The 184,109-nt window shown below is 66.8% G+C and carries 181 protein-coding genes, 6 tRNA genes, 1 other RNA gene and 1 pseudogene; 100 read left to right on the plus strand and 89 right to left on the minus strand.

What is annotated here, in order from left to right:
- Positions 1–209 precede the first annotated feature (209 nt).
- Entirely contained in the window at positions 210–953 is a 744-nt protein-coding gene (locus ACFSCU_RS08450; RefSeq protein WP_308645773.1) for an IclR family transcriptional regulator domain-containing protein, read from the minus strand.
- Positions 954–1,224: 271 nt separating this feature from the next.
- On the opposite strand from ACFSCU_RS08450, the gene ACFSCU_RS08455 reads away from it, so the two are divergent.
- The 5 genes from ACFSCU_RS08455 (at position 1,225) to ACFSCU_RS08475 (ending at position 5,653) form a co-directional block, all read left to right on the plus strand.
- A complete protein-coding gene (locus ACFSCU_RS08455) occupies positions 1,225–1,941 on the plus strand; it encodes a 3-oxoacid CoA-transferase subunit A (protein ID WP_333705306.1) in 717 nt (238 codons plus the stop codon).
- Between the two features lie 27 nt (positions 1,942–1,968).
- Positions 1,969–2,613, plus strand: coding sequence for a 3-oxoacid CoA-transferase subunit B (locus ACFSCU_RS08460; RefSeq protein WP_180549783.1), 645 nt, complete (start codon positions 1,969–1,971; stop codon positions 2,611–2,613).
- Positions 2,614–2,637: 24 nt separating this feature from the next.
- Positions 2,638–3,840 carry a 3-oxoadipyl-CoA thiolase gene (pcaF, locus tag ACFSCU_RS08465; protein WP_377560423.1) on the plus strand — a complete coding sequence of 401 codons (1,203 nt, stop codon included), beginning with the start codon at positions 2,638–2,640 and terminating at the stop codon, positions 3,838–3,840.
- Between the two features lie 7 nt (positions 3,841–3,847).
- Entirely contained in the window at positions 3,848–4,552 is a 705-nt protein-coding gene (locus tag ACFSCU_RS08470) for an SDR family NAD(P)-dependent oxidoreductase (protein WP_180549782.1), read from the plus strand.
- A 108-nt stretch (positions 4,553–4,660) separates the two neighbouring features.
- On the plus strand, positions 4,661–5,653 hold the full coding sequence (locus ACFSCU_RS08475; RefSeq protein ID WP_377560424.1) for a Bug family tripartite tricarboxylate transporter substrate binding protein: 993 nt from the start codon (positions 4,661–4,663) through the stop codon (positions 5,651–5,653).
- 21 nt (positions 5,654–5,674) lie between these two features.
- Here ACFSCU_RS08475 and ACFSCU_RS08480 read toward each other — a convergent pair whose 3' ends face one another.
- Positions 5,675–6,316 (minus strand): trimeric intracellular cation channel family protein, encoded by a 642-nt coding sequence (locus ACFSCU_RS08480; protein WP_180549781.1) that lies wholly within the window; start codon positions 6,314–6,316, stop codon positions 5,675–5,677.
- A 170-nt stretch (positions 6,317–6,486) separates the two neighbouring features.
- On the opposite strand from ACFSCU_RS08480, the gene ACFSCU_RS08485 reads away from it, so the two are divergent.
- The 3 genes from ACFSCU_RS08485 to ACFSCU_RS08495 all read left to right on the plus strand — a co-directional run bounded on the left by ACFSCU_RS08485 (position 6,487) and on the right by ACFSCU_RS08495 (position 8,512).
- Positions 6,487–7,239 carry a sulfite exporter TauE/SafE family protein gene (locus ACFSCU_RS08485; protein ID WP_180549780.1) on the plus strand — a complete coding sequence of 251 codons (753 nt, stop codon included), beginning with the start codon at positions 6,487–6,489 and terminating at the stop codon, positions 7,237–7,239.
- A 144-nt stretch (positions 7,240–7,383) separates the two neighbouring features.
- Positions 7,384–8,001 carry a ParA family protein gene (locus tag ACFSCU_RS08490; protein WP_180549779.1) on the plus strand — a complete coding sequence of 206 codons (618 nt, stop codon included), beginning with the start codon at positions 7,384–7,386 and terminating at the stop codon, positions 7,999–8,001.
- 58 nt (positions 8,002–8,059) lie between these two features.
- A complete protein-coding gene (locus ACFSCU_RS08495) occupies positions 8,060–8,512 on the plus strand; it encodes a MaoC family dehydratase (protein WP_180549778.1) in 453 nt (150 codons plus the stop codon).
- A 19-nt stretch (positions 8,513–8,531) separates the two neighbouring features.
- Here the strand turns inward: ACFSCU_RS08495 and ACFSCU_RS08500 are convergent, their stop codons facing one another.
- From ACFSCU_RS08500 to ACFSCU_RS08510, 3 genes are all read right to left on the minus strand, one after another.
- Positions 8,532–8,855, minus strand: a complete 324-nt coding sequence (locus ACFSCU_RS08500) for a hypothetical protein (RefSeq protein ID WP_180549777.1) — start codon at positions 8,853–8,855, stop codon at positions 8,532–8,534.
- Positions 8,856–9,014: 159 nt separating this feature from the next.
- Positions 9,015–9,482 (minus strand): tRNA (uridine(34)/cytosine(34)/5-carboxymethylaminomethyluridine(34)-2'-O)-methyltransferase TrmL, encoded by a 468-nt coding sequence (gene trmL / locus ACFSCU_RS08505; RefSeq protein ID WP_180549776.1) that lies wholly within the window; start codon positions 9,480–9,482, stop codon positions 9,015–9,017.
- Between the two features lie 45 nt (positions 9,483–9,527).
- Positions 9,528–10,256: a ComF family protein gene (locus ACFSCU_RS08510; protein ID WP_180549775.1), complete on the minus strand. Its 729-nt coding sequence runs from the start codon at positions 10,254–10,256 to the stop codon at positions 9,528–9,530.
- 51 nt (positions 10,257–10,307) lie between these two features.
- Between ACFSCU_RS08510 and ACFSCU_RS08515 the strand changes: the two genes are divergently transcribed.
- From ACFSCU_RS08515 to ACFSCU_RS08550, 8 genes are all read left to right on the plus strand, one after another.
- The gene (locus tag ACFSCU_RS08515; RefSeq protein WP_377560425.1) at positions 10,308–11,231 is read left to right on the plus strand and encodes a biotin synthase; all 924 of its coding nucleotides are present in this window, start codon (positions 10,308–10,310) and stop codon (positions 11,229–11,231) included.
- A gap of 89 nt (positions 11,232–11,320) precedes the next feature.
- A complete protein-coding gene (locus ACFSCU_RS08520) occupies positions 11,321–11,818 on the plus strand; it encodes a DUF2244 domain-containing protein (RefSeq protein WP_180551688.1) in 498 nt (165 codons plus the stop codon).
- Positions 11,819–11,861: 43 nt separating this feature from the next.
- Entirely contained in the window at positions 11,862–13,451 is a 1,590-nt protein-coding gene (gene coxB, locus ACFSCU_RS08525; RefSeq protein WP_377560427.1) for a cytochrome c oxidase subunit II, read from the plus strand.
- A 41-nt stretch (positions 13,452–13,492) separates the two neighbouring features.
- Entirely contained in the window at positions 13,493–15,127 is a 1,635-nt protein-coding gene (gene ctaD, locus ACFSCU_RS08530; RefSeq protein ID WP_377560428.1) for a cytochrome c oxidase subunit I, read from the plus strand.
- A gap of 22 nt (positions 15,128–15,149) precedes the next feature.
- Complete coding sequence (locus tag ACFSCU_RS08535) at positions 15,150–15,263, plus strand: cytochrome oxidase small assembly protein (protein WP_257645630.1); 114 nt, start codon at positions 15,150–15,152, stop codon at positions 15,261–15,263.
- Between the two features lie 10 nt (positions 15,264–15,273).
- Positions 15,274–15,885, plus strand: coding sequence for a cytochrome c oxidase assembly protein (locus ACFSCU_RS08540; protein WP_180549772.1), 612 nt, complete (start codon positions 15,274–15,276; stop codon positions 15,883–15,885).
- Positions 15,882–16,121 carry a DUF2970 domain-containing protein gene (locus ACFSCU_RS08545; RefSeq protein ID WP_180549771.1) on the plus strand — a complete coding sequence of 80 codons (240 nt, stop codon included), beginning with the start codon at positions 15,882–15,884 and terminating at the stop codon, positions 16,119–16,121. The genes ACFSCU_RS08540 and ACFSCU_RS08545 overlap by 4 nt, the downstream gene beginning before the upstream one ends.
- A gap of 83 nt (positions 16,122–16,204) precedes the next feature.
- Positions 16,205–17,086, plus strand: coding sequence for a cytochrome c oxidase subunit 3 (locus tag ACFSCU_RS08550; protein ID WP_180549770.1), 882 nt, complete (start codon positions 16,205–16,207; stop codon positions 17,084–17,086).
- Between the two features lie 69 nt (positions 17,087–17,155).
- Here the strand turns inward: ACFSCU_RS08550 and ACFSCU_RS08555 are convergent, their stop codons facing one another.
- Positions 17,156–17,392, minus strand: a complete 237-nt coding sequence (locus ACFSCU_RS08555) for a twin transmembrane helix small protein (protein WP_257645629.1) — start codon at positions 17,390–17,392, stop codon at positions 17,156–17,158.
- Between the two features lie 45 nt (positions 17,393–17,437).
- Between ACFSCU_RS08555 and ACFSCU_RS08560 the strand changes: the two genes are divergently transcribed.
- The 5 genes from ACFSCU_RS08560 to ACFSCU_RS08580 all read left to right on the plus strand — a co-directional run bounded on the left by ACFSCU_RS08560 (position 17,438) and on the right by ACFSCU_RS08580 (position 21,632).
- Positions 17,438–18,148, plus strand: coding sequence for an SURF1 family protein (locus ACFSCU_RS08560; RefSeq protein WP_377560523.1), 711 nt, complete (start codon positions 17,438–17,440; stop codon positions 18,146–18,148).
- Positions 18,149–18,191: 43 nt separating this feature from the next.
- Positions 18,192–18,827, plus strand: coding sequence for a thioredoxin domain-containing protein (locus ACFSCU_RS08565; RefSeq protein ID WP_257645997.1), 636 nt, complete (start codon positions 18,192–18,194; stop codon positions 18,825–18,827).
- 110 nt (positions 18,828–18,937) lie between these two features.
- On the plus strand, positions 18,938–20,113 hold the full coding sequence (locus ACFSCU_RS08570; RefSeq protein WP_377560429.1) for a COX15/CtaA family protein: 1,176 nt from the start codon (positions 18,938–18,940) through the stop codon (positions 20,111–20,113).
- The gene (cyoE, locus tag ACFSCU_RS08575; RefSeq protein ID WP_180549767.1) at positions 20,110–21,021 is read left to right on the plus strand and encodes a heme o synthase; all 912 of its coding nucleotides are present in this window, start codon (positions 20,110–20,112) and stop codon (positions 21,019–21,021) included. Before ACFSCU_RS08570 ends, cyoE begins: the two co-directional genes overlap by 4 nt.
- Positions 21,018–21,632 carry an SCO family protein gene (locus ACFSCU_RS08580; RefSeq protein WP_333705321.1) on the plus strand — a complete coding sequence of 205 codons (615 nt, stop codon included), beginning with the start codon at positions 21,018–21,020 and terminating at the stop codon, positions 21,630–21,632. The genes cyoE and ACFSCU_RS08580 overlap by 4 nt, the downstream gene beginning before the upstream one ends.
- A gap of 104 nt (positions 21,633–21,736) precedes the next feature.
- Here the strand turns inward: ACFSCU_RS08580 and ACFSCU_RS08585 are convergent, their stop codons facing one another.
- The 4 genes from ACFSCU_RS08585 to ACFSCU_RS08600 all read right to left on the minus strand — a co-directional run bounded on the left by ACFSCU_RS08585 (position 21,737) and on the right by ACFSCU_RS08600 (position 26,758).
- The gene (locus ACFSCU_RS08585) at positions 21,737–22,729 is read right to left on the minus strand and encodes a Bug family tripartite tricarboxylate transporter substrate binding protein (RefSeq protein ID WP_377560430.1); all 993 of its coding nucleotides are present in this window, start codon (positions 22,727–22,729) and stop codon (positions 21,737–21,739) included.
- 82 nt (positions 22,730–22,811) lie between these two features.
- A complete protein-coding gene (locus tag ACFSCU_RS08590; RefSeq protein ID WP_377560431.1) occupies positions 22,812–24,566 on the minus strand; it encodes a 7TM diverse intracellular signaling domain-containing protein in 1,755 nt (584 codons plus the stop codon).
- A 111-nt stretch (positions 24,567–24,677) separates the two neighbouring features.
- A complete protein-coding gene (gene rpoH, locus ACFSCU_RS08595; RefSeq protein WP_180549764.1) occupies positions 24,678–25,616 on the minus strand; it encodes an RNA polymerase sigma factor RpoH in 939 nt (312 codons plus the stop codon).
- Positions 25,617–25,837: 221 nt separating this feature from the next.
- Entirely contained in the window at positions 25,838–26,758 is a 921-nt protein-coding gene (locus ACFSCU_RS08600; protein ID WP_180549763.1) for a LysR substrate-binding domain-containing protein, read from the minus strand.
- A gap of 137 nt (positions 26,759–26,895) precedes the next feature.
- Here ACFSCU_RS08600 and ACFSCU_RS08605 point away from each other — a divergent pair, with 137 nt between their 5' ends.
- From ACFSCU_RS08605 to ACFSCU_RS08655, 11 genes and pseudogenes are all read left to right on the plus strand, one after another.
- Positions 26,896–27,942: an amidohydrolase family protein gene (locus tag ACFSCU_RS08605; RefSeq protein ID WP_180549762.1), complete on the plus strand. Its 1,047-nt coding sequence runs from the start codon at positions 26,896–26,898 to the stop codon at positions 27,940–27,942.
- 3 nt (positions 27,943–27,945) lie between these two features.
- Positions 27,946–28,629, plus strand: coding sequence for a 4-carboxy-4-hydroxy-2-oxoadipate aldolase/oxaloacetate decarboxylase (gene ligK, locus ACFSCU_RS08610; RefSeq protein ID WP_180549761.1), 684 nt, complete (start codon positions 27,946–27,948; stop codon positions 28,627–28,629).
- A 150-nt stretch (positions 28,630–28,779) separates the two neighbouring features.
- Positions 28,780–29,715 carry an amidohydrolase family protein gene (locus ACFSCU_RS08615; protein WP_377560432.1) on the plus strand — a complete coding sequence of 312 codons (936 nt, stop codon included), beginning with the start codon at positions 28,780–28,782 and terminating at the stop codon, positions 29,713–29,715.
- 15 nt (positions 29,716–29,730) lie between these two features.
- Positions 29,731–30,099: pseudogene (gene ligA, locus ACFSCU_RS08620) on the plus strand (protocatechuate 4,5-dioxygenase subunit alpha); the annotation flags it as partial.
- Between the two features lie 96 nt (positions 30,100–30,195).
- Complete coding sequence (locus tag ACFSCU_RS08625) at positions 30,196–31,098, plus strand: class III extradiol dioxygenase subunit beta (RefSeq protein WP_308645909.1); 903 nt, start codon at positions 30,196–30,198, stop codon at positions 31,096–31,098.
- A 145-nt stretch (positions 31,099–31,243) separates the two neighbouring features.
- Positions 31,244–32,203 carry a Gfo/Idh/MocA family oxidoreductase gene (locus ACFSCU_RS08630; protein WP_377560434.1) on the plus strand — a complete coding sequence of 320 codons (960 nt, stop codon included), beginning with the start codon at positions 31,244–31,246 and terminating at the stop codon, positions 32,201–32,203.
- 132 nt (positions 32,204–32,335) lie between these two features.
- Entirely contained in the window at positions 32,336–33,358 is a 1,023-nt protein-coding gene (locus ACFSCU_RS08635; protein WP_180549759.1) for an aldo/keto reductase, read from the plus strand.
- Positions 33,359–33,451: 93 nt separating this feature from the next.
- Complete coding sequence (locus ACFSCU_RS08640) at positions 33,452–33,925, plus strand: Spy/CpxP family protein refolding chaperone (protein ID WP_180549758.1); 474 nt, start codon at positions 33,452–33,454, stop codon at positions 33,923–33,925.
- 22 nt (positions 33,926–33,947) lie between these two features.
- A complete protein-coding gene (locus tag ACFSCU_RS08645) occupies positions 33,948–34,256 on the plus strand; it encodes a hypothetical protein (protein WP_257645628.1) in 309 nt (102 codons plus the stop codon).
- A 5-nt stretch (positions 34,257–34,261) separates the two neighbouring features.
- On the plus strand, positions 34,262–34,942 hold the full coding sequence (locus ACFSCU_RS08650; RefSeq protein WP_180549757.1) for a response regulator transcription factor: 681 nt from the start codon (positions 34,262–34,264) through the stop codon (positions 34,940–34,942).
- The gene (locus ACFSCU_RS08655; protein WP_377560435.1) at positions 34,939–36,279 is read left to right on the plus strand and encodes a HAMP domain-containing sensor histidine kinase; all 1,341 of its coding nucleotides are present in this window, start codon (positions 34,939–34,941) and stop codon (positions 36,277–36,279) included. The genes ACFSCU_RS08650 and ACFSCU_RS08655 overlap by 4 nt, the downstream gene beginning before the upstream one ends.
- 63 nt (positions 36,280–36,342) lie before the next feature.
- On the opposite strand, the gene ACFSCU_RS08660 is transcribed toward ACFSCU_RS08655, so the two are convergent.
- Positions 36,343–38,757, minus strand: a complete 2,415-nt coding sequence (locus tag ACFSCU_RS08660; RefSeq protein ID WP_377560436.1) for an AI-2E family transporter — start codon at positions 38,755–38,757, stop codon at positions 36,343–36,345.
- 181 nt (positions 38,758–38,938) lie between these two features.
- Here ACFSCU_RS08660 and ACFSCU_RS08665 point away from each other — a divergent pair, with 181 nt between their 5' ends.
- Positions 38,939–39,688, plus strand: coding sequence for a tyrosine-protein phosphatase (locus ACFSCU_RS08665; protein ID WP_180549754.1), 750 nt, complete (start codon positions 38,939–38,941; stop codon positions 39,686–39,688).
- A 257-nt stretch (positions 39,689–39,945) separates the two neighbouring features.
- On the opposite strand, the gene ACFSCU_RS08670 is transcribed toward ACFSCU_RS08665, so the two are convergent.
- A complete protein-coding gene (locus ACFSCU_RS08670; protein WP_180549753.1) occupies positions 39,946–41,454 on the minus strand; it encodes a Ppx/GppA phosphatase family protein in 1,509 nt (502 codons plus the stop codon).
- A gap of 165 nt (positions 41,455–41,619) precedes the next feature.
- On the opposite strand from ACFSCU_RS08670, the gene pstS reads away from it, so the two are divergent.
- The 7 genes from pstS to phoR all read left to right on the plus strand — a co-directional run bounded on the left by pstS (position 41,620) and on the right by phoR (position 48,329).
- Positions 41,620–42,645 (plus strand): phosphate ABC transporter substrate-binding protein PstS, encoded by a 1,026-nt coding sequence (pstS, locus tag ACFSCU_RS08675; protein ID WP_377560438.1) that lies wholly within the window; start codon positions 41,620–41,622, stop codon positions 42,643–42,645.
- Positions 42,646–42,750: 105 nt separating this feature from the next.
- Entirely contained in the window at positions 42,751–43,752 is a 1,002-nt protein-coding gene (pstC, locus tag ACFSCU_RS08680) for a phosphate ABC transporter permease subunit PstC (protein WP_377560439.1), read from the plus strand.
- Position 43,753: 1 nt separating this feature from the next.
- Entirely contained in the window at positions 43,754–44,620 is an 867-nt protein-coding gene (gene pstA / locus ACFSCU_RS08685) for a phosphate ABC transporter permease PstA (RefSeq protein WP_180549751.1), read from the plus strand.
- 42 nt (positions 44,621–44,662) lie between these two features.
- Entirely contained in the window at positions 44,663–45,484 is an 822-nt protein-coding gene (pstB, locus tag ACFSCU_RS08690; RefSeq protein WP_180549750.1) for a phosphate ABC transporter ATP-binding protein PstB, read from the plus strand.
- Positions 45,485–45,504: 20 nt separating this feature from the next.
- The gene (phoU, locus tag ACFSCU_RS08695) at positions 45,505–46,206 is read left to right on the plus strand and encodes a phosphate signaling complex protein PhoU (RefSeq protein ID WP_377560440.1); all 702 of its coding nucleotides are present in this window, start codon (positions 45,505–45,507) and stop codon (positions 46,204–46,206) included.
- Entirely contained in the window at positions 46,203–46,931 is a 729-nt protein-coding gene (gene phoB, locus ACFSCU_RS08700; protein ID WP_180549749.1) for a phosphate regulon transcriptional regulator PhoB, read from the plus strand. The genes phoU and phoB overlap by 4 nt, the downstream gene beginning before the upstream one ends.
- A gap of 36 nt (positions 46,932–46,967) precedes the next feature.
- Entirely contained in the window at positions 46,968–48,329 is a 1,362-nt protein-coding gene (phoR, locus tag ACFSCU_RS08705) for a phosphate regulon sensor histidine kinase PhoR (protein ID WP_377560441.1), read from the plus strand.
- Here phoR and ACFSCU_RS08710 read toward each other — a convergent pair.
- The 5 genes from ACFSCU_RS08710 to trxA form a co-directional block, all read right to left on the minus strand.
- Complete coding sequence (locus ACFSCU_RS08710) at positions 48,304–49,689, minus strand: MATE family efflux transporter (protein ID WP_333705341.1); 1,386 nt, start codon at positions 49,687–49,689, stop codon at positions 48,304–48,306. The two genes, phoR and ACFSCU_RS08710, sit on opposite strands and share 26 nt — an antisense overlap.
- Positions 49,690–49,744: 55 nt before the next feature.
- Positions 49,745–51,454 (minus strand): hypothetical protein, encoded by a 1,710-nt coding sequence (locus ACFSCU_RS08715; RefSeq protein ID WP_377560442.1) that lies wholly within the window; start codon positions 51,452–51,454, stop codon positions 49,745–49,747.
- 117 nt (positions 51,455–51,571) lie between these two features.
- Positions 51,572–51,826, minus strand: a complete 255-nt coding sequence (locus ACFSCU_RS08720) for a type B 50S ribosomal protein L31 (protein ID WP_180549748.1) — start codon at positions 51,824–51,826, stop codon at positions 51,572–51,574.
- A 248-nt stretch (positions 51,827–52,074) separates the two neighbouring features.
- Entirely contained in the window at positions 52,075–53,340 is a 1,266-nt protein-coding gene (gene rho, locus ACFSCU_RS08725; RefSeq protein WP_333705343.1) for a transcription termination factor Rho, read from the minus strand.
- A 239-nt stretch (positions 53,341–53,579) separates the two neighbouring features.
- Positions 53,580–53,912 (minus strand): thioredoxin TrxA, encoded by a 333-nt coding sequence (trxA, locus tag ACFSCU_RS08730; protein ID WP_180549746.1) that lies wholly within the window; start codon positions 53,910–53,912, stop codon positions 53,580–53,582.
- Between the two features lie 103 nt (positions 53,913–54,015).
- Between trxA and ACFSCU_RS08735 the strand changes: the two genes are divergently transcribed.
- Together ACFSCU_RS08735 and ACFSCU_RS08740 are read left to right on the plus strand one after the other, a co-directional pair.
- Positions 54,016–56,541, plus strand: coding sequence for a PD-(D/E)XK nuclease family protein (locus ACFSCU_RS08735; protein WP_377560444.1), 2,526 nt, complete (start codon positions 54,016–54,018; stop codon positions 56,539–56,541).
- A gap of 151 nt (positions 56,542–56,692) precedes the next feature.
- Entirely contained in the window at positions 56,693–60,046 is a 3,354-nt protein-coding gene (locus ACFSCU_RS08740; protein WP_377560445.1) for a UvrD-helicase domain-containing protein, read from the plus strand.
- Positions 60,047–60,557: 511 nt separating this feature from the next.
- Here ACFSCU_RS08740 and mepK read toward each other — a convergent pair.
- From mepK to ACFSCU_RS08765, 5 genes are all read right to left on the minus strand, one after another.
- Positions 60,558–61,124 carry a peptidoglycan L,D-endopeptidase MepK gene (gene mepK / locus ACFSCU_RS08745; RefSeq protein ID WP_180549745.1) on the minus strand — a complete coding sequence of 189 codons (567 nt, stop codon included), beginning with the start codon at positions 61,122–61,124 and terminating at the stop codon, positions 60,558–60,560.
- 46 nt (positions 61,125–61,170) lie between these two features.
- Positions 61,171–62,775 (minus strand): L,D-transpeptidase family protein, encoded by a 1,605-nt coding sequence (locus ACFSCU_RS08750; RefSeq protein WP_377560447.1) that lies wholly within the window; start codon positions 62,773–62,775, stop codon positions 61,171–61,173.
- Positions 62,772–64,244 carry an NAD-dependent succinate-semialdehyde dehydrogenase gene (locus tag ACFSCU_RS08755; RefSeq protein ID WP_377560448.1) on the minus strand — a complete coding sequence of 491 codons (1,473 nt, stop codon included), beginning with the start codon at positions 64,242–64,244 and terminating at the stop codon, positions 62,772–62,774. The genes ACFSCU_RS08750 and ACFSCU_RS08755 overlap by 4 nt, the downstream gene beginning before the upstream one ends.
- A gap of 326 nt (positions 64,245–64,570) precedes the next feature.
- Positions 64,571–66,028, minus strand: coding sequence for a cardiolipin synthase (cls, locus tag ACFSCU_RS08760; protein WP_180549744.1), 1,458 nt, complete (start codon positions 66,026–66,028; stop codon positions 64,571–64,573).
- Positions 66,029–66,033: 5 nt separating this feature from the next.
- On the minus strand, positions 66,034–66,390 hold the full coding sequence (locus tag ACFSCU_RS08765) for an arsenate reductase (RefSeq protein WP_180549743.1): 357 nt from the start codon (positions 66,388–66,390) through the stop codon (positions 66,034–66,036).
- Positions 66,391–66,443: 53 nt separating this feature from the next.
- Between ACFSCU_RS08765 and folC the strand changes: the two genes are divergently transcribed.
- From folC to ACFSCU_RS08815, 10 genes are all read left to right on the plus strand, one after another.
- Positions 66,444–67,745: a bifunctional tetrahydrofolate synthase/dihydrofolate synthase gene (gene folC / locus ACFSCU_RS08770; RefSeq protein WP_377560449.1), complete on the plus strand. Its 1,302-nt coding sequence runs from the start codon at positions 66,444–66,446 to the stop codon at positions 67,743–67,745.
- 10 nt (positions 67,746–67,755) lie between these two features.
- Positions 67,756–68,772 carry an SPOR domain-containing protein gene (locus ACFSCU_RS08775; protein ID WP_180549742.1) on the plus strand — a complete coding sequence of 339 codons (1,017 nt, stop codon included), beginning with the start codon at positions 67,756–67,758 and terminating at the stop codon, positions 68,770–68,772.
- A 1-nt stretch (position 68,773) separates the two neighbouring features.
- A complete protein-coding gene (locus ACFSCU_RS08780; protein ID WP_377560451.1) occupies positions 68,774–69,268 on the plus strand; it encodes a CvpA family protein in 495 nt (164 codons plus the stop codon).
- A gap of 43 nt (positions 69,269–69,311) precedes the next feature.
- Positions 69,312–70,817, plus strand: coding sequence for an amidophosphoribosyltransferase (gene purF, locus ACFSCU_RS08785; RefSeq protein WP_257645990.1), 1,506 nt, complete (start codon positions 69,312–69,314; stop codon positions 70,815–70,817).
- Between the two features lie 110 nt (positions 70,818–70,927).
- Entirely contained in the window at positions 70,928–72,151 is a 1,224-nt protein-coding gene (locus ACFSCU_RS08790) for an O-succinylhomoserine sulfhydrylase (RefSeq protein ID WP_377560452.1), read from the plus strand.
- A gap of 44 nt (positions 72,152–72,195) precedes the next feature.
- Positions 72,196–73,602, plus strand: a complete 1,407-nt coding sequence (gltX, locus tag ACFSCU_RS08795; protein WP_377560453.1) for a glutamate--tRNA ligase — start codon at positions 72,196–72,198, stop codon at positions 73,600–73,602.
- Between the two features lie 49 nt (positions 73,603–73,651).
- Positions 73,652–73,727, plus strand: a tRNA-Ala gene (locus ACFSCU_RS08800).
- A 27-nt stretch (positions 73,728–73,754) separates the two neighbouring features.
- Positions 73,755–73,830: transfer RNA gene (locus tag ACFSCU_RS08805), tRNA-Glu, on the plus strand.
- A 47-nt stretch (positions 73,831–73,877) separates the two neighbouring features.
- A tRNA-Asp gene (locus ACFSCU_RS08810) sits at positions 73,878–73,954 on the plus strand.
- A gap of 295 nt (positions 73,955–74,249) precedes the next feature.
- Positions 74,250–74,441 carry a hypothetical protein gene (locus ACFSCU_RS08815; protein WP_180549740.1) on the plus strand — a complete coding sequence of 64 codons (192 nt, stop codon included), beginning with the start codon at positions 74,250–74,252 and terminating at the stop codon, positions 74,439–74,441.
- A 125-nt stretch (positions 74,442–74,566) separates the two neighbouring features.
- On the opposite strand, the gene ACFSCU_RS08820 is transcribed toward ACFSCU_RS08815, so the two are convergent.
- The gene (locus ACFSCU_RS08820; protein ID WP_257645624.1) at positions 74,567–75,766 is read right to left on the minus strand and encodes an ISNCY family transposase; all 1,200 of its coding nucleotides are present in this window, start codon (positions 75,764–75,766) and stop codon (positions 74,567–74,569) included.
- 538 nt (positions 75,767–76,304) lie between these two features.
- Here ACFSCU_RS08820 and ACFSCU_RS08825 point away from each other — a divergent pair.
- The gene (locus ACFSCU_RS08825) at positions 76,305–77,072 is read left to right on the plus strand and encodes an ImmA/IrrE family metallo-endopeptidase (RefSeq protein ID WP_377560454.1); all 768 of its coding nucleotides are present in this window, start codon (positions 76,305–76,307) and stop codon (positions 77,070–77,072) included.
- A gap of 3 nt (positions 77,073–77,075) precedes the next feature.
- On the opposite strand, the gene ACFSCU_RS08830 is transcribed toward ACFSCU_RS08825, so the two are convergent.
- The 10 genes from ACFSCU_RS08830 to ACFSCU_RS08875 form a co-directional block, all read right to left on the minus strand.
- Positions 77,076–77,999, minus strand: a complete 924-nt coding sequence (locus tag ACFSCU_RS08830) for an alpha-glutamyl/putrescinyl thymine pyrophosphorylase clade 3 protein (protein ID WP_377560455.1) — start codon at positions 77,997–77,999, stop codon at positions 77,076–77,078.
- Positions 77,996–79,003 (minus strand): thymidylate synthase, encoded by a 1,008-nt coding sequence (locus ACFSCU_RS08835; protein WP_180549736.1) that lies wholly within the window; start codon positions 79,001–79,003, stop codon positions 77,996–77,998. Before ACFSCU_RS08835 ends, ACFSCU_RS08830 begins: the two co-directional genes overlap by 4 nt.
- A 16-nt stretch (positions 79,004–79,019) precedes the next feature.
- Positions 79,020–79,376, minus strand: coding sequence for a DUF4031 domain-containing protein (locus ACFSCU_RS08840; protein WP_377560456.1), 357 nt, complete (start codon positions 79,374–79,376; stop codon positions 79,020–79,022).
- A gap of 372 nt (positions 79,377–79,748) precedes the next feature.
- Positions 79,749–80,078: a hypothetical protein gene (locus ACFSCU_RS08845; RefSeq protein ID WP_180549735.1), complete on the minus strand. Its 330-nt coding sequence runs from the start codon at positions 80,076–80,078 to the stop codon at positions 79,749–79,751.
- Between the two features lie 118 nt (positions 80,079–80,196).
- Complete coding sequence (locus ACFSCU_RS08850) at positions 80,197–80,325, minus strand: DnaB-like helicase C-terminal domain-containing protein (protein ID WP_180549734.1); 129 nt, start codon at positions 80,323–80,325, stop codon at positions 80,197–80,199.
- Positions 80,322–80,603 carry a hypothetical protein gene (locus ACFSCU_RS08855; protein WP_180549733.1) on the minus strand — a complete coding sequence of 94 codons (282 nt, stop codon included), beginning with the start codon at positions 80,601–80,603 and terminating at the stop codon, positions 80,322–80,324. The genes ACFSCU_RS08850 and ACFSCU_RS08855 overlap by 4 nt, the downstream gene beginning before the upstream one ends.
- Positions 80,584–80,733 (minus strand): hypothetical protein, encoded by a 150-nt coding sequence (locus ACFSCU_RS08860; protein ID WP_180549732.1) that lies wholly within the window; start codon positions 80,731–80,733, stop codon positions 80,584–80,586. The genes ACFSCU_RS08855 and ACFSCU_RS08860 overlap by 20 nt, the downstream gene beginning before the upstream one ends.
- 63 nt (positions 80,734–80,796) lie before the next feature.
- A complete protein-coding gene (locus ACFSCU_RS08865) occupies positions 80,797–81,420 on the minus strand; it encodes a YbjQ family protein (protein WP_180549731.1) in 624 nt (207 codons plus the stop codon).
- Between the two features lie 18 nt (positions 81,421–81,438).
- A complete protein-coding gene (locus ACFSCU_RS08870) occupies positions 81,439–82,707 on the minus strand; it encodes a tyrosine-type recombinase/integrase (protein ID WP_377560458.1) in 1,269 nt (422 codons plus the stop codon).
- Between the two features lie 361 nt (positions 82,708–83,068).
- Positions 83,069–83,728: a uracil-DNA glycosylase family protein gene (locus ACFSCU_RS08875; RefSeq protein WP_180549730.1), complete on the minus strand. Its 660-nt coding sequence runs from the start codon at positions 83,726–83,728 to the stop codon at positions 83,069–83,071.
- A gap of 94 nt (positions 83,729–83,822) precedes the next feature.
- Between ACFSCU_RS08875 and ACFSCU_RS08880 the strand changes: the two genes are divergently transcribed.
- Complete coding sequence (locus ACFSCU_RS08880; RefSeq protein WP_180549729.1) at positions 83,823–84,062, plus strand: helix-turn-helix domain-containing protein; 240 nt, start codon at positions 83,823–83,825, stop codon at positions 84,060–84,062.
- Between the two features lie 19 nt (positions 84,063–84,081).
- On the opposite strand, the gene ACFSCU_RS08885 is transcribed toward ACFSCU_RS08880, so the two are convergent.
- The 7 genes from ACFSCU_RS08885 to trxB form a co-directional block, all read right to left on the minus strand.
- A complete protein-coding gene (locus ACFSCU_RS08885) occupies positions 84,082–84,822 on the minus strand; it encodes a hypothetical protein (RefSeq protein ID WP_377560460.1) in 741 nt (246 codons plus the stop codon).
- Between the two features lie 58 nt (positions 84,823–84,880).
- Positions 84,881–86,260: an AAA family ATPase gene (locus ACFSCU_RS08890; RefSeq protein ID WP_377560461.1), complete on the minus strand. Its 1,380-nt coding sequence runs from the start codon at positions 86,258–86,260 to the stop codon at positions 84,881–84,883.
- Positions 86,257–86,619, minus strand: a complete 363-nt coding sequence (locus tag ACFSCU_RS08895) for a helix-turn-helix transcriptional regulator (RefSeq protein ID WP_377560463.1) — start codon at positions 86,617–86,619, stop codon at positions 86,257–86,259. Before ACFSCU_RS08895 ends, ACFSCU_RS08890 begins: the two co-directional genes overlap by 4 nt.
- Before the next feature lie 592 nt (positions 86,620–87,211).
- Positions 87,212–87,299, minus strand: a tRNA-Ser gene (locus tag ACFSCU_RS08900).
- A gap of 105 nt (positions 87,300–87,404) precedes the next feature.
- Positions 87,405–87,575, minus strand: a complete 171-nt coding sequence (rpmG, locus tag ACFSCU_RS08905) for a 50S ribosomal protein L33 (protein ID WP_124863365.1) — start codon at positions 87,573–87,575, stop codon at positions 87,405–87,407.
- A 24-nt stretch (positions 87,576–87,599) separates the two neighbouring features.
- Positions 87,600–87,833 carry a 50S ribosomal protein L28 gene (rpmB, locus tag ACFSCU_RS08910; RefSeq protein ID WP_180549724.1) on the minus strand — a complete coding sequence of 78 codons (234 nt, stop codon included), beginning with the start codon at positions 87,831–87,833 and terminating at the stop codon, positions 87,600–87,602.
- Positions 87,834–88,011: 178 nt separating this feature from the next.
- On the minus strand, positions 88,012–88,962 hold the full coding sequence (gene trxB / locus ACFSCU_RS08915) for a thioredoxin-disulfide reductase (protein WP_180549723.1): 951 nt from the start codon (positions 88,960–88,962) through the stop codon (positions 88,012–88,014).
- 136 nt (positions 88,963–89,098) lie between these two features.
- Here trxB and ACFSCU_RS08920 point away from each other — a divergent pair, with 136 nt between their 5' ends.
- The 8 genes from ACFSCU_RS08920 to ACFSCU_RS08955 all read left to right on the plus strand — a co-directional run bounded on the left by ACFSCU_RS08920 (position 89,099) and on the right by ACFSCU_RS08955 (position 98,710).
- The gene (locus tag ACFSCU_RS08920; protein ID WP_333706912.1) at positions 89,099–89,773 is read left to right on the plus strand and encodes a Crp/Fnr family transcriptional regulator; all 675 of its coding nucleotides are present in this window, start codon (positions 89,099–89,101) and stop codon (positions 89,771–89,773) included.
- A gap of 90 nt (positions 89,774–89,863) precedes the next feature.
- The gene (locus ACFSCU_RS08925; RefSeq protein ID WP_377560465.1) at positions 89,864–92,203 is read left to right on the plus strand and encodes a DNA translocase FtsK; all 2,340 of its coding nucleotides are present in this window, start codon (positions 89,864–89,866) and stop codon (positions 92,201–92,203) included.
- Between the two features lie 154 nt (positions 92,204–92,357).
- Positions 92,358–93,038, plus strand: coding sequence for an outer membrane lipoprotein periplasmic chaperone LolA (gene lolA, locus ACFSCU_RS08930; RefSeq protein ID WP_377560466.1), 681 nt, complete (start codon positions 92,358–92,360; stop codon positions 93,036–93,038).
- A gap of 303 nt (positions 93,039–93,341) precedes the next feature.
- Entirely contained in the window at positions 93,342–94,676 is a 1,335-nt protein-coding gene (locus tag ACFSCU_RS08935) for a replication-associated recombination protein A (protein WP_377560467.1), read from the plus strand.
- A gap of 252 nt (positions 94,677–94,928) precedes the next feature.
- The gene (locus ACFSCU_RS08940) at positions 94,929–95,858 is read left to right on the plus strand and encodes a branched-chain amino acid ABC transporter permease (RefSeq protein ID WP_333707996.1); all 930 of its coding nucleotides are present in this window, start codon (positions 94,929–94,931) and stop codon (positions 95,856–95,858) included.
- Positions 95,859–96,012: 154 nt separating this feature from the next.
- The gene (locus tag ACFSCU_RS08945; protein WP_180549721.1) at positions 96,013–97,200 is read left to right on the plus strand and encodes an ABC transporter permease subunit; all 1,188 of its coding nucleotides are present in this window, start codon (positions 96,013–96,015) and stop codon (positions 97,198–97,200) included.
- Between the two features lie 18 nt (positions 97,201–97,218).
- The gene (locus ACFSCU_RS08950) at positions 97,219–97,992 is read left to right on the plus strand and encodes an ABC transporter ATP-binding protein (RefSeq protein ID WP_180549720.1); all 774 of its coding nucleotides are present in this window, start codon (positions 97,219–97,221) and stop codon (positions 97,990–97,992) included.
- A gap of 1 nt (position 97,993) precedes the next feature.
- The gene (locus ACFSCU_RS08955) at positions 97,994–98,710 is read left to right on the plus strand and encodes an ABC transporter ATP-binding protein (protein WP_180549719.1); all 717 of its coding nucleotides are present in this window, start codon (positions 97,994–97,996) and stop codon (positions 98,708–98,710) included.
- A 498-nt stretch (positions 98,711–99,208) separates the two neighbouring features.
- Here ACFSCU_RS08955 and ACFSCU_RS08960 read toward each other — a convergent pair whose 3' ends face one another.
- Both ACFSCU_RS08960 and ACFSCU_RS08965 read right to left on the minus strand, forming a co-directional pair.
- Positions 99,209–100,174 carry a Bug family tripartite tricarboxylate transporter substrate binding protein gene (locus ACFSCU_RS08960; RefSeq protein ID WP_377560468.1) on the minus strand — a complete coding sequence of 322 codons (966 nt, stop codon included), beginning with the start codon at positions 100,172–100,174 and terminating at the stop codon, positions 99,209–99,211.
- 290 nt (positions 100,175–100,464) lie between these two features.
- Positions 100,465–101,505: a CDP-6-deoxy-delta-3,4-glucoseen reductase gene (locus ACFSCU_RS08965; protein WP_180549718.1), complete on the minus strand. Its 1,041-nt coding sequence runs from the start codon at positions 101,503–101,505 to the stop codon at positions 100,465–100,467.
- Between the two features lie 48 nt (positions 101,506–101,553).
- Between ACFSCU_RS08965 and ACFSCU_RS08970 the strand changes: the two genes are divergently transcribed.
- The 4 genes from ACFSCU_RS08970 to ACFSCU_RS08985 all read left to right on the plus strand — a co-directional run bounded on the left by ACFSCU_RS08970 (position 101,554) and on the right by ACFSCU_RS08985 (position 106,600).
- Positions 101,554–102,471, plus strand: coding sequence for an NAD-dependent epimerase/dehydratase family protein (locus tag ACFSCU_RS08970; RefSeq protein WP_377560470.1), 918 nt, complete (start codon positions 101,554–101,556; stop codon positions 102,469–102,471).
- Positions 102,472–102,790: 319 nt separating this feature from the next.
- On the plus strand, positions 102,791–104,068 hold the full coding sequence (locus ACFSCU_RS08975) for an acyl-CoA dehydrogenase family protein (RefSeq protein ID WP_377560471.1): 1,278 nt from the start codon (positions 102,791–102,793) through the stop codon (positions 104,066–104,068).
- 172 nt (positions 104,069–104,240) lie between these two features.
- On the plus strand, positions 104,241–105,194 hold the full coding sequence (locus ACFSCU_RS08980; protein WP_377560472.1) for a class I SAM-dependent methyltransferase: 954 nt from the start codon (positions 104,241–104,243) through the stop codon (positions 105,192–105,194).
- On the plus strand, positions 105,191–106,600 hold the full coding sequence (locus ACFSCU_RS08985; protein WP_377560473.1) for an APC family permease: 1,410 nt from the start codon (positions 105,191–105,193) through the stop codon (positions 106,598–106,600). The genes ACFSCU_RS08980 and ACFSCU_RS08985 overlap by 4 nt, the downstream gene beginning before the upstream one ends.
- A gap of 46 nt (positions 106,601–106,646) precedes the next feature.
- Here the strand turns inward: ACFSCU_RS08985 and ACFSCU_RS08990 are convergent.
- Positions 106,647–106,731, minus strand: a tRNA-Leu gene (locus tag ACFSCU_RS08990).
- A 39-nt stretch (positions 106,732–106,770) separates the two neighbouring features.
- Here ACFSCU_RS08990 and cysM point away from each other — a divergent pair.
- The 3 genes from cysM to ACFSCU_RS09005 all read left to right on the plus strand — a co-directional run bounded on the left by cysM (position 106,771) and on the right by ACFSCU_RS09005 (position 108,531).
- Positions 106,771–107,673, plus strand: a complete 903-nt coding sequence (gene cysM, locus ACFSCU_RS08995) for a cysteine synthase CysM (RefSeq protein ID WP_180549715.1) — start codon at positions 106,771–106,773, stop codon at positions 107,671–107,673.
- Positions 107,674–107,740: 67 nt separating this feature from the next.
- Complete coding sequence (locus ACFSCU_RS09000) at positions 107,741–108,289, plus strand: NUDIX hydrolase (RefSeq protein WP_180549714.1); 549 nt, start codon at positions 107,741–107,743, stop codon at positions 108,287–108,289.
- A 14-nt stretch (positions 108,290–108,303) separates the two neighbouring features.
- Positions 108,304–108,531: a sulfurtransferase TusA family protein gene (locus ACFSCU_RS09005; RefSeq protein ID WP_377560475.1), complete on the plus strand. Its 228-nt coding sequence runs from the start codon at positions 108,304–108,306 to the stop codon at positions 108,529–108,531.
- On the opposite strand, the gene galU is transcribed toward ACFSCU_RS09005, so the two are convergent.
- The gene (gene galU / locus ACFSCU_RS09010) at positions 108,532–109,419 is read right to left on the minus strand and encodes a UTP--glucose-1-phosphate uridylyltransferase GalU (RefSeq protein ID WP_180549712.1); all 888 of its coding nucleotides are present in this window, start codon (positions 109,417–109,419) and stop codon (positions 108,532–108,534) included.
- Positions 109,420–109,517: 98 nt separating this feature from the next.
- Here galU and ACFSCU_RS09015 point away from each other — a divergent pair, with 98 nt between their 5' ends.
- A complete protein-coding gene (locus ACFSCU_RS09015; protein WP_180549711.1) occupies positions 109,518–110,486 on the plus strand; it encodes an NAD(P)-dependent oxidoreductase in 969 nt (322 codons plus the stop codon).
- Positions 110,487–110,648: 162 nt separating this feature from the next.
- Here ACFSCU_RS09015 and ACFSCU_RS09020 read toward each other — a convergent pair whose 3' ends face one another.
- Positions 110,649–113,504 carry a valine--tRNA ligase gene (locus ACFSCU_RS09020; RefSeq protein ID WP_377560478.1) on the minus strand — a complete coding sequence of 952 codons (2,856 nt, stop codon included), beginning with the start codon at positions 113,502–113,504 and terminating at the stop codon, positions 110,649–110,651.
- A 241-nt stretch (positions 113,505–113,745) separates the two neighbouring features.
- Here ACFSCU_RS09020 and ACFSCU_RS09025 point away from each other — a divergent pair, with 241 nt between their 5' ends.
- The 7 genes from ACFSCU_RS09025 (at position 113,746) to ACFSCU_RS09055 (ending at position 120,183) form a co-directional block, all read left to right on the plus strand.
- Positions 113,746–114,864: a YeeE/YedE family protein gene (locus tag ACFSCU_RS09025; RefSeq protein WP_180549710.1), complete on the plus strand. Its 1,119-nt coding sequence runs from the start codon at positions 113,746–113,748 to the stop codon at positions 114,862–114,864.
- A gap of 5 nt (positions 114,865–114,869) precedes the next feature.
- Positions 114,870–115,649 carry a tRNA threonylcarbamoyladenosine dehydratase gene (locus ACFSCU_RS09030; RefSeq protein ID WP_377560524.1) on the plus strand — a complete coding sequence of 260 codons (780 nt, stop codon included), beginning with the start codon at positions 114,870–114,872 and terminating at the stop codon, positions 115,647–115,649.
- Positions 115,650–115,691: 42 nt separating this feature from the next.
- Positions 115,692–115,767: transfer RNA gene (locus ACFSCU_RS09035), tRNA-Lys, on the plus strand.
- A 502-nt stretch (positions 115,768–116,269) separates the two neighbouring features.
- Entirely contained in the window at positions 116,270–116,728 is a 459-nt protein-coding gene (locus ACFSCU_RS09040; protein ID WP_377560479.1) for a DEAD/DEAH box helicase family protein, read from the plus strand.
- Positions 116,659–117,084, plus strand: a complete 426-nt coding sequence (locus tag ACFSCU_RS09045; protein ID WP_377560480.1) for a hypothetical protein — start codon at positions 116,659–116,661, stop codon at positions 117,082–117,084. Before ACFSCU_RS09040 ends, ACFSCU_RS09045 begins: the two co-directional genes overlap by 70 nt.
- On the plus strand, positions 117,084–118,052 hold the full coding sequence (locus tag ACFSCU_RS09050; protein ID WP_377560481.1) for a hypothetical protein: 969 nt from the start codon (positions 117,084–117,086) through the stop codon (positions 118,050–118,052). The genes ACFSCU_RS09045 and ACFSCU_RS09050 overlap by 1 nt, the downstream gene beginning before the upstream one ends.
- A gap of 4 nt (positions 118,053–118,056) precedes the next feature.
- Positions 118,057–120,183, plus strand: coding sequence for a UvrD-helicase domain-containing protein (locus ACFSCU_RS09055; protein ID WP_180549708.1), 2,127 nt, complete (start codon positions 118,057–118,059; stop codon positions 120,181–120,183).
- Positions 120,184–120,405: 222 nt separating this feature from the next.
- Here the strand turns inward: ACFSCU_RS09055 and ACFSCU_RS09060 are convergent, their stop codons facing one another.
- The 6 genes from ACFSCU_RS09060 to ACFSCU_RS09085 form a co-directional block, all read right to left on the minus strand.
- On the minus strand, positions 120,406–120,588 hold the full coding sequence (locus ACFSCU_RS09060; protein WP_180549707.1) for a hypothetical protein: 183 nt from the start codon (positions 120,586–120,588) through the stop codon (positions 120,406–120,408).
- 30 nt (positions 120,589–120,618) lie between these two features.
- Positions 120,619–120,777 carry a hypothetical protein gene (locus tag ACFSCU_RS09065; protein WP_180549706.1) on the minus strand — a complete coding sequence of 53 codons (159 nt, stop codon included), beginning with the start codon at positions 120,775–120,777 and terminating at the stop codon, positions 120,619–120,621.
- A gap of 205 nt (positions 120,778–120,982) precedes the next feature.
- The gene (locus ACFSCU_RS09070) at positions 120,983–121,396 is read right to left on the minus strand and encodes a PIN domain-containing protein (protein WP_180549705.1); all 414 of its coding nucleotides are present in this window, start codon (positions 121,394–121,396) and stop codon (positions 120,983–120,985) included.
- Positions 121,397–121,414: 18 nt separating this feature from the next.
- The gene (locus ACFSCU_RS09075) at positions 121,415–121,651 is read right to left on the minus strand and encodes a type II toxin-antitoxin system Phd/YefM family antitoxin (protein ID WP_377560482.1); all 237 of its coding nucleotides are present in this window, start codon (positions 121,649–121,651) and stop codon (positions 121,415–121,417) included.
- 27 nt (positions 121,652–121,678) lie between these two features.
- Positions 121,679–122,167, minus strand: a complete 489-nt coding sequence (locus ACFSCU_RS09080; protein ID WP_377560483.1) for an LPD3 domain-containing protein — start codon at positions 122,165–122,167, stop codon at positions 121,679–121,681.
- Positions 122,160–123,218: a hypothetical protein gene (locus ACFSCU_RS09085; RefSeq protein WP_180549703.1), complete on the minus strand. Its 1,059-nt coding sequence runs from the start codon at positions 123,216–123,218 to the stop codon at positions 122,160–122,162. The genes ACFSCU_RS09080 and ACFSCU_RS09085 overlap by 8 nt, the downstream gene beginning before the upstream one ends.
- Positions 123,219–123,246: 28 nt before the next feature.
- Between ACFSCU_RS09085 and ACFSCU_RS09090 the strand changes: the two genes are divergently transcribed.
- Positions 123,247–123,531 (plus strand): DNA-binding protein, encoded by a 285-nt coding sequence (locus ACFSCU_RS09090; protein ID WP_180549702.1) that lies wholly within the window; start codon positions 123,247–123,249, stop codon positions 123,529–123,531.
- A gap of 115 nt (positions 123,532–123,646) precedes the next feature.
- Positions 123,647–123,880: a BrnA antitoxin family protein gene (locus ACFSCU_RS09095; protein WP_377560526.1), complete on the plus strand. Its 234-nt coding sequence runs from the start codon at positions 123,647–123,649 to the stop codon at positions 123,878–123,880.
- Positions 123,881–124,823: 943 nt separating this feature from the next.
- Here the strand turns inward: ACFSCU_RS09095 and ACFSCU_RS09100 are convergent.
- The 8 genes from ACFSCU_RS09100 to ACFSCU_RS09135 form a co-directional block, all read right to left on the minus strand.
- On the minus strand, positions 124,824–125,681 hold the full coding sequence (locus tag ACFSCU_RS09100; RefSeq protein ID WP_377560484.1) for a hypothetical protein: 858 nt from the start codon (positions 125,679–125,681) through the stop codon (positions 124,824–124,826).
- Complete coding sequence (locus tag ACFSCU_RS09105; RefSeq protein WP_377560486.1) at positions 125,668–127,209, minus strand: DEAD/DEAH box helicase; 1,542 nt, start codon at positions 127,207–127,209, stop codon at positions 125,668–125,670. Before ACFSCU_RS09105 ends, ACFSCU_RS09100 begins: the two co-directional genes overlap by 14 nt.
- The gene (locus ACFSCU_RS09110; protein ID WP_377560487.1) at positions 127,206–128,099 is read right to left on the minus strand and encodes a ParB N-terminal domain-containing protein; all 894 of its coding nucleotides are present in this window, start codon (positions 128,097–128,099) and stop codon (positions 127,206–127,208) included. The genes ACFSCU_RS09105 and ACFSCU_RS09110 overlap by 4 nt, the downstream gene beginning before the upstream one ends.
- 239 nt (positions 128,100–128,338) lie before the next feature.
- Entirely contained in the window at positions 128,339–128,806 is a 468-nt protein-coding gene (locus ACFSCU_RS09115) for a hypothetical protein (protein ID WP_377560488.1), read from the minus strand.
- A 77-nt stretch (positions 128,807–128,883) separates the two neighbouring features.
- Positions 128,884–129,450, minus strand: a complete 567-nt coding sequence (locus ACFSCU_RS09120; RefSeq protein ID WP_180549696.1) for a hypothetical protein — start codon at positions 129,448–129,450, stop codon at positions 128,884–128,886.
- A gap of 92 nt (positions 129,451–129,542) precedes the next feature.
- Entirely contained in the window at positions 129,543–129,872 is a 330-nt protein-coding gene (locus tag ACFSCU_RS09125) for a helix-turn-helix domain-containing protein (protein WP_180549695.1), read from the minus strand.
- Complete coding sequence (locus tag ACFSCU_RS09130; protein ID WP_180549694.1) at positions 129,869–130,198, minus strand: type II toxin-antitoxin system RelE/ParE family toxin; 330 nt, start codon at positions 130,196–130,198, stop codon at positions 129,869–129,871. The genes ACFSCU_RS09125 and ACFSCU_RS09130 overlap by 4 nt, the downstream gene beginning before the upstream one ends.
- A 45-nt stretch (positions 130,199–130,243) precedes the next feature.
- Positions 130,244–131,584, minus strand: a complete 1,341-nt coding sequence (locus tag ACFSCU_RS09135) for a tyrosine-type recombinase/integrase (protein ID WP_180549693.1) — start codon at positions 131,582–131,584, stop codon at positions 130,244–130,246.
- Between the two features lie 447 nt (positions 131,585–132,031).
- Between ACFSCU_RS09135 and ACFSCU_RS09140 the strand changes: the two genes are divergently transcribed.
- Positions 132,032–132,853, plus strand: coding sequence for a hypothetical protein (locus ACFSCU_RS09140; protein ID WP_180549692.1), 822 nt, complete (start codon positions 132,032–132,034; stop codon positions 132,851–132,853).
- 21 nt (positions 132,854–132,874) lie between these two features.
- Here ACFSCU_RS09140 and gluQRS read toward each other — a convergent pair whose 3' ends face one another.
- From gluQRS to ACFSCU_RS09155, 3 genes are all read right to left on the minus strand, one after another.
- Positions 132,875–133,831 carry a tRNA glutamyl-Q(34) synthetase GluQRS gene (gene gluQRS, locus ACFSCU_RS09145; protein WP_377560489.1) on the minus strand — a complete coding sequence of 319 codons (957 nt, stop codon included), beginning with the start codon at positions 133,829–133,831 and terminating at the stop codon, positions 132,875–132,877.
- Positions 133,832–133,996: 165 nt separating this feature from the next.
- Positions 133,997–135,055, minus strand: coding sequence for an NAD(P)/FAD-dependent oxidoreductase (locus ACFSCU_RS09150; RefSeq protein WP_377560491.1), 1,059 nt, complete (start codon positions 135,053–135,055; stop codon positions 133,997–133,999).
- Between the two features lie 9 nt (positions 135,056–135,064).
- Complete coding sequence (locus tag ACFSCU_RS09155) at positions 135,065–136,000, minus strand: LysR family transcriptional regulator (RefSeq protein WP_180549691.1); 936 nt, start codon at positions 135,998–136,000, stop codon at positions 135,065–135,067.
- A gap of 106 nt (positions 136,001–136,106) precedes the next feature.
- On the opposite strand from ACFSCU_RS09155, the gene ACFSCU_RS09160 reads away from it, so the two are divergent.
- Both ACFSCU_RS09160 and ACFSCU_RS09165 read left to right on the plus strand, forming a co-directional pair.
- Positions 136,107–136,808, plus strand: a complete 702-nt coding sequence (locus ACFSCU_RS09160) for a pirin family protein (protein WP_180549690.1) — start codon at positions 136,107–136,109, stop codon at positions 136,806–136,808.
- Positions 136,809–136,953: 145 nt separating this feature from the next.
- Positions 136,954–137,364: a DoxX family protein gene (locus ACFSCU_RS09165; protein ID WP_377560492.1), complete on the plus strand. Its 411-nt coding sequence runs from the start codon at positions 136,954–136,956 to the stop codon at positions 137,362–137,364.
- Between the two features lie 244 nt (positions 137,365–137,608).
- Here the strand turns inward: ACFSCU_RS09165 and ACFSCU_RS09170 are convergent, their stop codons facing one another.
- From ACFSCU_RS09170 to ACFSCU_RS09190, 5 genes are all read right to left on the minus strand, one after another.
- A complete protein-coding gene (locus ACFSCU_RS09170) occupies positions 137,609–137,968 on the minus strand; it encodes a hypothetical protein (protein ID WP_180549689.1) in 360 nt (119 codons plus the stop codon).
- A 105-nt stretch (positions 137,969–138,073) separates the two neighbouring features.
- Positions 138,074–138,439, minus strand: a complete 366-nt coding sequence (locus ACFSCU_RS09175; RefSeq protein ID WP_180549688.1) for a roadblock/LC7 domain-containing protein — start codon at positions 138,437–138,439, stop codon at positions 138,074–138,076.
- Positions 138,436–138,828: a roadblock/LC7 domain-containing protein gene (locus ACFSCU_RS09180; protein ID WP_180549687.1), complete on the minus strand. Its 393-nt coding sequence runs from the start codon at positions 138,826–138,828 to the stop codon at positions 138,436–138,438. The genes ACFSCU_RS09175 and ACFSCU_RS09180 overlap by 4 nt, the downstream gene beginning before the upstream one ends.
- 3 nt (positions 138,829–138,831) lie before the next feature.
- Positions 138,832–139,368: a GTP-binding protein gene (locus ACFSCU_RS09185; RefSeq protein WP_333707039.1), complete on the minus strand. Its 537-nt coding sequence runs from the start codon at positions 139,366–139,368 to the stop codon at positions 138,832–138,834.
- Between the two features lie 16 nt (positions 139,369–139,384).
- Positions 139,385–140,098, minus strand: a complete 714-nt coding sequence (locus ACFSCU_RS09190) for a hypothetical protein (RefSeq protein ID WP_180549686.1) — start codon at positions 140,096–140,098, stop codon at positions 139,385–139,387.
- Between the two features lie 326 nt (positions 140,099–140,424).
- Between ACFSCU_RS09190 and dnaE the strand changes: the two genes are divergently transcribed.
- Positions 140,425–143,922, plus strand: a complete 3,498-nt coding sequence (gene dnaE, locus ACFSCU_RS09195; RefSeq protein ID WP_180549685.1) for a DNA polymerase III subunit alpha — start codon at positions 140,425–140,427, stop codon at positions 143,920–143,922.
- A 234-nt stretch (positions 143,923–144,156) separates the two neighbouring features.
- Here dnaE and tolA read toward each other — a convergent pair whose 3' ends face one another.
- The 8 genes from tolA to ribBA all read right to left on the minus strand — a co-directional run bounded on the left by tolA (position 144,157) and on the right by ribBA (position 150,470).
- On the minus strand, positions 144,157–145,263 hold the full coding sequence (gene tolA / locus ACFSCU_RS09200) for a cell envelope integrity protein TolA (RefSeq protein ID WP_180549684.1): 1,107 nt from the start codon (positions 145,261–145,263) through the stop codon (positions 144,157–144,159).
- A gap of 30 nt (positions 145,264–145,293) precedes the next feature.
- Entirely contained in the window at positions 145,294–145,713 is a 420-nt protein-coding gene (locus tag ACFSCU_RS09205) for an ExbD/TolR family protein (protein WP_180549683.1), read from the minus strand.
- Between the two features lies 1 nt (position 145,714).
- Complete coding sequence (gene tolQ / locus ACFSCU_RS09210) at positions 145,715–146,449, minus strand: protein TolQ (protein WP_180549682.1); 735 nt, start codon at positions 146,447–146,449, stop codon at positions 145,715–145,717.
- Entirely contained in the window at positions 146,446–146,862 is a 417-nt protein-coding gene (gene ybgC, locus ACFSCU_RS09215; RefSeq protein ID WP_180549681.1) for a tol-pal system-associated acyl-CoA thioesterase, read from the minus strand. Before ybgC ends, tolQ begins: the two co-directional genes overlap by 4 nt.
- A gap of 11 nt (positions 146,863–146,873) precedes the next feature.
- Positions 146,874–148,103, minus strand: coding sequence for a pyridoxal phosphate-dependent aminotransferase (locus tag ACFSCU_RS09220; RefSeq protein ID WP_180549680.1), 1,230 nt, complete (start codon positions 148,101–148,103; stop codon positions 146,874–146,876).
- Positions 148,104–148,291: 188 nt separating this feature from the next.
- Positions 148,292–148,795: a transcription antitermination factor NusB gene (gene nusB / locus ACFSCU_RS09225; RefSeq protein ID WP_377560494.1), complete on the minus strand. Its 504-nt coding sequence runs from the start codon at positions 148,793–148,795 to the stop codon at positions 148,292–148,294.
- A complete protein-coding gene (gene ribH, locus ACFSCU_RS09230; RefSeq protein WP_377560495.1) occupies positions 148,792–149,256 on the minus strand; it encodes a 6,7-dimethyl-8-ribityllumazine synthase in 465 nt (154 codons plus the stop codon). Before ribH ends, nusB begins: the two co-directional genes overlap by 4 nt.
- Positions 149,257–149,333: 77 nt before the next feature.
- Positions 149,334–150,470: a bifunctional 3,4-dihydroxy-2-butanone-4-phosphate synthase/GTP cyclohydrolase II gene (ribBA, locus tag ACFSCU_RS09235; protein ID WP_377560496.1), complete on the minus strand. Its 1,137-nt coding sequence runs from the start codon at positions 150,468–150,470 to the stop codon at positions 149,334–149,336.
- Positions 150,471–150,817: 347 nt separating this feature from the next.
- Between ribBA and ACFSCU_RS09240 the strand changes: the two genes are divergently transcribed.
- The 6 genes from ACFSCU_RS09240 to ACFSCU_RS09265 all read left to right on the plus strand — a co-directional run bounded on the left by ACFSCU_RS09240 (position 150,818) and on the right by ACFSCU_RS09265 (position 158,298).
- Positions 150,818–151,777, plus strand: coding sequence for an AEC family transporter (locus ACFSCU_RS09240; RefSeq protein WP_180549678.1), 960 nt, complete (start codon positions 150,818–150,820; stop codon positions 151,775–151,777).
- A 115-nt stretch (positions 151,778–151,892) separates the two neighbouring features.
- A complete protein-coding gene (locus ACFSCU_RS09245) occupies positions 151,893–153,065 on the plus strand; it encodes an ABC transporter substrate-binding protein (protein WP_377560498.1) in 1,173 nt (390 codons plus the stop codon).
- Complete coding sequence (locus ACFSCU_RS09250) at positions 153,065–155,395, plus strand: hybrid sensor histidine kinase/response regulator (protein ID WP_377560499.1); 2,331 nt, start codon at positions 153,065–153,067, stop codon at positions 155,393–155,395. The genes ACFSCU_RS09245 and ACFSCU_RS09250 overlap by 1 nt, the downstream gene beginning before the upstream one ends.
- Positions 155,373–156,026 (plus strand): response regulator, encoded by a 654-nt coding sequence (locus ACFSCU_RS09255; RefSeq protein ID WP_377560501.1) that lies wholly within the window; start codon positions 155,373–155,375, stop codon positions 156,024–156,026. Before ACFSCU_RS09250 ends, ACFSCU_RS09255 begins: the two co-directional genes overlap by 23 nt.
- Before the next feature lie 160 nt (positions 156,027–156,186).
- A complete protein-coding gene (locus tag ACFSCU_RS09260) occupies positions 156,187–157,836 on the plus strand; it encodes a hypothetical protein (RefSeq protein WP_377560502.1) in 1,650 nt (549 codons plus the stop codon).
- A gap of 72 nt (positions 157,837–157,908) precedes the next feature.
- Positions 157,909–158,298, plus strand: coding sequence for a DUF995 domain-containing protein (locus tag ACFSCU_RS09265; protein WP_377560504.1), 390 nt, complete (start codon positions 157,909–157,911; stop codon positions 158,296–158,298).
- Between the two features lie 84 nt (positions 158,299–158,382).
- Here ACFSCU_RS09265 and pdxH read toward each other — a convergent pair whose 3' ends face one another.
- Positions 158,383–159,018, minus strand: a complete 636-nt coding sequence (pdxH, locus tag ACFSCU_RS09270; RefSeq protein ID WP_180549672.1) for a pyridoxamine 5'-phosphate oxidase — start codon at positions 159,016–159,018, stop codon at positions 158,383–158,385.
- A 44-nt stretch (positions 159,019–159,062) separates the two neighbouring features.
- Positions 159,063–159,701, minus strand: a complete 639-nt coding sequence (locus ACFSCU_RS09275) for a gamma-glutamylcyclotransferase (protein ID WP_180549671.1) — start codon at positions 159,699–159,701, stop codon at positions 159,063–159,065.
- Between the two features lie 42 nt (positions 159,702–159,743).
- On the opposite strand from ACFSCU_RS09275, the gene ACFSCU_RS09280 reads away from it, so the two are divergent.
- A complete protein-coding gene (locus ACFSCU_RS09280) occupies positions 159,744–160,358 on the plus strand; it encodes an OmpA family protein (RefSeq protein WP_377560505.1) in 615 nt (204 codons plus the stop codon).
- Between the two features lie 224 nt (positions 160,359–160,582).
- Here ACFSCU_RS09280 and ACFSCU_RS09285 read toward each other — a convergent pair whose 3' ends face one another.
- Together ACFSCU_RS09285 and gloA are read right to left on the minus strand one after the other, a co-directional pair.
- Positions 160,583–162,109 carry a CYTH and CHAD domain-containing protein gene (locus tag ACFSCU_RS09285; protein WP_180549670.1) on the minus strand — a complete coding sequence of 509 codons (1,527 nt, stop codon included), beginning with the start codon at positions 162,107–162,109 and terminating at the stop codon, positions 160,583–160,585.
- A 102-nt stretch (positions 162,110–162,211) separates the two neighbouring features.
- Positions 162,212–162,628, minus strand: coding sequence for a lactoylglutathione lyase (gene gloA / locus ACFSCU_RS09290; RefSeq protein WP_257645614.1), 417 nt, complete (start codon positions 162,626–162,628; stop codon positions 162,212–162,214).
- A 245-nt stretch (positions 162,629–162,873) separates the two neighbouring features.
- Between gloA and ACFSCU_RS09295 the strand changes: the two genes are divergently transcribed.
- From ACFSCU_RS09295 to ACFSCU_RS09305, 3 genes are all read left to right on the plus strand, one after another.
- On the plus strand, positions 162,874–163,917 hold the full coding sequence (locus tag ACFSCU_RS09295) for a TRAP transporter substrate-binding protein (protein WP_377560506.1): 1,044 nt from the start codon (positions 162,874–162,876) through the stop codon (positions 163,915–163,917).
- Between the two features lie 105 nt (positions 163,918–164,022).
- Positions 164,023–164,562: a TRAP transporter small permease gene (locus ACFSCU_RS09300; protein ID WP_180549668.1), complete on the plus strand. Its 540-nt coding sequence runs from the start codon at positions 164,023–164,025 to the stop codon at positions 164,560–164,562.
- Positions 164,559–165,884: a TRAP transporter large permease gene (locus ACFSCU_RS09305; RefSeq protein WP_180549667.1), complete on the plus strand. Its 1,326-nt coding sequence runs from the start codon at positions 164,559–164,561 to the stop codon at positions 165,882–165,884. Before ACFSCU_RS09300 ends, ACFSCU_RS09305 begins: the two co-directional genes overlap by 4 nt.
- Before the next feature lie 84 nt (positions 165,885–165,968).
- Here ACFSCU_RS09305 and ACFSCU_RS09310 read toward each other — a convergent pair whose 3' ends face one another.
- The 10 genes from ACFSCU_RS09310 to gyrA all read right to left on the minus strand — a co-directional run bounded on the left by ACFSCU_RS09310 (position 165,969) and on the right by gyrA (position 177,493).
- On the minus strand, positions 165,969–166,319 hold the full coding sequence (locus ACFSCU_RS09310; RefSeq protein ID WP_377560507.1) for a ComEA family DNA-binding protein: 351 nt from the start codon (positions 166,317–166,319) through the stop codon (positions 165,969–165,971).
- 129 nt (positions 166,320–166,448) lie between these two features.
- Entirely contained in the window at positions 166,449–167,609 is a 1,161-nt protein-coding gene (lapB, locus tag ACFSCU_RS09315) for a lipopolysaccharide assembly protein LapB (protein ID WP_377560509.1), read from the minus strand.
- Positions 167,599–167,895 carry a lipopolysaccharide assembly protein LapA domain-containing protein gene (locus tag ACFSCU_RS09320; RefSeq protein ID WP_377560510.1) on the minus strand — a complete coding sequence of 99 codons (297 nt, stop codon included), beginning with the start codon at positions 167,893–167,895 and terminating at the stop codon, positions 167,599–167,601. The genes lapB and ACFSCU_RS09320 overlap by 11 nt, the downstream gene beginning before the upstream one ends.
- Positions 167,896–167,936: 41 nt before the next feature.
- On the minus strand, positions 167,937–168,251 hold the full coding sequence (locus ACFSCU_RS09325) for an integration host factor subunit beta (protein ID WP_180549665.1): 315 nt from the start codon (positions 168,249–168,251) through the stop codon (positions 167,937–167,939).
- 47 nt (positions 168,252–168,298) lie between these two features.
- Positions 168,299–169,978 carry a 30S ribosomal protein S1 gene (gene rpsA, locus ACFSCU_RS09330; RefSeq protein WP_180549664.1) on the minus strand — a complete coding sequence of 560 codons (1,680 nt, stop codon included), beginning with the start codon at positions 169,976–169,978 and terminating at the stop codon, positions 168,299–168,301.
- 210 nt (positions 169,979–170,188) lie between these two features.
- A complete protein-coding gene (locus ACFSCU_RS09335) occupies positions 170,189–172,195 on the minus strand; it encodes a bifunctional 3-phosphoshikimate 1-carboxyvinyltransferase/cytidylate kinase (RefSeq protein ID WP_377560511.1) in 2,007 nt (668 codons plus the stop codon).
- Positions 172,196–172,210: 15 nt separating this feature from the next.
- Positions 172,211–173,083 (minus strand): prephenate dehydrogenase, encoded by an 873-nt coding sequence (locus ACFSCU_RS09340; protein ID WP_180549663.1) that lies wholly within the window; start codon positions 173,081–173,083, stop codon positions 172,211–172,213.
- On the minus strand, positions 173,076–174,185 hold the full coding sequence (gene pheA / locus ACFSCU_RS09345; protein ID WP_377560513.1) for a prephenate dehydratase: 1,110 nt from the start codon (positions 174,183–174,185) through the stop codon (positions 173,076–173,078). Before pheA ends, ACFSCU_RS09340 begins: the two co-directional genes overlap by 8 nt.
- A gap of 71 nt (positions 174,186–174,256) precedes the next feature.
- The gene (locus tag ACFSCU_RS09350) at positions 174,257–174,733 is read right to left on the minus strand and encodes a DUF2059 domain-containing protein (protein ID WP_180549662.1); all 477 of its coding nucleotides are present in this window, start codon (positions 174,731–174,733) and stop codon (positions 174,257–174,259) included.
- Between the two features lie 102 nt (positions 174,734–174,835).
- Entirely contained in the window at positions 174,836–177,493 is a 2,658-nt protein-coding gene (gene gyrA / locus ACFSCU_RS09355) for a DNA gyrase subunit A (RefSeq protein ID WP_377560514.1), read from the minus strand.
- A gap of 238 nt (positions 177,494–177,731) precedes the next feature.
- Here gyrA and ompA point away from each other — a divergent pair, with 238 nt between their 5' ends.
- From ompA to ACFSCU_RS09390, 7 genes are all read left to right on the plus strand, one after another.
- Positions 177,732–178,388: an outer membrane protein OmpA gene (gene ompA / locus ACFSCU_RS09360; protein ID WP_180551678.1), complete on the plus strand. Its 657-nt coding sequence runs from the start codon at positions 177,732–177,734 to the stop codon at positions 178,386–178,388.
- Between the two features lie 284 nt (positions 178,389–178,672).
- The gene (locus tag ACFSCU_RS09365) at positions 178,673–179,002 is read left to right on the plus strand and encodes a hypothetical protein (protein WP_180549661.1); all 330 of its coding nucleotides are present in this window, start codon (positions 178,673–178,675) and stop codon (positions 179,000–179,002) included.
- Positions 178,993–180,219 (plus strand): hypothetical protein, encoded by a 1,227-nt coding sequence (locus tag ACFSCU_RS09370; RefSeq protein WP_333705919.1) that lies wholly within the window; start codon positions 178,993–178,995, stop codon positions 180,217–180,219. The genes ACFSCU_RS09365 and ACFSCU_RS09370 overlap by 10 nt, the downstream gene beginning before the upstream one ends.
- A 45-nt stretch (positions 180,220–180,264) precedes the next feature.
- Complete coding sequence (gene ubiG, locus ACFSCU_RS09375; protein WP_377560516.1) at positions 180,265–180,981, plus strand: bifunctional 2-polyprenyl-6-hydroxyphenol methylase/3-demethylubiquinol 3-O-methyltransferase UbiG; 717 nt, start codon at positions 180,265–180,267, stop codon at positions 180,979–180,981.
- 8 nt (positions 180,982–180,989) lie between these two features.
- Positions 180,990–181,655: an HAD family hydrolase gene (locus ACFSCU_RS09380; protein WP_377560517.1), complete on the plus strand. Its 666-nt coding sequence runs from the start codon at positions 180,990–180,992 to the stop codon at positions 181,653–181,655.
- 13 nt (positions 181,656–181,668) lie between these two features.
- Positions 181,669–182,044: a transfer-messenger RNA gene (gene ssrA / locus ACFSCU_RS09385) on the plus strand.
- Positions 182,045–182,233: 189 nt separating this feature from the next.
- Positions 182,234–183,475: a tyrosine-type recombinase/integrase gene (locus tag ACFSCU_RS09390; protein WP_377560518.1), complete on the plus strand. Its 1,242-nt coding sequence runs from the start codon at positions 182,234–182,236 to the stop codon at positions 183,473–183,475.
- The last annotated feature ends 634 nt before the right edge of the window (positions 183,476–184,109 follow it).

Consider the following 184,109-nt stretch of genomic DNA (forward strand, 5'->3'; position numbering starts at 1 on the left):
GATGCCGCGACTCGCCACGCCGGCCGCTTGATCGCGGGCAAGCCCGCTCCCACACAGCGGATGCGGCCCGCGCGTAATCCAAGATTTCTTGATCTTTAAAATAAAAAGATAGCTGCTTGCGCACACTGCAAAAGGGTTTCAGATATAAATCGATATGAAACCGGCTTTCACAGGGCGTCAGCAGCTATCTTTTTTATGAAAGCGCTTCCTCAGCGCCCCGCCAGCAGCCCCGAAATCCGCCGGGCCGCCTGCAGCAGCGGCGGCAGGATGTCGGTCTGCATGGCGCGCGCGTTGGTGCGGTTGGCCTGGCCGCTGACGTTGATGGCGGCCAGCACCTGGCCGGCGCGGCCGGTGATGGGCGCGGCCACCGAGATCAGGCCTTCTTCCAGCTCCTGGTCTACCAGCGCCCAGCCCTGCGCGCGCACCTGCGCGATCACGGCCATGAGCGCCGTCAGGTCGGTGATCGTGCGGCGCGTGTGCGCGGCGATGGGGCTGGCCTGCAGCAGGGCCCGCGCCTCGCCCTCGGGCAGCGCGGCCAGCAGCACGCGGCCCATCGAGGTGCACCAGGCCGGCAGGCGCGAGCCGGGCACCAGGCTCACGCTCATGATCTTGTGCGTGGCCACGCGCTGCACGTAAACCACGTCGGTGCCTTCCAGCACGGCGATGGAGCTGGACTCCTGCACCTGGGTCGACAGGTCCTCCATCACCGGCTCGGCCAGGTTCCAGATCGGCATCGACGACAGGTAGGCAAAGCCCAGGTCCAGGATGCGCGGCGTCAGGCGGAACAGTTTGCCGTCGCTGTGCACATAGCCCAGCGTTTGCAGCGTGAGCAGGATGCGCCGCGCACCCGCACGCGTGAGGCCGGTGCGCGCGGCCACTTCCGACAGCGTCTGCTGCGGCGCGCTGGCGTTGAAGGAGCGGATCACCTCCAGCCCGCGCGCGAAGGACTGCACGTAGCTGTCGCCGGGGCGCGGCGCCTCCGTCGCGGGCGCGACAGCGTGCGCCGGGTGGCCGGGGGATTCGGTGGGGTGGGCGGGCTTCACAAAAGGCCTCCAGACCTCTACAATTCATTCATTATACGAACAAGTGTTCGTAATAAGAACAAATTTCGAGATCGAGTTTGCCTTGGCCGGCGTGGATGCCGGCGCAGCTCGATCGTCCGACGTGTTTCGGCGGGCGCGCTGGGCATCTGCCAGCGCACCGCCTGTCCCAGGAGACCTTTCCATGATCAACAAGATCGCCGCCTCGGTGGCCGAGGCACTGGCCGATGTCAAGGATGGCTCGACCGTGCTCGTCGGCGGTTTCGGCACCGCCGGCCTGCCCAACGAACTGGTCGACGGCCTGATCGAACAGGGCGCCACCGACCTCACCATCGTCTGCAACAACGCCGGCAACGGCGACCACGGCATCGCCGCGCTGCTCAAGGCCGGGCGCGTGCGTAAGGTCATCTGCAGCTTTCCGCGCCAGGCCGACAGCTACGTGTTCGACGAGCTGTACCGTGCCAAAAAAGTGGAGTTGGAACTGGTGCCGCAGGGCAACCTGGCCGAGCGCATGCGCGCTGCCGGCGCCGGCGTGGGTGCCTTCTTCACGCCCACCGGCTACGGCACCGAACTGGCGCTGAACGCCGACGGCAGCCCCAAGGAAACGCGCCGCATCAACGGCCGCGACTACGTGCTCGAGTACCCCATCCACGGCGACGTGGCGCTGGTCAAGGCCGAGCGCGGCGACCGCTGGGGCAACCTGAATTACCGCATGGCCGCGCGCAACTTCGGCCCCGTGGTGGCCATGGCGGCCCAATTCACCGTGGCCAGCGTGCACGAGGTGGTGGAGCTGGGCCAGCTGGACCCCGAGAGCGTCGTCACGCCCGGCATCTTCGTCAGCAAGATCGTCAAGGTGCCGCGCCAGGCGACGATGGCGGGCGGCTTCAAGGCCGCGGCCTGATCGGCATCCGGCGCAAGGAGAACAAGCGTGAAAAGCTATCAGAAACGAAGCAAAGACGAGCTGGCCCGGCGCGTGGCGCAGGACATCGAAGACGGCTCGTACGTCAACCTCGGCATTGGCCAGCCCACCCTGGTCGCCAACCACATCCCTGAAGGGCGCGAGGTCATCCTGCACAGCGAGAACGGCATCCTGGGCATGGGCCCGGCGCCGGCGGCGGGCAGCGAGGACTACGACCTCATCAACGCCGGCAAGCAGCCCGTCACGCTGCTGCCGGGCGGCGTGTTCTTTCACCACGCCGACAGCTTTGCCATGATGCGCGGCGGCCACCTGGACGTGTGCGTGCTGGGCGCGTTTCAGGTCTCGGTCACGGGTGACCTGGCCAACTGGAGCACCGGCGAGCCCGGTGCCATCCCCGCGGTGGGCGGCGCCATGGACCTGGCCGTGGGCGCCCGGCAGACCTGGGTGATGATGGACCTGCTGACCAAGAAGGGCGAGAGCAAGATCGTCGCCCAGTGCACCTACCCGCTGACGGCCATCGCCTGCGTCAAGCGCATTTACACTGATTTGGCGACCTTCGAATGCACGCCGCAGGGGCTGCGCCTGATCGATGCCGTGGACGGCCTGCCGTTCGACGAACTGCAGCGCCTGGTCGGCCAGCCCATCGCCCGGTAAACCGTTTTTTCTTCAGGAGACACCATGAAACAAGCCTTCATCGTCGACGCCATCCGCACGCCCATCGGGCGTTACGGCGGCGCCCTCAGCAGCGTGCGCACCGACGACCTGGGCGCCGTCCCGCTCAAGGCGCTGATAGCACGCAACCCCAAGGTCGACTGGGGTGCGCTCACCGACGTGCTCTACGGCTGCGCCAACCAGGCCGGCGAGGACAACCGCAACGTGGCCCACATGAGCAGCCTGCTGGCCGGCCTGCCGGTGGAAGTGCCGGGCGCCACCATCAACCGCCTGTGCGGCTCCGGTCTGGATGCCCTGGGCACCGCAGCGCGCGCCATCAAAGCGGAAGAAGCTACTCTGATGATAGCGGGCGGCGTGGAGAGCATGAGCCGCGCCCCCTTCGTGATGCCCAAAGCCGAAAGCGCCTTCAGCCGCGCCAACGCTGTGTACGACACCACCATCGGCTGGCGCTTCATCAACAAGCTGATGAAGGAAAAGTACGGCGTCGACTCGATGCCCGAGACGGCCGAGAACGTGGCCGTGGATTACAAGATCGAGCGTGAGGCGCAAGACAGGATGGCCCTGTCCAGCCAGCTCAAGGCCGTGGCGGCGCAGAAGGCCGGCCACCTGGCGCGCGAGATCACGCCGGTGACGATTCCGCAGCGCAAGGGTGATCCGGTGGTGGTCGACACCGACGAGCACCCGCGCGAGACCAGCCTGGAAAAGCTGGCCTCGCTCAAGGGCGTGGTCAAGCCCGATGGCACGGTGACGGCCGGCAACGCCAGCGGCGTGAACGACGGCTCGTGCGCGCTGCTGCTGGCCGACGAGGCCACCGCCGGCAAGTACGGCCTGACGCCGAAGGCGCGCGTGGTCGGCATGGCCACCGCCGGCGTGCCGCCGCGCGTGATGGGCATCGGCCCCGCGCCTGCCACCGAGAAGGTGCTGCAGCTGACCGGCCTCAAGCTCGATCAGATCGACGTCATCGAACTCAACGAAGCCTTTGCCGCGCAAGGCCTGGCCGTGTTGCGCATGCTGGGTCTGAAGGACGACGACGAGCGCGTCAACGCCTGGGGCGGCGCCATCGCACTGGGCCACCCGCTGGGTGCCAGCGGCGCCCGCCTGGCCACCACGGCGGTCAACCGTCTGCACGCCACGGGCGGCCGCTATGCGCTGTGCACCATGTGCATCGGCGTGGGGCAGGGTATCGCGCTGATTCTGGAAAAGGTCTGATCGCCGGATGACGACACCCGAGCGCGTGCTCATCACCGGCGGCGCCAGCGGCATCGGCGCGGCCACGGCCGCGCGCTGCCGCGCCGAGGGCTGGGAGCCGGTCATCATTGATCGCGTGGGCAACGGCATTCGTGCCGACCTGTCCAGCCCCGACGACACCGCCCGCGCACTGGCCGAGGCCTTGGCCGGCGGCCCCATCACGCGCCTCGTTAACAACGTCGGTGTGGTGGTGCCCAATGATGCCGAGCACCAGACGCTGGCCGAGTTCGACCTCGCGCTGTCGCTCAACCTGCGCTGTGCCTTCCAGTGCATGCAGGCGTTGCTTCCGGGCATGAAGGCGGCGGGCTTTGGGCGCATTGTCAACATGTCCTCGCGCGCCGCGCTGGGCAAGGAACTGCGCACCGCCTACAGCGCCACCAAGGCCGGCCTGATCGGCATGACCCGCGTATGGGCGCTGGAGTTGGGCGCGCACGGCATCACCGCCAACGCCATCGGCCCGGGGCCGATCCGCACCGAACTGTTCGACAAGGCCAACCCGCCCGGCGCGCCGCGCACGCAGGCCATCATCGATGCCGTGCCCGTGAAGCGCGTGGGCACGCCCGAGGACGTGGCGCACGCCGCGGCCTTCCTGCTCGACGCACGCAGCGGCTTCGTCACCGGGCAGGTGCTGTACGTGTGCGGCGGCATGACCGTGGGCGTGGCCGGTGTTTGAGAAATTTGCTCACTTATGAATAGCTTCCAGCGCCCGACCCATAAGCGCTGGAGCCTGTTTTGGCTTGAAATTTTTTCGTCGCAACCGCTGAACCTGAAAGGAACCGACATGACCTCCACCAACTTCCCCCGCCGCCGCGCACTGGCCGTGGCCGCCACCCTGGCTGTGGCCGCCACACTGCCCGGCATGGCGCTGGCCCAGGCCTACCCCACCAAGGCCATCACCATGGTCGTGCCGTTCTCGGCCGGCGGCACCACCGACATCCTGGCGCGCATCGTCGGCAAGGCGCTGGAGGGCGAACTGGGCCAGCCCGTGGTGATCGACAACAAGGCCGGCGCCGGCGGCAACATCGGCGCGCAGCAGGCCGCCCGCGCCAAGCCCGACGGCTACACGCTGTTCATGGGCACGGTGGGCACGCACGGCATCAACGAGTCGCTCTACAGGAAGCTGCCCTACAGCCCGCTGGGCGACTTCCAGCCCATCACGCGCGTGGCCATGGTGCCCAACCTGCTGGTGGCGCACCCCTCGCGCCCCTACAAGACGGTGAAGGAGCTGATCGACTACGCGCAGAAGAACCCGGGCAAGGTGAACTACGCCTCATCGGGCAGCGGCACCTCGATCCACCTGTCGGGCGAGCTGTTCAAGAGCATGGCCAAGGTGGACATGATGCACGTGCCCTACAAGGGCAGCGCACCCGCCGTGGCCGACCTGCTGGGCGGCCAGACCGACATCATGTTCGACAACATGCCCTCGGCCTTCCAGCACGTGAAGGCGGGCAAGCTGCGCGCCATCGCCGTCACCACCGACAAGCGCTACCCCGAACTGCCCGACGTGCCCACCATCGCCGAAGCCGGCGTGCCGGGCTACAACGCCACCTCGTGGTTCGGCCTGTTCACCAACCGCAAGGTGCCGGCCGACGTGCTGGCCAAGCTGAACGACGCCATGGTGAAGATCCTGGCCAAGCCCGAAGTGATCAAGCAGATGGCCGAGCAGGGCGCCGTGGCGCACCCTGAGAAGCCGGCCGAGTTCGAGGCCTTCATCAAGGCCGAGACCGCCAAGTGGGGCCCGGTGGTCAAGCAGTCGGGCGCCACGGTCGACTGAGGCGGCGCGCGGGCGGGGCGCTCAGCCGTTGCGCCAGTCGGGCAGCCGCCAGTCGAACTTCAGCGCCAGCAGGCGCAGGCCCGTGGTGGTGGCGATGCTGGCCAGCGCCACCACCCAGCCGGCCCAGTCCAGCCATTCGCCGAAGATGTACATCCAGCCGCCCATGAAGCCGCACACGGCGTAGGGGCGGTGGTCGGCAAAGGCGGTGGGCATCTCGTTGCAGGCGATGTCGCGCATCACGCCGCCGAACACGCCGGTCACCACGCCCATCATCACCGCCACCACCACCGGCAGCTGCGCCACCAGCGCCGACTGCACGCCGCTGGCCACGAACAGGCCCAGCCCCAGCGCGTCGGCCAGCTGGATGGCCTTGTCGCCCACGTGCAGGCGGCCCAGCCGCAGCAGCACCAGTGACACCGCGCACAGGGCGATCACCAGCCACAGCATCTCGACCTCGGCCACCCAGAAGAAGGGGCGGCGGTCCAGCAGCACGTCGCGCAGCGTGCCGCCGCCGAAGGCGGCCAGAAAGCCCAGCACCGAGATGCCGAAAATGTCCATGCGCTTGCGCACGCCGGCCAGGATGCCCGACAGCGCGAAGGCCACCGTGCCGATCACTTCCACGGTGTAGCGCGCCGTGGGCCCCCAGGTCGAGAAGTCGTACATGCGGCAGATTATCGGCCCGGTGCGCCGCCGGCCGGCCCGCGCCCGGCAGCGCGGGCCCCGTTAAAGTGCCCGCTTTCACACGATGCCGCAGGCGTTGGCATGCATCCGGTTTGCTTCTATATTGATAGCTTGCAGCGTTTGATGGATAAGCGTTTCAGCGCGATTTGATCATGAACCCCATCACCGACTGGACGTTCTACGCCGTGGCCGTGCCAGCGGTGCTGCTGCTGGGCATCAGCAAGAGCGGCTTTGGCGCCGGCTTCGGCTCGCTGGCGGTACCGATGATGGCGCTGGTGGTCACAGTGCCGCAGGCCGCGGCCATCCTGATGCCGGTGCTGCTGGTGATGGACCTGCTGGGCATCGCCGCCTTCCGCAAGGATTTCGACCGCCGGCTGCTGGCGTTCCTGCTGCCCTGGGGCTTGCTGGGCATCGTGGTCGGCACGCTGTCATTCCGCCTGCTGCAGCCGCAGTGGGTGGCGGGCATCGTGGGCGTGTTCACGCTGCTGTTTCTGGCGCAGCGGCTGCTGTTTCCGCCGCGGGCCGACGGCGCGCCACCGCCGCGTTGGGTGGGTGCGCTGCTGACGGCCACCTCGGGCTTCACCAGCTTTGTGGCGCACGCGGGCGGGCCGCCCATCAATGCCTACGTGATTCCGCTGCGGCTGTCGCCGGTGGTGTTCACCGGCACCATGGCGTTCTTCTTCTTCGTCATCAACCTGGCCAAGTGGCTGCCCTACGCCTGGCTGGGCCTGCTGGACTGGCGCAACCTGGCCACCTCGCTGGTGCTGTTGCCGCTGGCGCCGCTGGGCGTGTGGATCGGCGTGCGCATCGCGCGGCGCATCGACCAGAAGCTGTTCTACCGCTTCATCTACGCGGGCATGCTGCTGACGGGGCTGAAGCTGGTGTGGGATGCGCTGGCGCTCTGAGTTGCTACCATAAAAATAGCTGCTTGCGCTTGCTGTGTAAGCGCTGGAGGCCGATTTTGCTCATATTTCGTGCGTCACCGCAGGCGGTCATGCACACCCGGTAACATCGGTGCCCGACACAACGCAGCTTGAAAGGATGACGTCATGCCGGTGGTGGTGATCGCGAACCCCAAGGGCGGCGTGGGCAAGTCCACGCTGGCCACCAACGTGGCGGGTTACTACGCCAGCCGCGGCCACGCCGTGATGCTGGGCGACGTCGATCGGCAGCAGTCGGCACGCCTGTGGCTGGGCCTGCGGCCCGAGGCCGCGCGCCCCATCAGCACCTGGGACGTGCAGCGCGACTTCATCGTGCGCCCGCCCAAGGGCACCACGCATGTCGTGCTCGACACGCCCGCCGGCCTGCACGGCAGCAAGCTGAAGGAGGTGCTGCGCATCGCCGACAAGGTGCTGGTGCCGCTGCAGCCCAGCATCTTCGACATCTACGCCACGCGCGAATTCGTCGACCACCTGGTGGAGGCCAAGGGCGCCGACAAGCGCGACATCGGCCTGGTCGGCATGCGGGTGGACGAGCGCACCATCGCCGCCGACCAGCTGCGCCAGTTCACCGAGGGGCTGGGCCTGCCGGTGCTGGCCACCCTGCGGCCGACGCAGAACTACGTCTATCTGGCGGCACGCGGGCTGACCATCTTCGACGTCGCGCCCGGCCGCGTGCAGCGCGACCTGGCGCAATGGCTGGGCATCTGCCAATGGCTCGAGCAGTGACATGACGCCAGTCACGCGGCGGACAGCCGTGCGCTGCCCGGCGCGCTAGATTGCGCGCATGAAAACCTTCGACACCCTCGACGAACTGGCGGCCCTGGCGGGCCAGGAAATCACCGTCACCGACTGGCACCAGGTGACGCAGCAGCACATCAACCAGTTTGCCGACGCCACCGGCGACCACCAGTGGATCCACGTCGATGCCGAACGCGCCAAGGCCGGGCCCTTCGGCGCCACCATCGCGCACGGCTACCTCACGCTGTCGCTGCTGGCCGGCTTCTTCGACCGCGCGCTCAAGGTGAAGAACGTGCGCATGGGCATCAACTACGGGCTGAACAAGGTGCGCTTCATGGCGCCGGTGCCGGTGAACAGCCGGCTGCGCGTGCGCATCGAGCTGATGGAGGCCACGCCCATCGAGGGCGGCATGCAGATGGCCTGGAAGTGCACCATCGAGCGCGAGGGCGAAGCCAAGCCGGTGTGCGTGGCCGAATCGCTGTCGCGCTCCTATACCTGAAGCGCGCCGCGCCAGGCGCTCAGGTGGCGCGCTGCCTGGCGGGCAGCAGGCCGTCGAACAGCGGCGCCAGGCGCTCGACGCGGCGCATGGCCTCGGGCTGGCCGAATTCGTCGGCCACGGCCTGGTAGATCTCGGCCCGCAGCAGCCACAGCTGCATCACGCTGCTGGCGCCGTCCAGGTGGGCGCGCACGCGGCGCGCCACGCGCAGCTCGCAATCCAGCACCTGCTCGCCCATCACGCGGCGAATGCGCGCCAGATCGGCCAGCGTGGCCGGGCGCGGCCCGGTGAAGCGCCGGCCGACGTTCAACGCGGCCTGGGCCAGGGGACGAAGGGTCTGCATCATGGTTGGGGTGGTCGCATGGGGCGGCCTTGTGGGCCGCATCAGGAAACTGGAAGCGGCAGGGTGGCGCCGACACGGGTGTGCTTTTCAGTGTAGCGGCGTGTTACAAAAGATCAACCGCGGCCGCACCGCGCTGCAGCCAAAAAAGCACGCTTGGGCGCATCAGCTGCCGGCAAAGCCGTTCTGCCGCCAGGCTTCGAAGACCACCACCGCCACCGCGTTGGACAGGTTCAGGCTGCGCTGGCCGGCGCGCATGGCCAGGCGCAGCTGCTGCGCCGGCGGCACGTGCGCGCGCACGGCGGGCGGCAGGCCGCGCGTTTCGGCACCGAACACCAGCCAGTCGCCAGGCTGAAACGCCACGTTGTGCACGGCGCGCGTGCCACGCGTGGTGAGGGCGAACAGGCGCGCGGGCGCGGGGCATTCGGCCGTGATGAAGGCCGGCCAGCCGGCATGGCGGCGCAGCGTGGCGTACTCGTGGTAATCGAGCCCGGCGCGGCGCAGGTGCTTGTCGTCCATCGAAAAGCCCAGCGGCTCGATCAGGTGCAGCGTGCAGCCGGTGTTGGCCGCCAGGCGGATGACGTTGCCGGTGTTGGGCGGAATCTCGGGCTCGACCAGGACGATGTGGAACATGGGGCGCGATTGTGCGCGCGGTTGCGTGGTGTTTTGTGCGCGGTGTCAGTTTCGCGCCGGCTCGTCGGTGCGGGCCAGCACCAGCACGGTCACCTGCGCCGCGCCTGCCGCCCGCAAGGCCGCGGCCGCTTCACGCACGCTGGCGCCGGTGGTCATCACGTCGTCGACCAGCACCACGCGGCGGCCCTGCAGCGCCTGCGCGCGCAAGGGATCGACCTGGAACGCCCCGCGCACATTCTTCAGCCGCTGCGCGCGTGGCAGGCTGCGTTGCGGCGGCGTGTCGCGCGTGCGCAGCAACAGGTCGGCCCGCGTGCGGCTGCGCGCCAGGCGCCGCGCCAGCAGCAGCGCCGGGTTGTAGCCGCGCTGGCCCAGGCGCGCGGCAGACATCGGCATGGGGAGCACGTGCTCGGCGGCGTCGAGCGCATCGCGCACGCCGGGTGCGGCCAGCATCAGCCGCGCGAAGGGGCGGGTCAGACCCACGTCGCCCTCGAACTTCCAGTGACCCAGGCACATCGACCATGGCCAGGCGTAGGGCAGGGCGGCGAGGCACTGCGCCATGGGTGGCGGATCGCGCAGGCAGGCACCGCAGATGGGCACTCCCGGCGGCACGGGCAGCGCGCAGGTGGTGCAGCGCGGCACCATCGGCGCGAACCGTGTCACGCAGTCCGCGCACAGCGTGCTGGCCGGCCAGGCGCGGCACACCATGCACTGGCTGGGCCAGTGCGCCGCAGCTTGGTGCGGCCCAGAGGGGCGGTTCAGCAGGCGAGTGAACATGGGCTCGAACAAGCGATGGCGTGCGGGGCCCGGTAAATATACTGCCCGCTCATGGCCACCGACCGCAGCCACCTTCCGCCCAGCATCGACCCCGTGGCCGCCCGCCGCTGGGCCGGGCGCCCGCATGCCGCCTCGCCCTGGCTTCACGAGGAGGTGGCGCGCCGCATGGCCGAACGGCTGGGCGTGATCCGCCTGCCGGTGCAGGCCTGGGCGCACTGGGAGCCCGTGCGAGGTGGTCTGGCGGGGCACGATCTGGTGGCGGCGCATTACCCGGGTTCCAGGTGTTTTCGGGTGTTTGACGGCTTGCAGCAAGCGCCAGATGCTACAAAAAAAGAAGCAACCGGCTGGTGGCGCAAGCTGGTGGGGGCACGCGCCAGCGAAGAAGCCGTGGCGCGTCCGCCTGAGGCCTCGGTGCAACTGGTGTGGGCCAACATGCTGGCGCACCACGCGGCCGATCCGGCGGCGCTGCTGGCCGACTGGCACCGTGCGCTGGCGGTGGATGGCTTCGTGATGTTCTCCTGTCTCGGCCCGGACACGTTGAAGGAATTGCGTGGCCTGTACGCCCGCCTCGGCTGGCCGCCGCCGGCGCACGAATTCACCGACATGCACGATTGGGGCGACCAGCTGGTGGCGGCAGGCTTTGCCGAGCCGGTGATGGACATGGAACTCATCACGCTCACCTTCGCCTCGCCGCAGCGCCTGCTGGCCGAGCTGCGCGAGCTGGGCCGCAACCTGCACGTCGGCCGTTTTGGTGCCCTGCGCTCGCATGGCTGGCGCCAGCGGCTGGAGGCCGCGATGGACGAGCAACTGCGGGCGCCGGGCAGCGGCGAGCCGCTGTCGCTGAGCTTCGAGGTCATCTACGGCCACGCCGTGAAAGCGCCACCCAGGCACAGCGTGAAAGACGAAACCGCGATCGGACTCGACGAAATGCGGGCAACGTTGCGGCAACGCAATAGGAATCAGCGCTCTCTTTGAGGTTTATCAAAGACCTTCGCCCACTCGGGTAAACTGCCCCCCACTTGCGCGAGGCGTTGGTGCTTAGCGTAAATCCGGAGGGTGTTGCCTTGCAGGAAGCGTCAGCATATCGGCTGGCCCGCGTCAGCGATCAAGCGGTGGCGTGGCACCTCAGGCGCAACTGCAGTGTCACGCCGCGCCAGCTGGGCGGCATCTATGCAGGCCTGTGCCTGATGTCGCTCGGCATCGCGATCGGCTTCTGGTGGCTGGGCGCCAAGCTGGTGCTGGGGTTCGCAGGGCTGGAACTGCTGGCGGTCGGCGCCGCGTTTCTGGCCTATGCACGGCACGCGGCCGATGGCGAGACGGTATCGCTGCAAGGCGGCCGTCTGGTGGTGGAGAGGGAATACGCCGGCAGGCGTGAGAAGGTGGAGTTCGGCTGTGCGCATGTCCGCATCGCGCCGCTGACGAGCGAGCAGAACCTGATCGAGGTGATGGCGCACGGACAGCGGCTGGACATCGGGCGTCACGTGCGGCCGGAGTGGCGGCCAGTGCTGGCCGGGGAGATGCGCAGGGCCTTGGATGCGGCAGGTTCGCAACCACTGCGCTGATCGGGAAGTGAATATGGTTGAGGCGGTAAACAACGTGGGCACGATGAAAAGCATTGCAAACAAGCTGTCCGGCGTGCCGGGCCAGGTGGCCATCTGGAGTGCGGCGTGGATGGCTTCCACCGCGGCACACGCGGCCCGGGTGAACGATCTTCCGGGCGGGCCGGCGGTCAATCAGCTCAACCTTCATCCGCCGGTCACCAAGATCGCCGAAGCGCAGCACGGCCTGCACTGGATGCTGCTGATCATCTGCACCGTCATCTTCATCCTGGTCTTCGGGGTGATGTTCTATTCCATCTGGAAGCACCGCAAGTCGCAGGGTGCCAAGGCGGCCACCTTCCACGAATCGGTCGCGGTCGAGGTGGCCTGGACCGTGGTGCCGTTCCTGATCGTCATCGGCATGGCGCTGCCGGCCACCAAGGTGGTGGTGGCGCAGAAGGACACCACCAACGCCGATCTCACCATCAAGGCCACGGGCTACCAGTGGAAGTGGGGCTACGACTACATCAACGGCGAGGGCGCGGGCATCGGCTTTTTGTCCACACTGGATTCGTCGCAGCGCGCGCTGTCGGACGCCGGCATGCCCCAGGGCGACGACTACCTGCTGCGCGTCGACAACCCGCTGGTGGTGCCGGTCGGCAAGAAGATCCGCATCATCACCACGGCCAACGACGTGATCCACGCCTGGATGGTGCCGGCCTTCGGCGTCAAGCAGGACGCGATTCCGGGCTTCGTGCGCGACACCTGGTTCCGCGCCGAGCAGACCGGCGATTTCTACGGCCAGTGCGCCGAACTGTGCGGCAAGGAACACGCCTACATGCCCATCCACGTGAAGGTGCTGCCGCAGAATGAATACACCGCCTGGGTCGAGGAGCAGAACAAGCGCATGGCCGCGCTGGCCGACGACCCCAACAAGGTCTGGACCCTGCCTGAACTGGTCGCGAGGGGCCAGAAGGTGTATGCCGCCAACTGCGCTGCCTGCCACCTGGAAAACGGCAAGGGCGGCGGTGCCATCAAGCCGTTGGACGGCAGCCAGGTCGTGCTGCACGATCCTGCCGAGCAGATGCGCGTGCTGCTGAACGGCCGCCTGAACGGCGCCATGCCGTCGTGGAAGCAGCTGTCCGACGTCGAGCTGGCAGCGGTGGCCACCTACAGCAAGAACCACTGGACCAACCAGACCGGCAAGATGATCCAGCCGTCGGACTTCGCTGCGGCGCGCGCCGGCAAGTTCCCCGAAGGTGGCGGCACGGCGGCGACCGCGGCACCGGCGGCTGCGCCGGCTGCCTCGGCACCCACGACGGCGGCAGCGGCGCCCGCCGGCATGCCGTTCCAGGTGTTCTTCGCCACCGGCGAGAGCGCTCTCGACGGCGAGGCCAGCACCACGTTGAAGGCCGCGGTCGATTATCTGCAGGCCCATCCTGAAGTGAAGGTGGCGCTGTCCGGCTTCGTCGACTCGACCGGCAACGCGGACGTCAATGCCGAACTCGCCAAGAACCGTGCCCAGGCCGTGCGCGATGCGCTGCAGGCCGGCGGCATTGCGGCCGAGCGCATCGAGCTGCGCAAGCCCGAAGTGATCACCGCCGGCCAGGGCTCCGACCAGGCCGCCCGCCGCGTCGACATCGGCGCCGCCGGCTGAAGCCGCCCACCAAGTTCAGAGATTTATCCGGAGAGTCCTCCATGAGCGCCGTTCTTCCCACCCCCCACACCGGTCACGCCGACCACGCGCACGACGACCACCATCACCACGCGCCGACCGGCTGGCGCCGCTGGGTGTTCGCCACCAACCACAAGGACATCGGCACGCTGTACCTGCTGTTCTCGTTCACCATGTTGATGATCGGCGGCGTGCTGGCCCTGCTGATCCGGGCCGAGCTGTTCCAGCCCGGCCTGCAGCTGGTCAACCCCGAGCTGTTCAACCAGCTCACCACCATGCACGGGCTGATCATGGTGTTCGGCGCCATCATGCCGGCCTTCGTGGGCTTCGCCAACTGGATGATTCCGCTGCAGATCGGCGCCAGCGACATGGCCTTCGCGCGCATGAACAACTTCAGCTTCTGGCTGCTGATCCCGGCCGGCATCATGCTGGTGGGCTCGTTCTTCATGCCCGGTGGCGCGCCGGCCGCGGGCTGGACGCTGTACGCCCCGCTGACGCTGCAGATGGGCCTGTCGATGGACACCAGCATCTTCGCCATGCACATCATGGGCGCCAGCTCCATCATGGGCGCCATCAACATCATCGTCACCATCCTGAACATGCGCGCCCCCGGCATGACGCTGATGAAGATGCCCATGTTCTGCTGGACCTGGCTGATCACGGCCTATCTGCTGATCGCCGTCATGCCCGTGCTGGCCGGCGCCATCACCATGACGCTGACCGACCGCCACTTCGGCACCAGCTTCTTCAACCCCGCCGGCGGTGGCGACCCGATCATGTACCAGCACATCTTCTGGTTCTTCGGCCACCCCGAGGTCTACATCATGATCCTGCCGGCCTTCGGCATCATCAGCCAAGTGGTGCCGGCGTTCGCGCGCAAGAAGCTGTTCGGCTACGCCTCCATGGTGTATGCGGTGGCGGCCATCGCCATCCTGTCGTTCATCGTCTGGGCGCACCACATGTTCACCACCGGCATGCCGGTGACGGGCCAGCTGTTCTTCATGTACGCCACCATGCTGATCGCCGTGCCGACGGCCGTGAAGATCTTCAACTGGATCGCCACCATGTGGCGCGGCTCGATGACCTTCGAGACCCCGATGCTGTTCGCCGTTGGCTTCATCTTCGTGTTCGCCATCGGCGGCTTCACCGGCGTGATCCCTGCCGTGGCCCCGATCGACACCCAGATCCAGGACACCTACTACATCGTCGCCCACTTCCACTACGTGCTGGTGGCCGGCTCGCTGTTCGCGCTGTTCTCCGGTTTCTACTACTGGGCGCCCAAGTGGACCGGCGTGATGTACAACGAAGCGCGCGGCAAGATCCACTTCTGGTGGTCGATGATCGCGTTCAACGTGACCTTCTTCCCGATGCACTTCCTGGGCCTGGCGGGCATGCCGCGCCGTTACGCCGACTACCCCATGCAGTTCGCCGACTTCAACATGATCGCGTCGATCGGCTCGTTCTTCTTCGGCTTCGCGCAGGTGTATTTCTTCCTGTTCGTGGTGCTGCCCGCCATGCGCGGCCAGGGCCAGCCGGCGCCCCAGCGCCCGTGGGAAGGCGCCGAGGGCCTGGAATGGGAAGTGCCGTCGCCGGCGCCCTTCCATACCTACGAGAACCCGCCCAAGCTGGACGCCACGGCGACCCGCGTGATCGGCTGATGTGGTTCATGGTGCCAAGACGATGACCACTTCGGAACAACGCAAGCGCAACGTCCGTCTGGGGCTGATCCTGGGGTCGGTGGCGCTGGTGTTCTTCATCGGCTTCATCGTCCGCATGCTGGTGCTGGGCGGCTGAGGGGCAGGCGATGCGGTTGCGCACTGAAAACCTCAGGATGGTGGGCAAGCTCAGCGTGGTGGCGCTGGGCATGTTCGCCTTCGGCTACGCCATGATTCCGCTTTACCGCGCCATCTGCGAGGCCACCGGCATCAACATCCTGTCGTTGTCCGAGCGCCAGGTGCCCGGCGGCGGCAAGGCCGGCAAGGCGGCGCAGGTGCTGCTCAACAGCCAGGTCGACGAAAGCCGCACCATCACCGTCGAGTTCGATGCCAACGTGCGCGGGCCCTGGCACTTCAAGCCAGCGCAGCGGTCGATCCAGGTGCATCCGGGCGAACTGGCCACCGTGATGTACGAATTCCAGAACGTGCAGAACCGGCGCATGGCCGCGCAGGCCATTCCCAGCTATGCACCGCGCCAGGCCACGGCGCACTTCAACAAGCTGGAGTGCTTCTGCTTCAACCAGTACACGCTGGAGCCGGGCGAGAAGAAGGAGTGGCCGGTGGCGTTCGTGATCGATCCGCGCATCTCCAAGGATGTGACGACCATCACGCTGTCCTACACCTTCTTCGAGGTCGGCGGGCAGACGCCTGCGGCCCCCGAGACCCGTGCGGCCGCGACACCAGCTGGAGCCGGCGCATGACCGATCAGCGCCCCGCCGTGCCGACGCAGCCGCCCAGGAGTTCGTTCTGGCGTTCGATGCGCATCGTGGCCTGGGGCTTCCTGGGCATCCGCAAGCGCAGCGAATACCAGCAGGACCTGGCGCAGGTGAACCCGTTCCACATCGTCCTGGCGGGCATCGTGGGCGTGCTGTTGCTGGTGCTGCTGTTGCTGGGCATCGTCAACTGGGTGGTTTCCGGTGCCACGCCGGCGGTTTGAGAATTTTGAATGAAAATGGCCTTGAGGCCAATCCAGATAAGCGCGAAAAGCTACAAAATTGAGAGTACAGGAGTGAAGTGAACATGTCCAGCACGACCCACGGCCACACGCCGTATTACTTTGTTCCGGCGGAGTCGCGTCATCCGGTGATGGCGGCCATCGGGCTGTTCTTCCTGATCGTCGGTGCCGGCATGTGGATGAACGGCGCGGTGTGGGCGCCGTACGCCTTCTTCCTGGGGCTGGTCTGGTGGCTGTTTGTGCTCTACCAGTGGTTTGGCGATGCGATCCGCGAAAGCGAAGGCGGCCTGTACGGTCGCAAGATCGACTTGTCGTACCGCTGGAGCATGAGCTGGTTCATCTTCTCCGAGGTGATGTTCTTCGGCGCCTTCTTCACCGCGCTGTGGTGGGCGCGCGCGCACTCGGTGCCGGCGCTGGGCAGCCTCGACAACGCCCTGCTGTGGCCCGACTTCAAGGCCGTGTGGCCCAGCGTGGCCGCCGGCGCCACCGCGTCGCCCGCCGGCATCGTCGAGCCGTTCCAGACCATGGGGCCGTTCTGGCTGCCCACCATCAACACCGCGCTGCTGCTGACCTCGGGCGTGACGCTGACCATCGCCCACCACGCCCTGCTGGCCAACAACCGCGCCCGCTGCATCGCCTTCATGTGGATGACGGTGCTGCTGGGCCTGATCTTCCTGTTCGTGCAGGGCTACGAGTACATGCACGCCTACCGCGACCTGAACCTCAAGCTCAGCTCGGGCGTGTACGGCTCCACCTTCTTCATGCTGACGGGCTTTCACGGCTTCCACGTGCTGGTCGGGATGCTGATGCTGTTCTTCATCACGCTGCGCCTGATGAAGGGCCACTTCACGCCGCAGCGCCACTTCGGCTTCGAAGGGGCTGCGTGGTACTGGCACTTCGTGGACGTGGTGTGGCTGGGCCTGTATATCCTGGTGTACTGGATGTAAGGCGACACACCCGATCAAACAAAAAGAGCGCCCCTGGCGCTCTTTTTGCTGGTTCCCCCTCCCGCAGGCTCAGGGGCCCGAGGAAATCCCGGTCGGCTGGATGTAGCCCAGCTTCCACGCGATCAGCACACAGATGAACAGCACCACGGACAGCCCGACACGCAGCGCCAGCGCACGCATCATGCGGCCCGCGCGCGCCGGGTCGTCGGCGTCGCCCGGCTGGCGGGGTTTCATCATGAAGAACAGCGCAGAGGCCAGGCTGCCCAGAATGCCGAGGAACGCCACGCCGACGAGCACTTTTGTCATGGGGCGCATTATTCCGTGAAAAGCTGGCACACGGGTTGGCGCGCCATGGTGGTGCTGTTGGCCACCGTGGTCGGCGTGGCCACGACGTTCTCGCTCGGCCGCTGGCAGCTGTCGCGCGCCGCCGAGAAGCAGGCGCTGTTCGCCGCCGTCCAGCAACGCGAGCAGCTGCCCGCGCTCGACGGCGCCACGCTGGCCCGCCCGCTCGACGAGGCCGCCGCCGCCGAGCTGCTGCACCGCAGCGTCACGCTGCGCGGCGAATGGCTGGCCGACCACACCATCTTTCTCGACAACCGGCCGATGCTGCGGGCCACCGGCTTCTACGTGTTCACGCCGCTGCGGCTGGCGGGCACCCAGGCCGTGGTGCTGGTGCAGCGTGGCTGGGCGCCGCGCCACATCGCCGAGCGCACGGCCCTGCCGCCGGTGCAGACGCCGGCCGGCGAGGTGCAGATCAGTGGCCGCATGGCCGCGCACCCACCCAGGTTGTATGCGCTGGGCGAAGAGCAGGGCGGGCCGATCCGGCAGAATCTCGACCTGGACGCCTTCCGCGCTGAAACCGGCCTGCCGCTGGCGAACCTGATGGTGCTGCAGACCGGCGCGCCGTCCGAGGGCCTGCGCCGCGACTGGCCCGAGCCCACCACCGGGGTCGACAAGCACTACGGCTATGCCTTTCAGTGGTTCGGTCTGTGTGCATTGATCGCGCTGCTTTTTTTGTGGTTTCAAGTTGTCAGACCTTTCTACCGCTCCCGCCGCTCCTGACGCCAAGCACGGCGACCAGCCGCTCGGCCTGACCGTGCACACCATGCCGTCACTGGGCGATGCCGTGGCGCAGGATGCACGCCGCACACGCGCCGGGCGCTGGCAGATGCTGCTGCTGGCGCTGGTGTGCGCGGCGCCGGTGATCGCCTCGTACTTCAGCTACTACGTCGTGCGGCCCGAGGGACGGCGCAACTATGGCGAGCTGATCGATCCGCAGCGCCCCATTCCCGCCGCTGCCGCCACCGATCTGAGCGGTCGTCCGTTCGACCTGACCTCGCTCAAGGGCCAGTGGCTGCTGCTCAGCGTGGCCGGCGGCGCCTGCGACGAGGCCTGCCAGAGCAACCTGTACCTGCAGCGCCAGCTGCGCGAAAGCCTGGGGCGCGACAAGGACCGCCTGGACTGGGTCTGGCTGGTCAGCGACGACGCCCGCATCCCCGACACCCTGCGCCCGGCGCTGGGCCAGGCCACCGTGGTGCGCGTGCCGGCCGATGCGCTGGCGCAATGGCTGCAGCCCGCCGCGGGTGCGCAGCTGCCCGACCACCTGTACGTGGTCGACCCGATGGGCCACTGGATGATGCGTTTTCCGCCGCATCTGGACAAGGCGACGGCGTCCAAGGCCAAGACCGATCTGCTGCGCCTGATGCGCGCCTCGGCCAGCTGGGACGAGGCTGGGAGGTGATGCTGATGCGCCACCCTGGGTCGCCCTCCGCGGGCCATTCGATTCGACGCTGCGCTGGTGGCAGCGGCCTTGGCCGCGATGACCGCCTGTGCGAGAGCGGTTGCTGAGCCATGGACACCACGCCCCTGTACGACCTGAGCCCGGCCCTGCGCCTGATGGGCATGGGGCTGGTGGTCGCGCTGGGGCCGCTGGCCTGGCTGTGGCTGCGGCACCAGAGCGCCAGCCCGGCCCGGCGCCTGCAGGCGCTGACGCTGCTCACGCTGTTCCTCACCTTCGATCTGGTGCTGTTCGGCGCCTTCACGCGGCTTACCGATTCGGGCCTGGGCTGCCCCGACTGGCCCGGCTGCTACGGCAAGGCCAGCCCGGTGGGCGCCCGCGAGCACATTGCCGCCGCGCAAGAGGCCATGCCCACCGGCCCCGTCACCCACGGCAAGGCCTGGGTGGAGATGATCCACCGCTACCTGGCCACCGGCGTGGGCGTGCTGATCATCGTGCTGGCGCTGGCCACCTGGCTGCAGTGGCGGCGCGCGCGCGCGGCGGTGGGCGAAAGCGCGGCACCGGTGCACCCGGGCTGGCCGCTGTTCACGCTGGCGTGGGTGTGCGCGCAGGGCGCGTTCGGCGCGCTCACCGTCACCATGAAGCTGTTTCCCGCCATCGTCACCCTGCACCTGCTGGGCGGCGTGGGCCTGCTGGTGCTGCTGGCGGTGCAGGCCGAGCGCTACCGGCAGGCCGCCGGCGCGCCGGTCGAGCCCGTGGGCAGCGGCCTGCGCGCGCTGCTGTGGGCGGCGGCGCTCATGGTGGGCCTGCAGATCGCCCTGGGCGGCTGGGTGAGCACCAACTACGCCGTGCTGGTGTGCAACACCTTCCCGATGTGCCAGGGCAGCTGGTGGCCCGAGATGGATTTCGCGCAGGGCTTCGAGCTGTGGCGGCCGCTGGGCACCTCGGCCGACGGTTCGCCGCTGGCGTTCCATGCGCTCACGGCCATCCACTACACGCACCGGCTGTTCGCCTACGCCGTGTTCGTGGTGCTGGGCTTGCTGGCCTGGCGCCTGCACCAGCGCGGCCGGCTGGCGCGGCAGCGCCGCTGGATCGTCGGCCTGGCGGCGCTGCAACTGGTCACAGGCCTGTCGAACGTGATCCTCGACTGGCCGCTGCTGGCCGCCGTGCTGCACACCGGCGGCGCCGCGGCGCTGATGACGGTGCTGGCCTGGGCGCTGTGCGCCAGCCGCCGCGCCGCGGTGCCCGTGACGGCCGAGACGCGGGCGGCGCGCGAGGTGGCCGCATGAGCGCCCAGCCCGCCACGCCCACCGTCACCCTGTCGGCCATGCCGGTCTGGCGCCAGTACTACGTGCTGACCAAGCCGCGCGTGGTGCAGCTCATCGTGTTCTGCGCGCTCATCGGCATGGTGCTGGCGGTGCCGGGCCTGCCCAGCGGCGCGGCGCTGCGGCGCATGCTGATCGCCTGCGCCGGCATCTGGCTGGTGGCCGGCGCGGCAGCGGCGTTCAACTGCCTGATCGAGAAAACCATCGACGCCAAGATGCGCCGCACCGCCTGGCGCCCCACGGCGCGCGGGCAGCTCAGCGACACGCAGGCGCTGGCCTTCTCGGCCCTGCTGTGCGCCCTCGGCTCGGCCATCCTGTACGTGTGGGTCAATCCGCTCACGATGTGGCTGACATTCGCCACCTTCGTCGGCTATGCGGTCATCTACACCGTGATCCTGAAGCCGCTGACGCCGCAGAACATCGTCATCGGCGGCGCCAGCGGCGCCATGCCGCCGCTGCTGGGCTGGACGGCGATGACCAACCACGTCGCGCCCGAGGCGCTGATCCTGGTGCTGATCATCTTCCTGTGGACGCCGCCGCACTTCTGGGCGCTGGCGCTGTACCGCGTGGAGGACTACCGCAAGAGCGGCCTGCCCATGCTGCCTGTGACGCACGGCAACGAGTTCACGCGCCTGCAGATTCTGCTCTACACCTTCATCCTGCTGGCGGCCTGCCTGCTGCCCTTCATCTACCGCCTCAGCGGCTGGATCTACCTGGCGGCGGCGCTGGTGCTCAACGCGGGCTTCATCTGGCACGCCTTCAAGCTGTGGCGCAGCTACTCCGACGCGCAGGCGCGCAAGACCTTCCGCTTCTCGCTGATCCACCTGTCGCTGCTGTTCGCGGCGCTGCTGCTGGACCACTACCTGCTATGAATCCACGTCGAATTGCTATTAAACAAATAGCTGCTGGCGCCCTGCTGGCAGGCGCTGCGGCCGTTTTGACTGCCTGCCAGCCCGGCAAGCCGCAGTTTCGCGGCATCGACATCACCGGTGCCGATTACGCCAAGGACTTCGCGCTCACCGACTTCAACGGCCGCCCGCGCACCCTGCAGGATTTCAAGGGCAAGGCGGTGGTGATGTTCTTCGGCTTCACGCAATGCCCCGACGTGTGCCCCACCACCATGACCGAGATGGCGCAGGTCAAGCAACTGCTGGGGCCGGATGGCGACAAGCTGCAGGTGCTGTTCGTCAGCATTGACCCCGAGCGCGACACGCCCGAGGTGCTGAAGGCCTACATGGGCAGCTTCGACCCCGGCTTCCTGGGCCTGTACGCCGCATCGCCCGAGGCGCTGGCCGCGCTGGCCAAGGACTACAAGATCTACTTCAAGAAGGTCGACGGCAAGACCCCCACCAGCTACAGCATGGACCACAGCGCGCAGAGCTACATCTACGATCCGCAGGGCCGGCTGCGCCTGTACAGCCGCTACGGCAGCGATCCGAAGCTGGTGGCCGAAGACATCAAGCTGCTGCTGGGTGGGGCCTGATCAATAAAGATAGCTGCTTGCGCTTGGTATACAAGGGTTTCAGATATAAAATCATCTGAAATCAAGACGTAGCAGGCGCAAGCAGCTCACTTTATTGAAGCGCCTCATTCCGCCTTGATGCCCTGCGTGCGGATGATGCCGCCCAGCACCTGCGCGTCGCTGCGGATGCGGTTGGCCAGCCCCTCGGGCGACGAGCCCACGGCCTGCCAACCCTGTTGGAACAGGCGCTGGCGCATCTCGGGCGCACGCACGATGGCGCTGACGGCCGCGGCCAGCTTCTCGACATGCGCCTTCGGCATGCTGGCCGGCGCGGCCACGGCGTTCCAGATCTCCAGGTTGAAATCCTTCACGCCGGCTTCGGCCAGGCTGGGCAGGTCGGGCACCAGCGTGCTGCGCCCGCTGGAGGTGACGCCGATGCCGCGCAGCTTGCCGGCCTTGATCTGCGTGTTGGCCAGCGCCGGTGGCAGCATCGACAGCTGCAGGTCGCCCCCCACCATGGCGTTGAACACCTGCGGGTAGCCGGGGTAGGGCACGTGCACCGGCGCGATGCCAGCGCGGCTTTTCAGCAGCTCCATGCCGATGTGGCCCACCGTGCCCACGCCGGGCGAGCCGTAGCTCCACTTGTCGCCGGCGGCGCGCGCGGCGTCGAAGAAGGCCCGCGCATCACCGCCCGCGGCGCTGGCCGGGGCGGTGAGCACCAGCGGCGCCACGCCGACCAGGCTGACCGGCGCCAGGTCCTTCAGCGGGTCGTAGCGCACGGCGGGGTTCAGCAGCCGGGCGATGGTCATGTTGCCGTTGATCATCAGGCCGATGGTGTGGCCGTCGGTGGCCTTGGCCACCGCGTCGGCGCCGATGTTGCCGCCGGCACCGGCGCGGTTGTCGACGATGACGGGCTGGCCCAGCGCCTTCTCCAGCGGGTCGGCCAGCGCGCGCGCCGTCAGGTCGGGCGACGAGCCGGCCGGAAAGCCGACGATGATGCGCAGCGGCTTGGCAGGCCAGGCCGCGGCCTGTGCGAAGGCCGGCGTGGCGGCGCCGATGGCAGCGAGCAGGGCGGCGCCGGCGATCAGCGCGCGGCGGGAGAGCGGGGCAATGGGCATGGTGGTGTCGTGAATGGGCGAGGGGCGCGGCCCGCGGTGGCGGCCGCTGAAAAACGCGATGTTAGCCGGCGCCGGGCGCGCCTCAGCCCAGCACGCGCACCCGGTCTTCGGCCGGCCCCATGCGGCCGGCGCGCGCGGCGCCCAGCATCCAGCGCAGCACGGCAGCGCCGTTGAGCGGCTTTCTCGGCAGCATGGCCACGCTCACGCGCAGGTCGAGCGCGTCGCCCTTGGCCAGCAGCGCGGAGTCGCGCGCGCCCTCGTCGACGATGCGGAGCGCTCGCGCGATGGCGTCGTGCCGCGTGGTGGGTGCTTCCAGCAGCACGGCGAAGTCGGCCTCGCTCACGCGCGCGGCCAGGTCCACCTCGCCGGCGATGCGGCGCAGGCGCGAGGCCGTGAGTACCAGCGCGCGCTCGGCGGCCTGCAGGCCGTGCGCGGCGGCAATGTCCTTCCAGTTGGCCACGTGCACCACCAGCACGGCAAAGCTGCTGCCCTGCTTGTCGGCGCGCGCCAGGGCGCCGTCCAGGCGCGGCGTCAGCACCCGCAGGTTGGCCAGGCCGGTGAGCGCGTCGGTGGTGGCCGAGGCCGCGGCGCGCACGCGCGCTTCGCGCCGGCTGGCCACGCCGGTGGCGATGGCGTATAGCAGGATCGGCATCTCCAGCGCCGCGCCGATGGCCAGGCCGTAGCGCGTCAGCCCGCTGGTGGCGATGAGCCCCAGCGTGCGCGCCAGCGGAAACAGCGCCAGCAGCAGCATGGGCATGAAACCGAGGATGGCCAGGCGCAGGTGCCGGTCGGGGCTGCGCCGCCACGCCAGCGCCATGCACACGGCGACCAGTGCCAGCAGCAGCAGCAACACGTCGCCGATCAGCCGGTAGGTGGCGCCCAGCGGCACGGCGATGTCGACCAGCACCAGCGTGGTGGTGAGCGCGGCCACGGCCAGCACCGCGCGGTCCAGCCAGACCGAGCTGCGCGCCGGCTCGGTCAGCATGCGGATGAACAGCAGGCCGACGACTGCCGACAGCGATGGCGCGACGAAGGTGGACAGGCGGTTCCACCAGTCCCAGTACGGCCACACGTACTGCGCGCCGGTGCCCAGCTGGGCCAGCTGGGTGATGCCGACCGAGGCCACGTAGGCCGCGTAGCCGATCATCAGACGGTCGCGCCAGGCGATGGACAGCGCCAGCGCCATCATCAGCACCATGGCCAGCAGGCCGAAGTAGCCCCCGAGCAGGAACTGCTCCTGATCGCGCGACACGGCCAGCGGCGTGCCGCTGATGAGGCGGATGGGCGCCGAGTAGGCCACGCGCGCGTGCTCGACGCGCAACCAGTAATCCACCGGCGTCTCGGTCTTGGTGGTGAGCGAAAAGGTGGGCAGGCGCCCCGGCACCGGCCAGTGCGGCACGGGCACGGCGTCGCCGGCTTCCTGCCGGTGCCAGGCGCCGTCGCCGCTGCGCTGGTACAGCACGGCGCGGTCGATGCCGGAATCCATCAGCTCGATGAACCAGCGCTGGGGCGCCGACTGCTGGTGCGCGCGAAAGCGGAACCACAGCACCTGCCCGTCCAGCGGGTAGCGCGCCTCGTCCAGCACGGGGCGCCAGTCCAGCGCGTCACCCTGGCGCGCCACGGCGTCGATGTCGAGCTGGCCGCCGCTGTCGATCCAGAACTGCGCATGCCCTGGCAGCGGCACCACCGGCCGCACCCGGGCATCGAGCTCGATCACCGCCGGTGGCGGGCCGGCTAGCGCGGCGCTGCCCAGCGCCAGCAACACCAGCGCCAGGCCATGGCGCGCACGGCCCGGCAGGCGAAGAAACCAGTGAAGCAAGGCAACGACGGCAGGCACGCCGAACTTTTAAGCCAGTTCGTTACATGCCTGGCTTACAAACGGGCAAGAAAAACCCGGGCAAGCCCGGGTTCCGTGAAGTTTTTCTGCGCTTGCCCGCCGCGTGGGGCGTCAGGCGTATTCGGCCAGCGCCGTGCGCATCTTCTTCATGGCCGCCACCTCGATCTGGCGGATGCGCTCGGCGCTCACGCCGTACTCGGCGGCCAGCTCGTGCAGCGTCATGCCGCCCGAGCCGTCGTCGTTCACGTTCAGCCAGCGCTCGGTCACGATGCGGCGGCTGCGCTCGTCCAGGCTCTTCAGCGCCGTGGCAATGCCCTCGGTGGCCAGCACGTCGCGCTGGGCCGATTCGATCATCGCCGTCGGCTCGTGGCCGGCGTCCGACAGGTAGGCGATGGGGCCGAAGGCTTGCTCGCCGTCGTCCGAGGGCGCCGGATCCAGCAGGATGTCGCCGCCGGACAGGCGCGTTTCCATCTCGCGCACTTCTTCCGGCTTCACGTTCAGTTCGCGCGCCACCACGTCGATCTGCGCGTCGGTCAGCGCGTCGCGGTGCGTGATGTCATCGGCCGCGTCCTCGACCTTGAAGCCCTGCTTCATCGAGCGCAGGTTGAAGAACAGCTTGCGCTGCGCCTTGGTGGTGGCCACCTTGACCAGGCGCCAGTTCTTCAGGATGTATTCGTGGATCTCGGCCTTGATCCAGTGCAGCGCGTAGCTCACCAGGCGCACGCCCTGGTCGGGGTCGAAGCGCTTGACGGCTTTCATCAGGCCCACGTTGCCTTCCTGGATCAGGTCGGCGTGCGGCAGGCCGTAGCCCAGGTACTGGCGCGAAGTGCTGACCACCAGCCGCAGGTGCGATAGCACCAGCTTGCCGGCCGCCTCGATGTCGCCGCTGTCGCGCAACTCGCGCGCAAAGCGCTGCTCTTCCTCCTGCGTCAGCATGGGCAGGCGGTTGACGGCCGTGATGTAGGCGTCCAGATTGCCCAGCGGCGGTACAACAGCCCACGGGTTGGCCAGCGCCACGGCGTTTGCTGAAGTGGTTGCCGAATGGGTCATCGTCGAATGTCCTTTCATGTTGCTCAGGTATTCTAGCACTCTCTTCGATTGAGTGCTAAGGGCAAAGTTCAATCCCTTGCCTGCATTCTGCGGCACGGCCGGTGCTCTGGACGTAGGCTGAAGGCGATGCCCTGTGTCGGGTGCGGTTTCTGGCAGGAAAAAATGAATGAAAAATGGCTTTTGCGCCCACCAGGAAAGCGCGAGTAGCTATAAAAACAATATCAACATGGCGCGTCCAGGCGTTCATGGGCCAGGGCGCGCACCAAAGCCAGCACGGCCTGCTGCGTGCCGGTGGTGGGGCGCAGGCTGCTGACGGCGGTGTAGAGCGGGATGCGCAGCCGTGCCCCGGTGGCGGTGACGATGGGGCAGGCCTGGAAGGCGGCAGCTTGCGCGGCGCCGGCCAGGGCGTGGCGCGACAGGATGGCGCAGCCGGCGCCATCCTGCACCAGGTCCAGGATGGCGGCCACGCCGTCGATCTCCAGCGCCACCTCGGGGCGGCAACCCGCCCGCGCCATTTCCGCTTCGATGTGCATGCGGATGGCGTTGGGCCGGGTGGGGATGACCAGCGGCAGGCGGGCGACTTCGGGCAGCGTCATCTCCGCGTCTGGGGCGGCGTGCCCCGCTTCTTCGGCGCGGCGCACCAGCAGCAGCGCGTCGCTGGCCAGCGGGGCGATTTCGAGGCCCGGCACGGGCTGCGCGTTGTAGAGCACGGCGATGTCGAGGCGGCCGCTGGCCACCTGCTCCTGCATGCCGGTTGACAGCGCCTCGGTGATCGACAGGCGCGCATCCGGCAGTTGCTGACGAAAGCCCTGCAGCAGCGGCACGGCCAGCGCACGTGCCACGGACGGCGGCAGCCCCAGCGTGACGCGCCCCGCCAGGCCGCCGCGCAGGCGGGCCAGTTCCTCACGCGCACGGTCTACCTGGTGCAGGATGCCGCGCGCATGCTCCAGCAGCACCTGGCCGGCCTCGGTGGGGACGGCGCCGCGGCCGTTGCGCGCCAGCAGGGTCTGGCGCAGTTCCACCTCCAGCAGGCGCACCTGGCGGCTCAGGGCCGGCTGGGCCACGCCCAGCGCAATCGCGGCGCGGGTGAAGCCGCCCAGTTCGGCCACGCGCACGAAGTATTCAAGTTGGCGCAGGTCCATGGCGATATTTAAATTTGAGCATAACTTTAAATCAGCGATGCCCTATTGGCATATCTGATAGTGCCGCCTACCGGTAGCGCTGGGAAGGTCGGCATCGCACAATGGCTCATCCCCCACCAGAAGCATCCGAGGAGCCCATGAGCCAAGCCAATCCGCTCATCATCGACTGCCACGGCCACTACACCACCGCCCCCAAGGCGCTGGAGCACTGGCGCAACCAGCAGATTGCCGGCATCGCCGACCCCGCAGCCAAGCCCAAGGTCAGCGATCTGAAGATTTCCGACGACGAACTGCGCGAGTCGATCGAGACCAACCAGCTCAAGCTGATGAAGGAGCGCGGCAGCGATCTGACCATCTTCAGCCCGCGCGCCAGCTTCATGGCGCACCACATCGGCGACTTCGCCGTGAGCAGCACCTGGGCGGCGATCTGCAACGAGCTGTGCTACCGCGTCAGCCAGCTGTTCCCCGACCACTTCATCGGCGCCGCCATGCTGCCGCAGTCGCCGGGTGTCGATCCGGCCACCTGCATCCCCGAACTGGAAAAGTGCGTCAAGGACTACGGCTTCGTCGGCATCAACCTGAACCCGGACCCCTCCGGCGGCCACTGGACCAGCCCGCCGCTGACCGACCGCCACTGGTACCCCATCTACGAGAAGATGGTCGAGTACGACATCCCGGCCATGGTGCACGTCAGCACCTCGTGCAATGCGTGCTTCCACACCACCGGCGCGCATTACCTGAACGCCGACACCACGGCCTTCATGCAGTGCCTGCAGGGTGATCTGTTCAAGGATTTCCCCAGCCTGAAGTTCATCATCCCGCACGGCGGCGGCGCGGTGCCCTACCACTGGGGGCGCTTTCGCGGCCTGGCGCAGGAGATGAAGAAGCCGCTGCTGCAGGACCATCTGCTGAACAACATCTTCTTCGACACCTGCGTGTACCACCAGCCGGGCATCGACCTGCTGACCAAGGTGATCCCCGTCGACAACATCCTGTTCGCCAGCGAGATGATCGGCGCCGTGCGCGGCATCGACCCCGAGACCGGCCACTACTACGACGACACCAAGCGCTACGTGCAGGCCACCGACAATCTGACGGATGAGCAGCGCTACAAGGTCTACGAAGGCAACGCGCGGCGCGTGTTTCCGCGGCTCGACGCAGCACTCAAGAAGAAGGGGAAATAAGCCATGTACGAACTCGGCGTCGTCTACCGCCATATCACTCGCACCGATGCGGCCACGGCCGACGCGCTGGCCCAATACGGCAGCGCCACCGTGCACGAGGCCATGGGCCGCGTCGGCTTGCTCAAGCCCTACATGCGGCCCATCTACCCCGGCGCGCAGGTCAGCGGCACGGCCGTCACCGTGCTGCTGCACCCCGGCGACAACTGGATGATGCACGTGGTGGCCGAGCAGATTCAGCCGGGCGACATCGTGGTCGCCGCCATCACCGCAGAGTGCACCGACGGCTACTTCGGCGACCTGCTGGCTACCAGTTTCCAGGCGCGTGGCGCGCGGGCGCTGGTCATCGACGCCGGCGTGCGCGACGTGAAGACGCTGAAGGAAATGAGCTTCCCGGTCTGGAGCAAGGCGATCTCGTCCAAGGGCACGATCAAGGCCACGCTGGGCAGCGTCAACATCCCCGTGGTGTGCGCCGGCATGGTGGTCAACCCGGGTGACGTGATCGTGGCGGACGACGACGGCGTGGTCTGCGTGCCGCGCGCCATGGCGGCCAAGACGCTGGAAGCCGCCGCCGCACGCGAAGCCAACGAAGGCGCCAAGCGCGAGCAGCTCGCCAGCGGCGTGCTCGGCGTCGACATGTACAAGATGCGCGAGCCGCTGGCCAAGGCGGGGCTGCGCTACATCGACTGACGCTAGAACAGCCAAACAGCCAAACAGCCGGACGCAGAGGACGCAGAGATTGCGCAGAGGACGCAAAAGAAACAACCAAAATAAAAGGTTTTCTTTCTTGCGTTCTCTGCGAATCCTCTGCGTCCGGTATTCAGGATTTCCAAGCCCACCATGACCAAACCCACCACCGGCGATTTCGAGAAAACCAAGGGCTGGCTCGACTGGTACGAAGGCCCGAGCAAGCCGCGCTTTGCGCTGCCGCCTGGCAGCGTCGACGCGCACTGCCACGTGTTCGGCCCCGGCGCCGAATTTCCCTACGCGCCCGAGCGCAAGTACACGCCCTGTGATGCCAGCAAGGCGCAGCTGTTCGCGCTGCGCGACCACCTGGGCTTCGCGCGCAACGTCATCGTGCAGGCCACCTGCCACGGCGCCGACAACCGCGCCATGGTCGATGCCTGCATCGCCAGCAACGGCAAGGCGCGCGGCGTGGCCACCGTGCGGCGCGACATCAGCGACGAAGAGCTGCAGCGCCTGCACGATGCCGGCGTGCGCGGCGTGCGCTTCAACTTCGTCAAGCGCCTGGTCGACTTCACCCCGCGCGACGAACTGATGGAAATCGCCGGCCGCATCGCCAAACTGGGCTGGCACGTGGTCATCTACTTCGAGGCGGTCGATCTGCCCGAGCTCTGGGACTTCTTCACCAGCCTGCCGACCACGGTGGTGGTCGACCACATGGGCCGCCCCGACGTGACCCAGCCGGTGGATGGCCCCGAGTTCGAGCTGTTCGTGAGGTTCATGCGCGAGCACCCCAACGTGTGGAGCAAGGTGAGCTGCCCCGAGCGCCTGTCGGTCAGCGGCCCCAAGGCGTTGGATGGCGAGCAGGCCGCCTACCGCGACGTCGTGCCCTTCGCGCGCCGCATCGTCGAAACCTTCCCCGACCGCGTGCTGTGGGGCACCGACTGGCCGCACCCCAACCTGAAGGACCACATGCCCGACGATGGGCTGCTGGTCGATTTCATCCCCCACATCGCGCCCACGGCCGAACTGCAGCGCAAGCTGCTGGTCGACAATCCCATGCGCCTGTATTGGCCTGAAGAAGTGAAGTAAACGAGGAGACACACCATGGCACTCGACAAACCCTATCTCGACGTCCCCGGCACGACCATCTTCGATGCCGACCAGAGCCGCAAGGGCTACTGGCTCAACCAGTTCTGCATGAGCCTTATGAAGGACGAAAACCGCAAACGCTTCAAGGCTGACGAGGATGCCTACCTGGCCGAATGGCCCATGACCGACGAGCAGCGTGCGGCCGTGCGTGCGCGCGACCTGAACTGGATGATGCGCACCGGCGGCAACATCTATTTCTTGAGCAAGCTGGGCGCCACCGATGGCCTGAGCTTTCAGCAGATGGCCGGCAGCATGACCGGCATGACCGAGCAGCAGTACCGCGACATGATGGTAGCCGGCGGCCGCACGCCCGAGGGCAACCGCGTGGTGGGCGAGGGTGGCAATGCGCAGGGCCCCATGGCCCGCTCCGATGCCTGGCAGGCGTGGGAAGAAAAAGCACAGAAAGAGCTCGCAGACGCCGTGCAGCAGGCGCAGGAAGCTCCTAGAACAGGAGCAAACGGCAACGCCCGTATCACCGCGTCGGTCTACAGCTCGCACGTGCCGGCCATCGGCGCCGCCATCGACCACGGCAAGACCGAGGAGCCGTACTGGGTACCCATGTTCAAGGGCTTCGAGTTCAGCAAGCAGTGGATGAAGGAGAACACGCCCGACGTGATCTTCCTCGTCTACAACGACCATGCCACCAACTTCGACCTGGGCGTGATCCCGACCTTTGCCATCGGCACCGCGGCCGAGTTCGAGCCGGCCGACGAAGGCTACGGCCCGCGCCCCGTGCCGGTGGTCAAGGGCCATCCCAAGCTGGCCTCGCACATCGCGCAGTCGGTGATCCAGCAGGACTTCGACCTCACCATCGTCAACGACCTGAAGGTGGATCACGGCCTGACGGTGCCGATGAACCTGATGTTCGGCAGCCCGGCTGAATGGCCCTGCAAGGTGATCCCGTTCCACGTCAACGTGGTGCAGTACCCCGTGCCGTCGGGCAAGCGCTGCTTTGCGCTGGGCCAGGCCATCCGCCGCGCCATCGAGAGCTACGACGAGCCGCTGAAGGTGCAGATCTGGGGCACGGGCGGCATGAGCCACCAGCTGCAGGGCCCGCGCGCCGGCCTGATCAACGCCGAATGGGACAACCGCTTCCTCGACCGCCTGATCGCCGACCCGGCCGATCTGTCCACCATGCCGCACATCGACTACGTGCGCGAGGCGGGCAGCGAAGGCATCGAGCTGGTGATGTGGCTGATCGCCCGCGGCGCGATGAGCGACGTGGCCGGCAGCGGCCAGGCGCCGAAGGTGGCGCACCGCTTCTTCCATGTGCCGGCGTCGAACACGGCCGTGGGGCACCTTATTCTGGAGAACCAAGTCTGAGGCTTTTAACGCCGTCCATACGCAGAGGACGCAGAAAATTCAAACTGTGTTCTGAGCCTTCGGTATCTTCTGCGTCCTCTGCGGAACCTCCGCGTCCTCTGCGTCCGGCTGTTTCGGCAGCGTTTCTACACACACAGGAATCACCATGACCCAACCCATCAAAGTCGCGCTGGCCGGTGCCGGCGCCTTCGGCATCAAGCACCTGGACGGCATTAAGAACATCGACGGCGTCGAGGTCGTGTCCCTCATCGGCCGCCGCAGGGAGCCGACGCAGGAAGTGGCCGACAAGTACGGCATCCCGCACGTGGCGACCGACCTGGCCGAAAGCCTGGCGCTGCCCGAGGTCGATGCCGTCATCCTGTGCACGCCCACGCAGATGCACGCCGAGCAGTCCATCCAGTGCCTGCAGGCCGGCAAGCACGTGCAGGTCGAGATTCCGCTGTGCGACAACCTGGCCGATGGCCAGCGCGTGGCCGAAGTGCAGAAGAAGACCGGCCTGGTGGCCATGTGCGGCCACACGCGCCGCTTCAACCCCAGCCACCAGTACGTGCACAAGAAGATCAAGGCCGGCGAATTCAACATCCAGCAGATGGATGTGCAGACCTACTTCTTCCGCCGCAGCAACATCAACGCCGCCGGCCAGCCGCGCAGCTGGACGGACCACCTGCTGTGGCACCACGCCGCCCACACGGTGGACCTGTTCGCCTACCAGGCCGGCAGCCCCATCGTGCAGGCCAACGCCATCCAGGGCCCGATCCACCCCGATCTGGGCATCGCCATGGACATGAGCATCCAGCTCAAGGCGGCCAACGGCGCCATCTGCACGCTGTCCCTGAGCTTCAACAACGACGGCCCGCTGGGCACCTTCTTCCGCTACATCGGCGACACGGCGACCTACATCGCGCGCTACGACGATTTGTTCACCGGCAAGGAGGAGAAGATCGATGTGTCGAAGGTCGATGTCAGCATGAACGGCATCGAGCTGCAGGACCGCGAGTTCTTCGCCGCCATCCGCGAAGGCCGCGAGCCCAACGCCAGCGTGGCGCAGGTGCTGCCCTGCTACCAGGTCCTGCACGATCTGGAGCAACAGCTGAACGCTTCTTGATTAATAGCTGCCTGCGCCTGATACATAAGGATTTCAGATTGTTTTATGCATGAAATCATTGATTGACAGGCGCAAGCAGCTCCCATTGTAGGAGCGGCGGAAGCCGCGAACGCACTCCCACAAGCCCCAGCCATGCCCCCACGCGCCCTCGGCCCCTTCACCGTCAGCCCCATCGGCCTGGGCTGCATGAACATCTGCCACGCCTACGGCGTGGCGCCGCCGCCCGAGCAGGCCGAGGCGCTGCTGCTGGCCGCGCTCGATGCCGGCGTGACGCACTTCGACACCGCCGCGCTGTACGGCTTCGGCGCCAGCGAGTCCATCGTCGGCCAGGTGCTGGCGCCGCACCGCAGCCGCTTCACGCTGGCCAGCAAGTGCGGCCTCACGCACGAGACGGGCGACGGCACGGTCAAGCCCGGCCGCGTCATCGACGGCCGGCCCGAGACCATCCGCGCCACCTGCGAAGGCTCGCTGCGGCGGCTGAAGACCGACGTCATCGACCTGTACTACCTGCACCGCTGGGACAAGGCCGTGCCCATCGAGGACAGCGTGGGCGCGCTGGCCGAGCTGGTGCGCGCGGGCAAGATCCGCGCCATCGGCCTGTCGGAAGTCTCGGCCGACACGCTGCGCCGCGCGCACGCCGTGCACCCCATCGCCGCGTTGCAGACCGAGTATTCGCTGTGGACGCGCAACCCCGAGATTGCCGTGCTGCAAGCCTGCCGCGACCTGGGCGTGAGCTTCGTCGCCTTCAGCCCGGTCGGCCGTGGCTTTCTGGCGGGCGCGCTGCCCGATGTGGCCGCTGTCCAGGCGCTGCCCGAGAAGGACATCCGCCGCCCCATGCCGCGCTTTGCGCCCGAGCATTTCGCGCGCAACCTGCCGCTGCTGGCCGACTACCGCCGCCTGGCCGCCGATGCCGGTTGCACCCCGGCGCAACTGGCGCTGGCCTGGCTGCTGCAACAGGGCGACGACATCCTGCCCATCCCTGGCACGCGCACGGTCGAGCACCTGCATGAGAACCTGGGCGCGGCCGACGTGCGCCTTTCTGCAGACGTGCTGGCCGAGCTTGACGCCCTCATCAACCCCGCCACCGTCAGCGGCCATCGCTATGCCGAGCAGGCGCGGCGTGAAGTCGACACCGAAGACTTCGCTGAAAAATAACGAAACACAGCGATACCGCGCCGAGAAGACGCGGCGCCGCCCGCGCGGCACCATGACGGTCATGTTCAACACGCCTCATTGAAAGGCACCGTCATGAAAACCTGGATCAAACGCAGTCTCTTCGCCCTGGCCAGCGCCGGCATCGTGCTGGGCAGCCTCACCGCCTGCGGCCACCGCATGCACCACGGCGGCTGGCGCGCCGACGCCACGCCCGAGCAATCGGCCGAATGGCGCGGCCGCATGGTCGAACGCGTGGCGGGCAAGCTGGACCTAAACGCCGAGCAGAAGGCCAAGCTCACCGTGCTGTCCGACAAGCTGCACGCCCAGCGCCTTGCTGTGCGCGGCAGCACTGACCCGCGCGCCGAGGTGCAGTCGCTGGTGGCCGGCGCCACCTTCGACCGCGCCAAGGCGCAGGCCCTGGTGCAGCAGAAGACCGACGCCGTGCGCACCGGCAGCCCCGAGGTGATCGCGGCCATGGGCGACTTCTACGACAGCCTGAACCCCGCGCAGCAGCAGCAGGTGCGTGACTTCATGCAGAAGCGCCGCGGCTGGCGGCGTGGTGGTTGAGGCGTCCAAGGGCGCCAGCACCATGCGCGCAGACGCGAACGCATTGGCGGCCCGGCGGACCCTGGTGGACCTGGCCCGTGCCCGCGGGTCGGCCCTGTTGGCACGTCAGGCCGAGCCGCACGATGAGTTGCTCTCGCTGCTCTGGTGCGTGCGCTTCGATCGCGCCCATGCCTTGCGCCTGATCGCCCAGGCCGATGCGCAGCAGCGTGCGCACCTGAGCGGTGATCTCCTCGCTGCCGCGGATCTGTTCGATCACCTGGATGGCGCGTCGCAGGCGCACCTGCGCAGCCTGGTGGCGCGCCATGGGCGCCTGGCGCACGCGCCACAATGATCGGCATGGTCAACGTCCTGCTGATCGACGACGACGAACACCTGGGCCCGCCGCTGGCGCAGTATTTCGAGCGCTTCGGCCTGCGGCTGGCGCAGGCGCTGACGCCCAGCGACGGGCTGGCGCGGTTGCGGGCCGGCGGCTTCGACGCCGCCATCCTCGACGTCATGCTGCCCGAGATGGACGGCTTCGCGCTGTGCCGCACCATCCGCAAGGACAGCGACCTGCCGATCCTGATGCTCACCGCGCGCGGCGAGGTGATGGACCGCGTGGTGGGGCTGGAACTGGGCGCCGACGACTACCTGCCCAAGCCGTTCGAGCCGCGCGAGCTGGTGGCGCGCGTGCAGACCATCCTGCGCCGGCGCGTGGCCGCACCAACGCCCGACGCGCCGCTGCGCTTCGATGGCCTGACGCTTGACCCGGTCACGCGCAGCGTGCAGCGCGGCGGCGAGCCGGTCGAGCTGACCAGCACCGAGTTCGATCTGCTGCACCTGCTGGCGCGCGCGCCGGGCAAGGTGTTCAGCCGCGACGACATCCTGGCCGCGCTGCGCGGGCACGAGGCCGAGCTGTACACGCGCGCCGTGGACATCGTGGTCAGCCGCCTGCGCAAGAAGCTGGAGCCGCTGGACGCCATCAAGACGCTGCGCAATGCCGGCTACACGCTGGCCCTGCCGCGTGAGTTGCCATGAGCGAGGCCGTGCGGCCATCCTGGTGGCGCCGCGCTCGCCATTCCCTGCGCGTGCGGCTGGTGCTGCTGTTTCTGCTGCTGGCGGTGGCCATGAGCGCCGTGTTCCTGGGCGGCATCGGGAAGGCGTTTTCCAGCGGCTGGCGGGGCGCGGTCGATCCGTTGATCGGCGACTATGCCGACCGGCTGGTGGCCGAGATCGGCTCGCCACCGAGCGTCGAGCGCGCGCAGGCCATCGCGGCGCACCTGCCGGTGGTGGTGCACATCAGCGGGCCGCAGGTGAACTGGGCCTCGGGCGCGCGGCCGCAGCGCGGCCCGCCGTGGGCGCGCGAGGATCGGCCCGACCGCGCCGCGGTGCTTCGCCAGACCGCCGACGGCCACCGCATCGAGCTGTCGTTGAGCGCGCGGCCGGCGCAGGGCGCGCAACGCTTCGTCTGGATTACGCTGGCCCTGCTGCTGGCGCTGACGGCGGCGGCCTACGCGCTGGTGCACCGCATGCTGCGACCCATCCGCGCCATTGGCGAGGGCCCGCGCCGCTTCGGTGCCGGGCAGTTCGAGCCGCCGATTCCGGTGCAGCACGCACGGCACCCCGACGAACTGAGCGAACTGGCCCAGACCGTGAACCACATGGCCGGCGACATCCGCCAGATGCTGGACGCCAAGCGCACGCTGCTGCTGGCCATGAGCCACGAGCTGCGCAGCCCCCTCACGCGCGCGCGCCTGAACGCCGAGCTGCTGCCCGAGGACGCTGCCACCCAGCCCACGCGCGATGCCCTGCTGCGCGACCTGGGGCAGATGCGCGAGCTGATCGCCGATCTGCTGGAAAGCGAGCGCCTGGCCAGCCCGCACGCCGCGCTGCAGCGCACGCCGACCGACCTGCCGGCGCTGGCGCGCGCGCTGATCGACGAACTGGCCGTGGCCAACCCGCTGGCTGCCAGCGTGCGCCTGCAGGCCGATGCCGCGCTGGCCGCGCCGCTGTCGCTGGATGCCGGCCGCCTGCGCCTGCTGCTGCGCAACCTGCTCGACAACGCGCTGCGCCACACACCGGCCGGTGCGCCGCCGCCCGAGCTGCACCTGCGCCGCAGCGCCGAGGGCGTGCTGATCGAGCTGCGCGACCACGGCCCCGGCGTGCCGCCCGAGCAGCTGGCGCAGCTGGCCGAGCCGTTCTACCGCCCCGACGGCGCGCGCCAGCGCGGCACCGGCGGCGTGGGGCTGGGGCTGTACCTGGCGCGCATGGTGGCGCAGGCGCATGGCGGGCGGCTGCTGCTGCGCAACGCCGAGCCGGGGCTGCTGGCGCAGGTGGTGCTGCCGGCGCATTCTGACTTGCAATCAAATCAATAGCTGTTGGCGCCCGTCAAATGGCGCTTTCAGCCTGAAAATGTTTGAAACCGCTCCCGGCGCCCGTCACGGCAGCGCCAGCGCCGGCCCCTCGTCCGCCACGCCGCCATCGCGCTGCTTCTGCTGCTGCCGCACGGCGCGCATCACGTCGTCGGCCATGTTCTGCAGCAGCATCACGTCGCGCGGCGACAGGGTGCGCGGTTGCGTGTCGAGCAGGCACAGCGTGCCCAGCACCTGCCCCTCGCGCGTGCGCAGCGGCGCGCCGGCGTAGAAGCGGATGCCGCGCTCCTTCAGCACCGGGTTGGCGGCAAAGCGCGGGTCGCGCGCCACGTCGGGCACCACCAGCGGCTCGCCGTCGGCCACCACATGGCCGCACAGCGACAGCGCACGCGGCGTGCCTTGCTCCGGCGCGCCGTCATCGGGCCGGCCGGCGGCGCTGGCGTCGCCGTGGGTGAGCTGCCATTGCTCGTCGACCAGCGACACCTGCGCCATGGCGCAGTCGAAGGTGTCGGCCGCGCGCTTGGCGATGGCGTCGAGCCGCCCGCGCAGCGCCGGTGCCAGCACGCCGCTATCGCGCAGCGCCTGCAGGCGCTCGGCTTCGTTGCCCGGCAGCGGTGCCGGGGTGTAGGGCGCGTCGTCGGCGGTGTTGACGAGCCGGCTCTGTGCCTGCGCCACCAGCTCGTCGAACGAGGTGACCAGCGCGTCGGCGCCCACCAGCGTGGCGATGTCGGCCTCCGGGTGGTCGGGCAGGTAGTTCAGGGCCGCCAGGATCACCTGCACGTCGGGCCAGCGGCGGCGCAGGCGGCGCACGAAGTACTTGGCCAGCGTGGTCGGGTCGTGCGTGAGGTAGCACAGCACCAGCACCTCGGCATCCTGCAGGTCGAGCTGGGCGAAGTAGTCGGCCGACATCACGCTGACCTGCACCGCGCGGCTGCCGATGCCTTCCAGCGCCAGCGTGTGCGCGGCCATGTCGGCGGCCAGCGCGTCCACCGCCCAGCGCCCGCCTAGGCAGGCCACGCGCACCGGCAGCTCGGGCGGCGGGGGGTGCTGGTCGCGCAGTTCGTCGATCACTTGGTCCATGCCCGAGATCACGCGGTGCCGGTGCTCGGCCGTGGCCACCGTGCCGTGCGCGCTGGTGGCCAGGCGCAGCGCGCCCAGGCCGACCTCGTCGTAGAAGTGCCGGGGCGATTCGGCGTCGGCGTGCTGGATCGCCAGGTCGACGGCTTCCTCCACGTCGCCCGCCAGCAGGCGCTGGTGCAGGCGCGTGGGCTCGTCCAGCGCGCGTTCGCTGCCCAGCAGCACCTCCAGGAACTGCAGTTGCGGCAGGTGGTGGCCCAGCACCAGCAGCACCACGGTGATCGGCGTCGACAGGATCAGGCCGATCGGCCCCCAGATGGCGGTCCAGAACATCGCCGCCAGGATCAGCGACAGCGTGGACAGGCCGGTGGTGGCGCCGTACAGCCAGGGTTCGATGACGTTGTTGCTGATGACTTCCAGCGTCACGATCAGCGCCAGCGCCCACAGCACCATGTCCCAGCCGGGGTCAACCGCGAAGGCCAGCGTGAGCGGGAACACCGCGCCGATGATCGGCCCCACGTAGGGCACGAAGCGCAGCATCGCCGCCAGCAGGCCCCACACCAGCGCGCCCGGCACGCCGATCAGCAGCAGCCCCAGCGCCATCGGAATGCCGTAGGTGGCGTTCACGATCAGCTGCATGCCCAGGTACTTGCTCACGCGGCGCGCCGCCTCGTTCAGCGCGTCGGTGGTGCGGTGCAGGTTGCTGCCCAATAGCCGCAGCGCGCGGTCGCGCAGGTCGCCCTTGTCCAGCAGGATCAGGAACACGAACACGATGACGATGCCGATCATCACCACCGGCGTGGCAAAGCTGTCGACCCAGCGCTTCACCCGCTCGGCCGGGCGCACGCTCTGGCCGACGATCTCCACGCGCTGCGGCCGCTCGGCGGCGGGCTTGGGCGGCTCGGCCTGGCGCTGCGCCTGGTCGATCTCGCGCTCGACCTTGGTGACCACGCGCGAATACTGGTCCAGCAGGCCGGGCTGGCGCATCATGTCGCCGAAGTTGCGCAGCTTGCGGTTGATGGTCTGCTCGTAGCTCGGCAGGTTGTTGCCCAGCTGGCGCAGCTGCCCGACGATGAAGAAGGCGGTGCCGGCCAGCAGTACCAGCGTGGTGGCCATGACGATGAACACCGCCAGCGCCCGCGGCACGCCGCGGCGCTTCAACCACGACACCAGCGGATCGAGCACGAAGCCGACCAGGATCGACAACGCCAGCGGCACCAGCAGATCGCGCCCGAAGTACAGCGCGGCGACGATGACGGCCCCGCTCACCAGCCCGTTGACCAGCGGCTGGCGCGACAGCGCCTCGGCCGTCTGCGAGGCGACGTCGAGGGTGGCGCGGTCGCGCTCCGGCCCCGGCGCGGCCGGCACGTCCGTCGTCTGCGTGGTGGATGCGGGGGTGGTCACGAGCCGCTGTTCTCCCTGAAGCCCTGATGCACTTTCCGGCCCTGGCGAGAGGGCGCTGCGGCACGGCTGCACTGCATGGCGTGACGCGATTGTTGGGCCGCCCCGCGCAGGCGGCTGTAGGACGAGTGCGCGACGCCGGGTGCGGCGCCGGTGCGACCTGCGCTTGGCCCACAATGCGCCCATGTCTACCGATCCTGATCGCTCCCTCAAGCTCGCCGGTGCCAGCAACTTCCGCGACCTGGGCGGCTACACCGGCGCCGACGCGCGCCCGGTGCGCTGGCGGCGGCTGTTCCGCTCCGACCACCTGGCGGCCCTGACGCCCCAGGATGCCGAGGTGTTCACGTCGCTCGGCGTCACGCGCGTGTTCGACTTTCGCGGCCGCGACGAGCGCGCCGCCGTGCCCTACGAGCTGCCCGGCGTGGCCCAGCATCCGCTGCCCATCGAGCCCACGGTGGTGCAGCGCATGAAGGACCTGCTGGACGCCGGCAAGGCCGTGACGCCCGCGCACACGGTGGAGCTGATGCAGGAGACCTACCGCGCCTTCGTGCACGACAACGCGGCGCGCTTTGCCGCGCTGTTCCAGCACCTGCTGGACAGCGACGCGCCGCTGGTGTTTCACTGCACCGCCGGCAAGGACCGCACCGGCTTCGCCGCCGCGCTGATCCTGCTGGCGCTGGACGTGCCGCGCGACGTGGTGATGCAGGACTACCTGCTCACCAACGACCTGTACCGCATGCCGGCGCTGCCCGACGCCCGCGCGCCGCGCGAGGTGCTGCACGTGCTGTGGCGCGTGCAGCAGGAGTTCCTCGACGCCGCGCTGCACGCCGTGGACGCCGACTACGGCGGCGTGCAGCCCTACCTGTCGCGCGCGCTGGGCGTGGGCGAGGCCGAGCGCGCGCAGCTCAAGCGCTGGTATCTGCAGCACGATTGAGCGGTTGTGAGGGCGGGCCGCCGGCCTGGTGGGCTGTGCGGCTTCCATTCACTGCGGCGCGTCGAGCTGCTGGTGGGAAGGGGCTTGCCCGCGATGACAGCGCCTGCTGTTCAGACGCGCCGCATCGCGGGCAAGCCCGGACCCAAAGTGGGTCTACGGCGCTGAGGCAACAGATACTCCCCCATATGCAATCCACCAGCGCCCGTCTGGCGGGCGCTAGAGGTGCATACTCCCCTTGGGAAGTTCAGTTGCGGGCCTCAGTCCCGCGCGGCGAACTGCAAACCCCATGGCGTCTTCTGCCACGCCACCACTTCCTCGCGCAGCAGGTGGGCCGACTGCGGCCAGGCCTCGGCCCAGCCGGGGCGGCAGCTCAGGGTGAAGCCGCGCGCCGGCTCGGCGTCGGGGCTGACCTGGATGTCGACGCAGTCCGGGTCCTGCCGCGCATGGCACAGGATGACGGCCAGCCGCAGCGCCAGCAGCTGGCGCATGAACAGCGGCTGGCCGAAGCGCGCCTCCAGCTTGCGCAGCTTGCCACGGTGGCCCAGCACCAGTTGGCTCAGGTCGTGCAGCTCGTGCATGGCGAAGCCCGAGACGTCGGCGTGGTCGAGGATGTAGGCGCCGTGCTTGTGGTAGTCGGCGTGCGAGATGCGCGAGCCGATCTCGTGCAGGCGCGCGGCCCATTCGATCTGGCGCTCGGCCTCGGGGCGCTGCTTTTTCTTCAGCCCCACCGCCAGCTGGTTGAACAGGTGCAGCGCGGTGCGCGCCACGCGCTCGGCCTGCGTCTTGTCGGCGCTGAACTTGGCGGCCAGCGCCTCGATGGCGGCGGCGCGCACGTCGGTCTTCTGGTGCTGGCGGTCCAGCATGTCGTACAGCGCGCCGTGGCGCAGCGCGCCGTAGGCGTACTGCAGGCGCTCGATGCCCAGCAAGTCGAACAGCGCACGCAGCACCGCCAGGCCGCCGCCGATGACGGCCTTGCGCTCGTCCTTGATGCCTTCGAGCTTGATGGCGTCGAAGCGGCCGGCCTTGATCAGCTTGTCGCGCAGCCAGTCGAGGCCCTCGCGCGTGATCAGGTAGCGCTCGGACGTGCGCCCGGCCAGCAGCAGCGTGTCGGCGATCGCGCCCACGGTGCCCGAGCAGCCGTAGGCCACGTCCCAGTGCTTGCGCCCGTGGGTGCTGATGGCGTCGTCGAGCACCGCCTTGGCGGCGATCTCGGCGCGCTCGAAGTTCTTGGCATTCAGCTGCTGGTCGGCAAAGTAGCGCATCGACCAGGCCACGCTGCCCACGCGGTACGACTCCATGGTGTGCGGCGTGTACTCGGTGCCGATGATCAGCTCGGTCGAGCGGCCGCCGATGTCCAGCACCAGGCGGCGCTCGTCCGACTGCGGCAGCATGTGCGCCACGCCCTGGTAGATCAGGCGCGCCTCCTCGCGGCCGGCGATGACGTCGATCGGAAAGCCCAGGATCTGCTGCGCGACGGTGAGAAATTCCTCGCGGTTGCGCGCCTCGCGCAGCGTTTGCGTGGCCACCGCGCGCACCTGGTTGGGCGCAAAGCCGGCCAGCCGCTCGGCAAAACGGGCCAGGCAGTTCCAGCCGCGTTGCATCGCGTCCTGCGACAGGCAACGGTCGGCGTCCAGCCCCGCGCCCTGGCGCACGGTCTCCTTGTGGTATTCCATGCGCTGGAGCTGTCCCAGCTCCAGGCGGGCGATTTCGAGACGGAAGCTGTTGGAGCCCAGGTCCACAGCCGCAAGACGGGTGCCGGATTGCATAGATGAGGCTGGCGCCTGGTGGCGCCGCAAAGAAGTCGCTGCCGATTGTGGCGCATTCCACGGGGCACGCTGGCGCCGTCGCGTGCTTGTGTGATGTCACGAAGTTGTCACATTGGCTAAATACAGTCGCCCTGTCTGCCTTAACCCCTACCAAGGATTTTTTCCATGAAACGTACCTTCCTCAAGGCCCTGGCCGTCACGGCGCTGGGCGCCTTCGTCAGCACCGCGGCCTTAGCGGCCGATATCACGGGCGCCGGCGCGACCTTTCCGTACCCGATCTACGCCAAGTGGGCCGAGGCCTACAAGAAGGAAACCGGCACCGGCCTGAACTACCAGTCGATCGGCTCGTCCGGCGGCATTCGCCAGATCCGTGCCAAGACTGTGGCATTTGGTGCCACCGATGCCCCGCTCAAAGGCGAAGAACTGGATAAAGACGGCTTGGTGCAGTTTCCGGCCATCATTGGCGGAACCGTTCCGGTCATCAACCTCGATGGTTTCAAGCCGGGCGAGCTGCGCATCACCGGCCCCGTGCTTGCCGACATGTTCCTGGGCAATATCACGAAATGGAACGACCCCAAAATCGCCGCCCTCAACCCCGGCAAGAACCTGCCAGACCAAGTCATCACCGTGGTGCATCGTGCTGACGGATCGGGCACCACGTTCAACTGGACCGACTACCTGAGCACGGTGAGCAAGGATTTCGCCGACAAAGTGGGCAGGGGTGCCGCGGTCAAATGGCCCGCCCCGACGTCGGTCGGCGGCAAGGGCAACGAGGGCGTGGCCGCCAACGTCAACCGCATCAAGGGTTCTGTCGGTTATGTGGAGTACGCCTACGCTAAAAAGAACAACATGAACTTCATGCAGCTGCAGAACAAGGCTGGCAAGTACGTGAGCCCCGACGATGAGGCGTTCGCGTCGGCAGCAGCGGGCGTGGACTGGTTCAGCGTGCCGGGCATGGGCGTGTCGATGGTGGATGCCAAGGGCGACAAGTCCTGGCCGGTGTCGACGGCGTCCTTCATCCTGATGTACAAGCAGCCGACCGACAAGGCTCAGTCCGCCGAAGTGCTGAAGTTCTTCGACTGGGCGTTCAAGAACGGCAAGCAGATGGCGGCCGAGCTGGACTATGTTGCGCTGCCCGACAGTCTGACGAACGATATTCGCTCCAAGGTCTGGTCGCAGATCGCCAAGTAACGCCTGGTTCAGAGCGCGGCCCGGCAGGCGCAGCCAGTGCCTGCCGGGCCGATTTCAAGCCGCACAAACCATAATGAGCGTGATGAGGACTGTATGAGCGTGGGAATGACGTCCATCAACAATCTGCCGCATTCGCCAGACAAGGCAACCAGCCTGATCGCCCCCCGCATGGTGGCCATCGCGCGCCGCCAGCGTTGGCAGGACGTGCTTTTTCATCGCGGCACGCAGGCTTTCTCGCTGCTCGTGCTGGCGGCGCTGCTTGGGATTATCGTATCCCTGTTCCTGAACGCATGGCCGACCTTCAAGACATTCGGCCTGAAGTTTCTTTGGACAGCCGAATGGGACATCATCAACGAGCAGTTTGGTGCTGCCATTGCGGTCGTGGGCACGGTGTTGAGTGCCAGCATCGCATTGTTCATCGCGGTGCCTCTAGCGTTTGGCATCGCGTTATTTCTAACTGAAAACTGCCCGACGTGGCTGCGGCGTCCCCTGGGTACGGCCATTGAACTGCTGGCGGCAGTGCCTTCGATCATCTATGGCATGTTCGGCCTGTTCGTGTTCGCGCCGATCTTTGCCGACTTCATCCAGACACCGCTGCAGAGCCTGCTGGGCGGCATGCCGCTGATCGGCTGGATGTTCGGCGGCGCCATCAATGGCATGGGCATCCTGGCCGCCGGCATCGTGCTGGCATTCATGATCCTGCCCTACATCGCTGCCGTGATGCGCGACGTGTTCGAGATCGTGCCGCCGATTCTGCGTGAATCCGCCTACGGTCTGGGCTGCACAACTTGGGAGGTTGTGCGCAGGGTGGTGCTGCCCTACACGCAGAAGGGCGTCATCGGCGGCATCATGCTGGGGCTGGGCCGCGCCCTTGGCGAGACCATGGCCGTCACCTTTGTGATCGGTAATGCCAACCGTATGCCGACGTCGCTTTTCTCGCCTGGCACATCGATTGCCTCGGTGCTCGCCAACGAGTTTGGCGAGGCAGCCGACTTGCATCTGTCGACGCTGTTTGCACTGGGCTTTCTACTGTTCGTTATCACGTTCGTCGTACTGGCGCTGGCCAAGATCATGATATTGCGCGCCGAGCGCGCCAAGGGGACCTGAGATGGCGACGATTAAACTGGAAAGCGCGCTCTACAAGAAGCGCAAGTCCGCCAACGCCATTGGGCTTGCACTTTCGATGGCGGCCATGGCGTTGGGCCTTGTTGTGCTCTTGTGGATCTTGTTCGTGCTGCTCAGCAAGGGCCTTGCAGCGGTCGACTGGAACATGTTCACGCGCGACACGCCGGCTCCGGGCTCCGAAGGCGGTGGCCTGCGCAACGCCATCGTCGGCAGCCTGATGATGCTGGGCCTGACGGTGCTGGTGTCCACCCCGGTCGGCATCCTGGCCGGCATCTACCTGGCCGAATACGGCGACGAGAGCAAGACCGCCGAGTTCACCCGCTTCGTCACCGACATCATGCTGTCGGCGCCGTCCATCGTGCTGGGCCTGTTCGTCTACGCCATCCTGGTGGCGCCGATGGGCCAGTTCTCGGGCTTTGCCGGTTCGCTGGCGCTGTCGCTGATCGCCATTCCGGTGGTGGTGCGCACGACCGAAAACATGCTGCGCCTGGTGCCCGGCAGCCTGCGCGAGGCGGCCGCCGCCCTGGGCGCGCCGCGCTGGAAGGTGTCGCTCATGATCACGCTGCGCGCAGCCAAGAGCGGCGTCATCACCGGCCTGCTGCTGGCGATTGCGCGCGTCAGCGGCGAAACCGCGCCGCTGCTGTTCACCGCGCTGAACAACCAGTTCTTCAGCACCAACATGAGCCAGCCCATGGCCAACCTGCCGGTGGTGATCTTCCAGTTCGCCATGAGCCCGTACGACAACTGGATTCGCCTGGCCTGGGGCGGCGCGCTGCTGATCACGCTGACGGTGCTGATCATCAACATCGTGGCGCGGGTGTTCTTCCGCGAAAAATCGGCCGGCCACTGAGCGCCCGCCCGTATCGCCTAAAAAATTCAACAAGGATTCATCATGGAAGTTGCGACCCGCGTCCCGCAAGCCAGCATTCGCGGCAATGGCGTCAGTTTTGACCAGGAGCGCCTGGCACTGGAAATCAAGAACCTCGACTTCTTCTACGGCAATGGATTCCAGGGCCTGAAGAACGTCAACCTGTCGATCCCGGAGCACAAGGCGACGGCGTTCATCGGCCCGTCGGGCTGCGGCAAGTCGACGCTGCTGCGCACGCTCAACCGCATGTACAGCCTGTACCCGGGCCAGCGCGCGGTGGGCGAGATCCTGCTGTACGGCAAAAACGTACTTGACCCCAGCGTTGACGTCAACCTGCTGCGCGCCCAGGTCGGCATGGTGTTTCAGAAGCCGACGCCGTTCCCGATGACCATCTACGACAACATCGCCTTCGGCGTGCGCCTGTACGAGAACCTGAACAAGGCCGACATGGACGAGCGCGTGGAGTGGGCGCTGTCGAAGGCCGCGCTGTGGAACGAGGTCAAGGACAAGCTGGGCCAGAATGGCCTGTCGCTGTCCGGCGGCCAGCAGCAGCGCCTGTGCATCGCGCGCAGCGTGGCCGTGAAGCCCTCGATCCTGCTGCTGGACGAGCCGACCTCGGCGCTCGACCCCATCTCCACCGGCAAGGTGGAAGAGCTGGTGCACGAACTGAAGCGCGACTACACCATCGCCATCGTCACGCACAACATGCAGCAGGCGGCGCGCGTGAGCGACTACACCGCCTACATGTACCTGGGCGAGCTGATCGAATTCGGGGCCACGGAAGAGCTGTTCTTCAAGCCCAAACGCAAAGAGACCGAAGACTACATCACGGGCCGCTTCGGCTGACAACACCAGGAGACGTGTCCATGTACGACAAGCATTTGTCCAGCCAGTTCGACAGCGAACTCAACAGCGTTTCGTCCAACGTGCTGGAACTGGGTGGCTTGGTCGAGATGCAGATCAGGCAGGCGATCTACGCGCTGTCCGAGTTCAGCGTCGAGGTGGCCGACCAGGTGGAAAAGGAGGAGGCGCGCGTGAACGCGCTGGAGCTGGAGATCGACCGCGCGCTGTCCAACATCATCGCGCGCCGCCAGCCCACGGCCATCGACCTGCGCCTGCTGCTGGCGATCTCCAAGACCACGGCCAACCTGGAGCGCGTGGGCGACGAGGCCGCAAAGATCGCGCGCATGGTCAAGCGCATCATCGATTCGGGCAAGGCGCGCGTGCTGCCCACGGCCGAACTGCGCCACGCCGCCGACCTGGCCGGCGAGCAGCTGCGCAAGGCGCTGGATGCCTTCGCGCGCCTGTCGGTGGATGACGCGGTGGCCATCATCCGCGACGACGATCACATCGACGAGGAGTTCGACGGCTTCGTGCGCAAGCTCATCACCTACATGATGGAAGACCCGCGCACCATATCGGCCAGCCTCGATCTGCTGACCCTGGCCAAGGCCATCGAACGCATCGGCGACCATGCCAAGAACATCGCCGAATTCATCATCTACATCGTCAAGGGCACCGATGTGCGCCACAGCGCGCTGGAGCACGTGGAGTCGATCACGCAATGAGAACCATGCCACGCGTCCTCATCGTCGAGGATGAGGCGCCCATCGCAGAACTGATCGCCGTGAACCTGCGGCACAACGGCTTCCAGCCCACCTGGGCCATGGACAGCGAAGCCGCCCAGCGCGAGCTGGACGCCGTGCTGCCCGACGTCATCCTGCTCGACTGGATGCTGCCGGGCGAAAGCGGCCTGTCGCTGGCCAAGAAATGGCGCAAGGACCCGCGCACCAAGGCCGTACCCATCCTGATGCTGACCGCGCGCGGCGACGAGGCCGACCGCGTGGCCGGGCTGGATGCCGGCGCCGACGACTACATCATCAAGCCCTTCTCCACCAAGGAGATGCTGGCGCGCATCCGCGCCGTGCTGCGCCGCCGCGCGCCCGAGCAGGTGGGCGGCTCGGTGGCCATCGGGCCGCTGCTGCTGGATGCGTCCACGCACCGCGTCTCGTACGACGGCCAGATGCTGAGGATGGGCCCGACCGAGTTCAAGCTGCTGCACTACTTCATGAAGAACGCCGAGCGCGTGCACAGCCGCGGCCAGCTGCTCGACAAGGTGTGGGGCGACCACGTCTTCATCGAGGAGCGCACGGTGGACGTGCATGTCAAGCGCCTGCGCGAGGCGCTGGGCGTGGCCGGCGTGCTGATCGAAACCGTGCGCGGCGCCGGCTACCGCCTGACGGCGCAGCCGCTGGCACAACTGCAGGGCGCGCAGGCGGCCACCTCTTCCTGATATCGTGGGGCCCGCGTTGCGCACGCGGTCCTCATCATGGCCCTCCGGATTCTTTCCTTCATCCTGACGCTGCTGGTCCTCGGCGGGATCGGCGGGGGGTGGCTCGGCTGGCCGGGCGCGCTGGCCGGCGTGGTGCTGGGCGCGGCCATCGTCTGGGGCGTGGATTCGGTGTGCGGCCGGCGCTTCATCGACTGGAGCCGCGAGCCCGATACCTCCGCACCGCCCGTGCTGCGCGGCCTGTGGGGCGAGGCGTCCTACCGCACGGCCCGGGCGCTGCGGGCCGAACAGCAGAAGGCGCGCGACAGCGCCCAGCGCCTCACCGATTTCCTGGCCGCCATCCAGGCCTCGCCCAATGGCGTGATCCTGCTGGACCCGGAAGGCCGCATCGAATGGTGCAACGACATCGCCGGGCTGCATTTCGGCATCCATCCGCAGCGCGACCTGCTGCAGCACGTGAGCAACCTGGTGCGCGAGCCGGCGTTCGCCGCCTACTACGCCAGCCGCAACTACGAGCGCGAGGTCAAGATGTTCGGCCGCGGCGGCACCGCCAGCCAGCCGGTCAAGCTGTCGGTGCAGCTGCACCCCTACGGCAGCGGCCACAAGCTGATGCTGTCGCGCGACATCACCGCGCTGGCGCAGGCCGACGCCATGCGGCGCGATTTCGTGGCCAACGTGTCGCACGAGATCCGCACCCCGCTGACGGTGCTGGCCGGCTTCGTCGAGACCATGCAGAGCCTGCCGCTGACCGAGCCGGAGCGCGCCAAGTACCTGGAGCTGATGGCCGCGCAGTCGGCGCGCATGCAGACACTGGTGAACGACCTGCTGCTGCTGTCGCGCCTCGAAGGCAGCCCCTTGCCCGGCGTCAACGAGGTGGTCGATCTGGGGGCGCTGATGGCCCAGTGCGAGAACGAGGCGCGCGGGCTGTCCGAGCTGCTGCATCCCGACGACGCACGGCCGCAGAGGCTGTACTTCGACGCGCCGCCGCCGTTCGAGCTGACCGGCGCCGCCAGCGAGCTGCGCAGCGCCGTCTCCAACCTGATCAACAACGCCGTGCGCTACACGCCGGCCGGCGGCACCATCGACGTGCACTGGGAGCGCCTGCCCGACGGCGGCGCGCGCCTGTCGGTCACCGACACCGGCCCCGGCATCGCGCCCGAGCACGTGCCGCGCCTGGGCGAGCGCTTCTACCGCGTCGACCGCAGCCGTTCGCGCGAATCCGGCGGCACCGGGCTGGGGTTGGCCATCACCAAGCACGTGGCGCAGCGCCATGGCGGTGAATTGCAGGTGAGCAGCCAGCTGGGCAAGGGCTCGACCTTCGCGCTGGTGTTTCCGCCGCCGCGCGTGCGCCCGCTGCCCGCAGGGGCCGCGGCCGTCAGCGCGCTGGCAGCCGCCGCGTGACGCGCACCAGCAGCGCCAGGAACAGCAGGGCCACCAGCCCGAGCGAGCCCGCGCTGGCCAGCCAGAAGGCGCCCGGATCGGCCCAGCGCGGCACGCCGCCCAGGCCGTGGAAGGCCCAGCGGTAGCCGCCCGTCAGCCCCAGGCCCCACAGGAACACGCCGTAGATCAGCAGCGGCGACAGCGTGATGCGGTAGCTGCGCAGCACGAACAGGCTCACGGCCTGCACCGCATCGCCCAGGTGGTACAGTGCCACCCACACCAGCAGGCCCGCCGCCACGGCGATGATGGCCGGCTGGCTGACGTACAGCGCCGCGATCGGGCGCGCCAGCAGGGCCAGCGCCGTGGCCATCACTGCCGCCAGCGCCATGGTGCTGCCCAGGCCCAGCCAGGTGGCGCGCCGCGCCAGCCCCGGCTGCCCGGCACCCAGCCAGTAGCTGGTGCGGGCGCTGGTGGCAATGCCCAGCGCCAACGGCACCATGTACAGCACGGCGGCCATGTTGGAGGCGATCTGGTGCCCCGCCGCTGCCGTGGTGCCCATGCGCGAGATGAACAGCGCCATGAAGGTGAACGACGACACCTCCACCAGCACCGCCAGCCCAGCCGGAATGCCCAGGCGCAGGAAGGCGCCGAGCTGCGGCCAGTCGGGCCGCTCCATGCGGCGCCACAGCGCGTAGGGGCGGTAGAAGCCCTGCGTGAGCAGCAGCCACAGCGCAAAGCCCAGCAGCGCGTAATTGACCACCAGCGTGGCCCAGGCGCAGCCGGCCGCGCCCTGCGCCGGCAGCCCGGCGCCGCCGAAGGTGAACCACACCGACAGCGGAATCTTCAGCCCCAGCGAGCCGATCTGCAGCGCCGACACCAGGCGCGGCTTGCCCAGGCTCTGGTTCAGCGTGCTGTAAAGGCGAAACAGCAGCGCCGGCGGCAGGGCCCAGGCCAGCACCGCCAGGTAGCGGCGCACTTCCACCTGCAGCTCGGCCGGCACGCCGGCGGCGTTGAGCAGCGGGCCGGGTGACAGCAGGGCCACCATGCCGACCACGATGGTGGCTGCGCACAGGTACAGCGACTGCCGCACCGACGGCCCCACGGCGGCGTTGCGCCGGCTGCCGTGCAGCTCGGCCCACACCGGCAGCAACGCCTGCAGGATGCCCATCAGGCCGACGTAGACGCTGATGTAGACGGCCGTGCCCACGGCCAGCGCGGCCAGCGCGGTTTCGGAATAGCGGCCCGCCACCACCGTGTCGGTGACGCCAAAGGCCATCACCGCCAGCTGGCCGACCAGCACCACGCCGGCATGGCTGCCGATGGTGCGCAGCTCGGCAGCGCGCGACGGCGGGAGCAGCGGCGATGCGCCGGTTTCAGGCATCAAATCGGGCTCCAGCGACCGTCTGGCAAGCGCAGGCAGCTATCAATAAAGGAGTTCACGGTGTCACCACGCGGCGGAACACCATCAGGCTCTCGTTGTCGTCGGTGGGGCGGCGCACGCGCTCTTCCAGGCGCCAGTGGGCCATGGTCACGGTGGCCGGCAGGCTGGCCTGCGCGTCCACGTCGACCAGCAGCCACGGGCACTGCACCGGTCCGCGTGCCGGCGTCGGCTGCCAGCCGCCGTGAAAGCGCACCGCCGCCACCTGCGGCGCGCCCAGGCCGTGCACTTCCACGCAGGGCGCATCGCCCACCAGCGCGCGCACCTCGCGCATCTGCGGCGCAAAGCTGCGGCCGTAATCCAGCGCCGGCAGCCACAGCGTCATCAGCAGCAGCCAGCACAGCGTGGCGCCGGCGGCGGGCAGCACCAGGCTCTTCCACAGCGCGGTGCGGTGGCGCCCGGTGCGCCAGCGTGCCAGGGCGATCCAGGCCAGCGTGCCGGCCATGGCGGCGACGAAGGCCGGCCACTGGAACACCGGCTCGAAGCCCGGCGCCAACCGCGCCACGTTGGCCGCCGGCTTGGCGGGCACGCCGGTTTCCATGGCCACCCACACCACCCAGATGACGATGGCCCAGCCGGTGAAGAACAGCACCGTGAACCAGTCGATCAGCGAGGCCACGCTGCGCTGGAACGTGGGCAGCGCCAGCGCCGCCAGCGCCGCCAGCGCCGGCAGCGCCAGCAGCAGGGCGCGGTCGCCGGCCAGCGTGGCCACCGTGGTCAGCACCGGCACGCTGGCGATGACCAGCGGCAAGCCCAGGTGGCGCTGCTGGCGCAGCGAGGCCAGCTGCCGGCGCCAGCGCCACAGCGTCCACAGCACCAGCGGCCAGGCGGGCCAGGTGAACCACAGGCCCAGCTGGAACAGCGAGCGCCATTCCGTCCACTGCGTGCGCCAGGGCGCCAGCTGCCAGCGGAACAGCTCGAGCGCCCAGCCCAGGCCCAGGCACAGCAGCAACAGGGCCAGCAGCGTGAGCAGGGCGCGCGCGCGCGCGCCGCCGCTGGCGTGCGTGGGGCCGGGCAGCGCCAGCGCGGTCAGGCTCAGGCCCAGGTAGATCAGCACGGTGAACGGCGCGCCCGACAGCGTGAGCCCCACGGTGCCCGCCAGCAGCCCCGCGGTGGCGCCCATCGTGCGCGTGGGCAGCGCCGCCAGCCCGTAGAACACCAGGGTGCCGAAGAACAGCTGCGCCAGCGCGGGCGTTGTCTCGTGCGAGAACTGCGCCAGCCCCAGCGTGGCGATCAGCGCCAGCAGGCTGCCGTCGGCCAGGGCGCGGGCGTAGTCCAGCGGTGCCGGCTCGCCGCCGAAGGCAAAGGCCACCGGCTGCGCGCTGGGGTGGCGCGCCAGGTGGAACACGGCGTACCACGTGGCCGCCAGGGTGCCGGCCAGCATCAGCACGTAGGGCACGCGCACGGCCAGTTCGGGCGCCATGCCCAGCGGCCCCAGCCACTGCATGGCCCAGGCGCCGAGCCAGTAGGGCAGCAGGGCACCGGTGTCTGGGGCCATGCCCATCATCGACGGCTGCAGCCACTCGCGCCAGTGGCCGGCGTCCAGCAGCGACAGCATGTAGCCAAAGCTGGCGATGTCGGCGTTCTTCCACGGCGCGCGGCCCACGTAGCCGGGCACGATGTACGCCACGCACAGCAGCAGCAGCGCCCAGCGCGGCAGGCGGCGCACGGCGTCCTGGGTGACGATGGCGGGGCTGGGCTTGTTCAAGGCGAGCGCAAGAGGATCACCGGCCGATTCTGCCGGAGGAGCGCGAAAAAAAAGCAGCACGAAACCGTGCTGCTTTCCTGCCAGGGCCCGGCTGGGGGCAGGGCGCCTGTGGCGTGCTTAGCGCGCGACCTTGCCGAAGCGGTTGCGGAACTTCTCGACGCGGCCGCCCATGTTGTCGACCGACTTCTGCGTGCCGGTGTAGAAGGGGTGCGATTCGCTGGAGGTGTCGAGCTTGAACAGCGGCAACTCGCGGCCATCGTCCATCTTCACCGTTTCCTTGGTGTTGACGCAGGAACGGGTGACGAACTTGAAGCCGTTGGACAGGTCCACGAAGCAGACTTCGCGGTAGTTGGGGTGAATGCCTTCGCGCATGATGAATCCTTGTGTGCAGTTGCGGCAGCCGCGCCGGCCCATCCGGCGTACTTTCCACGAAACCCAGCATTATAGTGGGCAGCGCAGTACCGTGGCCGCCTTGATTGCTTTAATTTTAGTAGCTGCTTGCGCTTGCTGTTGCTTGATTTCAGGTTGAAAAGTATCTGAAATGCTTGCATATCGGGCGCAAGCAGCTATCAAAACAAAAGCGCATGCCGTGCATGCGCCTGAGGTCGGGGCAGGGCGGGTCAGCCGCCGCGGCGCATCATGTCGAAGAATTCGACGTTGGTCTTGGTCGCCTTCATGCTCTTGATGACCATTTCCATCGCCTCGATCTCGTCCATGTTGTACATGAACTGGCGCAGGATGCGGGTCTTCTGCAGCACCTCGGGCGCCAGCAGCAGTTCTTCGCGGCGGGTGCCCGAGCGGTTGAGCTGGATGCTGGGGAACACGCGCTTCTCGTACAGGCGGCGGTCCAGGTGGATCTCGCTGTTGCCGGTGCCCTTGAACTCCTCGAAGATCACCTCGTCCATGCGGCTGCCGGTGTCGATCAGCGCGGTGGCGATGATGGTCAGGCTGCCGCCTTCCTCCACATTGCGGGCCGCTCCCAGAAAGCGCTTGGGGCGGTGCAGGGCGTTGGCGTCCACGCCGCCGGTCAGCACCTTGCCCGACGAGGGCACGACGTTGTTGTAGGCACGCGCCAGGCGGGTGATGGAGTCCAGCAGGATCACCACGTCCTTCTTCAGCTCGACCAGGCGCTTGGCGCGCTCGATCACCATCTCGGCCACGTGCACGTGGCGCGCGGCCGGTTCGTCGAAAGTGGAGGCGATCACCTCGCCCTTGACCGAGCGCTGCATGTCGGTCACCTCTTCGGGCCGCTCGTCGACCAGCAGCACCATCATGTGGCTGTCGGGGTAGTTGGCGCTGATGGCGTGGGCGATGGTCTGCATCATCACCGTCTTGCCGCTCTTGGGCGGCGCCACGATCAGCGCGCGCTGGCCCTTGCCGATGGGGGCGATGACGTCGATCACGCGGCCGGTGATGTTCTCCTCGCCCTTGAACGCGTCACGCTCCAGCTTCATCTGCTCGCGCGGGAACAGCGGGGTGAGGTTCTCGAACATCACCTTGTGCTTGTTCTGCTCCGGCGGGCCGCCGTTGACGGCGTCCAGCTTGGTCAGCGCGAAGTAGCGCTCGCCATCCTTGGGGATGCGCACCTCGCCCTCGATCATGTCGCCGGTGTGCAGGTTGAAGCGGCGCACCTGGCTGGGGCTGATGTAGATGTCGTCCGTACTGGCGGTGAAGCTGGTGTCGGGGCTGCGCAGAAAGCCGAAGCCGTCCGGCAGGATTTCCAGCACGCCGTCGGCGAACACCTGCTCGCCGGCCTTGGCGCGCTTCTTGATGATCGCGAACATCAGCTCCTGCTTGCGCATGCGGCCCGCGTTGTCTATTTCGAGCGTTTCGGCCTGCTTCAGCAATTCGGAAACGTGCAGTGCTTTGAGTTCGTTCAGGTGCATGGGGGTCGGCGGTTGCGAGGAACCTGCGATCCTTCGGCGGATCGACCGGTCGGGGTGGACAGGAAATCTGAAAGGAAAGATCGGGGGAGGTTGGCCAGCTCGAGAGTGGGGCTGGCAGGGCGCGCTGTGATTCAGGCGCCGGGCTGGCGCCTACCTGAGCACCAGCTTTCGAGAAACGATTATGACAGGAAAAAAAAGCGCGCCCCGGCAGGGCGCGTCCGGCCTGCCGGCCGGCGGCATCAGGCCAGTTGCTGGTCGATGAACTGCGACAGCTGCGCCTTGGTCAGCGCGCCCACCTTGGTGGCGGCCAGCTGGCCGTTCTTGAACACCATCAGCGTGGGAATGCCGCGGATGCCGAACTTGGCCGGGATGGTGCGGTTCTCGTCGACGTTGATCTTGGCGATCTGCAGCTTGCCGTCGTAGGCGGTGGCCAGCTCGTCCAGCGTGGGTGCGATGGCCTTGCAGGGGCCGCACCACTCGGCCCAGAAGTCGACCAGCACGGGCTTGTCGGACTGCAGCACATCGGCTTCGAAAGAGCTGTCGTTCACATGTTTGATCAAATCGTTGGCCATGAGGAATTCCTTGGGAGTTGCGGTCGAATCGACCAGATACAGTGAGGACCATTTTGACAGAAACCCCAAGACCGTTTGTGCCCCCCTCGCACCGCCCGACGCTATGACCGTGACAGCTGAAATCGATCCTGCCGCGGCTGGCCAGCCCGTGCTGGCGGCCTGGGATGCGCTGCTGGCGCAGGTCGACGCCCAGTTGCGCGCGCTGGGCGCGCACCCGGCGCGCAGCGTGGTGCTGCTGCCCTACGCCCAGCTGCTGCCCGTGGCGGCGCGCCTGTGGGCGGCGAAGTTCCCGGACGGCTTTGCGCCGCGCTTCGAGACCACGCACAACTGGGCCACGCGCTGCGCCGACTTCGCGCCAGGGCCGAACGATGTGAGCTTCGACCCGGGGCGCGACCTGCTCACCGCCGCCTCGCTGCTCGAAGGCGCGGGCCTGCGCCAACAGCGCGCCGCGCTGGCCGGCCCGCTGGTCGAGCAGGCCACCCAGCTGGCGCGCCTGGCCGCCAGCGTGCCCGCCGCCATGCGCCCCGACTGGATGGCGCTGGCGCAGGGCGCCATGCCATCGGCCGGCGACGGCCCGCTCAAGCTCGACGCCGCCCTGGCGCGCCTGGCCGTGGCCTGGGCCGGCACCTCGGACTACGCCAGCGACGTGCTGTTCGGCCCGCGCGTGGGCGCCGCGCTGGACGCGCTGCTCATCGCCCCCGGCCTGCAGCCCGACCCGCTGGTGCTGTCGCTGGCCGAACACTATTTCGAGAAGACCGTGCACCTGCCCTGGCCCGAGCCGCCACCGCCCGGCCAGATCGCCCTGCACGCCTGCATGGACGCCGAGGACGAGGCCGAGCGCGCCGCCGCCTGCGTGCTGCGGCACCTGCACGAAGGCCGCGCGCCGGTGGGCCTGGTGGCGGGCGACCGCGTGCTCACGCGCCGCATCAGCGCGCTGCTGGCCACGCGTGGTGTGCGGATGCGCGACGAAACGGGGTGGAAGCTCTCCACCACCCACGCCGCCGCCGGCGTGGTGGCGCTGCTGGCCGCCGGCGCGCCGCGCGCCTCGTCCGATGCCGTGCTCGACTGGCTCAAGCTCAGCCCGGCCTTCGCCGGCCCTGAACTCGTTGCGCTGGAGCGCCGCCTGCGCCGCGACGCCGTGCGCGACTGGCCGCGCGCCGCCGTGCTGATGGCGGATGATGAATTCGTCGGCGCCGTCGAAGCCGTGCGCGCCAGCCTGCAGGGCACGCGCAGCCTGGGCAGCTGGCAGGACAGCCTGCACGGCGCCCTGCGCGCCTGCGGCCTGTGGGCGCCGCTGGCGCAGGACGCCGCCGGTCAGGCCGTGCTGGGCGCGCTGGGCTATGCGGGCGATCTGGTCGACGTGGCCCACCCGCACGCCGAGCGCCGCCTGCGCCTGGCCGAATTCACGCAATGGGTGCGCACCACGCTGGAGGCGGCGTCGTTCAAGCCGCCCGCCGCCCCCGCGCCCGACGTCATCGTGCTGCCGATGAGCCAGCTGCTCGGCCGCCCGCTGGCCGCGCTGGTGCTGCCCGGCGCCGACGAGCAGCGCCTGCCCGCCGCGCCCGAACCCAGTGGCCCCTGGAGCGCCGCCCAGCGCGAGCTGCTGCGCCTGCCCAGCCGCGAGGAACTGCGCCAGGCCCAGCAGGCCGCCTGGCAGCTGGCCCTGGCCGTGCCGCAGGTCGACGTGCTGTGGCGCCAGGGCGACGACAGCGGCGAGGCGCTGCTGCCTTCGCCCCTGGTGCAGGCGCTTCAATTTCAGGAGCTGCCCGCGCTTGTCACACAAGGGATGGCCCCTCGTTTGGCGCACGAAGTGGCGGCCACGCCCGTGGCCCGCCCCGCGCCCAGTGGCGCCGCGCTGCCCGTCACGCGGCTGTCCGCCAGTGCCTACGAACAGTTGCGCGGCTGCCCTTACCGCTTCTTCGCGCTGCGCCAGTTGGGCCTGGCGGAAGACGGCGAGCTGGATGTGGACGTGGACAAGCGCGACTTCGGCACCTGGGTGCACGCCGTGCTCAGCGCCTTCCACACCGCGCTGCGCGCCGCCCCCGAGGCCGACCGCGTGGCGCTGATGGACCGCGCCGCCACCGAGGCCGCGCACGCGCTGACGCTGGAGGAGGGCGAGTTCCTGCCGTTCTCCGTCGCCTGGCCCGCGCTGCGCGACGGCTACCTGCAGTGGCTGCAGGCGCATGAATCTACCGGTGCCCGCTTCGAGGCCGCTGAGGTGAACCACGAGCTGGCGCTGGGCGCGCTGCAACTGCACGGCCGGCTGGACCGCCTGGACCGTCAGCCCGACGGCAGCCCGCTGGTCATCGACTACAAGACCGAATCGGCCACGCGCACCGAATCGCGCCTCAAGGCCGGCACCGAGGACACGCAACTGGCGTTCTACGCCCTGCTCACCGGCCACGACACGCCGCGCGCCGCCTACCTGAACGTGGGCGAGCGCGACCCCGCCAAGCTGCACGAAAGCCCCGACATCACCGCCCTGGCCGCGCTGCTGGCCGACGGCATCCAGCACGACCTGGCGCGCATGGCCGCCGGCGCGCCGCTGCCCGCGCTGGGCGAAGGCAGCGCCTGCGACTGGTGCGCGGCGCGCGGGCTGTGCCGCAAGGACTTCTGGAGCCAGCCGTGATGAGTGACGCTTTCAAGCCCAACAGCCGGACGCAGAGGACGCAAAGGTTTCGCAGAGGACGCAAAACGAAAACCAAATTGCCTTTCTTCTGCGTCCTCTGCGAGTTTTTGCGTCCTCTGCGTCCGGCTGTTCGGTTTTCGGGGGCTGTCCAATGAGCGCCCCCGCCTACGAACACAACGGCACCCCCTGCTCGCGCGACGCCTTCTACGCCATCGCCTGCGACCCGCGCCGCCACGTGGCGGTGGAGGCCTGCGCCGGCGCGGGCAAGACCTGGATGCTGGTGTCGCGCATCCTGCGCGCGCTGCTGGACGGCGCCGAGCCGCAGGAGATCCTGGCCATCACCTTCACCAAGAAGGCGGCGGGCGAGATGCGCCAGCGGCTGCAGGAATTGCTGGCCGACTTCGCGCGCCCGCGCGGCGACGAAACACCGGCGCAATGGCAGCAGCGTCTGCATGCCGAACTGGTTTCAAGAGGAATCGAGCCGCAGGTGGCTTCCAACCAGCGCGAGCAGCTACAAAATCTATATCAATCCGTGCTGGCCCACGGCCGCCCGGTGCAGATCCGCACCTTCCACAGCTGGTTCGCCGCGCTGTTGCGCAGCGCGCCGCTGCAGGCGCTGGCCGACCTGGGCCTGCCGGCCAGCTACGAACTGCTGGAAGACACCACCGACGCCGTCGCCGAGCTGTGGCGCCGCTGGCTGCCGCGCGTGGCGGCCGATGCCGGGCTGCGCGCCGACTACGCCGCGCTGGTGGCGCAACTCGGCCGCACCCGCGCGCACGAGGCGCTGGCCTCGGCGCTCGACAAGCGGGTCGAATTCACGCTGGCCGACGACGCCGGGCACGTGGAGGAGGCCGTGGCGCCGGCTGGCAAGGTGTACGCCGAATTCGCCGGCTTCGACCAGCCCTGCGACGCGTTGCTGGCCGAGGCCGCCATCGCCCGCTGGCAGGCGCGCGCCCGCGCGCTGGGCGCCGAATCGGCCAAGACGCCGCAGAAGGCTGCCGCCGCCATCATCGACGCGCTGGCGCTCGCCGATGCTGGCGAATGCTTGGCCGCGCTGCGCAAGGCCTGCTTCGTGGCGTCGGAGGATCGCCTGACCAAGCACCTGGAGAAGTTCGAGGCCGCGCAAGAGGCAGAAGCCGAATTGCAGCGTCTGCTGGCGGCGCAGAAGCAGCACCAGGCGCGCGTCTACCACCAGCGCCTCACGCGCCTCGCGCGCCCGCTGATCCATGAGTTTTCGCTCCTGAAACAAGAGCGCGGCTGGATCGACATGGGCGACATCGAGCGCGCCGCGCTCACGCTGCTGAGCGACGACGTGCTTTCCGGCTGGGTGCAGCAGAGGCTGGATGCGCGCGTGCGCCACCTGCTGATCGACGAGTTCCAGGACACCAACCCGCTGCAATGGCAGGCGCTGCACGCCTGGCTGCAAAGCTATGCCGGGGCGGGCGGCGGTGGCGAGGGGCCCAGCGTGTTCATCGTCGGCGATCCCAAGCAGAGCATCTACCGCTTCCGCCGCGCCGAGCCGCAGGTGTTCATCGCCGCGCAGCAGTTCATCACCGAGGGGCTGGGCGGCGACCTGCTGGCCTGCGACCACACGCGCCGCAACGCCCCCGCCGTGCTGGCCGCCGTCAACGCCGTGATGGGCCAGGCGCAGACCGTGGGCGACTACGCCGGTTTTCGCCCGCACACCACCGAATCGCCCGCCGCCACGGGTGGGCTGGCCGCCCTGCCGCTGATCGAGCGGCCCGAGAAAGTGCAGGACAGCGGCGACCTGCCTGCCTGGCGCGACAGTCTGACCGAGCCGCGTGAACTGCCGGAAGAGACCCTGATGACGCGGGAGGCCCAGCAGGCCGCGCACTGGCTGGCGGCGCAAATGGCCAGCGGCACGCCAGCGCGCGAGCTGATGGTGCTGGCGCGCAAGCGCGCGCCGCTCAGCGTGCTGCACGAAGAACTGCGGGCGCTGGGCATCGCCTGCGAGCAGCCCGAAGACCGCGTGCTGGGCCAGCTGCCCGCCGTGCGCGACGTGCTGGCGCTGGTCGACGCGCTGGTGTCGCCGGGGCACGACCTGTCGCTGGCACACGCGCTGCGCTCGCCGCTGTTCAACCTGTCGGACGAGGATCTGGTGCGCATTGCCCTCACCGTGCGTGCCGCACGCGAGGAACCTCCCTCGCCCCTCTGGGGAGAGGGTGGGGGTGAGGGGCCAGCAGCGCAACCTGCGCGCTCTGCCCGCCCGTCCTGGCTCGACGCACTACCAAAAACAGAGCTGCTCGCGCAGGATGCACAAGCGCTGCACGCCGATTTGATGCTGTACCAGGCTTGGCTGCTCAGCCTGCCTCCGCACGACGCGCTGCAGGCCATCTTCGACCACCGCGATGCCCTGGCCCGCTTTGCCGCCGCCGCGCCGCCGCCCGAGCGCGCCGCCACGCTGGCCGATCTGCGCGCGCTGCTGGCCGCCGCGCTGCAGGTGCAGGGCGGGCGCTTTCTGACGGCCTACCAGTGGCTGCGCGCGCTGCGCCGCCAGTCGCTGGCCGCGCCGCGCCCGGCGGTGCAGAACGCCGTGCGCCTGCTCACCGTGCACGGCGCCAAGGGGCTGGAGGCCGACACCGTGCTGCTGCTGCACAGCGCCGCCGCGCCCGAAGGCCGCGCCAACGGCCCGGCGGTGCTGATCGACTGGCCCGGCCAAGCCCGCGTGCCCACGCGCCTGGCCTTCCTCACCAGCGACAAGGCGGCCCCGCCCAGCCTGCACGACCTGGCCCAGCAGGAGGCCGACGCCCGCGCGCGCGAGGAGCTGAACGCGCTCTACGTGGCCATGACCCGCGCCCGCCACCGGCTGGTGCTGTCCGGCGTCACACCCTACCGCCAGCCGGCGTCCAGCTGGTGGCAGCGCCTGGCGCCGCTGGCCGAGCCGATCGAACCGGCACCTGCGCCGCTGGCTGGGACGGCGCAAGCTGCCACCACGTTCTTCATGCTGAATCTGCCTTCAGCGCTTGCTGGATCAGCGCAAGCAGCTCCTGAAAGCATAGTGATCGAAGCCGATCCCGCGGCGCCCACCGACGCCTCGCGCCTCGGCGAAGCCATGCACTGGCTGCTGGAGCACGCGGCCGACACCCCCACCGGCTGGCACGCCGAGCGCGTGGCGCAGGCCGTGCGCCGCTTTGCCGTCACCAACGCGCAGGCCGCGCGCGCCGAGGCACTGGCCCGTGCCATCCACACCGGCGAAGCCGCCTGGGCCTGGCGCGCCGACGAGGTGCTGGAGGCCTTCGACGAAGTGGAACTGACGCACCAGGGCCAGCGCCTGCGCATCGACCGCCTGGTGCGCCGCCGCGCCGGGCCGCACGGCGGCGAGGCGTGGTGGGTGCTGGATTACAAGAGCGCCACGCGGCCCGAGGACGACCCGCTGCTGCAGGCGCAGCTGGCGCAGTACCGCGCGGCGGTGGCGCGGCTGTACCCGGGCGCCGAGGTGCAGGCAGCGTTCCTGAGTGCGGATGGGCGGGTGACGCGGGTTTGAAGGGCCGCGGAAGCGAAGTGGGTGCGGCGGCGCGGCGCGGATCGGCTGCGTGCCGACTTCGTTGGATCAGCCGGTTCGGCCCGGGTGGGCGAGCGGGCTGGTGCGCGCAGGGGCGGTGATGAAGCTGCAGGTGGTCATCGCGGGCAAGCCCGCTCCCACAGGCATGGGGAGTTGGATACTCCCCCATAGGGTCACCGCCAGCGCCCGTCTGACGGGCGCCAAAGACACATACTCCCTTGAACCTAGAAACGGCAGTTGACCGCTCGCTATCCTTGGGCAACCCGCATGAATGCTGACTTTCACGGCTTCGGTCGCGTTCACCTGTTGGGTGAGCGCGCTATGCACCCGATCGCACCGCGCTGGTCGCGCCATGCGGCGTTGCTCGTCCTCGCAGGCACGGGCCTGCCGCGTCCTCACGCCTTGCCTGACGCGCCCATCACGGCACGCTCGGGCGCATCCAACTGCCGTTTCTAGGTTGAATTGACGTATTGACCGCAGCCGGTCAAGCGGCTCAACCCCAGCTGCGCACGCGCCCCGTGTCGATGTGCACGAAGTCCTCGCGCGGGTAGAAGCCCACGCCGCCGGCCTTCAGGGCGATGGCGGCGTCGCGCAGGTCGGCCAGGGCCACGCCGGGCAGGCGCACGTCGATGGCCTTGCCGTCCATGTGCAGGCTGCGCCGGGCCACGCCGCCGCCGCGCGTGGTGCGCAGGGTTTCGTTGGTGGCCGGGCTGCGGTAGCCGGAGATGACGTGGAACGGCAGGTCGGTGCCCAGCTCGCGGCGCACGCGGTGCAGCACGTTGTAAAGCTCGGGGTCCATCTGGCCGACTTCGCCGGTGTAGTGGTCGCGCAGGAAGTGGTTCAGGTGCGTCAGCGCGGGCGGCAGGAAGTCGCTGCCGACGGCGTAGACCAGCGCCGTGCGCTCGCGCGTGTGCAGGTGGTTGAACGACAGGCGGCGCGCGTCGGCGGAGGTGGCGGGCGCGAAGGCGCGGGCGGCACCGGGCAGCAGCACGCTGGCCACGGCCACCTGGGCCACGCCCAGGCTGCGGCCGAGAAACTGGCGGCGATGGGGACTGTTCATGAAGGGCAAACCGATTGACAGGGCGCGGGGCGCGCCGGACAGCGGGTTATTCTGCCGCTATCGACTCCGCAGCGCCAGCGCGAGTGTGTAACGGGGGCGGCGCGGTGGGCGTTGTTTTGACCGAGGCCAAGCGCTGCGGGCGCGGCTGCTTCAGCGCCTGCTCCAGCAGCGCGTCCTGCCCGTACAGGTCGGGCACGAAGCGCAGCAAGCCGTCGTCGACCACGGCGGTCTGGTAGGTCAGCAGCACGGGCACGGGCTCGGCCAGGCGGGCGATGACCGGGCGCGGCAGGCCCATGGACTGGCGAATGCGCTCCTCGGTCCATTCGGGCTGGCCGTGCAGCACCCACAGGGCCAGCGCCACCGGCTCCTCGATGCGCACGCAGCCGTGGCTGAAGTCGCGCCGCGTGCGGTTGAAGAGACCCGTGGACGGCGTGTGGTGCAGGTAGATGTTCTGGTTGTTGGGCAGCATGAACTTGATGTCGCCCAGCGCGTTCTTCGGCCCCGGCCGCTGGCGGATGCGCTGCTGGCCGGCCAGCACGGCGGCCAGGTTCTCGGGCGTGACGGCCGTCGACACGCCGCCCGCGCCGACGAACTCCATGCCCTGCGAGGCCAGGTAGCCGGGGTTGGCGCGGATCTTGGGCACCGTCTCCTTGCGGGCGATGGAGGCGGGGATGTTCCAGTACGGGCTGAACTCGATCCACAGCATGTCCTCGTCGAACAGCGGCGTGCGTGTGTCGAGCGCCTTGCCGACGATGACGCGCATCTTCAGGTCTTCGCGCACGCTGCCGGCCTCGTGGCGCTGCGCGCGCAGCATGAACTCGGGCACGTTGACGCTGACGAAGCGCAGCGCCTCGGGCAGCGGCGTCAGGCGCAGGCGCTCCATGGCCAGGGCGATCTGGCGCGCGCGCGCGGCGGGCGGCACGGCCAGCGCGTCGAGCGTGGCCTTGCCGACCACGCCGTCGTCGGCCAGCGCATGGCGGCGCTGGAAGGCGCGCACGGCGTCCTGCAGTGTCGCGTCGTAGGTGTCGGCTACCGCGCTGCCGGCGGGCAGATCGCTCAGCGCCTGCAGGCGTTCCGCCAGCACGGGCAGGCCGGCCCAGCGCTGGCCGGGCTGCAGCTTGCCGCCGGGCAGGGCGGGCAGCCGGGCTTGCCAGGCGGGGTGGTCACCCAAGCCGCGGTAGTGCGCCAGCGCCTGCTGCAACTCGGCGTACTGCGGCCAGGGGGGCAGGGCGGCGCGCTGGGCGTCGTGCACCTGGCCGCGCGCCAGGGCGTCGCGCAGGCTGGCGGCCAGGTCGGGCGCGGGGGCGGTGGCGCTGTCGTAGCGCGCCTGCACGCGCGCCGGGTCGGCCCGGCCATGGCGCAGGTCGCCCAGGTAGTCGAGCACGTGGCGCGTCAGGCGCTCGTCCAGCTGCGTGGCGGCGCCGGGCGGCAGGGCGTGGCGCTCGGCCTCGGCCAGCGCGGACGAGAGCTGCTGCGCGTCGTAGTCGGCGGGGCGCAGGCCTTGCTGCTCGGCGCTGGTCAGCCATTGCACGGCTTCGCGCGCGGCGGCGCGCGGGTGGCCGGCGTCGTCGAGCCACAGCGCGGCCTGCGCCCAGGGCGCGGCCAGCGCCAGCAGGCCGCAGGCGGCCCAGCGGCGCGTGTGCCGCGTCACTTGTGGATGTCGCCGATGCACAGGTACTTCATCTCCAGGTATTCGTCCAGGCCGTGGCTGGAGCCCTCGCGGCCCAGCCCGGACTGCTTGACGCCGCCGAAGGGCGCCTGCTCGACCGAGATGATGCCGGTGTTGATGCCGACGATGCCGTATTCCAGCGCCTCGCTCACGCGCGTGATGCGGCCGATGTCGCGGGCGTAGAAGTAGCTGGCCAGGCCGAAGATGGTGGCGTTGGCGGCGTCGATGGCTTCCTGCTCGGTCTTGAAGCGGAACACCGGCGCCAGCGGGCCGAAGGTTTCTTCGGTCGCCACCAGCATGTCGGCCGTGGCGTTGGCAATCACGGTGGGCTGGAAGAACTGGCCCTTCAGCTTCTCGCCGCCGGTCAGCACCTTGCCGCCTTTCTTGACGGCGTCGGCCACGTGCTTGCCCACTTTCTTCACGGCCGCGTCCTCGATCAGCGGGCCGATGGTCACGCCTTCGTCGAAACCGTTGCCGACCTTCATCTTCGCCACCTTGGCGGCCAGCTTCTTGACGAACTTGTCGTAGACGCCGTCCTGCGCGTACAGGCGGTTGGCGCACACGCAAGTCTGGCCGGCGTTGCGGTACTTGCTGGCGATGGCGCCTTCGACGGCGGCGTCGATGTCGGCATCGTCGAAGACGATGAAGGGTGCGTTGCCGCCCAGTTCCAGCGCCAACTTCTTCACCGTGGGCGCGCACTGCGCCATCAGGATGCGGCCGACCTCGGTGCTGCCGGTGAAGGACAGGTGGCGCACCGTGTCGCTATCGCACAGCACCTTGCCGATGGCCGGCGCGTCGGTGCCGATGATGACGTTGATCACGCCCGCCGGCACGCCCGCGCGCACCGCCAGTTCGGCCGCGGCCAGCGCGGTCAGCGGCGTCAGCTCGGCCGGCTTGATGACCACCGGGCAGCCGGCGGCCAGCGCCGGGGCCACCTTGCGCGTGATCATGGCCAGCGGGAAGTTCCACGGCGTGATGGCGGCGCACACGCCGATCGGCTGGCGCAGCACGGCCAGGCGCTTGGTGGGGTCGGAGGTCTGCAGGGTTTCGCCATGGGCGCGTTTGGCCTCTTCGGCAAACCACTCGACGAAGCTGGCGCCGTAGGCCACTTCGCCCTTGGCCTCGGGCAGGGGCTTGCCCTGCTCGGCCGTCATGATGCGGCCCAGGTCGTCCTGGTTGGCCATCAGCAGCTGGAACCACTTCATCAGGATGGCGTGGCGCTGCTTGGCGGTGAGGGCGCGCCAGGCGGGCCAGGCGGCGTTGGCGGCGGTGATGGCGGCTTTGGTTTCCTTCGGCCCCAGGTCGGCCACGTCGGCTAATTTTGAGCCGGTGGCCGGGTCGATGACGTCGAAGCGTGCCTTGCCCTTGACCCATTGGCCGTCGATCAGGCCGTCGGTCTTCAGCAGGGTGGGGTCTTTCAGCAGCGCGAGGGGGCTGGCGGCGGCGTCCATGGGTGTCTCCTTGATTGATCGAAACGATTGTAGGCAGCGCGTGGCGCGGCGGCGGCGCCGGGGGTGGCTTTCAGCACGGTCTGGCCTGGTGGGCCACGGCCCGCGGAAGGCCAAACAGGCGATAGCCATTTGGCGCCAATATGCGGTATGTAAAAAATAGCTGCTTGCGCCTGTTAATCGGGCACTGGAGCCATTTTTTGACATCCAAAAAATTTAAGACGTCCCCCCACCGGCATTCAGTTCAGTAGGGCGGAACCTCCGCAGGAGATTCCGCCATCTGCGTATCGGTCATGACCCTGCGGCGGAATCGCTGGCGCGGTTCCACCCTACAGCAAGGGCGAACCCAGCCGCGCCACCGCCTCGAACAGCCGCTGGTGCGGCGGCGACTGGCGGCCTGCCGGCACCAGCTTGCATTGCGACAGGTCGTCGTCGAACATGGCGGCCAGTCGCTGGTTGAAGTCGCGCTCGATCACCACCGCCATCACCTCGAAGTTGAGCCGGAAGCTGCGGTTGTCGAAGTTGGCGCTGCCGACCATGCCGTACAGCTGGTCCACCAGCAGCGTCTTGGCGTGGAACATGCGGCCGCGGTATTCGAACACCAGCACGCCAGCGTCCTGCAACTCCTTGAAGTACGAGCGCGCGGCGGCGGTGACGATGCGCGAATCGCTCATCTCCGGCACGATCAGCTTGACCTGCACGCCGCGCAGCGCCGCGTTGGTCAGCGCCGTCAGCGCCGATTCGGTGGGCACGAAGTAGGGCGTGGCCAGCCACACGCGCTCGCGCGCCAGGTTCAGCGCGTCGATCATGGCGCGGTGGATGGCCTCCATGTCTGAATCAGGACCCGAGGTGACGATCTGCACCGGCACCAGGCCGGGCGCCTGGGCGGGCAGCAGGTCTTCGTCGGGCGCGGGCGGCGGGCCTTCGGCGTAGTGCCAGTCCTTGAGGAACACGTACTGCAGCCAGCGCACCGCGCCGCCGCGGATCAGCAAATGCGTGTCGCGGTAGGCGCGGTCGGGGCGCACCTGCTCGTTGCCGTCGTCGTTGACGTTGATGCCGCCGACGAAGCCGGTGCGCCCGTCCACCACCACGATCTTGCGGTGCGTGCGCAGGTTGACCAGCGGGCGCAGGCGGTCCAGCCGCGTGGGGTGGAACACGGCGAACTCGCCGCCGGCGTCGCGGTATTCATTCAGCCGCGCGCGGTGCCGGCGCGACAGCAGCTTGGGCGAGCCGATGGCATCGACCAGCAGGCGCACCTTCACGCCCTGGCGCGCCTTGGCAGCCAGCGCGCGCAGCAGGCGGGTGCCGGTTTCGTCGGGCTCGAAGATGTAGTACTCGAGGTGGATGTGGCCGCGCGCGCCGTCGATGGCGTGCAGCAGCGCCTCCAGCGTGGCGCCGCCGCTGGGCAGGATGTCGACGCTTTGCGCGCTCGACATCGGCAGGCCGCAGGCGGCGTCGATCAGCTGCGCGTGCTGCTGCGCCCACAGCGGCGCATGCGTGTGCTCGGCGCGCAGCGCGCTCAGGTCTTCCTTCGACATCAGCGCGGCCTTCTTGTGCCAGCGCTTGAGGCGCTGGCGCTTGATGCGCTGCGGGCCGAAGTAGGCGTACACCACCAGCCCGACCACCGGCATCAGGTTCAGCACCATGATCCACGCCAGCGTGGACACGGGCGATTTGCGCTGCAGGATGATCCAGGTGGTGAGGACGACGCTGGAGAGGGTCCAGGTCCAGCCGAGCCAGAAGGTCCAGGGGTGGCCGGCGATCAGCAGCCGCGGCAGCTCGTCCATGGGGCTCAGCCCAGGCGGCGCGCCCAGTCGTCGGCCGCAAAGCCCACGGTGACGGCGCCATCGGCCCACTCGACCACTGGGCGCTTGATGGCGCTGGCTTCGCGCGCCAGCAGGGCGGCGGCGCTGGCGCCGTCCTGCACGGCGGCCTGCGCGGCCGGGTCGAGCTTGCGCCAGGTGGTGCCCTGGCGGTTCAGCACCTTCTGCCAGCCCACGGCGTCGATCCAGCGCGCCAGGTGGTCGGCGGGCACGCCCTGCTTCTTGAAGTCGTGAAAGCGCACCTCGGCGCCGCGCTCGGCCAGCCAGGCGCGCGCCTTCTTCACGGTGTCGCAGTGGGGGATGCCGTACAGGGTGATGCTGGCCATGGCGCGGCATCATGCCACGCGGCGCGGGCCGCTCGGTGACAATCCATGACGCAATGAAAACCCTCGACGACTGGCTCGCCCACTGCGAGCGCCTGCACCCCCAAACCATCGAACTCGGCCTGGAGCGCGTGCGCACGGTGGCCCAGCGCATGCGGCTGGGCTTCGACTGCCCGGTGTTCACCGTGGCCGGCACCAACGGCAAGGGCTCCACCTGCGCCATGCTGGAGGCGATCCTGCTGGAGGCCGGTTTTCGCACCGGCGTCTACACCTCGCCGCACCTGGTGCGCTTCGAGGAGCGCTGCCGCATCCGCGGCGAGTCGGCGGATGCTTCTGAATTAGTAGCATCCTTCGCCGTGGTGGAGAGCGCCAGGGGCGATATTTCCCTCACGTACTTCGAGTTCACCACGCTCGCCATCCTGCACGTGCTGGCGCGTGCGGGGCTGGACGCGGTGGTGCTCGAGGTCGGCCTGGGCGGCCGGCTCGACGCGGTGAACATCATTGACACCGACTGCGCCATCATCACCAGCATCGATGTCGACCACACCGAACTGCTGGGCCACACGCGCGAGCAGATCGGGCTGGAGAAGGCCGGCATCCTGCGCACCTGCCGCCCGGCGATCGTCAGCGACCCGGTGCCGCCGCAAAGCGTGCTGGACCGCGCGCGCGAGATCGACGCCGACTTGTGGCTGCTGGGGCGCGACTACAACTACAGCGGCGACCAGCAGCAGTGGGCCTGGGCCGGGCGCGGCCGGCGCTACGCCGGGCTGGCCTACCCGGCGCTGCGCGGCGCCAACCAACTGATCAACGCGGCGGGCGTGCTGGCCGCGCTGGAGGCCATGCGCCCGCGCCTGCCGGTGACGGCGCAGGCGGTGCGCAACGGGCTGGCGCTGGTCGAGCTGCCGGGGCGCTTTCAGGTGGTGCCCGGCCAGCCCGCGCTGGTGCTGGACGTGGCGCACAACCCCCATTCGGCCGCCGCGCTGGCGCTGAACCTGGACGCCATGGGCTTCTACCCCACCACGCATGCCGTGTTCGGCGCCATGGCCGACAAGGACCTGGCGCCCATGCTGGCGCGCATGGATCCGCTCATCGATCGCTGGTACTTCACCGACCTGCCCACGCCCCGCGCCGCCAGCGGCGCCGCGCTGCAGGCCGCCTGGCAGGCGCTGACGCAGCGCAAGGACGCCGCCAGCGCCGTGTTCGACAACCCCATGGCGGCCCTGCGCGCCGCCGAGGCGCAGGCGCAGGCCACAGATAGAATCGTCGTCTTCGGATCGTTCTACACCGTCGGCGGCGTGCTGGAGCACGGCGTTCCCCGCTTGCACGCCGGCCAGCCCGGCTCTGACGCGGTCGGCTGACGCAGGATTTATGGCATTTTTCAAGTTCCGCCAGCGCGGCCAGCCCCAGCCCGAACCCACCGGACGCGGCCGCGGCCGGGGCAAGGAACCGGCCGCGGCCGGCCCCCAGGACAGCATCGACAGCATGCGCCGCCGCGCGCGGCACCGCCTGGTGGGCGCCGCCGTGCTGGTGCTGCTGGCCATCATCGGCTTTCCGCTGCTGTTCGACACCCAGCCGCGCCCGGTGGCCGTGAACGCGCCCATTACCATCCCCGACAAGGACCAGGTGGCGCCGCTCACCATTCCCGAGCCGGTGTCGGCCGACGCCAGCCTGGACGAGCGCGAGGAAGTGGTCACGTCCGGCCCTGCCGCGCGCGACAGCAAGCCGGCCGCGGCCCCGTTGGCGCCGCCCGCGCGCAGCCAGCCGCCCGCAGCGGCGCGCGACCCCAAGCCCGACACCAAGCCCGACACCGCCGCCGAAGCCCTTGCCAAGGCCGATGCCGCCGCCAAGGCCAAGGCCGACGAAGCTGCCCGCGCCCAGGCGCAGGCCGAAGCCCGCGGCAGGCGTGAGGAAGAGGCCCGGGCCCAGCGCGACGAGGAGCGCGCCAAGGCCGCCCAGGCACGCCGCGACGAGGAGCAGGCCAGGGCGCAGGCGCAGGCCAGGCGCGAGCAGGACGCGCGCGCCAAGGAGCAGCAAGAGGCCCGCGCCAAGCGCGAGGCCGAGCAGCGCGCCAAGCGTGAAGAAGCCGCCCGTGCCCGTGCCCTGCTGGAAGGCCGCAGCCCCGCCGCCGCGCAGCCGGCCGCGGCGGCAACCCAGGGCGGGCGCTTCATCGTGCAGGTGGGCGCCTTTGCCGACGACGCGGCGGTGCGCGAAGCGCGCCAGAAGGCCGAGCGCGCCGGTGTGCGCACCTACACCCAGGTGGTCAACACCAAGGATGGCAAGCGCACCCGCGTGCGCGTCGGCCCCTTCGGCAGCCGTGAGGAGGCCGACAAGGCCGCCGCCACGCTGAAGAAGGCCGGCCTGGCGGGCGCCGTGCTGGCGCTCTGACATGACCCTGTCCGCCATCGACTGGCTGGCGCTGTTCGTGGTGGTGGCATCGCTGCTGCTGGGCCTGTGGCGCGGCCTGCTGTATGAAGTGCTGGCGCTGGCCGGCTGGGTGATCGCCTTCCTGGCGGCGCGCTGGGCCGCGCCGGTGGTGGGCGGCTGGCTGCCCATGGGTGAATCGTCCGAGCCGCTGCGCTACGCCGCCGGCTTCGCCCTGGTGTTCATCGCCACCGCCTTCCTGTGCGGCGCGCTGGCCACGCTGGCGCGCCGGGCGGCCAAGGCCATCGGCATGCGGCCGGTGGACCGCTTCTTCGGTGCCCTGTTCGGCGTGCTGCGCGGCGTGCTGATGCTGCTGGTGCTGGCCGCGCTGGTGCTGATGACGCCGCTGCGCGACGAGCCCTGGTGGCGCCAGTCGCTCAGCGCACCGTGGCTGGAAACGGCCCTGGCGCAACTGCACCCCTGGCTGCCCGCGGGCTTCGGCAAATACCTCTCGGCGTGACAATACGGGTTTCGCCTTTCACACACTTTCAGGATCGCAAACCATGTGCGGCATCGTCGGCGTTGTCAGCAACGCACCCGTCAACCAGCTGATCTACGACGCGCTGCTGCTGCTGCAGCACCGCGGGCAGGACGCGGCCGGCATCGTCACGCAGCAGGACCGCAAGTTCTTCATGCACAAGGCCAAGGGCATGGTGCGCGACGTGTTCCGCACCCGCAACATGCGCGCGCTGCCCGGTAACAGCGGCCTGGGCCAGGTGCGCTACCCCACGGCGGGCGACGCCAACAGCGAGGAAGAGGCGCAGCCCTTCTACGTCAACGCGCCGTTCGGCATCGTGCTGGTGCACAACGGCAACCTGACCAACGCCGCCGCGCTGAAGACCGAGCTGTTCACCACCGACCACCGCCACATCAACACCGAGAGCGACTCGGAGGTGCTGCTGAACGTGCTGGCGCACGAACTGGAGGGCGCCACGCGCGGCAATGCGCTGGGGCCGGACGAGGTGTTTGCCGCCGTGGCGGCCGTGCACCGGCGCATCCGCGGCTCCTACGCCGTCATCGCCCACATCGCCGGGCGCGGCATGCTGGCCTTCCGCGATCCGTACGGCATCCGCCCGCTCTGCATGGGGCGCGGGCCGGACGGCACGGTGATGCTGGCCAGCGAAAGCGTGGCGCTGGAAGGCACGGGCTTCACGCCCGAGCGCGATGTGGCGCCCGGCGAAGCGATATACGTCACGCTGGACGGCACCATGCACACGCGCCAGTGCGCCGCCAAGACGCAGCTGTCGCCGTGCATCTTCGAATACGTGTACCTGGCGCGGCCCGATTCGGTGCTCGACGGCATCTCGGTCTACCAGGCGCGCCTGAACCTGGGCAAGACGCTGGCGCAGCGCGTGGTCTCCGCCGTGCCGCCGAGCGAGATCGACGTGGTGATCCCGATCCCCGAATCCAGCCGCCCCAGCGCCACCGAGCTGGCGCAGCTGATCGGCAAGCCTTACCGCGAAGGCTTCGTGAAGAACCGCTACGTGGGCCGCACCTTCATCATGCCGGGGCAGGGCGTGCGCAAGAAATCGGTACGCCAGAAGCTGAACGCCATCACCAGCGAATTCGCCGGGCGCAACGTGCTGCTGGTCGATGATTCCATCGTGCGCGGCACCACCAGCAAGGAGATCGTGCAGATGGCGCGCGAGGCCGGCGCGCGCAAGGTCTACATGGCCAGCGCCGCGCCGCCGGTGCGCTACCCCAATGTGTACGGCATAGACATGCCGACCAAGGAAGAGCTGGTGGCCAACGGCCGCACCATCGAGGAAGTGCGCCAGATCATCGGCGCCGACGCGCTGATCTACCAGGACGTCGATGCCATGAAGCGCGCCGTGGGCGAGCTGAACCCGGCGGTGAAGGGCTTCGACGCTTCGTGCTTCGACGGCGTGTACGTCACCGGCGACATCACCGACGGCGACATCGACCGCATGAACCAGCAGCGCGTGAAGACGGGCGATGACGACATGGACACCTCGCGGCTGGCACTGCCCAATTCCACCGAAACCTGATGCTATTGATTGAGGAGCTGGCTGCGCTTGCTATAAAACGATTTCAGATATGAATCCATCTGAAATGACCTGATGACAGGCGCAAGCAGCTACAAAAACAAGAGTTACCGATGAACCCTGACAAACCCCTGCCTGAAGGCCTGCACCCCGACACGCTGGCCGTGCGCGTGGGCATCGACGCCAGCCCGTACGGCGAGAACTCCGAGGCGCTGTACCTCACCAGCTGCTTCGTGCAGCCCGATGCCGCCACCTCGGCGCGCCGCTTCGCCAACGAGGAAGACGGCTACACCTACAGCCGCACCAGCAACCCCAGCGTGACCGCGTTCGAGCGCCGCCTGGCCGCGCTGGAAGGCGCCGAGGCGGCCATCGGCACGGCCAGCGGCATGTCCGCCATCCTGCTGATGGGCATGGGCCTGCTGAAGGCCGGCGACCACGTGGTCTGCTCGCGCTCGGTCTTCGGCAGCACCATGAAGCTGTTCGGCAGCGAATTCGCCAAGTTCGGCGTCGAGACCACCTTTGTCTCGCAGACCGACGTGGCCGAATGGCGCGCGGCGCTCAAGCCGAATACGAAACTGCTGTTCGCCGAAACGCCTACCAACCCGCTGACCGAGGTGTGCGACATCGCTGCGCTGGCCGCGCTGGCGCACGACGCCGGCGCGCTGCTGGCGGTGGACAACTGCTTTGCCACGCCGGTGCTGCAAAAGCCGCTGGCGCTGGGGGCTGATGTGGTCATCCACTCGGGCACCAAGTTCCTCGACGGCCAGGGCCGCGTGATGGCCGGCGCGCTGTGTGCCTCGCAGAAGCTGATCGACGAGGTGTTCGCGCCGCTGATCCGCACCACCGGTCAGGTGCTGGCGCCGTTCAACGCCTGGGTGGTGCACAAGGGGCTGGAGACGCTGGCCGTGCGCGTGCGCGCGCAAAGCGCCAACGCGCTGCAGATTGCGCAGTGGCTTGAATCGCACCCCGCCGTCGACCGCGTGTTCTACCCCGGCCTGCCGTCGCACCCGCAGCACGCGCTGGCCATGGCCCAGCAGGGCGGCGTGGGCGGCGCGGTGATCGCGTTCAGCGTCAAGGGTGCATCGCCCGAGCAGCAGCGCGCCCGCGCCTTCCACGTGCTCGACTCGGCGCGCGTGTGCAGCCTGGCCACCAACCTGGGCGACGTGAAGACGCTCATCTGCCACCCTGCCAGCACCTCGCACGGCCGCCTGACCGAGGCGCAGCGCCAGGCCGCCGGCGTGGTGCAGGGGCTGATCCGCCTGGCCGTGGGGCTCGAGCACCCGGCCGACATCCAGGCCGACCTGGCGCGTGGCCTGGATGATTGCGATAACTATTGAATTGATAGCTGCTTGCGCTTGCTGCACAAGCGCTGAATGCCGAAATGACCGATAAACCTGTTTCCGCGCCGCGCGTGCGTACCCGCTTCGCCCCATCGCCCACCGGCTTCATCCACCTGGGCAACATCCGCTCGGCGCTGTATCCGTGGGCCTTCGCCCGCGCGCAGGGCGGCGACTTCATTCTGCGCATCGAAGACACCGACCTGGAGCGCTCCACGCAGGCCGCGGTCGACGTGATCATCGAAGGCATGGCCTGGCTCGGCCTTGACCACGACGAGGGGCCGTATTACCAGATGCAGCGCATGAACCGCTACAAGGAAGTGCTGGCCCAGATGCAGGCCGCCGGCTACGTCTACCCCTGCTACATGAGCGTGGAAGAACTCGACGCCCTGCGCGAGCGCCAGATGGCCGCCAGGCAGAAACCGCGCTATGACGGCACCTGGCGCCCCGAGCGCGACAAGCAGCTGCCGCCCGTGCCCGAAGGCGTGCAGCCCGTGCTGCGCTTTCGCAACCCGCAGGGCGGCGTGGTGGCGTGGGACGACAAGGTCAAGGGCCGCATCGAGATCAGCAACGACGAGCTGGACGATCTGGTCATCGCCCGGCCCGATGGCACGCCCACCTACAACTTCTGCGTCGTGGTCGACGACATCGACATGAAGATCACCCACGTGATCCGCGGCGACGACCACGTGAACAACACGCCGCGCCAGATCAACATCTTCCGCGCCCTCGGCCACGAGCCGCCGGTGTACGCGCACCTGCCCACCGTGCTGAACGAGCGGGGCGAGAAGATGAGCAAGCGCAACGGCGCCAAGCCTGTCACGCAATACCGCGACGAGGGCTACCTGCCCGACGCCATGGTCAACTACCTGGCGCGCCTGGGCTGGAGCCACGGCGACGACGAGATCTTCAGCCGCGTGCAGTTCCTGGAGTGGTTCGACCTCGATCACCTCGGCCGCAGCGCCGCCCAGTTCGACGAGGCCAAGCTGCGCTGGGTCAACGCCCAGCACCTGAAGGCCATGGACGACGATGCGCTGGCGCCGCTGGTTGCCGAGCAGCTGCAGAAGCGCGGCATCGCCGCCGACGAGCGCCTGCCCGCCATCTGCGGTTTGTTCAAGGACCGCTGCGACACCACTGTGGCCCTGGCCGACTGGGCGCAGGCTTATTACGCGGACGTCACGCCCAGCGCCGACGACCTGGCCAAGCACGTCACCGACGCCGTGAAGCCGGCCGTCGCGGCACTGCGCGACAGGCTGGCCGCCGCCGACTGGACCACACCTGCCATCACCGCCGCCATCAAGGACACGCTGGCCGAGCACGGCCTGAAGATGCCGCAACTGGCCATGCCGGTGCGCGTGCTGGTCATGGGCACGCCGCAGACCCCCTCGGTCGACGCCATGCTGGCGTTGCACCGGCGCGAAATAGTTTTGTCACGCTTGCAGAACGTTTGATTTCCAGCATATAATGCAAGGCTCGACACCCACACGGGGAAACTCGAACGGGGGTATAGCTCAGCTGGGAGAGCGCTTGCATGGCATGCAAGAGGTCAGCGGTTCGATCCCGCTTACCTCCACCAAGGTTGTCGAAGAAGATTCTAGGTTTTGACCCTATCGTCTAGAGGCCTAGGACACCACCCTTTCACGGTGGGTACCGGGGTTCGAATCCCCGTAGGGTCGCCAAGTTTGGCTGCACTTGGCTCGCAAGAGCACAACGCAGCTGCCGACGCGGAGTGGTAGTTCAGTCGGTTAGAATACCGGCCTGTCACGCCGGGGGTCGCGGGTTCGAGTCCCGTCCACTCCGCCAATCGACAAAGGAAAACGGGCCTTCGCGGCCCGTTTTTTCTTTCTACCCATCACTTTACCCGTCGGCGAGGATGGCACGTTGTGACGCGTCGTGAGTCACTGCGTCTGATGGGTTGTGCTGGTGTTTGCTGCGCAGCCGGAGTTTTTTGCCGGCCCTTAAGTCAACGTGAACCACAGGCTGGTTGCAGCCATGCGGTTCTCGGAAATTGACAGTAATTGTCGCAAGCTGACAAACTTATGCTCATCCAGGTAGGAATTGAGACGCCCCTCGGTCTTTCGCTGACAATTCTGGCTCTATGCCGCTTGAGATTGCCTTTCAGACGAGGGAACTGCGCGCCACCTGTGAAAGTCCGGCGAGGGCGAAGCGGGAGCTTGGTGAGCTAGGAAGTAAAGCGCTGCGCCGAGTGCTGGCAGACATGAACGCAGTTGAAACTGTCGCAGAACTGTTTGATATGGGGCTCGAAATCGACAATGTCAGCAGTAAATAGAACTGTCCGGTTTGGCAGCAAGTAGATTGTCCGCTTTGACTTGATGTGATGGTGCTGGCAGCCAAGCTGCGAAGGGCGCAGCCCGAAGCGGCTTGGCTGCCAGCACGCGATGGGTCAAGGCGAGCTCATGCGGCCAGCCGCTGCACCTCCTTGTCCCGCGTTGGTTTGCCTTGGGCATCGAAGCTTGCCAGCCTGCGAGGGCCATGAAAGATCGCCAGCGTGGCGTCCACATAGCGGTGCACGCGCACCCGGGTGCGCACGTAGTGGTAGCGGAACTCATCGGCCGCAATCTGCAGACTCAGACCTGCAAACGCCACGCAGTTGTCATTGCCCACGGTGCGCTCGTGTTGCTCACACAAGATGTCGGGCAGGCTGCCGCTGATGAAGGGCACATAGGCCGTGCCCGGCAACGTGCTGGACACACCAAATTCGGCGTTGTGGCTGGCTCGGTAGACCTCCTCCAGGTAGCGGTTGGCGTTGTCCATATCGGTGATCCCGGCACGGGCCAACTCCTGCGGCAGACGCCCCTGATGGGTCTGGAACGCCCGCTCGCTTCTGCCACGCGCCTCGGGCGAGTAGGCCGCAATGTGCTCGATACCAAGTTGCTTGAGCGCGCGCCCGACCTCAGTCAGGTGCGCCTTGTCAACCTTGCCGCCTGCCTCGGGCGTGGTGAAGTAGTGACTGCCCCGGTCGGTGTACAGGCTGGCAAAGAGGCCATAGCGTGCGATCGTCTGGCCGATGCCGTGAAAGCTCGACGCTGTGCCCTCCTGGTGACAGAAGAACATGCTGGTGTGCTCGCCGGTGGCGTCATCCAGGGTCACCACCAGGTCCCAGACGTGGGCGGGCACCCAGCGGTGGGTGCTGGCGTCCTGGTGCATGAGCATGCCCGCCAGCGGGGCTCGTTCGCGCTTGATGCGGTGGGTGCCCCGTCGTTTGGAGGCCTTGACCACCCCAGCGCCCTGCAGCACGCTCTTGAGCCAGCTGTAGCTGCGTGCACCGCCACACTCGGCTTTGTACTTGGTGTGAAAGTGCGCCACGTTCCAGCCGGCAAACCCACTTTTGTAGAGTGCCACCACGTGGTCCACCTCCGCTGCGCTGGCACGGCGTTTGGAGATCTGGCTGAGTCGCTTGTCCAACAGCCCGTCCAGGCCGTCGGCTTGGTAGCGTTCAATGTGACGGCGAAAGCTGCGTTCGCACTGCCCCAGCAGCAAGGCCGCTTCGGCCTGGGTCAGTCGCCCTTGTGTCCAGCCTTCCAAGGCTTCTGTGAATCTCATCTTCCGGTTCTCCTGCATGTAGCGGGCCCGGCTCATGGGGGCGTGTTGCATCGCTCCTCCATAAACCGGACAGATTACTTGCTACGAACCGGACAACTCATTTACTGCTGACAGGGCTCGAAATCGACAATTGCGCGCAGGAACACACAATGCTACGGTTCCAGTTGAGCGAAGGACTTAGTCTCTTATGCAATGTGAATCAACAAAGCGCGCCAATGAGTGGTGGAACGATTGATTGGGCTCAAGTTACGAGGCTCAAAGTAGTCCACATCGGGGGAAGCAAGTGAGCGTCACCGCTGAATTCTGTCCAGCATGGGCGTCTCCTCCGGGAGAGACCATTCGAGAGCTCGCTCAACGGACGGGGATTACACAAGCGATAGTTGCTAACGCCCTCGGGGTTGCTGAGAGCGAGCTCGCTCGGGTGCTCGATGGGGACTTACCAATTACTAAAGCGAGAGCTGAAAGGCTTGCAATCTTTGTCGGGGCTACCTCACGCTTCTGGCTTGCGCGGGAGGCGCAGTACCGCCATTCGTTACAGACGATTTACGACGATGCCCGTGCGTGGGTGTCCAGCCTTCCGCTAGCCGACATGGCAAAGTTCGGCTGGTTAGACGCCGCTAGCACGGGTGCGGACAAACTCGACATGGCTTTCGCCTTTTTCGGGGTATCGAGCGTCGATGAGTGGCGAGATAGATGGCTTTCTCAACACGCCGGCCTGACGGCGTATAGGACGTCGCCGGTCTTCGCGAGACAAGGGGCTTCTGCCGCTGCTTGGCTTCGGCAGGGTGAGCGACTCGCGAGCCGGATCAGCACCGCGCAATGGTCCCGCATTAACTTCGAGCGAATCTTGCCGGAGTTGAGGCGGCTGACGAGGATCGAAAAGCCGGCTGATTTCATCCCTCAGCTTCAGCGTAGGTGTGCCGAGTGTGGAGTCGCGGTTGTCATTGTTCGGACCCCTAAAGGCTGCCCGGCAAGCGGCGCAACACGGATCAGAAATGGTCAAGCCATCGTTCAGCTCAGTGCGCGGTATCTGCGTGACGACAGCTTCTGGTTCACTTTCTTCCACGAGGCCGGACATCTGGTTCTACACGAGAATCGTCTTTTCCTAGAGTGGTCAGAGAATCGACACCTCGATGAGTCGGAAGAGAGGGAAGCGAATGACTTCGCTGCGAAGATTCTGATCCCGCCGTCGCAAGAGGCTGCGCTGAGCGCACTTCCTCATGATTACAAGACCATCATGAGGTTTGCGCGTAATCTTTCAGTGTCCCCCGGCATCGTGGTTGGGCAGCTTCAACACCGAGGCTTGGTGCCTCGGGAGAAGCTCAACTTCCTAAAGAAGCGATACACCTGGGGCTGATCCCTAGCCGCGGAAGGGCAGATACCTCCCGGGGCTTTTCTGCCAGTTGCACATGGCGTCTTCCATCACCTGCATGCCGACGCCTAAGTGCCTCTCTAAGGCCGCAACACGCGCTTCGAGGGTCTTGGCACCGGTATTCGAGTCGATTTGTCCGTCAAATAGCAAGCGCGCGCCCTTCTTGGGGCCAGTGGCCTCGTTCATGTACGTCGAGTTGGCATCAATCGCGGCGAGGCCGAGCTTCGAAAGCATTGTGAGGTAATCGAAGCGCCCAGTGCGCCCGAAGCTCACAACCGCATCCATCGAGTCATACAACAGTGCGAATGCTTGGCGAGGATGGCCCTTCGCCTGGGCTAATGCAGTGGCGATCATCTGGCCGTGCGAGCCGTTTGCTTTGACCCATTCAACGTAGGTCCTCACGACGACACCGGTGCCGCGAGCGCCCTGCTTGAGCGACTCATACTTGCGGTGATTGCCGAACTTTCCTTTGAAGTTGGCGCGATTATCCTCCAGCCATTCGCCAAAAGCAGTCGGGTCAGTGGCAACTCGCGACCAGTTCCAAAGCGTGTTCTCATATGCGCCGTATAACTCGCCAGCGAGCTGCCATCCGGTGCGTAGGTTCCGGCCGCAATGCGTGGCCAGGAATACTAGCCAGAACGCCTCTTCCGGATGTCCGTCCGACGCTCTGAGCATTGCGGCCCTTATAGGGTCGAATAGGGGGCTCTTTGGGTCGGCACGCAATAGGCTAATGGGCCTAGTCTGTACCTTACGCACAAACTCGACGCGCTGAAGACTGTCGATGAGTTGCTCGATGAAGGACAGCATGTTCTCTACGGGGACGATGCCAGTCAGTGGTATCTTTTCCTTGTGGAACTTCATCAGTTGTGCTTCGAGCGCTTCTCTTCGAAGCTGCTTCTCAGGGCCGTTCATGCGGGTTCCTTGATCGGGGCTGTCGAACCGTTGAATATAGACAGCTGATCTTTCTCGGAAAGGAGTTTGCCGTGCCTCTTGATGTAAGTCGAGTAAACGTCGTCGTGGATTCGCCGCTTCAGACGCCGTATTTCTGGCTGGTTGTTCGGGACGCGAGAAGCCTTGTGGATGGACAGCAACGTGGCCAAGTCTTCCCAATACGGGTCTATCGGTGGCGTTGGCATGGCACCGTGGCCAGTTCGCACCTTCTTCTCGAAAGCAACGAGGCTTTTCACCGAGGCCCACGGGTCGCCCTTGGGCATAGGAGGCATTGGGCGCCGCGTCTGCCAGCCCTCGCTCACGAACCGGAGGGCTTTATCTTGGTGCTTGTTGTAGAGGTGCAAGCTGCCTACGGCGTGCTTGTATTCGCCAAGCTCTATACCCACTGACCGTGCAACGAGCTCCTGAATCATGGTGAAGGTGAAGACATCATGAGGCAAACCAAGCCAAGCGTCATTGGAACGCATAGACGTCAACATGTGCAGCCGACTATCACGCACCATAAACTGCAGCGTGCAGGTGCATGGAACATCCTTATGGAATGTAAGCGTGTCAGTGCGGTCAAACAATTGCAAAACGGCTTGCCTAGAATCGCGCTTGTCCTTCAACAACTGGATGACACGTGGAACTTGATCATTTGGCACTTTGCCGAAAAGGCGGGGTCCATATGCCCCGTAGATGGTTTTCTGGTCGTCGGAGAATTCGTCATAGCCAGGGATATAGTGCTGTATGAAGTCCAGCCGATCGCTACCGGCAAGTATCCACAGTAGTTCGCCAAGGCAACTGAAGAGGAGGCCCCGTGACTCTGACCGGCTGAGACGGGCCCGTGGCGCCGAGAGCTTTAGCAGAATGCCGCTGATTTCCCGCGCATCGCCCTTAGACGGCTTTATCGTGATGCCGCGCTCGAGAATTTGCTTGTATACCTTTAACAGCAGGTCGTCGAGGGAGTCAGCTGCGATGTACACGCCTTGCCTCGCTGGGTTAGGCAAAGAGGCAGAACTGAGGAGAATCCGCTTCGATGGCACGCGCCGACGAGGCTGATTTCAGGCAGACTTGCACTGCGTACCGAGCAGAGATCGCAGTAGCTCCGTATTGAAGTGCGCGCAAGCGTTGGTTAGCTGTAACATCGTAGTGGGGGTGCCGCGCACCGCGATGGAAGGCGCTGGCGGGTAGCCCGATGCGAGCCGCGAATTCGTGCAGTTCCTGTATGCTATCCGCCACGAGGTGAAACCACGCATAACCGTGCTTTATGACCTCGGCGTCATCGACGTATATCACTTGTAGTTCTCTCTCTCCGGGCAGGAATCTAACACCTGACTCGCGATAGCGGAAGTACACTCCCGATCCGATGACCCGGAATGGCTATGAAGCTGCCGTCAAGAACCCCTTAGTGAATAGGCGCGCAGGGGCTCTAATGCACGATCACCAAGCAGCGTTTTCGCTCCGATTCGTCCCGGATCGAGTGGCAGTACCCCCGCTGTCGTTTCGTCTTCGCCAAGCATAGCTTGCGCCCGTCATGGTCGCGGATCGCGTAGCAGTATGAGTAGTTGCCCCGTACCTCGGCTAGGCAGCGATGCCGAGCGTCCCAGTCCTTGATCGAGTGGCAGCTTGATCCGGTCGCCATGGCTCCCCCCATCCAGCCTGTTCCAGGGACCAAAAGAAGTACCAAGAAGGCACTCCTCGCTACCACCTTGAGCAATCGGCAGTCGATCACCGGCAATAGCTCCTGAAGCTCGCCTTTTCTTCGCCCATGGTGCAGATGCTGAGCCACTTGCCGTTCTTCACCCAGTTGAACTGGCAGCCCGCCAGCCCCGTACCCGAACACCATTGCATTTCGGGCCTACCTTGGCACCGGGTGTCGTCCTCCATGCATTCGTCGGAGTCCGGCAGGATCAATGGCTTCCAGCCCTGTTGTAGCAGCTTGACCCGGATCGAACCGTAGTCTTCGCCCCGCTTGAACTTCGGCGTCTGAGCCACCGCAGCAAAGCTCAGGGTGATACCGGCGACCAAAGTGGTGATCGCTTTTGCTCTTGAATTCATAGCTATTTCCTTTCGGTGAATTCACCTGAGCACGCCTACCCCGGTCCCCCCGCCCGCCCGGTCTTCTAAAAGAAAGACCGGGCGGGCGGGGAACCGGGGAAGGGCAACTTGGTACAGGCTAGAAGTCATCTGTGTAGCGTCCGGCTGCCAAATTCTCGAACCGTGTGAACTGCTGGACGTAGGCCAACTTGGTGGTTCCTGTCGGCCCGTTGCGTTGCTTGGCGACGATGATTTGGTTGTTGGTCATGACACTCTTTCCTCCGAGGACTTCCGGTCATGTTGTTTGGGCGCCGTCAAGACGGGATCGAACAACAGATAATCGAATGCCTCGAGTCCAGCGACTACCTCAGAAAGTGGTGGCTCCGGCTGATCCATCGTCACGATCTCCACGCGCAATGCCTCGGGTGGCACCAGTGACGTCATCGTCTTGATCCACTGCCGGTAACGCGGTATGAAGCCGGGGTCGGCGTAGCGCAGGTAAACCACCTTCACGGTGGTGCTGCAATCAATCGGCGTGGTGCTCATCTTGTGATCCCGTGATGACGCGGTGCAGGCCCACGCAAACGAACAAGAATGCCCAGATCAGTATCAATGCACCGATCAGGCCCAAGAGGTTGTCGATCAGTAGTTCACCAAGGCCAATGTCGTCGTCCATGGCGAGGCTCCTGCAGGTGAGGTTTGATTTCTGATGAAGAATGCGCAGTTGCAAGACCGGCGGTCACGCAGCCTTCGGAATGTCTGACCCGCAGTGCTTGCAGCGCGTGGCGGCGCGTTTGATGCGTTCCGCGCAGAACGGACAGGTCGTGGTGTCGGATTCACTCACGACTGCCAAGCCTCTACCCTCGATAGAGCCGGCGTTGGTCCACGATTCATCCTTCTGTTCGTAGCGGACGTTCACGATGGCATTGGCACCCAAGGCCAAGGCTTTCTCCCGCAGGCGCTGATCCACGTCCTCCCGGCCGTACTTGCGCTCCAGCGGCGTCCATCGGGTCAGCTTGACCATGATCTCGCCCAGCACGCGATAGTCGCCGTCCGGGGGCGTAGAAAGGATGCGCACATCGGTGCTAGGCGCCCCGGACGAACTTCTTACTACTGCTTTGCCTTCCGTGATTTCTTTCCATCCCAGCTTGGCGTAATGGCTGCGTATCACCCACTTGATGATCAGCGGGTACAGCAGCACCCAAGACAGTCCGGCAGTGAACAGGGACAACACCGCCGCTATCACTGCGTGCAGCCAGATTTGCTTGTAGGCGAGGTAGAACGGACCGCCCACCAGCACCCACAGCCAAGTGGCCTCGCCAAATTCTTCGATATGCCCGTTGGCTGGATTCTGAAATCTCATGATCGTCTGCTCTCCAGTTCAGGCGGCAAGTCGGAGTCCCTCGCTGATTGGAAACACGTTGGGTGAGGGCTGCTGACGCAGTACAAAATCCGCCCATTCCTGCATCAGTTGGCGCCGCTTCTCGAACAGGTCACCGCGCCGATACGCCGCCTCGACCTTGTTGCGGATGCTGTGGGCCAGCGCCATTTCGGCCACCTCGTTCGAATGCGTGGTGGTCTCGCTCACCCAATCACGGAAGGTTGAACGAAACCCATGCGGTACGGCCTTCTGCTTCAACGCCATGCGCCGCATCACGGCGGTCAACGCCATGTCGGACAGCGCTGTGCCATCCGCCTCCGGGTCGCGTGGTCGATTCGGACTCGGAAATACGAAGGAGCAGAAAGACACCTCCTGCTGCGCCCGCACCAGCCTCAACGCCTGCTCGGACAGCGGCACCCGGTGCTCCCTGCCGCCCTTCATGCGCTCCGCTGGAATCGTCCACACCGCCTTGTCCAGGTCGAACTCGCTCCATGTGGCGTTGCGCACCTCGCCGGACCGAACGCCAGTCAGGATCAGGAACTCCAGCGCCCGAGCCGACGTGTTGTGCTGCTTGCGCAGCGCCTGCATGAACGCCGGCATGTCGGCATAGGGCAGGGCGGGTTGACGGGTGCGCCGGGCCACCTTGGAAGGTTGCGCCAGCAAATGCTCCAGATGCCCCTTCCAGCGTGCCGGATTGGTCGTGGTGCGGTAGCCCATGGTGATGCCCCAGTCGATGATTGACTCGATGCGTCCCCGGACGCGACTGGCGGTCTCGTTCTTGGTGGTCCAGATTGGCTCCAGAATGCGCCGCACCATGGCCACGTCGATGTCACGCAGCGGCACCTTGCCGATGACCGGGTTGGCATAGGTCTCGATGGTGTTGCGCCACTGCTGGGCGTGCTTGGCGTTCCTCCACCCATGTTCATGCGTGGCGATGTAGTGCGTCGCCGCGTCGGCGAACGCGACGGCCGTCTCCCGCTCCACGATCAGACGCTGGCGTGCCGCCCGGGCGTGTTCTACCGGGTCTACGCCCTGTCGCAGCACTTCCCGCGCGGCACGCGCCGATTCACGCGCTTGGGCCAGCGTGACCGATGGGTAGGGACCCAACCCCATGTCGCGACGTTTCCCCTTGATCTGAAAGCGCATGACCCAACTGCGCGAACCGTACTTCGTGACATTCAGGGCCAGGCCGGTGACGCCACCGACGAAGTGAATACCCCGACTCTTGATGCTGGCCACGGCCAGCGCGCTCATTTCCTTTGCCTTCATTCATGTTCCCTTCAAACGCCATTAGCGGCGCTGACGTGATGGTTCGCCGAAATCGAAAAAAAATGGTGAAGTGACCACTAACCGGCCGGAAACCCGCGCCAAATAAGGCGCTGTCTTCCTCTCCCCTTCTTTGCTCGATTGTTTGCTACAAAATCAATAGCTATTAATGACAATGGGTTGTAACCCATTGATTTTCATCAGGATTTTCAGCGTCTGATTCGGCGATGCGTGCACCATCCCGCGTGCGAAGCGGGACAAGCAAGGCGCGAGTTTTCTTGCCGGACATGGCCTTTAGGCCACGGCAACAGGTAGAGAAATGGGGCGCGGAAGGGGCCGCGCGCTGCTCAGTCAGGCGACGGTGTTACCGCATAACCAAGGCTTTGCCAGCCGGCGTGGTCCAGAAGTTGGCAAAGCTGTGCGGCCCGGACTTGGCGGCGACCGGATGGTAAGTCCAATCGAACCACGGTGGAGGGCTCTGCCAGTCGATACCAAGGGCGCTGGCGGAGGCATCTCGGGCTTTGGTGCCCCACGCCACGACGACCGCCCGCGGACTCGCCTCGTGGGCTTGATTTATGACCGACTTGAAGAATTCTCGCCAGTGCCGCAGGTGTTTGCCGGCAGCCTCGCGGCCTCCGGTGGCGGGAACCGTCAACCCCGCGTTCAGCAGTAGTAGGCCTTTGCTGTCTACCCAGTCCGCCAAGTCGTTCTTGCCTTGACCCTTCGGGTAAACGTGCGCCTTGATCCTCTGCAGTGACGAAGGTGCGTCCTGACCAGCTACCGCGAAAGCGACCCCGGTCGCGTGCGGCTTGCCACCCGCCGAAAGGCTGAAATAAGGGTCTTGCCCAACGATCACAGTTTTGACCTGCGCCGGACTCACCAACTCCAGCGCCCGAAAAATCTGCGCAGGTTCCGGAAACACCTGGGCGTCGCTGATGCCGTTCGGCAAGTCTTGCTGCTCGAACCCCCAACCATTGGCACGCGCGCCCGACGACAGTTTCCAGAGTTTGTCCCTCGACAGCATGTGATCCTCCTGTTTGCGCAGCACAGCGCCGCAGGGAAATTTGTATCACATATGCGGGTGCGTAAACTCGGGTGGCCGCAGACAGTCCCGGGCGATGATTCGGGACAAGGCGCTGATTACTGCGTTCGCGGACGAGCTTCGCTCGCGGCGCGCAGGGTTGGGTGTCTCGCAAGAGGAGTTGGCCCACAGGGCGGGGCTAAACCGCACCTATGTGGCCAAGCTCGAACTCGCGACCAATCAACCGACGTTGACGGCGCTTCATTTGCTTGCGCAGGCGCTAGACGTGCCGCTCAACGACCTCATGGCCGCCGTGCTGGCGCGCAGAGCACGCTAGCAGGTGTTCCGGGTGACAGTCAATGGAGAGGCAGCGTAAGAATGCCATCAACCTCACGCAAGCATCCGGTTTTCACCAAGTGGTCGATGTCCTCGCCCAATTCCTCCACTGAGTATTCGGGTGGCATGTAGTACATGATGCTCTCAGCTACCTGATCCCTGGATAGTCCGGCCTGACCCAAGCTGGAGGTCTTGCGCATCAGAGAAGCGATGTCTTGCAGTAGTCCATTGTGCGAGCGTGTAAGTGCGCTGGTAGGCCAGTTCGCGGTTATCGAAGTTTCCATCTTGCTGGGTTTGCGGTTCTTTTGCTCACGCCACTGGCGGCGCGGCAACTCGCTCCGATATCTCGTCGTGCCGTTGTCTATCCTAAGCACTGACTCAATGTGCCGGCGCTGCTCCTCGGTGCATCTCAATGAATAAGGGTATTGCACGACGTGCCAGATCATTTTTTGGTGGCGTGTATTGCGCTCTTGGATGGTCGTTATGTCGTCTTTCCAAAAGAAGCGGTAGGGTAATCCCGCCATCGCGCCGCGCTCTTGAACAACCATTGCGGCGCGCCTGGGGCGACTTTTGCGAAGGTCATCATAATCAAGGAGTTTTAGGATTTCGATTGCACGCCGGATGCCGGCGAATCGCCGGTCGGGTGTGACTAATCCCAGCATCTGGGCGAACTCGGCGCCTGTAACAACTTGATCTTGCGCTGCAAGGTAGTTCAGGTATGCAGCAGCGCGACGGACGATCCAAAAGGATTTGATTTTCATGGGAATCTTTCGAAAAAAGAGAAAGCAGCATTCGGCTGCGAATGAAGAGAAACAGGAGTTAGTTGGCGAGGCGAAGGCGATCGTCGTGGTCGGTCAGATGGCCGTTGTCGACCAGCGCCTGCAGGGTCTCCCGCGCACGCGATGAACGGTGCTTCTGCGCTGCGTGCTGGAAATGACCCAGGCATGCCGAAACAGCGCGCTCTCGTTCGACGTAGGGCGCATCCGAGTCCTTGTCGGAAGCGCTGATCGCCTGCTCCGAGAGCAATGTCTTCACGGTTTCCAGCACCTTCGCTTGGTTGCTTGAGAGGAGCCGCTTAGTTGGGCGCGCAGAAGTCACGCTTTCGATCTGATCGCAGTGTTTGACGCTGATGGACTGCTGCCACACACCCTGAGCGTCCAATCCCTCAACAGGCTCAAGCTCAAAACGACCGCAGATATCCGATGGACCATCCTTGGCCTTGACGGTGCGCCACTCGATTTCTGAGCCTTTGCGGGTCAACATGATCGACACGTCTACATCTCTGCGCAGCACGGATGCGCCGCGCTCCCGGCCGTCTTGGTGACCGGTGTGGTGAATCAAGATCACGGTTACCCCGGTCATCCGGATGAGGCGCCTCAATAGTCCGATCATCTTGGCCATGTCGGAGGTGGAGTTTTCCTCCAATGCCCCGGCTAGCGAGGCGGACAGGGTGTCGATGAAGACCACAAACGCACCCAATCGAACGATAGTGGCGGCGAGGTCATCAATGTCGGCCTCGGCCCCTATGTTGAGGGCATCAAAACAGAAGTGCAGTCTGGCGCTGACCGCTGGGTCTTCCGCGCGCGTGCTGATAAACGCGCGCGTCCGCATTCCTTCCTCACCCTCTTGACAGCAAATTAGGACCGCGCCTTTGACCACGTCGAATCGGTTTGCCCACAAGCGCCCCGAAGCGAACGCAATGCCGAGATCGATCAAGAACGCGCTCTTACCGACGCCGGATGAGCCGAAAATGATCCCTATGGATCTGCGTGGAATCAGCGGTTCCATCAACCATTCCAAGCGCGGCAGTTCGCCAAACTGTGAAGGAACACAGGTACGCCTCAGCCTCGCCGTGGGCGGTACCGGCATGGTGCGACCGCAATCAGGCACTGCGCGGGTTACTTTCGCGAACGTCGCAGCATGCTGTACGTCAAGTGGGTGCGGAGTGCCGTCGATGTGGCGAATTAGTGCTTTGCTGACGGGGTCGATTCGCAGCGACAGCGACAACAGCGGTCCGCGCTCGCTGTCGTCGGCCTCATATGCATCCAAAGGAGGCTGGAGGGCGTCCTGGCGTGTCCGTTCGCTGTAGTCAGCGTCGTGTTTATCCCAAGGAGACTCGAAGGTCTCGTAGCCGACCGCCCGTTCGGTATAGTCGGTATCGTGTTCGTCCCACGGGGGGGCAAAGGTGAATGCGCTCATCGCCCACCCTCCTTGGCCTCAAGCCAGCGTTCGATTTCGGCGCTACTCCAAACAGTGATTCGCGCCGATAGCTTGATCGGCTGAACAAAAGATCGATCTTTGACCTTCCGCCAAACTGTCGACGGTGACATTCGAACTAGGGCTGTTACCTCCTTGAGCCGAAGGTGTCGGGCCAATGCTGATTGCGATGTCTTGTAGCCACCATCTTGGGGCTCTAGCGCCATCGATCTCTGTTTCAAACTATTACACTTATCCCTAGTTCGTCGCTCCTGATTGGGAGGGAAAGCGCTGTTGTCCCGACCGAAGTCGAGGCCATTAGAGGGTGGATTAGCCGGAAAACCGGTCAAATATTTCGCCATGTGGAATTTCTCCGCAGCTTTTGTGTGCTGGGGCAGAAATTGCGCAGGCCACACCTGCAAACGCCGTTTCAGGCGACGCCAATTGGAAGAATGTATCTATATGTGTCTTTGCGTGGTGGCTTCGTGGTGAGTTGCGATTAGCGCCACGGACCAAAAAACATAGCTGAGCAGGTCTGAATATTGCAGTGGTACGGCGGCTCCGGAGTCAGCCACTTACTCACGACTATCCATCACTTCACCCATCGGTCAGCTAGACATTTCGCGGGCCTTGGTGACACTGCCTGGTGCACTGGAGGTTCAGCTTTCAGGGTATGCTTGACGTCATGTGGCACCCCATCACCCCGTATGAGGTGCATCCTGAGTGGCCGTCCACTCCGCCAAGTAAATCAACGGGTTACGCCAGAAATGGCGTAACCCGTTTCCATTTTCAGGTTCTGATAATCCAGTGTCTGGAATCGGGTCGCAGGCTGCGCTCGAGCCAGCACAAGACTTCGGTTGTCGGCGTGGATCTGATCTGTGAAAGTCAAAACAAGAACGGGCCTTCACGGCCCGTTTTTCTTGCGCATCGACAAAATGCCGGCGCTGTTTTCTCTGGCGGAGGCGGTGAGATTCGAACTCACGAACGGTTGCCCGTTGCCGGTTTTCAAGACCGGTGCAATCGACCACTCTGCCACACCTCCGCGTCGAAACTGCTCGTCGATTCTAGCGACTGGCGCGAGGTCGACAGGGAGAAAAAAACCCGCTGCAAGGGCAGCGGGTTGGTCGTCAGGATCAGCCTTGCTGAATCACTTCAGCTTGACTTCCTTGTATTCGACGTGCTTGCGAGCCTTGGGGTCGAACTTCATGATCGACATTTTCTCGGGCATGGTCTTCTTGTTCTTGCTGGTGGTGTAGAAGTGACCGGTACCGGCCGTGGATTCCAGCTTGATCTTTTCGCGTCCGCCTTTGGTGGCCATGTTGCTGCTCCTTTAACGGGGGGTTCAGGCTTGGCCGCGGGCACGCATGTCGGCGAGCACGGCGTCGATGCCATTCTTGTCGATCAGGCGCAGGGCGGCGCTGGAAACACGCAGGCGCACCCAGCGGTTCTCGCTCTCGACCCAGAAACGGCGGTGTTGCAGGTTCGGGAGGAACCGGCGCTTGGTTTTGTTGTTGGCGTGGGAAACGTTGTTCCCGACCATGGGCTTCTTGCCCGTGACTTCGCACACGCGTGCCATTGAATGACTCCAGTCATCACGGCTGTTGCTGGCGCCGCCGGCATTCGTGCCCGCGACTCGCTTCAGCCTCACCTCGCCAGGTTAGGGGTGGCGGTAGCCCCAACAAGATTCAGGCGCCATGGGGCGCCAGATCGAGTAAAGCCTCAAATTATAGCTCGAATGGCGGCGGCGTGCCTTCTTATTCCTGCTGTTCCAGGAACCGCTGTGCGTCCAGTGCGGCCATGCAGCCGGTGCCCGCGCTGGTGATGGCCTGGCGATAGACGTGGTCCTGCACGTCACCGGCGGCAAACACGCCGGGCACGCTGGTCTGGGTGGCAAAGCCCTGCAGACCGCCCTGGGTCTTGATGTAGCCGCCGTCCATGTCGAGCTGGCCCTTGAAGATGTCGGAGTTGGGCGAGTGGCCGATGGCGATGAAGCAGCCCTTGAGTGCGATGTCCTCCGTCTGACCGCTTTCCACGTGCTTGATGCGGATGCCGGTGACGCCGCTGTCGTCGCCCAGCACCTCGTCCAATACGTGGAAAGTCTTCAGTTCGATCTTGCCGGCGGCGACCTTGTCCATCAGCTTGTCGATCAGGATCGGCTCGGCGCGGAACTTGTCGCGCCGATGCACCAGGGTGACCTTGCGCGCGATGTTGGACAGGTACAACGCTTCTTCCACGGCGGTGTTGCCGCCGCCGACGACGCAGACGTCCTGCTCGCGGTAAAAGAAGCCGTCGCAAGTGGCGCAGGCCGAAACGCCCCGGCCCATGAACGCCTCTTCCGACGGCAGCCCGAGGTATTTCGCCGAGGCGCCGGTGGCGATGACCAGGCTGTCACAGGTGTAGGTGGCGTTGTCGCCGGTCAGTTTGAAGGGGCGGGTTGCCAGGTCGGCGGTGTGGATGTGGTCGAACACGATCTCGGTCTTGAAGCGCTCGGCGTGCTGCAGGAAGCGCTGCATCAGGTCGGGGCCCTGCACCCCTTCGGCATCGGCGGGCCAGTTGTCCACGTCGGTGGTGGTGGTCAGTTGCCCGCCTTGCGCCATGCCGGTGATCAGCATGGGTTGCAGGTTGGCGCGGGCAGCGTAGATGGCGGCGGTGTAGCCGGCGGGGCCGGAGCCGAGGATGAGGACTTTGGCGTGCTTGATGGTCATGGGAGCCTTTGGAATTCGGGGGGTCTACGCTACGATAATAGATGTGGATTTTTTCACATCATCGTTTTGGCGCCTTGTGCAAGGTGCGAAATTCTAAGAATTCGAAGAATGGCGCGAAGGCCGGAGGTTTACTGACATGACCATGCTGTCGAGTCTCGATCTGATCCGTCGGGTCCCGCTCTTTTCGATGCTGACCGAATCGCAGGCGATCTCGGTCGCCGATGCGGTGGTCAAGCGCCGGTTCAAGCGCGGGGAAGTCATCGTGGAGCAGGGCAAGAAATCCAATGCCCTGTTCATCCTGCTGAACGGCCGCGCGCGCGTGGTCACGGCCGACAGCCGCGGCCGCGAGGTGATTCTGGCCACGTTGCAGCCGGGCGATCACATCGGCGAGATGAGCCTGATCGACAACGAGCCGCACTCGGCCACCGTGCGCGCCGAGGTGCAGACCGACGTGCTGATGCTCGGCCGCATCGAGTTCGCCCGCTGCCTGCCCGAGAACAGTTCCATGGCCTATGCGGTGATGCGCGGCCTGGTGCAGCGCCTGCGCCACGCCGACCGCAAGATCGAATCGCTGGCGCTGATGGACGTGTACGGCCGCGTGGCGCGCGCCCTGCTCGAGTTCGCCACCGAGACCGGCGACGGCGAGATGCTGATCCGCGAGAAGATTTCGCGCCAGGACATCGCCAAGATGGTGGGCGCTTCGCGCGAGATGGTCAGCCGCGTGATGAAGGATCTGGAAGAGCGCGGCTTTATTCAGACCCAGGAAAACGGCTCCATCGTGGTCAAGGAGCGCCTGAACGCGCTGGGGTGATTTTTTCCTGCCCGCGCCTGCCTTGGGCCGGGCCGCGCCGGCTGCGGCCACCGCCTCTTGCGGTAAGCTCCCGATACTGTAGTTTTGTCCATGGCTTACCCTCTCAATACGTTCAATGATGCCCAGCCGGCGCCCGCGCCGCGCACGGGCGTGGGCCGCTTCACGCAGGAAGTGGTGCTGGTGCTGGGCCTGGCGCTCATCATCTTCGCGACCATGGCGCTGGCCAGCTATTCGCCGCACGATGCCGCCTGGTCCACCTCCGGCACGGGCGGCCCGCCGCACAACTGGGCCGGCAAGCTGGGGGCGTGGCTGGCGGATGTGGCCTACGTGGCCCTGGGTTTTTCGGCCTGGTGGTGCGTGGCGGCGGCCGTGCGCGGCTGGCTGGGGGGCGTCACGCGCTGGATGAACGGTGGCCAGCCCGCGGCCGAGAAAGTCGAGCGGTCGGTCTGGTCGTATCTCATGTCCACCCGTGCGGCCTTCTGGCTGGGGTTGCTGCTGGTGCTGGCGGCCAGCACCGGTCTGGAATGGTCGCGCCTGTACCGCTGGGACGACGCCCTGCCGGGCTCGGCGGGCGGCATTCTGGGCTATCTGGGCGGGCCGATCGCCGTGCAATGGCTGGGCTTCACGGGCTCGGCGCTGTTCGGCATCGCCACGCTGGTGCTGGGCGCGGCGCTGGCGTTCCGCTTTTCCTGGAGTCGGCTGGCCGAGCGCATCGGCGCCGGCCTGTATGCGCTGGTCGAATCGCGCCGCGAACGCCGCGAGATAGCGCAGGATCTGGCACTGGGCAAGCAGGCCGCGCGCGAGCGCGAGGAGGTGGTGCACCACGAGCGCGAGGTGATCGAGGAGCAGCACCCGGCGCCGGTGCTGATCGAGCCCACGCTGGTGCAGGTGCCCAAGAGCGAGCGTGTGGCCAAGGAAAAGCAGAAACCCCTGTTCACCGAACTGCCCGACAGCAACCTGCCGCAGGTCGATCTGCTCGACGGCGCGCCGGCGCACCAGGACAGCGTGGCGCCCGAAACGCTGGAGATGACCAGCCGCCTGATCGAGAAGAAGCTGAAGGACTTCGGCGTCGAGGTGCGCGTGGTGGCGGCGGCGCCGGGCCCGGTGATCACACGCTACGAGATCGAGCCGGCCACGGGCGTGAAGGGCTCGCAGGTGGTGAACCTGGCCAAGGACCTGGCGCGCTCGCTGAGCCTGGTGTCGATCCGCGTGATCGAGACCATCCCCGGCAAGAACTACATGGCGCTGGAGCTGCCCAACGCCAAGCGGCAGATGATCAAGCTGTCGGAGATTCTCGGCTCGCAGATCTACCACGACGCCAAGAGCCTGCTCACCGTGGGCCTGGGCAAGGACATCGTCGGCAAGCCGGTGGTGGCCGACCTGGCCAAGATGCCGCACGTGATGGTGGCGGGCACCACCGGCTCGGGCAAGTCGGTCGGCATCAACGCCATGATCCTGTCGCTGCTGTACAAGGCCGAGCCCAAGGACGTGCGCCTGCTGATGATCGACCCCAAGATGCTGGAGATGTCGGTTTACGAAGGCATTCCGCACCTGCTGGCGCCGGTGGTCACCGACATGAAGCAGGCCGCCAACGGCCTGAACTGGTGCGTGGCCGAGATGGAGCGCCGCTACAAGCTGATGAGCAAGTCCGGCGTGCGCAACCTGGCCGGTTTCAACCAGAAGATCGACGAGGCCAAGGCGCGCGGCGAATTCATCTACAACCCGTTCAGCCTGACACCCGACGACCCCGAGCCGCTGGAGCGCCTGCCCTACATCGTGGTTGTCATCGACGAGCTGGCCGACCTGATGATGGTGGTTGGCAAGAAGATCGAGGAACTGATCGCCCGCCTGGCGCAGAAGGCGCGCGCCGCCGGCATCCACCTGATCCTGGCCACGCAGCGGCCCAGCGTGGACGTGATCACCGGCCTGATCAAGGCCAACATCCCCACGCGCATCGCCTTCCAGGTCAGCAGCAAGATCGACAGCCGCACCATCCTCGACCAGATGGGCGCCGAGGCTTTGCTGGGCATGGGCGACATGCTCTACATGCCCAGCGGCACCGGCTTTCCGCAGCGCGTGCACGGCGCCTTCGTCAGCGACGACGAGGTGCACCGCGTGGTCGAATACCTCAAGAGCCAGGGCGAACCCAACTACATCGAGGGCGTGCTGGAAGGCGGCACCGTCGATGGCGAGGAGGGCGGCTTCGGCGATGGCGGCGACAGCGGCGGCGAGAAGGACGCGCTGTACGACCAGGCGGTCGAGATCGTGCTGAAGAACCGCAAGGCCAGCATCTCGCTGGTGCAGCGCCACCTGAAGATCGGCTACAACCGCGCCGCGCGGCTGGTCGAGGACATGGAAAAGGCCGGCCTGGTGGGTGCCATGAACGAGCGCGGCCAGCGCGACATCCTGGTGCCGACGCGGGCCGAATAACACCGACCGAAGCTCGCGAACCGAAACGCGCGGGCCGGCTCGCCCGGGCGGCCACGGCGCACCGGCGTGTAGGCCGCCGCCGCAACTTTGCGTTTCTTGACCCTTCTTCACCGTCCGGCGCTGAACCCGGCGCCACAATGCCGGTCCTATGCACATGAGCAAGCAACCCTCTTCCCATCTTCGCGTGCTCGGCCGGCTGGCCGTGGCCGCTTCTCTCGTGGCGCTGGCGGCGCAGTCGGCCTGGGCCGGCGGGCTGGACAGCCTGGAGCAGTTCGTCAAGGGCACGCGCTCGGGCAAGGCGGCGTTCACGCAGGTCGTCACCGCGCCGGCCAAGGATGGCCAGGCGCCGCGTGCCCGCACGCAGAGCGGCACCTTCGAATTCCAGCGGCCGGGCAAATTCCGCTTTGTCTACGCCAAGCCGTTCGAGCAGACCATCGTCGCCGACGGCAAGACGCTGTGGCTGCACGACGTGGACCTGAACCAGGTCACCTCACGTCCGCAGGACCAGGTGCTGGGCTCCACGCCGGCGGCCATCGTGGCCGCTGCGCCTGACCTGAAGGCGCTGGAGAAGGACTTCACGCTGAGCGAAGAGCCTGATGCCGACGGCCAGCAGTGGGTGAAGGCGGTGCCCAAGTCGCGCGACGGCCAGTTGCAAAGCATCCGCGTCGGCTTCAAGCCCGGCGCCCAGGGGGCCGAGCTGGGCACGCTGGAGATTCTGGACAGCTTCGGCCAGCGCTCGGTGCTGACCTTCACCGGCTTCGAGGTGAACGCCGCCGTGCCCGCCAGCCACTTCAGCTTCGTGCCGCCCAAGGGGGTGGACGTGCTGAAACAATAGGCGTGGCATGAATAAAATGATAGCTGCTTGCGCCCGTCATTAAACGATTTCATATATGAATCTATCTGAAAGCAAGCAATGGCAGGCGCAAGCAGCTATCTTTATTGATTGGAAACCAGTCTCAGACAGTGTTGTGGGAGCGGGCTTGCCCGCGATGAGGCGCCTCGTCGCCACGAACGCTCCAAGCCCGCGCCCACATAGCGGATGACGACCGCGCATCATCTGGGCCTTCTTGATCATCAAGATCATTTGATTCATCGATGGCATGGGCGGCGTCTGCGCCGGCGTTCCTAGAATCCGTCCATGCCTCGCCCGCCACCCAAGACCGCCGCCCACGCGCCACTGCACGTGCCCCTGCCCGAGCGCCTGCGCCCGCGCACGCTGGCCGAGGTGGTGGGCCAGCAGCACCTGCTGGGCGAGGGCATGCCGCTGCGTATTGCCTTCGAATCGGGCCAGCCGCACAGCTGCATCCTATGGGGGCCGCCCGGCACCGGCAAGACCACCATCGCGCGGCTGATGGCCGACGCGTTCGACGCGCAGTTCATCCCCATCAGCGCCGTGCTCGGCGGCGTCAAGGACATCCGCGATGCGGTCGAGCTGGCCGAGAAGGCGCGTGACAGCCTCACGCCGCAGGCCACCATCGTCTTCGTCGACGAGGTGCACCGCTTTAACAAGAGCCAGCAGGATGCCTTCCTGCCGCACGTCGAGAGCGGGCTGTTCACTTTCATCGGCGCCACCACCGAGAACCCCTCGTTCGAAGTCAACTCCGCGCTGCTGTCGCGTGCCGCCGTCTACGTGCTGCAGCCGCTCGATGAAGACGATCTGAAGCAGATTCTGGCCCGGGCGCAGTCGGAGCAAGCGCAGACAGCTATCGAAAAAGAAGCGCAAGAGCGCCTGATCGCCTACGCCGACGGCGATGCGCGGCGCCTCCTGAACACGCTGGAGACGCTGTTCGTCGCCGCCCGCGCCGAGCATGTCGACACCATCACCGACGCCTGGCTGCTGAAGGTGCTGGGCGAGCGCCTGCGCCGCTACGACAAGGGCGGCGAGCAGTTCTACGACACCATCAGCGCGCTGCACAAGTCGGTGCGCGGCAGCGACCCGGATGCCGCGCTCTACTGGTTCGTGCGCATGCTCGACGGCGGCGCCGACCCGCGCTACCTGGCGCGCCGCATGATCCGCATGGCCAGCGAGGACATCGGCCTGGCCGACCCGCGCGCGCTGCGCCTGGCCCTGGACGCCGCCGACGTGTACGAGCGCCTGGGCAGCCCCGAAGGCGAACTGGCCCTGGCCGAATGCGTGGTCTACCTGGCCGTGGCGCCCAAGAGCAACGCCGTCTACAAGGCCTTCAACGCCGCCAAGGCCTTCGTCAAGAACGACACCACGCGCCCCGTGCCGCTGCACCTGCGCAACGCGCCCACCAAGCTGATGAAGCAGCTCGACTACGGCAAGGGCTACCGCTACGCACACGACGAGGCCGGCGGCTTTGCCGCGGGTGAGCGCTACCTGCCCGACGGCATGCCGGAGCAGCACTTCTACCAGCCCGTGCCGCGCGGGCTCGAGATCAGGATCGGCGACAAGCTGGCCGAGTTGCGTCGACGCAACCGCGACGCGGCCGATGGTGCCCCCGACGCATAGCGCGCCGCCCCAGGATGGGCACCCGCCTGCGCCGCGGCGCACCGCGACGGTGCGTCGCCCACAAGGGAAAACCCCGGTGCATCTGGCTCTTGGCCGGCCTTGCCCGCCGCTAGAATTATTTTCACCAAAACCCGCTACAGACCACCTGGCGGGTTTTTTGCTAGGTGGCTGATGGCGCCCACAAGGCGCTGCCGGGTACACCATCAACAAGGCCGCCCCGTCGACCACGCGCCACGGCGCAGGAGGAACGGAATGGAAGTCTTGCTTCAGCAGATCATCAACGGTCTGGTGCTGGGCAGCATGTATGCCTTGATCGCCCTGGGTTACACCATGGTCTACGGCATCATCCAACTCATCAATTTCGCGCACGGTGAAGTGCTCATGGTCGGGGCGCTCACCGCCTGGTCGGTCATCGGCATGATGCAGGCCGCCATGCCCGGCGCGCCCGGCTGGGTGATCCTGATCCTGGCCATGCTGATTGCCTGCGTGGTGGCGGCGGCGCTCAACTTCGTGATCGAGAAGGTGGCCTACCGGCCGCTGCGCAACAGCCCGCGCCTGGCACCGCTGATCACCGCCATCGGCATGTCGATCCTGCTGCAGACGCTGGCGATGATCATCTGGAAGCCCAACTACAAGCCCTTTCCCACGCTGCTGCCCAGCGCGCCGTTCAACGTCGGCGGTGCCTACATCACGCCCACGCAGATCATGATCCTGAGCGTCACCGCCGTGTCGCTGGCGCTGCTGATGTACCTGGTGCACTACACCAAGATCGGCCGCGCCATGCGCGCCACGGCCGAGAACCCGCGCGTGGCCGGGCTGATGGGCGTGAAGCCCGACGTGGTGATCTCCGCCACCTTCATCATCGGTGCCGTGCTGGCGGCCATTGCCGGCGTGATGTACGCCAGCAACTACGGCACGGCCCAGCACACCATGGGCTTCCTGCCGGGGCTCAAGGCCTTCACCGCCGCGGTGTTCGGCGGCATCGGCAACCTGGGGGGCGCGGTGCTGGGCGGGCTGCTGCTGGGGCTGATCGAGGCCATCGGCTCGGGCTACATCGGCACGCTCACCGGCGGCCTGCTGGGCAGCCACTACACCGACATCTTCGCCTTCATCGTGCTGATCATCGTGCTCACATTGCGGCCTTCCGGCCTGCTGGGCGAGCGCGTGGCGGACAGGGCATGAACACCCCCCTGAGTCGCCTGCGGCGCCTTCCCCCCTCTGCGGTGCGAGGGGGGACAACGCCAGTGCCCGGCGCAGGTCCGGGCACGGCGTTCGCTGGCATGGCCGGCTCCGCGGCCCTTGGTGCGCTGCCGCGCACGCACATCGGATCACTCTCATGAGCCAAAAGAACAAGATCATCGTCTTCGCCCTGTGCGGCATCGCGCTGCTGGTGCTGCCGCTGGTGCTGCAGCAGTTCGGCAACGCCTGGGTGCGCATCGTCGACATCGCGCTGCTGTACGTGATGCTGGCGCTGGGCCTGAACATCGTGGTGGGCGAGGCCGGCCTGCTGGACCTGGGCTACGTGGCCTTCTTCGCCGTCGGCGCGTATCTTTACGGCCTGCTGGCCTCGCCACACCTGACCAGCACCTTCGCCGCCATCGGCGCGGCGTTTCCCAACGGCTTCCACACCTCGCTGTGGCTGGTGATTCCGGTGGCGCTGCTGCTGGCCACCTTCACCGGCGTGCTGCTGGGCATTCCGGTGCTCAAGCTGCGCGGCGACTACCTGGCCATCGTCACGCTGGGCTTCGGCGAGATCATCCGCATCTTCCTGAACAACCTCGACCACCCCTACAACATCACCAACGGCCCCAAGGGCATCAACCAGATCGACTCGGTCAAGATTTTCGGGCTCGACCTGGGCCGGCCGCTCACCATCGGCGGCTTCGAGATCGCCTCGGTCTCGCTGTACTACTACCTGTTCCTGGTGCTGGTGCTGGTCACCGTGTTCGTCTGCTACCGGCTGCAGGATTCGCGCATCGGCCGCGCCTGGATGGCGGTGCGCGAGGACCAGATCGCCGCCCAGGCCATGGGCATCAACACCCGCAACATGAAGCTGCTGGCCTTCGGCATGGGTGCCTCGTTCGGCGGCGTGGCGGGCTCGATGTTCGCGGCCTTCCAGGGCTTCGTCTCGCCCGAATCGTTCAGCCTGATGGAGTCGGTGATGATCGTCGCCATGGTGGTGCTGGGCGGCATCGGCCACCTGCCGGGCGTGATCCTGGGCGCGGTGCTTCTGGCGGCGCTGCCCGAGGTGCTGCGCTACGTGGCCGGCCCGCTGCAGGCCATGACCGACGGCCGCCTCGACTCGGCGATCCTGCGCCAGTTGCTGATCGCGCTGGCCATGATCAGCATCATGCTGCTGCGCCCGCGCGGCCTGTGGCCCACGCCTGAGCACGGCAAGGCGCGCCCGCTGGCCACCGGCAAGGTCATGCCCACCACGGCGCAGCAGAACCCGCCGGGCATCGACTTCCCGGCCGACGCCGTGCCCGGCAGCACCGTGCGCCGCCAGGACGCCATCAACCCCTGAGCCGCGAGGACGAGCACCATGAGCAGCGATACCGTACTCCGCGTCCAGGGCGTGTCCAAGCGCTTCGGCGGGCTGCAGGCCCTGTCGGACGTGGGCATCACCATCCAGCGCGGCCAGGTCTACGGCCTGATCGGCCCCAACGGCGCCGGCAAGACCACCTTCTTCAACGTCATCACCGGGCTGTACACGCCCGATGGCGGCAGCTTCGAGCTGGGCGGCAAGCCCTACAAGCCGCAGGCCGTGCACGACGTGGCCCGGGCGGGCATCGCGCGCACCTTCCAGAACATCCGCCTGTTCGCCGAGATGACGGCGCTGGAGAACGTGATGGTGGGCCGCCACGTGCGCACCCATTCGGGCCTGTTCGGCGCCATCTTCCGCACCGCCAGCTTCAAGGCCGAGGAAGAAGCCATCGCCGAACGTGCGATGGAACTGCTGGACTACGTGGGCATCGGCAAGTACGCGCACTTCCGTTCGCGCACGCTGTCGTACGGCGACCAGCGCCGGCTGGAGATTGCCCGCGCGCTGGCCACCGACCCCCAGCTCATCGCGCTGGACGAGCCCGCCGCCGGCATGAACGCCACCGAGAAGGTGCAGCTGCGCGAGCTGATCGACCGCATCCGCAAGGACAACCGCACCATCCTGCTGATCGAGCACGACGTGAAGCTGGTGATGGGCCTGTGCGACCGCGTGACGGTGCTCGACTACGGCAAGCAGATTGCCGAGGGCACGCCGGCCGACGTGCAGAAGAACGAAAAAGTGATCGAGGCCTACCTGGGCACCGGAGGACATTGAGATGGCCCAGACCCTGTTGAAAGTATCGGGCCTGCAGGTGGCCTACGGCGGCATCCAGGCCGTCAAGGGCGTGGACTTCGAGGTGCGCGAGGGCGAGCTGGTGTCGTTGATCGGCTCCAACGGCGCCGGCAAGACCACCACCATGAAGGCCATCACCGGCACGCTGCCGCTGGCCGGCGGTGACATCGAATACCTGGGCAAGTCCATCAAGGGCCAGGGCCCGTGGGACCTGGTAAAGCAGGGCCTGGCCATGGTGCCGGAAGGGCGCGGCGTGTTCACGCGCATGACCATCACCGAGAACCTGCACATGGGCGCCTACGTGCGCAACGACAAGGCCGGCATCGCCGCCGACATCGAGAAGGTGTTCACCATCTTCCCGCGCCTGCGCGAGCGCAAGGACCAGTTGGCCGGCACCATGTCGGGCGGCGAGCAGCAGATGCTGGCCATGGGCCGCGCGCTGATGAGCCGGCCCAAGCTGTTGCTGCTCGATGAACCATCGATGGGCCTGTCGCCCATCATGGTCGACAAGGTGTTCGAGGTGGTGCGCGACGTGTACGCGCAGGGCGTCACCATCCTGCTGGTCGAGCAGAACGCCAGCCGCGCGCTGGCGCTGGCCGACCGCGGCTACGTGATGGAATCGGGCCTCATCAGCATGACGGGCGCCGGCAAGGACCTGCTGGCCGACCCGAAGGTGCGCGCGGCGTATCTGGGCGAGTAGGCGGTGCTGGCAAGCCCTGCCAGGCCGGGCTTGATTCAATCACCGGGCTGCGCATCGGCGCCAGAAGAAGAGGGGAGTATGTTCTTCTTGCGCTTGATTGGCGGGTGCTGGCGGCCTGCATGGTGGTGAGTATATGCCTGTCCCCGGCCCCGCCCAACTGCTCTCACATCGTCGGCAGGGCCGTGTTGCTTGATGCGTCACCAGTCTCAGGCAGCGTTGTAGGAGCGGGCTTGCCCGCGATCAAGCGTTGGTGGCGACGAGATGCCCCGTTACGGGCAAGGCCGCGCCCACACCGCGGATGCGATCCGCGCGGCATCTGATTCCAATTCCCGATCAAGACAGCCAGAAATTCGTCATTCCGGCGCAAGCCGGAATCCAGACGGCGTGTGCAAGAACACCTGGATCCCGGCTTTCGCCGGGACGACGGTTGTTCACGTTTTCAAGTGGAGGCGGAACGAGACTTCCTGATGGTCAAGCTTTATTGAAAGCCAATCCGTATCAGTCCACCTTGGCGCCCGAGCGCTTGACCACCGGCTCGTAGCGCGCCCGCTCGCGCTGCATGAGCTGGCCGAACTGCTCGGGCGTGGTGGGCACGGGCTCGGCCATCAGCATGGCAAAGCGCTGCTGCGTCTCGGGGCTCTTCAGCGCGGCGGTGAAGGCGGTGTTGAGTTTGTCGATCACGTCCTTCGGCGTGCCGGCGGGCGCCGCCAGGCCCCACCAGGTGTCGACCTCGAAGCCCTTCAGCGTCTCGGCCATGGCCGGCACGCCCGGCAGCATGGGCGAACGCTTGGCGGGGGTCACGGCCAGCGCCTTCAGCTTGCCGGCCTTGATGTTGGCCGCGGCAGAGGCCAGGTTGTCGATGTTGAAATCCACTTGGCCCGACACCAGCGCCAGCTGCGCCGGGTTGGCGCCGTTGTAGGGGATGTGCACGGCAAACACGCCCGCGCCCTGCTTGAACATCTCGCCCGCCAGGTGCCCGGCCGAGCCGTTGCCGCCCGAGCCGTAGTTGAGCTGACCGGGGTTGCGCTTGGCATACGCGATCAGGTCGGCCAGCGTGTTGATCTTCAGCCGCGCGGCGGTGTCGGCGTTCATCACCAGCACGTTGGGCACGCGCACCATCTGCGTGATGGGGGCAAAGTCCCTGGCGGCGTCGTAGGGCATCTTGCTGAACAGCCAGGGGTTGATGGCGTGCGTGGCCACGGCGGCCAGGCCGATCACGCTGCCGTCCGGCGTGGCCTTGGCCACGTAGTCGCTGCCGATGTTGCCGCCGGCGCCGGGCTTGTTCTCGACGATGACGGTGCCCAGCGAATCCTTCACCTGTTCGGCCAGCGCGCGCGCCGTCACGTCCAGCGGGCCGCCGGGGGCATAGGGCACGATCAGGCGAATCGGCTTGGCGGACTGCGCGAAGGCCGCCGTGCTGGCAGCCAGGGCGAGGGTGGTGATGAGCAGATGGCGTCGTTGCATCAGGGAACTCCAAGTTAAAAAATGCCGGATCGGCGACAAGTCTCGAACGGCGTTGTAGGAGCGGGCTTGCCCGCGATCTGGCCCTCGTGGCGACGAGTCGGCTCATCGCGGGCAAGCCCGCTCCCACACAGCGGATGCTGTTCGCGCGTCATCTGAGACTTCTTGATAGTCAAAAAATGATAGCTGCTGGCGCTTGCCAAAAAATGAATTCAGGTCATTTGTTCTTGAAAATGGCTTCCATCCAGCGCAAGCCACTATCAAAAGAAGAGTCGGCACGCATGCGCCGCACTTCACACGCTCAACTTGTCCGCTTCGCTGGTGAAGGCGTCGGCGAAGAACTCGTGCTCGGGCAGGCCGGCTTTCTCGACAAAGTCCTTGCGCGCCGAATCGACCACGATGGGCGCGCCGCAGGCGTAGACCTGGTGGCCTGAAAGATCAGCGAAATCCTGCAGCACCGCCAGGTGCACGAAGCCGGTGCGGCCGCTCCAGCCGTCCTCGGCCAGCGCGTCGGAGACGACCGGCACATACTTCAGGTGCGGCATCTCGGCGCAGCGGGCCTTCACCCACTCGTCCATGTACAGATCGTGCGGGCGGCGGCCGCCCCAGTACAGCACGGCCTCGCGCGTGATGCCCATGAACTGCATGTGCTCGATGATGGCCTTGATGGGCGCGAAGCCCGTGCCCGAGGCCAGCAGCACGATGGGCTTGGGCGATTCCTGCAGGTGGAAGCTGCCGTACGGCCCCTCGATGCGCAGGATTTCCTTCTCCTTCATCGCGCCGAACACGTGGTCGGTGAACTTGCCGCCGGGCATGTGGCGGATGTGCAGGTCGACCATCGGCGCGCCGCTTTCGATCAGCGTGTGCGGCGCGTTGGCCATGCTGTAGCTGCGCCGCGCGCCGTCGCGCAGGATGAACTCGACGTACTGGCCCGCGTGGTACTGGATGATGTCGTTGGCGGGCAACTGCAGCTTGAGGCGCACCACGTCGGGCGACAGCTTTTCGAGCGTCGCCACGCGCGCCGGCATCTTCTTGATCGGGAAGGCGCCCGCGTGCGTGACCTGGCGCGATTCCAGCACCACGTCGCTGGTGGCGGTGCCGCAGCACGTCAGCACGTAGCCGTCGGCCTCTTCCTGGGCGCTGAGCGCCTTGTCCTGGTGCGGGCCGTGGGTGACGGTGCCCGAAATCTTCTTGCACTTGCACGAGCCGCAGGCGCCGTCCTTGCAGCCGTAGGGCAGGCCGATGCCTTGGCGGATGCCGGCGGCGAGCATGGTTTCGGCCGGTTCGGCCTCGAAGCTGCGGCCGCTGGGTTGCACGGTGATGGTGTAGGTCATGGCTTGAGTATCCTCGCGGGGACTTCCACCCCGCTGAACCGGCCAATTTTGCCCTCAAACCAGACTCCCCTCGGTGCGCTGCCGGCGCGCTTCAGGCGCGTGCGCGTGCTCGTCGTCGGCTGCGGCGACGTGGGGCAGCGCGCGGCGCGGCGGCTGTCGCCGCGTGTGCGCGTGCTGGCGCTGGTGCGCGATGCCGCGGCGGCGCCCGCCTTGCGCGCGCAGGGCATCACGCCGCTGGCGGGCGACCTGGACGACACAGCCAGCCTGCGGCGACTGGCCGGCATCGCCACGCACGTGATTCACCTGGCACCCCCGCCGGGCGAAGGCGAGGGCGATGCGCGCACGCAGGCACTGCTGCGCGTGCTGGCGCGGCGCAGCGTGCCGGCGGCGCTGGTCTACGGCTCCACCAGCGGTGTGTACGGTGACTGCGGCGGGGCGTGGATCGACGAAACGCGCGCCCTGAACCCGCAGACCGCCCGCGCACGCCGCCGCGTGGCCGCCGAAGGCCAGGTGCGCGCCTTCGGCCGCGCGGCGGGCGTGCGCGCCAGCATCCTGCGCATTCCCGGCATCTACGCCGCTGATCGCCCTAACGGCACGCCGCGCGAGCGCCTGCAGCGCGTCACACCCGTGCTGGCGGCAGCCGACGACGTGTTCACCAACCACATCCACGCCGACGACCTGGCGCGCGCCGTGCTGGCCGCCCTGTGGCGCGGCAAGCCGCAGCGCGTGGTGCACGCCAGCGACGACAGCGACCTGCGGATGGGCGACTACTTCGATCAAGCGGCCGACCTGTACGGCCTGCCACGGCCGCCGCGCATCAGCCGCGCGCAGGCAACGGAACAATTGAGCGCGGTGCAGCTGTCCTTCATGCGCGAATCGCGCCGCATGCACAACCGCCGGCTGAAGCAGGAGCTGCGCCTGCGCCTGCGCTATCCGACGGTGGCCACCGGGCTGGCGCCTGCCTGAATGACCACCGTCTTGCTTGACTATCAAGAAGCCTCAGACCGTGTTGTGGGAGCGGGCTTGCCCGCGATGAGGCGCCTCGTCGCCACGAACGCCTGATCGCGGGCAAGCCCGCTCCCCCACAGCGGATGGCGTCCGCGCGTCATCCGAGACTTCTTGATGATCAATCTGTTTTGATAGTGGCCAGCGCCCATCCAGCAACGAATTCAAGAGAAAAGTATCTGAAAATGGCTTGCGGAGGGCGCCAGAAGCTACTTTATTTGTAGTAATGCTGTCTTCGACAGGACTGCGCCGCCACCCCCGAAGGGCGTAGAGTGACCGCATGGACTTCGCTTACCCGCCCCGCGTGCAGGCGCTGCAAAGCCAGGTGCAGCGCTTCATGGATGACCTGATCCTGCCCTCGCACCGCGACTGGCACCGCTGGGCCGATGCGGGTGTCTACCCGCTCGACGTGATCGAGCCGCTCAAGCGCCAGGCGCGCGAAGCCGGCCTGTGGAACCTGTTCCTGCCGGGCCTGAAAGAGGGCGAACCCGGCACGCGCCTCAGCAATCTGGAATACGCGCCCCTGGCCGAGATCATGGGCCGCGTGCCCTGGGCCAGCGAGGTGTTCAACTGCAGCGCGCCCGACACCGGCAACATCGAGCTGCTGCACCTGTTCGCCACGCCGGAGCAGCGTGCGCAGTGGCTCGAACCGCTGATGGAAGGCGCCATCCGCTCATGCTTTGCCATGAGCGAGCCCGACGTGGCCTCGTCCGACCCCACCAACCTGGGCACGCGCATCGCGCGTGATGGCGACAGCTACGTGCTCAACGGCCGCAAGTGGTTCATCACCGGCGCGGCGCACCCCAGTTGCCGGTTGGCCATCGTGATGGGCATCTCCGATGCCTCGCCCGACGCGCCCGCGCACCGCCGCCACAGCATGCTGCTGGTGCCCATGGATGCGCCGGGGCTGGAGATCGTGCGCAACATCCCGGTGATGCAGCACCAGGCCATCGAGGGGCATTGCGAATTGTTGTTCCGCGACGTGCGCGTGCCGGCCGCCAACCTGCTGGGATCGGAAGGCGACGGCTTCGCCATGGCGCAGGCGCGGCTGGGGCCGGGGCGCGTGCACCACTGCATGCGCACCATCGGCCAGTGCGAGCTGGCGCTGGAGCTGATGGCCGAGCGCGCGCTGGAGCGCATGGCCTTCGGCAGGCACCTGTCCGACTTCGCCAACGTGCAGGACTGGATCGCCATGAGCCGCATCGAGATCGACCAGGCGCGCCTGCTGGTGCTGCGCGCCGCCTGGCGCATGGACGTGGAAGGCAACGCGGCCGCGCGCACCGACGTATCCGCCATCAAGCTGGTGGCCGCGCGCCTGCAGACCACGGTGATCGACCGCGCCATGCAGGTGTTCGGCGCCGTGGGCCTGACGCCCGACACGCCGCTGGCCGCGCTGTGGAGCTGGGGCCGCGCCCTGCGCTTTCTGGATGGCCCCGACGAGGTGCACCTGCGCACCGTGGCGCGGCAGGAGCTGGCCCGCAGCCGCGCCCACCGGGGCGAGAACGTGCTGCAGCTGCAGCGCTGGATGCCGCCCGACAGCGCTGGCGACGCCGTGTGACGCCAGCCGCCCGGCGCGGCGGCCGCGGGCGGCAATAGGCTGCGGCGGCGCTCGGGCAAAGCCGTGCTATTTTTCATCCCGGGCCGCGGGCCGTCAGGCTTGCGGGCTGGCCGCGCAGACGGTCTGTCTGGGTGAGTCCACCCCAACCCCTGATGTCAAGGAACTTCAACGCATGACCCCTCTCGACGCCTTCGGCGCACGGCGCCGCCAGCTGCTGACCGGCTCCGGCGCCATCGCCCTGGGCGGCCTGCTGGGCACACCGGCGCTGTGGGCGCAGACCGGCGCCGTCACCTACGAGCCGGAGCGCGGCCAGTCCGGCAAGGACGTGATCTGGATCCCGACGCCCGACACGCTGGTCAACCGCATGCTGCGCATGGCGCAGGTCACGCCCAAGGACTACGTGATCGACCTCGGCTCGGGTGACGGCAAGATCGTCATCGCCGCCGCGCGCGAGGGCGCACGGGGGCTGGGCATCGAATACAACCCCGACATGGTCGAGCTGTCGCGCCGCCGCGCCCAGCAGGCCAAGGTGGCCGACCGCGCGCGCTTCGAGAAGGCCGACATCTTCGAGTCGGACTTCAGCCAGGCCACGGTCATCACCATGTACCTGCTGCCGCACCTGAACCTGCGGCTGCGCCACCGCATCCTGGCGCTGAAGCCGGGCACGCGCGTGGTGTCGCACGAGTTCCGCATGGGCCGCTGGCGCCCGGACGAAAGCGCCAAGGTCGGGCATGCCTCGGTGCACCTGTGGCTGGTGCCGGCCAACGCGGGCGGCGACTGGGAGTTCAGCTTTCCGCAGCAAAGCGGCCCGCGCACCGTGCGCATGTCGTTCACGCAGCGCTTCCAGTACGTCACCGGCGAAGCGCTGTTCAAGGACTTCACGGCACTGCCGAGCGACGGCAAGCTGCTGGGCGAGCGCCTGTCGTTCGACCTGACCGACGAGGACGGCCACCTGCGCCGCTTCGTCGGCCGCGTGGCGGGCGACCGCATGGAAGGCTCGGTGTACGACTTCACCAACAACGGCGCGCGCCAGCCGTTCAGCGCCCGCCGGCTGGGTGCGGCACCGCCCTTCGACGGCGCCGGCCCCGCGCCCGAGCACGAGGCCGAATCGCTGGGGACCGAATGAGCCGCGCCGACGCAGAAACCATCCAGCCGCAGCAGACGCTGCGCCTGCGCGAGGCCATCGCCATCATCGTCGGCATCGTCATCGGCGCGGGCATCTTCAAGTCGCCCTCGCTGGTGGCGCAGTTCACCGGCTCCACCGGCTGGATGATGGCCGCCTGGCTGGCGGGCGGGGTGATCTCGCTCATCGGCGCGCTGTGCTACGCCGAGCTGGCGGCGGCCTGGCCGCACGCGGGGGGCGACTACCACTTCCTGCACCGGGCGTATGGCAGGCGCGTGGCCTTCCTGTTCGCGTGGGCGCGCTTCGCGGTCATCACCACGGGCTCCATCGCCATGCTGGCCTTCGTGTTCGGCGACTACATGGGCGCCATCGTGCCGCTGGGGGCCTACAGCTCGGCGGTGTGGGGCGCGCTGGCGGTGATCGTGCTGACCTGGGTCAACGCGCGCGGCATCCACGCCAGCGCCAGCGCGCAAAGCTGGCTGACGCTGGCCGAGGTGCTGGGCCTGGTGCTGGTGGTGGTGGCCGGGCTGTGGCTGTGGGGCGATGCGGGCCACACCATGCCGGTGGCGACGGCAGGCGAGGGCGCCGGTGGCGGCTCGGCCGCGCCGGCCCTGGGCATGCTGGGGCTGGCCATGGTGTTCGTGCTGCTGACCTTCGGCGGCTGGAACGAGGCGGCCTACCTCAGCGCCGAGCTGCGCGGCTCGCGCCGCGGCATCCTGCACGCGCTGGTCATCAGCATCACGCTGATCACCGTGCTGTACCTGCTGGTCAACCTGGCCTATGTGTACGGGCTGGGCCTGCAGGGCATGGCGAAAAGCGAGGCGGTGGCGGCCGATCTGCTGGGCGTGGCGTTCGGGCGCACGGGCGAGACGCTGATCGCCGTGATGGTGGCCGTGGCGGCGCTCACCTCGATCAACGCCACCATGATCGTCGGCGCGCGCACCAACTTCGCCGTGGGCCGCGACTGGGCCGCGCTGCACGCGCTGGGCCGCTGGGAGGGCGACCGCGGCGTGCCGGCGGCGGCGCTGTACGCGCAGTCGGCCTTCGCGCTGGTGCTGGTGGTGTTCGGCGCCAGCCTGCGCAGCGGTTTCCAGACCATGGTGGACTACACGGCGCCGGTGTTCTGGCTGTTCTTCCTGCTGTGCACGCTGGCGCTGATCGTGCTGCGCCGCAAGGAGCCCGACACGCCGCGCCCCTTCAGGGTGCCGCTGTACCCGCTGATGCCATTGCTGTTTGCTGCGGTGTGCGGCTACATGCTGTGGTCGTCGGTGGTTTACGTGAAGGCGGGCGCGCTGGCCGGCGTGGGCGTGCTGGCGGTGGGGGCGGTGATCCTGCTGTGGCTGGAGGCGCGCGGCGGTGGCCCCGCGGTGCCGGCGGCGGCCACGGTGCCCATCGACCGGCGGCGATGAAAAAAGCCGCAGGTTCTGCTGAGAACCTGCGGCTTTTTCACGTTGGTGGTGCCCGGGGCCGGACTCGAACCGGCACACCTTGCGGCGGGGGATTTTGAATCCCCTGCGTCTACCGATTTCGCCACCCGGGCTGCGCAAGGCAAGCTGGAAATTATGGCACAGTGCATCCGATGAACTACCCCACGATCGAAGACGCCATCGGCCGCACGCCGCTGGTGCGCCTGCAGCGCGTGAACGCCGACGACAACGCCGCACGCGGCAACGTGGTGCTGGCCAAGCTGGAGGGCAACAACCCCGCCGGCTCGGTGAAGGACCGCCCGGCGCTGTCGATGATCCAGCGCGCCGAGGAGCGCGGCGAGATCAAGGCCGGCGACACCCTGATCGAGGCCACCAGCGGCAACACCGGCATCGCGCTGGCCATGGCGGCGGCCATCAAGGGCTACCGCATGGTGCTGATCATGCCGGAGGACTTGTCGGTCGAGCGCGCGCAGACCATGAAGGCCTTCGGCGCCGAGCTGATCCTGACGCCGCGCTCGGGCGGCATGGAATATGCGCGCGACCTGGCCGACAAGATGGTGGCGCAGGGCAAGGGCCGCGTGCTGGACCAGTTCGCCAACGCCGACAACCCGCGCATCCACTACGAGACCACCGGCCCCGAGCTGTGGGAGCAGACCGGCGGGCGCATCACGCATTTCGTCAGCGCCATGGGCACCACGGGCACCATCACCGGCGTGTCGCGCTTTCTGAAAGAGAAGAACCCGAAGGTGCAGATCATCGGCGCGCAGCCGTCGGAAGGCTCGCGCATTCCGGGCATCCGCAAGTGGCCCGAGGAGTATCTGCCGAAGATCTACGACCCCCAGGCGGTGGACGAGCTGGTGCTGGTGGACCAGCTCGACGCCGAGGACATGGCGCGCGAGCTGGCGCGGCGCGAGGGCATCTTCGGCGGCATCTCGTCGGGCGGTGCGGCCTGGGTGGCGCAGCAGATCGCGGCGCGCGAGCAGAACGCGACCATCGTGTTCGTGGTGTGCGACCGCGGCGACCGCTACCTGTCGACCGGCGTGTTCCCGGCCTGAATTTGAACGAAATCGGCCTGCAGCGCGCATCTGGCGGGCGCAGGCAGCTATCAATACAAAAGCAACCATGACCCGCTGGAACTACTGCCCCCAATGCGCCACGCCGCTGGAGATGCTGCCCATGCAGGAAGACAGCGGCATCGTCGAGCGCCTGCGCTGCGCCGGCTGCGGCTTCACGCACTGGAACAACCCCACGCCGGTGCTGGCCGCCATCGTCGAATACCAAGGCCAGGTGCTGCTGGCGCGCAATGCGCTGTGGCCGGCCAAGATGTTCGCGCTGATCACCGGCTTCATGGAGGCGGGCGAGTCGGCGCAGGAGGGCATTGCGCGCGAGGTGAAGGAAGAGACAAACCTCGACGTGCAGTCGCTCGATCTGGTGGGCGTGTACGACTTCCAGCGCATGAACCAGGTCATCATCGCCTTCCACACCGTGTGCACCGGCGAAGTGAAGCTCTCGCCCGAACTGATCGACTACCGCCTGTACGACCTGCCCGAGCTGAAGTGCTGGCCCGCCGGCACCGGCTATGCGCTGGCCGACTGGCTGCGCGCGCGCGGGCACGAGCCGGTGTTCTTCACCGCCGAGGAAAACGCCGAGCGGCGCCGCGGGCTGGATTGACGCACAATCGCTGCATGGATATCGCCAAAGAAGTCGACGCACGGGGGCTGAACTGCCCGCTGCCCATCCTGAAGGCCAAGAAAGGCCTGGCCGAACTGCAGAGCGGCCAGTTGCTGAAGGTGCTGTCGACCGACCCCGGTGCCGTGCGCGACTTCGAGGCCTTTGCCAGGCAGACCGGCAACGAGCTGGTCGAGCAGACCACCGAAGGCAACACCACGGCGCACATCCTGCGCCGGCGCTGATCAGAGCTTCAGCGTCTTCAGGTAATCGCGGAACGGCGCACCCATCTCGGGGTGTTGCAGCGCCAGTTCAACGGTGGCTTCCAGAAAACCCTCTTTGCTCCCGCAATCGTAGCGCTTGCCGCTGTACTGGTAAGCGTAGACGCGCTCCTTGGTCATCAGGCGCGCGATGGCGTCGGTGAGCTGGATTTCGCCGCCGGCGCCGGGCGGCTGGTTGCGGATCTCGTCGAAGATGCGCGGCGTGAGGATGTAGCGCCCGGCCACGCCCATGCGCGAGGGCGCGGCCTCGGGCGCGGGTTTCTCGACGATGCGCTCGATGCTGATCAGCCGCTCGCCCGCCGCCGCGCCGGCCACGATGCCGTAGCGGCGCACCTGGTCCTCGGGCACCTCCTGCACCGCCAGCACCGAGCGGCCGAGCGACTCGAACGCGTCGGCCATCTGCGCCAGCACCGGCTGGCCGCCGGGCGGGCCGACCATCAGGTCGTCGGCCAGCAGCACGGCAAACGGCTGCTCGCCCACGATGTGTGCCGCGCACAGCACGGCATGCCCCAGGCCCAATGAGCGGTGCTGGCGCACGTAGGTGCAGTCCATGTCGTCAGGCGCCACGGCTTCCACCACCTTCAGCAGCTCGTGCTTGCCGGCGGCCTCGAGCTCGCTCTCCAGTTCGTAGGCGGTGTCGAAATGGTCTTCGATGGCGCGCTTGCTGCGGCCGGTGACGAACACCATGTGGCGCACGCCGGCGGCGTAGGCCTCCTCCACCGCGTACTGGATCAGCGGCTTGTCGACGATGGGCAGCATCTCTTTGGGGCTGGCCTTGGTGGCGGGCAGAAAGCGCGTGCCGAGTCCGGCGACGGGAAAGACGGCGGTGTTGACCTGACGGGTGGTGTGCATGGGCGAATAAACCGGATGGTAAAGTGCTGTGCAGGCGGTTGATGCGGGCGTGCGGCGCCGGTCAGCGCACAGAACGACAGAAAATCAGAGAGGAACGCTTGGACATTCTCCTGCTGGAGGATTTGGCCACCGACGCGCGCCAGTGGCTGGCAGCCCGGCATCAGGTCGATTATCGGCCAGAGCTGCTGGACGATGAGGGCTTGCTGCACCAGCGCCTGCAGCGCGTCAACGCTTTGGTGGTGCCGCCCCGTCTGAAGATCAACACCCAGTTGCTCGACGCCGCGCCGCACCTGGCGGCCGTGGGCCGCATCCACGACGGCACCGAGAACATCGACTTCGAAGCCTGCCAGAAGCGGCGCGTGCGCGTCATCCAGGCCTCCAGCGCCACGGTGCGCGCCAGCGCCGAATACCTGCTGCTCAGCCTGCTGTCGCTGTTCCGCCAGGGCGTGCGCCGGCGCGGCGACGGCGACCCGCGCTCGCGGGGCCATCCGGGGCGCGAGATCAACGACAGCGTGATCGCGCTGTTCGGCCTGGCGCCGCCGGCGCACGTGCTGGCCACCATGCTGGTGCCGCTGGGCGTGCGTGTGGTCGGCTACGACCCGGCGGTGCACCGCAACGCCGAGCTGTGGCGCCGCCTGGGCGTGCAGCCGATGGCGCTGACCGACATGCTGGAGGTGGCCGACGCGGTGTCGGTGCAGACCATCTACGCCTCGCGCTACCGCGGGCTGGTGAGCGAGCGTGTGCTCGAATCCTGCAAGCCGGGCCAGCTGTGGACCAGCATCAGCCGGCCGTCGCTGTTCGACCTGCCGGCGCTGGCGGGCGCCCTGCGCTCGGGCCGCATTAGTGCCTTCATGATGGACAGCGACGACGAACGGCTGACCGCGCCCGACTCGCCGCTGCACGGCCTGACCAACCTGCGCATCACGCCGCGCCTGGCACCGTTCACGCAGGAATCGCAGTTGCGCGGCAGCTGGTACCTGGCCGACCGCATTCACGAAACCCTGCTGCTGAGCGAACTGCACAGCCAGCTCGGGCCCACCGACAGCGAGCCGATGCCGCTGGCCTGAGCGGCGCAAGGGGCGGCGGTTGCCCTGCAATCAGTATGTTTTTTATAGCTGCTTTCGAACGTCCTGCGAGGAATTCAGGCGTGAAACTGCCTGAAACCCTTATGTATCGGGCGCAAGAAGCTATGATTTTTTAACAGTCGGCCGTATGCCGCACCGGTCGCCTCAACCCAGGCGCTGAAGCTGGTCGCGCAGCTTGTCGAGCGCGGCGCCGAAGTCGGCCACGCGCTTCTGCTCCTGCTCGATCACCGCCGGCGGCGCCTTGGCGACGAAGGCCTGGTTGCCCAGCTTGGCCGATGCCTTGGCCAGTTCGCCCTCCAGCCGCTTGATCTCCTTGCCGATGCGGGCGCGCTCGGCGTCCTTGTCCACTTCCATGAACAGGGCCAGGCGCGCATCGCCCACCACGGCCACCGGCGCGGCCTGCGCGGCGGCTGCCCAGTCGGCCTCGCGCTCGAACACCTTCACCTCGCTCAGCTTGGCCAGCGCCTGCAGCACGGGTGCGTGGGCGGTGATGAAGGCCGCGTCGCCCAGCGCGTACAGCGGCAGGCGCTGCGCGGGTGAGACGCCCATCTCGCCGCGCAGGTTGCGGCAGGCGTCGACGACGGCCTTCAGGCGCGCCACTTCCGCCTCGGCGGCTTCGTCGATGTTGGCTTCCTGCGCCTGCGGGTAGGGCGCGACGGCGATCGAGGTGCCTGTCTTGCCCGCCACGGGGGCGACCGCTTGCCACAGGGCCTCGGTGACGAACGGAATGATCGGGTGCGCCAGGCGCAGGATCGCCTCGAGCACGCGCACCAGCGTGCGGCGCGTGGCGCGCTGCTGCGCGGGGCTGCCGGTCTGGATCTGCACCTTGGCGATTTCCAGGTACCAGTCGCAGTACTCGTTCCACACGAAGTCGTAGAGCGTGTTGGCGACGGCGTCGAGGCGGTAGTCGGCAAAGCCCTTGGCCACGGCGGCCTCGGCCTTCTGCAGCAGGCTGACGATCCAGCGGTCGGCGGCGCTGCGTTCCGGCGCCTGATCGGCGTCGAGGCCACAGTCATGGCCTTCGCAGTTCATCAGCACGAAGCGCGAGGCATTCCACAGCTTGTTGCAGAAGTTGCGGTAGCCCTCGCAGCGCTTGCTATCAAAATTGACCGTGCGCCCCAGCGTGGCCATGGCCGCGAAGGTGAATCGCAGCGCATCGGCGCCATAGCCGGGAATGCCGTCGGGAAACTCCTTCCTGGTGTTCTCGCGCACCTTCGGCGCCGTCTCGGGCTTGCGCAGGCCGGTGGTGCGCTTGTCCAGCAGCGGCTCGAGCGCGATGCCGTCGATCAGGTCCACCGGGTCGAGCACGTTGCCTTCGCTCTTGCTCATCTTCTTGCCGTGCGCATCCAGTACCAGGCCGTGGATGTACACGTCCTTGAACGGCACCTGGCCGGTGAAGTGCGTGGTCATCATGATCATCCGCGCGACCCAGAAGAAGATGATGTCGTGGCCGGTGACCAGCACGGAGGAGGGCAGGTAGAGCGACAGGTCTTCGGTCTTCTCGGGCCAGCCCAGGCTGCTGAAGGGCACCAATGCCGATGAATACCAGGTGTCGAGCACGTCTTCGTCGCGGGTCAGCGCGCCGCTGTAGCCCGCGGCTTGCGCCTTGGCGCGCGCCTCGTCCTCGCTGCGCGCGACAAACAAGGAGCCGTCCTCGCCGTACCACGCCGGAATCTGGTGCCCCCACCACAGCTGGCGGCTGATGCACCAGTCCTGGATGTTGTTCATCCACTGGTTGTAGGTATTGACCCATTGCTCGGGCACGAAGCGCACCGCGCCGCTTTGCACGGCATCAATGGCCTTTTGCGCGATGCTTTTGCCGGTCTCGTCGGGTTTGCTCATGGCCACGAACCACTGGTCGGTCAGCATCGGCTCGATGATCTGGCCGGTGCGGGCGCAGCGCGGCACCATCAGCTTGTGCTTCTTGGTCTCGACCAGCAGGCCCTGCGCCTCCAGATCGGCCACGATGGCCTTGCGGGCGGCAAAGCGGTTCAGGCCGCGGAAGATCTCGGGCGCGTTGTCGTTGATCGTGGCGTCGAGGTTCAGCACGCCGATCATCGGCAGCCCATGGCGCTGGCCCACGGCGTAGTCGTTGGCATCGTGCGCGGGCGTGACCTTGACCACGCCGGTGCCGAAATCCTTGTCCACGTAGTCGTCGGCGATGACCGGAATCTCGCGCCCCACCAGCGGGAGTATCACTTTCGCTTTCTGTTCAACGAGGTGCTTGTAGCGCTCATCCTCCGGGTGCACCATCACCGCCACGTCGCCCAGCATGGTCTCGGGCCGCGTGGTGGCCACCACCAGCTTCTCGCCCGAACCATCGGCCAGCGGATAGGCGATGTGCCACAGATGGCCGTCCTCTTCCTCGCTCTCGACTTCCAGGTCGCTGACGGCGGTCTTCAACTCCGGGTCCCAGTTCACCAGCCGCTTGCCGCGGTAGATCAGGCCCTGTTCGTACAGGCGCACGAAGGTTTCGGTAACCACCTTGGACAGCTTGTCGTCCATGGTGAAGTACTCGCGGCCCCAGTCCACGCTGGCGCCCATGCGGCGCATCTGGCGCGTGATGGTGTCGCCGGACTGCTGCTTCCACTCCCACACGCGGGCGACGAAGTTCTTGCGGCCCAGGTCGTGCCGGCTCTGGCCCTGCTCCTGCAACTGGCGCTCCACCACGATCTGCGTGGCGATGCCCGCATGGTCGGTGCCCGGCACCCACAGTGTGTTGTAGCCCTTCATGCGGTGGTAGCGCGTCAGGCTGTCCATGATCGTCTGGTTGAACGCATGGCCCATGTGCAGCGTGCCCGTCACGTTGGGCGGCGGCAACTGGATGGCGAAGTTGTCGCCGCGCGCCGCTGCCTCGGCGTTCGGCGCGCCGGTGCCGCGAAAGCCGGCGCGTCCCAGGCCGGCCTGCTCCCACGCGGGGCCCCAGGTCGCCTCGATGGCGGCGGGCTCGAAGGACTTGGACAGGGCGGCAAGGCCCGGTTGCGAGAGCTGTTCTGACATGGTGGAGGGCGGCGCAAGGCCGCTGATAGGGGCGCGGCGCGGAAGGCGCACGCCGGAAGAGGGCGAAACCCTAAATTTTAACGGCCCACCCCGGCGCGGCGCGGCGGGCCGATACGCCCCGGCTTCATGAATAAAAATCGGCCTGAGCCCTTTTCTGTAAAGCGCCGGAAGCTATCAAATGAATAGTGCCTGGCGTGCGGGCGTGAAACAGCTTCGCGCCCGTTCAATAGAATCCCGCCCCATGCCGACCCAGCCCGACGTTGATTCACTTGCACGCGCCGTGCTGCTGGGGGCCTTTGCGCTGTCCGCCGTGTTCGGCGCCATCGTGCACCGCACCAACTTCTGCACCATGGGCGCCATTGCCGACATGGTGACCATGGGCAACGCCACGCGCCTGCGCCAGTGGGCGCTGGCGGTGGGCGTGGCCATCATCGGCTTTGGCGCGCTGGCCGCGGGCGGCTGGGTGCAGGCGGCCGATTCGCTTTACGCCACGCCGCGCTGGATGTGGCTGTCGGCGCTGGTGGGCGGCGCGCTGTTCGGCGTTGGCATGGTGCTGGCCTCGGGCTGCGGCAGCAAGACGCTGATTCGCCTAGGCGCGGGCAACCTGAAGGCGCTGGTGGTGTTCGTGGTCATGGCGCTGGCGGCCTACGCGACGATGCGCGGCATCACCGCCGTGCTGCGCGATCGCACGGTGGACCAGGTGTTCGTCACCTTCAACGGCCCGGCCACGGTGGGCCATCTGGCGTCGGCCGCGGCGGGCTGGCCGGTGCCGGCGGCGCTGCTGGGCGCGGCGCTGCTGGTCGGCCTGCCGCTGACGGCCTGGGCCCTGGCCGGGCGCGGCTTCATCACCGGCAACAACCTGCTGGCCGGGCTGGGCGTGGGCGGCGTGATCGTCGCCATGTGGTGGCTCAGCGGTCATGTGGGGCACCTGGCCGAACACCCCGAAACGCTGGAAGCCGCTTACCTGGCCACGCGCAGCGGCCGCATGGAGGCGATGACCTTCACCGGCCCGCTGGCCCACACCATCGACTGGGTGATGTTCTTCAGCGACAGCAACCAGCGCCTGAGCCTGGGCGTGGCCTCCGTCGCCGGCGTGGCCGTGGGGGCCGGCCTGCATGCGCTGCTCACCGGCCAGTTCCGCTGGGAAGGCTTTCGAACCACCGAAGACCTGGCGAACCACCTGATCGGCGCCACGCTGATGGGCGTGGGCGGCGTGACGGCGCTGGGCTGCACCATCGGCCAGGGGCTGAGTGGTGTGTCCAACCTCAGCCTGACCAGTTTCACCGCGGTGGCGGGCATTGCGGCTGGCGCCGTGGCCGCGCTGAAGTACCAGATGTGGCGGCTGGAGCGGGCGGCGTGAGCACGGTGGCCGATGCACCCGACCTGGAGCGCCGCTTTGGCGGGCTGGCCCGCCTGTATGGCGCGCAAGGCGCCGTGCGCATCCGCCAGGCGCACGTCGCCGTGGTCGGCATCGGCGGCGTCGGTTCGTGGGCGGCCGAGGCGCTGGCCCGCAGCGGCGTGGCGCGCATCACGCTGATCGACCTTGACCACGTGGCCGAATCCAACGTCAATCGGCAGATTCACGCGCTCACCGACACCATCGGCCAGGCCAAGGTGCAGGCCATGCGCGAGCGCATCGCGCAGATTCACCCCGGCTGCGAGGTGGACGAGATCGAGGAGTTCGTCGAACCTGCCAACTGGCCCGGCCTGCTGTCGGCGACGCCGCAGGTCGTCATCGACGCCTGCGACAAGTTGGCTGCCAAGGTCGCCATGGCGGCCTGGGCGATGCAGCAGCGGGCGGGCTTCATCACGGTGGGCGCGGCCGGGGGCAAGCGGCAGGGCGAGCTGGTCGAGATCGCCGACATCGCGCAGGTTACGCACGACCCGCTGATCGCCCAACTGCGCTACCGCCTGCGCCGCCATCATGGCGCACCGTCGGGCGGGCGGCCCATCGGTGTGGCTGCCGTCTTCAGCCGCGAGAACGTGGTCATGCCCGAAGCCTGCGAGGTGGGCGATGACATGGACGGCTCGCTGAACTGTCATGGCTACGGATCGACCGTTGCCGTCACCGCCACCTTCGGCCTGTGCGCGGCCGGATGGGTTCTGGATCAAATTGCGCGAGGAGCCGAAAAAACCACGCTATAATTCGAGGCTTTCCGGCGCACTGCTCGTCAGTGCAAGGGATGTGGGACGTTAGCTCAGTTGGTAGAGCAGCGGACTTTTAATCCGTTGGTCGCAGGTTCGAATCCTGCACGTCCTACCAAGCCACACAACGAAAGCCCGCTGCAGAATATGTAGCGGGCTTTTTCTTTTCCGGGGTCATGTAGCCACCATGTAGCCACCAGTGCAGGGTTTCGGGGGCGCACGGGGCCTGCGGTGCGGGTCCTAGCCATCGGGGGTCGTTCGTGCCGCTGGGCTTCGCTGGTGTGGTGGCGGCCAGCACAACGGTTGGGTAACAGTTAGACAACGGTTAGGCAACCGTCGGCCAGCCGGATTGTGATTCTGGTCGTCGTGGGTTCGAGTCCCATCAGCCAACCCAGTAAACACTAGAAAGCCTGCTATTCAATCGGTAGCAGGCTTTTTTGTTGACCGCCGATGTAACGGCGGATGTAAGAGGTTTTTGGCAGTCCGGCTAGCACCCTCAGCGGCACCAGCACGAGGGCTGTCAGGCCAGCATCATGTCTGCTCTTCGTCGCGCATTTGCTCGACGAGGCGCTCGACCTCCGCCACGATGGCTGCTCACCTGTGATGGCATTTCCGACCTGGTGCGGGGGCAGTCGGCGCTGTTTCTGACGGCGCTGGAAGACACCATCGAGGTGCTCGACCCCGCAAAGACCGAGTTGGTGCCCGACACCAGCCCCGCCTACAACGCCACCGTGTTGTATCTGGAAAGCCTGCGCCGGCGCAGCGTGCCCAACGACGAGAAGATTCGCCTGGGCCACAAGGGCGTCATGAACCTGGTGCCCTACCAGCTCGACCCGGCTTTGCAGGCGCTGCGCCAGCCGCGCTCGCGCATCCTGATTGCCGATGCCGTCGGCCTGGGCAAAACGCTGGAGGCTGGCATCCTGGCCACCGAGCTGATACAGCGCGGGCGCGGCAAGCGCATCCTGGTGGTCACGCAAAAAGCCATGCTCACCCAGTTCCAGAAGGAATGGTGCCCACCTTTGATCTGGTGGTTTTTGACGAAGCCAGTCAAGTCGGCCTTGCACATGCCCTGGCCTTGATGCCGTTAGGCCGCAGCTATCTGTTCGCAGGCGATCCGCAGCAGCTTTCGCCGGTTGTTCGCAGTTCCGCCACGCTGGTGCAGCGCTGGCTGGGAAGTTCGCCATTCTCGAAGAAGCCTGCGGGCGGCTCCAGCGTTTGCTTTCTGGATGAGCAGTCACGCATGGCCGAACCCATCTGCGGCTTGGTGAGCCACCTTTTTTACGACGGGTTGGCGTTTCTGCACGTCGTGCCATCACATGCAGAACCTGACGGTGGAGGCAGACACCTACGTGGCGTGTCCTTCGTGCGGCGATGTGATGTGGTCGGATGGCCAGTGGCGGGTTTTGGTGTTGGTCTGTCACGCACAACGATGTGATGGACGCCCTTGCCGGAAAACTGGATACCGACCTGGAGTCGCCTTTGGTCAGCCTGTCCCGACACAACGGGGGCAAGGCTCCGGCAGCGGTGCCACGCGCGCAGGAAAAGGCTTTCACCCAGCATGCCGTGGCCACTTTGCTGCATTGGCTGGCCACCCCGGCGGAGGGACCGGCGGGCGACCCCGCAGTGGAGCAGTTGCAGCGCAATGCCCTGTGGCTTGGCTACTTGATGGTGCCGGACACTGAGCAGGAAAAATCGGCTTGTGAACACCAGCTTGGGCAGTGGATTCACCGACTGCCCGCACACGTCAAGGAGCCGGGCAAGGGTTTTGCCCCCAGTCTGTCCAAAGGCTCAGGGGCATGCCAGCAAGTTGGCTGGTGGCCCTTGGCTGCCGCCAAGGGTCTTCCCCAGGAGGCAGGCTGGATGGCACCTGGCGTTCTGGTGTTGGACGAAGCCAAGGCTGACGATGAGGCCGCGCTGCATTTTGCGTGGCGCCAATGGCTGCATCTGTTCAACACCACCCAGTCGCTGCCCGGGATGTGGCTTGTCACGGCGAGCGGTCTGGACCACCAGGATTACGATGGCCTGCGCACCTTGCAGGCATCCGCAGCGGCGCAGCCCGCCACGCAGCCCTCTTTGAACGGCGCCTGGCTGGAGGTACTCGACAGTGTTTTGGTTCCGCTCAAGCCGGGTATGGTTCGGCTGGCGCAGGCCGGGGCGGGCATTCCGGAAGTTGGCCCAGAGCTGGCAGACGACAAGGGCCGTGTACTGGCCGAAGCAGAGCTGGTTTGGTCCGCAGCCCAAGTGGCGGTGCTGCGGTCGGACCAGGCAGATATGGCCCAGGCGTGGGCCGCACAGGGGTGGACGGTGCTGTGTCTGGACGAGGATTTGACGCAGTGCACGGCACAGCCTTGGGAGGCTGCTGCTGCGACGGCGTTGGGGCTGACCATCGAATACCAGGAGTAGAACTTTGAGCTTCAAACCCAAGGTTGCGCTGAGCAACGAATTTCTGCTGCAACTGGCCAAGTTGCCTGCCAAAGTCCATACCAAGGTGATGAAGTGGGCCATTCAGTTCCAGGCCGACCCGAAGAGCCCAGGCATCAACTACGAGAACATCAATGGCGCGCGGGACCCGAACCTCAAGTCGGTTCGGCTCGACGGGGATTGGCGCGGCATTGTCTTCAAGCCATCCGCGGGTGATGTGTATGTACTGCTGTATGTGGACCACCACGACGATGCCTACCGCTGGGCCGAAAAGCGCAAGCTGACCATCAACCCGGTCACCGGGGCGATGCAGATGTTGACTGTCGAGAGCGTTGCAGAGCCGGGGCCTCAAGAAGCCATGAGCGCCAACGATGCGGCTGTGGACCGTGCCGAGGTGACGCCCGCTGCAGCGGCTCCGGCGCTCTTTGCGGACTTGGATGACCGCGAGTTGATGAGCCTCGGTGTCCCGCAGGAGTTGCTGGCTTTCGTTCGGGCCATCGCGACCGAGGACGAGCTGGATGCCAAGCAGACACAGCTACCGCTGGAAGCCTACGAAGGCCTGTTCCTTGTTGCGGCAGGCGACACGGTTGGTCAGGTGCTCAACGCCCGTGAGACCCGGGTGGACAAGGCCATCGATACCCAAGACTTCGCAGCAGCCCTGGCCACGCCAGAGTCGCAGTCGCGGTTTGTGGTGGTGAGCGACGACGAGTCCATGACCGCCATCCTGAATGCGCCCCTAGCGCAATGGCGGGTGTTTCTGCATCCTACGCAGAACAAGCTTGCAGTTGGCGACCGCAGCGGTCCTGTGCGGGTGCTTGGGGGCGCGGGAACCGGCAAGACCGTTCTGGCGATGCACCGCGCCAGGTGGCTGGCAGAGAACCGGACTGAGGCGAACCAGAAGGTGTTTGTCACCACCTTCACCAGGAACCTGGCAGCCGATATCGAGCAGAACCTGCGCACGCTCTGCAGCAGTGAAACATTTGCCAAGCTGGAGGTCCGCAACCTCGATGCCTGGGTCAATGCCTTCATGCGTAGCCGCAAGCTGGAGCATCGAATCGTGTATGACCGAAAGCGGGATGCCGCCTATCAGGCATGGCAAGCGGCATTGGCGGTCAAGGATTCGGCACTGGACCTGCCCGACAGTTTTTATGAACAGGAGCTTGAACAGGTGGTGCTGGCGCAAGGCATCACCACGTTGGACCAGTACCGTACGGCTCGACGAACAGGACGTGGCGTCATCCTAAGTCGCGCCAAACGCGATGCCGTCTGGCCGGTGTTCGAGGAGTATCGTGGACAGCTAGCATCGCGCAAGCTCAAGGAAGTGGATGATGCCTTCCGCGAAGTCGCTGATGTGCTGAGCGCTGAAGCAGAAAGAGAAAGAGAAAGCGCCAGACCTCTTTACAGCGCCATCGTTGCGGACGAAACCCAGGACCTGGGGCCGCAGGCCCTTCGGCTGCTTCGTGCGTTGGTGCCTGCGGGTCCGAATGACCTCTTTTTCGTGGGCGACGGGCACCAGCGCATCTACAGCCGCAACAAGGCTGCGATGAGCCGCTGCGGAATCGATATTCGGGGACGGGCCAGAAAGCTGTACCTCAACTACCGCACCACCGACGAGATACGCCGGCAGGCGGTGGCATTGCTGCAAGGCTGCGAAATCGACGACCTTGATGACGGCCACGATGAGACCAAGCGCTACAAGTCCTTGTCACACGGCCCGGCACCCTCGGTGCTGAGCGTGAAAGGAATTGAGGATGCAGCCAAGCACGCCGTTGAATTTGTTCGCGATTGGAACCTTGCGCAGGGTGAGGGATTGCCGCTTTCCTTCTGCGTCATTGCAGCCAGCGAGAAGAGCCGGGATGCGATGGCCAGTCTCATTCAGTCGGCGGGTTTGCATTGCATCGCGATCACGGCGCAAAGCAATCATGCCGATGCACGGGATGTGATTCACCTTGCCACCATGCACCGCGCCAAGGGACTCGAGTTTGATTGTGTCATCGTGGTCGCACCCAGGAGCTACTTGGATGCGCCAGAAGAAACCGAGACTCAGCGCAAGTTGCTGTACGTCGCGTTGACCCGCGCAAAACGCGGAGCGATGCTGATTGAGCTTGACTGATTTCGTGGGTCATGGAGCCCTACATCCCAGCTTCATCGTCCTGACCACCAACGCTACATCGTCACAAAGTCGGACTGAACTGGTTCAGCTGCACAAGTTGCGCAAGCCCCCTGTTCAGAATTTGAACAAGCAGGCCCCAACGCTGGGAAACGCTTGTTCCGTGCGGGTTTCCAGCCAGTGTCGTTGATGGATCGAGGGCCTTGCAGAGCGCTGCTTGTGCATTCAATGATCTCTTGTCAAAAACCCACCGGGAGACAAAGGATCGGCGCTGAGGGTGTCGGCGATGTGCCCGGTGCGGCGTTCAAGCGCAGCCGCTTGCACCGGCGCAACGGCCTCGGGATTGGCGTTGACGACGGAGCACTCCGACAGCACGGGTTTCTTGCGTACCTCTTTGCGTACCAGCACCCGAAGCCATCGGCGCCAGCCCGACCCAGGTCACGCCCAACCCACCAATTCCGGTGTATACATCGCTGTTGACCATGGCTTGGATACCGCCCTGGATACCAAGTCCTTGGATACCAGCGACTTGGATACGAGCGAAACGGAATGCGCGCGCAGGCCATCAAGCGGCGCAAGCAGATTGCTGTTGTCCATCTTGCGCTCCTTGGGCGGCAGCCAAGATCGACGCCCTTATCACCCACACCCAAGAAGCCATCACGCTGCTACAAGAACTGCGCGCGGCCACCATTGCCGATGCCGTGCTGGGCCGGGTGGATGTCCGGCAATAACTACGAAAACAATAGCTTTTTGCGCTTGATGGACATGCGCTGGAGGCTGATTTGACCCATATACACCGGGGTCACGCTTCGGGCCTGAGCCAGTTTTCCAGCGCCAGCCCCGGCACGCGGCGAAACTCGCCTTCGTTGTCCGTCACCAGGGTAGCTTCGGCCGCCAGCGCCTGGGCGGCGATCCACAGGTCGTTGGCGCCGATGGGCTGACCCTGGCGCTCCAGCTGGGCGCGAATGCGCGCGTAGTGCCGGGCGGTGCCGGCGTCCATGCCGATGAGCGGCAGGCGCTCGGTCAGCTCACTCAGGCGCTGGCGGTTGCGCTGCGCCCATGCGCTTTTCTCGGCGCCGAACTCCAGCTCGCCCAGCACCACGGTGGACAGCAACAGGTCGGTCAGCGGCACGCTGTGCAGGCGCTGGCGCACTTCGGGCGTGCCCCGTAGGGCGGCGATCAGCATGTTGGTGTCCAGCAGGTAGCGGGTGCTCATGGGTGGATCAGGGGAGAGTCAGGCGTCCAGCGCGGGTGGGTCTTCGGGGGGAAGATCGGGCGGAGCTTGCAGGTCGAACCCATCGGTGTCGCTCCAGAAATCGGCAAAGGCTTCGCTGGCCATGCGCGGGCGGGCGGGCACCAAGCGTGCCACCACCTTGCCGTGGCGGGTAATGTCGATTTCGGCGCCTTCGTCCACCTCGGCCAGCAGGGCGGAAAAGCGGCTTTTGGCTTCGACCACGGTGACGTTTCTCATGGCGGACTCCTAAAAATGACCATATGGTCATATTATCGGCAAACTGCCGTGGTTTGCAAGCGCGCGGGCTGCGCGGCGCGTGCAGTTGGGGGCCTGAAGACCGGCACACACAATCGGGGCGACACTTGAACCGGATTGCTGGTCAGGACGCCCATAGGAATCGCGGGTTTTTTCTTGCGCGTCGTGCTGTGCAACGCTGTTGTAGTACCAGCGGCCATCCGACTGGTGGCGCACGGTGAATGCGGCAACCAGCGGCACGCCATCCACATTCACACGGGCCAGCAGCGTCGAATACCCTGCGATGTCAGGGCCATCCATGCCCCGCGACGGCTCGCTGCGCGCCACGATGGACTGCGGCAACACGGCCTCAAGATCAGCCGTCACCAATGACTTTGCCGGGTCACGCGCCGAGTTCTCGGACTTCTTGGCGCCCTCGCGCCCCACCCTGATTTCTCCCAGCTCCGGATGCGTGATGGCCGTCTTGTTCTTGACCATCCGATCCAGCGCATCAGCCATGTGCTCGCGCAAGGCCACATGATCCAGGCCACGCCATTCCACTGGAACGTTGACCGTCAGCCATGTTGTCGTTCGCCTTCTTGCGCATTTCGCGCACCGTGGCGCGCGTCTGCGCCACCGCATTTTCGTCAACGCCGAAGTTCTCGGCATCGCGCGCCATCAGCTCGCGGGTGTCCATGTCGCGGTCGAAACTGCGCTTGGCAGCTTCTGCGCGCTCGGAAAACTTGTGCGCGTGCGCCGCAGGCACGTTGTTGGCCGGAAGGTTGGCTCCGGGATAGGCGTCATCGTTGCCCCACGGCTTGCGCGGCAGGTTTTCCGCCATCTTGGCCGCGATCTGCGCGCCTGTATCGTTCGCCAGCGCTTCATTGAACCCCATGACCTGATGCCAGCGGCCGTACACGTCGGCGGCAGACTCTCCGCTCGCGCCGGCCACCTTGGCGAAGGCTGCAACACCGGGGTTCTCGGCCTTGGATTCTGCGCGCAGGCGCTCGAATTGGGCTTGTGGGCTGGCGGTATTGGCATCCGTGGCGGCAGGCGGTACACTGGCGCTATCGCTTTGGCCGCTTACCGTGGGGGCCGTCTCACCGGCATTAGGAGACTGGCCTACAAAGCCCGATGCGCCGGACGCATCAGCAGGAACGGGGTACCTGCTCCAAAGCGGTTCCCACCCCTCTCGTTTCTCCTTGCGAGACACAAACTTCTCGTTTGCAGGGAATGCACTGTTCACCCGGTAGAAATCTTTACTACCTTGGGTGTCTACCTCCAACTGAATGAACGCCACCTTTCCGGTGCGACCAGACTGAACAGCGATCAACTGCGATGTCGCACCTGGCTTCCAGATTCCGTCCATATTATGGAAGGCGTCAATAAGGAATGCCTCCACGGAGTCGAATCCGGCTGCGCGAATCTCCTTGCCGTGCCGCGCCTCCATGTGCGCCAGACCCCAGCCTGTGCCGTCCGGGTTCTGCTCGCCCTGCTGCAGCCGGATCGCTCCCGCCTGCCGACGCGCCGAGGCGTTCGAGGTCGAAGCCAGGGCGTTTTGAGCCGACACCAGTTATTCCGCAACAGCGTGCGCCGATTTGGAAACACTGTTGGGAAATCGTTGGCTTATCTGGACGGGGCTGATCCCAAACTTCTCGCATGGCATCGGCTGGCTTTCCGAGAACCCGCTGGCCGGCGACGTGATTCCGGGTGCTGATGGGGCGCGAAAGGTGCGCTGGGCGTCGCAGGGCCGTGGCAAGCGTGGCGGCGCACGGTTGATCTATTTCAACGTGCTGGATGATGGCTACATCGTGCTGATCGCCGCCTACACCAAGAGCGTCCGTGAAAACCTGCCCACCAAGGCCATCAGAAAGGCAAAGTGAAATGAAAAATCTGAACGTCGAGAAAGTGGCCAAGGCCATCGAAACCGATGCCGGTCACGCCACTCCAGGCCTGCGCGCCGGCCTTGAGCAAGCCAAGCGCGGCGAGTACGCCGCCGTGCACACACCTGAGCAAATCCGTGCCCGCCGCAAAGCTGGCCGCCCCTTGGGCAGCGTGCAGGCCACCACCAAGAAGCCCGTGCAGATTCGGCTGGACGATGACGTGCTGACTGCCCTGCGCGCCACCGGCGACGGCTGGCAGACCCGTATCAACGACACCTTGCGGGCGTCGCTGATGCTGGCGGGCAAGCTGCCGGCAACCAAGCCAGCGGAAGATCGGCGCCGGCCGTAGCGCTGAGCGGCGCTACACTGGCCGCTGACGGCTCGGTTCCAGTGGGCAGCGGGCGCTGGTTTCGCCAGTTCCTTTCAAGCCATATAGCACCGGGCCATCGCGCTAAATTTTGGACTCCCCTGCCGGGCAGGTCGGAAGTCGGGTCAAGCCCATCAGCTTGAACAGTCGAGTCCACCCATTTGACAGCAGGGAATTTTTGTTGGCCGCCGGCAGCTACACTGGAGGCCGAAGCCTCGGCAGGAGCCGGACGCGATGCAGCATCAGCAGCATCCAATCTATGCACACCGGGCTTCTTTTTTTGGCCCGAGGCCCATCCGGGTAGACAATACGCGCATCCCCGGTATCGCTTCGGGCGTAGGACGGCACGATTCGATCCCTGATCGCTTCAAAATCCGTCGTACCGGGGTACTTTCTCATGCTGGCGGGAGCGGCCTCGAAATCAGCCCCTCGCGCCCTTTCCCGGCCCGGTGGCTATCTCGCACCAAATCGAGCGGCGGGCGCGTCTTGCGTAATTCTGGAAAGCCGCCTGGGTGATCTTGATGGCAGCGGTATCCGAGCGGCGGCGCCGATGGCAGCGACAGGCGGCAGCGCAGTCCCCCCCACCCTCGGGCACCCCTCTGGGATGGATACCCCTATTCTTCATCTTCTTCTTGATCCCCCAAGCCCTCACCCCGAGCGGACAGACCTAGCCCATCCTGGGTAGGCCTTCACATGTTCCGACTTCTCACCCGTCGCGTTGCATGACCCGCCAGCCGTTCGATGCAAGGGCGCTAGCTTCGCCACCCTTTCCCCTGTTTCAGCACCTGATCCAACAGTAGGGGACTCACCCTGCGCCGCTGCCGTTAAACCATGTCCAACCAGCGCAGTGTTGGCGATGCCTGCTGCGGTGTTCGGAGAACCGCATATCCCTCTCTGACTTCGGGGCAGGTATCGCGGGGGATGGTCAACATCGCATGGGGGGCCCCGCCACGGTGGCGCGCACCAAGTCCGCCAGGGCGAACACGCCTTGCTTGATGTGCATGTCGTTTGCGTCCCAACCGACCACAGGCGCCATGCAATACGGCAGGCCCGTTTCGCGTGCAACGCGCTCGCCGGTGCCGCTGGCATCGTTGTCGGCGAATACCAGCCGCACGCCGTGCACAACGCTGGCCACGTACTTCAGATTGCTAGCGCTGAAGCACACCAGCACCGCATCCGGCAGGCGCAGCAGCGTCAGCGCGGCATGCAAGCTCAGACCAGTGGCATACCCTTCCACCAGCCATGTGCGGCGTGCCTTCGGGCTGCCGATGCGGAACACGGAGCCCTTGGCGCGCATGCCGCGCAGCATCTTTTTCTCGTGCCGCATCTCCGCCGGCAGCCAGCGGATGATCTGGGCGCCCTGCAGGCGATTGGTTGCGTAGTGCCGCATCGGCACGAACAGCGCGTCGTCTTCGAGAAGAAGCCCCGGAACGTCCGCCAGCCCCTTGTAGGCCAGATAGGCGGCCTCGCCGCTTTTACAGCGGGCCAGCATGTCGGCGGCGGTCTGTGCTGCGGCATCCCACCCGGCGCGCTGCCGACGTTCGTAGTCCGCTGCTGCGGCGATCAGCGCCGGATCGACCCGCACGTCATCATGGCCGTCCGGCCGCCAGGTGCTGACCTCGCTGTCGGTGGCATGGTTCTGCACCCAGCCGACCGACCCCATGAAGCGATAGGCGCCATTGCTCTTGCGCGGGTGATCCAAGGTAGGCACGCGCACCCAGCGCCCCTCAATGATCCGGTCAACGATCAGGCCATTGGCGCGGCAGAATTCAGCAAACTGCATGGCGCTGCCTCCCTCTGGCGTGCGCCACGTTGAGCGACTTGATTTTGTTGAGCACCGGCTTGGTGATCTCCACCGTCGGCGCCGTCAAAGCCGTCCATGAGCGCGGCGGCCACTGGCCAGTGATCTCGTGGTACAGATTGGCGGCCCGGCCCTGTTGCTTCTCCGGTCGGCTGTAGGCCTTCGCATAGGTCGCCACCTGAGCCCAGACGTGCGCGCGGTCATCGCCCATGCGCTTGCCGCCAAGCATCACGACTTCGCGCATCTCGCCCGCGCTGGCTTCGACCAGGGCAAGGCTCTGGCGCTCGAACCCGCAGGCCATGCAGCGCTTGGTGAACGGCTTGTGCCCACAGGCTGGGCAGGCCTTCACTTCCTTGTCTTCATCGTCAACGTCCTTGCGGATCGCCTTGTCCAGTTTCTCGCCAGCGTCGAGCGTGTCCAGGCCGTTGAAATAGATGCTCTCGAAGTCTTCGCGGAACCGGATCACGTTGCCGCTGTGATCGAGCAGGATGCAATCCTTCTTGCCAGTTTCGGGCGACGAACGCAGGCCGCGACCCCACATCTGAATCGCCGTCGAGAGAGACTTGCGCAACGGCCGGCAATCGACCACGCAGCCCACGTCCGGCACGTCGAAGCCCTTTGCCAGTGCTTCGACCGACACCAGCACGCGCAGACGTGAATCTGCCTTGCGGTACTCCTTCAGCAGCGCCTCTCGCTCGGTGTCGGTGGTATGAGACGTGAACACCGCCGCCATCACGCCGACCTCGTTGAACTGGCGGCACAGTTCTTCGCAGTGGGCGATGGTGGCGCCGAAGACGATGGTCTTGCGGTTGTCACCGTGCTTGGCCCACTCCGTCACCACGTCGCCGATGATTTCCATGCCGCGTTCTTCGGCAGCCTTGTCCGTCCATTCGCCGCCCGATGTTTCGGCGCCGCGCATGTCGGGCTTGGTGCAACTCAGCACGCGCATGGGCACCAGCACGCCGGATTCGGTCAGTTCGTGCATGGTCGTGGCGTTCACCAGCCGCGTGAACAAGCGGCCCAGACCGGGGCTGAACGGTGTCGCCGACAAGCCAACCACTGCCGCTCGGCAGTTCGGGATGTGGTCAACCCACGCCGCCATCTGCGTGTGCGCTTCATCGATCACGATCACATCGGCATCCGGCCAAGTGCGGCGCGCAAGTGTCTGCGCGCTGGCGATCTGGAACGGCGCGTCAGGATTGGTGCGCCAGTGATCAGCTTGCAGAACACCGTGTGCGGCCAGACCGTAGCGATCCGCATCCGCGCTGGTCTGGTCGATCAGCGTGCGTCGGTCGCAGACGAATATGGCGCGCTTGCCCTTGACCAACGCCTCATGAATCAGCCGAAGACCGAGATACGTCTTGCCGGCGCCGGTGGGAGCCATCAGCATTTGGCGGCGGTGACCCTGCCGAATGCCATCGCGCAGCGCCGGAAGTGCGGTTCTCTGAAACGGACGCGGCTCTTTGAACTTTGCCGACGCGTAGTTGGGGGCGTCTTCGAACAACGTCATGTCGCCACCTTCTTCGCCAAGGCATCATGCTTTTTCTGCCACCTCTTGGCCGCCTTAATGGCCTCATTGGCTTTCTCCATCAGCCCCGCATTGCGCTGCGTCAGGACGTTGACCACCGCGTTCAGGCGTTTGATCTCCTCGGACGCTGCGGCCAGCTTGTCATCGGCGTCGAGCAGCACTTGGAGCGCCTGACCGTCTGCCTCCACGGCGGCCAGCGCGGCGGCAATTTCTTCCTCGGAAGGGGCGCCGTCATCGGTCGTTGACTCGGGAATCGCCAGCGGTGATACCGGCAGAACGGGCTCCGAAACAGCGCCAGCGGTGTTAACTCCGGTGTTAACCGTCGCCTTGTTAACCGCCTCGCCCGCCTTCTTCTTGCCGCCGATGTTCTCCGTGTTCTGCGTGTAAGTCGTGCCGCCGCGCGTGACTGTGCGCTCCGTGGGCTTCGCATCTTCGGAATTTCCGAAGATAGAAGTCCGCACGGCGGAAACAGTCTTATCGGATACCCCGCAGTGCTTCGCAATCTGGTTGTCGCTCCACTTGCACGACACCGGATGCTGCAGTGCGCCGGTCACGGCCTTGCGCTTGTCGGCATTGGTGCGGCGCAGACCGTGGTCAGTGTTGACGCCGTAGCTGAACAGTTGCGCGTCGGACTGCGTACCCTCTCGCACGTCGGCATTGATGCTGGCGCGGCCTGCCTGACGGAACGCATGAACACGATGGAAGCCATCGCCCAGCCAGTAGTCCACGCCATCGAAGAACACGATGATGGGTGGGAGGGTTGTCCCGCTTTCCAGAGCGTCTGCGTACTCTGCAACCGTGTCGTTGTGAATCTCTGCCCGAGATTGGGTTTCGCGATCGATGCGGATGGCCTCAATGCTGATCGTCTTCATTGCTCGTGTTTGGGCTTGTGGTTCTCGAACGCATCAACCCACAGCGCACGCGAGAACGAGCGCAGGCGGATGCAGTGGCGGATGAAGCGGAGAGTGCGGCGCATCAGTCAGAACCTCCGCCTTGGGTTCCGGCTCGCTCACAAGTTCATAGCGCGCCGTCCCGCGGTGGCTGTAGCCATCGGCGGCGTAGCCGTCGTAGAGCGCCTGCGCCCTGGTGCTGGTGGCGGTCCGCGCATCCATCAGGACAACCCCAACGCGGCGCGGATGCCTGCCATGGGCCACATGAGGCGGCCGTGTACGCGGATCGGGCGGACGGGGCCGTCTTCACGGCACGACCAAATTCTCAATGTCTGGGCCGCCCTGCCCAGGTAATAACCGGCCTGCTGCGTGCCGACGTGACTGCGCGTCTCTTGATCGATCGGGGTATAGACGACACGCGGGGCGCGCGCCTTAGGCGGCGGCGCGTCAACCGGCGGCGCTTCTGCACTGGCAATGACCACAGCGCCGGATTGATTTTCGGCGACGGACGGTTCTTGCTTCAGCGGCGAGCCGGTCGGCGGCGCGGCTTCGCTGAGTGCTTTGCCAGCGACGATGGTGGCGCCGGACTTCTTCTCCGCAGCCGCCAGCTTGGCGGCGTTCGGGGGGTACGCAGACTGCATCGGATGCTCCAGCCGATGCCGGCGCTCCGAAAGGGAGAGCAACAGCACCGAATGGAGCTAGGTTGCCCGTCGCACTATGGAAAGAATAGTAATCCGGCAATTCTTTCCAGACTATATTTTTGCTTCTACTCGTCGGGACTTTGGTCGCCTAAGCCTTCTGGCAACTCGCCGAACAGCATTCTGTATCCGTCTCTCGCCGCCTTTAACTGCCTTGCATCTTCAGACGCAATCAAGGCTGGGTATTTCTGAAGAACCTTTTGTATGGCCGCATCCGTAGGATCGCTTGCCCTTCTGCTCGAAAACAAATTGCGCCATTGCTCTCTTCGAGCCACGATGCGGCCCGCATCGATTCTCGACAGGTGCTTGTTTCCGCTCATGATTGCGTCAACGTCGCGACAGAAGCGCGTCACCGCATCAAGATTCCACTTCTCTTTCGCTCCCGCTTGCTTCTTAAATCGAAATCCTGGCTCATGCAGAAAAGCCAGTGTCATCGCAAGCGTCTCCCAATCACCATGCTTGATGCCATGGCGCTCAAAGAGCAATTCCGTCCTCTCGTTCAGTTCCTTGGTGATTGCAATGCGTTCCTGTTCGCTTGGGTTTTCAGAGCGTTCGATAGGTCGTGAAAGGCGCCCTTTGATTTCAAGCCGGCGCTTTTGGAACTGCGTAATGTGTCTTTCAGCTTGATCGCTCATGTCCGCCTTCCTCGGGCCTTCGTTGGCGCGCCCCAGCAGGCGGGTGAAGGTGACCCGCTTTTCGGTTCGCGGGCCTAGCTGGGGCGATTCGGTCAGGCGACGGCAGCCTTTGAGCGTCGTACCGTCTGCCGTTTGGGCGGCTTCGGCCTGCTGACTTTCACCACCGGCCCCATGCCGGCCGTTGCAGCCATGTCAATCAGCGTGTCCAGGGAAAACAGGCTCACCTTGCCCCGCACCAGGTCGGACACACGGGGTTGCGTCACCCCGAATAGCTCGGCGGCCTGCGCTTGCGTCATGCCCTGTTCGCGGATGGTTTCGGCCAGGCTCATCATCAATTCGGAGCGCGCACGCATGCTGGCGGCCTCTTGGGGCGTGTTCTCGATAGCGTCCCAGACGCTGGCGAAGCGGCGGTTTGCAGTCATGTCTGAATCTCCTTCATCAAGGCCTTGAAGCGCCTGCGGGCCAGCTCAATATCGCGCTGGGCTGTCTGCTGGGTCTTCTTCTGGAAGCAATGCAGCACGTACACGGCATCGGCCAGCTTGGCGACGTACACCACGCGGAACGTCCCGGCTTCGTCCCAGACGCGAAGCTCCATTGCCCCAGCTCCAATCGACGGCATCGGCTTGGCGTCGTCCGGCTGTAGGCCATGCTGCACCTTGTCCAGTTGATAACCCGCATCGCGCATGGCCGATGGCGGGAACGCCCTCAAGTCATCCAATGCGGTAGCCCGAAACTCAATCGGCTTCATGGTGGAAGTATATAGATATTTGTATGTGCCCGTTGGTTCCCGGTGTCACTTCACAGCCCGCAGCTTGCCGGGCTTGGCTTTCGCGTCAAACTCAATCTTGGCCTGTTCGAGCATCCATGCTTCGATGCGCTCATGGTGCACGCGCAGCAGGTCAAGCGGCCTGACGCGGTAATGCTTTTCAGCCGTGGCGCTGGGCTTGTGGCCTTGAATCTGCGCCACCACGCCGGCCGGCAGTTCCAGCCACTCGGACAGGCTGCCGAAACTGCGGCGCAGGCCATGCAGGGTCAGGCCTTCGATGCCGGCCACGGCGCAGGCCTGGGCGTGCGGCTTGGCGGGCCAGCTCAGGACGCCATCGGCGGCGCCGGGGCTTGAGAACACCCACGCATTGCGGTGCGGCAGGCCGGCCAGCAACTGCGCCACGTAGGGCGTGAGCGGAATCACGCGGTCGCCCTCTACCTTGTCGCGCATGGTGATTCCGCGCCACTGGTGATTCAGGTCCGCCCACTTCATCGCCAGCACTTCGCCGGGCCGGGCGCCGGTCAACAACATGACTTGCAGCGCGGCGGCTATGACGGGGTTTCCGATGGCGCGCACGGCGGAGAACCATGCCGACAACTGCTCACTCAGCAGCGCATCGGTCTTGGGCTTTGCGCGCCCCAGCACCTCGCGCACGTCCCGGCCGCTGGCGGCGTCGGTGTTCACCAGCCCCGCATAGGCTTTCTGTTCGCCGCACCAGGCGAGAAAGGCCTTGAGGCAGCGCAGCGCCAGCCGGGCTGATGTGGGCCGGGTCTCGGCTTCGCGCTTCGCCCATGCCCGCATGGTGTCGGCGTCGAGTTCGCCCAGCCGCAGCGCCATCAAGGGATGCAGGGGGCCGGCGATGGTCACGCCCCGGCCGCGGGTGCCACGCTTGGCCTTCTCGCCGCCAGGGCGAATCAGCTTCGCATGGTCGGCATGGTGCCGGGCGCCCCAATGCGCGCGGCGGGCTTGCATGTAGGCGGCCCATGTCTCGCCCACCGTGACGGCCTGGGCAGCCTGGGCGGCTTTTGCGGCCTGGGCTTTCGCCTGCCGCTCGCGTTCCAGTTCGCGCGGGTCTTGCCCAGCATCCAAGGTCACGCGCAGGCGGTTGGCTTCGGCGCGGGCCTGCTCAATCGTCCAGGCGCGCACGTCACCGATGGTGCGGCGGATGGTCTGCCGGTTCAGCTTCGCCTCGAACACGTAGGCCTTGGCACCGGCAGCGGTCACGCGCACGCGCAGGCCGGGGGCTTTGCTGTCGCGCAGGAAGGCTTGCTGCTTGCCGGTCGGGCAGCTCAGGCGTTCGATGGCGCCGGCTGTCAAGTCAACGGCGTGCGCCAGGTCAGGGGCTTCGGTCTTTCGTGGTCGGGCCATGGTCGGTCAGGGGCTGGGGCTGCGGTGCGGCTACATGGCTTCGGGGCCGGGCGGAACGGATCCGCTGGTCTCCCATGTAGCCACTATGTAGCCAACTTTGCCCTATTTTGCCGAATACCCATCAACAGTGCAAGGATAAAAATTCACGCAAGTCATTGATTTATCATGGAAATCTCTACACCACTCAACACCCCTCAACCCCTACTCTTGCTGACTTTTAATCCGTTGGTCGCAGGTTCGAATCCTGCACGTCCTACCAGAAAAACGGCGCCAAGCCTCAAAAGCCCGCTACCTATTATGTAGCGGGCTTTTTGTTTTCTGGTGTGGTGACAATCGGACAACCGTTTCTTGCGATGGATGGGTGCGTTGAAACGGCCTGCGCTGGGGCCAACATGTTCGGCGTAGTACAACATCGTTGGCACCGATCAACCGTCATCAGCAAAACCGATGATCAAGTCTCTCTGCCTCACTCTGGTGCTGGCCTTCGCCGTCATGGGCCAGGCCATTGCGAAAGATCCTGAGCCACCCGTCACCATCGTCACAAGAGTTCTGGGATGGTCACCTTTTCCGCGCGATGCGCCGCTACCTCGGCTGCAGGTGGCTTTCGAAGACAACCCAGCCTTGGCGAAGATAACGGAGACGTATCTGGCTGCTCAAGGTTTTTCTATAGCCGGCCCTGATGGAGCGCATGATTACAAGGTTGCGCTCTCCGGCAACTTTGCTTTCGACCGTCCACGCACCAAACGCCTGTCAGTGCCCATCGGCAAACTGCTGGCCGATGAGCGAATGAAAGACACCTTGACGTCTTTGGCGGAGCTTTCTACGCGGGGGTATGCTGACCAGAATCTCGCGTCCAACCTGTTTCTTGTTCCTTTGGGCAAGACGGCGGTTCTCACAGGCCTGGGCACTGATCTGATGGAGATCATTTCCAGTCACATCGGGCTGTCTGGCGCGTTCAACAGGCTGGTTGTGGGTGACGAGCGTGGCGTCTGCATACCCATCCCGCCGGGTGCGTGTGACAAGTGGAATCACTACAACCAGCGCTTGGCCCTGAAGGCTGCTGTGATGGATGACAGGGGCGGCGTCGAAGAGGTTTCTGTGTCGATTTCGGCGAATCATCCGCGTCTTCTGCCCGCAGAACTGCTGGCGGAGGGACAGGCCAGAATCGCGTTGCTGCTGCTGCCCGAAGGCTTCCAGCCAACGTCCGGCCATAAGGACGTTCCACCGCCAGACAAGGACGCTCTAGCCACGGGCCTGCCCATGCAATGACCAGGGTTTCCGTTCTGGGGCTTACGACCGCCAGCGCGCCGCCCATTCGGCCGTCCATTCGGCCAGCATGTCCGCAAGCGTCGCGCCATCGGACGGGAGGGGCAAGTCGAGGGTTGACGCGGCCTGGGTCAGGGCGGCTGTGGGATCGGTCAGATCCAGCGCCTGGGCCCCGTTCTGCTTGCTCAGCTTCTGCCCGTCGGCAGCCAGCACCAGGGGGGTGTGCAGGTAGCGTGGCGTTGGAACGCCGAGGGCGCGCTGCAGCAGGATCTGCCGTGGCGTGTTGTCGGCCAGATCTTCACCTCGCACGACGTGCGTGACGCCCTGTTCGGCGTCGTCGATGACCACGGCCAGTTGATATGCCCAGAGGCCATCGGCGCGGCGCAGCACGAAATCGCCAACCTCATGCTCGACGTCCTGCTGCTGTGGACCCAGCCGACGGTCGTGCCAATGCACCAAGTTCAAAGCCGTGGATGCTTCGTTGTCGATAGCTGTCAGCGCCCTTTCCGTGGGCGTTGGCGGCATTTTTTGATTGGAGCGCGCAGTGTGCAGACGCCAGGCGCGCGCCGGCCTGGCGTGCAGGCCGCCGCGTTCGGGGCGGCAGGTGCCGGGGTAGGGCAGTTCGGCGCCACGCAGGCGACTGAGTCCGCGTGCGGCGTGCGCCAGTTCGATGTCCTTGCGTGAGCAGGCGCAGGGGTAGGCGAGGCCGGCATCGACGAGACGGGCCAGCGCGGCTTCGTAGAGATGGGTGCGATGCGATTGCCACACTGGCGGCGCATCGGGCACCAGCCCGCACGTTGCCAGTTGCTGCAGGATGGCCTGATCGGCCCCCGGGACACAGCGCGGCGTGTCGACGTCTTCGATGCGCACCAGCCATTGCCCGCCGTGCGCTCGCGCGTCGAGCCAGCTGGCCAGTGCGGCCACCAGCGAGCCGGCGTGCAGCGCGCCGGTGGGGGAGGGGGCGAAGCGGCCGATGTACATGGCGTTGGGCAAGGACCGTTGCGGTTCAGGTCATGGTCGGTTCTATCAAAAAAATAGCTGCTTGCGCTTTCTGCTCGGTTGTTTCAATGGTTTTTCTCTTGAAACCCTGGCGGGATATGCGCAAGCGACTATAAAAATGAAAGCGCCCCTGGGAGCAAGCGTTGCTCAGGCGATGGCCAGGGCCAGCTCGAGGCCCGAGACGAAGGCGTCCTCGACGCGGTGGCCGATGCACCAGTCGCCGCACAGGCCGACGCCTAGGCTGGCGTTCCACAGCCAGGGTTGCCCCAGTGGCTTCAGGGTCTGCGCCTCGCGCCACAGCACCGCTTCGGCCAGCGCGGGCGTGGCGCGGATGCCGGTGATTTCGGCGAAGGCCTTGGTCAGCTTGCCGATCACGCGGCCGGCATCGTCGTTCTCGTGTTCGCGCGACCAAGGGGGGCTGGCCTGCACCGTCCAGCGTTCGACCGGCTCTCGGCCGGGCTTGGACGATTCGCGCGCCAGCCAGGCCACGCGGTGGTGGGTGCTGCGGGCGGCGTTCCATTGCGGGCCCAGGGTTTGCAGGCCGGGTTGCGAGGCGTTCGGGTAGGCCAGCATCAGGGTCCAGCAGGGCGCCATGTCAACGGCCGCCAGCGCCTCAGCCAGGCTGGGAAGCTCTGAAATCAATAGCAAGCTGCGCGCCTGTGATGCCGGTACGGCCAGGATGACGCGGTCGAAACCGGCATGCACCCGTTGATCGCCTTCAAGGCCCTGCGTGTGCAGTTGCCAGCGCGCGGGCACCAGCGCATCGCGTGCGATGTGGGTGACGCGCGTGCCCAGGTGCAGGGCGCTGGCGGCCTGCAGCGGCTCGGCCCAGCGCTGGGGCAGGCGGTGCATGGCCGGGATGGCGACCCAATGGGCGTCGCGCCGGGGCGGCGCGGCCTCGACCACGCGGCCGTGTTCGTCCAGCACGCGCACCGCGTTGGCGCTCCAGCGGCGCACCAGGTCGGGGGCGGTGGTGTCCAGCGCCTGGGTGAAGCGCGCATCGCGCACCGTGAAGTACTGCGCGCCGGTGTCGAAGCTGCCGAAGGGCGACAGGTGCGTGGCCACGCGCCCGCCGGGCTCGGGCGCGGCCTCGAACACCTGCACCGCATGCCCGGCGCGCTGCAGCGTGCGGGCGCAGGCCAGGCCGGCCATGCCGGCGCCGATGACGGCGAATTGACGACGCGGGGTGCGGTGTGAGCGGGCCATGGGCGAACTCTACATGCTGCCGTGCTGTTCGAGCAGCGCGCGCCGGGTGATGGGGCGCTCCAGCTGTTCCAGCCACCAGCTCAGGGCCTTGCCTGGGTTGGCGCTGGCGCGCCAGGCGTAGCTGAGCTGGGCAATGCGGGTGCTGCGTTCCACCCGCCGCGCCACCATCCGGCCGGTGGACAGGTACGGCCGCGCGATCGGCTCCGGCAGAAAGCCGGCGCCCAGTCCGCGCAGGTGGGCGTCGAGCTTGGCGGCCAGACTGGGCACGGTGAAGGTTTCCTGCCCCGACAGCAGGCCGAAGGATTGCGTGGTGCCGTTCTGCACCGAGTCGGCCACCACGATGCCGCGGTGCTTGAGCAGTTCCGTATCCGACAGCGGCTCCTCGGCCCGCGCCAGCGGGTGGTGCGGCGCCACGGCGTACACGAAGCGCACCTGCCCGAGCGGCTTGGCGCGCAGGTTGGCGGCGCTGGAGGGCTCCAGGATCACGCCGATGGCCAGATCGGCCTTGCCCGAGGTGAGCGCGCCGACGGTGCCGCTGAGGATTTCCTCGCGCAGGCGCAGGCGGGTGGGCGGGTTGAGGTTGAAGAAGTCGCAGCACAGCTCCATCAGGGCCGAATGCGATATCAGGCCGTCAGCGGTGATGGTCAGCTCGGGCTCCCAGCCGGTGGCCACGCGCTTGACGCGGTTCACCACGGCGTCCACCTCCTGCTTCAGGCGTTCGCCTTGCGCCAGCAGTTCGGCGCCGGCGGCGGTGGGGCGCGCTTGGCGCGAACTGCGGTCGAACAGCAGCACGTCCAGCGCGTCCTCGATCTGGCGCACGCGGTAGGTCAGGGCGCTGGGCACCATGCCCAGCGCGCGCGCCGCTGCGGCAAAGCTGCCCGCCTTGGCGATGGCGTTGAGGATGCGAAAGGCATCCGGGCTCAGGACGTCGGTCGGCTCGGCCATGGGGCATGTCTCCTTGATTCATTTTTTTTGAATGATGCCATCAATGATGTGCGGTTTCAAAAACGCTGCCGCCACCTAAAGTCGAGGACATACAAGGAGTTCACACATGATCACGATTCGCAAATCACAGGACCGCGGCTACGCCGACCACGGCTGGCTCAAGTCGTACCACAGCTTCTCGTTCGCCGGCTACTACGACCCGGCGCACATGGGCTGGGGCAACCTGCGTGTCATCAACGAAGACCGCATCGCTCCCGGCACCGGCTTCGGCGCGCATGGCCACCGCGACATGGAAATCATCAGCTACGTGCTGCAGGGCAACCTGGCGCACAAGGACAGCATGGGCAACGTCAAGGGCATTCCGCCCGGCGACGTGCAGCGCATGAGCGCCGGCAGCGGCGTGATGCACAGCGAGTTCAACCATGCGGTGGGCCAGACCACGCACTTCCTGCAGATCTGGATCGAGCCCAACGTGACCGGCATCGCGCCCAGCTACGAGCAGAAGACGGTGCCCGATGCCGACAAGCGCGGCCAGCTGCGGATGGTGGCGGCGTGCGAGCCGGAGGGCGATGCCGTGAAGATCCACGCCGACGCCGCCCTGTACGCCGGCCTGTTCGACGGCGCCGAAAGCACCGAGCTGGCCATCGACCCCGCCCGCAAGGCCTACGTGCACCTGGTGCGCGGCCAGCTGAGCGTGAACGGCCAGCGCCTCAGTGGCGGCGATGCCGCGCTGATCGAGCAGGAAAGCCGCATCCGCCTGGATGGCGGCCAGGACGCCGAGGTGCTGGTGTTCGACCTGGCGGCCTGACCGCCCACTTCCAGACGCTTCACCGAGTTTGTCTGCTCGCGCCGACCTGTCGCAGGTCGGCGCGGCCCGGCTGTGCCCGCTGGCGGCGCACCGTGGGCAGGCTCGCCCTTTTTTCATCCCACTTTGTTGTCACAAGGAAACCACCATGAACGCACTGCAAAATCCCCTGGCCCTGCTGGGTCGCCTGTTGCTGGCCTACGTCTTCATTCCCGCCGGCATCGGCAAGCTGGGTGCGGGCTTTGCCGGCACCGTGGGCTACATCGCCTCCAAGGGCCTGCCCATGCCCGAGGTGCTGGCAGCGCTGGCCATCGTGGTCGAGATCGGCGCCGGCATCACCTTGCTCGTCGGCTTCAAGACCCGCTGGTCGGCCCTGCTGCTGGCCTTGTTCACGCTGGGCGCGGCCGTGTTCTTCCACAACTACTGGGGCGTTCCGGCCGACCAGCAGATGGTGCAGAAGCTGATGTTCACCAAGAACCTGGGCATCGCCGGCGGCCTGCTGGCGATGGCGGCCCTGGGTGGTGGTGCGCTGGGGCTGGATGGCCGACGCAGGGGCTGAAACCCTCGGATTCCGCACGCTGGCCCCTTCGGGGGCCTTCTTTGGTTCCGGCAGTCTGGCGCCATCCATCTGCCATGGCCAGGGCGCTGGTGGACAGGGGTAATTTTGATGAAAAATGCCTGTATCGCCCGTTGATCAAGCGCACCAAGCTATAAAAAGTATAGTAAAAATGCCTCGATGGTGACCATGAAAAAAGCCCCGGCATGCCGGGGCTTCGTTCATGCGATGTGGCGCGGGCGCCAGATCAGAAGTTCATTTCCTTGTCCACGTCCAGCACCTTGCGGCGGGCCATGGCCAGGTTGGCGCGCTGCTTGTCCAGCACGAAGTAGATGAACACGCCGTCCTTGCGCGCCGACGGGCGCAGGATGTGGTACTGCTTGCCCAGGGTGATCAGGATGTCCTCGATCACGTCGTTCAGACCCAGCGAACGCATGGTCTTCATCTTGGAGCGGATCACTTCGGTGTTGCCGGCGGCAGCCACTTCCAGATCGACGCCGGAGCCGACCGAGCCCAGCATCATGCCGCTGGCAGAGTCGACCACGGCCGCGCACATGGCGCCGTCCAGGGTCATCAGTTCGTCGAGGGTTTGCTTGATATTGGCCATGCCGCCTTTTCTCCGTTGGGTTGATTCAGCCATTGCGTGGGAAGTGATTCAGCAGGAGGGGCGCCACGCAGAAAAACGCCGTCTCCCGGTTGGAAACCGTGGGGTTTACAGCTCGTCCACCAGGCGGGCGAGTTCCTTGGTCTTTTCCTGCCACAGCGCCCAGTCGATGTCGGACTTCTGGCGCGTCAGCGTCACCAGCAGCATGCCGGTGCCGCAGGGCAGCAGCGTGATGCGGCCCTGCGCGTGCATCATCACCGAGGCCTTCAGGTCGCCCAGGTCCTTGAACTGGTGCGACAGGCGGTTGTACAGGCGCCAGTAGTCGCTGGCCGCTTCGGCAAAGGTCTGCACGCCTTCGATCTGGCCGGCGTGGTGCCACACCATGCCGGCCTCGATCTCGACCAGTGCGCAGCCTTCGAGCCCGGGCATCGCGGCCATGGACTCCAGCGCATCACGCAGTGCTTTCTGTGTCATGCTTCGGCCAGCGTGCGGGCAAACTGCGCGATGCGGTAGGCCACCTGGCCCAGGATGGCGCTGCCGTCGGCGATCACGTTGATCACCAGTTCGGCATCGTCGCGGTGCACGCTGTACACCATGGCGAAGCCGGATTCGGTGTCGATGGTCACGCTCTTGTTGCGGCCCAGGTTGGCCTCCTGCGACACCACCGAGCTGATGGCCGAGATCGAGCTGGCCATGGCCGCCACGCGCGCCGCATCGCCCGCGCGCATGGCCGAGGCCACGTCGAAGCCGTCGACGGTGGCGATCACCACGGCGGTGACGCCGTTGACCTCGTCGAGGAAGTTCTGCGCTTCGCGCGCGGCAATGACTTTCGCCGTCGGCGACAGTTTCAGATTCACGGACATGGCTTACTCTCCAAACATGCCGGCCTCGAGTTGGGCCAGCAGGGTATCGATCAACAGGATGACGTCATCGCGCTTGCGCACGTCGACCTCGAGCACCGGCAGCACGCGGTTGTGCCTGGCCAGCTCCTCGATGTAGTCGTCCATCGACGGCGAGGGGTGTTCTCCCAGGCGGCCGATGCCGATGGCGCAGGGCATGATGTCCAGGTCGTCGGCAAAGCCTTCGAGGTACACGCGCAGGTCGGCCAGCGGGTCGGGGCGCGAGTTGTCGGTCAGGATGATCATGCCGAGCGCGTTCTTCGACAGGATCTTCCAGAGGAAGTCGAAGCGCGACTGGCCCGGCGTGCCGAACATGCGGATGCGGTCGCCGTTGTCCAGCGTGAACTGGCCGAAGTCCAGACCCACCGTGGTGCGTTCCTTGGTGTGCGACTGGTCGTTGTTGACCACGTCGGTCACGATGGGCGGCGTTTCGCTCACCGCGCCGATGGCGGTGGTCTTGCCGGCGCCCATGGTGCCGGTGAAGAGGATCTTGTATTCGTTCATGATGGCTGCAGCGGGATCAGAGGCCGAGGCGGCGGCGGATACCGGAGATCAGGCCGCGGGCAAACGTGGGGGCCGGCTTGGGCGGCGCGGCGGGCGCGGGCGCGCCGGCGGCGGCGGGTGCGGGGGCCGGCGCGGGCTCCTTCTGCACGTCCACCAGGCCGGTGGTCTGCAGGGTCGTCAGGAAGGCCTGGCACTCCTGCACCGGCTGCTGGCTGATGGTGGCCAGCTCGGCGGCGTTGAGCGCGCGGCGCGACAGCAGCGTGGCCATGCGGATGTGGTTCGGGTCGGAGCGCAGCAGCGCCGCCGGCGGCCAGCGCCGCAGCTTGAAGCGCACCGGGTTGATCGGCGCCGCCGGGGTCGTCGCCTCGGCCTCGACGGCATCGGGCTGCGTCGCTTCCTCGATCAGCGTGGCCGGGCGCGTCTGCAGCAGGTCGTGCTCGGTGGACTTGAGCCAGTCCTGCAGCCGGTCGGCGCGGATCGGGCGCTCCAGCGTGTTGGGTGCCTGGCCCGAGTTCATGCGTGTGAGGCGCAGCACGGCCTTGGCCATGGCATCCACGGCCGGGCTCATGCCCTCGTCGGTGGTGCCGTCGGCCAGCAGCGCGTCGTAGGGCGGTGCGGTGACGAAGGTCCAGCGGAACGCGTCGCCGTGCGCGTACAGGCGGAACAACGTCTGCACCAGCACCACTTCGGCGGCAGGTAGTTTGTAGGCGCCAAGCCTCAAGGTCGACATCGGTTTGTGATCGCTTTGTTCTGGGTTCTGAAGGGTCAGTCTGCGGCGCGCTGCAGCCATGGCTGCGGGCGGTGCGTTGCCTGTGGGTGATGCCTCATCCGACGTTCTGGCGGATACTCGCGAGGCACCTGGGCGACTGCTGGAAAGAAGTATATTTTTGACTTCACTCGCATCGGCGACTCGTTCAGCGCAATGTGCGCACTAATGCGCAGAAGCCCGCCGCAAGCCGCACAGGGCCTCGGCGCCTACCCTGCAACTAAGTCACACCCGCGTTGCAAGCGGCGTTCATCGCCACTTTGCAGACGCCTTGTTCACGCCCTCCGCCCATGTTTGTCCATCTGCGTTTGCACACCGAGTTCTCCGTGGTCGACGGCACCACGCGCGTCGACGACATGGTGGCCGCGGCCGCGCGTGACGGCCAGCCCGCACTGGCCATCACCGACCTGTCCAACCTGTTCGGCGCCATCAAGTTCTACAAGGCCGCGCGCGGCAAGGGCGTCAAGCCCATCATCGGTGCCGAGGTGCTGCTGGCGGGGCGCGATGCCGACAATGACCTGCCCTCGCGCGTGCTGCTGCTGGCGGCCAGTCACCAGGGCTACCTGAACCTGTCCGAGTTGCTGGCCCGCGCCTGGACGCAGGGCGTGGTGAAGGCCCAGGCCACGGTGCGCTGGGACTGGCTGGGTGAGCTTTCCGAGGGGCTGATCCTGCTGTCGGGTGCGCAGGCCGGCCCGGTGGGCCAGGCGCTGCTGCAGGGCAACCAGCGGCTGGCGGGCGATGTGGCGCTGCAACTGGCCGAGCTGTTTCCGCACCGCTTCTATCTGGAGCTGCAGCGCGCCGGCCGCGCCGACGACGAAGCGCACGTGGCCGCGGCCGTGCAACTGGCGGCACGGCTGAAGCTGCCGGTGGTGGCCACGCACCCGGTGCAGTTCGCGACGCCCGACGACTACGAGGCACACGAGGCCCGCGTGTGCATTGCCGAGGGCGAAATCCTGGGCAACCCGCGCCGCGTGCGCCGCTTCACGTCCGAGCAGTACTTCAAGTCCACGGCCGAGATGCAGGCGTTGTTCGCCGACGTGCCTTCGGCCCTGGCCAACGCGGTCGAGATCGCCAAGCGCTGCAACCTCACGCTGGTGCTTGGCAAGCCGCAGCTGCCCGACTTTCCGGTGCCCGAGGGCCACACCATCGAGACCTACTTCCGCCAGGCCTCCATCGACGGGCTGGAAGAGCGCCTGCAACACCTGTACCCCGATGCGGCGAAGCGCGACGCCGAGCGCCCGCGCTACCTGGAGCGGCTGGAGTTCGAGATCGACACCATCCTCAAGATGGGCTTTCCGGGCTACTTCCTCATCGTGGGCGACTTCATCAACTGGGCCAAGAACAACGGATGCCCGGTGGGGCCGGGCCGTGGCTCGGGCGCCGGATCGCTGGTGGCCTATGCGCTGAAGATCACCGACCTGGATCCGCTGGAATACAAGCTGCTGTTCGAGCGCTTCCTGAACCCCGAGCGCGTGTCGATGCCCGACTTCGACATCGACTTCTGCCAGGCCAACCGCGACCGGGTGATCGACTACGTGAAGGCCAAGTACGGCAAGGAGGCGGTGAGCCAGATCGCCACCTTCGGCACCATGGCCGCGCGCGCCGCCATCCGCGACGTGGGCCGCGTGCTCGACATGAGCTACATGTTCTGCGACGGCATCAGCAAGCTCATCCCCAACAAGCCGGGCCAGCACATCACCATCGACGGCGCGCTGAAGGTGGAGCCGCTGCTGGCCGAGCGCCTGGCCAAGGAGGACGAGGTCAAGACCCTGCTGGCGCTGGCGCAGAAGCTGGAGGGGCTGACGCGCAATGTCGGCATGCACGCCGGCGGCGTGCTGATCGCGCCCGGCAAGCTGACCGACTTCTGTCCGCTCTACCAGCAGCCCGGCAGCGAGTCGGCCGTGAGCCAGTACGACAAGGATGACGTGGAGGCCGTGGGCCTGGTCAAGTTCGACTTCCTGGGCCTGGCCACGCTCACCATCCTGGAGATAGCCAAGGAGCTGATCGTCAAGCGCCATGCGGGCCAGCAGAATTTCGCCTTCGAGAACATCGCGCTCGACGACGCCAAGACCTACAAGCTGTTCCAGGACGGCCGCACCGAGGCCGTGTTCCAGTTTGAAAGCCGCGGCATGCAGGGCATGCTGCGCGACGCGCGGCCGACGCGGCTGGAAGACCTGATCGCCCTGAACGCGCTGTACCGCCCCGGCCCGATGGACCTGATCCCCAGCTTCGTCGCGCGCAAGCACGGGCGCGAGCCGGTCGAGTACCCGCACCCGCTGGTGGCCGACATGCTGAGCGAGACCTACGGCATCATGGTCTACCAGGAGCAGGTGATGCAGACGGCGCAGATCCTGGGCGGCTACAGCCTGGGTGGCGCCGACCTGCTGCGCCGCGCCATGGGCAAGAAGAAGCCCGAGGAGATGGCGGAGCACCGCCTGATCTTCCGCGACGGTGCGGCCAAGAACGGCATCAGCGAGGCCAAGGCCGACGAGATCTTCGACCTGATGGAGAAGTTCGCCGGCTACGGCTTCAACAAGTCGCACGCCGCCGCCTACTCGCTGCTGGCCTACCACACGGCCTGGCTGAAGGTGCACTACACGGCCGAGTTCTTCTGCGCCAACATGACGGTGGAAATGGACAACACCGACAAGCTGAAGGTGTTGTACGAAGACGCGCTGAAAGAGGGCATGGCGTTCGAGCCGCCCGACGTGAACCGCGGCGGCTACCGCTTCGAGCCGGTGAGCGACACGCTGATCCGCTATGGCCTGGGCGCCATCAAGGGCACGGGCCAGCAGGCCATCGAATCCATCGTCGCCGCGCGCGAGGGGCGGGGCGAGGGCAACGCCGGCGGCGAGAGCGGGCCGTTCACCAGCCTGTTCGACTTCTGCCGCCGCATCGACCGCACGCGCGTGAACAAGCGCACCGTCGAGGCGCTGATCCGCGCCGGCGCCTTCGATTCACTGCACATGAACCGCGCCGCGCTGGCCGCATCCATCGACCTCGCCTTCGACTACGCCGCCGCCAACGAAGCCAACGCCAACCAGGGCGGCCTGTTCGACCTGATGGACGACGGCCACGGCTCCAGCGCGCAGGAGCCGGAGCTGCCGCAGGTGACGCCCTGGGGCGTGAAGGAGCGCCTGTCGCTGGAGAAGACGGCCATCGGTTTCTATCTGTCGGGCCACCTGTTCGACGAGGTGGAGCGCGAGGTGCGCCAGTTCGTGCGCCGCCGCATCGACGAACTGGTGGACAGCCGTGAGCCGCAGCTGCTGGCCGGCATCGTGGGCGACTTCCGCGTCATCAACGGCCAGCGCGGGCGGCTGGGCCTGTTCAAGCTCGACGACAAGTCGGGCACGCTGGATGCGCGCGTCGAGGAAGGCCTGCTGCACCAGCACCGCAACCTGCTGAAGGACGACGAATTCATCGTCGTCATGGCCAAGGCCCTGCCGGATCGCTTCTCGGGCGGGCTGCAGCTCAACATCACGCAGATCTGGGACCTGCCCACGGCGCGCTGCCGCTTCGGCAAGTTCCTGCGCGTGGCCGTCAACGGCAAGGCGCCCGATGTGCGGCGCCTGCTGTCGGAATACCCGCCGCAGGTCGAGCAGACCGAGCAGGGCGATCTGCTGCGCGGCCTGCCGGTGCGCCTGCTGGTGGAGCGGCGCGGCGAGAAGGGCGGCGTGATGGCGCAGATTCAACTCGGTGACCAGGCGCAATTCTTCCCCAGCGACGCCGCGCTGGCCAGCTGGATGGCGCAGGCGGATGAGGGGCGGGCCAGCGTGGTGTACGAGTAGGGTTGCCGATATGGGGGGTATCGGTCTGCAGCGCTTATTGAGCGGGCGCTAGCGGACTGCTATATGGGGAGTATATGAGGAGCGTGGCGGATTTCCCCACCACTGGGCTGCATGCCGCTATGCGTTCAAAGCGATGACCAATGACCACGGCTGGCGCCGCATGACCAATGACGAACGGCCGCTTGGTCACTGAAGCGCAGCGAAGTCATTGGTCATTTTGAAAGCAAGTTCGCATCAGTCGCGCAGCCTGAAGGTGATCAGCATCGGGTTCCAGTAGCGCCCGTTGTCGGAGGGCAGCTTCTCGGTGCGGTCCAGTGCGCGCAGCACGGCGTCGTCCCACGACTTGACGCCGCTCGACTTGGTGACGCGGCGGCTGATGATCTGGCCCGTGGGACCAGTGCGCACTTCCACCTCGGCCACCGGGTTGCCCGGCACGTCGTCGGTGAACACGATGTTGGGCCGCACCGCGGCGCGAATGCGGCCGGCGTAGTTGCCCGACGGGCCGGCGTCGTGCTCGTCGTCGCCACCCGCCGTGCCGCCACCCTTGCTCCGGCCGGCGGCGCTGCCGCCCTCGGCGCCCGCACCCGCCAGCTTGGCCAGGCGCGCCAGTTCCGCCTTGCGGCGTGCGTCGGATTCGCGCGCCTCGCGCGCGGCGGTGGCCTTGGCTTCGGCGGCGGCCTTGGCCTTGGCGTCGGCCACCGCCTTGGCCTTCGCTTCGGCCTCGGCCTTGCGTTCAGCCTCCGCTTCGGCTTTCTTCTTCGCCTCGGCCAGCTTGCGTTGCTCGGCTTCCTCGGCCTTCTTCTTCTCGGCCAGCTTGCGCTGCTCTTCGGCCTTGCGCTGCTTTTCCTCGGCGGCTTTCTTCTGCGCCAGTTCGCGCTTTTCCTGCTCGGCCTCGCGGCGCTCCTGCTCGCGGCGGCGCTCTTCCTCGCGCTTGGCGGCGGCGGCCTTGCGGGCTTCTTCCTGCTTCTTCTTCTGCGCCAGGGCGATCTCGGCGTCGCGCTCTTCGTCCACCTGCGGCTTGGGCGGTGGTGGGGGCGGGGCCTTGGCGACGGGCTCGGGTTTGGCGCCTGGCTGCGGCTTGGGCGGCGGGGGCGGGGCGCGCTCCACCGCGGGCGCGGGCGGTGGCGGGGGTGGCGCGGCCTTGGGTGCGGCGCGCTGCACGGTGGGCGACCACAGCTCGGCCTCCACCGCGTCGTCCTGCGCGTCGCGCTGCCAGCGCAGGCCCCAGGTGAAGGCCAGGATCAGCAGCAGGTGTGCCAGCAGCGCCAGCGCCAGCGCGCGGCCCAGGCCGCGCGGCGGCGGCGGGGCAAACTCGTTGCGTTCGACGGTGGTGGCGTTCATGTACTGCTGGAACTCCTGCGTGCGCGGTGCTTACCTGACGGCCAGGCCCACGCGGGCCACGCCGGCCTGGCGCAGGCGCGAGGTGACGTCGATCACCTTCTGGTAGGCGATATCCTTGTCGGCGGCCACCATCACGGCCAGGTCGGGGTTGCCCCTGGCGGCATCGCTGATGGCGGCAAAGATGTCGCCCTCGCCCGCGTTCTGCAGGTTGGGGCCGTTCTTGCCGCCGTCGGCGGTGATGGCACCGTCGGCGGCAATCATCACCGTGACGGGGTTGTCGGGCGCCTTGCTGGACTGCCCGGAGCGCGGGATATTGATGCTGCCGGGCGTGATGACGGTGGCGGTGACCATGAAGATGATCAGCAGCACCAGCATCACGTCGATGAAGGGCACCATGTTGATCTCGTTCATGGCGCGGCGGCCGCGGCCGCGGGAGGCGACGTTGGGCATGTCAGTATCCGGTGGGGCTGCCGAACTGCGACGACGGGCCTGAAGAAGAAGCCGGCGGCGCCTGCACACCCAGGTTGCGCTGCAGGATGTTGGAGAACTCCTCGATGAAGGTCTCCTGCTTGATGGCAATGCGGTCGATGTCGCGCGCGAAGCGGTTGTAGGCCACCACGGCCGGGATGGCGGCGAACAGGCCCAGCGCCGTGGCCACCAGCGCCTCGGCAATGCCGGGCGCCACGGTGGCCAGCGTGACCTGCTGCAGCGCGCCCAGGCCGGTGAAGGCGTGCATGATGCCCCACACGGTGCCGAACAGGCCCACGTACGGTGACACAGAGCCGACCGAGGCAAGGAAGGACAGGTTGACCTCGGCCGCGTCCAGCTCGCGCTGGTAGCTGGCGCGCATGGCGCGGCGGGCGCCGTCGAGCAGCGTGCCGGCGTCGGCGATGCGGCGCTCGCGCAGCTTCTGGTATTCGCGCATGCCGCTGGCGAAGATGCGCTCCATGGGCCCGCCGTGCTTGGCGTTCTGCGCCGCGCTGGCGTACAGGTCGTTCAGGCTGGTGCCCGACCAGAAGTCGCGCTCGAACTCGTCGTTCTGTGCCTTGATGATCTTGAGCGCGCGCAGCTTGCGGAAGATGGCGGCCCAGCTGGTGATGGAGCCCACCAGCAGCACCAGCATGACCAGCTGCACGATGAAACTGGCGTTGACCACCAGGTGGAGGATGGAGAGGTCCTGATTCATGGGTGGAGCTTTTGCAGGATGTCGGAAGGAATGCGTGCCGGCTTCATGGTCTGCGCATCGACCCAGCCGGCGCGGATGGTGCCCTCGCACAGCAGCGTGCGCGCAGCCGTGCCGGGCTCGATGAGAAACGCCTGCTGGGCCAGCACCATGCCTGCCCTGCCGGCTTCTTGGAGCCGCGCGGTGACGACAAGTTCATCGTCCAGCCGCGCCGGCCGCAGGTATTTGAGCGCGGCATCGGCCACCACGAACATGCCGCCGGATTGCTCGCGCAGCGTACGCTGGTGGATGCCCAGCGCGCGCAGCCATTCGGTGCGCGCGCGCTCGAAGAACTTCAGGTAGTTGGCGTAGAACACGATGCCACCGGCATCGGTGTCTTCCCAGTAGATGCGGATCGGGAATTCGAACGCCGTCATCAACCCGCCTGTCAGGCCAGCACCTCGCGCAGGCGGGCGACGGCCGTCTCCAACTGCGCCATCGAATTGGCGGTGGAGAAGCGGATGTAGCGCGCCGTGTCGGCGTGGCCGAAGTCGCGCCCGGGCGTCACCGCCAGGTGCGCGCGCTTCATCAGCTCGAAGGCGAAATCCCAACTGCCGGCTGCTTGCATGCCGCTATTGTATTCGGAGCGCGCGGCGCTGTGCGTGCCGAACAATTTGTCACATGCCGCGCTGCAGTCGGCCCAGGCGTAGAAGGCGCCGTCGGGCGTGACCGGCACATCCAGACCCAGCGCATTGAGCTGCGGCACGAACCAGTCGCGCCGCGCCTTGAATTCGGCCCGGCGGCGTTCGTACTCGGCCAGGCTCTCGGGCTCGAAGCAGGCCAGCGCCGCGTGCTGCGACACGGTGCTGGCGCAGATGAACAGGTGCTGCGCGATCTGCTCCACGGTGCCGGCGATGCTGTCGGGCACCACCAGCCAGCCCAGGCGCCAGCCCGTCATGTTGAAGTACTTGCTGAAGCTGTTGATGCTGATGATCTGGTCGCTCAAACCCAGCGCGCTGTGGCTGTAGGTGTCGTCGAAGCTCAGGCCCAGGTAGATCTCGTCCAGCAGCGTGATGCCGCCGCGCTCGGTCACCACGTCGTGGATGCGCTTCAGCTCGTCCGGGTGGATCGAGGTGCCGGTGGGGTTGGAGGGCGAGGCCAGCATCACGCCGCGCGTGTGCGCACCCCAGGCCTGCTGCACCTTGTCGGCGCTGAGCTGGAAGCGCTCGGCCGGCGTGGACGGGATCAGCACCGAGCGCCCCTCGGCCATGCTGACGAACTGGCGGTTGCAGGGATAGCTGGGGTCGGGCATCAGCACCTCGTCGCCCGCTTCGATCAACGCCAGGCAGGCCAGCTGCAGCGCGGCCGAGGCGCCGGCGGTGACGACGATGCGGCGCGCCGGCACGTCGAGCCCGAAGCGCTGGCGGTACCAGCCGCTGATGCGCTCGCGCAGCTCGGGCAGGCCGGTGGCCTGGGTGTACTGCGTCTTGCCGTCGCGGATGGCCCGCTCGGCCGCCTCGGCCACCAGCGGCGGCGCGGTGAAGTCGGGCTCGCCGATGTTCAGGTAGATCATCGGCCGGTCGCTGCCGGCGGCCTCGCGCGCGATGGCGGCGGCCGACTTGGCCATCTCCATCACGTAGAAAGGCTCGATGCGCTGGGCGCGGGCGGAGATTCTCATGGCGTCAATGTACTTTCAATATGATAGCTGCTGGCGCTTTATATGCAATGGTTTCAGATGAAAAATCATCTGAAAACGGCTAATGACGGGCGCGAGCAGCTATCGTTTTCAATCAATGGCGAGCGCTGACGATGCGGCGTGGCGGCGAATGCCATGCACGTCGCGGGGCGCCCGGCCGCAGGCAGCTCTCAGGCCTTGGCGGCGCGGTCGGCTTCCACTTCGACGGTGCGCAGCCTGGGCGCGATGCCGTTGAGCACGGCGTTGACGTACTTGTGGCCGTCGGTGCCGCCGAAGTCCTTGGCCAGTTCGATGCACTCGTTCAGCACCACGCGCCAGGGCACGTCGGGGCATTTCAGGAACTCGTAGGCGCCGATCCACATGCAGCCGTGCTCGATGGGCGAGATCTGGCCCAGCTCGCGGTCGAGCAGCGGCACGATCAGTGCGTCCAGGTCGGCCGCCAGTTCGATGCAGCCGTGCAGCAGCGCGTCGTAGTGCACCGAGTCGGCCTTGTTGAAGCCCTGCAACTCGCGCGTGAAGGCGTCGATGACAGCCACGTCGCTGCCGCCGACGAAGTGCTGGTACAGGCCCTGCAGCGCAAATTCGCGCGCGCGCGAGCGGGCCGACTTGGTGGACGATTTGCGCGTGCCGGGGTTGGACGGTTTGGCGCCCGGCGTCTTTTTCGCGGTGCTCATTGGAGTTTTTCTTTCAGCAGCGCCATTTCCACCGCCACGCGCGCCGCGTCCTTGCCTTTTTCGATCTGGCGCACGATGGCCTGCGTCATGTTCTCGGTGGTGAGGATGGCGTTGGCCACGGGCAGGCCGCTGTCGAGCGCCACGCGGGTCACGCCGGCGCCCGATTCGTTGGCGACCAGTTCGAAGTGGTAGGTCTCGCCGCGGATGATGCAGCCCAGCGCCACCAGCGCGTCCACGTCGCCGCGCCGTGCCAGCATCTGCAGCGCGCTGGCCACTTCCAGCGCACCGGGCACGGTGACATGGGTGATGTTCTCGTCGCGCACGCCCAGCGCCGTCAGCTCGGCCAGGCAGGCGGCGTGCAGGGCGTTGGTCACGCCTTCGTTGAAGCGCGCCTGCACGATGCCGACGCGCAGGCGGCTGCCGTCGAGGGGAGGGGTATGGCCTTTGTCAGCGCCGAACATGCGGAGTCCTTTTCATATTGATGGTTGCAACGTGCACGGCCGCGCGACGCCAGGCGCACGGGCGGCCGGCGCACGCCTTATTCGGTGATGTAGCCGACCACTTCAAGCCCGTAGCCGCCGGCCATGCTGGGCAGGCGGCGCGGCGTGCCCAGCAGCTGCATGCGGTGCACGCCGCAGTCGCGCAGGATTTGCGCGCCCACGCCGTAGCTGCGCAGGTCCATGCGGCCGCGCGCGGGCGCGTGCGCTGCGCGCGCCGTGCCGCTGAACTGGGCCAACAACTGCTCAGCGCTTTCGCCGCAGTTCAGGAACACGGCCATGCCGCGTCCTTCCTGCTGCAGGCGCTTCAGCGCCGCATCCACGCTCCACGAATGCGTGCCGCGGCCGCTTTCCAGCACGTCGAGCACCGACAGCGGCTCGTGCACGCGCACGGGCACGGCGTCCTGCGGCTGCCACTGGCCCACCACCAGCGCCAGGTGCAGCTCGCCGCTGGGTTGGTCGCGGTAGGCGTGGGCGATGAACTCGCCGTGCGCGGTGCGCAGCGGGCGCGTGGCGATCTTCTCGACCAGGGTTTCGGTCTTGCTGCGGTGCTCGATCAGGTCGGCAATGGTGCCGATCTTCAGCCCGTGCTGCGCGGCGAAGAGCTGCAGGTCGGGCAGGCGCGCCATGGTGCCGTCGTCCTTCATGATCTCGCAGATCACCGCGGCCGGAGAGCAGCCAGCCATGCCGGCCAGGTCGCACCCGGCCTCGGTGTGGCCGGCGCGCATCAGCACGCCGCCGTCGACGGCCTGCAGCGGGAAGATGTGGCCGGGCTGCACCAGGTCGGCCGCCTGGGCATTGGGCGCCACGGCGGCCTGCACGGTGCGGGCGCGGTCGGCGGCGCTGATGCCGGTGGTCACGCCCTCGGCCGCCTCGATGCTGACGGTGAAGGCGGTGCCCATCTTGGTGCCGTTGCGCGCCACCATGGGCGGCAGCTGCAGGCGCTCGCAACGCTCGCGCGTCAGCGTCAGGCAGATCAGGCCGCGACCGAAGCGCGCCATGAAGTTGATGGCCTCGGGCGTCACGTGGTCGGCGGCCAGGATCAGGTCGCCTTCGTTCTCGCGGTCTTCCTCGTCGACCAGGATCACCATGCGGCCGGCGCGCAGATCGGCCACGATGTCCTCGACGGGCGAGATGGCGCTGGAGGCGGGGGCGGTGGGGGTGTGGGGGGCGTTCATGGCGGTGGCCGGCCGCCGCGTCGGCGCCGGCGTGCGCCGAAGGGCGCACCTGCAAAGAACGGCACCGCGCGGGGGCCGCGTCGGTAAAAGGGCGATTATCCCGCTTTGCCTGGGCCATCGTCGGTGGTGGGCTTGGCGTTGCAGGCTTGCTGTGGGAGCGGGCTTGCCCGCGATGAGCGTCATGAGGGGAAGCAGGCGCGGCACCGCGGGCAAGCCCGCTCCCACAAAAGTCCTGTTTTGATAGCTGCTTGCGCTCGTGGGGCGGGCGCTGGAGGCTGATTTCATTCAAAAACCTGCGGTCGTGCCGCTGCGTGCATGGCGTGCTCAGCCCATAATCGCCGCCGCCCATGACGCTCGATCACCCCGTCGCCTCGTCCCTGCTCCCCGTGGTGCTGCTGATCGGCATCGGCTTCGCCGCCGGGCGGCTGAAGCTGATCCGCGGCGAGGCGGTGCGCGATCTGTCCAACCTCGTCTTCCTGGTGCTGGTGCAGGCGCTGCTGTTCCGCACCATGGCCACGGCCGATCTGGCGCGGCTGGACCTGCGATCGGTGGCGCTGTACTACATCGTGGCCGGGGCCATGTTCTTTGCGCTGCTGTTCATCCGCGGGCTGACCAGCCGCTCGGCCGTGCTGGCGCTGGCGGCCATCTTCAGCAACACGCTGATGATCGGCGTGCCGCTGGTGCAACTGGCCTACGGGCAGGCCGGGCTGGTGCACCTGTTCACGCTGATCTCGATGCACGCGCTGATCCTGCTGACGCTGGCTACCGTGGTGCTGGAGCTGCTGGTGGCGCGCGAGCAGGCCGCGGCAGGCCAGGGGCCGCGCCGCCACATTGCCGCCACCGTGGCGCAGGCGGTGAAGAACGCCGTGCTGCACCCGGTGCCGCTGCCCATCATCGCGGGCTTTCTGTATTCACTGACGGGCTGGGGCCTGCACCCGGTGGTGGAGCGGCCGCTGAAGCTGCTGGGCGACGCCTTCGGCCCGGTGGCGCTGGTGCTGGTGGGCGTGACGCTGGCGCAGACCGCCATCGGACCGCACCTGCGCGGTGCGCTGGGCATCTCGCTGCTGAAAACCGTGCTGCACCCGGTGTTGATGGCCGCGGCCGGCTGGGCGCTGGGCATCCGCGGCCTGCCGCTGGCCGTGATGGTGACTGCCGCCGCGCTGCCGGTGGGCGCCAACGTGTTCCTGTTCTCGCAGCGCTACCACAAGGCCGAGGACCTGGTCACCGCCAGCGTGGCCGTGTCGACGGCGATGGCGGTGGCGACGATTTCGATCGCGCTGGCGCTGCTGGCGCGCTGGCCGGGCTGAATGACCGGCTGGCGGCCCGCCGGATGGTGAATATTCACCCAATCTGTAGCGTCTACCCCGTGGCGTCGGCTCGCCGGGTAAGGTATCTTTGTGTCCAAACGTGAGGGGAGAGGACATGTCGATCAGCCTGGAGCAGTACGACGAGGTAACGAGAACCAGAGCACGCGCCGACAGGCTGGTTTTCGGCCGCTTGCGGCTCACCATCAGCGTGACGGCGTTCATCGCCGCGCTGGTGGCCAGTCCGCCGGTCTCGGCGCAGAGCGCCCCGCCGGCCCCCAGCGCACCGGGCGCCGCCACGCCCGCCGCCGCGCCCCGCGTCATCGCCTACCTGACCCTCGGGCCGAGCGAGTCGAACCGGCTCTGCATGAACGAGGTGCGTGCCGGCCTGGAAGCGGCCGGCTGGTCCTTCGACCGGCAACTGAGAATCGAATGGAACGACGTGGCCAACGACCCGGCACGCTACGCAGCCGTGGCGCAGGCGATGGTGGCGCGCCGGCCTGCCGTGCTGCTCGCGACCAACAATCCGGAATCCGAGGCACTGATGAACGCCACGCAGGAGGTGCCGATCGTCGTGCTGGGCCCGACCAACCTGCGCCAGGTTCTCGATGCCCAGTTGCGCCCGCTGGCCAATGTCACCGGCGTCACGCTGGGCCTGTCGGGCCAGTTCCTGCTCAAGCCGATGGAGGTGTTGCTGCAGGCGTTCCCGCAGGCGCGCCGCGTCGGCATGGTCACGAACGACGGCAACCCGAGGCACGAGGCGATGAAGGACCTCGGGCCTTTCGCCGACATGCTGGGGCAGGCCGGCGTCGAGGGGGTGCGCGTGCGCTTCTCTGGCGAGGCCGGCATTGCCGGCGCCTGGGACGAGTTGGCCCGGCGCCAGGTCGATGCAGTCCTGATCTGGCCGGATTCGGCGGTATTCCACGGCGAGCACGCGCGGCAGGCGCTGCGGGTGCGCCTGCCGGCGATCGCCCACACGTCCTGGTTCACCACCCGCCACGGTGGCCTGCTCAGCTACGGCGCCATCGGCCGCGTCAGCATGTGCGGGCGCGGGGCGCGCTATGTGGACCAGGTGCTGCGCGGTCGCCCGCTGGCCGAGCTGCCGGTCGAGGAGCTGTACGAGGCGGCGCTGGTTGTCAACCTCGACACCGCCGAGCGCATCGGTGTGACGCTGCCACCCGCGCTGCTGGCGCGTGCCGACCGCCTGATCCGGCCGGGCGACCGTATGCTGCCGCCGACGGCGGACGCCAAGGGTGACGCCGGGGCTGCCGCCCAGCCCCCCTCCCGCTGATGCGCCCACCTGGCCAGCGCCTGTGGCAGACCTATGCCCTGTCGGTCGCCGGGCTGGTGACGCTGGTGCTCACCGTCAGCGGTCTGGCACAGCTCTGGCTGATCCAGCGCGAGACGCGCATTGCCGTGGAGGCGCTGCAGGCGCTCGAAGCCGCCAGGGCCTCGGCCCGGATCGAACGCTTCATCGGCCAGACCGGTGCCTTGCTGCGCGCCGCCCTGGCGCTGCAGGACTCACGCCACCTGGACGATGCTGATGCCGACATCCAGTTCGAGCTGTACCGGCTGATGAAGCAGTCGCGCGCGATCCAGGCGCTGTACTGGATCGACCAGCACGGGCAGGAGCGTGTGCACATCTCGCGCATGGAGCCCGACCGCATCGGCGTGCGCGAAGACCGCAGCCAGTCGCCCGAGTTCCTGTACGCCAGCGCCGAGGCGCCGTGGTTCGGCCCGGTCACCTTTGTCGTCAACCAGCCTCGCGTGGTCCTGGCGCGGCGCGGCAGCCTCCCGCAGAGCGGCGTGCTGGCGGCAGAGGTCGAATTGGCGCAGCTGCGCGAGATCATCGACGAAACCCGCTTTGGCCGCGAGGGCCAGGCCTACGTCGTCGATGGCGAGGGCCGCCTGCTGGCGCATCCGGATTTTCTGCAGGTGCTGGCACGCCCCGACTGGGCCGACCATCCGCCGGTGCGCGCGGCCATCAGGCCGGCGGGGGCGGATCGCGGCGGTTTGATCGAATTCACGACGCCCGAGGGCCGCGCCATGGTCGCTCGCGCCGCCCCGCTGAGCGTGCCCGGCTGGCGGCTGATCACCGAGCAGCCGCGCGACGAAGCCTACGCGCCGATCCGCCGCGCGCTGGCGACGGCGCTGCTGATCCTGGTGTTCGCCGTGCTGGCGGGCTCGGCCGTGGGCATCGTGCTGGCGCGCCGGGTGGTGCGGCCGATCCGGGAGCTCGCCGAGGGGGCCGACCGCATCGGTGAAGGCCAACTCGACCACCGCATCGTGCTGCGGCGCGGCGACGAGCTGGGCCAGCTGGCGGCGCGCTTCAACCAGATGGCCGAACGCCTGGGCGATTCGGTCCAGTTGCTCGAAGCCCGCGTGGCCGAACGCACCCACGAGCTGGCTGGCGCCAACACCTTGCTGCGTGCCCGGCGCAACGAAGCTGAGCAGGCGAGCCAGGCCAAGACGCGCTTTCTGGCGTCGGCCAGCCACGACCTGCGCCAGCCGCTGCACACCATCAGCCTACTGGTCGGCGTGTTGCGCCGGCAGGCGGTCACGCCCGAGGTCGGCAAGCTGGTGAGTCACATCGAGGCGTCGGTGTCCGCCATGGAAGCCTTGTTCGTCGGCCTGCTCGACATCTCGAGGCTGGACGCCGGCACGGCCAAGCCCGTGCTGGGCGACCACGCCCTGGCCGATCTGCTGCACCGGGTGGCGACCAGCCACGGGCCGGCAGCCGAGCGCAAGCAGTTGCGCCTGGTCGTGGTGCCTTCTCGCTGTGCCGTGCGCACCGACGCCGTGCTGCTGGAGCGGGTGCTGGGCAACCTGGTGGCCAACGCGATTCGCTACACCGAACGCGGCAAGGTCCTGGTGGGCTGCCGGCGGCGCCCCGGCGGCGTCGAGCTACAGGTCTGGGACACCGGCATCGGCATCGCGCCCGAGCAGCTGCCGCACATCTTCGACGAGTTCTACCAGATCGACAACCCGGAGCGCGACCGCGGCAAGGGGCTCGGGCTGGGCCTGGCCATCGTCAAGCGCACGCTCGATCTGCTGGGCCATCCGCACGTGCTGCGCTCGACGCCGGGCCGCGGCACCTGCTTCTCGATCCTGCTGCCGGGCGCCGAGGCGCTGCCGCAGGTGCCGGCGCAGCCTGCCGCACTGGCGAGCGGGCGGCGCGTCGTCGGCGCGTTCATCGTGGTGATCGACGACGAGGCCGATACGCGCCGCGCGATGCAGGCGCTGTGCCACAGCTGGGGCGCGCACGTGCTCACCGCCGCGTCGGCCAAGCAATGCCTGACGCTGCTGGGCGAGCACCTGCGCGACCCCGACCTGATCCTGAGTGACTACCGGCTGCGCCAGCACCGCGACGGCCTGGACGCCGTCGAACAGATACGCGCGCGCATCGGCCAGGCGGTGCCGGCGATCATCGTCACCGGCGACATTGCCGCCGCCGACCTGCGGCGCGTCACCGACGCAGGCCTGCCGCTGCTGCACAAGCCGGTCGGCGCCGACCGGCTGCTGGCGGCGATCGAGGCGGCGCTGGACGCTCACCCAACTGGGGGAGGCGCAGCGGCGGAAACGCCCTCAGACTCCGGCCATGAGGATCCTGCTGGTCGATGATCACGCGCTGTTTCGCGACGGCGTCGCGCTGCTGCTGCGCGAGCTCGACCCGGCGGTACAGGTCTCGCATGCCGCCAGCCTGGACGAGGCGCTGGCCACCCTGGGCGACAGCGCGGACATCGACCTGATCCTGCTCGACGTCATCCTGCCCGGCATGCACGGCCTGCAGGCGCTGGAGACGCTGCGCGAACGCCACCCCGGCGTACCGCTCGTCATGCTGTCCTCGCAGGAAGACCAGGTCACCGTGCTGCGCTCGATCCAGCTGGGCGCGATGGGTTTCATCCCCAAGTCGGCCCCGGCCGGCCAGATGTTCGAGGCCTTGCGCACCGTGCTGGCACGGCGCATCTACGTGCCCCCGCTCAGCCTGGCGGGCATCGCGCTGCCCGTGCCGGCGCGGGCCTGCACCAGCCCGGCCGAGCTCGGACTCACCCCGCGCCAGACGCAGGTGCTGCGGCTGATCCTGGAGGGCAAGCCGATGAAGCTGATCGCGCGCGAGCTGGGCCTCAGCCCCAACACCACCAAGACCCACGTCAGCGCCGTGCTGCGCGCGCTCGCCGTCACCACGCGCACGCAGGCGATCGTGGCGGCAAATCGCATGGGGCTGGTGCTGGGGGACGACGCTTCCACCTGAACCGCGGCGCTCGCGGTGGACACCGCCGTCGTCCAAGCCCGTTGTCAAAGCAAAAGAGAGGTACGCCACGCTCACCCAACTGGGTGATGTACGGGGGAAATGTTTCTTTTAGTGTCTCTCGTGTCGATAGACAAGCCCCAGCAACCCCAGGAGGAGCCTCATGAAACCCCGCACGCGAAGCCTGCTGATCCACGCCTTTGCCGCCACCGCCGCACTGTCAATGGCCGCCTGTGGCGGCAGCGGCGACGATAACGACGATGATTCGTCCCCGCCGCCACCGCCGCCTCCCCCCGTGACCCTCAGCGGTGAAGTGGCCCGCATCGGCCCCCTCCAGAACGTGGTGGTCTGTCTGGACCTGAACGCCAACGACGCCTGCGACGACGGCGAACCCACCTCGGCCGCCACCGGCGCCGATGGCCGCTACAGCCTGACCTACGACCCGTCCGCCGTGCCGGGCGCCGCGTCGGCCCGCCTCATCGCACTCGTCAAGACGGGCGATCCGGCCGCGGCCACCACGGCCATCGATTCGGCCACCCCCGGGGTGGCCGCCACCGACGCCGACTACGTGATGCACCGACCGGCCGGCTCGGGCGGCGCCATCAACCCGCTGACCACCCTGGTGCAGGCCGGCGTGGCTGCCGGCATGACCGACGCGGCGGCGCGCGCCAACGTGGCGCTGCAGCTGGCCATCGACGCCACCAAGATCGACGCCTACCAGGACGATCCGGCCTGGGATGCCAACCAGATACACGACACGGCGCGCATGGCGGCCGCGGTCGTTTCCGGCATGCTGCGCACCGGTGTGCCGCTGGAGGTGGGCGACCAGCAGGCGGCTGCACCGGCATCGACCACGCTGCGCGCGCTGCGTTACGTCGGCCCTGACGACTACTTTGAGCGCAGCAACGATCGGCAAGCCAAGGCGGCGGGCAGTGCCGGCGTGCAGTTTGTCGATAACCGCAGCGGCAAGAGCGGCGGTCAGCCCAGCCCGGACAATGCGCTCTACGGCACCGCTTTTCTCACGCCCAGCGGCTGGACCTACTGCACGCGCGATGTGGTCCACCGGTCCACGGTCGGCAATCCGAGCCGCACGGTGTACTGCGACGGCGAAACAACGCTGGGCTCCACCCGCGCCAGCAGTGTGGCCGGTCAGGCCATGGCCGATCTGGTGGACCGCTGGCAGACCCTGCCCACCAACACCATCAACGTCGGAATGCCGACGGTGGGCTTGAAGGGGGCGCTCGGCGCGACCGTGTTCCCTGCGGGTGCCGAGGAACTGCTGCGCACCAATGTGGTGTTGGGGTCGACCATCCAGATCGACGCCCTGGCGAACCGCGCTCAGCCGCAGAGTCGAAACACGCTGGAGGCTTTGATCAACCACTACCCGACCTCGGGCGCCGCTGCGCCCACCGGGGCCAACACCCTGAACCTGGCGCTGACCACCAGCGCGCTGAAGAACCTGCGGGTGTCGATGGCGCCGTCCAGCGCCACCCAGGGCTCGGCGCAGTACTACGAGTGCGATCTCAATGCCGAGCAGACCGTGGTGTCCAACTGCGTGCCGTCCACCACGGGCACCTACAGCATCGACGACGTGAATGGCGAGCGCGTGCTGCGCTTCACCGGCCAGCCGCCGACGCCAGCCATCCGCTACCACGTGGTGTACAGCGAGATCCGCTGGGTTGCCGGCGACCCGAATTCCCAGTGGGTGTACCGCGCCCACGAGACCAAGCCCGGCCTCGTCTCGCGTCAGGCGGCATCCCATCGCCTGAACGAGGCGGCCTGGACGGCCATGAAGACCCAGTTGGGACTCTGACGGTCCCTCGGGGGGCGGACGCCGGTTGGGGCGTCCGTCTCTCCTGTCTTGCATTCATTGCTGGAGACCCACATGAACACCGCCACCCGCCTATCGATTCTGCTGTCACCCCTGCTGCTCGCCGCCTGCGCCGCCAGCGCGCCGCCGGCCAAGGACTTCCCTGCCGGCGCCCGCGCGCCTTCGGCGGCCGAACTGGCCACGCTGCTGCGCGGCAAGTCCACCAACGCCCCCCTATCCAACGGCGGCACGATCCGGGTGGACTACGCCGCCGACTCGAACAATCTGAAGGTTTTCGTCGCGGGTCGTTCGGACACCGGCACCTGGCGTGCCGAGGAGGGCGGTCGTGTCTGCTTCGAGTTCAAGGTCTTCCCCTCGGCCTGCAACGACATCCGGCTGGTGGGGCAGGACGTGTATGCCAGGCGCGCCAATGGCGACGTGGTGCCGGTGACCGTGTCGCGTTGATCGGCGCGCTACTGAAGACGCCCGGCACTTTGAAAATCATAGCTGTCTGCGCTTGCCAGTAAAGCGCTGGAGCCCGAAAAAGCTTCAAGGCGCCAGCCGCTCGCGCACCCAGCCGCCGCCTTCCAGCCGGTAGCGCAGCCGGTCATGCAACCGGCTCTTGCGCCCCTGCCAGAACTCCCACCGATCAGGCTTCAGGCGGTAGCCGCCCCAGTGCGGCGGGCGCGGCGGGTGCAGCAGAAACTTGGCGCCGACCTTGGCCGCCTCAGCCACCAGCCAGGCGCGGCCGGGGATCACCTGGCTTTGCGGGCTGGCCCAGGCGCCCAGGCGGTGGTCGAGCGGGCGGCTGGCGTAGTAGGCGTCGCTCTCGGCCTCGCTCACCTTCTCGACCAGGCCCTCGATGCGCACCACGCGCTCCAGCTCGACCCAGTGGAGCTGCAGCGCCGCATACGGGTTGCCGGCCAGCTCCAGCCCCTTGCGGCCCTGGTAGTTGGTGTACCAGACGATGCCGCGCGCGTCGTATTCCTTGATCAGCACCACGCGGGTGCTGGGGCGCAGGTCGCTGCCCACGGTGGCCAGGGTCATGGCGTTGGGCTCGGGCAGCTCGCTTTTCAGCGCCTCGTCGAACCACTGGGCGAATTGCGCCATCGGGTCGGCATGGCTGGCGTCTTCGGACAGTTCGGCGCGCTCGTAGCTCTTGCGCAGGTGGGCGATGTCACTCATGCGCCGAAGTATAGGCAGCGGGCGCGGGCGCGGCCCCGCTTGCGTCAGGCCTCGGGGTCGTCCGCCAGCGCCAGCAGTGCGCGCAGCCGCCGGTCGTGGATGCCGTGTTCGCGCAGCGTGTCGAGCGTGCGGCGCGCGTAGTCCAGCGTGGTGCCGTAGCGGCCGCTGGCGTGGCGGAAGATGTGGCGGTACTGCTCGGGCGCCAGCTCGCCGGTGAAGGACGGGCTGCGGCGCGACAGCGTGAAGGCCAGCGCCGGCACGGGACCGTGCGGCGTGGCGCAGGGCAGCCAGCGCGCGTCGTACACGCCGCTGGGCATCTCGCGCGCCCACAGGGTGTCGAACACGGCCTCGGCCTGTTGCCCGGGCACGCGGTACACCATGCCCTGGCAGCTGCCGCCCGGCAGCAGGGCGAACACCAGGCCGGGCAGCTCGGGCGTGCCGCGGTTGACGCGGCTCCACATGGCCAGCGCGCGGTGCCAGCCGTGGATGCGGCTGGCGTGGCGTTCGGTGAAGTCGAAATCGGTCCGCCAGATCAGCGAGGCGTAGCCGAACACCCACAGGTCGCGTTGCGGGCCGGCCCGGCGGTGCCATTCGGCGCGCGCCTGCGCCAGCATGCGCTGCGGGTCGCGGCCGGGCGGGCGCAGATGTTCGTAGGGGGCATAGGCGGCGTCAGTGGGCTGCATGGCGGGACTTTATACAATCGCCCCAATTTCTTTGGAGAACTCATGAGTACACAGAACGATGACAACCAGGGCGTGGTGTGGACCGTGCTGATCGGCGTGGTCCTGCTCGCCATCAGCTTGGCCATCGGGTTTGGGCTGTATCGCACCGGCAAGGGTGCGGCCCCCACCACGGCCGTGGCGGGCGCCAGCACGGGCGTGGCCGGTGGTGCCGCGCCGGGTGCGGTGGGCACGGCGTCTGCTGACGGTGCCGCCGGCACGGCGACGGGCGTGGCCGCCGCAGGCGGCGCAGCACCGGCCAGCACCGCCGACATGACCACCGCCGCGGCCGATGGCCCCAGCATCCGGGTCGAGAACGGCGTGGTGAAGTTCTACTTTGCCAGCGGCAGCGCCGACCTGGCGCCGGGCGCGGCCGATGCGCTGGGCGACGTGGTGAAGGGCGTGGCCGCCGGCCAGACGGCCGTGATCAGCGGCTACCACGACACCACGGGCGATCCGGCACAGAACGAGGAGCTGGCCAAGCAGCGCGCCTTGGCCGTGCGCGATGCGCTGAAGGCGCTGGGCATCGGCGACGACAAGCTGGACCTGAAGAAGCCCGAGGTGACCACCGCCACCGGCAGCAACGCCGAGGCGCGCCGCGTCGAGGTGAGCCTGCAGTAAGCGGCTGCTGCAAACGCGCGCATCAAGCCCGGCCTGGCCGGGCTTTTTCGTGGGTTGCGGCGGCAGGCGGCGCACACCCCGGATTTTCAGATACTCCCCTATATGCATGCCGATAGCGCCCGTAGAATGGGCGCTGGCGATGCATACTCCCCTGTTTTGGGGCTGTGCCGTGGTGGGGAAGGCGCTGTCCGTGACAGAGCTGTCCGCGTCGCACGGACCGGCGTTCAGGCTTCCGCCATGCGCCCCGCCGCCACGCCGCGCAGAAAGCCCAGGATGCCGCGGTCGATGCCCAGCGGCTCCAGCAGCGTGGCCAGCAGCATCAGGTCGCGCGCGGCGCCGATGCTGGTCTGCAGCTCGGTCGCCTGCTCCTGCCAGCGGCGCGTACGCTCTTTGGGCAGCACGGTGCGCAGCGCCTCCAGCACGTAGCGCGTGCGCTTGGCCAGCAGGCGCACGTTGTGCTGGTGCTCGATGCCTTCTTCGGTGTCGAGGTCGGCGGCTTCCATTTCCTCGATCTCGGCGGCCAGGCGCGCGTGCAGGCGCTTGGTGCGGCTGGCGGCCCAGTCGCCGATGCTGCGCTCGGCCAGCTCGGGCGTCCATGCGGCCTGCGGCAGCGCGTGCAGCCAGCGCTCCAGCCCCAGCAGCGCCTGGCCGGTGCCGGTGGCGCCCAGCGCGGCCAGCAGGCCGGCGCGGCGGATACGGCGCTCGGCGGTGACGGCCGCTTCCATGGTCTGCCATTCCTGCGCGCGCTCGCGGGCTGCTTCGTCGGTGCCGCCGATGTAGGCGTCGGCCCATTGCGGCAGGCTTTCCAGCGCCGCCACGTCCAGGTCGCGCATGGCGCCCAGGGCATTGAGCAGCGGGCGCAGGCCGGCGCTGTCGGGCGCCGGGTGGGCGTCGGCCAGCAGCGGCTTGAACAGCCACAGCGCGCTGCGCCAGCGCCGCCAGCCCACGCGCGCCTGGTGCACCAGCTCGGGGCCGTCGGCGCGCACGATGCCGCTCAGGTTCTCGATGAACTGGCCCAGCATTTCGCCCAGCACGGTCTGCGCGGCCAGCAGCACGGGGGTGTTCTCGGCCAGCTCCAGCTTGCGCGCGCGGCGCGGCGCGCGGGTGGTGCCGTCGACCAGGCGCCAGGCGCGCTCGGCCTTGCTCACCGGGTCGGGCAGCACCGGCAGGTGGCTGGCGATGTGGTCGGCCAGCGCGAACAGGGCGTCGGGCGCGCCTTTCAGCAGCTCCAGCTCCAGCTCGCACAGCTCGGCACGCTCGTCGCCGGCGCGGATGGCGCCGACGTCCAGCACCACCTCGATGCGGCTGCCGTCGTCGCCGGTGAACAGGCGCAGCGTGCGCGTGGCGTCGGTCTCAAAGCAGGGCGCGAGTTGCGGCAGCAGCGTGCCGTCTGCGTCCAGCGTGGGCCAGGGCGTGCCCTGCAGCACGACGGGGTCGAGCTTACCCTCGCGCACCGTGGCTTCCCACTCGCCGCGCTGACTCAGGCCGCCGGCACTGCTGTCTTCGGTCTTCAGGGCCTGCAGCCAGTGCACCTTGCCGCCGTCCTGGCGCTGGCTGCGCAGGCGCAGCACCGCGCGGGCCTGGCGCAGGTGCTGGGCCGGGGTGTCGAAGTAGATGTTGCGCAGCTTCTGCTGGGTGACGGGCAGGGCGGCCAGCAAGGGCAGGGCGGCGAGCTGCTCGCCGATGGCCTTGGGATCCGCGCCGGGCATGGCGAGCTTGAGCTCGATCTCGGCGCTGGTCGCGGAGGTCATGGGGGGGTTCGAGGGGGTGGTCTTGTTCAAGTCAAAAATGGTCTGAGGCGCCGTACATAAAGCGCCAGCAGCTATAAATAAGTGAGTAACCAGGTTGGTCGATCATGACCGCAGGCCTTCGCCGGCGCCGTCGGTCGCGCGCTGGATCAGTTCGATCTTGTAGCCGTCCGGATCGGTGACGAAGGCGATGACGGTGGTGCCGCCCTTGACGGGGCCGGCCTCGCGCGTGACCTTGCCGCCGGCGGCCTTGATCTTGGCGCAGGCGGCATAGGCATCGGGCACGCCGATGGCGATGTGGCCATAGGCCGTGCCCATGTCGTACTGCTCGGTGCCCCAGTTGTAGGTCAGCTCGATCTCGGCCTGGCCGGGGTTGCCGCCGTCGAAGCCCAGAAAGGCCAGCGAATACTTGTATTCGGGGTTTTCCGACGTGCGCAGCAGTTGCATGCCGAGCACCTGGGTGTAGAAGTCGATGGCGCGCTGGAGGTTGCCCACGCGCAGCATGGTGTGCAGGATTCTCATGCGCCCATTGTGACCTGCCTGCGTGACAGCGTCGCCAGGCCAAGCCCGCATTGGCGCCTGCAATGGAGAAATCGCTTGCACCTTGGCACGGAATAGGCAATATAATGCAGGTTGCGCCCGCAACTATTAGCACACTTATAAAATGCGGCGTTTAGGGATGGCCCGTAAACGCAGGGGCGATCCGCACCGTTAGACTGCCCAGCTGAATTCCCAGCTGGCTTCTTTTATTGCAGGAGACTGTTCCTATGACATCCAAGCGTCTGGTGGCCCGTGCCGCCGCCACCCTGTTGCTCGGTCTGGGCGCGCTGACGGGCGCCCACGCACAGACGGTGCTGAAAGTCTCGCACTTCCTGCCGCCGGGCTCGAACTTCCAGAAGAACTTCCTGGAGCCCTGGTGCGAGAAGATCGCCAAGGACTCGGCCGACAAGCTCAAGTGCCAGATCTACCCGGCGCTGCAACTGGGCGGCACGCCCGCGCAGCTGGCCGATCAGGTCAAGAACGGGGTGTCCGACATCGTGTGGACCTCGCCCAGCTATTCCACCGGCCGCTTCCCGCGTACCGAGGCGCTGGAACTGCCCTTCACCATGCCGCCTGATGGCATGGGCGGCAGCCGCGCCATGTGGGAGTTCTATGAGAAGCACGCACGCGACGACTACAAGGACTTCAAGGTCCTGACGATCTGGAGCGCCTCCAACGTGGTGCTGTCCACCGCCAGCAAGCCGATCCTGACCGCCGCCGACTTCAAGGGCGTGAAGCTGCGCAGCCCCTCGCGCTTTGCCGCGCTGTTCCTCACGGCGCTGGGCGGCACGCCCGTCAACATGCCGGTGGCGCAGGTGACCGAGGGTGTGTCCAAGGGCGTGATCGACGGCGCCATGGCGCCGTGGGAGGTGCTGCCGGCCACCAAGATCGACGAGGTGGTGAAGTTCCACATGGAAGGCCAGGCGAACCAGCCCGGCTTCACGCAGACGCCGATGGCGCTGCTGATGAACCAGCGCAAGTTCGACAGCCTGCCGGCCGACCTGAAGGCCGTGGTGGAGAAGAACAGCGGCCTGGTCGCGGCCGAGTGGCTGGGCAAGGTCTGGGACGACGGCAACAACGACGCCCGCAAGTCGCTGGCTGCCCGCGGCAACAAGGTGCTGACGATCAAGAACGAAGACCTGGCGGCGATGAAGAAGCAGACCGCCAGCGTCGAGGCCGACTGGATCAAGCAGGCCACCGCGCGCGGCCTGGACGGCAAGAAGCTGGCTGCCGAGGCCCACGCCATCGGCGCGAAATACATGCCGAAGTGAGGATGGATGGGCTTATAACGCGCCCATGAACGCCCGGCCTGCCACGGACACGCGCTGCGTTCCTGGCAGGCTTTTCATCATTCAAGAACACATCGAGGAGGCAGCGTGGCTGAACTTGCGCCGGGCGCTACCGGAGAACCGAGTCCGTTCACCAGCGCCGCAGGGCGCTGGCTCGACCGCATCGCCACGTGGTGGGCGCTGTTCGGCGGCCTGCTGTTTTGCGCCATCGTGGTCATGTCGATCATCTCCATCGTCGGCCGCAAGCTGTTCTCCGCGCCGATTCAGGGCGACATGGAACTGCTGCAGATGGGCTCGGCCATCGGGGCTGCGGCCTTCCTGCCGCTGTGCGAGGTGTATGACCACCACATCAAGGTGGATGCCTTCACCAACGGCCTGAGCGCCCGTGCGCGTGCCTGGCTCGATGTGCTGGGCCACGGCCTGCTGGCCTTGATGGGCGCCATGCTGACCTGGCGCACCGCGCTGTACGCCGTGTCGGCCAAGGAGACGATGGAAGTATCTGCCCTGCTGCTGGTGCCGCTGTGGTGGCCGGTGTCGATGCTGGTGCCGAGCTTTCTGCTGCTGACCGTGGCGGCGCTGGCGCGCCTGGGCATGTCGCTGCGCACGGCTACGGGAGGTGCGGCATGAGCGGCATGACGGTCGGTCTGTGGATCTTCGCGATCCTGCTGTTTCTGCTGGCGATCCGCGTGCACGTGGGTGTCGGCATGTTCCTGGGCGGCGCGGCGGCCTTCCTGGCCATGAACGGGGGCGACCCGTCGGCGCTGCTGTTCACCCTCAACACCACGGCCTACGCGCGCCTGTCGAACTACGATCTGGCGGTGGTGCCGCTGTTCATGCTGATGGGCCAGTTCGCCACGCACGGCGGGCTGTCGAAGGCGCTGTTCCGCTGCGCTGCGGCTTTCCTGGGTCACCTGAAGGGCGGGCTGGGCATGGCGGCAGCGGGTGCCTGCGCGGGTTTTGGTGCCATCTGCGGCTCGTCGCTGGCCACCGCCGCCACCATGGCGCAGGTGGCGCTGCCCGAGCTGCGCGCGCACGGCTACTCGGGCAAGCTGGCCACGTCCACACTGGCTGCGGCCGGCACGCTCGGCATCCTGATCCCGCCCTCGGTGCCGCTGGTGATCTACGCCGTGCTGGTGCAGGAGTCGATCGGCAAGCTGTTCGTGGCCGCCGTCATCCCCGGCATCATTGCCACGCTGGGCTACATGCTGGTCATCCGCATCGTGGTGGCGCTCAATCCCAGCGCCGGCCCGGCCGGCGAGAAGTCGAGCTGGAGCGAGCGTCTGGCTGCCTTGGTGGCGGTGATTCCCGTGATCCTGGTATTCATTGTGGTGATCTACGGCATCTACGGCGGCTGGGCCAACCCGACCGAGGCGGCCTCCATTGGCGCTGCCGCCTGTGCGGTGCTGGCCATCGTCAACGGCATGCGCTGGAAGGGCCTGCGCGAGAGCCTGATCGGCACCGCCCACGCCACCGCCATGATCTTCCTGGTGCTGGTGGGTGCCGACCTGCTCAACTCCGGCCTGGCACTGACGCAGATGCCGGTGGAACTGGCCAACTGGGTCAAGGACAGCGGCATGCCGCCCATGATGGTGCTGGTCGCCATCCTGGTCATCTACCTGGTGCTGGGCTGCGTGATGGACTCGCTGGCGATGATCCTGCTGACGATCCCGATCTTCTATCCCATCATCATGGGCCTGGATTTCTGGGGCCTGAGTCAGGCCGACAAGTCGATCTGGTTCGGCATTCTGGCCTTGATGGTGGTCGAGATCGGCCTGATCACGCCGCCGATGGGCATGAACCTGTTCATCATCCAGAAGCTCTCGCGGACCGTGCCACTGATGGAGATCGCCCGCGGTGTGCTGCCCTTCCTGGTCTCCGACCTGACCCGGATCGTGCTGCTGGTGCTGTTCCCGGTGCTGGCGCTCTGGTTGGTGAACCTGGGGACGTGACGTCAACCCCGATGGGCACGAAAAAGCCGCGCAACGCGCGGCTTTTTTCATGTCCGGGAGCGGCCTGTGCCGAGGCCGGTCCGGCTACTTGGCCGCTGCCGCAGCAGGCTTGGCCGTGGCGGCGGCTGCGGGTGCCGCAGGCTTCTGGGCTGCCGGCTTGGTGGGGGCACCGGCATAGCCAGCGCCGTTGACGGTCAGTCCGTTGTCGGAGAAGCGGCTGGCACTTTTTTCGCCCACGCCTTTCACGCGGGCGATGAAGTCATTCCAATCCTTGAATTTGCTTTTCTTGCGCTCATCGATGATCCGCGTGGACATGGCGGGGCCAATGCCCTTGACGCTGTCCAGATCGGCCGCCGTGGCCGTATTCACATCGACAGCGGCAAACGAAACGGCCGCGTAGAACATGGTCAATGCCGCCAAAAGCTTTTTCAACATGGGTTTCCTCCGATGTAACGATGAAGAGCCGGCACATGCCGGCCAATGATCTTGCCATGACGCGCCCGGCCTGGAAGCCCGCGCTCTGCAGGGCATCCCCTGTACAGGGTAGAGCTTGTGGCGCCGCGGCTACAACTCTTCGATGCGTTTGGGGGGAAAGCTCTCCCAAGCCTGGCAGCCTGGGCACTGCCAGAAATAGCCCTGGGCCTCGAAGCCGCAGGCGGCACAGCGATAACGGGCCAGCGGGCGGGCCGCATGCTCCAGGGAGCGTTGAACCACAGGATGCGCCCCTTCCTGGGCAAACGGCTCGTGGCTGAGCCAGCGGGCAGCGGCGATCAGCGAGGGTTCCTGCGACATGTGGCGGACATAGCCCTCACGCGCGTCCTTCAGGGGCGCTCCCGCGATCATCTGCGCCTGGACGATGGCATCCACCACGTCGACGGATGGTGCTGCGGCATAGCGTCGCTGGAGCAACTCGGTGGCCTGCGGCAGTTCGCCAATGGCCTGGCCGATGCGCACCAACTCGCTCGCGACCAGCGGGAGGGCTTGCGGCGCATGCGGTTCAAGGTCAAGCAGATGCTCGAACGCGCCCCGCAGATCATCCTGCATGGCCAGCAGGCCAGCCATCTGGATGCGGGGTCGGGCGGCGTGAGGGGCTGCCTGGATGGCCTGCTCCAGCAACGTGCGGGCGGTGTCGGCATCCTTCTTCTTGTCCCAGGCATGGGCGGCCAACTCGCATTGGTAATGTGCCAGGCGGGCGGTGAAGTCGCCCTGATGCGCCTGCTGCAAGCGCTGGGCAATGTCTCGTGCCTGCACCCAGTCGCGTGAGCGCTCGTGCAGCGACAGCAAGGTCAGCCAGGCTTGCTCCTGGTAATGTGTGCCGTCCAGCTTGTGCAGTGCGGCTTCGGCCCGGTCGAGCAGGCCGGCTTTCAGAAAATCCTGCGCCAGGGCGTGCTGCGCCCGATCGCGGTCGGCCTGGCTCAGATCGGCACGGGACAGCAGGTGCTCGTGAACCCGGACAGCGCGCTCGTATTCGCCGCGGCGGCGAAACAGGTTGCCCAGCGCGAAGTGCAGTTCCGACGTGTCAGGATCTCTCTGAACCGCTTCGATGAAGGCGTCGATGGCCTGATCCTGCTGCTCGTTCAGCAGGTAATTGAGGCCCTTGAAGTAGGCTTTGGGCGCCTGGCGATTTTCGATGCGGAGTTGGCGCAGATCCAGGCGCGATGCGATCCAGCCGAGCGCGAACACGATCGGCAGGCCCAGCAGGATCCAGCTGAGGTCAAACTCCATGCGGCGGGTCCGTCCGCTCGTCGCCGAGCGGGGCGAGGTCAGAGTGTGGTGCTGGCCTGGGCGCAGGTTTGCGGCGCGACCACCAGCCCGGCAGCATGCCGAGCACGCCCACCACCAGGCCCAGCGCAAACGCGGCCAGCACGATCAACATCATGGGCGCACGCCACTGGTGACCGAACAGAAGATGGACGGTGGCGTCTTGCTGGTTGTTCAGCGCAAAGGCGAACAGGGCAAAAAAAACGGCTGCCTTCAGTATCCACGTCAGCAGCCTGGTGAGCTTGTTCATGTGTCTTCTTCAGCGTCGAAGAAGATTCTAGCGGCGGGCACTCAGGAGTCTGGCGCTCGCTCGTCGCTTTCGACGGGTTGCGCGCCGACGGCTTCACGCAAGGCTTTGCCTGGCTTGAAGTGCGGCACCCGCCTTTCGGGGATGTGCACGCTCTCGCCAGTGCGGGGATTCCGGCCCAGGCGTGGTGGCCGGCGGTTGATGGAAAAGCTGCCGAAGCCGCGGATCTCGATCCGATGCCCACGCACCAGCGCATCGCTCATGGCGTCAAGAATCGTCTTGACGGCCGCGTCGGCGTCGCGTTGCGTGAGCTGACCGAAGCGTTCGGCCAGCAGTTCGACCAGGTCGGAGCGGGTCATGTTCCCGAAGGCACGGCCAAGGTGGTGCCTGGCCGTGCTTTCCCTTCTTACTTCTCGCTGCTGTCCAGCTTGGCACGCAGCAATGCGCCAAGGCTGGTGGTGCCGGCCGTGCCGCTGCTCTGGCTCAGGCTGGACATGGCTTCCTGCTGGTCGGCAGCGTCCTTGGCCTTGACGGACAACTGGATGTTGCGCGTCTTGCGGTCGACGTTGACCACCACGGCAGTCACTTCGTCGCCCACCTTCAGCACCTGGCTCGCGTCTTCCACGCGGTCACGGCTGATTTCGGAGGCGCGCAGGTAGCCCACCACGTCCTGGCCCAGGTCGATCTCGGCGCCGCGGGCATCGACGCTCTTGACCTTGCCGGTCACCGTCTGGCCCTTGTCGTTCACCGTCACGAAGGTGGTGAACGGGTCCTGGTCGAGCTGCTTGATGCCCAGACTGATGCGCTCGCGGTCGACGTCGACGGCCAGCACGATGGCCTCGACTTCCTGGCCCTTCTTGTAATTGCGGACGGCGGCTTCGCCGGGCTCGTTCCACGACAGATCGGACAGATGCACCAGGCCGTCGATGCCGGCGGCCAGGCCGACGAACACTCCGAAGTCGGTGATCGACTTGATCGGGCCCTTGACGCGGTCGCCGCGCTTGGTGTTCTGCGCGAATTCCTGCCACGGGTTGGCGCGGCACTGCTTCATGCCCAGGGAGATGCGGCGCTTGTCCTCGTCGATCTCGAGCACCATGACCTCGACCTCGTCGCCCAGCGACACGATCTTGCTCGGGGCCACGTTCTTGTTGGTCCAGTCCATCTCGGACACGTGCACCAGGCCTTCGATGCCGGGCTCCAGTTCGACGAAGGCGCCGTAGTCGGCGATGTTGGTGACCTTGCCGAACATGCGCGTGCCCTGCGGGTAGCGGCGGCTCACGCCCAGCCACGGGTCGTCGCCCATCTGCTTGAGGCCCAGCGACACGCGGTTCTTCTCGGTGTCGAACTTGAGGATCTTGGCGGTGATTTCCTGGCCAGCCTGCACCACCTCGCTGGGGTGGCGCACACGGCGCCAGGCCATGTCGGTGATGTGCAGCAGGCCGTCGATGCCACCCAGGTCGACGAACGCGCCGTATTCGGTGATGTTCTTGACCACACCGTTGACGATGGCGCCTTCCTTCAGCGTCTCCATCAGCTTGGCGCGCTCTTCGCCCATGCTGGCCTCGACCACGGCGCGGCGGCTCAGCACCACGTTGTTGCGCTTGCGGTCGAGCTTGATGACCTTGAACTCGAGCGTCTTGTTCTCGTAGGGCGTCAGGTCCTTGGTGGGGCGGGTGTCGACCAGCGAGCCGGGCAGGAAGGCGCGGATGCCGTTGACCAGCACCGTCAGGCCACCCTTGACCTTGCCGGCGGTGGTGCCGGTGACGAAGTCGCCCGATTCGAGGGCTTGTTCCAGCGCCAGCCAAGAGGCCAGGCGCTTGGCGGTGTCGCGGCTCAGGATGGTGTCACCGTAGCCGTTTTCGATGGAGCCGATGGCCACCGGCACGAAGGCGCCGGGCTCGACCTCGACCTCGCCTTGGTCGTTCTTGAATTCCTCGATCGGGATGTAGGCCTCGGACTTGAGGCCGGCATTCACGACGACGAAGCTGTGCTCGACGCGCACGACTTCGGCGGTGATGACTTCACCCGGGCGCATTTCGGTGCGCTGCAGGGATTCCTCGAACAACTGGGCAAAAGATTCAGACATGAAAGGTTCCTTGTCCGCACACACAGGTTCACGACGGCACGGTGCAATCGTTTCTAAAGGCTGGTGGCGGGGACGTGGTTTGCGGCAGGACCGCGGTCAGGTTGAACAACCCATGGACTCAGTGCGCTTGAACGCGCGGAGGGAAGCCAATGGGGCGGGTGGCCGGTCAAGGCGCAGCAACGTGTCTTGACCGGGTGGGCAGCCACACCTTCAGGAGGTGCGAAACGGCTGCCTCTCCTGCCACCAGCGGAGCACCTGATCGACCGATTCCTCGACCGTCAGCTGCGAGTTGTCCAGCAGCAGGGCGTCTTGCGCGGGCTTGAGAGGCGATGCGGTGCGGGACTGATCCCGCGCATCGCGCGCTTCCAAGTCGGCGCGAAGACTGTTGATATTAGCAGGAATTCCCTTGGAAATCAATTGCTTATGGCGCCTTTCGGCGCGCTGCGCAGCACCGGCAGTGAGATAGACCTTGAGCGCCGCCTGCGGAAAGATGGTGGTGCCCATGTCGCGCCCATCGGCCACCAGGCCGGGCAGGCAGGCAAAGCCGTGCTGCAAATTCAGGAGCGACTGGCGCACGCTAGGCAAGGCGGAAACGCATGATGCATCCATGCCTGCAGCTTCGGTGCGAATGGCGTCGCTGACGTCCTCGTCGCCGAGCAGGATGCGATCGGCCACAAAGCGCACCGGCAGGGACTGGGCCAGGGCGCTGATTGCTGCCTCGTTGCACGGATCGGGTTCCAGCTGCGCGCGGCGAGCGGCCAAGCCGGTGAGCCGGTACAGCGAACCGGAGTCGAGGTAGTGATAGCCCAGCCGGCGCGCCACTTCGCTGGCCAGCGTGCCCTTGCCGGAGGCCGTGGGGCCGTCGATGCAGATGACGGGCACGGCACCTGCTGGCTGTGCGATGGCGAACAGTGTTTCGAGGTAATCCGGGAAGGTCTTGGCGACGCACTTGGGGTCTTCGATGCGCACCGGCAGGCCGGCGGGATTGAAGGCTGCCAGCGAGCCGCACATGGCCATGCGGTGGTCGTCGTAGGTGTGGATCGACGCCGCGCGCCAGGCGCCAGCGTCGGGCAATGGCATCACGCGGATGAAGTCGGCGCCTTCCTCGACCTCCGCACCCAGCTTGCGCAGCTCGGTGGCCATGGCGGCGATGCGGTCGGTTTCCTTCACGCGCCAGCTGGCGATGTTGCGCAGCGTGGTCGGACCGTCGGCATAGAGTGCCATCACCGCCAGCGTCATCGCCGCGTCGGGGATGTGGTTGCAATCCAAGTCGATGGCCTTCAACGGCCACTGGCCGCGCCGCACGTGAAGCCAATTGGGACCGCTTTGAATCTCGGCGCCCATCATCCGTGCGGCTTCGACGAAGCGGATGTCGCCCTGGATGGAGGTTTCGCCCACGCCCTCTATTTTCAAGCCTTTCTGGCCTTCAGGCGGCGCCGATAAAGCGCCAGCAGCTATGAAATAACTAGCTGAAGAAGCGTCGGCTTCGACATGGATTTGGCCGGGCGACTGGTAGCGGCTGCCTGCGGGGATGACGAAGCGTGCCCAGTTCTCGCGCCGCACCTGCACGCCGAAGCGCGCCAGCAGCTGCAGCGTGATGTCGATGTAGGGCTTGGAGATCAGCTCGCCCACGACGTCAACGACGACATCCTGCGTCTGCGCAGCCAGCGGCAGGGCCATCAGCAGCGCTGTGAGGAACTGGCTGGACACGTCGCCGCGCACGGGGATCGGCTGGCCGAGCCGCAACTGGGGCTGGCCGATGCGCAGCGGCGGGTAGCCTTCCTGGCCGAGGTAGTCGACGCGGCAGCCCACGGCCCGCAGCGCATTGACCAGGTCGCCGATGGGCCGCTCGTGCATGCGTGGAATCCCGCTGAGCGTGTAGTCGCCACCCAGCACCGCCAGTGCGGCCGTCAGAGGTCGCATGGCCGTGCCGGCGTTGCCCAGGAACAAGTCGGCCTGCGGCTGGCGCGGGCGACTGCCCAAGCCATTGATGACGGCGGTTGCGCCCTCGACCGTCACACTGCAACCCAGCTGCCGCAAGGCCTGCAGCATCACGCGCGTATCGTCGGAGTCGAGCAGATCGTGGACGGTGGTCCGACCTTCGCACAGCGCCGCCAGCAGCAGCACGCGGTTGGAGATGCTCTTGGAGCCGGGCAGGCGCACCGTACCGGAGACAGAGCGCAGCGCCGGTATGTCGAGAAATTCGGTATCGAACACGGGGGTGAAGCGGCGTCAACGTGCGCCGGGTGACACGCGCCAGTTGGCCCGTGCGTGGCTGGCGCGGTTGATCAGGCGCTCCAGTTCGTCGGCCTGGCCATTGACGATCAAGTGCTGGAATTCAGCCAGGGCGAGCTGGAATTGCTCGGTCTGGCGCGCCAGCTCCTCGCGGTTGGCGATCAGCACGTCGCGCCACATCTGCGGATCAGCCGCAGCAATGCGGCTGAAGTCGCGGAACCCCGGACCCGCCATCGAGAGGTAGTCCTTGCCTTCGGGCTGGCCGGTGATGCTGTTCATGAGCGCGAACGCCAGCAGGTGCGGCAGGTGGCTGACCGCGGCGAAGGCGGCGTCGTGTGCCTCGGGCGACATCGTGACCACCTCGCAGCCGAGCGCGCGCCACAGGGCGACGGCCTGGTCGAGCTTGGTGGTCAGGGTGCGCTCGATCGGCGTGAGGATGACCTGCCTGCCGGCGTACAGACCGGCGTCGGCATTCTCGACGCCCGACACTTCGCGGCCGGTGATCGGGTGGCAGGGCACGAACACGCCGACGTCATGCTTGAGCACGCGGCGCGCGGCGTCGACCACATCGCGCTTGCTGGAGCCGACGTCCATGATCAGCATGTCGGGACTGACGAGGTGGCGGATGGCTTTCAGCGTGGTTTCGGTGGCGGCCACGGGCACGGCCAGCAGCACCAGATCGGCACCAGAGACGGCGAGCAGGGCAGACGGCGCCTCGACATCGATCACGCCCAGTTGCAAGGCCCGCGCGGTGGTGGAGGGCGACTTGCTGTAGCCGACGACCCGGCGCACCAGGCCGGCGCGCTTGAGCGCCAGGGCGAACGAGCCGCCCATCAGGCCGCAGCCGATCAGTCCGAGTTGTTCAAACATCTTGTCCGAGAGGGTAGGCGCCCAGCATCTTGTAGAACGCGCAGTAGGCCTGAAGTTCGGCCAGTGCTGCCGCCACGTTGGGCTGGCTCGGGTGCCCCTGCAGGTCGATGTAGAAATAGTATTCCCATTTGCCGGACTTGGCCGGGCGCGACTCCAGGCGCGTCATCGAGACTCCGTGCTTTTTCAACGGAGTCAGCATGTCGTGCACCGAGCCGGGCTTGTTGGGCACCGACACCACGATGCTGGTGCAGTCGCGTGCAGTGGCGGCGGGCATCGCCAGGGTCTGCGGCAGGCAGATCACGGCGAAGCGCGTGCGGTTGTAGGCCTCGTCCTGGATGGCATGGGCGACGATGTGCAGCCCGAACCGCGATGCGGCTCGCTCGCTGGCCAGGCCGGCCCAGGCCGGGTTGGTGGACGCCAGGCGAGCGCCTTCGGCGTTGCTGGACACCGCGCGGCGCTCGGCCTTCGGCAGATGCTCTGACAGCCAGCCCTGGCACTGCATCAGGGCCTGGGGATGGGCCAGCACGACCTCGATGCCTTCGAGCGAATTGACCTGCCGCAGCAGGTTGTGGCGCACGAGCAGGCTGACCTCGCCCACGGTGTGCACGGGTGAATGCAGGAACAGGTCGAACGAGCGCGCCACCACGCCCTCGGTGGAGTTCTCCATGCCCACCACGCCGAATTGCGAAGTGCCGGCGGCCGTGGCGTGGAACACCTCGTCGAAGCTGTTGCAGTAGATCAGGTTGGCGGCGCTGCCGAAGAATTCGATGGCAGCCTGCTCGCAGAACGTGCCTTGCGGACCAAGCACCGCCACGCGCTGCGGCACTTCCAGTGCCAGGCAGGCGGACATGATCTCGCGCCAGATGGCGGCCACGTGCTGGTTCAGCAGCGGCCCTGGGTTGGCGGCCTGTATCTTCTCGATGACCTGCGCCACGCGATCGGGGCGGAAAAAAGGCGTGCCTTCTTCGCGCTTGAGGTCGCCCACCTCTTCGGCCACTCGGGCGCGCTGATTCAGCAGCGACAGCAACTGGGCGTCCAGGCTGTCGATCTGCACCCGAAGCCTGGCCAGTGCTTCGGACTGGATGGGAGGTGGCGAACTCATGGGATCAGAATGCTCCGGAAAACGACAATGCGCCGGCAGGTTGCCGGCGCAGCATGGGGTGAGCCGGTTTCTTACTTCTTGCCGCCGTTGGAAGAGCCCGTACTGGCACTGACGATGCGGTTCGCTGCCGTGTCGAAGTTCTTGGCACCAGCTTCAACTGAACTGCGGGTGGCGTCGATCACGCGCTTGGCCCAGGCGTTGGTGGCTTCTGGGCCCAGTGCCTGAAACTTGGTGCTGACCGGCGATTCGAGGTAGGCGATGATGGTCTTCAGTTCGTCTTCGGTGAGCTTCTCCATGAAGATCGGCACCAGCGCGGCTTCGCCAGCCTTGCCGACCTGGGCTTCCACGGTCTTGTGCGTGCTGTCCGCGAACTTCTTCAACTCGACATCCAGCTTGTCGCGTACTTCTTTCTGCTTGGCCGGCGGCACGGTTTCGTCCAGGCGTTGCGACCAGTTGGCCAGCACCGGCTGCACCGCGGTGGCGGTCAACTGCTCGGCCAGCGCTGCACTGTCGGCCTTCAGCTGGATTTGCGCCAGCTTGGTGGCCAAGGCACGTTTGCCATCATTTTGGGCTGTAGCCGGCATGGATAGTGCGCAAGCAGCTGCCAATACGATAGCAGCAGGAAGGCGAAGATAAGTGACTTTCAAGGTTTACTCCATTGGGGGATCCTGGGGTTCATCGGTTGCGGCTTCCTGCGCATCGTTCTCGACGATGCGCTGCAGGCCGCTCAGCTGAGCGCCGTCGTCGAGGGCGATGAGGGTGACGCCCTGCGTGGCGCGCCCCATCTCGCGAATCTCGGCCACGCGGGTGCGCACCAGCACGCCCTTGTCGGTGATCAGCATGATCTCATCCTCAACGCCGACGAGGGTCGCGGCGACGACCTTGCCGTTGCGCTCGCTCTGCTGGATGGCGATCATGCCTTTGGTGCCACGGCCGTGGCGTGTGTATTCGGTAATGTTGGTGCGCTTTCCGTAACCGTTCTCGGTGGCGGTCAGAACGCTGTTGCGGGCGTTTGGTTCCGTGCCGGGTTCGGCTGCCTCGGCGTCGGCCACCAGCATGGCGATGACGCTCTGGCCCTCTTCCAGCTGCATGCCGCGCACGCCGCGCGCGTTGCGGCCCATGGGGCGCACGTCGTTCTCGTCGAAGCGCACGGCTTTGCCGCCATCGGAGAACAGCATCACGTCGTGCTCGCCGTCCGTCAGTGCGGCGCCGATCAGGTAATCGCCTTCGTCCAGGTCGACGGCGATGATGCCGGCCTTGCGCGGGTTGCTGAACTCGGGCAGCGCGGTCTTCTTGACGGTGCCCATCGACGTCGCCATGAAGACGTAGCGGTTCTCCGGGAAGCTGCGTGCTTCACCAGTGAGCGGCAGCACGACGTTGATCTTTTCGCCCTCGGCCAGCGGGAACATGTTGACGATGGGGCGCCCGCGCGAGCCGCGCGAGCCCGAGGGGACTTCCCACACCTTGAGCCAGTACAGCCGCCCGCGGTTGGAAAAGCCCAGGATGTAGTCGTGCGTGTTGGCGATGAAGAGCTGGTCGATCCAGTCGTCTTCCTTGGTCGCCGTGGCCTGCTTGCCGCGGCCGCCGCGCTTCTGGGCGCGGTACTCGCTCAGGGGCTGCGCCTTGATGTAGCCGGTATGGCTCAGCGTCACCACCATGTCGGTCGGCGTGATCAGGTCTTCGGTGGCCAAGTCCTGCGCGTTGTGCTCGATGGTGGAGCGGCGCGCACCTTCCTTGGTCTGGCCGAACTCGGTCTTCAGCGCGGTCAACTCCTCGCTGATGATGGTCGATACGCGCGCCGGCTTGGCCAGGATGTCGAGCAGATCCTCGATCTCGGACATCACTTCCTTGTATTCGGCAACGATCTTGTCTTGCTCCAGCCCCGTCAGGCGCTGCAGACGCATCTGCAGGATTTCCTGCGCCTGCGTGTCCGACAGGCGATACAGGCCATCCGCCTGCAAACCGTAGGCACGGTCGAGGTCATCCGGGCGGTAGTCGTCGGCGCTAATGGTGACGCCGTCCTCGCGTGTGCGCGTCAGCATCTCGCGCACCAAAGCGCTGTCCCAGCTGCGCGCCATCAGCTCGGCCTTGGCCACCGGCGGGGTGGGCGATTCGCGGATGATGCGGATGAACTCGTCGATGTTGGCCAGCGCCACCGCCAGGCCTTCCAGCACGTGGCCCCGCTCGCGGGCCTTGCGCAGGTCGTACACCGTGCGCCGCGTCACCACTTCGCGGCGGTGCTGGATGAAGACCTGCAGCAGTTCCTTCAGGTTGCACAGCTTGGGCTGACCGTCGATCAGCGCCACCATGTTGACGCCGAAGGTGTCCTGCAGCTGCGTCTGCTTGTACAGGTTGTTCAGCACCACCTCGGGCACTTCGCCGCGCTTGAGCTCGATCACCAGGCGCATGCCCGACTTGTCGGACTCATCCTGGATGTGGCTGATGCCTTCGAGCTTCTTCTCGTGCACCAGCTCGGCCATGCGCTCCTGCAGCGTCTTCTTGTTGACCTGGTAGGGGAGTTCGTCAACGATGATGGCTTGGCGCTGACCCTTGTCGATGTCCTCGAAGTGCACCTTGGCGCGCATCACCACACGGCCACGGCCGGTGCGGTAGCCGTCCTTGACGCCCTGGATGCCATAGATGATGCCCCCGGTGGGGAAGTCTGGCGCCGGCACGATCTCCATCAGCTCGTCGATGCTGGCTTCGGGCTGGCGCAGCAGATGCAGGCAGGCATCCACCACTTCGTTGAGGTTGTGCGGCGGGATGTTCGTGGCCATACCCACCGCGATGCCGCCCGAGCCGTTGACCAGCAGGTTGGGCACGCGCGTCGGCAGGACGGTGGGCTCCAGCTCCTTGCCGTCGTAGTTGGGCACCATGTCGACGGTCTGCTTGTCGATATCGGCGAGGATCTCGCCGGCGATCTTCTCCAGCCGGCATTCCGTATAGCGGTAAGCGGCGGCGCTGTCGCCGTCGACCGAGCCGAAGTTGCCTTGGCCGTCGATCAGTGGGTACCGCATGGAGAAGTCCTGGGCCATGCGCACCAGTGCTTCATAAGTGGCAGAGTCGCCGTGCGGGTGAAAGCGGCCGAGCACGTCACCGACCACCCGGGCGCACTTCACGTAAGGACGGTTCCAGACATTGTTGGCCTCGTGCATGGAGAACAGCACGCGGCGGTGCACCGGCTTCAGGCCGTCACGTGCGTCGGGAAGTGCGCGTCCCACGATCACGCTCATGGCGTAATCCAGGTAGCTTCGCCGCATCTCCTCTTCCAGACTGATCGGGAGCGTTTCTTTGGCGAATGAAGTCATATCTATATAGAGAGTCCCGCCCGAGCGGGCGAAAGTCGCTGATTCTAGGCGCTTTGCGGTGTCGTATCACAGCAACATTCGGCTTGAATTGAGCGCTTGTCTGACGGGGCGCGCCGCGGTTCTGTTAAGAATGCACAAAGACGTGTGGCACAATCAATCCAACGTTTTTGGTGGTGGTCACTTGAAGCGTCCGATTTATCGCAGCCCGGCTGCGGCTTTTTTCCCCATGAGGAGAACCATGAAGAAACTGAACAAAGTAGCGATCATGTTCGCTGTTGCAACCGTGGCTGGTTCCGCCTTCGCAGCTGGCTCGACGATCAACTCCGACAACTGGCGCAGCGGCCACGGCAACCTGATCTGGAAGAACGGCACCAACGAACTGTGCTGGCGCGATGCCTTCTGGACGCCCGCTACCGCTGCTCCTGGCTGCGATGGCGCTCTGGAAGCACCGAAGGCCGCCGCTCCCGCTCCTGCCGCCGCTCCGGCTCCTGCCGCAGCTGCTCCGGCACCTGCTCCCGCACCTGCTCCTTTGGCCGCCCAGAAGGTGACCTACGCTGCCGACGCCTTCTTCGACTTCGACAAGTCGGTGCTGAAGCCCGAAGGCCGCGCCAAGCTGGACGATCTGGTCAGCAAGATCCAAGGCATCAACCTGGAAGTCATCATTGCTGTGGGTCACACCGACTCGGTCGGCTCTGACGCCTACAACCAGCGCCTGTCGGTCCGCCGTGCCGAAGCCGTGAAGGCCTACCTGGTGTCCAAGGGCATCGAGCGCAACCGCATCTACACCGAAGGCAAGGGCGAAAAGCAGCCTGTGGCTGACAACCGTACCGCCGAAGGCCGCGCGAAGAACCGTCGCGTGGAAGTGGAAGTGGTGGGCACGCGCGCCACGAAGTAATCCGATCCTTTTCGGACATTACTCAAAGAGCCTTGGGAGCGTCAGCTCCCGGGGCTTTTTTTCATTGGACCGATGAAATTGTCTGCGCGATGAAGTGCCGTGGCGTTGGGGCCATCGTCCTGATCTCTGGTGCCCTTTTTGGCCTTGCTCCGGCGGTGAATGCCGGTTCGCAAGGTGATCACGTCGTCGCCGGGGCTCTTGAGGCGCCTTGTGACTTTCGAGCAGGGCTCTCACGCATGGAGCCTGGGACGCAGCCTGTCGCGCAGATGGTGCTGTCACCCCGCATGCCTTACGCGCTGCAGGAATGGCGCCGGATGGCTGGGGTGGCCCGCGAGGCTGGATTCCACGTCGTTGTCTTTCGCGATCCCCGGGTTGCTCAGGATGAGTGGCTGCAGGCTGTCGCTGCTGCCGGCGCAATGGAGTTGACCGAAGCTCCCGCGCTCGACCCGGATACCGGGCGGGCTTGTCAAGTGCTGAATCACTCTCCCGCCACCATCGTTGTCCGTTGTGGGCGCGCGCACCCGTGGCCGATCCTCGGCGTCATGCCGGACGCTGCATGGCATGGTCTGCTGCAAGCGCGGGGCACCGAACTGGAGGCCGTGTCATGCCGTTGAACAGGGCGTTCAGGGGTGGCCGGCATGCGGGTGTGCTGGCGCTGGGCGTCGGCGCCGCCATGGCGATGGCTCACGCCGCAGGGCCGGCATGCATTCCGCCCTTGACCTATCTGCCGCTGGACGCCCACATCGTTGGCCGCGACACGCACGGCGTAGCAGCGTTGGGAACGTACGAACGCATCAGCCCGGACGGACGTTTCATCCTGCGCTCGTATTCTGGCGCTCAGTTGGGCAAGGTGAGTTTGATGGAACTGCCTGCAACATCCAGCGGCGCTGTCAAGGCTTATCGCACGCCGTTTTCCAACGAGGCATTTCCTGTCCAGGGCACATGGCGATACCTTGTCGACGTTTCTGGCGAACACTATCGCTTCAGCGACATTCCGCGTCTGCAGACAGCGGCCAAGCCACTGTTCAAGGGGGGAATGACGGGCTTCTACGCAGCAGCGTCCGAACTGGGACCATGGGTTGACCGCGGGGAGGGTTCTTCTGGAAGCGGCCAACGCGTGCAGATTCGATCTTTGAGCTGGCCCCAGAATGCCGATTCGGATGCGCAAGGCGTCGGGCCTCTGCAAGTGGCTGCCATCGAGGTGCAGGATGCAGGGGCGACTGCCAAGGTCGTCAATACCGTCGGCCCACGCTTTATCTGTGGCCATCGCGCCGCGGCCGACGGCAACGTGTATGCGCTGCCCATGCTGTCGGTTGACGGCGCGGAGTTCTCGGCCATTCCGCAAGCACCGCGTGCTGGTCAGCCATCCATGCGTGTCTATGGGCTGGCGCCGGCCGCCGATGCGCTTGATCACCCATGCGATCTGCGCGCAGACCTGGGCCTGTCGCCCAGCAAGGCCGTGTTTGGCTTCCCGCGCGCCGGCACTTCCGCGTGGCTGACGTACAGCGATCTCGGCCATGTTTATGTGCACGACCGCGATCTCAGGCAGACATTCAGGCTGGAGCACGCCAAGCATCGGGTGCTGGCCAGCGCGTTCCCGGGTCTGACACGGGACGGGCGCGTCATCTACGGTGCGACATGGCGTGACTGCGCTGACGCCCAGCGCTGCCCGGAGCAGGCCGGCTACGTCGTCGCCGACCCTTATCAAAGCCATGCGTATCGCAGCTACTGGAAGTCACGCGGTGAGAATGCGCCAAAAGCCTGCATCACGCACGATGAAGTGGCAGCAGAGCGCACGAGGTTTGCGCGGTTCCATGGCCTGAGCGATTGAGTAGCCGCTCTGGTTCAGCGGCCCGTGCATGGGACAATGCCCGCCATGAACACAGCCAATGTAGACCATGCCGAACTGGCCAAGTTTTCGTCCTTGGCGCACCGCTGGTGGGACCAAGCGGGCGAGTTCGGCCCCCTGCATGCCATCAACCCCCTGCGCCTCGAATGGATCGACAGCATCGCACCGCTGAACGGGCATCGTGTGTTGGACGTGGGTTGTGGCGGCGGCATTCTGGCCGACGCGATGGCGCGCAAAGGCGCGGATGTGCTGGGCATCGATCTGGCGGAAAAATCCCTCAAGGTTGCGCAACTGCATGCGCTGGAGGCCGGCACGCCCCACATCGCCTACCGACAGATCTCGGCAGAAGCGCTGGCGGATGAATTGCCTGGCCAGTTCGACGTCGTCACCTGCATGGAGATGCTGGAGCACGTGCCCGACCCGGCCTCCATCGTCCGCGCCTGCGCGCAACTGGTCAAACCCGGTGGCTGGGTGTTCTTCTCGACCATCAACCGCAACCCCAAGTCTTTTCTGCTCGCGATCGTCGGTGCCGAGTACTTGCTGAACCTGGTGCCACGCGGCACGCACGAATACGCGCGCCTGCTGCGCCCCAGCGAACTGGGCCAGTTCTGCCGTGCGGCGGGGCTTGACCTGCAGCACAGCTGTGGTCTCGAATACAACCCCATCACGCGCCGCTATCGGCTGTCGCGCGATACCAGCGTCAACTTCATGCTGGCAGCACGCAAGCCGCCGGCCGCTGGCTGAGTGCGCAGATGTTCGGTCACATCCGCTGCGTGCTGTTCGACCTCGACGGCACCCTCATCGACAGCGCTGCCGACCTGGGCCTGGCCGCCGACGAGATGCGCGTCGCGCGTGGTTTGCCGTCGCTGCCCATCGAAGCGTACCGGGCCCACGCGGGCGCCGGCGCCCGGGGCATGCTGGGCACGGCGTTCGGCGTCACCCCCGAGCACGCCGAATTTGGCGCCTTGAAGGAAGAGTTCTTCGACCGCTACGAGCAGCGCATGACGCGCCTCACCCGCCCGTTCGAGGGGGTCGACCAACTCCTGCTCACGCTGACGCGCCAACGCATCGCCTGGGGTGTGGTCACCAACAAGTCGAGGCGCTTCACTGTTCCGCTCACGGCAACCATGTCGCTGTTCAGCGCCGCCGGCACCATCGTCTGCGGCGATACCACACCGCACATCAAGCCGCATCCCGCGCCGGTGCAGGAGGCCATGCGACAGATGAACGTGTCACCAGCGCATTGCGTGTACGTGGGCGACGACGAGCGCGACATGCAGGCCGGGCGCGCCGCGGGCGTGGCCACCGTGGCGGCACGTTACGGCTACCTTGGCGCCGGCGCCGATGTTTCACGCTGGTTGGCGGACGCCATCATCGATTCGCCCATCCAGCTCTTGAATTTGTTCGATACAGCCTAAAATAGCCGGTACAGGGGCTGCATTGGTTTCGACGTGGGTTGGAATCGCCTCAGGGCATGTCGAGGTTCAGTCACCTCGTAAAACCGCTGAAAAAAACTAACTGCAAACGACGAACGTTTCGCACTCGCCGCCTAAACACCGGTGAGCCTCGCAACAGCAGGCCGATGGGCTGGGCAAGGGGGTCGCAAGACCTCCCGGCTGCGAGGGAATCCACATCGGCTGGTTCACGTCCGGGTGCCTTGGGCGTGAACGAGATTCAAGGGCACTGGCTGCTTCGATAGCGTGCGACTGCGCGATCGAGGTGGCGAGACTCAAAACAGACCGCTAAACATGTAGAACTGGGCGTGGAAGATTTGCGGACGCGGGTTCAAATCCCGCCAGCTCCACCATTTTTTGATCCAAAGGCCGCCAAGGATGTCCATCCGGCGGCCTTTTTCCTGGTAAATCAATAGGTTATGTGCCAATGGTGTCCAAGGGAGCGCATTGACATCCAGTTGGTAGAGGGGGAACATCGGGGGGAACACAGGTGATTTTTTCCCCCGTTGGGGGAACAAGAACGGAAAGGGAGTTCCCCCATCATGCTGACTGACGTGCAATGCAAGACGGCAAGCTGCCCTGCCGAGAAGTCTCGAACTCGGCTTGCTGACGCTGGAGGCCTGTATCTCGAAGTGACACCGAAGGGCTCCAAACGCTGGTTTCTCAAGTACCGGATTGGAGGCAAGGAGAAGCGACTGGCACTGGGCAGCTACCCTGCAGTGGGGTTGACGGCGGCGCGGCGCGCGCGCGATGTCGCGAAACTGCAGAAGGCGGACGGCGTTGATCCGGTGCAAGCTCGCAAAGTCAAAAAGCTAGTTGCCGCAAATCCGGCCGGCGATACCTTCAAGGTGGTGGCGCTGGAGTGGTATGAGAAGCAGGAACCACATTGGAGTGAGGCCCACGCCGTGCGCTCTAAGCGGCAGTTGGAGCGTGACTTGTTCCCCTGGTTGGGGGAACGCAGGATGGTGGAACTTACGCCCATGGAGTTGTTGGCGGCCTTGCGCAAGGTTGAGGCGCGCGGGGCTGTGGAAACTGCTGACCGTGGCCTGATGCTCGCCCGGCAAGTGTGGAGATACGCGGTGGCAACGGGACGGGCGGAGAGAGACATCACAGCCGACCTGAAGGGCGCGCTGTCGCGGTACCGTGGCAAACACTTTGCAGCCATTACCGACCCAGTGAAGTTGGGTGAATTGATCCGCGCAATCAGGGCATATAAGGGCGGCCCTATCGTGCGCGCCGCTCTGCAACTGGCCCCGATTCTTTTCCAGCGGCCCGGCGAACTGCGTGCGGCTGAATGGTCGGAGATTGACCTGGATGCGGGGCTATGGACGATCCCTTCGGCGAGGATGAAGCGCAGCAAGGACGGAAAGGAACACGGCGATCCGCACTTGGTACCTTTGCCAAGTCAGGCCGTGGAGATTCTGAGGGGGCTTCATGGCTACACCGGGCACGGCGTCAAGGTCTTCCCTGGTGAGCGCAGCCATGATCGCCCGATCAGCGAAAACTCTGTGCGTACAGCCTTGATAGCCATGGGTTACACGTCAGAAGTGCAGACTTGGCACGGCTTCAGGGCAACGGCTCGGACGATGTTGGCCGAGCGACTGGAATGCGACCCGCTGGTGATCGAGGCACAGCTTGCACATGCGGTCAAGGATGCGAATGGACGCGCCTACAACCGCACCACGTACTTGAAACAGCGCACAGAGATGATGCAGCGCTGGGCCGACTACCTCGACAAACTCGCTGCTGGCGCAGACGTGATCCCATTGCGTGCGATTGCCTGAGAAGCCCCGATATCCTGGTGCAGCCTGACCGGTGTGGTGGCGGGACTCCACCCACCAATCACGGGCAGCTGAGCCGCAACAACGGCGGTCGCTGGCACCACCCACTCAAAAGGCGGATGCCGGCAAGCCAGCAAGACGTGCTGACCACAAGTTGGGAGACCAACGGCAGCAGCCCGACACTCCGGACCGGGGGCGACCTGGTACTGAACGCGTGCCGATTGGCGTCCTTTTTTGAGACAAACCGACCGATCGGTCCCGGTCGCGTTTGTCGCCCACGCACAACATCCAGGGCCGGCGCCCCGATCTCCGCAGCAGGTTTCTGACTGCTCAAAGCGCAGAAGGCACCAAGCCACCCCCCTCCACTCCCGGTTGAAGCGCCCGCGACGAGCCCTCCGGGCCGGGCCGACCTTGGCCATCCGCTCCCAGGGCGCGTCTTGCGCGATTCTCTGAGAGCCGGATACCACTAACTCGACGTGGCTCTCGTGTCTGACGCTGCCCTGAATGGGCAGTGCTGGCGAGACATCACGCCGCACTTGGTAGAGCACTTTCGGCTCGCCCAAACCGGCTACTGCGCATTCCACTGATGGCGGACAGTGATTCCATTCCCATCGCGGACAGCGTTCCAGGCGATGGC

The sequence above is a fragment of the Ottowia beijingensis genome (genome assembly GCF_042680925.1).
Lineage (GTDB): Bacteria > Pseudomonadota > Gammaproteobacteria > Burkholderiales > Burkholderiaceae_C > Ottowia > Ottowia beijingensis.

What these genes read in the sequence shown, in the direction of transcription:
- nusB (WP_377560494.1), bottom strand. Translation starts at nt 148,795, where the DNA reads ATGAGCACCGCGAAAAAGACGCCGGGCGCCAAACCGTCCAACCCCGGC.
- trxB (WP_180549723.1), bottom strand. Translation starts at nt 88,962, where the DNA reads ATGACCATCAAGCACGCCAAAGTCCTCATCCTCGGCTCCGGCCCCGCC.
- ACFSCU_RS08485 (WP_180549780.1), top strand. Translation starts at nt 6,487, where the DNA reads ATGAACCCCATCACCGACTGGACGTTCTACGCCGTGGCCGTGCCAGCG.
- ACFSCU_RS09265 (WP_377560504.1), top strand. Translation starts at nt 157,909, where the DNA reads ATGAACACCGCCACCCGCCTATCGATTCTGCTGTCACCCCTGCTGCTC.
- ACFSCU_RS09080 (WP_377560483.1), bottom strand. Translation starts at nt 122,167, where the DNA reads ATGGCTGATGCGCTGGATCGGATGGTCAAGAACAAGACGGCCATCACG.
- gluQRS (WP_377560489.1), bottom strand. Translation starts at nt 133,831, where the DNA reads ATGTACATCGGCCGCTTCGCCCCCTCCCCCACCGGCGCGCTGCACGCC.
- ACFSCU_RS09000 (WP_180549714.1), top strand. Translation starts at nt 107,741, where the DNA reads ATGACCCGCTGGAACTACTGCCCCCAATGCGCCACGCCGCTGGAGATG.
- gltX (WP_377560453.1), top strand. Translation starts at nt 72,196, where the DNA reads ATGACCGATAAACCTGTTTCCGCGCCGCGCGTGCGTACCCGCTTCGCC.
- ACFSCU_RS09050 (WP_377560481.1), top strand. Translation starts at nt 117,084, where the DNA reads ATGGACGCCCTTGCCGGAAAACTGGATACCGACCTGGAGTCGCCTTTG.
- tolQ (WP_180549682.1), bottom strand. Translation starts at nt 146,449, where the DNA reads ATGAATCAGGACCTCTCCATCCTCCACCTGGTGGTCAACGCCAGTTTC.
- ACFSCU_RS08650 (WP_180549757.1), top strand. Translation starts at nt 34,262, where the DNA reads ATGGTCAACGTCCTGCTGATCGACGACGACGAACACCTGGGCCCGCCG.
- cysM (WP_180549715.1), top strand. Translation starts at nt 106,771, where the DNA reads ATGAACTACCCCACGATCGAAGACGCCATCGGCCGCACGCCGCTGGTG.
- ACFSCU_RS08570 (WP_377560429.1), top strand. Translation starts at nt 18,938, where the DNA reads ATGGACACCACGCCCCTGTACGACCTGAGCCCGGCCCTGCGCCTGATG.
- cls (WP_180549744.1), bottom strand. Translation starts at nt 66,028, where the DNA reads ATGGACGAGCTGCCGCGGCTGCTGATCGCCGGCCACCCCTGGACCTTC.
- ACFSCU_RS09165 (WP_377560492.1), top strand. Translation starts at nt 136,954, where the DNA reads ATGAACGCACTGCAAAATCCCCTGGCCCTGCTGGGTCGCCTGTTGCTG.
- ACFSCU_RS09260 (WP_377560502.1), top strand. Translation starts at nt 156,187, where the DNA reads ATGAAACCCCGCACGCGAAGCCTGCTGATCCACGCCTTTGCCGCCACC.
- ACFSCU_RS08965 (WP_180549718.1), bottom strand. Translation starts at nt 101,505, where the DNA reads ATGACCTACACCATCACCGTGCAACCCAGCGGCCGCAGCTTCGAGGCC.
- ACFSCU_RS09120 (WP_180549696.1), bottom strand. Translation starts at nt 129,450, where the DNA reads ATGAGCGATCAAGCTGAAAGACACATTACGCAGTTCCAAAAGCGCCGG.
- ACFSCU_RS08950 (WP_180549720.1), top strand. Translation starts at nt 97,219, where the DNA reads ATGAGCAGCGATACCGTACTCCGCGTCCAGGGCGTGTCCAAGCGCTTC.
- ACFSCU_RS08755 (WP_377560448.1), bottom strand. Translation starts at nt 64,244, where the DNA reads ATGGACGCCGCCGCCAGCCCCCTCGCGCTGCTGAAAGACCCCACCCTG.
- ACFSCU_RS08615 (WP_377560432.1), top strand. Translation starts at nt 28,780, where the DNA reads ATGACCAAACCCACCACCGGCGATTTCGAGAAAACCAAGGGCTGGCTC.
- ACFSCU_RS08545 (WP_180549771.1), top strand. Translation starts at nt 15,882, where the DNA reads ATGACCGATCAGCGCCCCGCCGTGCCGACGCAGCCGCCCAGGAGTTCG.
- ACFSCU_RS08875 (WP_180549730.1), bottom strand. Translation starts at nt 83,728, where the DNA reads ATGCTGTCGAGGGACAAACTCTGGAAACTGTCGTCGGGCGCGCGTGCC.
- ACFSCU_RS08825 (WP_377560454.1), top strand. Translation starts at nt 76,305, where the DNA reads ATGGCAAAGTTCGGCTGGTTAGACGCCGCTAGCACGGGTGCGGACAAA.
- ACFSCU_RS09110 (WP_377560487.1), bottom strand. Translation starts at nt 128,099, where the DNA reads ATGAAGACGATCAGCATTGAGGCCATCCGCATCGATCGCGAAACCCAA.
- ACFSCU_RS08500 (WP_180549777.1), bottom strand. Translation starts at nt 8,855, where the DNA reads ATGATGCAGACCCTTCGTCCCCTGGCCCAGGCCGCGTTGAACGTCGGC.
- ACFSCU_RS08735 (WP_377560444.1), top strand. Translation starts at nt 54,016, where the DNA reads ATGACCGTGACAGCTGAAATCGATCCTGCCGCGGCTGGCCAGCCCGTG.
- pdxH (WP_180549672.1), bottom strand. Translation starts at nt 159,018, where the DNA reads ATGAGTGACATCGCCCACCTGCGCAAGAGCTACGAGCGCGCCGAACTG.
- ACFSCU_RS08920 (WP_333706912.1), top strand. Translation starts at nt 89,099, where the DNA reads ATGACCATGCTGTCGAGTCTCGATCTGATCCGTCGGGTCCCGCTCTTT.
- ACFSCU_RS08980 (WP_377560472.1), top strand. Translation starts at nt 104,241, where the DNA reads ATGACCCCTCTCGACGCCTTCGGCGCACGGCGCCGCCAGCTGCTGACC.
- ACFSCU_RS09205 (WP_180549683.1), bottom strand. Translation starts at nt 145,713, where the DNA reads ATGCCCAACGTCGCCTCCCGCGGCCGCGGCCGCCGCGCCATGAACGAG.
- ACFSCU_RS09390 (WP_377560518.1), top strand. Translation starts at nt 182,234, where the DNA reads ATGCTGACTGACGTGCAATGCAAGACGGCAAGCTGCCCTGCCGAGAAG.
- ACFSCU_RS09185 (WP_333707039.1), bottom strand. Translation starts at nt 139,368, where the DNA reads ATGAACGAATACAAGATCCTCTTCACCGGCACCATGGGCGCCGGCAAG.
- ACFSCU_RS09275 (WP_180549671.1), bottom strand. Translation starts at nt 159,701, where the DNA reads ATGCAGCCCACTGACGCCGCCTATGCCCCCTACGAACATCTGCGCCCG.
- ACFSCU_RS08820 (WP_257645624.1), bottom strand. Translation starts at nt 75,766, where the DNA reads ATGCAACACGCCCCCATGAGCCGGGCCCGCTACATGCAGGAGAACCGG.
- rpsA (WP_180549664.1), bottom strand. Translation starts at nt 169,978, where the DNA reads ATGTCTGAATCTTTTGCCCAGTTGTTCGAGGAATCCCTGCAGCGCACC.
- ACFSCU_RS09105 (WP_377560486.1), bottom strand. Translation starts at nt 127,209, where the DNA reads ATGACGTTGTTCGAAGACGCCCCCAACTACGCGTCGGCAAAGTTCAAA.
- ACFSCU_RS09295 (WP_377560506.1), top strand. Translation starts at nt 162,874, where the DNA reads ATGACATCCAAGCGTCTGGTGGCCCGTGCCGCCGCCACCCTGTTGCTC.
- ACFSCU_RS09245 (WP_377560498.1), top strand. Translation starts at nt 151,893, where the DNA reads ATGTCGATCAGCCTGGAGCAGTACGACGAGGTAACGAGAACCAGAGCA.
- ACFSCU_RS09130 (WP_180549694.1), bottom strand. Translation starts at nt 130,198, where the DNA reads ATGAAGCCGATTGAGTTTCGGGCTACCGCATTGGATGACTTGAGGGCG.
- ACFSCU_RS09160 (WP_180549690.1), top strand. Translation starts at nt 136,107, where the DNA reads ATGATCACGATTCGCAAATCACAGGACCGCGGCTACGCCGACCACGGC.
- ACFSCU_RS08710 (WP_333705341.1), bottom strand. Translation starts at nt 49,689, where the DNA reads ATGCCTGAAACCGGCGCATCGCCGCTGCTCCCGCCGTCGCGCGCTGCC.
- pheA (WP_377560513.1), bottom strand. Translation starts at nt 174,185, where the DNA reads ATGAGTTCGCCACCTCCCATCCAGTCCGAAGCACTGGCCAGGCTTCGG.
- ACFSCU_RS09320 (WP_377560510.1), bottom strand. Translation starts at nt 167,895, where the DNA reads ATGAACAAGCTCACCAGGCTGCTGACGTGGATACTGAAGGCAGCCGTT.
- galU (WP_180549712.1), bottom strand. Translation starts at nt 109,419, where the DNA reads ATGCACACCACCCGTCAGGTCAACACCGCCGTCTTTCCCGTCGCCGGA.
- ACFSCU_RS09250 (WP_377560499.1), top strand. Translation starts at nt 153,065, where the DNA reads ATGCGCCCACCTGGCCAGCGCCTGTGGCAGACCTATGCCCTGTCGGTC.
- ACFSCU_RS09155 (WP_180549691.1), bottom strand. Translation starts at nt 136,000, where the DNA reads ATGGCCGAGCCGACCGACGTCCTGAGCCCGGATGCCTTTCGCATCCTC.
- lapB (WP_377560509.1), bottom strand. Translation starts at nt 167,609, where the DNA reads ATGGAGTTTGACCTCAGCTGGATCCTGCTGGGCCTGCCGATCGTGTTC.
- ACFSCU_RS08955 (WP_180549719.1), top strand. Translation starts at nt 97,994, where the DNA reads ATGGCCCAGACCCTGTTGAAAGTATCGGGCCTGCAGGTGGCCTACGGC.
- ACFSCU_RS09075 (WP_377560482.1), bottom strand. Translation starts at nt 121,651, where the DNA reads ATGAGAAACGTCACCGTGGTCGAAGCCAAAAGCCGCTTTTCCGCCCTG.
- ACFSCU_RS08600 (WP_180549763.1), bottom strand. Translation starts at nt 26,758, where the DNA reads ATGGACCTGCGCCAACTTGAATACTTCGTGCGCGTGGCCGAACTGGGC.
- ACFSCU_RS09310 (WP_377560507.1), bottom strand. Translation starts at nt 166,319, where the DNA reads ATGTTGAAAAAGCTTTTGGCGGCATTGACCATGTTCTACGCGGCCGTT.
- ACFSCU_RS08925 (WP_377560465.1), top strand. Translation starts at nt 89,864, where the DNA reads ATGGCTTACCCTCTCAATACGTTCAATGATGCCCAGCCGGCGCCCGCG.
- gloA (WP_257645614.1), bottom strand. Translation starts at nt 162,628, where the DNA reads ATGAGAATCCTGCACACCATGCTGCGCGTGGGCAACCTCCAGCGCGCC.
- ACFSCU_RS09305 (WP_180549667.1), top strand. Translation starts at nt 164,559, where the DNA reads ATGAGCGGCATGACGGTCGGTCTGTGGATCTTCGCGATCCTGCTGTTT.
- ACFSCU_RS09340 (WP_180549663.1), bottom strand. Translation starts at nt 173,083, where the DNA reads ATGTTTGAACAACTCGGACTGATCGGCTGCGGCCTGATGGGCGGCTCG.
- rpoH (WP_180549764.1), bottom strand. Translation starts at nt 25,616, where the DNA reads ATGACCCATTCGGCAACCACTTCAGCAAACGCCGTGGCGCTGGCCAAC.
- ACFSCU_RS09180 (WP_180549687.1), bottom strand. Translation starts at nt 138,828, where the DNA reads ATGTCCGTGAATCTGAAACTGTCGCCGACGGCGAAAGTCATTGCCGCG.
- ACFSCU_RS08940 (WP_333707996.1), top strand. Translation starts at nt 94,929, where the DNA reads ATGGAAGTCTTGCTTCAGCAGATCATCAACGGTCTGGTGCTGGGCAGC.
- ACFSCU_RS09140 (WP_180549692.1), top strand. Translation starts at nt 132,032, where the DNA reads ATGATCAAGTCTCTCTGCCTCACTCTGGTGCTGGCCTTCGCCGTCATG.
- pstS (WP_377560438.1), top strand. Translation starts at nt 41,620, where the DNA reads ATGAAACGTACCTTCCTCAAGGCCCTGGCCGTCACGGCGCTGGGCGCC.
- folC (WP_377560449.1), top strand. Translation starts at nt 66,444, where the DNA reads ATGAAAACCCTCGACGACTGGCTCGCCCACTGCGAGCGCCTGCACCCC.
- ACFSCU_RS09065 (WP_180549706.1), bottom strand. Translation starts at nt 120,777, where the DNA reads ATGGACAACAGCAATCTGCTTGCGCCGCTTGATGGCCTGCGCGCGCAT.
- ACFSCU_RS08670 (WP_180549753.1), bottom strand. Translation starts at nt 41,454, where the DNA reads ATGCAATCCGGCACCCGTCTTGCGGCTGTGGACCTGGGCTCCAACAGC.
- ACFSCU_RS08850 (WP_180549734.1), bottom strand. Translation starts at nt 80,325, where the DNA reads ATGACCAACAACCAAATCATCGTCGCCAAGCAACGCAACGGGCCGACA.
- ACFSCU_RS09280 (WP_377560505.1), top strand. Translation starts at nt 159,744, where the DNA reads ATGAGTACACAGAACGATGACAACCAGGGCGTGGTGTGGACCGTGCTG.
- ACFSCU_RS09005 (WP_377560475.1), top strand. Translation starts at nt 108,304, where the DNA reads ATGGATATCGCCAAAGAAGTCGACGCACGGGGGCTGAACTGCCCGCTG.
- pstA (WP_180549751.1), top strand. Translation starts at nt 43,754, where the DNA reads ATGGCGACGATTAAACTGGAAAGCGCGCTCTACAAGAAGCGCAAGTCC.
- ACFSCU_RS09220 (WP_180549680.1), bottom strand. Translation starts at nt 148,103, where the DNA reads ATGAGAATCTCCGCCCGCGCCCAGCGCATCGAGCCTTTCTACGTGATG.
- ACFSCU_RS08635 (WP_180549759.1), top strand. Translation starts at nt 32,336, where the DNA reads ATGCCCCCACGCGCCCTCGGCCCCTTCACCGTCAGCCCCATCGGCCTG.
- ACFSCU_RS08885 (WP_377560460.1), bottom strand. Translation starts at nt 84,822, where the DNA reads ATGAAAATCAAATCCTTTTGGATCGTCCGTCGCGCTGCTGCATACCTG.
- pstC (WP_377560439.1), top strand. Translation starts at nt 42,751, where the DNA reads ATGACGTCCATCAACAATCTGCCGCATTCGCCAGACAAGGCAACCAGC.
- ACFSCU_RS08720 (WP_180549748.1), bottom strand. Translation starts at nt 51,826, where the DNA reads ATGCGCGAAGGCATTCACCCCAACTACCGCGAAGTCTGCTTCGTGGAC.
- ACFSCU_RS08740 (WP_377560445.1), top strand. Translation starts at nt 56,693, where the DNA reads ATGAGCGCCCCCGCCTACGAACACAACGGCACCCCCTGCTCGCGCGAC.
- ACFSCU_RS08540 (WP_180549772.1), top strand. Translation starts at nt 15,274, where the DNA reads ATGCGGTTGCGCACTGAAAACCTCAGGATGGTGGGCAAGCTCAGCGTG.
- ACFSCU_RS09100 (WP_377560484.1), bottom strand. Translation starts at nt 125,681, where the DNA reads ATGCAGTTTGCTGAATTCTGCCGCGCCAATGGCCTGATCGTTGACCGG.
- ACFSCU_RS08495 (WP_180549778.1), top strand. Translation starts at nt 8,060, where the DNA reads ATGAAAACCTTCGACACCCTCGACGAACTGGCGGCCCTGGCGGGCCAG.
- ACFSCU_RS08630 (WP_377560434.1), top strand. Translation starts at nt 31,244, where the DNA reads ATGACCCAACCCATCAAAGTCGCGCTGGCCGGTGCCGGCGCCTTCGGC.
- ACFSCU_RS08890 (WP_377560461.1), bottom strand. Translation starts at nt 86,260, where the DNA reads ATGAGCGCATTCACCTTTGCCCCCCCGTGGGACGAACACGATACCGAC.
- ACFSCU_RS09135 (WP_180549693.1), bottom strand. Translation starts at nt 131,584, where the DNA reads ATGGCCCGACCACGAAAGACCGAAGCCCCTGACCTGGCGCACGCCGTT.
- ACFSCU_RS09365 (WP_180549661.1), top strand. Translation starts at nt 178,673, where the DNA reads ATGCCTTACGCGCTGCAGGAATGGCGCCGGATGGCTGGGGTGGCCCGC.
- ACFSCU_RS09170 (WP_180549689.1), bottom strand. Translation starts at nt 137,968, where the DNA reads ATGGCCAATATCAAGCAAACCCTCGACGAACTGATGACCCTGGACGGC.
- ACFSCU_RS08490 (WP_180549779.1), top strand. Translation starts at nt 7,384, where the DNA reads ATGCCGGTGGTGGTGATCGCGAACCCCAAGGGCGGCGTGGGCAAGTCC.
- ACFSCU_RS09025 (WP_180549710.1), top strand. Translation starts at nt 113,746, where the DNA reads ATGCCGACCCAGCCCGACGTTGATTCACTTGCACGCGCCGTGCTGCTG.
- coxB (WP_377560427.1), top strand. Translation starts at nt 11,862, where the DNA reads ATGAAAAGCATTGCAAACAAGCTGTCCGGCGTGCCGGGCCAGGTGGCC.
- ACFSCU_RS08780 (WP_377560451.1), top strand. Translation starts at nt 68,774, where the DNA reads ATGACCCTGTCCGCCATCGACTGGCTGGCGCTGTTCGTGGTGGTGGCA.
- tolA (WP_180549684.1), bottom strand. Translation starts at nt 145,263, where the DNA reads ATGAACGCCACCACCGTCGAACGCAACGAGTTTGCCCCGCCGCCGCCG.
- ACFSCU_RS08765 (WP_180549743.1), bottom strand. Translation starts at nt 66,390, where the DNA reads ATGGCCAGCATCACCCTGTACGGCATCCCCCACTGCGACACCGTGAAG.
- lolA (WP_377560466.1), top strand. Translation starts at nt 92,358, where the DNA reads ATGAGCAAGCAACCCTCTTCCCATCTTCGCGTGCTCGGCCGGCTGGCC.
- ACFSCU_RS09070 (WP_180549705.1), bottom strand. Translation starts at nt 121,396, where the DNA reads ATGAGCACCCGCTACCTGCTGGACACCAACATGCTGATCGCCGCCCTA.
- ompA (WP_180551678.1), top strand. Translation starts at nt 177,732, where the DNA reads ATGAAGAAACTGAACAAAGTAGCGATCATGTTCGCTGTTGCAACCGTG.
- ACFSCU_RS08475 (WP_377560424.1), top strand. Translation starts at nt 4,661, where the DNA reads ATGACCTCCACCAACTTCCCCCGCCGCCGCGCACTGGCCGTGGCCGCC.
- ACFSCU_RS08790 (WP_377560452.1), top strand. Translation starts at nt 70,928, where the DNA reads ATGAACCCTGACAAACCCCTGCCTGAAGGCCTGCACCCCGACACGCTG.
- ACFSCU_RS08935 (WP_377560467.1), top strand. Translation starts at nt 93,342, where the DNA reads ATGCCTCGCCCGCCACCCAAGACCGCCGCCCACGCGCCACTGCACGTG.
- ACFSCU_RS09285 (WP_180549670.1), bottom strand. Translation starts at nt 162,109, where the DNA reads ATGACCTCCGCGACCAGCGCCGAGATCGAGCTCAAGCTCGCCATGCCC.
- ACFSCU_RS08985 (WP_377560473.1), top strand. Translation starts at nt 105,191, where the DNA reads ATGAGCCGCGCCGACGCAGAAACCATCCAGCCGCAGCAGACGCTGCGC.
- ACFSCU_RS08960 (WP_377560468.1), bottom strand. Translation starts at nt 100,174, where the DNA reads ATGCAACGACGCCATCTGCTCATCACCACCCTCGCCCTGGCTGCCAGC.
- purF (WP_257645990.1), top strand. Translation starts at nt 69,312, where the DNA reads ATGTGCGGCATCGTCGGCGTTGTCAGCAACGCACCCGTCAACCAGCTG.
- ctaD (WP_377560428.1), top strand. Translation starts at nt 13,493, where the DNA reads ATGAGCGCCGTTCTTCCCACCCCCCACACCGGTCACGCCGACCACGCG.
- rho (WP_333705343.1), bottom strand. Translation starts at nt 53,340, where the DNA reads ATGCACCTGAACGAACTCAAAGCACTGCACGTTTCCGAATTGCTGAAG.
- phoU (WP_377560440.1), top strand. Translation starts at nt 45,505, where the DNA reads ATGTACGACAAGCATTTGTCCAGCCAGTTCGACAGCGAACTCAACAGC.
- ACFSCU_RS08555 (WP_257645629.1), bottom strand. Translation starts at nt 17,392, where the DNA reads ATGACAAAAGTGCTCGTCGGCGTGGCGTTCCTCGGCATTCTGGGCAGC.
- ACFSCU_RS08535 (WP_257645630.1), top strand. Translation starts at nt 15,150, where the DNA reads ATGACCACTTCGGAACAACGCAAGCGCAACGTCCGTCTGGGGCTGATC.
- ACFSCU_RS08560 (WP_377560523.1), top strand. Translation starts at nt 17,438, where the DNA reads ATGGTGGTGCTGTTGGCCACCGTGGTCGGCGTGGCCACGACGTTCTCG.
- cyoE (WP_180549767.1), top strand. Translation starts at nt 20,110, where the DNA reads ATGAGCGCCCAGCCCGCCACGCCCACCGTCACCCTGTCGGCCATGCCG.
- phoB (WP_180549749.1), top strand. Translation starts at nt 46,203, where the DNA reads ATGAGAACCATGCCACGCGTCCTCATCGTCGAGGATGAGGCGCCCATC.
- ACFSCU_RS08510 (WP_180549775.1), bottom strand. Translation starts at nt 10,256, where the DNA reads ATGTTCACTCGCCTGCTGAACCGCCCCTCTGGGCCGCACCAAGCTGCG.
- ACFSCU_RS09020 (WP_377560478.1), bottom strand. Translation starts at nt 113,504, where the DNA reads ATGTCAGAACAGCTCTCGCAACCGGGCCTTGCCGCCCTGTCCAAGTCC.
- ACFSCU_RS08870 (WP_377560458.1), bottom strand. Translation starts at nt 82,707, where the DNA reads ATGAAGGCAAAGGAAATGAGCGCGCTGGCCGTGGCCAGCATCAAGAGT.
- ACFSCU_RS09370 (WP_333705919.1), top strand. Translation starts at nt 178,993, where the DNA reads ATGCCGTTGAACAGGGCGTTCAGGGGTGGCCGGCATGCGGGTGTGCTG.
- ACFSCU_RS08585 (WP_377560430.1), bottom strand. Translation starts at nt 22,729, where the DNA reads ATGCCCATTGCCCCGCTCTCCCGCCGCGCGCTGATCGCCGGCGCCGCC.
- ACFSCU_RS09255 (WP_377560501.1), top strand. Translation starts at nt 155,373, where the DNA reads ATGAGGATCCTGCTGGTCGATGATCACGCGCTGTTTCGCGACGGCGTC.
- ubiG (WP_377560516.1), top strand. Translation starts at nt 180,265, where the DNA reads ATGAACACAGCCAATGTAGACCATGCCGAACTGGCCAAGTTTTCGTCC.
- rpmG (WP_124863365.1), bottom strand. Translation starts at nt 87,575, where the DNA reads ATGGCCACCAAAGGCGGACGCGAAAAGATCAAGCTGGAATCCACGGCC.
- ACFSCU_RS08865 (WP_180549731.1), bottom strand. Translation starts at nt 81,420, where the DNA reads ATGAGATTTCAGAATCCAGCCAACGGGCATATCGAAGAATTTGGCGAG.
- ACFSCU_RS08480 (WP_180549781.1), bottom strand. Translation starts at nt 6,316, where the DNA reads ATGTACGACTTCTCGACCTGGGGGCCCACGGCGCGCTACACCGTGGAA.
- ACFSCU_RS09125 (WP_180549695.1), bottom strand. Translation starts at nt 129,872, where the DNA reads ATGACTGCAAACCGCCGCTTCGCCAGCGTCTGGGACGCTATCGAGAAC.
- ACFSCU_RS08975 (WP_377560471.1), top strand. Translation starts at nt 102,791, where the DNA reads ATGGACTTCGCTTACCCGCCCCGCGTGCAGGCGCTGCAAAGCCAGGTG.
- ACFSCU_RS08605 (WP_180549762.1), top strand. Translation starts at nt 26,896, where the DNA reads ATGAGCCAAGCCAATCCGCTCATCATCGACTGCCACGGCCACTACACC.
- ACFSCU_RS08455 (WP_333705306.1), top strand. Translation starts at nt 1,225, where the DNA reads ATGATCAACAAGATCGCCGCCTCGGTGGCCGAGGCACTGGCCGATGTC.
- ribBA (WP_377560496.1), bottom strand. Translation starts at nt 150,470, where the DNA reads ATGAACGCCCCCCACACCCCCACCGCCCCCGCCTCCAGCGCCATCTCG.
- ACFSCU_RS08775 (WP_180549742.1), top strand. Translation starts at nt 67,756, where the DNA reads ATGGCATTTTTCAAGTTCCGCCAGCGCGGCCAGCCCCAGCCCGAACCC.
- ACFSCU_RS09325 (WP_180549665.1), bottom strand. Translation starts at nt 168,251, where the DNA reads ATGACCCGCTCCGACCTGGTCGAACTGCTGGCCGAACGCTTCGGTCAG.
- ybgC (WP_180549681.1), bottom strand. Translation starts at nt 146,862, where the DNA reads ATGACGGCGTTCGAATTCCCGATCCGCATCTACTGGGAAGACACCGAT.
- ACFSCU_RS08880 (WP_180549729.1), top strand. Translation starts at nt 83,823, where the DNA reads ATGATTCGGGACAAGGCGCTGATTACTGCGTTCGCGGACGAGCTTCGC.
- rpmB (WP_180549724.1), bottom strand. Translation starts at nt 87,833, where the DNA reads ATGGCACGCGTGTGCGAAGTCACGGGCAAGAAGCCCATGGTCGGGAAC.
- ACFSCU_RS09380 (WP_377560517.1), top strand. Translation starts at nt 180,990, where the DNA reads ATGTTCGGTCACATCCGCTGCGTGCTGTTCGACCTCGACGGCACCCTC.
- ACFSCU_RS09175 (WP_180549688.1), bottom strand. Translation starts at nt 138,439, where the DNA reads ATGACACAGAAAGCACTGCGTGATGCGCTGGAGTCCATGGCCGCGATG.
- ACFSCU_RS08845 (WP_180549735.1), bottom strand. Translation starts at nt 80,078, where the DNA reads ATGAATTCAAGAGCAAAAGCGATCACCACTTTGGTCGCCGGTATCACC.
- ACFSCU_RS08640 (WP_180549758.1), top strand. Translation starts at nt 33,452, where the DNA reads ATGAAAACCTGGATCAAACGCAGTCTCTTCGCCCTGGCCAGCGCCGGC.
- ACFSCU_RS08515 (WP_377560425.1), top strand. Translation starts at nt 10,308, where the DNA reads ATGGCCACCGACCGCAGCCACCTTCCGCCCAGCATCGACCCCGTGGCC.
- ACFSCU_RS08565 (WP_257645997.1), top strand. Translation starts at nt 18,192, where the DNA reads ATGCCGTCACTGGGCGATGCCGTGGCGCAGGATGCACGCCGCACACGC.
- ACFSCU_RS08550 (WP_180549770.1), top strand. Translation starts at nt 16,205, where the DNA reads ATGTCCAGCACGACCCACGGCCACACGCCGTATTACTTTGTTCCGGCG.
- mepK (WP_180549745.1), bottom strand. Translation starts at nt 61,124, where the DNA reads ATGAACAGTCCCCATCGCCGCCAGTTTCTCGGCCGCAGCCTGGGCGTG.
- ACFSCU_RS08855 (WP_180549733.1), bottom strand. Translation starts at nt 80,603, where the DNA reads ATGAGCACCACGCCGATTGATTGCAGCACCACCGTGAAGGTGGTTTAC.
- ACFSCU_RS09190 (WP_180549686.1), bottom strand. Translation starts at nt 140,098, where the DNA reads ATGTCGACCTTGAGGCTTGGCGCCTACAAACTACCTGCCGCCGAAGTG.
- ACFSCU_RS08655 (WP_377560435.1), top strand. Translation starts at nt 34,939, where the DNA reads ATGAGCGAGGCCGTGCGGCCATCCTGGTGGCGCCGCGCTCGCCATTCC.
- dnaE (WP_180549685.1), top strand. Translation starts at nt 140,425, where the DNA reads ATGTTTGTCCATCTGCGTTTGCACACCGAGTTCTCCGTGGTCGACGGC.
- ACFSCU_RS08860 (WP_180549732.1), bottom strand. Translation starts at nt 80,733, where the DNA reads ATGGACGACGACATTGGCCTTGGTGAACTACTGATCGACAACCTCTTG.
- ACFSCU_RS08470 (WP_180549782.1), top strand. Translation starts at nt 3,848, where the DNA reads ATGACGACACCCGAGCGCGTGCTCATCACCGGCGGCGCCAGCGGCATC.
- pcaF (WP_377560423.1), top strand. Translation starts at nt 2,638, where the DNA reads ATGAAACAAGCCTTCATCGTCGACGCCATCCGCACGCCCATCGGGCGT.
- ACFSCU_RS08830 (WP_377560455.1), bottom strand. Translation starts at nt 77,999, where the DNA reads ATGAACGGCCCTGAGAAGCAGCTTCGAAGAGAAGCGCTCGAAGCACAA.
- ACFSCU_RS08580 (WP_333705321.1), top strand. Translation starts at nt 21,018, where the DNA reads ATGAATCCACGTCGAATTGCTATTAAACAAATAGCTGCTGGCGCCCTG.
- ACFSCU_RS08815 (WP_180549740.1), top strand. Translation starts at nt 74,250, where the DNA reads ATGCCGCTTGAGATTGCCTTTCAGACGAGGGAACTGCGCGCCACCTGT.
- trxA (WP_180549746.1), bottom strand. Translation starts at nt 53,912, where the DNA reads ATGGCCAACGATTTGATCAAACATGTGAACGACAGCTCTTTCGAAGCC.
- ACFSCU_RS08665 (WP_180549754.1), top strand. Translation starts at nt 38,939, where the DNA reads ATGTCTACCGATCCTGATCGCTCCCTCAAGCTCGCCGGTGCCAGCAAC.
- ribH (WP_377560495.1), bottom strand. Translation starts at nt 149,256, where the DNA reads ATGTTCGGCGCTGACAAAGGCCATACCCCTCCCCTCGACGGCAGCCGC.
- ACFSCU_RS09150 (WP_377560491.1), bottom strand. Translation starts at nt 135,055, where the DNA reads ATGGCCCGCTCACACCGCACCCCGCGTCGTCAATTCGCCGTCATCGGC.
- ACFSCU_RS09240 (WP_180549678.1), top strand. Translation starts at nt 150,818, where the DNA reads ATGACGCTCGATCACCCCGTCGCCTCGTCCCTGCTCCCCGTGGTGCTG.
- gyrA (WP_377560514.1), bottom strand. Translation starts at nt 177,493, where the DNA reads ATGACTTCATTCGCCAAAGAAACGCTCCCGATCAGTCTGGAAGAGGAG.
- ACFSCU_RS08895 (WP_377560463.1), bottom strand. Translation starts at nt 86,619, where the DNA reads ATGGCGAAATATTTGACCGGTTTTCCGGCTAATCCACCCTCTAATGGC.
- ACFSCU_RS08945 (WP_180549721.1), top strand. Translation starts at nt 96,013, where the DNA reads ATGAGCCAAAAGAACAAGATCATCGTCTTCGCCCTGTGCGGCATCGCG.
- phoR (WP_377560441.1), top strand. Translation starts at nt 46,968, where the DNA reads ATGGCCCTCCGGATTCTTTCCTTCATCCTGACGCTGCTGGTCCTCGGC.
- trmL (WP_180549776.1), bottom strand. Translation starts at nt 9,482, where the DNA reads ATGTTCCACATCGTCCTGGTCGAGCCCGAGATTCCGCCCAACACCGGC.
- ACFSCU_RS08645 (WP_257645628.1), top strand. Translation starts at nt 33,948, where the DNA reads ATGCGCGCAGACGCGAACGCATTGGCGGCCCGGCGGACCCTGGTGGAC.
- pstB (WP_180549750.1), top strand. Translation starts at nt 44,663, where the DNA reads ATGGAAGTTGCGACCCGCGTCCCGCAAGCCAGCATTCGCGGCAATGGC.
- ligK (WP_180549761.1), top strand. Translation starts at nt 27,946, where the DNA reads ATGTACGAACTCGGCGTCGTCTACCGCCATATCACTCGCACCGATGCG.